A 225,296-nucleotide genomic window follows, 5' to 3' on the forward strand; every position below is an offset into this window, starting at 1 on the left:
ACCAAGAAGCTTCACTTCAAAAGCATCGCCAACGAGCTGATCTGGATGTTGAGCGGCAACACCAACATCAAGTGGCTGAATGAAAACGGCGTAAAGATCTGGGACGAATGGGCCACCGAAGACGGTGACCTGGGCCCGGTGTACGGCGAACAATGGACCGCCTGGCCGACCAAGGATGGTGGCACGATCAACCAGATCGACTACATGGTCCACACGCTGAAGACCAACCCGAACAGCCGGCGCATCCTGTTCCACGGCTGGAACGTCGAGTACCTGCCCGACGAGACCCAGAGCCCCCAGGAAAACGCGCGCAACGGCAAGCAAGCACTGCCGCCGTGCCACCTGCTGTACCAGGCGTTTGTGCACGACGGTCACCTGTCGATGCAGTTGTACATTCGCAGCTCCGACGTGTTCCTCGGCCTGCCGTACAACACCGCCGCACTGGCCTTGCTCACCCATATGCTGGCCCAGCAGTGCGACCTGATCCCTCACGAGATCATCGTCACCACCGGCGACACCCATGCCTACAGCAACCACATGGAGCAGATCCAGACCCAGCTGGCGCGCACGCCGAAGAAGCTGCCGGAGCTGGTGATCAAGCGCAAACCGGCGTCGATCTACGACTATAAGTTTGAAGACTTCGAAATCGTCGGTTACGACGCCGACCCAAGCATCAAGGCCGACGTGGCCATCTAAAAGGCTGTCTCGGTCACTGTAGGAGCGAGCTTGCTCGCGAAAAAACTCAACGATAACGCGTGAAAGCTGGATGAGCGCGGCGCCTATGAGTTCTTCGCGAGCAAGCTCGCCCCTACAGTGACAGCCCATTTCGCAGGATTAATGGCCGTGGCTTCTGCCTACATGTGAGGGCTCAGCCTCGCTGGCTGCCACACTCCCGCTGACTTCCAGCCGCTGCAGAATCCCGCACTCGGGCCCGCCGCCACAGCGTTGGCGCAAGTCCAGCAATTGCTCCTGCAACGCCAGCAGCCCATCGATCCGCGCTTTCACATGGTGGATGTGCTCATCAATCAACGCATTCACGTTTTCACACTGGTCCTGGGGGCTGTCGCGCAAGCCCAGCAGGCTGCGGATTTCTTCCAGAGTCATGTCCAGGCTGCGACAGTTGCGGATAAACACCAGTCGCTCGGTGTGCGCCTGGGTGTAGACGCGGTAGTTGGCGTCAGTGCGCGCCGGGGGTGGCAGCAGGCCTTCCTTCTCGTAGTAACGGATGGTTTCCACCGGGCAGTCGGTAAGTTTGGCCAGTTCGCCGATCTTCATCGCAGCAATCTCCAAATGGGTGCTTGACCCTATAGTGGCTACAGGGTCTTTACTTGGCAACAGGCACCTTTACGGACGCGACAGAATGAGCGACTCCATCCACACCCCGCACAAACACGAGCATGATCACGACCACGATCATGCCCCGAAAAAACTCACGCCTGTACATGGCCACGGCCACGGCGGCTCCTGCTGTTCCGGTACTCCAGCTCCGGCGTTGGTGCAACTGAGCGAGGCGCCCACCGCCGGCTCGCGGTTGAGCACCTTTCGCATCGAAGCCATGGACTGCCCCACCGAGCAGACGCTGATCCAGAACAAACTGGGCAAGCTGGCCGGTGTGCAGCAACTTGAGTTCAACCTGATCAACCGCATCCTCGGCGTCACCCATGACTTGCCGAGTACTGCACCGATCATCGAAGCGATCAAATCCCTGGGGATGCAGGCTGATCCGATCGAAGAGGGCACCCCAGCCGCTGAGCCGCCTGCCAAGAAACATTGGTGGCCACTGGCGTTGTCCGGCGTGGGTGCGTTGGGTGCCGAAGTGCTGCACTTCAGCGGCGTCGCGCCCACCTGGGTGATCGCGCTGGTGGCGTTGGTATCGATCCTCAGCGGCGGCCTCACCACGTACAAAAAGGGCTGGATTGCCCTGAAAAACCTCAACCTGAACATCAATGCCTTGATGAGCATCGCCGTGACCGGTGCGATCCTGATCGGGCAATGGCCGGAAGCTGCCATGGTGATGTTCCTGTTCACCGTGGCCGAGTTGATCGAAGCCAAGTCCCTGGATCGTGCGCGTAATGCCATCAGCGGCTTGATGCAGATGACGCCGGAGCAAGCCACGGTGCAGCAGGTCGATGGCTCCTGGGTTGAAAAGGAAGTCAAAAGCATTGAATTGGGTGCCATCGTGCGGGTAAAACCCGGCGAGCGCATCGGCCTGGACGGTGAAGTCACCGCCGGCCAATCCACCATAGACCAGGCGCCGATCACCGGTGAAAGCCTGCCGATCGAAAAGACCGTGGGCGACAAAGTCTTCGCCGGCACCATCAACCAGGCCGGTTCCCTGGAATACATAGTCACCGCAGCGGCCAACAACTCTACCCTGGCGCGCATCATTCACGCGGTGGAACAGGCCCAAGGCGCCCGCGCGCCGACCCAGCGCTTTGTCGACAGCTTCTCGAAAATCTACACCCCGGCGGTGTTCCTGTTCGCCCTCGGCGTGGCCATTATTCCGCCGCTGTTCATGGCCGGCGCCTGGTTTGACTGGATCTACCGCGCCCTGGTGCTGCTGGTGGTGGCGTGCCCGTGTGCGCTGGTGATTTCCACCCCGGTCACCATCGTCAGCGGCCTAGCGGCGGCGGCGCGCAAAGGCATCTTGATCAAGGGCGGCGTGTACTTGGAGGGTGGTTACAAGCTCGACTATCTGGCCCTCGACAAGACCGGCACCATCACTCACGGCAAGCCGGTGCAAACCGATTTCCTGGCGTTGTTCCCCAATGTCGCAGACAGTGCGCCGGCTTTGGCCGCCAGTCTGGCCGGGCGTTCCGATCACCCGGTGTCGCTGGCGATTGCCAACGCGGCTGTGGATAAAAGCCTGCCCACCCATGTTGTGGATAACTTCGAGGCCCTGGCCGGTCGAGGCGTGCGTGGCGACATCAACGGCGAAACCTATCACCTGGGCAACCACCGCCTGGTGGAAGACCTGGGCCTGTGCTCGCCGGAACTGGAAGAAAAACTCTTCGCCCTGGAAAAACAGGGCAAATCGGTGGTGCTGTTACTCGATAAGTCCGGCCCATTGGCGCTGTTCGCCGTGGCCGATACGGTCAAGGACAGCAGCCGCGAAGCCATCCAGCAACTGCACGAATTGGGCATCAAGACCCTGATGCTCACCGGCGACAACACCCACACCGCCCAGGCGATTGCCGCTCAGGTGGGCATCGACCAGGCCCAGGGTGACCTGTTGCCGACGGACAAGCTGCAAGCCATCGAAACGCTCTACGGCCAAGGCCACCGCGTGGGTATGGTCGGTGACGGCATCAACGATGCTCCGGCGTTGGCCCGTGCCGAGATCGGTTTTGCCATGGCCGCAGCGGGTACCGATACCGCCATCGAAACCGCCGACGTGGCCTTGATGGACGATGATTTGCGCAAGATTCCGGCATTCATTCGTCTGTCGCGGCAAACGTCGAGTATCCTCAAGCAGAACATCGCCCTGGCGTTGGTGATCAAGGCGATCTTCCTGGCGGTCACCTTCCTGGGCATGGCCACCATGTGGATGGCGGTGTTCGCCGACATGGGCGTGAGCCTGCTGGTGGTGTTCAATGGCCTGCGCCTGTTGCGCAAATAGAGATGAGAGGGTGGTGTGCTGAGTGCCGAGCTGAAGGCTTTTTTCATGGTCGCCCGCCTGGGTAGCATCACCCAGGCGGCGAAAAAACTCGGCTTGAGCCAACCCACGGTCACCACCCAGATCCGTAACCTGGAAAGCCAGTACGGCGTCGAGCTGTTCTACCGCGGCGGCCGCCGCCTCACCGTCAGCGACGAGGGTGCGCGCCTGCTGCCGATGGTGAAGGCGCTGTTGCAGCAAGAAGCGGACATCGAATTTTTCCTACGCAACAATGGCCAGGTCCAGGGCGCATTGAGGATTGCCGCCACGGCGCCTTACTACATCCTCGACCTGGTCAAAGCCTTCCGTGAGCGTCTGCCGCAAGTGGAAGTGTCGGTGGAAATCGGCAACTCCCAACAAGTGCTTGAAGCCTTGGACGACTACCGGGTCGACGTCGCCGCCTCCTCACAATTGCTGGAAGACCCGCGCCTGATCCGTCGTGTGCTGGGCACCGACCCGCTGGTGCTGGCGGTGCATCGCAACCATCCGCTGGCCAAGCTGGATCATGTGCCGCTCTCGGCGTTGGCCGGGCACACATTGTTGATGCGCGAGGCGGGCTCAACCACGCGGCGCCTGACTGAAGAACTCTTGCAAAGCGCCAACGTGAGCTACGGCCCGTTGCTGGAGATTGGCAGCCGTGAGTCGATCCGTGAGGCGGTGTTGCGCAACATTGGCATCAGCATCATTGCGCGGCAGGAAGTGCCGCATGATCCGCAATTGCGGGTGCTGACCTTCGAGAATGCGCCGCAGATTCCGGAGTATCTCTACTGCCTCAAGGAGCGCAAAGGCGCGCGGTTGCCAGCGGCGTTTCTGGGGTTGGCGCAGGAAATGTCGCCGCTCTGAAATCGTTATCGCCGGCAAGCCGGCTCCTACAGTTGGAATGCGTCCTTCTGTAGGAGCCGGCTTGCCGGCGATGGCGCCCGTCCAGGCAATGCATGCCTACCCAAATCCACCAATACTACTATCACTCCCTTTTGCCTTTCTGCCACATGCGGGACGCATTGCCTGCCTAGCATGGGCTTCATCAGTTCGATGAGGTGCCTTGCATGAACACAGCCCTGACCCAACCCGGCGCGCCGATGAAAGTGCGCGGTATCCAGAAACGCTTCGGCGCCTTCACCGCGCTGGACAACGTCTCCCTGGACGTCGCCGCCGGCGAGCTGGTGTGCCTGCTGGGCCCGTCCGGTTGCGGCAAGACCACTTTGCTGCGTTGCATCGCTGGCCTGGAGCGCCAGGACAGCGGCGAACTGTACCTGGGCAGTCGTGATGTTTCCCTGCTGCCGCCCCAGGCACGGGACTACGGCATTCTGTTCCAGTCCTACGCGCTTTTTCCCAACCTTACCGTCGAAGCGAACATCGGCTACGGCCTCACCGGCAGCGGTCGCGAGGAAGCGCGCAAGCGCGTCGGGCAGATGCTGGAATTGGTCGGCCTGGTCGGCAGCGAAAAGAAATACCCCGGCCAACTCTCCGGCGGCCAACAGCAACGCGTCGCCCTGGCCCGTGCTTTGGCGCCTGCACCTTCGTTGTTGTTGCTGGATGAACCGATGTCGGCCCTCGACGCCCGCGTCCGTGAGCATCTGTGCACCGAGCTGCGCCAACTGCAACGCCGCCTGGGCATCACCACGCTGATGGTCACCCACAACCAGGACGAAGCCATGCTGATGGCCGACCGTATCGCCGTGATGAACAACGGTAAGGTCGAGCAATACGCCACGCCTCAAGAGATCTACGACCGTCCGGCCACGCCGTTCGTGGCGGAGTTTGTCGGCCAGGGCAACTGGCTGCCGTTCAGCCGCAACAGTGCCAGTCACGCCCAGGTCGGTGGGATGAACATGCGCCTGGCCGACGATGCCGGTGTAGCCAAGTCCGGCCGCTTGTTCTGCCGCCCTGAGGCGATCAGCGTCAACCCGCCGGTGCATGAAGAAAACCTGTTTCCGGCCAAGGTCCGCGAGATCACTTTCCTCGGCAACCGTTGCCGCATGAGTTTCGAGCTGGAGCAACTGCCCGGTCATCCGCTGCTCGCTGAATTGGCCCCGGAAGCCATGCCGCGCCTGGGCGCCCAGGACATCTGGGTGGCGTTGCCGCCGCGCAGCCTGCAGGTGTTTGCCTGAGATGGCCGCTGTCATGACGCTGCCACGACCGGTGTCCCGCGCCGAAACAGGCGACCAAATTTTCGTCGTCGGCGGCAAACTGCTATGGCTGTTGCTGCTGGGCCTGGCTGTATTGATGCCGCTGCTGGCGATCTTCTGGCGCGGTTTCAGTAGTGAAGCCGGGCAGGGCGGTGGTCTGGTGGCTGCACAGGAACTGATCACCAGCGCCAACTTCCACTGGCTGCTGGGCAATAGCCTGAAAGTTTCCCTCAGCGTGGCGGCCATTGTCGTACCGCTGGCCTACCTGTTTGCCTACGCCCTGCAACGTACGTTAATCCCTGGCAAGGCGATCTGGCGCGGCATGTCGTTGCTGCCGTTGATGGCGCCGTCGATGTTGCCGGGCATTGCGCTGGTCTACCTGTTCGGCAACCAGGGCATGCTGCGCGGGTTGCTCTCGGACAATATCTACGGCTTCTGGGGCATTGTGCTGGGGGAAGTGATCTACACCTTCCCACACGCCTTGATGATTCTGCTGTCGGCGCTGTCCCTGGCGGATGCGCGCCTGTTCGATGCGGCCTCCAGCATGGGCGCCAGCCCGGCGCGGGCGTTTCGCAGCATTACCTGGCCGGCCACGCGCCAGGCCGTGTTCGCCGCGTTTTGTCTGGTGTTCACCCTGACCATCACCGACTTCGGCGTGCCCGTGGTGGTGGGTGGCGATTATCAGGTGTTGGCGCTGGAAGCCTACAAGGCGGTGGTCGGCCAGCAACAGTTCGGTCGCGGCGCGTTGATCGGCATGGTGTTACTGCTGCCGGCGCTGTTCAGCTTTGCTGTGGATGCCTGGCTGCGCCGCCGTCATGGCGACTCCATGAGCGGTCGTGCCCAAGTGTTTCAGCCAGCACCATCACGCATGAGGGACGGCTGCTACCTGGCCATCGTGCTGCTGATCTGCGCCGTGTTGCTGCTGGTGTTCGGCATGGCGGTGTATTCGTCGCTGGTGAAGTTCTGGCCGTACAACCTGTCGCTGTCGCTCAACCACTACCAGTTCGAAGACACGGCCGGCGGCGGCTGGCTGGCCTATCGCAACAGCCTGACCATGGCGCTGTGCAGCGCATTGATCGGCAGCGTGTTGATCTTCACCGGCGCGTACCTGATGGAGAAGACCAAGGGCCAGAAGGGGCTGAACCTGGCCCTGCGCATGCTCAGCTTTGTGCCGATGGCCGTACCGGGCTTGGTGCTGGGCCTGGGTTACGTGTTCTTTTTCAACCTCAACGGCAACCCGCTGCATGTGTTCTACGGCACCATGACGTTGCTGGTGGTGTGCACCATTGCTCACTATCTGACCACCGCGCAGATGACCGCCACCACGGCACTGCGTCAACTCGACGCCGAGTTCGAAGCCGCCGCCTTGTCCCTCAAGGCGCCGCTGTACCGGCATTACCTGAAAGTGACGGTGCCGATCTGCCTGCCGGCGTTGCTGGATATCGTGCGCTACCTGTTTGTGTCGGCGATGACCACCGTGTCCGCCGCGATCTTCCTCTACAGCCCCGACACCATCCTCGCCGCCGTCGCCGTGCTGAACATGGACGACGCCGGCAACGTGGGCGGCGCGGCGGCCATGTCGACCCTGATCCTGTTCACCTCAGCCGGCGTCTCGCTGCTGCTGGCGTGGGCCTCACGTGGCGCGTTGCGCCGCTCTCAAGCCTGGCGCCAAAGCGCACCCGGCCAATAAATATCCCTGAAGGAGGTGCTCCATGTTCAAGCCCCTGGCGCTGGTCGCTGCCGTACTGACTGCATTCAGCCTGAATGCCTTCGCCAAGACCGAGTTGACCGTGTACACGGCCCTCGAAGCCGAGCAGTTGAAGACCTACAAAAAGGCTTTCGAACAGGCCAATCCAGACATCGAAATCAAATGGGTGCGCGACTCCACCGGCATCATCACCGCCAAGCTGCTGGCCGAGAAAGACCGCCCGCAAGCCGACGCCGTCTGGGGCCTGGCCGCTTCCAGCCTGGCGATCCTCGATCAGCAGGGCATGCTGGACAACTACGCGCCGAAGGACCTGGACAAGATCGGCAAGAACTACCGCGACGCCGCCAACCCGCCGGCCTGGGTCGGCATGGATGTGTGGGCCGCGACGATTTGCTTCAACACCGTCGAAGCCGAAAAGCAGGGCCTGACCAAGCCGGTAAGTTGGCAGGACCTGACCAAGCCTGAGTACAAGGGCAAGATCGTCATGCCCAACCCGGCCTCGTCCGGCACCGGTTTCCTGGACGTCAGCGCCTGGCTGCAGACCTACGGCGAGAAGCAGGGCTGGCAGTACATGGACGACCTGCACCAGAACATCGGCCAGTACGTTCACTCCGGCTCCAAGCCGTGCAAGCTCGCGGCTTCTGGTGAGTTCCCGATCGGCATTTCCTTCGAATACCCGGCCGTGCAGTTGAAACGCCAGGGCGCTCCGCTGGACATCATCCTGCCGAAAGAGGGCCTGGGCTGGGACATCGAAGCCACTGCCGTCATGAGGGGCACCCACAACGCCGACGCCGCGAAAAAGCTCGCGGATTTCTCCGCCAGCCCGGCTGCCATGGACCTGTACAAGGACAACTTCGCCGTCCTCGCCCAGCCTGGCATTGCCAAGCCGCAGACCGAATTGCCGGCCGACTATGAACAGCGCCTGATCAAGAACGACTTCGCCTGGGCTTCGAAGAACCGTGACAGCATCCTGACCGAATGGCGCAAGCGCTATGACGGCAAGTCGGAAAAACAATAATTTTCACCTCTACCTGTAGGAGCGAGCTTGCTCGCGAAGAACGAATAGGCGACGCGAGCAACCAGAAGCGCTGCGTCATCGTTGACGCTCTTCGCGAGCAAGCTCGCTCCTACAGAGGGCTGCGAAATCCATGACGAAGCACAGTGATCTACTGATTATCGGCGCCGGCATCCTCGGCCTGTCCCACGCCTTTGCCGCCGCCAAGCGCGGCCTCAAGGTCAAGGTGTTCGAACGCAGCGCCACGCCACTGGGCGCCTCGGTGCGCAACTTCGGCCAGGCCCTGGTCACCGGCCAACCGCCGGGGCCGATGCTGGACCTGGCACGGCAAAGCCGTGACATCTGGGGGCATTGGGCGAAGGTCGCCGGGCTGCAACTCAAGCGCAACGGCGCGTACCTGTTTGCCCGCACCGAAGCGGAAGAGCACTTGCTGGAAGCCTTCTGTGAGGGGCGTGCACAAGAGCACGGCTACAACGTCGAACTGCTGCAAGGCGCGGCGATGAAGGACCTGTATGGCGGCCAGTTTCGCCATCACCGCGCTGCGCTGCACGGCAAAGACGACCAGCAACTGTATTCCCGTGAAGCGATCCCGGCGCTGATCAACTACCTGGCGCAAGAACTGAACGTGGAGTTCTACTTCTCCACACTGGTACGCGACGTGGAGCCGGGCCAGTTGCACAGCACGGCGGGTAGTTTCCGGGGCGAACAGATCATCGTGTGCTCCGGCCACGACTATCAAACCCTGCTGGCCGAAGCGATGGCCGAACTCAATCCGAGCATCTGCCGCCTGCAAATGTTGCGCGCCCGGCCCACCGTGAACCTGAACCTGCAACACGCGTTGCTCACCGGCTTGAGCTGCGTGCACTACGGTGCTTTCGCCGACCTGCCGGAAGCGGCGCCGGTGCAGGCGCAAATCCTGCGCGATGCTCCGCACCTGCACGAACACGGCATTCACCTGCTGATCAGCCCGACGCCCCATGGCGAATTGATCATCGGTGATTCCCATGACTACGGCAGCGACGCGTCGCCCTTCAACACCGAGCAGGTGGATGACTGGATGATCGAACTGGCTGAGCAGACTTTGGGCTGCAAAATCCAAGTGGTGGAGCGTTGGCAGGGTGTGTACGGCTCGCGGGGGCCGGGGCCGTTTTCATTCCTGCGCGTGGCGCCGGGAGTGAGCGCCGCGTTGATGCACACGGGCGTGGGCATGAGCGTGGGGCCGGCGATGGCCGAGCGCAATATCAGTACCTTGTGGGGAGCTGCGTGATGAACCCGGAACAGACCATCGCCGACGTCTTCGGCTTGTATGAGCAGCACGGCACGGCGGATTACATCGGCGAACCGGTGTCGCAGATCGAGCACATGTCCCAGGCCGCGCAACTCGCCATGGCCGAAGGCTTTGATGATGAAGTGGTGCTGGCGGCGTTTTTCCACGACATCGGACATCTCTGCGGCCAGGGCGAGGAAAACATGGGCGGCTATGGCGTGGTCAGCCATGAACGGCTGGGCGCGGATTATCTGCGTCGCGCAGGGTTTAGTGAGCGTATGGCCACGCTGGTGGAATATCACGTGCAAGCCAAGCGCTACCTGACCTTCAGTCAACCGGACTACTACGCGCGCCTGAGCGAGGCCAGCCGCCGCACGTTGGAATTCCAGGGCGGGGTGATGAGTGCTGAGCAGGCCCAGGCATTTGAGCAGGACCCCCTTTGGGCGGTGAGCCTGCGCATGCGCCACTGGGACGAACAGGCCAAGCAAATGCATGTGCCTGTGCTGGATTTACAGCTGCTCAAGGCGAAGGCCGAACGGCTACTGGTCGTGTCGACACACCGCACGCCAAACGCAGATTCGCCGCCTGTAGTTGGCTGAGTCACGTTCTTAAAGTGAGTGCTTCTTCCCAGAGGAGCATTCTCATGCGTTATTTGAAGGCGATCGCTCAAGACCGCAGCGGCAACGGCGTGGCCGATACGATCCTGCTGCATTTTTATGAGCGTAGTTCCAACAAGCCAGATGAACTGATACATGAAACCGTGGCAGTCGATATGAATGCCGATGGCGTGACAGACTTTCAATTCGTGGCAGATACCAACGCGGCTGGTATGGGCAATGTCGCCGACAAATTGTTGCTCAAGGCATTCGCGGAGACGTTTCTCAAGCTGCGCTGGTTCAACACAGGTGAAAACTCAAAGCGTGTAGTCGTGTTGGTAGCTACTCAGTACTCCCCTGAAGGTGTACCCAATGCTGTCGAGATGGGCTTTTTCGACCGGCTCAGTCCTGTTCGAAAACCCACGCTTACATTTCGGGCCGCAGGCTATGACGGTGATGGTAACGGCGTGCTGGAGTCATTTACTCCCACCGATGTAAATAACGACGGCATTGCCAATACTGCCGACAAGGAGCTGATTCGGTCGATGTGCAACAGCTTCCTGGCCTTCAAGTGGTATGACGAAGCCAGCACGGATGTGATTGAGCCCCAACAGCGAAGTGGGCCCGCGCGTTACTTGAAAGTGACTGCCCAGGACATGAGCGGAAATGGCCGTGCTGATACGGTCATCCTGCACTTCTATCAGCAGGTGGCTGGATGCCCTGATGAATTGGTCCATGAAATCTTCGCGGTGGACATGAGCGCAGATCGCAAGGTGGATCTGCAATGGGCGGAAGACCTGAACCCCGCCAGTCGGCCTCGAATGTTGGAAAAACATAGGGTGGATACCTTTGCTGACAGCTTTTTGAAGTTGAACTGGTTCAACAAGCGTAGCCACTGGCAACGTACGCTCACGATGTACGTTGATCGCTTTGGGAAAACCGGGGGGCCGGATGCGATCAAGCTGGACTTCCATGAACGCACGGCGGCTCAGGGCAAAGGGTCACTGGTCTATGCGATCGCCGCCTATGACGACAACTCCGATGGCGTGCTGGAATTGCTTTCCAAGTGTGGCGTTGATTGCAAGGGTATCGCCGACAGCGCCGATCCCGAGCTGATTCGAACCCTGTGTGCGACCTTCCTGGCCTTCGAATGGCATGCATCGGAGGTGCAATGCGCTATTTAAAAGCTATCGCCCAGGACCGCAACGGAGTCGCTGATAAGGCGGATAAAGAGCTTATCCGCTCGCTATGCAAGGCCTTCTTGGCTTTGGCGTGGTACGAGCAGTAACGGCCTCACGCTTCGTCCAGTCGTGTGGCCAACGCCTCGACCTGCTCTTGGCGCTCGGCCTGGCTCAGTTTGGCGCTAAGGTTAAGGGACGACCATTGCGGATGCGCGCGGGCTTTGTGCAGCGCGTCCGGCAACTTCCCTTCGCGCCAGGTCTTGTCCTGGGGGGTGTCAACCTTGATGCTGTGCATCGCCGCATGGCCGCGCAGGTTCAGGGCCTTGAGCAGCTGGCGCTGACGCAGGGCGAGCAGGCGCAGCACGCTGTCATCTACGGTCAGCTCGCGCTGGCCTTTGATTTTGCCCAGCAACCGGCTGCCATAGCTGCGCGCAGTCTGCAGGGCGCCACCGGCAATCGCGCCGGCCAGGGCGGCGGCGCCCAGGGTCAGGCCGCCGACTAGCAGGTCCACGCCCGCACCCGCTGCCGCGCCTGCGGCGATCCCGCCACCGACGCGCACGCCGAGTTGCTTGAGGGTTTCCGGATTGAACAGGTCATCGCCCCAGCGCCCGTTGAGCAAAGGCAAGTCGCTGGCGGCGGCGTCTTGTGGGCGGAAGCCAAATAATTTGAGCAGGGCTTCCACACATTTTTGTTCACGCTGGCGCACGGCTTTGCGCAGGTCGCTGATGGCTTGTTGCTCATCTTCAGTAACCACGCTGCGGCGACAGGCAGCGCAGTCGATCAGCAGCTCGGCGATCAGTCGCGCAGCACTTTGCTGGCGGGCCTGGCGCTGGGCTTCATGATCAAGAATCAAGCGTTCCAACTGTGGCCGTGCGCTTTCCAGCAGCAGGGCGAGGCTTTCATACAGCCGACGTTCACCGTCTTCCGGTGGCGCCACACTGTCGAATCGCACCAGCGCATGCAGGCCAAGGCGGGCCAGGGCTTCGCGCCAGTCCGGCTCGCGGTGGTCGCTGCTGCTGACGAAATTGAGCACCGGCAGCAGCGGCTTGCCGCAACTGGCCAGCACCTGCAACTCGTCGCGGTACTTGGCCAGCACCGGCTCGCGGGCGTCGATCACATACAGGCCGGCATCGGAGGCCAGCAGTTGGCGCAGCACCTTGGCTTCCTGTTCGAAACGCTGGCGTGCTTCGCTGCCATCGAGGAAGCGCGCCAGGCGGGCCGGGCCGTCGAGGCGTTCGCCGGGGCGATCCAGGCGCTCCAGATAGTCGAGCAGGGCGATGGCGTCTTCCAGGCCTGGCGTGTCGTACAGCTCCAGCAAAGCCTCGCCGTCCACCGACAAGCGCGCTCCCTCGACATGCCGCGTGGTGCTGGGGCGATGGGAGACTTCGCCGAAGCCCACGTCCCGGGTCAGCGTTCGCAGTAACGAGGTCTTACCGACATTGGTGTGGCCGACCACGGCGAGTTTCAAAGGCTTAGTCATGACCCGTCTCCAGCCAGTTCAACGGTGCGCAGTCGGCGAACGGCAGCTCAAGTTGCTGCAACGCGGCGTGCCAGTCGCCCAGGCGTTCGGCGTCCAGCGCCTGGCCGGGCGGCGCTTGCAGCAACCAGACGCGGGTGGCGGTGGCGCTGCGAGCGAGTTCGGCGATCAGTGCCAGGCTGCCGCGATCCGGCGAGCGGCGTGGGTCGCAGGCGATGGCCAGGCGGGCGGGCGGAAAGCGCGAGAGTTGCTCCAGTAGTTTGTGGCGTGATTCGCGGCTGTCGAGGATGCCGGCGTTCTTCACACTGGCGGGTAGCTTGGGCGGCCAGGGATGTTGATCTTCCAGTTCGATGGCGACCAGCAGGGCACCGTCGCTTTCCAGTTCACTGACGCCGCCGCTGATGGGGTGCAACTGCTCGGGCGCAACATCGTTGACCCCAAGGCGCTCGCTGCTCGGCATCAGGCGTTCGCGTAATTGGCTGTAGCCGGGCAGGTTGAGGTCCAGGCGCAGGGCGGCGCTCCCGCGTTTCCAGCGCCACAGGCACAGCAACGCGAGGATCAGACGGGGCAGCAGGCCATAGACCAGCAGCACGCCGACCAGCCAGGCGGCCCAGGCTTGGCGGGCGCTTTCGATATTCAGGGCGGAGTCGCCGCTGGCGCGGATCATCTCGACGGTCGGCACATTGAAGCCCAACAGAGCAGGCAAGGTGCCGAGGGCCTGGGTGACGGCGACGAAGGTGTCGGCACCGAGAATGGTGGTTTCCCACACGAAGCCGTAGCGGCGGGTAGCGAGTAGCGTAAGCAGAATCACCATGGCGCTGAGCAACGCCAACAACCATAGACTGTTGACCAGCGCCCCTACGGCCCAGCGATTGAGTTTCTGCCGTTGCAGTAGCAGTAACAGTGCTGGCGCCAGTTGGGCGGCTTTGGCATCACGGGCGAATTTTTCGCTGAGCCACAACCATAGTCGCCCGAGGCTGGCACTGTGTTCACCGGCAAACAGTAGGCCCAACGCCCAACTGATCAGCAGGATCAGGTTCAAGCCAAGCAGGCTGCCCAAGGCCCAGAACACATTTACCGGTGTTAGACCGTTGCCCAGTGCAGCAAACGCCAGCCCTGCGCCGCTGGTCACCGCGACAATTGCCAGCAGCACCAGCGCCAGACGCGCACCTTGCAGCCAACGGGTGAGGGCGTTCGTGAGCCCATCGCGTTCGGCCAAGTGCAAGGCGCGCTGCTGGATACGTGTCGGCAGGTCGCCCCCAGCTGTGCGGGCCAGGCGGTTGGCTTCCAGGTCTTCCAGCGGGCCCGCGTGTTCTTCGCGCAGGCGCACGGTTTCTGTCAGCCAGAGTGTGTGCAGTGGAGTCACGCGTAGTCCTGTTGTGTTTGTGAGCCTGGAGCATAACCCCTGGCTCGGGGCTCTGGTATTCTCGTCGGCATGAAAAAAACTCTCCCTTTAAGCCTGATCGCAGCCCTCGGTGAAAACCGCGTGATCGGCGTCGACAACAGCATGCCCTGGCATTTGCCGGGGGATTTCAAATATTTCAAGGCCACCACGCTTGGCAAGCCGATCATCATGGGGCGCAAGACCTGGGATTCCCTGGGCCGACCGTTGCCGGGGCGCTTGAACATCGTGGTTAGCCGTCAGACCGATCTGGCGCTGGAAGGTGCGGAAGTTTTTCCGTCACTGGAGGCGGCGGTAGAGCGCGCAGAAGAATGGGCCAAGGCGCAAGGCGCGGACGAGCTGATGCTGATCGGCGGTGCGCAGTTGTATGCGCAGGGGCTGGAGCAGGCGGATCGCCTGTACCTCACGCGGGTGGCGTTGAGTCCGGAAGGGGATGCATGGTTTCCGGAGTTTGATGCTGGCCAGTGGAGGCTGGTGTCGAACCTGGAGAATCCAGCGGAAGGCGAAAAGCCGGCGTACAACTTTGAGGTGTGGGAGCGAAACTGACTGTAGGAGCGAGCTTGCTCGCGAAGAACTTGAAGGCGCCGCGGTCATTCAGAATGCCCGCGTCATCGTTGACGTTCTTCGCGAGCAAGCTCGCTCCTACAGGTTACATGCCTTTATGCCTGCGCTAGTTCCGCATGCTCATCCGCATTCAACAACGCCTTATCCGTCTGCCCCATGACCTGGCTGGTAATCGCCCCCGCCGTCATCGAACCATTCACGTTCAACGCCGTACGGCCCATGTCGATCAGCGGCTCTACGGAAATCAGCAGCGCCACCAGTGACACCGGCAAGCCCATCGCCGGCAGCACGATCAGCGCGGCGAACGTCGCACCGCCGCCCACGCCGGCAACGCCAGCCGAGCTCAAGGTCACAATCGCCACTAGGGTCGCGATCCACAGCGGGTCCAGCGGGTTGATGCCCACAGTCGGCGCCACCATCACGGCCAACATCGCCGGGTAAAGCCCCGCGCAACCGTTCTGGCCAATAGTCGCGCCAAACGAGGCAGCGAAACCGGCGATGGACTGCGGGATGCCCAGGCGACGGGTCTGCGCTTCAATGCTCAGCGGGATCGCCGCTGCGCTGGAGCGGCTGGTGAACGCAAAGGTCAGCACCGGCCACACTTTGCGGAAGAAACGCAGCGGGTTGATCCCGGCCAGGGACAGCAGCAGGCCGTGCACCACAAACATCAGGCCCAGGGCCAGGTACGACACCACGACAAAACTGCCAAGCTTGATGATGTCTTGCAGGTTGGAACCGGCGACCACTTTGGTCATCAGCGCCAATACGCCATAGGGCGTGAGCTTCATCACCAGGCGCACCAGGCGCATCACCCAGGCTTGCAGGGTGTCGATGGCGTTGAGGACTTTCTGGCCTTTTTCCACGTCATCCTTGAGCAGTTGCAACGCGGCAACTCCCAGGAAGGCGGCGAAAATCACCACGCTGATGATCGAGGTCGGCTTGGCCCGGGCCAGGTCGGCAAACGGGTTGGCCGGCACGAACGACAGCAGCAGTTGCGGGATATTCAGGTCGGCGACCTTGCCCGCGTAATCACTCTGGATCACTTGCAGGCGCGCCATTTCCTGGGTGCCGGCCACCAGGCCCTCGGCGGTGAGGCCGAAGAGGTTGGTCAGGCCGATACCGATCAGCGCCGCAATCGCCGTGGTGAACAGCAGCGTGCCGATGGTCAGGAAGCTGATCTTGCCCAACGACGAGGCGTTGTGCAGGCGCGCCACGGCGCTGAGGATCGAGGCGAACACCAGCGGGATCACGATCATTTGCAGCAGTTGCACATAGCCGTTGCCGACCAGGTCGAACCAGCCGATGGAGGCTTTGAGCACCGGGTTGCCGTCGCCATAGATCGTGTGCAGAACGGTGCCGAACACCACGCCAAGCACGAGGGCGAACAACACCTTCTTGGCGAGGCTCCAGTTAGTGCGACGGGTTTGTGCCAGGCCCAGCAACAGGGCCACGAACACCAGTAAGTTGAGAATCAGAGGCAGATTCATTGAAGCTCCGTTGAGAAGGCAGCCAATCGCGTGAGCCTGCGATTGCGAACCGGAAAGCCTAACAGCTTGAAATATATTGATTTAATACCGATATGGAATGGTGACTGTCGTTTTTGGAATAAGCGTTTGACGCTCAGGCACATGCCGTTGGCGCGATCACGACGCAAGCGGTCGCGCTCGGGCGGTAACTGTCACAGGGATTTGTTAGCGTCGGTGTCTTTGACTCAGGGAGAAAACGCATATGAAGCTCGCTTCGAGATTGTTTGCCGCCGCGCTGTGCCTTGGCCTTGCCGGCCAAACCATGGCCGCCACCGAGTTGAAACACTGGCCAGCCCCGGCCGCCAAGCAACTGAACGAAATGATCGCCGCCAACGCCAACAAGGGTAACTTCGCGGTGTTCGACATGGACAACACCAGTTACCGCTACGACCTCGAAGAATCCCTGCTGCCCTACATGGAAAACAAAGGCCTGATCACCCGCGACAGCCTTGATCCTTCGCTCAAGCTGATGCCGTTCAAAGACACCGCCGACCATAAGGAAAGTCTGTTCAGTTACTACTATCGCCTCTGCGAAGTGGACGACATGGTCTGCTACCCGTGGGTCGCCCAGGTGTTTTCGGGGTTCACCCTCAAGGAACTCAAAGTGCAGGTCGATGAGCTGATGGCTTCCGGCAAGCCCGTGCCCGTCAGCTATTTTGAAGGCGATGTGGTGAAGAAGTCCGAGGTGCAACCGCCGAAAGTCTTCACCGGCCAGACCGAGCTGTACAACAAACTGATGGAAAACGGCATCGAGGTGTATGTGATGACCGCCGCCTCGGAAGAACTGGTGCGCATGGTCGCCGCCGATCCGAAGTACGGCTACAACGTCAAACCCGAGAACGTCATCGGCGTGACCACCCTGCTCAAGGACCGCAAGACCGGCGAACTGACCACTGCGCGCAAACAGATCACCGCTGGCAAATATGACGAGAAGGCCAACCTCGGCCTGGAACTCACCCCTTACCTGTGGACCCCGGCGACCTGGATGGCGGGCAAGCACGCGGCAATCCTCACCTACATCGACGAGTGGAAAAAACCGGTATTGGTAGGTGGCGACACGCCGACCAGTGATGGCTACATGCTGTTCCACGATGTGGACGTGGCCAAGGGCGGCATCCACCTGTGGATCAACCGCAAGGACAAGTACATGACCCAGCTGAACGGCATGATCGCCAAGCACGCGGCGGCGCAGGCCAAGGAAGGGCTGCCGGTGACGGCGGACAAGAACTGGGTGATCGTCAAGCCTGACGAAATCCAGTAGCCCGACGCAACCTTGTAGGAGCCCGGCTTGCCGGCGATGGCGTCAGTGAGATCAATGCAAGACTCAAGGCCGTCATCGCCGGCAAGCCGGCTCCTACAGAGGTCGACAAAATAGATATCAATTGCGAACCAATCTCATCCTCTGCTAGCGTGCGCACTTCCTGAACCCTCCGTTCTTCTCAAGGTAGTGCTGTGTCCTCCTGGAATTCGCAGATCGCGCGCCTGTTCGCGGAGCAGAAGAAAGCCCTCGAAGCCTTCGTCACCCGCCGCACCGGCAGCGCTCAGGTGGCCGCCGACCTGACTCAGGAATCGTTCCTGCGCCTGGCCCGCCTGGATTCCGGCGAGAAGATCGACAACCTCCCCGCGTTCCTCTTCACCATCGCCAGCAACCTGATACGCGATCACCAGCGCCAGGCCATCCGCCGCGAGCGCCTGGACGCCGGCGAGCCCAGCGAAGAACTGCCGTGCACCAACCCAGGTGCCGATGAGCAATTGGCCGCCTATCAGCAGGAGCAACTGATGCAGGACGCTATCCTGGCGTTGCCCGAGGCGACTCGGCAGATCTTCCTGCTCTATCATGTCGACGAACTTTCCTACCGCGAGATTGGCGAACGTCTGTCGATCACCCCGCGCAGTGTGGAATACCAACTGCGTCGCGCCTTGATTGAATGCCGCGCCTACATCAAGACGCGGCTCGCCAGCGACACACAAGGACGTCGGTCATGACCGTCACACCCACTGCCGACGAATTGTTCGAAGAAGCGTCTGGCTGGTATTTCCGCCTACAGGCCGAAGATGTCACGGCCGCCGAAATGGACGCCTTTGCCGCCTGGCTTGGGCAGGGCCAGCCACAGGATGACGCTTGGCAGGAAGTGCAGGCCATGCTCGGCGGTTTGCGTGAACCGGCGCGGGTGATCCGCCGAGCCGAACAGGCTGCCTGGCGCCAACCTGCGCGCCGTTGGGCATATGCCGCTGCCATATTGCTGACAGTGGGCCTGACCGTACAGAACACGCCTTGGCTCGACCGCCTGCGCGCGGACTACGCCACCCGCACCGGCGAATCGCGCACTGTCGAACTGGCCGACGGCTCCCAGTTGCAACTCAACACTGACAGCGCGATTCAAGTGCGCATGAGCGGCGGTGAACGTCAGATTCGTCTGCTGCGTGGTGAGGGGTTTTTCAGCGTGACCAAGGACCCGGCGCGGCCTTTCGTGGTGCAGTCCGGCGATGGTTGGGTGAAGGTGGTCGGCACCCAATTCAGCGTGGCGCGCCGTGATGCGCAGACGCGGGTGCAGGTGGCGCAGGGCAAGGTGCAGGTCAGTGCGGGCAGTGGTGATCCGGTCTTCCTGGAGCCAGGCCGGGCGGTGGAGTATCAGGACCAGCACCTCGCAGAGGTACACGGCTTCGACCCGGCCAGCGGTTTCGCCTGGCGCCACCGGCAACTGGTGTTCCGCCAGCAGCCCCTGTCGGAAGTGGTCACCGAGCTGAATCGCTACTGGCCCGGCAAAACCCTGGTGCTGGGTGAGGCGCTGCGCAATCGCGTGGTGTCCGGGGTGTTCGAGATCGACAAACCCGACGCCGTGATCAAAGCGTTGGAATACACCCTCAACCTGCATGCCGAGCATTACACCCCGTATTTACTGGTGTTGCGTGAAGGCAAAGCATCCTGACAACAACTTTTTGAAAATAGTTTCAGGGTTTCTCCGCAAGCCATCGTCCTTGATCACTGAGGCGCAAATAGTAAGCACTCTCAAGTAGTGCGGCGCCGATCACCGACTTTTTTGCACCGGGGAGCACCATCCATGGCACACCTATACGCCGCACGGCCCTTGCTGGCACTGGCCATTTCCTTGGCCTGCGGCACTGCGCCGCTGTACTTGCAGGCCGCTGAGACCACTCAGGCACAGACCTACCGTTTTGATATTCCAGGGCAGAGCCTGGACGGAGCGCTAGCTGCATTTTCGGCGGTGACACGGGTGCAGGTGTTGGTGTCGGGGGAGTTGACTCAAGGTGTTGTGTCACCGGGCGTGAAGGGCAACTTGGGGCAACGTGAAGCCTTGGGCCAACTGCTGGGCGGCACGGGGTTGGGCGCAGCGTTTATCAACGCGGATACTGTCACCCTGGAAAAGCGCGTGGACACAGGCGGCGCCCTTGAAGTCGGCGCCACCACCATCAGCGCCGAACGCCTGGGCACCACCACCGAAGGTACAGGCTCCTACACCACGGGCGCTGTGACCCTGGGCAAGGGCGAGCAGAAACTCAAGGACATCCCGCAATCGGTCAGCGTTATGACCCGCAAGCAGATGGACGACCAGAACACCACCAAGCTGTCCGACGTGGTCAAGCGCACGCCTGGCCTGACTGCCACCAAATCTCCCGGCCCCGGTATGTTCATCTTCTCCCGTGGCTTCGAAGTCGGCACGCTGCAATATGACGGCGTGGGCATTCCGCGTAACACCTACACGCTGGGCAGCTACCTCACGGAAAACATGGCGATCTATGACCGCGTTGAAACCCTGCGCGGCCCGGCCGCTTTGCTGCAAGGCGCCAACAGCCCCGGCGGCACCATGAACCTGGTGCGCAAGCGCGGCCAGCAGGCGCCGACAGTGACCATCACCGCCAAGGCCGGCTCCTGGGACCATTACGGCACTCAAGTGGACGCCGGTGGCCCGCTCAATCCCGAAGGCACGCTGCGCGGCCGGTTTGTGGCGGATTACGACACCACCAACTCCTTCGTCGACTACGCGGGGGGCTGGAACCAGACCGTCTATGGCGCCGTCGACTACGACTTCACGCCAGACACTACCGTGGGCGTGGGCATCAGCAACCAGAAAGGCCACTCACGCCCCAACTTCATGTCGTTGCCCCGCTACGCCAATGGCAGCGATATCGGCCTGCCACGTTCGACCTTTGTCGGCGCCAGCTGGAACCGTGCCGTCAACAACCAGACTCAGGTGTTCGCCGACCTGGAGCATCGTTTCAACGATGACTGGAAAGTGAAGGCTGCGCTGGTGGCAATGGACGAACACAACGACGCGACCTACCAGGCGACGTGGGATACCGTCCCCAACCCCGGCGACACGGGCAATGTGCGCTACATCGACTGGGTGACCGACTTCAATACCAAAAGCCGCGGCGCGGATGTGTATGTCAACGGCAAGTTCGACGGCCTCGGGCTCCAACAGGAAATGGTCCTTGGCGCCAACTATTCCAAACTCACCACCGACGACCAGTGGGCGCGGGCGGCAACGAATGGCGCGGATATTTTCAACATCGACCACAACCGTGTGCAGCGCGACAAATACCAGTTGTTTCAGGCCGGGAACGCCTCGAAGAGCTGGTATGACATTCGTCAGAAAGGCATCTACGGCACCTGGCGCGTCAAGGTGCTGGACCCGCTGACGCTGATCCTCGGCGCGCGCACCAGTTGGTACGAGTACTCCTACATCGGTCAGGCTGGTCGCCAGGGCGTATACGGCGCCGCCGAGGATAGCACCACGCAAACATCCGGCAAGGTCACCCCGTATGCTGGCCTGGTCTATGCCCTGAACGATCAATGGTCGGCCTACGCCAGCTACGCCGATGCGTTCGAGCCGCAAACCAACCTGACCACCTCCGGCTCGCTGCTCAAGCCTATCGAGGGCAAGAACTACGAGCTGGGCATCAAGGGTGAACTGGCCGATGGTCGCCTCAACACCTCGTTTGCGATCTTCCGCTATGACCAGGAAAACCGTGCAGTCCAGGACCTGCAAGGGCCGATGAACTGCAATGGTTGGTACTGCTCGGTGGCGTCGGGCAAGGTCCGCAGCCAGGGCTTTGAAGCCACATTGGGCGGTGAAGTGCTGCCGGGTCTGCAACTGGTCTCCAGCTATACCTACAACACCACCAAGTTCCTCAAGGACGACACCTACGAAGGCAAGGTCTTCAGCACCTGGACGCCCAAGCACCTGCTCAAGATGTGGGGCGATTACCAATTGCCAGGGGACTGGCAGAAGGTCAGCGTCGGCGCTGGCGTGACGGCGCAAAGCAGCACCGTCGCCTACGATCGCACCTTCAGCGTGCCGGGCAATGCGCTCTGGGATTCGCGGGTGGCCTACAAGATCAACCAGGAATTCACCGTCGCGGCGAACCTGAACAATATGTTCGACAAGAAGTACTACATCCCGGCTTACAACGCGAACTGGGGCAGCAACTACTATGGCGACCCGCGCAATGTGATGTTCACCATGACCTACACGCCGCAGTTCTGAGTGCAACCGGAATAAAAATGCCCCGCACGTGGCGGGGCATTTTTATGGGCGCAGCTTACAGACCGTCAAGCATCGCCTTGTTACGCACAGCACCCTTGTCGGCACTGGTGGCCAGCAGGGCGTAAGCCTTCAGCGCGGTAGTCACTTTGCGCGGACGCTTTTCCACCGGCTTCCAGCCTTTCTTGTCCTGCTCAACCCGGCGCGCGGCCAGCTCTTCATCGCTGATCAACAGGTTGATCGAGCGGTTCGGAATGTCGATCAGTACCTTGTCGCCATCCTGCACCAGGCCAATCGCGCCGCCGGCAGCGGCTTCTGGCGAAGCGTGGCCGATGGACAGGCCCGACGTACCGCCAGAGAAACGGCCGTCGGTCAGCAAGGCACAGGCTTTGCCCAGGCCCTTGGATTTCAGGTAGGACGTCGGGTACAGCATTTCCTGCATACCCGGGCCGCCTTTCGGGCCTTCGTAGCGGATGATCACGATGTCGCCTTCCTTCACTTCGTCGGCGAGGATGCCGCGAACCGAGCTGTCCTGGCTCTCGTAGATCTTGGCGCGGCCTTCGAAGACGTGGATGGATTCATCCACACCGGCGGTTTTCACCACGCAGCCGTCGAGGGCGATGTTGCCGTACAGCACGGCAAGGCCGCCTTCTTGCGAGTAGGCGTGCTCGACACTGCGGATGCAGCCGTTTTCACGGTCGTCGTCCAGGGTGTCCCAACGGGTCGACTGGCTGAACGCGGTTTGCGTCGGGATACCGGCCGGGCCAGCCTTGAAGAAGGTATGCACGGCTTCGTCGTCCGTCTGGGTGATGTCCCACTTGGCGATGCCTTCGGCGATGGATTTGCTGTGCACGGTCGGCAGGTCGGTGTGCAACAGGCCGCCACGGGCCAGCGAGCCGAGGATCGAGAAGATCCCGCCGGCGCGGTGTACGTCTTCCATGTGGTACTTCTGGATGTTCGGTGCGACTTTGCACAGCTGCGGCACGTGACGGGACAGGCGGTCGATGTCGCGCAGGTCGAAATCGATCTCGGCTTCCTGGGCCGCGGCCAGCAAGTGCAGGATGGTGTTGGTGGAACCGCCCATGGCGATATCCAGGGTCATGGCGTTTTCGAACGCCTTGAAGTTGGCGATGTTGCGCGGCAACACCGACTCATCGTTGTCGTGGTAGTAGCGCTTGCACAGCTCGACGATGGTGCGGCCGGCCTGCAGGAACAGTTGTTCACGGTCGCTGTGGGTGGCGAGGGTGGAACCGTTGCCCGGCAAGGCCAGGCCCAGGGCTTCCACCAGGCAGTTCATCGAGTTGGCGGTAAACATGCCGGAGCACGAACCGCAGGTTGGGCAAGCGCTGCGCTCGTATTCCGCGACCTTCTCGTCAGAAGCGCTGGAATCGGCGGCGATGACCATGGCGTCCACCAGGTCGAGGCCGTGGGAGGCGAGCTTGGTCTTGCCGGCTTCCATCGGGCCGCCGGAAACGAAGATCACCGGGATGTTCAGGCGCAGGGACGCCATCAGCATACCGGGGGTGATCTTGTCGCAGTTGGAGATGCAGACGATGGCGTCGGCGCAGTGGGCGTTGACCATGTATTCCACGGAGTCGGCGATGATCTCGCGGCTCGGCAGGGAATACAGCATGCCGTCATGGCCCATGGCGATGCCGTCATCCACGGCAATGGTGTTGAATTCCTTGGCGACACCGCCAGCGCGTTCGATCTCGCGGGCGACCAGTTGGCCCAGGTCCTTGAGGTGGACGTGGCCCGGTACGAATTGGGTGAACGAGTTGGCAATCGCGATGATCGGCTTCTTGAAGTCGTCATCTTTCATCCCCGTGGCACGCCACAGTGCGCGCGCGCCGGCCATGTTGCGGCCGTGGGTGGATGTTTTCGAGCGGTAATCTGGCATGGAGCACTCCGGGCGGCTAATCGGTATCAAAAGGGAGTGAGCTTCTAATTGACGTCAGGAACACCCGAAAAATGGCCGTGTGTCCGGAAGTTGCCACTCGCGTCGCGGGATCGCCGCTTGCTTTGGCCTCGAGCTCATAAACCCGCCGGGGGATGACTGGCGATGAATAGGGCCGATTCTACACCGCTGGCGGCTGGAGGGAATGGCCGAAACCGTGAAGATAACCGCTACGGGACGTGCGGGTGGCGCCGCGCCCATGTGTTCAAGACCAAGGCGATGATGCTCAGGATCAGAAAGCACAGACCCAGCGCCGTGCTCAGGTGGTGGGCAAAGGTGCTGATGAAGGCACTGATAAGACCACCGGCAATGAATAACTCCGCAGCAACGGCTGAAGCCGCCGTACCAGCGTTGTCTGGAAACAAGCTCATGGCCTTGGAGTTGGAAATAGGTCGGGTGATGGTGGTGCCTGCGGTGCAGAGCAGCATGGGCATCAGCACGGTCAGTGTTGATAGGCCGAACTGATAGGCCAGGAACAGCATGACCACGCCCGAGATTGCGATCAGCACCAGCCCGATGGCCATCTGGGTCGCAGCTGGGAGCCGTTTGTGCAGGAAGCCTGCACTGACGCCACCCAATACGTAAGCGGCGCCGTAGAGAAGCAGGGTCAAGGAATATTCATGGGGCGACAGCTGCAGCTGGTCCATGAAAATCAGCGGTGACACCACGATGAACGAGAAGTGGCAGGAGAAGGTAATCGCGGAGATCGTGGCATAGCTGGCGAAGTGGCGGTTGGCGAAGACCTTGGCGTAGGCCTTGAACAAGCTCTGGTGGCTTGGTGCCGCTTGAGGCACACGGCCGTGGAGCAGTCGATGGGCCATGATCAAGGTGACTGCACAAAGCGCTATAAACACATAGAAGCTGGCTTGCCATCCTCCGTGCAGTTGCAACCAGGCGCCCATCAGCGGGGAAATCGAAATGAAGATGCCCCCGGCCGTGACCATTGCGATCCGCAGCCGCTCCTGTTCTCTGCCGAAGAAAAGGTCTTGCACCAGCGCTTGGGACAGTATGAAACCACCACAGCCTATGGCTTGAATGACGCGAAAGAACAGGAATTGAGGCGTGTTTGTAGCCGTCAGACACCCGGCCGCGCCCATGATTGCAACGGCCATGCTTGCCAGCAGCAGCTTCTTGCGGCCGATCCTGTCGGACAGTGGGCCGATCAATAGCATGGAGCAGGAAAAGCCAATGGCGAACAGACTGACTGAGCGGGCGATCTGGGTGGTTGAGGTGGAGAAGTGTTCCGCCAGGGCGGGAAAGGAAGGCAGCACGACGTCAAGCGGGAAGACGCTCAACAGCGTCATGGTCATCAGCCAGAAAACAATGAAGGGTTTTTCAGCGTGTGTGATTTCCGTTGACATGGGCGAGCCTCGATTCCGTGAGGCGGTCGAGGATCAAGTTTATGTAAGGGAAAGTCAAAGACTGGAGAGGTACGAAGCTTCTTAAAAGCCTGTAGGAGCCCTAAAGCGCCTACAGGCCAACGGCATCAGCTGTTTGGCAGCAACCGGCAAGTAATGCTTTTGATGTAACGGGTCTCGGCAATCGCCGGGTGCACCGGATGATCCGGACCCTGACCGCCACGCTCCAGCATCTGGATATTGCGATCCAAATGACGTGCGCTGGTCAGCAGGATGTTCTGCAGGTCATCTTCCGGCAAGTGCATGGAGCACGACGCGCTGACCAGGATGCCGTCCTTGCTGAGCAGACGCATGGCCTGTTCGTTCAGGCGGCGATAGGCGCCTTCGCCGTTTTTAATGTCTTTCTTGCGCTTGATGAAGGCCGGTGGGTCGGCGACGATCACGTCGAAGCGCTCTTCGCTGGCTTTCAGTTCTTTCAAGGCTTCAAACACGTCGCCTTCGATGCAGGTCATTTTCTCGGCAAAGCCGTTCAGTGCGGCATTGCGCTCCACGCCGTCGAGGGCGAAGGCGGAGGCGTCGACGCAGAACACTTCACTGGCGCCGAAGGCCGCAGCTTGCACGCCCCAGCCGCCGATGTAGCTGTACAGGTCGAGCACGCGCTTGCCTTTGGCATACGGGGCCAGGCGTGCGCGGTTCATGCGGTGGTCGTAGAACCAGCCGGTTTTCTGGCCCTGGATCACCGGGGCTTCGAATTTCACGCCGTTTTCTTCCAGCGAAACCCACTCCGGCACCAGGCCGAACACGGTTTCGACGTAGCGGTTGAGGCCTTCGGCGTCGCGCGCGGCGGAGTCGTTCTTGAACAGGATGCCGCTTGGCTTGAGCACTTGGGTCAGTGCAGCAATCACGTCTTCTTTATGCGCTTCCATGGTCGCCGAGGCGATCTGCACCACCAGGATGTCGCCGAAACGGTCGACCACCAGGCCTGGCAACAGGTCGGAATCACCGTAGACCAGGCGGTAGAACGGCTTGTCGAACAGGCGATCACGCAGGGACAGGGCGACGTTCAGGCGGTGCACCAGCAGCGACTTGTCCAGCGGCAACTTGATGTCGCGCGACAGCAGGCGGGCGCAAATCAGGTTGTTCGGGCTCATGGCCACGATGCCCAGGGTCTTGCCGCCGGCCGCTTCCAGGATAGCCTGGTCGCCTGCCTGGAAGCCGTGGAGTGGGGTGGCGGCCACGTCGATTTCGTTGCTGTAGACCCACAGGTGGCCGTTGCGCAAACGACGATCGGCGTTGGCTTTGAGACGCAGGCTTGGCAGGGACATGACGTCGCTCCGGAAAAAAGAGCGGGAGTATACCGTGTTGTGTAGGAATTGGCGGCGCCGCCAGATGTGCGGAGGCTGGCTTTTGTAGGAGCCGGCTTGCCGGCGATGCAGGTGGCGCGGTGTTTCAGTGATACCGAGGTGATGCTATCGCTGGCAAGCCAGCTCCTACAGGTAATCGGGTTTCAATCCAGTATTTGAGGTGTCGATCAGGTTCTCATCAGGGTTAGAATCCCCGCCTAGCCCAGAGTGTGTACTTATGTCCCAAGAGCTTTCCTCCGAACAGATCCAGCAGGCCCTGCAAGGCATCAGCGTGCCGCCCCAACCGCAAATCATGGTGGATTTGCAGATGGAGCAGTACATGCCCGACCCGGACCTGGAAGTGATCGCCCGGCTGATCGCCCAGGACCCAGGCCTGTCCGGCGCATTGCTGAAGATCGTCAACTCGTCGTACTTCGGCCTGAGCAACAAGATCGCCTCGATCCAGCGTGCGGTGAACCTGCTGGGCAGCCGTTCGATCATCAACCTGATCAACGCGCTGTCGATCAAGGGCGAAATGAGCGACGACACCATCGTCACCCTCAACCGCTTCTGGGATACCGCCCAGGATGTGGCGATGACCTGCCTGACCCTGGCCAAGCGTACCGGCGCCCAAGCGGTGGACGAAGCCTACGCCCTGGGCCTGTTCCACGATTGCGGCGTGCCGCTGATGCTAAAGCGTTTCCCCAACTACATGTCGGTGCTGGAGCAGGCTTATGCCAATGCCGGCCCCGACTGCCGCGTGGTCGACACCGAGAACAACGCGTTCAACACCAACCATGCCGTGGTCGGTTACTACACCGCCAAATCCTGGCGCCTGCCGGAACATGTGACCGACGCCATCGCCAACCACCACAACGCCCTGGCGGTGTTCAGCGATGAGTCGTCGCGCAATTCGCAGCTGAAAAACCTGCTGGCGATCCTGAAGATGGCCGAGCACATCTGCTCGTCCTATCGTGTGCTGGGCAACCAGGCGGTGGACCATGAGTGGAATGCCATCGGCCATCTGGTGCTGGACTACGTGGGCCTGTCGGACTACGACTTCGAAAGCATGAAGTTGTCGATCCGCGAGCTGGGCGCCCACTGACCCTTTCTTCAAGAGGTACACATGCCCGAGTTACCCGAAGTCGAAACCACCCGGCGCGGCATCGCGCCACATCTGGAAGGCCAGCGGGTCAGCCGCGTGGTGGTGCGTGAGCGGCGCCTGCGCTGGCCGATCCCGGAAGATCTCGATGTGCGCCTGTCCGGGCAGCGCATCGTACTGGTGGAACGACGGGCCAAGTACCTGTTGATCAATGCCGAAGTGGGCACCTTGATCAGCCACTTGGGCATGTCGGGCAACCTGCGGCTGGTGGAAGTCGGCATGCCGGCGGCCAAGCATGAGCATGTGGATATCGAGTTGGAGTCGGGCCTGGCCCTGCGTTATACCGACCCTCGGCGTTTCGGCGCGATGCTGTGGAGCCAGGACCCGCACAACCATGAACTGCTGATCCGCCTGGGGCCCGAGCCGCTGACGGATCTGTTTGATGGCGAGCGCTTGTTCCAGTTGTCCCGTGGCCGTTCGATGGCGGTGAAGCCGTTCATAATGGACAACGCGGTGGTGGTGGGCGTGGGCAATATCTACGCGACGGAAGCGCTGTTTGCGGCGGGGATCGACCCGCGTCGCGAGGCGGGCGGCATTTCGCGGGCGCGTTACTTGAAGCTGGCGATCGAGATCAAACGCGTGCTGGCGGCTGCCATCGAGCGCGGCGGCACCACGCTACGCGACTTTATCGGCGGCGACGGGCAACCGGGGTATTTCCAGCAGGAACTGTTCGTCTATGGCCGGGGCGGCGAGGCGTGCAAGGTCTGCGGGAGCGAATTGCGCAATGTGGTGCTGGGGCAGCGCGCGAGCGTGTTTTGCCCCAAGTGCCAGTCTTAGGCTTTACCGGTAATCAACCGGTACTTGGCCATCAACTGCTCTTGCGTCTCCGGATGGGCTTCATCCAGCGGGATGCAATCCACCGGGCATACTTGCTGGCACTGAGGCTCGTCGTAGTGGCCGACGCACTGGGTGCACAGGTTGGGGTCGATCACGTAGATCTCTTCGCCCTGGGAAATCGCGGCGTTCGGGCACTCGGGTTCGCAGACGTCGCAGTTGATGCAATCGTCGGTGATGATCAGGGACATGGAAACTCCTGCCAGGGCTGTCAGCCAAGGCATCTGAAAACTAATGCGCGCAATTGTGCCGCATTGGCGCCCGCAGTGCGAGCGCACATGACCTATGGCCAGCCGCCATTTATCCGTCGCAGGTGACTTGTGGCGAGCGGGCTTGCCCCGCGTTGGGCTGCGAAGCGGCCCCAGTAAAGGCACCACGTAGTTTCAGGCAGAAACCTCATCGCCGGGTTTTGGGGCTGCTCGCAGCCCAACGCGGGGCAAGCCCGCTCGCCACAGAAAGCCCTTCAGCAAAATTACTTCTTGAAGCGCAGCGTCAGCGCATCTGCTACAGCCGGATGCACGAACTTGGTGATATCCCCGCCCAAAGCGGCGATTTCACGGACCAACGTCGAGGAAATGAACGAATAACGTTCCGACGGCGTGAGGAACAGGCTTTCCACGTCCGGCGCCAGTTGGCGGTTCATGTTGGCCAACTGGAATTCGTATTCGAAGTCCGACACCGCACGCAGGCCGCGCAGGAACACATTGGCGTTCTGTTCTTTGGCGAAATGCGCCAGCAGCGTGGAAAAGCCCACCACTTCCACATTGGGCAGGTGCTTGGTGACCTCACGCGCCAGCTCCACGCGCTGTTCCAGGGGAAACAGCGGGTTTTTCTTGGGGCTGGCTGCGACCGCGATGATCACATGGTCGAACAAGCGTGAGGCACGTTCGACCAGATCGCCATGGCCTTTGGTAATCGGGTCGAAGGTTCCTGGGTACAACACTCGGTTCATCGCGTCGTCCTGGCGGAGTCCGTTGGGGAACCGGATGGTATCGCAGCCATCCCGGTCGGCCAAGTCGACTTATGTAGATACATATCGCTAATCGCGCGTTTTTTCATGCCGTTTTCAGACGTTCGGCCAAAGCTGTCGCCAGTTGGGCGGTTAAACCGTACACCGATAATTGTGGGTTGGCCCCAATGCTGGTGGGGAATAAAGACCCGTCGTGGATCGACAGGTTGCGCAATTGGTGGTGGCGACCGAGGCTGTCGGCCACTGCATTTTTCGGATCCTCACCCATGGCACAACCGCCCATCACATGGGCACTGCCCAGGCAGGTGCGGTGCAATTCCAGGTTGAGCTCCTCGATCATCGTTCGGGCTTCGCCCAGTGTTTTCACGTAGCGCGCATCGTGATGCAGCGGCTTGACCGACTTGGCGCCCGCGGCGAACTGGATCTCGGCCATGCTGTGGAACGCGCGGCGCAAGCCATCCCAGGCGTAGTCCGACACTTGATAGTCGAGCACCGGCGTACCATCACCGCGCAACTCCACGCCGCCGCCGGGGCTGTCGGGGTGGAAACCATCGCGCAGCAGCGCCAGCATCGCGTGGGTATTGGGCAATTGGCTCATGTCCAGGGCGTTCTGGGTGCCATAACCACCGAGCAACGTACTGGCTAGCGCAGGATGTAAGGGCGGTGCCTCCAGCTTGTAAGACATTTTGCCAGTGGTGCCATCCTGCCACTGGAAATGGTCGGAATAGATTGACTGCGGCGCGCCGTAGAACGGGTTGATCACCTCGTCGAACAACCCGGCGGAAAAATTCACCAGGTGCAGGAAGGTGCGTTTGCCGAGGCGCTTGTGCGGGTCGGGCGCATCCGAGCGCATCAGCAGCGCCGGGCTGTTGATGCCGCCGCCGGAGAGCACATAGTGCTTGGCCTTCACGGTGATTTTGCGGCCAGTCGGCGTCACGCACAGGTTATCCATGGCCACGCATTCCAGGCTGCTTATTGTGTCGCCGCTGTAGATGAGGCGTTCGGCGCGGGCCAGGTAGAGCAGTTCGCCGCCCTTTTCCAGGGTGGACGGAATCGTGGTCACCAACATCGACTGCTTGGCATTGACCGGGCAACCCATGCCGCAATACCCCAGGTTGAAGCAGCCGCGCACATTGCGCGGGATCACGTGCCAGCTGTAGCCGAGCTTCTCGCAGCCTTTGCGGATCACGTCGTTGTTGGGGTTGGGCGGCAGGGCCCAGGGCGCGATACCCAGGCGTTGCTCCATTTTTTCAAACCACGGTGCCATTTCGGCGCTGCTGTGGCCCTTCACCGCGTATTCGCTGGCCCAGTGGCTGAGGGTGGCGTCCGGCGTGCGGAAGCTCGACGTCCAGTTGATCAGCGTCGTGCCGCCCACTGCACGGCCCTGCAGGATGGTGATCGCGCCATCCTTGCTCATGCGGCCGATGCCCTCCTGATACAGGCTGGTGTAGGCCTCGTCTTCCAACAGCTTGAAGTCGCTGCTGGTCTTGAGCGGGCCTTCTTCGATCAGCAGCACCTTGTAGCCGGCGGCGCTGAGGATTTCGGCGGTGGTGCCGCCACCGGCACCGCTGCCGATGATCGCCACATCGGCTTCCAGCGTCAGGTCGTTGTCGAGGGCGGAGCCATTGTGGGTTTTCCAGCCACGGGCCATGCCGTCGCGGAAGGGATCGGGTACGGGCATCAGGGTCGTCTCTAGTTTTTATTGTGGGGGGAGGCGATTCAAATTTTCGGCGGGCCGGGGTAACCGCAATGGGCCCAGGACGCCGGCTGGAAGTACCAGGCCATGATCACCAGCTTGAGCAGCGAGCCCTGGCCCATGCGTAGCAGGTTGAGGTAGCTGTTTTCCCAGCGGTGCAGAAAGTTGCGGATTTGCTCGCCGCTGGCGTTTTCCCAACTGCCCCAGATCCCGGTCAGCGGGCCACGGGTGATGGCCATGCCCAGCACGTCGAACAGTTGCTGGGTGAGTTTGAACATCTCCGGCGACAGGCGTTGCAGGCTGAAGTCGAGTTTCTTGAGGGTGTCTTCAACACCGCTGGCAACTGCCTGAGCACTGGCCACACCTTCCAGTAACACCGGGATCACGGCGCGCAGGAACGGCAGATCACTGCTACGCAACATCACGAAACCGCTGGCCGGCGTGCTACTGGAGCAACCGCTGAGACTGGCACCCAGCCCGGCGGTAGCCAGGAAGGCGCTGGCACACAGGCCGATTTTCAGGACGCCGCGCCGCGACAGCGCGGGTGTTTCAGTCAGGCTAGGGTTCATTGTTATTGTTATCCCGTGGGTGGCGGTTTCAGCGGACGAACAGCTTCTGGATCAACTTCTGGATCGATTTGCCGTAAGGCGGATAGATCAACTTCGCCGCGTTCAGGCGCTGTTTCACCAGCACGCCTTTGGCTTTGCTGAAGGTGAGGAAGCCTTCGTGGCCGTGGTAATGGCCCATGCCCGACGGGCCGATGCCGCCGAACGGCATGTCGTCCTGGGCCACATGCAGCAGGGTGTCGTTCAGGCACACCCCGCCGGAATGGGTTTCGTGGAGCACACGATCCTGCTCGCCCTTGTTGTAGCCGAAGTAATACAGGGCCAGTGGGCGAGGGCGTTGGTTGATGTAGGCAAAGGCTTGTTCGATGCCGCGATAGGGCACGATCGGCAACACCGGGCCGAAAATTTCGTCCTGCATCACCGTCATGTCGTCGCTGACATTCAGCAACAGGCTATGGGCCATGCGCCGCGCCTGGCCTTGGTCGTACAGCGGAATCAACGTGGCGCCTTTGTCGGTGGCGTCCTTGACGTAGGCATTGAGCCGGGCCAGTTGTCGTTCGTTGATGATCGCCGTGTAGTCCGGGTTGTCGACCAGGGTCGGATAGAACCCGCGAACGGCCTGGGTGTAAGCCTCCACGAAACCCTCGACGCGATCTTCCGGCACCAACACGTAGTCTGGGGCCACGCAGGTTTGCCCCGCGTTCAGCGCTTTGCCGAAGGCGATGCGTTCGGCGGCGTCCTTGAGCGGTACATCGGCGGACACGATGGCGGGCGACTTGCCACCCAATTCCAGGGTGACCGGCGTGAGGTGTTCGGCGGCTGCACGCATCACATGCTTGCCAATGCTGGTGGCGCCGGTAAACAGCAGGTGATCGAACGGCAGCTTGGAGAACGCCATGCCCACTTCGGCCTCACCCAGCACCACGCACACCAGGTCCTCGGGGAAGATCTTCGCCAGCAGTGCCTTGAGCAACTCGCCGGTGGCGGGGGTGGACTCGCTGAGCTTGAGCATCACCCGATTGCCCGCCGCCAACGCGCCGACCAGTGGGCCGATGGCCAGGTACAGCGGGTAATTCCAGGGCACGATCACGCCGACCACGCCCAAGGGTTGATAAATGACTTTGGCTGACGCGGGCTGGAAGGCAATGCCTACGGCACGGCGGGAAGGTTTCATCCAGCCTTTGAGGTGTTTGCTGGCGTAATGAATGCCATGCAGGCTGGGCATCAGTTCGGCGAACAGGGTTTCATCGGCGCTGCGATGACTGAAGTCCTGGCTGATCGCGTTGATCAGCGCCTGGCGCTCATCGCTGAGCAGGTCACGCAGGGCCTTGAGCCATTGCTGGCGCTGTGCGGCCGGTGGCAGCGGGTTGGCGGCGTAGGCACGGCGCTGGGCGTCGAACAGGCTCTGGAGCTGATCCAGCACCTGGGAATCTTGCAGATAGGCAACGTTGGCAGACATGGCGGCGTTCCCGATTGTTATAGGTCTGCCTGGATTTTTAGAGTCATTGCTCTAAATTGTCAAATATCATTACGCAGATGCGGATTTATCCCTGCAAGATTAGGCCGTAAGATGCCCCATCACGTGTACAGAAGCTGATCCCCTATGGCACCAAGAGTAAAGACCAGCGAGCGCATTGTGCAAACCAGCCTGGAGCTTTTTAACCAGCAGGGCGAGCGCAGTGTGAGCACCAACCACATCGCCGCCCATATGGAAATTTCGCCGGGCAACCTGTACTACCACTTCCCCAACAAGCAGGCGATCATCGCCGTGCTGTTTCGCGAATATGAAGCGCTGGTGGACAGTTTCCTGCGCCCGCCCCAAGGCCGCGCCGTTACTGTCGAAGACAAGCGTTTCTACCTGCAGGCCGTGCTGGCCGGCATGTGGCGCTACCGTTTCCTGCACCGCGACCTCGAACACCTGCTGGAAAGCGATCCGGAACTGGCCACCGGCTATCGGCGCTTTTCCCAGCGTTGCCTGACCCAGGGCGGGGCTATTTACCAAGGGTTTGTCGACGCCGGCATCCTCAATATGGACCCGGTGCAAACCGAAGCCCTGACCCTCAACGCCTGGATCATCCTCACCTCGTGGGTGCGTTTCCTGTGCACCACCAATGAAAACTCTGCCCATTTGAGCGCCGAGGCCATCAAGCGCGGGGTGTATCAGGTGCTGGTGCTGGAGGCGGGGTTTGTCACGCCCCAGGCCAAAGAGGCGGTAGATGCCTTGTTCAAGGAATTTTACGTGCCGTTGAATCAGGCATTGGAAGAAGTGAAGTAGGACCTTTCCCGAATCTGTTCACTAGGAGTCCGTCATGCCGCTTGCCCAACTGATCAGCCCCCAGCAACTGGCCGAGCGCCAGAAGGCCGGCGGGGTGGTGATCCTGGATTGCCGTTTTGCCTTGGAAGACCCGGACTACGGGCGTTGCAGCTATACCGAAGGGCATATCGAAGGCGCGCAATACGCCGACCTGGAGCGACACCTCAGTGGCCCGGTGACCAAAGGCGTCACCGGCCGTCACCCATTGCCGGCGGCGGACACTTTGGTTCAGCAATTGCGGGCCTGGGGCATCAGCGCAGATACCGATATCGTGCTGTATGACGACGGCCCCGGTGCCTATGCCGCCCGCGCCTGGTGGCTGCTGGCCTGGCTGGGCAAGCGCGACGGCGTGTTTATCCTGGATGGCGGCCTCAAGGCCTGGCATGCCGCAGGTTTCCCGCTGAGCCTGGACGCGCCGCTGGTGGAGCCTGGGACGTTCGCCGGTACGCCGGACAACCGCTTGTTGCTGGACGCCGAACACCTGCAAAAACGCCTGGGCCAGCCGGGACTGACGCTGATCGACGCCCGTGCTCAACCACGTTTTCGCGGCGAAGTGGAGCCGATTGACCCGATCGCCGGGCACATCCCAGGCGCGCAATGTGCGGCCTTCAACGAAAACCTGGGCGCGGACGGCCGCTTCTTGCCGGTTGAACAGCTCAAGCAGCGCTTCGCCGCCCAGTTGCAAGGCCGCTCGCCGGATGAGTTGGTGGCGTATTGCGGTTCCGGCGTGACGGCCTGCCACAATCTTTTCGCCCTGAGCCTGGCGGGTTATCCGTTGGGCAAGTTGTATGCGGGGTCGTGGAGCGAGTGGATTACCGATCCAGCGCGGGCAATCGCTACCGGCGACTGAGCAGCCAGTCAGGAATACGGCGCTCCAGGTAATACCCGGGGCGCTTGAGTGTGCCGTCGACAAACCCCACATGCCCACCCTTGGCCAGCAGCTCAAACTCCGTGCATGCCGACAATTCGCTCGCCTCAGGCAGGCTGTGGGCGAACACAAACGGGTCATCGGCAGCCTGGATGATCAGGGTGGGCGTGCGGATATCGCCCAGGTAATAACGGCTCGACGCGCGGCGGTAATAGTCCTCGGCACTCAGAAACCCGTGGAGCGGCGCAGTCACCCGGCCATCGAAATCCCAGAACGTACGCATCTTCTCCAGTGAGCCCAAGGCTTCCAGGGTTTTGAGCCCGTCTGCCCGGCCATCCTGTAGAAAACGGCTCTGTTTGACGCGGATATACGCCAGCATTTCACGCATGAAGTGCTTCTGATAAACCCGCGAGAAGCCCAGGCCGATGCGGTCCGCACATTGGTCCAGGCGAAACGGCACCGACACCGCCGCAGCGCCTTGCAGTCCCGATGCCGCGCCGGTTTCACCCAAATGCTTGAGCAGCACATTGCCGCCCAGCGAATAACCCACTGCATACAGCGGCGCCAACGGGCGCTTGGCGCGCAGATGGGTAATCGCCGCCGCCAGGTCTTCGCTGGCACCCGAGTGATAGCTGCGCGCCAACAAGTTCGGTTCCCCCGAGCAACCACGCCAATTCAGCGCGACGCTGGCCCAGCCTTGCGCAGCCAGGGCTTTTTGCAGGCCGGCCACGTAGGGCGAGTTGGATGAACCGGTCAGCCCGTGCAGCACCAGCACCAACGGCGCTTGCGCGTCATGGGGGCCGTGCCAGTCGAGGTCGAGGAAGTCGCCGTCGTCCAGCCACAGGCGTTCGCGTTGGCGGTCGATGTGGGTGGTGGAACGCCACAACGGCCCCCACAGTGTTTGCAGGTGGGGGTTGCCGAGGCCGAAGGCGGGGGTGAACAGATCGGAAGAAGGCGTCATGAAATGCTCTATGCCGGACGGGGCTGCCCAAACCCCCTGTAGGAGCGAGCTTGCTCGCGAAAAACGTAAGGGCGCCGCGTTCATTCAGGATGCCAGCGTGATCGTTGTCGATCTTCGCGGGCAAGCCTGCTCCTACAGTGAGTCAGTGTGTGCAGTACGATGCCACAACGCGTAATACACCCGCCCGGACTTCTGTTCCCGGTGCAGGCGCCAGCCTGCCGGCAGGCCCAGGGTCGAAGGCGCGGTCTCGCTCTCAGTGTAGATCCACGCATCCGGCGCCAGCCATTGGCGCTCTTCCAGCAGCGTGCACACGGTCGGCAGCAGGTTCTGGTTGAACGGTGGGTCGAGGAACACCACGTCGAACTGGCTGGCCGGCTGGGTTTCCAGGTAGCGCAGGGCGTCGGCGGTCTGGACCTGGCCGGTGGTGCAGCGCAGGGTGCCCAGGTGTTCCTTGAGGCTGGAGACCGCCACGTTGCTGGCGTCCAGCGCCTGGCCCAGAGCAGCGCCACGGGACAGCGACTCCAGGAACAGCGCGCCACTGCCGGCGAACGGGTCCAGCACCGTGGCGCCCGCGATGTACGGCGCGAGCCAGTTGAACAGGGTTTCACGCACGCGGTCCGGCGTCGGGCGCAGGCCTACGACGTCGGGGAAGCTCAGCTTGCGGCTGCGCCATTCGCCGCCAATGATGCGCAGCTGGCCCACACCGTTATGCACGTTGTGGACGGGTTTTTTCGGGCGAGATGAACTGGCCATTAATGCTCCGGAACCCCGAGCGGCTGCTCGGCGGGTTTATCAGTGGGGGGCGGTAGTGGCTTTTGCGCAATCGTCGGGCCGGCGGTCACGATGACCATCTTGTCGGCGCTCAAGTGTTTGTTCATGGCAGCCTTGACCTGCTCTACGGTCAGGGCCTGGGATTGTTTCATGAAATCTTCCAGATAGGTCAGCGGCAGGTTGTAGAAACCCATCGCGCCCAACTGCCCGACGATATCGGCGTTGCTCGCGGTCGACAGCGGGAAACTGCCAGCCAGCTCGCGCTTGGCGTCATCCAGTTCCTTTTGCGTCGGGCCGTTCTTGAGGTAGTCGGCGACCACGTCTTCCACCAGGCGCAGGGTGCCGCCGCTCATTTCGGCGCGGGTCTGCAGCTGGATCATGAACGGGCCGCGCACCTGCATGGGCGAGAAACCGGAGTACACGCCGTAGGTCAGGCCGCGTTTTTCACGCACTTCGCTCATCAGGCGGGTGCCAAAACCACCGCCGCCGAGGATCTGATTGCCCAGGGACAGGGCTGCATAGTCCGGGTCGGCACGGTCGATGCCCAGTTGCGCGAACAACAGATGCGTCTGCTTGGACGGGAACTCGATGCGGTTCAAACCCGGCTTGGGTTCGGTCGGCTGAGCGATCTTCGGCAAGGCCGGGCCTTTAGGCAGCGAGGCGGAAATCTTGCCTGTCATGGCTTCGGCCTTGGCGCGGGTCAGGTCGCCCACCACCGCGATCACCGCGTTGCCGGCCGCATAGCCCTTGGCGTGGAACGCCTGCAACTGCGCCAGGGTAATCTTCGGGACGCTTTCTGGCGTGCCTTCGCTCGGGTGTGCGTAAGGGTGATCGCCGTACAAGCGCTTGAACAGCTCCAGACTCGCCAGCTTGCCGGGGTTCTGCTTCTGGTACTCGAAGCCGGCGAGGATCTGGTTCTTGATCCGCGCCAGGGAGTCGGCGGGGAAGGTTGGCTTGCCGATCACCTGGTCAAACAGGCTCAGGGCGGCGTCACGTTTATCGCTGTCGCTGAGGCTGCGCAGGGACACCAGCGCCATGTCGCGATAGGCGCCATTGCCAAAGTCCGCGCCGAGGCCCTCGAAGTCACGGGCGATCTGGCTTACATCCTTGCCTGGTACACCTTCGTTGAGCATGGCGTTGGTCATCAGCGCCAGGCCCGGCACGTTGCCGTCCTGGCTGCTGCCGGCGGCGAACAGGATGCGCACGTCGAACATCGGCAGTTCATGGGCTTCGACGAACAGCACCTTGGCGCCTTCGGCGGTGGTCCAGGTTTGTACGTCGAGCTTGCGGTTGGTCGGTGCCTTGTCGTCCAGCTCCGCCAGGGATTGCAGCTTGTTGCTCGACTGGGCTTTTTCCAGCGCCGGGCTGGCGACGGAGTCGTTTGGGCGCAGGAAATACACGGCACTGGCGGCGATCAGGGTGACAACGATCAGGCCGGGGAAAATCAGGCGGCTGCTTTTGCGATCACTCATGAGCGGTCTCCAGAGGCAAGACATGGGCGACGCTGAGACGTTCGCGGGTGAAATAGGTGCGCGCGGCTTTCTGGATATCGTCCGGGGTCACGCTTTGCAGGTCGGCGAGCTCCGTGTCCATCAGTTTCCAGGACAGGCCCACGGTCTCCAGGGAACCAATGGCTGTGGCCTGGCTGGTAATGGAGTCACGCTGGTAGACCAGGCCGGCAATGACCTGGGCGCGGATGCGTTCCAGCTCTTCGGCGGTCGGTGGCTTGGCCTTCAGTTCTTCCAGCAGGCGCCACAGGCCGGCTTCGGCTTGGGCGACGGTCTTTTTCTTCTGCTGGTTGGGGGTGGCGGTCAGCATGAACAGGGTGTCGCCACGGGTGTAGGCGTCGTAATTGGTGGAGGCGGCAGAGACCAGCTCTTCACCTCGCTCCAACTGTTCCGAGATCCGTGCACTGTAGCCGCCGTCCAGCAACGCCGAGATCAGGCGCAGGGCCTGTACCGAGCGTTTGTCTTCGGCAGTGGCCAGGCCGGGCACGTTGAAGCCCAGGATCACGCTCGGCAGTTGGGTCTGCACTTTCATGGTCAACAGGCGCTCGCCGGGTTCGGCCAATTCCATCGGGATCTTGGCTGGTGGCACGTCACGCTTGGGAATCGGGCCAAAGTAGCGTTGGGCCAGGTTTTTTACCTCGTCCGGAGTGACGTCACCGACCACCACCAACGTGGCATTGTTCGGCACGTACCAGGATTGGTACCAGTGGCGCAGCTCTTCGACCTTCATGCGGTCCAGGTCGGCCATCCAGCCGATGGTCGGCGTGTGGTAGCCGCTGGCCGGGAAAGCCATGGCCTTGAAGCGCTCGTAGGCCTTGGACATCGGGTTATCGTCGGTGCGCAGGCGGCGCTCTTCCTTGATGACCTCGATTTCGCGGCTGAACTCGTCGGTCGGCAGGCGCAGGCTGGCCATGCGGTCGGCTTCCAGTTCGAAGGCGACGCCCAGGCGATCGCGGGCCAGTACTTGGTAGTAGGCGGTGTAATCGTCGCTGGTGAAGGCGTTCTCTTCGGCGCCCAGGTCGCGCAGGATCAGCGAGGCTTCGCCGGGGCCGACTTTGGCGCTGCCCTTGAACATCATATGTTCCAGGGCGTGGGACAAACCGGTCTGGCCCGGGGTTTCGTAGCTCGAACCGACCTTGTACCAAACCTGGGAAACCACCACAGGCGCGCGATGATCTTCGCGTACGACCACCTTCAGGCCGTTATCCAGGGTGAATTCATGGGTGGGTTGTGGGTCGGCAGCCAAGGCTGAAAGAGGCAGACAAACTGTGCTGAACAGCAGGCCTGCGGCGCGGCGGGCTAGAGCATTCATTCGTTTTTAAACCTGTTGGGCTGCCCGCTTGGTCTTAGCGTCGGCGGGCGAGGAGGTGCTAGGATACTGGTCGGATTTACGGACGGCCACTGCGGCAGTCTTGTTTAGGCCCTATTTAGGCCTTACAAAATGTTGCGCATGAACGAGCTGGCTAAAAAACAGTCTGTTACGCATCGAATTTTATTTACCGGCGCGCCTACTGGCGCGTCGCTACCTTGAGATAGCCGTCTCCATGTTTGGTTCCAACGACGACAAGAAGACCCCAGCTGCGGCTGGCGAGAAAAAAGGCCTGTTCGGATGGCTGCGCAAAAAGCCGCAGGAAACCGTCGACGAACAGCCGCCGGTTCAGCCTGAACCTACCCCTGCGCCAATAGTAGAAGCCGAGCCGGTTGCCGAAACCCCGGAGCCGGTGGTGTTGCCGATGGCCGAGCCGGTGTTGCAGCCGGTGGTCGAGGCTGAGCCAGAACCAGAACACAAGGCGTGGCCCGAACTGCCGGTGGCCGAAGAGCCCGTGGCACTGGTTGAAGATGTGCAGGCTGAGCACGTGACTCCGCCCATTCCGGCTGTGGTCGAGGTCGCTGCACCTGCGGTTATCGAGCCAGAACCCGTAGTGGCTGCCGTCGAAACCAACAAGACCGGCTTCTTTGCCCGCCTCAAGCAAGGCCTGAGCAAGACCAGCGCCAGCATTGGCGAAGGCATGGCCAGCCTGTTTCTCGGCAAAAAAGTCATCGATGACGAACTGCTGGAAGACATCGAAACCCGTCTGCTCACCGCCGACGTGGGCGTCGAAGCCACCGCCGTGATCATCCAGAGCCTCACCCAGAAGGTCGCGCGCAAGCAATTGACCGACGCTGACGCGTTGTACAAATCCCTGCAGGCCGAGCTGGCCGCGATGCTCAAGCCGGTGGAAGCACCGCTGGTGATCACCCCGAACAAGCCGTTCGTGATCCTGGTAGTGGGCGTCAACGGCGCCGGCAAGACCACCACCATCGGCAAGCTGGCCAAGAAGCTGCAGTCCGAAGGCAAGAAAGTCATGCTGGCCGCCGGCGACACCTTCCGCGCCGCTGCGGTTGAGCAGTTGCAGGTCTGGGGCGAGCGCAACAAGATCCCGGTGATTGCCCAACACACGGGTGCTGACTCCGCGTCGGTGATCTTCGACGCCGTGCAAGCCGCCAAGGCGCGCAACATCGATGTGTTGATCGCCGATACCGCCGGTCGCTTGCACACCAAAGACAACTTGATGGAAGAGCTGAAGAAAGTCCGTCGCGTGATCGGCAAGCTCGATGCAGACGCGCCGCACGAGGTTCTGTTGGTGCTTGACGCGGGCACGGGCCAGAACGCCATCAGCCAGGCCAAACAATTCAACCAGACGGTGCAACTGACTGGCCTGGCATTGACTAAGCTCGACGGCACGGCCAAGGGCGGTGTGATCTTCGCCCTGGCCAAACAGTTCGGGTTGCCGATTCGTTATATCGGCGTCGGTGAAGGCATCGACGACCTGCGCACCTTTGAAGCCGAACCCTTTGTACAGGCACTGTTTGCCGAGCGGGAGCGTTCATGATTCGATTCGAACAGGTCGGTAAACGCTATGCCAACGGGCATGTGGGCTTGCATGAGCTGAGCTTTCGAGTACGTCGCGGCGAGTTTCTGTTTGTAACCGGGCACTCCGGTGCCGGCAAAAGTACCTTGTTGCGCCTGCTGCTGGCCATGGAGCGCCCGACCACCGGCAAACTGCTGCTGGCGGGCCAGGACCTGGCCACCATCAGCAATGCGCAGATTCCGTTCCTGCGCCGCCAGATCGGCGTAGTGTTCCAGAACCACCAGTTGCTGTTCGACCGCACCGTGTTCAATAACGTGGCGTTGCCGTTGCAGATCCTCGGGCTGTCCAAGGCCGAGATCGTCAAGCGCGTGGATTCGGCCCTGGAGCGCGTGGCGTTGTCGGACAAGACCGACCTCTACCCTGGCGACCTGTCCACCGGCCAGCAACAGCGCGTGGGCATCGCCCGCGCCATCGTCCACCGCCCGGCCTTGCTGCTGGCGGACGAACCTACCGGTAACCTCGACCCGCGCCTGGCGGCCGAGATCATGGGCGTGTTCGAAGACATCAACCGCCTGGGCACCAGCGTGCTGATCGCCAGTCACGACCTGGCGCTGATCGCACGCATGCGCCATCGCATGCTGACCCTGCAGCGCGGCCGCCTGATCGGTGACGGGGAGGCCGGCGTATGAGTGCGACACGCAGCCCTAAAGTCTCCGAGCGCGTGGCGCCGAAACCGGCCGATCCGCAACCGCCGAAGAAAAAACACGATCACGACGATGACGGTCCGGACTTCAGCACCCTGCTGCGCGCCTGGATCGAAAGCCATCGCGCCAGCCTGGTCGATAGCCTGCGCCGCCTGGGCAAGCAGCCGATTGGCAGCTTTTTCACCTGCCTGGTGATGGCAGTGGCCTTGAGCCTGCCGATGGGCCTGTCGCTGCTGCTTAATAATGTGGAGCGCCTGGGCGGTTCCTGGCAGCGTGCAGCGCAGATCTCGCTGTACCTGAACATCGACGCCAGCGCCAAAGACGGCGAAGCGTTGCGCGACGACATCAAGAACATCCCAGGTGTGGCGGATGCCGAGTACATCAGCCGCGACCAGGCCCTTGAAGAGTTCCAGCAACAATCCGGCCTGGGCGAGGCGCTTAAAGAGCTGCCACAGAACCCGCTGCCGGGCGTGGTACTGGTGACGCCGAATGAAGTCGACAAGCCGGCGCTGGAAGCCCTGCGACAAAAACTCGCAGAGATGCCCAAGGTGCAGCAGGCGCAACTTGATCTAGTCTGGGTAGAGCGCCTGGCGGCGATCCTCAAGCTGGGCGACCGGTTTGTGTTCGGTTTGACGGTGCTGTTGGTGTCTGCATTACTTTTGGTGATAGGTAATACCATTCGTCTTCATATTGAAAACCGTCGCACCGAGATAGAAGTGATTAAACTGGTCGGCGGCACGGACAGCTATGTGCGTCGTCCTTTTCTGTACATGGGCGCGCTTTATGGCTTTGGTGCCGGGATTTTGTCCTGGGGCGTGCTGGCTTTCGGCCTGGACTGGCTGAACGACGCGGTGGTCGGGCTGGCCGGACTCTACGGCAGTGATTTCGCGCTGGCCGGTGTGCCTGTAGCCGATGGTCTGAGTCTCTTGCTTGGCGCGGTATTGTTGGGGTATATCGGTGCTTGGATTGCGGTCGCTCGTCATTTACGCGAGTTGGCACCGAAGTAGTTAATGTCAGATTAATGTGGTTTCGTTTGTATTGACCGTATTGGTGGTTTAGGGAACTTGTCCTACGGTTCCCGGTCAATTTTCGCAGTGCTTCACTGCACGAGTTATGTGAGTCGGAGGTTTTTTCGTATGACCACTTCTTTGCAACCTGCTTATGCCTTGGTCCCGGGTGCGAACCTGGAAGCCTATGTGCACACGGTCAACAGCATTCCATTGCTGACACCCGAGCAGGAGCGTGAACTGGCCGAGAGTCTCTATTATGAGCAGGATTTGGGGGCGGCTCGGCAGATGGTGCTCGCCCACCTGCGTTTTGTCGTACATATCGCCCGTAGCTACAGCGGCTACGGCCTGGCCCAGGCTGACCTGATCCAGGAAGGCAACGTCGGCCTGATGAAGGCTGTGAAACGCTTCAACCCGGAAATGGGTGTGCGTCTGGTGTCGTTTGCCGTGCACTGGATCAAGGCGGAAATCCACGAGTTCATCCTGCGCAACTGGCGCATCGTGAAAGTGGCGACCACCAAGGCCCAGCGCAAGTTGTTCTTCAACCTGCGCAGCCAGAAGAAACGCCTGGCGTGGCTGAACAACGAGGAAGTCCACCGCGTGGCCGAAAGCCTCGGTGTGGAGCCCCGTGAAGTGCGCGAGATGGAAAGTCGTCTGACCGGCCATGACATGGCCTTCGATCCGGCCGCTGAAGCGGACGACGACAGCGCCTTCCAATCGCCAGCCAACTACCTGGAAGACCACCGGTACGACCCGGCGCGTCAACTGGAGGATGCGGACTGGAGCGACAACTCCAACCACAACCTGCACGAAGCGCTGGAAGTGCTGGACGACCGCAGCCGCGACATCCTCTACCAGCGCTGGCTGGCGGAAGACAAAGCCACGCTGCACGACCTGGCACAGAAGTACAACGTGTCGGCCGAGCGGATTCGTCAGCTTGAGAAAAGCGCGATGAACAAGCTGAAGTTGTCGATCGCCGCCTAAAACGCTGCGAAAAGATAAAAAAATGCCCCGATCGAAAGATCGGGGCATTTTTGTTTCTGACCTCACGCGAGCCCCTGTAGGAGCTGGCTTGCCAGCGATAGCGGTCTATCAGCTGAAAATGAACGACCTGACAGACCGCGATCGCCGGCAAGCCGGCTCCTACAGAGGGTGGGTATCAGCCAGATTTGTGGTGTGTCAGTCGGACCAAGGTGCTTTGCGTGAATTGTTCAACTCCACCAAATAGCCATCCCCACCCAACTGACTCATCTGCTGCCGAATCCACGCCGCGCGCCGCGCCACATACGCCGTCGGATGACTGGCACTCCACACCCGAGGGTTAGGCAACACTGCCGCCAGGTAGCTGGCCTGCTGGCGCGAAAGCCCCTTGGCACTCACGCCGAAGTGATGCTGCGCCGCAGCTTGCGCGCCAAACACGCCTTCATCCCACTCAACACTGTTGAGATACACCTCAAGAATCCGCTGTTTGGGCCACAAAACCTCGATCAGCCCGGTAAACCAGGCTTCCAGGCCTTTACGCAGATAACTGCGGCCGGCCCACAGGAACAGGTTCTTCGACACCTGCTGGCTCAACGTACTGGCGCCGCGAATCGAGCCGCCGCGCTCGTTGTGCAGGATCGCCGCCTGGATCGCGCCGAAGTCAAAGCCCCAATGCTGCGGGAAGCGCTGGTCTTCACCCGCCATCACCGCCACTTTGAGGTCGTCGGAGATCTCATCCCACGGCACCCAGCTGCGCTGCAGGTCAATGGGTTCGCCGTCGAACCAGGATTCAACCTTGCGTTCCACCATCAGTGCAGTGAAGGGCGGCGGGACGACACGAAACAGCAGCACCAGCAGCACACTGCCGATGGCAAACCATTTCACGACGTTGAGAAAGCGTTTGAAGAGGAGACGCAGCATAGAGATGGCTTGGCCGAACCCGTTGAGCGGGCCATTATACAGACCCGGCCCTTTGAGTCTGACTGGAGTTCCTCATGTTGCGTGGCTTTCTGATGTTGGCTGCCTTTTTCGGCTTCACCGGCGTGGCCCTCGGTGCGTTCGCCGCCCATGGCCTGAAAAACCGCTTGAGCGCCGAGTACCTGGCGATCTTCCATACCGGTGTGACCTACCAACTGGTCCATACCCTGGCGCTATTCGGCGTGGCGTTGCTGGCGGCGCATATTCCTGGCCGGTTGGTCAGCTGGGCGGGCATCTCGTTTACCGTCGGCATCCTGCTGTTCTCCGGCAGCCTGTATGTGCTGACCCTGACCGGGATCAGCAAGCTAGGCATCATTACGCCGTTTGGCGGGCTAGCGTTCCTTTTAGGTTGGTTTTTCCTCGGTCTGGCGGCGTGGCGCTTGCAGGCCGCCTGACCAAGGGGCTTGGGCCGGCAACGTCAATCGAGCTAGAATGCGGGCCCCTAAAAACGATGGCGGCCCGTGGCATGCGCATTCAGTTGAACGGCGAATCCTTTGAACTGCCCGACGGTGAAACCGTTGCGGCCCTGCTGACCCGTCTGGACCTGACCGGACGTCGTGTCGCAGTGGAACTCAACCTGGATATCGTCCCGCGTAGCCAGCACGCCGAGACCGCGCTCACCGAAGGTGACCAGGTCGAAGTGGTCCACGCCATCGGCGGCGGCTAGTCGCGCAACTTCCTGAATTCTGCAGAACCTCACCCCATTTCGAGGATTTCCCATGAGCATCGTTCGTAGCGACAAGCCCTTCGTCTTGGCCGGTCGTACCTTCCAGTCCCGTCTGTTGGTCGGCACCGGCAAATACCGCGACATGGAAGAAACCCGCCTGGCCATCGAAGCCTCGGGCGCCGAGATCGTCACCTTCGCCGTGCGCCGCACCAACCTCGGCCAGATCGAAGGCGAGCCGAACCTGCTCGAAGTGCTGTCGCCGGATCGCTACACCTTCCTGCCGAACACCGCCGGTTGCTACGACGCCATCGAGGCCGTGCGCACCTGTCGCCTGGCCCGTGAGCTGCTCGACGGCCATAACCTGGTGAAGCTGGAAGTGCTGGCCGACCAGAAAACCCTGTTCCCCAACGTGATCGAAACCCTCAAGGCCGCCGAAACCCTGGTCAAGGAAGGCTTCGACGTGATGGTCTACACCAGCGATGACCCGATCATCGCACGCCAACTGGCGGAAATCGGCTGTATCGCCGTAATGCCGTTGGCCGGCCTGATCGGTTCCGGCCTGGGTATCTGCAATCCGTACAACCTGCAGATCATCTTGGAAGAAGCCAAGATCCCGGTTCTGGTGGATGCGGGTGTAGGCACAGCCTCAGACGCAACCATCGCCATGGAGCTGGGCTGCGACGCGGTGCTGATGAACTCCGCCATCGCCCACGCCCAGCAGCCGATCATGATGGCCGAAGCCATGAACCATGCCATCGTCGCGGGCCGCCTGGCCTACCTCGCCGGTCGCATGCCGAAAAAACTCTACGCCAGCGCCTCTTCGCCGCTGGATGGTCTGATCAAGTAAGAGCCATTGATGACTGAATCAAACGAAACGCCGAACACTGTAGAAGAAGGCGACGAGTCCAAGCACCGCCGCATCAAGAGTTTTGTGATGCGCGCCGGCCGCATGACCGAAGGCCAGCAAAAGGGCCTGGAGCAAGGTGCGCCGCTGTTCGTGTTGCCCCTGGCCGATGCGCCGGTGGATTACGACCAGGTGTTCGGCCGTTCGGCCCCGCGTTCCCTGGAAATCGGCTTCGGCATGGGCCACTCCCTGCTGGAAATGGCCGCCGCCGCGCCGGACCAGGACTTTATCGGTGTGGAAGTGCACCGCCCAGGTGTGGGCGCGCTGCTCAACGGCGTGCTCACTCAAGGGCTGACCAACCTGCGTGTGTATGACTGCGACGCGATTGAAGTGCTCAACCGCTGCATTGCCGACAACAGCCTCGACCGCCTGATGCTGTTCTTCCCGGACCCATGGCACAAAGCCCGTCACCACAAGCGCCGTATCGTCCAGGCCTCCTTTGCGGAACTGGTACGCAGCAAGCTTAAGGTTGGCGGCATCCTGCATATGGCCACCGACTGGGAGCCGTATGCGGAATACATGCTGGAAGTGATGAACGTCGCCCCCGGCTACCGCAACATCGCCGAAGACGGCAAATGCGTGCCGCGTCCGGCTGAGCGACCGATCACCAAGTTCGAACGCCGTGGCGAGCGGTTGGGGCATGGGGTTTGGGATTTGAAGTTCGAAAAGTTGGCCTGACCTAAACGCAACCCTTGTAGGAGCGAGCTTGCTCGCGAAAAAACCATCGGCGACGCGGGCTACCTGATAGCGCTGCGTGATCGTTGACGTTCTTCGCGAGCAAGCTCGCTCCTACAGTGTGGTGTTGGGTCTGGATCAGCGGCGGTCTGCTACTACGCCGATCAGTACCAATACGACCACCAACACCGGCGCCAGGCTGTAGTTATTGAACTGGCTCAACCCCCGCACAATCCACGGCGTGGCGTAGATCAACGCGGCGCCGCTGCCGATCATGCACACCAACGCCATCAACGGTACGCGCAACGCGCCGGCGATGCTGCCCAAACGCGCTTCCACCCAGCCTTTGATATCGGCGCCAAACAGCACCAGCAGGCAGCCGACGAGGGCCAGGGAGATTTCCGACAGGTTGCTACGGCTCCAGCGGGATACGGTGGCGAGCAGGTCGAGTACCAAATCCATTCGATTTCCTTAAGAGCGATCAGCTCAAAAACTTCTGCAACAGGTCATTGAGAAAGAGTTGCCCGCGGTCGGTCGCCGCCAGGCGTGACGGTTCGACCTGCATTAAGCCACTTTGTTCGGCCTCGCGACGGCCTTCGTCCAGGCTCGCCAGATCAAGGCCGGTACGCTCGGCGTAGAGCCTGGCCTCGACGCCCTCGGTGAGGCGCAACGCGTTCATCAGGAACTCGAATGGCAGTTCTTCGTTGGTCAGTTCCTTCGCACCGGCCTGAAAGCTTTTGGCCGGGTTGAGATAGTCCTTCGGTGCTCGGGTCTTCCAGGTGCGCACGATGCGCCCGTCGGGGTGGCTGAGCTTGCCGTGGGCTCCGGCGCCAATGCCGATAAAGTCGCCGAAGCTCCAGTAATTCAGGTTATGCCGCGCCGGGCGACCCGGTTGGGCGTAGGCCGACACTTCATATTGCGCGTAACCGTGTTCGGCAAGCAGCGCCTGGCCGGCCTCCTGAATGTCCCACAACGTGTCGTCTTCCGGCAGCGCGGGTGGCTGGTTCCAGAATACGGTGTTGGGTTCCAGGGTCAGCTGGTACCAGGACAAGTGCGTCGGCTTCAGCGCGATGGCCTGGCGCAAGTCGCTCAGGGCGTCGTCCAGGGACTGATCGGGCAAACCGTGCATCAGGTCCAGGTTGAAGTTATCAAACCCGGCCAGGCGCGCCATGCCCGCCGCGCGCACGGCTTCATCGCCATTATGGATACGCCCCAGCGCCTCAAGTTTTTCCTGCTGGAAACTCTGGATGCCGATGGACAGCCGGTTGATCCCCAGCTGGCGATAGGCCACGAACTTCTCTTGTTCGAAGGTGCCAGGGTTGGCTTCCAGGGTGATCTCGATATCACTGGCAAACGGGATGCGCGCTTCCACACCTTTGAGCAGCCGACCCAATGCGGCGGCGCTGAACAGGCTCGGCGTACCCCCGCCAAAGAAGATCGAACTCAGCTCGCGACCGTACACAGCGTGCAGGTCCTGATCGAGGTCGGCCAGCAGTGCGTCCACATACTCCTCTTCCGGCAGCACCTTGCTGGCGGTGTGGGAGTTGAAGTCGCAATAGGGGCATTTGCGCACGCACCACGGGATGTGGATATACAGCGCCAGGGGCGGCAGTACCGGCAAGGCCGCCCGAGGTGTTTGCGCGCCGCCGTGGATCAGCGGCTGCGCAGAGGTGTTCTGGGTCATTTCAGGCTCAGGCGTTGGCGCAGCAAATCCATTGCGCGAGCACGGTGGCTGATCTGGTTCTTGTCGGCTGGGCTCAATTCGGCGCTGGAGACATTGCGTTCGGGCACCCAGAACAGCGGGTCATAGCCAAAACCATGTTCGCCACTGGCGGCATGCAGGATGCGCCCGTGCCACAGGCCTTCGCACAGGATCGGCAGCGGGTCATCGGCGTGGCGTACCAGGGCCAGCACGCAGACGAACTGTGCGCCACGCTTGGCGTCTGGCACGTCCTTGAGCGCGTCCAGCAGCTTGGCGTTGTTGGCCGCGTCGCCCTTGCCGTCGGCATACCGCGCCGAATAGATGCCAGGGGCGCCGCCGAGGTAATCCACCGCCAGCCCAGAGTCATCCGCCAGCGCTGGCAGGCCAGAGATACGTGCGGCATTACGCGCCTTGAGGATGGCGTTCTCGACGAACGACAAGCCGGTCTCTTCCGGCTCCACCTGGCTGAACTCGCCAATGGAGCGCAGGTGCACGGAGTCGCCGAGCATCGCCTGCAATTCTTTGAGTTTGCCGGCGTTATGGCTGGCCAGTACGAGTTGGGTGAGTTTCATCATTCGGCCGGGAACAGTTCTTGGTTGAATTGGAAGCTATGGGCTTTGCCGCCGGTTTCAACGTTGATGGTAAACGTCTTGTATTCCCGCTGGGTCACGGAGTAGGGCGCGAGATAATTGACGCCGCCTTTCTCGTTGATTTGCTTGAAGGTCAGGACCTCACTCTTGCCGCCCAGGTCCTTGATGGTGCCGGTGACTTGCGCGGCCACCGGGGTTACGCCCTTGATCACGGTCACGTTGATCAGGCCCTTCTCCTTGCTGCGTACCACGCCGACAGCCTGGGCCGTTTCCGGTTGCAGGAAGCTGGAGGTGAAGGTGTTGTAGTGCACGGTGATGTCACCGAAGTCTTTCTTGCGGTTAGCGTCTATTGCGTCTGCGGCCACGGCGCTGGCGCCCAGGCAGGCGGTCAATAGAAAAATAGCCAAACGACTCATGAGCGTCCCTCTTGAAGATGATTAGACGGCAATTTTGTGGTCGGTCAGGCCAGGGCTGCTGACCCGGTAAATACCAATTTCGCCCAACAGGTTGGGCCATAGTTTACTCGCCCAGCCGTGGCGGTGCTGTTGATCGACGGCAAGGCGGTTGATCACCTTGGCTTCACGCTCGCCACACAAGGCTTCGAAGTCTTCGAAGGTGCAGAAGTGGATGTTCGGCGTGTTGTACCAGGTGTAGGGCAGGAAGTCCGACACCGGCATGCGGCCCTTGGTGGCCAGGTACCAGCGGCAGCGCCAGTGGCCGAAATTCGGGAAGGTGATGATGCACTGGCGGCCGACGCGCAGCATTTCGTCGAGGATGCGGTCCGGGTAGTGCACCGCCTGCAGCGCCTGGGTCATCACCACGATGTCGAAGCTGTTGCTGGCAAAGTTGCCCAGGCCCTTGTCCAGGTCCTGTTCGATCACGTTGATGCCCTTGGCCACGCACTGGGCGATATTGTCCGGGTCGTTTTCCAGGCCGTAGCCGGTGACTTGCTTGTTGTCGCGCAGCCAGCTCAGCAGTTCGCCATCGCCGCAGCCCAGGTCGAGCACGCGGCTGCCGGCGGGGATCCAGTCTTGGATGATTTCCAGGTCGGCTCTCATGGCGTTCTCACACAGTAATCCGGTTCATGTAATTGCCGAACGCCTGCAAGTAACGCGGGATCGGAATCAGGAAGGCGTCGTGGCCTTGCGGCGCATCGATTTCCAGGTAGCAAACGTCTTTGCGCGCGGCCATCAGCGCGTCCACCAGCTCACGGGAGCGCGCCGGAGAGAAGCGCCAGTCGGTGGTGAACGACATCACGCAGAACTTGGCCGTGGCGCCTTCGAAGGTTTTCGCCAGGTCGTCGTCGTGGTTGGCGGCCGGGTCAAAATAGTCCAGCGCCTTGGTCATCAGCAGGTAGGTGTTGGCGTCGAAACGCCCGGAGAACTCCTCACCCTGATAACGCAGGTAGCTTTCCACCTGGAACTCCACGCTGTGGAAGTCGTAGTTGAGCTTCTCACTCTTGAGGCCACGGCCGAATTTCTCGCCCATGGAGTCATCGGACAGGTAGGTGATATGCCCCACCATCCGCGCCAGCATCAGGCCGCGCTTGGGGATCACCCCGGCTTCCTGGAACGAACCACCGTGGAACTCCGGGTCAGTCAGGATGGCCTGGCGCGCCACTTCGTTGAAGGCGATGTTCTGCGCCGACAACTTGGGGGCCGAGGCGATTGCCAGGCAATGGCGCACACGGTCCGGGTAAGTGATGGTCCATTGCAGCGCCTGCATGCCGCCCAGGCTGCCACCGATCACGGCGGCCCATTGGTGGATGCCGAGCACGTCGGCGAGGCGGGCCTGGCTGTGCACCCAGTCTTCCACGGTCAGTACCGGGAAATCGGCGCCGAACGGCTTGCCGGTTTCCGGGTTGATACTGCTCGGGCCGGTGGAACCGTTGCAGCCGCCGAGGTTGTTCAGGCTGACCACAAAGAACTTGTTGGTGTCGATGGGCTTGCCGGGGCCGATGCAACTGTCCCACCAGCCTGGCTTGCGCTCGTCGACCGAGTGAAAACCGGCGGCATGATGATGGCCGGACAAGGCGTGGCAGATCAGCACGGCGTTGCTCGCCGTGGCGTTCAGTTGGCCGTAGGTTTCATGGATCAGGTCATAGGCAGGCAGCGAACGCCCGCAGGCCAGGGCCAACGGTTCGCTGAAGTGCGCCACTTGGGGCACGACCAGTCCAACAGAATCGGGGGGAAAGGCAGCTGGCATCGACCCTGCTCTCGTTTAAATGAGGCGTAAGTCTAAAGACCGCTGCACCTAGCGGCAAGCGAACCCTGACCCTGTAGGAGCCGGCTTGCCGGCGATAGCGTTCTTGAGGGTGCTATCGCCGGCAAGCCGGCTCCTACAAGGGACGTCAGATCAGCAGGCGCAGAATCTCGGGCATGCCGGTCATGGCTGCCAGGTTGTTGATTACCAGCATGTCGAGCAACTTGAGCACCATGAACGCCAGGATCGGCGAAATATCCAGGCCGCCCAGGTTCGGCAGCAGACGGCGGAACGGCGCCAGGGCCGGTTCGCAGATCTGGTTCACCAGTTCGGCGCCAGGGTTATGGCTGCCGGGGGCGACCCAGGACAGGATCACGCTGATGATCAGGGCGAAGAAGAAGATCTTCAGGAACAGCGCGGTCACGCCGATAATGGCCCAGACCAGCAGTTGCACGAAGTTGCCGGTGGTGCCGTAGGTCAGCAGCAGGGTCAGCGCCATCAAGGCCAGCTGTACCAGGATCGCCAGGACCAGCGACGACATGTCCAGGCCGAACAGGCTCGGAATGATCCGGCGCAGCGGCTTGAGCAGCGGCTGCGTGGCCTTGACGATGAACTGGCAGAGCGGGTTGTAGAAGTTCGCACGCACCAGTTGCAGCACGAAGCGCATCAGTACGATCAGCAGGTACAGACTGCCAAGGGTTTGCAGCACATAGACGGCTGCGGTGTTCAAACCAATCATGTTGGCTCCTTATTTGCCCAGTTGTTCGGCGAGTTCCGCCGAGCGGTGCGCAGCGGCACCCAATGCTTTTTCCACCAGGGCTTCAAAGCCCCCGGCCTGGAACGACTCGATGGCCGCCTGTGTGGTACCGCCTGGCGAGGTCACGCGACGGCGCAACTCGGCGGCGTCCACATCGCTGGCCACCGCCATATGCGCGGCGCCCAGGGCAGTCTGCTCGGCCAGTTGCTCGGCCACGTCCTTGGACAGGCCCAGTTTCACGCCAGCGGCAGTCATGGCCTCGATCAGCAGGAAGAAATACGCCGGGCCGCTGCCGGACACGGCGGTGACCGCGTCCAGTTGCTGCTCCTGCTCCAGCCACAGGGCGAGGCCCACGGCGGATAGCAGCTCTTGCGCCTGGTCACGTTGTTCGGCGCTCACTTCAGCGGTGGCATACAGCCCGCTCACGCCTTGGCTGACCAGTGCCGGGGTGTTGGGCATGCAGCGCACGATTGGCTGGGCACCGAGCCAGGCGTTCATGCTGGCGCAGGTGATGCCAGCGGCGATGGACACCACCAGCTGGTGCGGCTGCAGGCTCGGACGCAGGCTTTCGCACACGGCCTTCATGGCCTGCGGTTTTACCGCCAGCACGATCACATCGACGCCCTGGATGGCCTCGGCGTTGTCGGCAAAAGTTTCAATACCGTGCTCGGCGCTGACGCGGGCACGGGTGTCGGCGCCTGGGTCGCTGGCGCGGATCTGCGTGGCGTCCAGGCCCTTGGCCCGCAGGCCACCGATCAGGCTGGCCGCCATGTTACCGGCGCCGATAAAGGCAATACGCGTGTTGCTCATGACAGGTCCTTACTCAGAGGGAAGTCAGCCATTTCATGGCTGGCCGTAGTCGCGGGCACCAAACAGGGCGGTACCGATCCGCACCCAGGTGGCGCCTTGGGCAATGGCCGACTCTAGGTCGTGGCTCATGCCCATGGAAAGTGTGTCCAGCGGCAGGTTCAGGCTGTTTTGCAAGTCGCGTACCGCGGCGAACGCTGCGTCTTGCGCGGTCCGATCTTCAGTCGGCTCAGGAATCGCCATCAGGCCGCGCAGCTTCAAGCGCGGCAGGGCGCTGATGGCGTCGGCCAGGGCTGGCAGGTCGGCGGGCGTACAGCCGGACTTGCTGGCCTCGCCACTGACGTTGACCTGGATGCAGATATTCAGCGGCGGCAGGTCGGCCGGGCGTTGTTCGGACAAGCGTTGAGCGATTTTGAGGCGGTCCACGGAATGCACCCAAGCGAAGTTCTCGGCGATAGCGCGCGTCTTGTTCGATTGAATGGGGCCGATGAAGTGCCAACTCAAGGGCAGGTCGGTTAATTCGGCCTGTTTGCCCAGGGCTTCTTGCAGATAGTTCTCGCCAAAGTCGCGCATGCCGGCGGCATAGGCTTCGCGCACGGCTTGCGCGGGTTTGGTCTTGCTCACGGCCAGCAGGTGGATGCTGCTTGCGTCACGTTGCACGGCGTCGGCTGCGGCGCGGATGCGCTGGCTAACCTGGCCGATGTTGTCTGCTATCGTCGACATTCAAGATGCGCCCGTGGATATGGAGTCCGCGGCATTCTACTGGAAATGGAAAGCCCTATGGATATCACTGAATTACTCACGGCCAGCGTGCGCCGTGGCGCCTCCGACTTGCATGTGTCCGCCGGCCTGACGCCGATGCTGCGCCTGGATGGCGAGGTCTGGCCGCTGGAGGGGCCGGTGCTTTCACCTACGCAAGTAGCGGACTTATTGAGCCCTTTGCTCACTCAGCACCAGCAAAAGGATTTCGAAACATCTCTAGAAACAGATTTTGCCTTTGAATTGCCCGGCGTGGCGCGCTTCCGGGCCAATGTGTTCCGGCAGGATCGTGGCATGAGTGCGGTGTTTCGCACCATCCCGTCTGAGGTCCAGAGCCTGGAAAACCTTGGCCTTGGTGAAGTGTTCCAGCGTATCGCCCAACTGCCACGGGGCCTGGTGCTGGTCACCGGCCCGACCGGTTCAGGCAAGTCCACCACCCTGGCGGCGATGATCGATTTTCTCAATCAGCATCGGCGTCATCACATTCTCACCCTTGAAGACCCGATTGAGTTTATCCACAAGCCGAAAATGGCGTTGATCAACCAGCGCCAGGTGCATCGCGACACCCGTGGTTTTTCCATCGCCCTGCGCTCGGCGCTGCGCGAAGACCCGGACGTGATCCTGGTGGGCGAACTGCGTGACCTGGAAACTATCCGTCTGGCGCTGACGGCGGCTGAGACCGGGCACCTGGTGTTTGGCACCCTGCACACCAGTTCGGCGGCAAAGACTGTCGACCGGCTGGTGGACGTGTTCCCGGCTGGGGAAAAGGCCATGGTCCGCTCCATGTTGTCGGAGTCGTTGCAGGCGGTGGTGTCCCAGGTGCTGGTGAAGAAAGTCGGCGGCGGGCGCGTAGCGGCCCATGAAATCATGCTGGGCACGCCGGCCATTCGCAATTTGATTCGGGAGGACAAGGTGGCGCAGATGGTTTCAGCGATCCAGACCGGTGGGGCGTTGGGGATGAAGACGCTGGATATGAGTTTGAAGGCGCTGGTCGTGGGCGGGGTGATCAGCCGCGAGGACGCACGGGAGAAGGCGAGGGTGCCGACAGACCTGTAGGAGCGAGCTTGCTCGCGAAAAACTGATAGGCGCCGCGTTCATTCTGAATGCCCGTGTCATCGTTATCGTTCTTCGCGAGCAAGCTCGCTCCTACAGTAGATCGATCAGCGCTGGACGACCCGCAGGTTGTTGTTCTGCTCTTTCGGCAACACCCGCTTGGCAATCACGTAATTCTTGTCCCAGAACGGCTTCTTCAGCGTGTCGATGCTCACCGACTTGCCACGACGCGGTGCGTGGATGAAGCGATCGTTGCCCAGGTAGATGGCAACGTGGTTGACCTGGCGGCTCTTCAGTTTGAAGAACAGCAGGTCACCGGGTTTCAGGTCCTTGCGATCAACCTTCTGCCCGTGGCCGGCGGCCATGGCGTTGGAAGTACGCGGCAGGTCCACGGCAGCGACGTCGTTAAACGCATATTTCACCAAACCGCTGCAGTCGAACCCTTTACTTGGGCTGCTGCCGCCCCAACGATAAGGAGTACCGAGCACGTTGACGGCGCGGCTGAGGACGGTGCTGCTCTGCTTGGTGTTGACGCCGACCAGGCCCGGGACTGCTTTACCGTTGTGGGCCTTGCTCAGTTGAGTCGGGCGGTTGACGGTCAGCTTTACCGACTTGGCGGTGCTTGGCGTGCTGTGGACTTTAGGGGTGAAACCGTTAACGTTAGGAAGTCGTTGCTCACGATTGGTGGCGTGGGCGGCCAGTGGCATTAATAGGCAAATGGTTAGCCATGTCTTGAAAAATGGTCGCATTAGGCGTGGCTCTTATGGGTTTGCGCGCAACTTTATAACAGCTTTTTGTGTCGTTCTCAGGCCGTTTGTCGACTGAACCTTGACGTCAAAATCAGGAAAAACGCGACGATTCGCCGCAATTGTCCTACACAAGTCAGGTGGCATAAGGCTTTCAGGGCAGGGAAGATACCATTTGCCGTACGTCGGGCGCCTGTAAAAAAGTCACAAAGAAAATGAAAAAATTTATCTATCGAGGCAAAAGAGGTACGCGATGAACACCTATCAACAGATTGGTCCACAGCAAGACACCCACAGTAAGGTGATCGGTTACCTGCTGTGGATTTTCGGTTTTACCGGAGCGCATCGCTTCTATTACGGCAAACCCGTCACCGGCACGATCTGGTTTTTCACCTTCGGCTTGCTGGGAATCGGCTGGTTGATCGACCTGTTCCTGATCCCGGCCATGGACCGTGAAGCGGACCTGCGTTTTACCGCCGGGCCCATCGAATACAACGTGGCCTGGATCCTGTTGGCGTTTCTGGGGGTATTTGGCGTGCACCGCATGTACCAGGGCAAATGGATCACCGGCCTGATCTACCTGCTGACCGGCGGCTTGTTCCTGGTGGGGGTGCTGTATGACTTCTGGACGTTGAATACGCAGATTTCGATCCGCAATGCCGAACGCAATTCCGGGCGGTAAATAAGCTGTAGGAGCGAGCTTGCTCGCGAAGAACGTTAACGAAAACGCAGCGCTCTCAGGTAGCCCGCGTTGCCTGTCCGTTCTTCGCGAGCAAGCTCGCTCCTACAGTGTTGGGTAGCGTCAAGCCTGGTAGCTGATGCGTCCGTCAACCAAGGTGTAACGCACCGTCGCCGGCAGGCTATGCCCAATGAACGGGCAGTTTTCGCCTTTCGACAGCCACTGCTCCCCGGCAACCGTGGAGCTGGCCGGATCAAACAGCACCAGATCCGCCGCCGAACCCACCGCCAACTTACCCGCCGGTAGGCGCAATGCCTCAGCCGGGCCGGCGCTCAGGCGTGCCAGCAAGGTCGGCAAGTCCAGCAAGCCATCCTCCACCAACGTCATCGCCAACGGCAGCAACAGTTCGACACTGCTGATGCCCGGCTCTGTCGCGCCAAACGGTGCCAGCTTGGCATCCCGCTCATGGGGCTGGTGATGGCTGGAAATCGCCGAAACCACACCGGACTTGACCGCTGCGCGCAAACCGTCGCGGTCGGCCAGGGTGCGCAGCGGCGGCTGCACGTGGTACAGGCTGGAGAAATCGATCAGCGCTTCATCCGTCAGAATCAGCTGATACAGCGCCACATCCGCCGTCACCGGCAAGCCACGGGCCTGGGCCTGGGCGATCAAGGCCACGCCGCGAGCGCTGGTCAACTGGCTGAAGTGCGCGCGCACGCCGCTTTGTTCCACCAGCAACAGGTCACGGGCCAGGGCCACGGTCTCGGCGGTTTCCGGAATGCCCGGCAGGCCGAGGAAGCTGGCCACGGCGCCTTCATGGGCCAGGCCGCCTTCGGCCAGGTCGCGGTCCTGGGAATGGAAGATCACCGTCAGGTCGAAGGTGGCTGCGTATTCCAGGGCGCGCAACAGCGTGCGGGTGCTGCGGAAGCTTTCCAGGCCATTGCCGAACGCCACGCAACCGGCGTCGCGCAGGGCGATCAGTTCGGCGAGTTGTTCGCCTTCCAGGCCTTTGCTCAGGGCGCCGATAGGGAACACCTTGCAATTGCCGGCTTCGCGGGCGCGGTCGAGGATCAGCTCGGTCACGGCCGAGGTGTCGAGGATCGGCTTGGTGTGGGGCGGGCAGCACAGGCTGGTCACGCCACCGGCAGCCGCGGCACGGGTTTCGCTGATGATGTTGCCTTTGCGGCTGTAACCCGGCTCGCGCAGGGCGACGTTCAGGTCGACCAGGCCCGGTGCGGCCACCAAGCCTTTGGCGTCGAGGGTTTCAGTCGCGCTGAAACCAGCCGGAGCAGCGCCGATGGCGATAAGTTTGCCGGCTTCCAGATGCAAATCGGTAACTTGATCCAGGCCACTGGCCGGATCGATAACGCGAGCGCCAAGAATGCTGAGCTTCACTGGGCGTTCTCCTGCTCGAATTGACGTTGCGCGGTTTGCCCGCTCATGGCCATGGACAATACGGCCATGCGCACGGCGATGCCGTAGGTGACCTGGTTCAGGATCACCGACTGAGGGCCGTCGGCCACCGCCGACTCAATCTCTACCCCACGGTTGATCGGGCCCGGGTGCATGACGATGGCATCCGGCTTGGCGCCGGCCAGGCGCGCAGTGGTCAGGCCGAACAGGCGGTAGAACTCGCCTTCGCTCGGCAGCAGGCCACCGGCCATGCGCTCACGTTGCAGGCGCAGCATGATCACTACATCCACGTCCTTGAGGCCGGCGGCCATGTCGGTGTAGACCTTCACGCCGTACTGCTCGATGCCGATCGGCAGCAGGGTTTTTGGTGCGATCACACGGATATCCGGGCAACCGAGGGCTTTCAGGGCCAGCATGTTCGAGCGTGCAACCCGTGAGTGCAGGATGTCGCCGACAATGGCCACCGAGAGGTTTTCAAAGCTGCCCTTGTGCCGACGGATGGTGAGCATGTCGAGCATGCCCTGGGTCGGGTGGGCGTGACGGCCGTCGCCGCCGTTGATGATCGCTACCTGCGGGCACACGTGTTCGGCGATGAAGTGCGCGGCGCCGGAATCGCCGTGGCGCACCACGAACATGTCGGCGGCCATGGCCTCCAGGTTGCGCAGGGTGTCGAGCAGGGTCTCGCCCTTGCTCGCCGACGAGGTAGACACGTTCAGCGTGATCACGTCGGCCGACAGCCGCTGGGCTGCCAGTTCAAAGGTAGTGCGGGTGCGTGTGGAGTTCTCGAAGAACACATTGCAGATGGTCTTGCCGCGCAGCAGCGGGACCTTCTTCACCGCGCGGCCACCGACTTCAAGGAACGAGTCGGCGGTGTCGAGGATTTCGGTGAGCAGTTCGCGGGGCAAACCGTCGAGGGACAAGAAGTGTTGCAACTGGCCCTGAGCATTGAGCTGCAGCGGGCGCTTGGCATCTAGAGGCGTCATCGCGGGGACTCTTTACAAGGCGGTTTAAAGGGCAAGGTCTTGCAGTTCGAGTTCGAGCGGCGTGGGACCGGACAATTTTACCCGTTGGTGGGCTTGCAGCGACAGCGTGGCGCCGACCACATCCGGGCTGATCGGCAGTTCGCCGGCATCCAGGTCGAGCAGGCACACCAGGGTCACGCTGGCCGGGCGGCCGTAGTCGAACAGTTCGTTCATGGCGGCGCGGATGGTGCGGCCGCTCATCAGCACATCGTCGATCAGCACCAGGTGCTGGCCTTCGATCTCGAACGGCAGGGCCGACGGGCGCACTTGTGGATGCAGGCCGTTCTGGCTGAAGTCGTCACGGTAAAAGGACACGTCGAGGGTGCCGAGGGGCGAGTCGCTGCCCAGTGCTTCCAGCAAGGCCTGGGCTACCCACACACCACCGGTGCGAATGCCGATGAAGCGCGGCTCGCTGATGTTGCGGTGTTGCAGATGGGCCGTGAGGCTTGTGGCCATCTGGCTGATCAGTTCGGCGGGGTTCGGCAGGCTCATGCAGGCTCCTTCAGGACCTTGGCGCAGGCAAGGTCCGGGCTCAAACGTAAAAGACACTGTAGGAGCGAGCTTGCTCGCGAAGAACTCACAGGCGCCGCGTGCATTACTGGATGCGCGCGTAATCGTTGACGTTTTTCGCGAGCAAGCTCGCTCCTACAAAAAGCAATGCGGCAATTCAGGATTCAAATAATGCAGTGTTTTCATCCAACCATCCCTGCAACAACAGGGCGGCGGCGATGGCGTCCACGGGGTTGTCGCGGTAGCTGCCCTTTTGCCCGCCACGGTCACGGCGCTCACCCTTGGCTTCAAAGGTGGTGAGGCGTTCATCGTGGGTATAGAAGGGCAGGTTGTAGCGGCCATTGAGGCGGCGGGCGAATTTTTCGGCGCGCAGGCACATGTCGCTGGGGGTGCCGTCCATGTTCAACGGCAGGCCGACCACGACCGCGTCGGGCTTCCACTCTTTAATGAGGGCTTCGACCTGGTTCCAGTCCGGCACGCCGTTCTGGGCTTTCAAGGTGCACAACTCGCGGGCTTGGCCGGTGATGACCTGGCCGACGGCGACGCCGATCTGTTTGGTGCCGTAGTCAAAACCCAGGATCAGTCGCAAAGCCATCAGGCGTGCCCCGCCTGGCTGGTCAACAGGCTGAGGTTGACCCGCAGTTTGGCGGCAGCCGCTTCCAGGCGTAGTTCGCTGGGCGTGTTGAACAGGATGTCGGCGTCGAAGGGGCATGTCAGCCAGGCGTTGCTGGCCAGTTCGGCTTCCAATTGGCCCGCTTCCCAGCCCGCATAACCGAGGGTGATCACACTTTGATCGGGGCCCACACCGTCGGCGATGGCGAACAACACGTCCTGGGAGGTGGACAGTGACACACCGTCCAGGTCGACCGTGGCCTGGAACTTCGGCCCGGTCGGGTGCAGCACAAAACCGCGATCGGTCTGTACCGGCCCGCCGATGTAGATCGGCACACCCTGGCAACGGGCGGGCGGATCGACTTCCGGGCGCAGTTGCTCAAGGATATCCGCCAGGTTCAGCTCTTGCGGGCGGTTGACCACCAGCCCCATCGCACCATTGGCCGTGTGCTCGACGATGTAGGTCAAGGTCTGCGCAAAGTTCGGGTCGGCCATATGGGGCATGGCGATCAGGAATTGATGCTTGAGGTAGGTCGGGCTGACGTTTTTCATGTTCGATAGTGTGGCGGTGGAGGGGCGAACTGACAAGCTGGTGATGTGCCACAGAGGGCAATTGTCATCAATTGCTCGACAACCGATCGCCCTTGGCGAATTTCCAGGTGCGGATGATTTCCAGGCGGTCGACGTCGTTCAAGTCGCCGCTGAAAGGGGCAAAAGGCGCGGCCAGGCGCACGATGCGCTGGGCGGCCTGGTCCAGCAGCGGCTGGCCGGAGGACTCCAATACCTGCACTTCATATAACGTGCCGTCGCGGTTGATTGAAACCAATAGACGCAAATTGCCGTAAATCTGCTGGCGCCTGGCTTCTTCCGGGTAATTGAGGTTGCCGATGCGCTCGACCTTCTTGCGCCACTCGTCTTTGTACCAGGCGCCTTTGTCGCGCATGGTCGAGGCGGCGTTCAGCCGGTAGATGCGCGGGCGCTTGGCGTACAGCTGCTGTTCGTTGGCCAGTTCGGCTTCGAGGCTGGAGATTTCGTCGGACAGGGTCGAGCTGTCGAAGGTCGGCGCCGGCTTTACGGGCTCGGGCGTGGGTTCGGTCTTGGTCTTTTCGCGCTGGGTTGGGGCTTTTTGCGGCTTGGGCGCAACGGTAGTCACCGCAGCCTTGGGCGCGGCCTGCTTGACCTCGGGCTTGGGCACCGGCGGCGGGGTGACTTTATTCACCTTGTTGTCCTGGAACGGCGCCACTTCGGTGGTCCTGGGTATGGCTTTTTTGTCGAGGGTGCCGCTGCCTTGCTGGTTGTCCTGGGCGAGAAAATCAGCCTTCTCGGGCTTCTTTTCACTTTTGAACGTGGCGAGGGTGATTTCCAGGGTTTTGCTGATTTGCTTGGGCTCGACCATGGTGAAACCCACGCCGAGGATCAGGGCCAGGTGAATCAACGCGGCCAGGAACAGGGTAAATCCGAGCCGATCAGCCGGGCGCACGCCGCTGTGGGAGAGTTCGGGGGGCAGGTCGGACGGGAGTGTCATGACAAAAAAACCAACATCGCGCGTTTCACAGGTGGGGCATGATAGCGCAATGTTGGTGCATGTCCGGCTGTTCTATGTCACTTGGCTTGTAGCTTGCGCTCAATGGCGGCCATCAACATTTCGCCGATGTTCGTGCCAAATGCGTTGTCAATCTCGCGAATGCAGGTCGGGCTGGTGACGTTGATTTCAGTCAGGTTCTCGCCGATCACGTCCAGGCCGACAAACAGCAAGCCCTTTTCACGCAGGGTCGGGCCGACCTGGGCTGCAATCCAGCGGTCCTTGTCCGACAGCGGGCGCGCTTCGCCACGACCACCGGCCGCCAGGTTGCCACGGGTCTCGCCCGCCGCCGGGATGCGTGCCAGGCAGTAATCCACCGGTTCGCCGTCGATCATCAGGATGCGCTTGTCGCCGTCCTTGATCGCCGGCAGGTAGGCCTGGCCCATGATCTGCTGGGTGCCTAGGGCAGTCAGGGTTTCCAGGATCACCGACAGGTTTGGGTCGCCTGCGCGGTGACGGAAGATCGAGGTGCCGCCCATGCCGTCCAGCGGCTTAAGGATCACATCGCCATGTTTGGCGGCGAATTCACGCAGCACGTCGGCGCGGCGGCTGACCACGGTCGGCGGCGTGCACTGAGGGAACAGGGTGGCAAACAGCTTTTCGTTGCAGTCGCGCAGGCTCTGCGGCTTGTTGACGATCAGCACGCCAGCGCGTTCGGCCTGTTCCAGCAGGTAGGTGGAGTAGACGAATTCCATGTCGAACGGCGGGTCCTTGCGCATCAGGATCACGTCCAGATCGCTCAGCGGGCTGTCGATTTCGTCTTGCAGTTCGAACCACTTTTCCGGGTTGGCAAACACCTGCAGTGGGCGCATGCGCGCGCGGGCCTCGCCGTCGCCCTGGTAAAGATCGCGCTGCTCCATATAGAACAGGGTCCAGCCGCGGGCCTGGGCGGCCAGGAGCATGGCCAGCGAGCTGTCCTTTTTATAGGAAATGCTGGCGATAGGGTCCATGACAATGCCGACGCGAACGCTCATGGGGGATTTCCTCTAGCAAATAAGGGCGCATAAAAGTGGCGTCAGAGTGGCGCTGCGGCTGTTGTGGGTCAAGGAAAAACCACCTGGCCGGTTGCTCGATAGATTGCGCCCGGAGACTGTGCTAAAAAGACTGCCACGGCGCAGCAGCCCTTGAATTCCAAGGCCCGCGGCGCTCATCCTGTGCAACATCAGGCAGTACACACCGAAAACCGATTCGCTGTGGCGATGGCAGAGCAGATATGGAACAGCATTCCAACGCCTTGAGAGTGATGGTGATCGATGATTCGAAGACGATCCGCCGCACCGCTGAGACCTTGTTGAAGAACGTAGGGTGCGATGTCATCACGGCCATCGACGGTTTCGATGCCCTGGCCCGGATTGTTGATCATCACCCGCACATTATTTTTGTCGACATCATGATGCCGCGCCTGGATGGCTATCAGACCTGCGCGCTGGTGAAGAACAACCCGGCGTTCAAGTCGATCCCGGTGATCATGCTGTCGTCCAAGGACGGCCTGTTCGACAAGGCCAAGGGGCGCATCGTCGGTGTCGATCAGTTTTTGACCAAGCCTTTCAGCAAGGAAGAACTGCTGGGTGCGATCAAGGCCTACGTGCCGGGGTTCGCCACAGTAGAACAAGCACACTGACGCCGCCTCACAAGGGCTGGCGTCCACCTATGTAGTGGGGAAAACCATGGCACGTGTTCTGATCGTCGACGATTCGCCGACCGAAATGTACAAATTGACCGGCATGCTGGAAAAGCATGGCCACCAGGTCCTCAAGGCCGAAAACGGCGCGGACGGCGTGGCCCTGGCCCGCCAGGAAAAACCCGATGCCGTGCTGATGGACATCGTGATGCCGGGCCTCAACGGCTTCCAGGCCACCCGCCAGCTGTCCAAGGAGCCGGAAACCAACGGCATCCCGATCATCATCATCACCACCAAGGACCAGGAAACCGACAAGATCTGGGGCGCGCGCCAGGGCGCCAAGGACTACCTGACCAAGCCGGTGGATGAAGAAACCCTGATCGCCACCCTGAACAAGGTGCTGGCCGGCTGACGGTTCGCCATCATGACCGAGTCGCAAACCGCCTTCGAGCTGCTGTTGGACATCGACCGCCGCTGCCGCCTGCTGGCCGCTGACCTGCCATCCCAGGAAACCCGCCTGCAACGCTGGAGCGGGATCGGCTTTCGCCTGGGCCAGCACTGGTATGTGGCGCCCATGGGCGAAGTCGCCGAAGTCCTGCACGAACCACGCTGCACCTTGATGCCCGGGGTCAAGGCCTGGGTCAAGGGCGTGGCCAACCTGCGTGGGCGCCTGTTGCCGGTGATGGATTTGGGTGGGTTCCTCGGCCTTGAGTTGTCCAAGGCGCGCAAGCAACGGCGGGTGCTGGTGGTGGAGTTCAACGACGTGTTTGTCGGGCTGCTGGTCGACGAGGTGGTGGGGATGCAGCATTTCGCACAAGACGCGTGGCGGGCAAACACCGCGCCCGACGCAGCGTTTATTCAAGGCCGGTTCGACGGCGATCCGTCGTGGCAGGTGTTCAGCCCCTTTGCTCTGGCCCAGGCCCCTGGCTTCATGGATGTTGCCGCATGACCACCGCTACCGCACTCAAACCCCAGGCCGGCTCACGCAGCCGCTCGCAGATCATCGTGCTGTTCATCGCACTGATCGTGTTCATCATGTTGCTGTTCGCCAACTTCGCGTACCTCAACACCCAGTCCACCTACGACAAACAGTACATCGGCCACGCCGGTGAGCTGCGCGTGCTGTCCCAGCGTATCGCCAAGAACGCCACCGAAGCCGCTGCCGGCAAGGCTGCGGCGTTCAAGTTGCTGGGCGATGCGCGCAACGACTTCGCCCAGCGCTGGGGCTTCCTGAAAAAAGGTGACCCGCAAACCGGCCTGCCCGCCGCGCCCAGCGCGGTGCGTGCCGAAATGCGCGCGGTGCAGACCGACTGGGAAGCACTGCTGAAAAACACCGACGCAATTCTCGCCAGCGAGCAGACCGTGCTGTCGTTGCATCAAGTGGCCGCAACGCTGGCCGAAACCGTGCCGCAACTGCAGATGGAATCGGAAAAGGTCGTCGATATCCTCCTGCAACGCGGCGCGCCGGCCAGCCAGGTGGCGTTGGCCCAGCGCCAATCACTGCTGGCCGAACGTATCCTCGGCGCGGTGAACACCGTGCTGGCCGGCGACGAAACCGCCGTGCAGGCCGCCGACGCCTTTGGCCGCGACGCCAACCGCTTCGGCCAGGTGCTCAATGGCATGCTCCAGGGCAACCCCGGTTTGCGCATCACCCAGGTCGAAGACCGCGACGCCCGCGCGCGTTTGGCGGAAATCGCCGAACTGTTCGAATTCGTTTCCGGCTCCGTGGATGAAATCCTCGAAACCTCGCCACAGTTGTTCCAGGTGCGGGCCTCAGCGAGCAACATCTTCAATCTGTCGCAAACCCTGCTCGATGAAGCCTCGCACCTGGCCACCGGGTTCGAAAACCTCGCCAGCGGGCGCAGTTTTGACACCATCGGCGGCTATGTCCTGGGCCTGCTCGCACTGACCTCGATCATTTTGATCGGCCTGGTGATGGTGCGCGAGACCAACCGCCAGCTGCACGAAACCGCCGAGAAGAACGAACGCAACCAGAACGCGATCATGCGCCTGCTGGATGAAATCGAAGACCTGGCCGACGGCGACCTCACGGTGACTGCCTCGGTGACCGAAGACTTCACCGGCACCATTGCCGATTCCATCAACTATTCCGTCGACCAACTGCGCGACCTGGTCGCCACCATCAACCTCACCGCCGGGCAAGTCGCCGGCGCCGTGCAGGATACCCAGGCCACCGCCATGCACCTGGCCCAGGCCTCGGAGCATCAAGCCCAGCAGATCGCCGAGGCGTCCACCGCGATCAACCAGATGGCCCAGTCCATCGACCAGGTCTCGGCCAACGCTGCCGAGTCCTCGGCGGTGGCAGAGCGCTCGGTGGAAATCGCCAACAAGGGCAACGAGGTGGTGCACAACACCATCCATGGCATGGACAACATCCGCGAGCAGATCCAGGACACCGCCAAGCGCATCAAGCGCCTGGGCGAGTCGTCCCAGGAAATTGGCGACATCGTCAGCCTGATCGACGACATTGCCGACCAGACCAACATCCTCGCCCTCAACGCTGCTATCCAGGCAAGCATGGCCGGCGATGCCGGGCGTGGGTTTGCCGTGGTTGCCGATGAAGTGCAGCGCCTGGCCGAGCGCTCATCGGCGGCGACCCGGCAGATTGAAACGTTGGTGCGGGCGATCCAGGCCGACACCAACGAAGCGGTCATTTCCATGGAACAGACCACCACCGAAGTGGTACGCGGCGCGCGGCTGGCCCAGGACGCCGGGGTGGCGCTGGAAGAGATCGAAGGCGTATCCAAGACCCTGGCGGCGCTGATCCAGAGTATTTCCAACGCAGCGCAGCAACAGACCTCATCGGCCGGGCAGATCTCCCTGACCATGAACGTGATCCAGCAGATCACCACCCAGACCTCGTCGGGCTCCACGGCCACCGCCGAAAGCATCGGCAACCTGGCGAAAATGGCCAGCCAGTTGCGGCGGTCGGTGTCGGGCTTCACCTTGCCGCCGGCGCGTCCGGTGGATGAACAGCCCCACAGCCATTCATGATTTCAACGCGGAGCAGTTATGGTTGATCGGCACGACTACGTGGCCCTCGAATGGGTCAAGGGCGACATTGCCGAAACCCTGAAACAGGCTCGCTCGGCGCTCGACGCTTATGTCGAGACTACAGACGCCGAAGCGATCAGCGAGTGCCTGGCGTGCGTCCACCAAGTGCATGGCGCGTTGCAGATGGTCGAGTTCTACGGCGCGGCGCTGCTGGCCGAGGAAATCGAAGAACTGGCGCTGGCCCTGCAAGCCGGGAGCGTCAGTCAGCGCGACGAAAGCATTCGCCTGTTGCAACAAGCCCTGACTCAATTGCCGTTGTACCTGGACCGCGTGCACAGCGCCCGCCGCGACCTGCCGCTGGTGGTGTTGCCACTGCTCAATGACCTGCGCAGCGCGCACGGCGAAAGCCTGTTGTCGGAAACCAGCCTGTTCAGCCCGCAACTGCTGACCATCGCGCCACTGCCGGATGAGGCCCTGGCCCAACGCGCGGTACCCGACCTGAAAGAGCAACTGCGCCAGTGGCACCAGCTTCTACAGCAGGCGCTGGCCGGGCTGCTGCGTGAAGACCATGGCCCCAGCAACCTGGAAGACATGGCGCGGGTGTTCGCACGCCTCGAAGCACTGTGCCAAGGCGCGCCGCTGTTGCCGTTGTGGCAAGTCACCTCGGCACTGGTCGAAGGCATGCTCACTGGCGTGATCGCCAACAGTCCGGCGCTGCGCAGCCTGCTCAAGGCCAGCGACAAACAACTCAAGCGCCTGCTGGCCCAAGGCATTGGCGGCATCAACCAGCCGGCGCCGGATGAGCTGCTCAAGAGCCTATTGTTCTATGTCGCCAAGGTCACCCGGCCAACGCCGCGCATGCAAAGCCTCAAGGAACGCTACGGCCTGGATGAAGCCTTGCCTGACAGCGCGGTGGTCGATGCCGAGCGCGCACGCCTGGCCGGGCCGGACCGCAACGCCATGGGCTCGGTGCTGGGCGCCTTGTGTGAAGAGTTGGTGCGGGTCAAAGAACGCCTCGACTTGTTCGTACGCAGCGACCGCCAGCACACCAGCGACCTTGATGCATTGCTGGCGCCGCTGCGGCAGATCGCCGATACGCTGGCGGTGCTGGGCTTCGGTCAGCCGCGCAAAGTCATCATCGACCAACTCGCCGTGGTGCTGAGCCTGGTCCAAGGCCAACGCGAACCCAATGACGCTGTGTTGATGGACGTCGCCGGCGCCTTGCTTTACGTCGAAGCCACGTTGGCGGGCATGGTCGGCACTGTCGAGCCGGAAAGCCGCGAAGAAAGCCGCTTGCCCACCACCGACCTGACCCAGATCCACCAGTTGGTGATCCGTGAATCCTGCCAGTGCCTCAAGCAAGCCAAGGAACTGGTGATCGACTGCATTGAAGCCGATTGGGACCGCCAGCGCCTGGAGTCCCTGCCGGAGCTGCTGAGCCAGGTGCGCGGCGCCCTGGCGATGATCCCGTTGCCCCGCGCGGCCAGCCTGATGCGCGGCTGCACGGATTACGTCGACGAACAGTTGATGGGCAACGATGCACCGCCTTCCGAGAGGCAACTGGCGCATTTCGCCGACGTGATCAGCAGCCTGGAGTACTACCTGGAGCGCATGCTCCAAGACTCGGATGCTGCGGGCGAGCGCGTGCTGGAACTGGCCACCCAAGGCTTGGCCGCACTGGGTTACCTGCCCGCCGAAAAGCCCTGGCGCCAGGCCCTGGTTGCACCGGATGGCGCGCTCGCGGCCGAGGTTGCGCCGAGCCAATCCCAGTTCGACGCACTGGCCAGCCCCACGTCGCGGCTGAACCCGCCGGCCCTGCAGCGCCCCGGCAGCCTGTTGCCGCCGCCGGCCGATGAAGAACCCATCGACGATGAACTGCGCGAAGTCTTCCTTGAGGAGACCGACGAAGTCCTCGAGGTGTTGCACCGTTACCTGCCCAACAGCGCGGACAAAACCGCCCAGGCCGAAATGCGCCGCGCCTTCCACACCCTCAAAGGCAGCGGCCGCATGGTGCGCGCGCTGGTCTTGGCGGAGCTGGCCTGGGCGGTGGAAAACCTGCTGAACCGTGTGCTGGAGCGCAGCGTGAACCTTGGCCCCGACGTGCAGCAGGTGCTGGACGAAGCGGTGGCCTTGCTGCCGGAGTTGATCGCTGACTTTGCCATCGACGACCAGCGCCAACGCGATGAAGTCGACGCCCTGGCCGCCCGTGCCCACGCCTTGGCCAGCGGTACACCCGCGCTGGCCGCCGAGCCTCATGATCCGATGCTGCTGGAGATTTTCCGCAACGAAGCCCAAAGCCATCTGGACAGCCTCAACCACTTCCTGCAACAGGCCGCCGAGCATGTGCCGCTGCAAGTCAGCGATGAACTGCAACGCGCCCTGCACACCCTCAAGGGCAGCGCCTATATGGCGGGCGTGTTGCCGATTGCCGAGCTGGCGCGCCCGCTCGACCACCTGACCCGCGAATACAAGGCCCACCGCCTGCCGTTGGACCTGGACGAAGTGGAGTTGCTGCTGGAAGCCGAAGGCCTGTTCCAAAAGGGGCTGCGCGATCTGGACAACGATCCCCTGGCGCCGATCAACGGTGCAGAGGACCTGATCAGCCGCACCCAAGGCCTGCTGGATCAGCAGCTTGAAGCGCTGCTCGACGTGCACATCAAGCGCGACCCACAACTGATCGCCAACTTCCTGGCCCAGGGCATGGATATCCTGCTCGACGCCGAGAGCCTGCTACGTCGCTGGCAGCAACACCCCGGCGAACGCCAGGAACTCACCGCGCTGCTGGATGAATTGACCACGCTGGGGGAGGGCGCGCACGTCGCAGACCTGCATGCCATCGACGCACTCTGCGAAGCCTTGCTCGACCTGTACGGCGCCGTTGAGGAAAGCAGCCTGGCGGTCAGCGAGCGGTTTTTCCATGAGGCCGAACAGGCCCATGAAGCGCTGATCAGCATGCTCGACCAACTGGCCGCCGGCCAGGAAATCAGCCCGGCACCGGCCCGTGTCCACGCCCTGCGCGAGCTGCTGGATGAAGCCCTCGACCCGTCCGCCACCGGCCTGATCAAAAGCGATGGCAGCCGCGCGCTGAGCATTGCCGAACTGGGCGCCGCCACACAGCAGTTGGATCAGCAAACGACGATGGACGACGAGATCGTCGAGATCTTCCTCGAAGAAGCCGTGGACATCCTCGACAGCGCCGGGCAGTCGCTCAAGCGCTGGTTGCTGGAGCCCGACAACGCCGCGCCGCTGTCGTCGTTGCAACGCGATCTGCACACCCTCAAGGGCGGCGCGCGCATGGCTGAAATCGAACCGATTGGCGACTTGGCCCATGAGTTGGAATGCCTGTACGAAGGGCTGGTGGACCGCCGCTACAGCTACTCTGCCGAATTGTCCCAAGTGCTGATGGCCAGCCATGAGCGCCTCGCCTTGCAGCTTGAAGAACTGCAACATCACCAGCCCCTGAGCGATAGCGCCGAGCTGATCGCCAGGGTGCGCGCCTTGCGCCAAGGCAGCGCGCCTGCGGCACCGGCCGCCGCGCCGCCTGCGTCTGGCGCCGACCCTGAGCTGCTGGATATCTTCCTCGAAGAAGCGGCCGACATCCTCGACAGCTCCAGTGCTGCGCTGTCGCGCTGGCAGGCCGAGCCCGGTAATCGCCAGGAAGTGGAGACCCTGCTGCGCGACCTGCACACCCTCAAGGGTGGCGCGCGTATGGTCGAGATCGCGCCCATCGGCGACCTGGCCCATGAACTGGAATTTCTCTACGAAGGCCTGTCCGCCGGTTTGCTCGCGCCATCCCCGGCGTTGTTCGCATTGCTGCAAGGCTGCCACGACCGCCTGGCGCAGATGATCGACGCGGTGGCGGACGGCTTGCCGGTCGGCTCGGTGGACAAGCTCATCGAGCGCATCAAAAGCCTGGTGCACCCGAGCGACGAGCCTGTGACGCCATTGGCGTTGCCGGCGGGCAAGGCGGAGGCCGTCGTCGATCCGATGGCCGACATGGTGAAGATCTCTGCCGAGTTGCTCGACGACCTGGTCAACCTGGCTGGTGAAACCTCGATCTTTCGTGGCCGTATCGAACAACAAGTCAACGACGCACGCATCGCCCTGACCGAAGTGGAAACTACGATTGAGCGCATGCGCGACCAACTGCGTCGCCTCGACACTGAAACCCAGGGCCGCATCCTCAGCCGCCAGCAAGCCGAGGCCGAGCGCCTGGGCTATGAAGACTTCGACCCGCTGGAAATGGACCGCCATTCGCAGTTGCAGCAACTGTCGCGCGCGTTGTCCGAATCTGCCTCTGACTTGCTCGACCTCAAGGACACCCTTGAGCGCCGCAACGAAGACGCCCACGACCTGTTGCAGCAACAGGCGCGTATCAACACCGAGTTGCAGGAAGGCCTGATGCGCACGCGCATGGTGCCGTTCGAACGCATGCTGCCGCGCCTCAAACGCATCGTGCGCCAAGTGGCGGGTGAGTTGGGCAAGGACGTGGAGTTCATCGTCGGCAACGCTGAAGGCGAGATGGACCGCAACGTGCTGGAACGCATGGCGGCGCCGCTGGAACACATGCTGCGCAACGCCGTCGACCATGGGCTGGAGTCCCGCGATGCACGGCTGCTGGCCGGTAAGCCGGAGAAAGGTCGCATCACCCTGGACTTGACCCACGAAGGTGGCGACATCGTCTTCGACATGCGCGACGACGGCGCGGGTGTGCCGCTGGAGGCCGTGCGGCGCAAGGCGATCAAGCGCGGTTTGCTCGACCCGAATCAGGAGATCAGCGACCGCGACGTGTTGCAGTTCATCCTGCAACCGGGCTTCTCCACGGCGGAAAAGATCACGCAGATTTCCGGGCGCGGCGTGGGCATGGATGTGGTGCATGAGGAAGTGCGTCAGTTGGGCGGTTCGATGTTCATCGACTCGACGCCGGGTATGGGCGTGCACTTTCGTATTCGCTTGCCGTTCACCGTGTCCGTCAACCGTGCGCTGATGGTGCAATGTGCGGACGATCAATATGCGATCCCGCTCAACACCATCGAAGGCCTGGTGCGTGTGTTGCCCCATGAGTTGGCCGGGCATTACCAGCAAGACCCGCCACGTTATGAATACGCCGGCCAGCGTTACGAGCTGTTTTACCTGGGCGACCTGTTGCACACCGTCAGCCGCCCGAAACTGTTGGGCCAATATCAACCAGTGCCGGTGCTGCTGGTGCAATGCAACGAGCGGCGCGTGGCGATCCATGTGGACGCCATGGCCGGCACGCGGGAAATCGTGGTCAAGGGCCTGGGGCCGCAGTTTGCCGGCGTGCAGGGTTTGTCTGGCGCGACGATTCTGGGCGATGGTCGCGTGGTATTGATCATCAACCTGCTGGCGCATATCCGCGCCCGCCCAGCGGCCTTGCCGGCGCAGTCAGTGGATGCGCCGCTGATCCTCAACGACCCGCTGAAAAAGCGTCCGTTGCTGGTGCTGGTGGTGGACGACTCGGTCACCGTGCGCAAAGTCACCAGCCGCCTGCTGGAACGCAACGGCATGAACGTGCTCACCGCCAAAGACGGCATCGACGCCCTCGCCGTGCTGGAAGAGCACAGCCCGGACCTGATGCTGCTCGACATCGAAATGCCGCGCATGGACGGCTTCGAAGTCGCCACCCAAGTGCGCAACGACCCCCGGCTGATGCGCCTGCCGATCATCATGATCACCTCGCGCACCGGCCAGAAACACCGCGACCGCGCCATGGCCATCGGCGTGAATGACTACCTCGGCAAGCCGTACCAGGAATCGGTGCTGCTCGAAAGCATCGCCTACTGGAGCAAGTCCCATGCTTGACCACCGCACCAGCCAACTCACCGGCCTGCTCCTGCCCTTGGCCGACCGCCACCTGGTGCTGCCCAACGTCGCCATTGCCGAGCTGATCGACTTCCAGCGCGGCGAACCGGCCAGCGATGCGCCGCCGTGGTATTTGCGGCAAGTGACCTGGCGCGACCGGCAAATCCCGCTGATCAGCTTTGAAGCGGTGTGCGGCGAAGCCAGCGTGACCGGCGAACGCTCGCGGATCGTGGTGCTGAACGCGTTGGGTGGGCGGCCGACGTTGAAGTTTATTGCGTTGGTGATCCAGGGGATTCCCCGGTCGTACAAGCTTGATAGTGAATTGAGCTATGTGGACGTGCCGCTGTGCCCGCTGGAGCTGGCGGCGGTGCAGGTGGGGGAGCATGTGGCGAAGGTGCCGGACTTGATGGGGTTGGAAGCCCTGCTGGTCGAATCCGGCCTGGCCTGAGCACTATTCTCCAATTCAGCGAGACCTACTGTGGGAGCTGGCTTGCCTGCGATAGCGGAGTGTCACTCACACATAAGCTAGCTGACCCACCGCCATCGCAGGCAAGCCAGCTCCCACATTTGATCTTCTGTGCCCGCTAGATCGTGCTCGTTATTCAATCCGCGCAAACCGCTCAATCACCGGCTGCTCCCGATGCTCGGCCTGCCACAAGTCATAGGCGCTTTGCATCGACAGCCATAACTGCCCAGTGCTCACACCTGCCCGCTCAAGCCGCACCGCCAAGTCAGGACTGACAGGCGCACGCCCATGCAAAATCCTCGAAAATGTCTCACGGGCGAATCCCAGGCGCCGGGCCATTTCGGTGATGGTGATGTCCAGGGCAGGGATTACATCTTCAAGCAGGATTTCACCTGGGTGAGGGGGGTTGTGCTGGGTCATATCAGGCTTAGTGTTTGGATTCATGACGTTCGACCGTGGCGGGGTTCGGAAAAAAAATGCTAGAGAAACGGGTTCCGAGCAACAACCTGAAAGCTTTGTCAGCATTGGATGTAATTGCTGTAGGCGACTTCTGCATTTGGATTTGGTGGGTTTTCAGGTCTAAGCGGGGTGGCTAGGTTCTGCGCTTCTCACTACCAAAAAGGGGCCGAAAATGACCATACCGTTAAAGTCTCAACTGCGTAATGGCCTACTCGTGGTTTGCCTGATTTATATCGGTGCCAGTTGGTTCCTATCCCCAGGAATGCCGGATCTGGATGAAGTCGTGTTGGAGCATTCCTTGGGCAACGGCAGCTCGATTTATGGAGCACGCGACGGCCAGGGCGGTGCGACAGTGGGGTTCTCCTACAGGTACTACGTTCATAAGGAATTAGGCAGTGATCGGGAGATACTGACAGCGCTGGTCTCGGCACCTCCCTTTATGACAACCAAAGAGCCTGCAGTCCAAGTGAGCCGGGTGGCTGGGCTCATCCACGTCACTGTTCGTGGGGAGGTTTATGAATACCGCAGCTACCCGCTGGAAGGGTTGGGCGCTGTGACCATAGATATGAAGTTGTAGGCCGAATGGGCTCTCGGATTTTTCCTGCAAGATTTTGGGCTGTGCATGAACTTGTCGCGAGCAGCCAGCGCGCCTAGTCTTCGTCTCGTCATCGCAAAAAACGGTGACACGGACGTGCAAGTCCGACGAAACTGTTTAGGCGTACAAACGCCCAGCCAACCAACGGGCGTTTTTTGTGCTCGCTGCTTTATGGCGGCTGCGCGCAGGAGGTCTTCGGACCTGCTGGGTGTCCTAAACAGGCCCGGTCTTGCACACCTGCGCACGGTCGCCACCCTCATTCGCGTGCAAGCGAAAGGTGGCGCTCCTTACTCACTGTTTAGGAGCTTCATCATGGTCAAACCTACCCCCAATCCGCCCCTCTTCACCGTAAACCCGCACGAAAACACCGAAACCCTGCTGGTCAACGCCAGCGAAACCCTGTCTTCCCTTAACGCACTCACCTGCAATCTCGCCTTCGACCTGGACACCTCCCAGCGCGCGATCATGCTCGGCATCCAGCAAATGGCGGAGCTGGGGCAGCTATTAGTGGATCGGGCCCTGGAACAGATTTCCCCTTCTGCAGTCGCTTAAAACTTGATCGTTCCCAAAAAGGGACCTATCGTTCCCTTTTTGGGACTCTTTGGCCGCTGCCATGCACACCTTGCCGATCAGCACTGCACTCTTCACCGTCACCCAACAAAAAGTACTGGGCCTGCTGTTCGGCAAACCCGACCAAAGCTTCTTCACCAATGAAATTGCGCGATGGGCCCAGGTGGGCAAGGGCAGCCTCACTCGTGAGCTTGAACGTCTGCAATTGGCGGGCATCTTGAGCATGACGCGCCAAGGCAACCAGACCCATTACCAAGCCAACCCCCAATGCCCGATTTACTCGGAGTTGTTGGCCATCGTGCGCAAGACCCTGAGCCTGGATGAACCATTGCGCACTGCACTGGCGCCGTTCGCCAAGCAGATAACCTGGGCGTTTATCTACGGCTCCATCGCCAAAGGCGAGGCGCACTCATCCAGTGACATAGATCTCATGTTGATCGGCGAAAGCCTCAACTACAGTGAAGTCATGGAGCAGCTCATGCCGCTGGAAGAGCAACTGGGCCGCACCCTCAACCCGACGCTTTACACCCCTGAAGACTGGATCGGCAAATGGAATGCCGGGAACAGTTTTGTGCAGCGGGTCGTGCAGCAGGACAAGATCAACCTGATGGGGAGCAACCCCCTGGAATCCACGGATGGACAACAAGGTAAACCTGGAGAATCTGCAACGTAGCGGCGGCTTGAAGGCTGAGCCGCCGGATCGCAAAGAGTGTGATGGGCTGATGCGTTCAGCCAGGGATCGGCTGAGGGACGCCGGTAATCCGCAGTTATCATTCGCCAGTCGTTTCGACCTGGCTTACAACGCCGCTCATGCTATCGCCCTTACGGCCTTGCGCTTGCAAGGTTATCGCTCGGATAAACGCTATCTGGTCTTCCAATGCCTGGTTCATACCGCAGACGCCGGCAAAGTGCAGGTGAGGTTGTTGGCGTTGTGTCATGAGCGTCGGAACCTCGCGGAATATGAAGGGTACATGGATGAAGATGAGGCGCTGCTGGGCCAATTAATGGAAGGTGCGAAGATATTAATGAGCAATGTGCAAGCATTGCTTGCTGGTCATAGGTGGGAATGAATCACCGGTCAACTGTAGGAGCCGGCTTGCCGGCGATGGCGTGCTGTCAGTTGGCACATTGTTCAATTAGCGACCGCTATCGCTGGCAAGCCAGCTCCTACACAGGCTTTGTTACTCCAGCCGTAACGATCCACCGCCCAGCTTGATTGATGGCCCCCTCAATCACTCCTAAGGTACAGCCCACGACAGCAAACCCGTGGAGCGACCATGACAACAACAATCACCCCCGACTCGCGCTGGACGCGGCGGCGCGACGAGAAGCAGCGGCGGCTCGGGCTGGTCAAAAAATACGCAGACGGTGCGGTGTTGCCCAGTGACAGGATCGTCGAGGCGCTTGAGGCCCTGATCCTGCCCGGCGACCGTGTGGTGTTGGAGGGCAATAACCAGAAGCAGGCGGATTTCCTCTCGCGCTCCCTCGCCAAAGCCGACCCGTCCAAGCTCCACGATTTGCACATGATCATGCCCAGTGTCGGCCGTTCCGAGCACCTGGATCTGTTTGAAAAAGGCATCGCCCGCAAGCTGGATTTCTCCTTCGCCGGCACCCAATCCCTGCGCATCAGCCAGTTGCTGGAAGACGGCCTGCTGGAAATCGGCGCGATCCACACCTACATCGAACTCTATGCGCGGCTGGTGGTGGACCTGATCCCCAACGTGGTGCTTTCCGCCGGCTTCATGGCCGACCGCGCCGGCAATATCTACACCGGCGCCAGCACTGAAGACACCCCGGCCCTGATCGAGCCCGCCGCGTTCAGCGATGGCATCGTGATCGTGCAGGTCAACCAGTTGGTGGACGACGTCACCGACTTGCCGCGCGTGGATATCCCGGCGAGCTGGGTGGATTTTGTGGTGGTGGCCGACAAGCCGTTCTACATAGAGCCGCTGTTCACCCGCGACCCGCGCCACATCAAGCCGGTGCACGTGCTGATGGCAATGATGGCAATCCGTGGCATCTACGAAAAACACAATGTGCAGTCGCTTAACCACGGCATTGGTTTCAACACCGCCGCCATTGAGTTGATTCTGCCGACCTACGGCGAATCCCTTGGCCTCAAGGGCAAGATCTGCCGCAACTGGACCCTCAACCCGCACCCCACCCTGATCCCTGCGATTGAAAGCGGCTGGGTGGAAAGCGTGCATTGCTTCGGCACTGAATTGGGCATGGAAAACTACATCGCCGCACGGCCGGATGTGTTCTTCACCGGCCGCGACGGCTCGATGCGTTCCAACCGTATGTTCTGCCAACTCGCCGGCCAATACGCGGTGGACCTGTTTATCGGTGCGACGCTGCAAGTCGACGGCGACGGCCACTCCTCCACCGTAACCCGTGGCCGACTCGCCGGGTTTGGCGGCGCGCCGAACATGGGCCATGACCCACGCGGTCGTCGCCATGGCACGCCCGCCTGGCTGGATATGCGCCACGACGATGCGCCCGAAGCCTTGTTGGAGCGCGGCAAAAAGCTTGTGGTTCAAATGGTCGAGACCTTCCAGGAAGGCGGCAAACCCACCTTCGTCGACACCCTCGATGCTGTGGAAGTCGCCCGCAAAAGCGGCATGCCCCTGGCGCCGATCATGATCTACGGCGACGACGTCACCCACTTGCTCACCGAAGAAGGCATCGCCTACCTGTACAAGGCGCGTTCCCTCGAAGAGCGCCAGGCGATGATTGCCGCTGTGGCAGGCGTCACCGCCATCGGTATGCGCCACGACCCCAAGGACACCGCGCGCATGCGTCGCGAAGGCCTGATCGCCTTGCCCGAAGACTTGGGCATCCGCCGCACCGACGCCACCCGCGAACTGTTGGCCGCCAAGAGCGTGGCCGACCTGGTGGACTGGTCCGGTGGCCTGTACAACCCGCCCGCCAAATTCAGGAGCTGGTAAATGCGCGCACTCAAATTGCATGAACTGACACTTGCTGAACGCCTGGCGGATATGGCCGTCGATGCGCTGATCGATGAAGCCGACCTGTCGCCCAAACCGGCCTTGGTAGACCGTCGCGGCAACGGCGCCCATAGCGATTTGCACCTGGGCCTGATGCACGCCTCGGCGTTGTCGCTGTGGCCGATGTTCAAGGAAATGGCCGAAGCCGCGATTGAGTTCGGTGAAGTCGGCTTGCCGCTGCGCGAAGCCCTTGGGCGTATTGGCCGCGACGGTGAGCAAGCGATGCTCGTCACCACCCACGGCGTGAACACCCATCGCGGCGCAATCTGGGCCCTCGGTTTGCTCACCGCAGCGGCAGCGCTGGAACCGTGCTCTATCACCCTGAACGCCGCCAGATTAGCCCTGCTCAACGACCGCTACGCCCCACAACCCATGAGTCATGGCGCCCAGGTCGCCCAGCGCTACGGCGCGCGCGGTGCCCGTGAAGAAGCCCAGCTCGGCTTTCCCTCGGTGGTGCAACGTGGCTTGCCGCAACTGCATAAAAGCCGCCAGCAAAATGCAGGCGAACAGAACGCCCGCCTGGACGCCTTACTGGCGATCATGACCGAACTGGCCGACACCTGCGTGCTTTACCGCGCCGGTCCCGAAGGCCTGTTAGCGATGCAGCAGGGCGCTCAAGCGGTGCTCGATGAAGGTGGCAGCGCAACGCTGGCAGGGCGTCGCCAATTGCATGAGTTAGACCTTCAACTGCTGGCCCTGAATGCCTCTCCGGGCGGCGCCGCCGACCTGTTGGCCGCCTGCCTGCTTATCGACCGCCTCGACGGAGCGTTGTGATGGAAACCTTGTCCTTTGAATTCCCCGCCGGGCAGCCGCCAAAAGGCCGTGCGCTGGTGGGTTGCGTTGGCTCGGGCGACCTGGAAGTGCTGTTGGAACCGGGTACGCCGGGCACGCTGACCATCCAGGTGCAGACCTCGGTGAATGGCGCCGAACAACGCTGGCAGCATCTGTTCGAGCGCATCTTCCAGGAGCAGACGCCGCCGGCGTTGAACATTGATATCCACGACTTCGGTGCCACCCCCGGCGTGGTGCGTTTGCGCCTGGAGCAGGGTTTCGAGGAGATCGGCCATGACTGATTTACTCGCCAAACACAGCTTCGTTGAACTGGGCGCGCGGCAGCGGGCCAAGGCGTTGCTGGACGCCGGTTCCTACCGCGAATTGATCGACCCGTTCCAGCGCGTCATGTCGCCGTGGCTCAGTCGCCAAGGTGTGGTGCCCCAGGCCGATGATGGGGTGGTGATTGCCAAGGGCAGCATTGATGGAAAACCTGTCGTCATTGCCGCCATCGAAGGCAACTTCCAGGGCGGCAGCCTCGGTGAAGTCGGCGGTGCAAAAATTGCTGGCGCCTTGGAGCTGGCAGCCGAGGACAATCGCAAGGGCATTCCCACCCGCGCCGTGCTGCTGCTGGAAACCGGTGGCGTGCGTTTGCAGGAAGCCAACCTGGGCCTGGCGGCCATCGCGGATATTCACGCGGCGATTGTCGATCTGCGCCAGTACCAGCCAGTGATCGGCGTGGTGGCGGGCAGTGTCGGTTGCTTTGGCGGCATGTCCATCGCCGCTGGGTTGTGCAGTTACCTTGTTGTCACCCGCGAAGCGCGCCTGGGTTTGAATGGCCCGCAAGTCATCGAACAGGAAGCGGGGCTTGAGGAGTACGACTCCCGCGATCGGCCTTTCATCTGGAGCCTGACCGGCGGTGAGCAACGCTTCAACAGCGCTTTGGCCGATCGCTATGTCGCTGACGATGTGGCCGAGATTCAACAGACCGTCAGCGCATTACTACAAAAAGGCCTGCCCACCCAACAACGCAGCCGCCAGGCCGACTATTACCTGGCGCGCTTGGCCGAACTGGACGCCACGCCGCAAATCGACCCGGCGACGGTACGCGCGCTGTATCAAGGAGAACGCTCATGAGAGGTTTGCACTGGTTCAACGCATTGAGCGCCGGAGCGACAGCCGTTGAGGGTTTGCCCAACTCGCTGAAAGTCGCCGATGGTGTGCTGGGTGAGCAGCCTGTGCGCTATATCGCTGTGGTCACCGACGCGCAAAACCGCTTCCCCCGCGCACGCAATGGCGAAGTCGGCCTGCTGGAAGGTTGGGGTCTGGCGAAAGCCGTCGATGAAGCCATCGCCCGTGGTGACAAGCGCCCGATCATCGCCATTGTCGATGTACCGAGCCAAGCCTATGGCCGTCGCGAAGAAGCCCTCGGCATCCACCAGGCCCTGGCCGCCGCCGCTGACAGCTACGCCCGTGCTCGACTGGCCGGGCACCCGGTGATTGCGCTGCTGGTGGGCAAGGCGATGTCCGGTGCGTTTCTCGCCCATGGGTATCAAGCCAATCGCCTGATTGCCCTGCGCGATCCCGGTGTGATGGTGCACGCGATGGGCAAGGCCTCGGCCGCGCGCGTGACGCTGCGCAGCGTTGAAGAATTGGAAGCCTTGGCCGCCAGCGTGCCGCCCATGGCTTATGACATCGAAAGCTACGCTAGCCTGGGCTTGTTGTGGGAAACCTTGTCGGTCAGCCAGATTGAACAACCCACGCCGGAGGATGTGGCGCGGGTCAGCGATTGCCTGGTCAGTGCGATCAAGGATATTGGCAGCACCGACTTGAGCGGCCGCCTTGGTGCTACCAACCGCGCCGCTTCCAGCCACGTGCGCCAACTGCTGCGAGAGCAATGGTGAACGCCCACGATTTGCTCTGGGGCATGACCCCGGCGCACCTGCCTGCTGATGCTCCGCCGTGGGCGGTGGAGGCATTAGGCACGGTGGTGGTGCGTCGCGCCACCGTCACGCCGGGCTGGGTCGCGGTAGGCTTGCGCGGGCGTTCGCGCGAGCAGCGGTTTGCTGCCGAGATGCCGATTGCCGCGGTGCAGCGGCGAGTCACGCCGCAAGCGCTGCGTGAGGTTACCTCGATGCGAGACTTACCGGCTTTGCACGCACTCGAACAACTGCGGCCACTGCTGGCGCCCTTGAATTGGGGGGTTACGGGCAGCGCGGGTTTTGAGCTGGCCACGGGCATTGAAGCGCTGCATGCCCAGAGCGATCTGGACCTGATGCTGCGCACGCCCGAGCCGCTGAATCGCAACGACGCACGTGACTTGCTGGCAACCTTGGACAAGGCCGCGTGCGCCGTGGATATGCAACTGCAAACACCTTTCGGCGCTATCGCCCTGCGCGAATGGGCCGGTCTATCGCGGCGGGTGCTGTTGAAAACGGTCAACGGTGCGCACCTCGTCCTCGACCCTTGGCAGGCCGTAGCATGAGCAGCCTTCTGGTCTTCCCCGGCCAGGGCGCCCAACGTCCGGGCATGCTCCAGGCGTTGCCGGCCGATGTGTTGGAACACGCCAGCGAAGCCTTGGATGAAGACGTTCGCGCATTGGATTCGGCGGAGGCCCTGGCGAGTACCCGCGCCGTGCAGCTTTGCCTGCTGATCGCCGGCGTGGCCCACGCGCGCTTGCTGCAATACACGCCGGATTACGTCGCAGGGCTGTCCATCGGTGCTTACCCGGCAGCGGTGATTGCCGGTGCGCTGGATTTCGCCGACGCTCTCAAGCTGGTCAGCCTGCGCGGCGAGCTGATGCAAAACGCTTATCCACAGGGCTACGGCATGACCGCGATCATCGGGCCGGAGTTATCCACCGTCGAAAGCTTGCTGGCCGAAATCCACAGCTCCGAAACCCCGGTGTACCTGGCCAATATCAACGCCGATAACCAGACGGTGATCGCCGGCAGCGACAAAGCCATGAAGCTTGTCGCCAGTCGCATCAAAGGCAATGGCATTGCCAAGAGACTGGCCGTCAGCGTGCCGTCCCATTGCGCGTTGCTGGAGCAGCCAGCCCAGGCTTTGGCGCAAGCCTTCGTGCCGCTCAAGGCACCGCGCATCACCTACTTGAGCAGCACCCGTGCGCGGCCGATCCACAACCCCGAACAATTGCGCGATGACCTGGCCTTCAACATGTGTCGCATCGTCGATTGGCGCGGCACTGTGCAAAGCGCCTACGAGCGCGGCGTGCGCCTGCAAATCGAACTGCCACCGGGCGCCGTGCTCACCGGCCTGTCACGCCGCGTATTCGAACAAGGCACGGTGATCGCCTGCGAAGGCGCACGCCTGGACACCTTGCAGGCCCTGCTGCAAGAGGAGGAGCGCCGCCACCGATAAAGCATCACCCAAGGCTTTCGAAGCACAACAACAACAATTTCGATCGAGCACTTTGAGGACAACAACAATGATTATCTACGGTGTGGCATTGCTGGCGATCTGCACGCTCGCGGGCGTGATCATGGGCGACATGCTTGGCGTGTTGCTGGGCGTCAAATCCAATGTGGGCGGGGTGGGGATCGCGATGATCCTGCTGATCTGCGCCCGCCTGTGGATGCAAAAACGCGGCGGCATGACCAAGGATTGCGAAATGGGCGTGGGCTTCTGGGGCGCGATGTACATCCCCGTGGTGGTGGCGATGGCTGCGCAACAAAACGTGGTCACCGCCCTGCACGGTGGGCCGGTGGCGGTACTCGCGGCGATTGGTTCTGTGGTGGTGTGTGGTTGCACCATCGCGCTGATCAGCCGTACCCACAAGGGCGAACCCTTGCCCGCTGAGGAACCACTGATTGTTCCTGCGGGAGGCCGCTGATATGTGGGATCTCATCGAAAAAGGTTTGGAGCATAACGGCCTGATCACCGCGTTTGCCTTTGTTGGCGTGGTGATGTGGATTTCCGTGGTGCTGTCCAAGCGGCTGACCTTTGGGCGCATCCATGGCTCGGCGATTGCCATTGTCATCGGACTGGTCCTGGCCTGGGTCGGCGGCACGATCACCGGCGGCCAGAAAGGTCTGGCGGACCTGGCGCTGTTCTCCGGCATCGGCCTGATGGGCGGCGCGATGCTGCGCGACTTCGCCATCGTCGCCACCGCGTTTGAAGTGCAAGCCACCGAGGCGCGCAAGGCCGGGATGATCGGTGTGATCGCGTTGCTGCTGGGCACGATCCTGCCGTTTATCGTCGGTGCGAGCATGGCCTGGGCCTTTGGTTATCGCGATGCGATCAGCATGACCACCATTGGCGCGGGTGCCGTGACCTATATCGTCGGCCCGGTGACCGGTGCGGCGATTGGCGCGACGTCGGATGTGATGGCGCTGTCGATTGCCACCGGGTTGATCAAGGCGATTCTGGTGATGGTGGGTACGCCTGTGGCGGCGCGCTGGATGGGCTTGGATAACCCACGTTCGGCGATGGTGTTTGGTGGGTTGGCCGGCACGGTGAGCGGCGTGACCGCTGGCTTGGCTGCGACAGATCGGCGGTTGGTGCCGTATGGCGCGCTGACGGCGACGTTCCATACCGGGTTGGGTTGCTTGCTCGGGCCTTCGTTGCTCTATTTCATCGTGCGCGGCCTGGTCGGTTAGTTCCTTGTAGGAGCCCGGTTTGCCGGCGATGGCGTCCTTGAAATCGCCATCGCCGGCAAGCCGGGCTCCTACAAGGTTGGGTCAAACCTGCCGATTGGCATACATCCGACACTCCGCCAACAACGCCAACAAGTTAGGATCACGCTCCTTGGCCTTCAGGAACACCACGCCAATATGCTGCTGCAACCGGTACCGGGGTTGCAGCGGTATCAACTTCACACGGTTCTCATACACCGCCGCAATCCTGCCCGGCAGCAGCGCATAACCCACGCCCGAACTGACCATGCTCAACAGCGTGAAGATGTCATTGACCTGCATCGCCACCTTCGGCTCGAACCCCGCCTGTTTGAACACGCGATTGCCATCCTGGTGCGTGGCGAAGCCTTGGGTGAGGGTGATGAAGGTTGCATCGCGCACATCCGCCAGGTCGATCTGTTGATCGCGGTCGAACGGTGAATCCGCCGGGGTGGCGAGGAATATGTCGTCGGAGAACAAGGCAATCTGTTCGCAGTCCGGGTCGTTGGCATGCTCGTCGAGGGAGATGAGGATCGCGTCCACTTCCATGTTCTTGAGCTTGTAGAGCAGGTCGAAGTTGGAGCCCAGGATCAGGTCGATATTGAGTTCGCTGCGGCGGATCTTCAGGCCCATGATCAATTGCGGCACGGTCTTCACCGTCAGCGAATACAGCGAGCCGAGCTTGAAGCGCTCGGCAGAGAAGCCAGCGGCTTCTCGGGTGAGGCGCACGCTGTCGACCACATCGGCCACCAGCTTCTGCGCGCGTTCTTCCAATACGTAGGCGCTTTCCAGCGGCGTGAGGTTGCGGCCTTCATGTTTGAACAGCGGGCAGCGCAGGGCATTTTCCAGGGAATGGATGGCGCGGTGTACGCTGACGTTGCTGGTTTGCAGCTCGGCGGCGGCGCGGGCCAGGTTGCCGGTGCGCATGAACGCCAGGAAGATCTCGAGCTTTTTGAGGGTGAATTCTTCGTCGATCAGCATGGCCGTGGCTCTTGTTCGAATACCCTCGATTGTGCCCGCAAAACCGCGCGCCGTCCCCGGAACGTCACACGCCGCTTGCACTCTTATGCGCAAGGCTGGACGCTTGCCGCTCAGCCCTTAATGGTTACAGGAGGTCAGCGGCACATGTACCACGGGGAACGATTCAACGCCTGGAGCCATTTGCTCGGTGCAGTCGCGGCGTGTATTGGCGCCGTATGGATGTTGGTAGTGGCAAGCCTGGACGGCAGCCCCTGGAAGATCGTCAGCGTGGCGATTTACGGCTTTACGCTGATGGTGCTGTACAGCGCGTCCACGGTGTACCACAGCGTGCGTGGGCGTCGAAAAGAGATCATGCAAAAGGTCGATCACTTTTCGATCTACCTGTTGATCGCCGGCAGTTACACACCGTTTTGCCTGGTGACCTTGAGAGGGCCGTGGGGCTGGACGCTGTTTGGCATCGTGTGGGGGCTGGCGGTGATTGGCATCCTGCAGGAGATCAAGCCGCGCTCCGAGGCGCGCATCCTGTCGATCGTGATTTACGCGGTGATGGGCTGGATCGTGCTGGTGGCGGTCAAGCCGCTGCTCGCCGCATTGGGCACGGCGGGGTTTATCTGGCTGGCGTCGGGCGGCGTTTTATATACCGTCGGCATCATCTTTTTTGCCTTGGAGGACCGCCTGCGTCATTCCCATGGGATCTGGCATTTGTTTGTGATCGGCGGGAGTTTGTTGCACTTCGTGGCGATCATGCATTACGTGCTGTAACCAGCACTGTAGGAGCCGGCTTGCCGGCGATGGCGGCTGCTAGGTCGCAGCAGGGCTCAGGGGTCTCATCGCCGGCAAGCCGGCTCCTACAGTTATAAGCGTTCCAGCAGTTCACGGGCTCGGTGGCCAAAAATCTGCAGCAGATTGGCCAGCATGTGCGGCGGTGGTTCATCGGCGCGGGTGAGGGCGTACAGGGTAATCGGCAGCGGCGGGGTGAGTGTGCGGATACACGTGGTGGCTGTCGAGGCACCGAGGGCAGTGAAGGGGTCGATCACCGTCAGGCCGGCGCCGGACTCCACCATGGCACGGGCCAGGGAGTAGGTTTGTACGGAGATCGTCACCCTCGGCGGTGGCTCGACGTTTTCCAGGTAGCTGTCGAGTTTCGCTGCCAGCGGGTCGGCGCTGGAAAGACCAATCAATGCGGTGCCTGCCAGGTCCGCCAGGGGTAGCGGCTGGCTCAGCTCGGCATCGGACCAATAGCCTTTGGATGCCAGCGCCACCAGCACACCGTTGGCCAGCACCTGCGTGGTCAAACCCGGATGCCCGGAGAAGTTGAGCGTCAGCGCCAGGTCGATTTCACGCATCAGCAGCTTTTGCACCAACTCGCGGCTGTGGTCGCTGGACAGCTCGCAGGCCATGTCCGGATAGTCGCGCTTCCATTCCAGAATCGCCGGTGGCAGCAACGAGAGAGCCAGCGCCGGGATCGCACCGATGCGCACACTCTGGCCTGGTGCACGGCGCAGACTCTTGGCCAGGCGTCGCACGCCTTGCAGGCTTTCCGTGACTTTCTCCACTTCGCTTTCCAGCGCCAGGGCTTCCGGGGTGGGCTGCAATTTGCCGCGCACGCGCAGGAACAGCGGGAAGCCCAGCTGCAATTCAGCGTGTTGCAGCACCTTGGTGACCGCCGGTTGCGACACATGCAACAACTGCGCGGCGGCGCTGACGGAGCCGGTCTGGCGGATGGCCTGGAAGATTTCGATATGACGCAAGCGCATGGCGAGTCCATAACCTTTGTTTATAGGTGAGCCATCTTTATTCATTGTCGGCGACCTGTCACCTGCCCCTAGGCTTGAGGTCTCTTGATTCAACGGCGGGTGGCGGCAATGGTGTGCATCATCGGGGGTGGAGTGATTGGTCTGGCCAGCGCCTATGCGTTGGTGCGTGCAGGTCATGAGGTGACGGTGATCGATGCGCGCCAGACCCTGGGCAGCGAGACCAGCTTTGCCAACGGTGGACAGCTGTCTTATCGCTACGTCGCGCCACTGGCCGATGCCGGTGTGCCGCTGCAAGCCATTGGTTGGTTGTTGCGCGGTGACTCTCCCTTGAAGCTGCGCCCGCGTCTCGACCCGCAACAGTGGCGCTGGATGGCGGCGTTTCTCGGTGCCTGCCGTGGCTCGGTGAACAAACGCAATGCCGCGCACCTGCTGCGCCTGGCGTCCCTGAGCCAGGACACCTTGCAGCGGTGGCGTGACGAAGATCACCTGGATGGCTTCGATTGGCGGCGCAACGGCAAGCTGGTGACCTTTCGCAATGCCGGCTCTTTTGAACAGGCGCGCAGCAAGGTCGCCGATATTCTGCAACAGCAAGTGCTTTCGGCCGCCGATTGCGCACGCCTGGAACCCGCGCTGGCGGGCGGTGGTTTTGTCGGGGGGATCTACACGCCCAATGAAGAAGTGGGTGATTGTCACGCCTTCTGCCAGCAGTTGGCGGCGCGGTTGGAAGCGTCGGGACGATGCCGCTTTTTGCTGGGTCGCAAGGTCACCGGTATTCGTCAGGCTGGCGCAGTGGTGCAGGCCATCGAGTTGGGCGATGAGGTGATGCCGGTTGAGCATCTGGTGCTGGCGGCCGGGTATCGCAGCGCCGAGTTGGGGGTGCCGTTGCCGCTGTACCCGCTCAAGGGCTACAGCCTCAGCGTGCCGATTGGCACGCAACATCAGGCGCCGAATGTGAGCATCACCGACTACGACCGCAAGATCGTGTACGCGCGTATTGGTGAGCAACTGCGGGTAGCCGCGATGGTGGATATTGTTGGCTTCGACGCCAGCCTTGAGCCCAAACGCCTGGCGTTGATGAAGCGCCAGGCACTGGAGACGTTTCCTGACGCCGGCGACTACGCCCGCGCGGTGGAATGGGCCGGCATGCGTCCGGCGACGCCGACAGGCGTACCGCTGATTGGCGCCAGCACCTGCCGCAACCTGTGGCTGAACCTTGGCCACGGCGCTCTCGGTTTTACCCTGGCCTGCGGTAGCGGCCAATTGCTGGCCGAGCTGATCAGCCAGCACGCCCCTTCCATTGATATGCAGGGCCTTGCGCCCCGCGCTGCATGAGGATGCACCGATGACCATCACCCGAATCAGCAGCAATGAACGCCTGAGTGGCGCGGCCATTTTCAAGGACCTGGTGTTTCTCTCGGGCCAAGTGCCCGGTGAAGGCCAGGATGTGGCCACGCAGACCCGCGAAGTGCTGGCCAAGATCGATGCGTTGTTGGCCCAGGCCGGCAGCGACAAAGACCACCTGCTCAACGCGACGATTTACCTGAAAGACATCGGGGCAGGTTTTGCGCCGATGAACGACGAGTGGTCAGCCTGGCTGTCGCCCGGCATGGCGCCGACGCGCACCACCCTGCAAGCAGAACTGGCGCGCCCGAGTGTGCTGGTGGAAATCAGTGTGATCGCTGTACGTAAGTAACTTCAAAGACCAACGGAGAATAACAATGAAAAAGATCCTGTTGACCGGCTGCACCTTGGGGCTTTTGTTCAGCGCACAGGCCTATGCGAATCAAGCGCCGCTGGACGGTGCGCTGGCCAAGATCGCCAGCGCCAAGTCCATAACCTTGGGCTATCGCGATGCGTCGGTGCCGTTTTCCTACGTGGGGGATCACAGTGGCAAGCCCATGGGCTATTCGGTGGAGCTGGCGAACAAGATCGTCGAGCGCATCCAGCAGAAAACCGGGGTGGCCACGCTCAATGTGAAGTACAACCTGGTGACTTCCCAGACCCGCATCCCGCTGGTGCAGAACGGCACCGTCGACTTGGAATGCGGCTCCACCGGCGTGACCGCCGAGCGGCAGAAGCAGGTGGCGTTTTCCTACGGGTTTATCTACGTGAAGGGGCAATTGCTCACGGCCAAGGACAGCGGCATCAAAGGCTTTCCCGACCTGGCAGGCAAGAACGTGGTGACCACCGCGGGCACCACCAACGAGCGCTTCCTCAAGAGTTACAACGCCGAGCACAAGACCAACATGTTCGTGATCAGCGCCAAGGACCACGGCGAAGCGTTCAAGATGCTCGAAACAGGCCGCGCTGTGGCGTTCTACATGGACGACGCGTTGCTCTACGGCGAGCGCGCCAAGGCCAAGGACCCACACAACTGGGTCGTGGTGGGCGAGGAGCAATCGCGGGAAATCTACAGTTGCATGGTGCGCAAGGACGACCCGCAGTTTCTGGCGGTGGTCAACGAAACTCTCGCCGACCTGTACCGCAGTGGCGAGATCAACGGGATTTACCAACGCTGGTTTGAACAGCCGATCCCGCCCAAGGGGCTGAACCTGGAATTTCCGATGACCAGCGAGCTTAAGGCGATCATTGCCAAGCCGGTCAGCGATCCCGTGGAGTAATCCCTAGAAGTCGCCCCACAATTGTTGGGCGACTGCCAACGCTACCACCGGCGCCGTCTCGGTACGCAGCACGCGCGGGCCGAGGCGGGCGGCGTGGTAGCCGACACCCTGGGCGGTGTCGACTTCGTTGTCGGTCAGCCCGCCCTCGGGTCCGATCAGAAACGCCAGGCTCGACGGCTTGGCGTGACTGACCATCGGCTCGGCCACCGGGTGCAGCACCAGCTTCAAGTCCGCTTCGGTCTGTTTCAACCAATCCGTCAGCAGCTGCGGTGGGTGAATCACCGGCACCGTGGAGCGCCCGCATTGCTCGCAGGCGCTGATCGCCACCTGGCGCCAGTGCAGCAGGCGTTTGTCGGCGCGTTCGTCCTTGAGGCGCACTTCGCAGCGCTCGCTGAAAATCGGCGTGATCGCATTGACGCCCAGTTCGGTCGCCTTCTGTATCGCCCAATCCATACGCTCGCCACGGGACAGGCCCTGGCCGAGGTGGATATGCAGCGGCGATTCGGCCTGGCCCGCAAAGCTTTCGGTGAGTTGCACGGTAACGCGTTTCTTGCCGACCTCCAGCAGGCTGCCCCGGAACTCCTGGCCGGAGCCGTCGAACAATTGCACGGCGTCACCTTCGCCCATGCGCAGCACACGGCTGATGTAGTGCGCCTGGGCTTCCGGCAATTCGTGATCGCCTATGCTCAGCGGGGTGTCGGTGAAAAAGCGGGACAGTCTCATTTCTGTTCTCTGGAAATAGGAGCGATGACAAACCTCTGTAGGAGCCGGCTTGCCGGCGATGGCGTCCTTAAGATCAACGCTGTTCTCAAGGGCCTCATCGCCGGCAAGCCGGCTCCTACAGGGTTAGCCTGGGTCGCGGAAATCGGGGTGGAAGTTTTCTGGCACGGCGACGCTGACCTTGCTGTTGGTGGCGATGTCGATGCCTTCGCTTGCTACCTCAGCCAAAAAGTCGATCTGCTCCGGCGTAATCACATAGGGCGGCAAGAAGTACACCACGCTGCCCAGAGGCCGCAACAGCGCGCCGCGCTCCAGGGCGTGCTCGAACACCTTCAGGCCACGGCGTTCCTGCCAGGGGTAGGCGGCCTTGGTGGCTTTGTCCTGGACCATCTCGATGGCCAGCACCATGCCGGTCTGGCGTACTTCCGACACATGCGGGTGGTCCACCAGGTGCGCGGTGGCGGTGGCCATGCGCTGGGCCAGGGCCTTGTTGTTCTCGATGACGTTGTCTTCTTCGAAGATATCCAGGGTCGCCAAGGCCGCCGCACACGCCAGCGGGTTGCCGGTGTAGCTGTGGGAATGCAGAAACGCTCGCAGGGTCGGGTAGTCGTCGTAGAACGCGTCGTACACGTCATCGGTGGTGACCACGGCGGCCAACGGCAGGTAACCGCCGGTGAGGGCCTTGGACAGGCACAGGAAGTCCGGTCGGATGCCGGCCTGCTCACAGGCGAACATGCTGCCGGTGCGACCGAAGCCTACGGCGATTTCGTCGTGTATCAAGTGCACGCCGTAGCGATCGCAGGCTTCGCGCAGCAATTTGAGATACACCGGGTGGTACATGCGCATGCCGCCGGCACCCTGGATCAGCGGTTCGATGATCACGGCGGCGACGCTGTCGTGGTGCTCGGCGAGGGTCTGTTCCATCACTTGGGCCATCGTGCGCGAGTGGTCTTCCCAGCTCACGCCTTCGGGGCGCAGGTAGCAATCGGGGCTCGGCACTTTGATGGTGTCGAGCAGCAGCGCCTTGTAGGTTTCGGTAAACAGCGGCACGTCGCCCACCGACATCGCGGCGATGGTTTCTCCGTGGTAGCTGTTGGTCAGGGTGACGAAGCGCTTTTTGTTCGGCAGGCCGCGGTTGAGCCAATAGTGGAAGCTCATCTTCAGCGCGACTTCGATGCAGGACGAGCCGTTGTCGGCATAGAAGCAGCGGGTCAGGCCTTCAGGCGTCATTTGCACCAGGCGCTCGGACAGCTCGATCACCGGCTGGTGGCTGAAACCGGCCAGGATCACATGTTCCAATTGGTCGACCTGGTCCTTGATGCGCTGGTTGATACGCGGGTTGGCGTGGCCAAACACGTTGACCCACCAGGAACTGACGGCATCGAGGTAGCGCTTGCCTTCGAAGTCTTCCAGCCACACGCCTTCACCGCGCTTGATCGGGATCAGCGGCAGTTGCTGGTGGTCTTTCATCTGGGTGCAGGGATGCCACAGCACCGCCAGGTCGCGTTGCATCCACTGGTTGTTCAAGCCCATCGGTGATCTCCTCGAAGCGGTCCTGCGGCGGGCGCAGGTAAAACAATCGCGCAAGCCTATGCAATGCATGGCTGTGTCACAAGCCATTACCTATGAATTGACGGTAAAGGCAGGACGGTCTGTCACGTTTCTTCTGGATAGTCCTTAATCCGATGTTAATTTACGCTTCATACCCTCAAGATCGTATTTCTCGATATTTCAAAGCGAAATTTTCCGCTTTAATTCGATAGGTAAATCGCTAGTCTTGGGCGCACTACTACGGGATTAAGTACATGCAGTTACGCAATTCACCGGCCCGCTATGGTTGGGTCAGCATGGTTTTGCACTGGGGCGTGGCCCTGGTGGTGTTTGGCTTGTTCGCCCTGGGTTTGTGGATGGTCGGTCTCGACTATTACAGCGCCTGGCGCAAAGACGCGCCGGATTTGCACAAGAGCATTGGCATCACGCTGTTCGCCATCATGCTGGTGCGTATTGTCTGGCGCCTGGTGAGCCCTCCGCCGCCACCGCTGGCCAGCTACAGCCGCATGACCCGTATCGGCGCTGCCTTCGGCCACGGGTTCCTGTATCTCGGGTTGTTTGCCGTGATGATCGCCGGTTACCTGATTTCCACCGCAGACGGTGTCGGTATCCCGGTGTTTGGCCTGTTTGAGATTCCTGCCGTGGTTTCCGGACTACCGGACCAGGCAGATAACGCCGGCCTGGTGCATCTGTACCTCGCTTGGGTGTTGGTGGTCTTCGCCGGCTTGCACGGCGTGGCTGCGTTGAAACACCACTTCATTGACCGTGATGCGACCCTGCTTCGTATGCTGGGCCGCAAAGCCTGATGTTCAACCTCGACTCACAAGGAATAGAACGCATGTTGAAAAAGACCCTCGCCGCTCTGGCAATCGGTACTGCCCTGCTGTCCGCAGGCCAAGTGATGGCTGCTGACTACAAGATCGACAAAGAAGGCCAGCACGCCTTCATCGACTGGAAAATCAGCCACCTGGGCTACAGCTTCATCCACGGTACCTTCAAGGACTGGGACGGCACCTTCAGCTGGGATGCCGCCAAGCCTGAGGCCAGCAAAATCGCGGTCGACGTGAAAACCGCCAGCCTGTGGTCCAACCACGCAGAACGTGACAAGCACATCGCCAGCAAAGATTTCCTGGACGTGGCCAAGTTCGCTGACGCCAAGTTTGTCTCCACCGCAGTCAAGTCCACCGGCGACAAAACCGCTGACGTGACCGGCGACCTGACCTTCCACGGCGTGACCAAGCCGGTGACCTTCAAGGCTACCTTCAACGGTGAGGGCAAAGACCCGTGGGGCGGCGAGCGTGCCGGCTTCAACGCCAAGACCACTGTCAACCTGAACGACTTCGGCATCAAAGGCCCAGGCCCGTCCTCGCAGACTGTGGACCTCGACATCTCGCTGGAAGGTGTTAAGACGAAGTAATGCTTCGTACGTAGGAGCCGGCTTGCCGGCGATGAGGCCCTTGAGGTTTGCAGTGACCCAATGACCGCTATCGCCGGCAAGCCGGCTCCTACAGTTTCAAAGCGCTAAAAAAATGCCCCGCATCTTTCGATGCGAGGCATTTTTTTTGGCGCTTTGAAACTAGCGGTTGCGGGTCAGCAGCGCTGGCTTTTCACCACGAGGACGGCCTGGCAGTTGATCCAACTGCTCGGGTGTCGGGAAGCGATCCGCTTTCGACTCCTTGTGGATGATCTTCGGCGCAGGGCCACCACGTGGATTCTGCACGGCCGGTTCGGACGAGCGAGGCTGGTCGTCACGGGCCGGACGGCGGTTGTTGCTGCGCGAGTCTTCGCGGCGCGCCTGGCCATCACGTGGAGCACCGTTACGCGGGCCGTTGCGCTTGGCGGGCGGCGTACCGGTGGTGCCGCCGCTGCTGTTGCGCGGGCCGTTCTGGCGACCACCTTGTGGCTGGCCGCCACGTGGAGCGCCTGCGCCTGCGCCCTGTGCCGGGGCACCTGGACGACGGCCACGGCCTTGGGCCGGTTTGGCCTGTGGCACGTAGTCGACGCGGTTACCGAAGTTATCCACGTCGTCGTCGAGGAATTCGTCCGGTGCACGGTCGGCAGCAGCGCGTGGCGGTTGGCTTGGCTGGCGCTGTTCGCGGGCTGGGGTGCCTTCACGTGGCTTTTGCTCGCGGGCTGGACGCTCGCCACGGCCATTTGTGGGCGCCTTTTCCTTGCCGCCTTTGTCTTTGCCCTTGTCGCGACGACCACCGCCACCACCGCCGCCGTTCGGGCCATCACCCTTCGGACCGCGTGGGTTGCGCGGGTTACGCACGTCCGGACGCTCGCGCGCTTCAGGCTTCTCGGCCTCAACGGCGCTGGCATCGAAGCCCATCAGGTCGCCGTCGGCGATTTTCTGTTTGGTCATGCGCTCGATGCTTTTCAGCAGTTTTTCTTCGTCCGGCGCAACCAGGGAGATGGCTTCACCCGAACGACCGGCACGGCCGGTGCGGCCGATACGGTGCACGTAATCTTCATCGACGTTCGGCAGCTCGAAGTTGACCACGTGTGGCAACTGATCGATATCCAGGCCGCGGGCGGCGATATCGGTGGCGACCAGGATGCGTACGGTGCCGGCCTTGAAGTCAGCCAGGGCCTTGGTGCGCGCGTTCTGGCTCTTGTTGCCGTGGATGGCGACGGCGGTGAGGCCGTGCTTGTCCAGGTACTCGGCCAGGCGGTTGGCGCCGTGCTTGGTACGGGTGAAGACCAGCACCTGTTCCCACGCGCCGGCGGTGATCAGGTGGGCCAGCAGCGCACGCTTGTGGCTGGCGGCCAGGCGGAACACACGTTGCTCGATACGCTCGACCGTGGTGTTCGGCGGCGTGACTTCGATGCGCTCCGGGTTGTGCAGCAGCTTGCCGGCCAGGGCAGTGATGTCCTGGGAGAACGTTGCAGAGAACAGCAGGTTCTGACGTTTGGCCGGCAGGCGGGCGAGGACCTTTTTCACGTCATGGACAAAGCCCATGTCGAGCATGCGGTCGGCTTCGTCCAGCACGAGGATTTCCACGTGGGACAAGTCGACGCTGCCTTGGCCACACAGGTCGAGCAAGCGACCAGGGCATGCCACCAGTACGTCGACGCCACGGGACATGGCCTGAACCTGTGGGTTCATGCCGACACCGCCGAAGATGCAGGCGCTGACGAACTTCAAGTCGCGGGCATACAGCTTGAAGCTGTCGTGCACCTGGGCGGCGAGTTCGCGGGTTGGGGTCAGGACCAGTACGCGTGGTTGGCGCGGGCCATGACGCTGGGATTTGTCCGGGTGACCGTTGGGGAACAACCGCTCCAGAATCGGGAGGGCGAAGCCGCCGGTTTTACCAGTACCTGTCTGAGCCGCAACCATCAGGTCGCGACCTTGCAACACGGCGGGAATGGCCCGCTGTTGCACCGGAGTAGGCTCGGTATAGCCCGCTGCCTCGATGGCGCGGACTAAAGCCTCGGAGAGACCGAGGGAAGCAAAGGACATGAGTAATCCTGTTTTAGTTAGGGCTTGGCCCAAAGGGATAATCTTGCCGGGCGTGAATGGCGCTTAGGGGAGCGCAACCCCGTCCGGTCCTGCTGCGTCTGGCGGGCACTCCACCGGCTCGCGCGGGCTGAAAGCTGCGCTGTAGCGGGGTTGGGTGCCTTTTTCAAGACCTCAGCGGCCGGGCGTGAGCCTGGCGGAAAGGCCGGAGTATAACAGAGCAATCACGGCGCGCTGCTTTCCTGCTGCTCAACGGTGCGTCCAGGTGCCGTAATTGTCTGGATTCCACCATATTTGGCACTCAAGGCGCTATAGGCCGGCTCTTGTTTGAAGCGCCTGAGCTCGGCCGCAAAGCGTTGCACCAGCAGGTCCATGCCCGCGCCACGGCGCACAGCGAGGAACTGCTGCTGGCGACTGATCACGACCGGCGCCTGGCTGACCTTACCCTCCAGCCCCAGCGCCTTGATCACATGCTGGCCCACGCGACGGTCGGTGATCAGCAGGTCGATACGGCCGAGCATCAACTTACCGAAGTTGGCCTCATGGCTGGGGGCCGGTTCGCGGTTGAAGAGGGTGGATTCAGTGAACCCGGCACCGTACAGGTAGCCCGGCGATGTGCCGACGGTAAGGCCGCGCAGGTCTTCGAGGCTTTGGGCGGGGTGGGGGCGCTCGTTGGCGTAGAACAGTACGAATTCCACCTCCGACAGCGGTTCGCTGGGGTACAGCAGCAAGGCGTCGCGCTCGTGGCTATGGAAAATATCCAGCGCTCCGTCGGCATGGCCTTGGTCGAGCATCGCCAGGCAGCGCTTCCAGGGCAGGAACTGCCATTGCACTTCCACGCCCAAGCGTTGGAACACGATCACCGTGGCTTCGTAGTCCAGCCCCTGCATGGTGCCCTGTTGTTCATACACGTAGGGCGCCCAGGGCTCGGTGACAATGCGCAGTTTCTCGCCGTAAGCGGCCAGGCTCAGGCAAGTAAAAAGGGCAGCGGTCACAAGCTTCAGAATGATGGGCATGCCCTGAGGTTACGATGCTCCTGCCTTAAAGAGAAGCTCTGGCACACGCATCTGCGGGCGATGTTATTTCGCCTCTGAGGTCATCAGGTGCTCATAGATAGCGGTGCGCCGCTCGCCGAGAATAAGACGCACCAGGGGGTTGGCGAACCAATGCTCCAGTTGGTGCGCGTCCACCGGGCATTTTTGGCGCTCTTCCTGGTTCTGCCGCGCCTTGTCCCACCAAACCGGGCCACAGGCCTGGTCGAATTCATTTTCGTGTTCGTAGCAGCCGTAGAGAATCTCGCGGATGAATTGCTGCTTGCGCTTGGGCAGTGCCAGGGTGATCAGCTTGTACATCAGGCGCTGCAGGCGCGGTGGGCGGGGCAGGTGGGCGGAAACCTTGCGTGTATCGGCCAGCGCCTCGGCGCTGATGGGCGCGGCGGCGTGCTTGGTGATCCACGCTTTGACCTTGGCGCGAAACAGCTGTTTGCGGCTCCAATAGTGGTGGATCAGGTCCGGGCACTGGCGCAGGTTGACTTGGCGGTACGCGGCCACCGACAGGCAGAATTCTTCCAGGGTGTAGGCACCTTGGGCCATTGGAAACAGCTCGTCCATCAGCTCGATCGACTGATCCAGCAGGTGCGCGTCCTGCCGGGCCATGCCCATGACGCCGGAGTTGAGCAGCCACATATCGTCGTCGGCGACACCCTTGTCCGCCAGGTATTCGGCCAGGGCTTCATACAGCACACTTTCGCAGTTGTCGCCGTATTTGGAGTGGAACGCGTTGCACAGCAAGGTGCCGGGGGCGACGCGTTCAAACAGCGCCATGGGCGAGTCGTGGAAAAACGTGTCCGTGTCGATCAGCAGCGCGCGTTCTGCGGTTTCGAGTACCTGGCGCAATAACACATGTTTGGTACGGAAATGGTAACCATGGGGCTCGCTCCAGCGTTTGCGCGTGGCATCGTCCAGTGTATGGACCTGCACCGGCAAGCCCGCGTAGGGCGTTGGGTTATCGCTGAACACCTGGATATCCAACGGCATGTTCTGTGTAGTGCCCAGATGCGCAAGTGCGCTGGCGATGCTGAATACCGCTTCCTGATGATAGGTCTCGGCGCCGAATACCAGGTAAACCAGCTGCGGGCGAGGAGTCGGGGATGCTGTATTCATTTACTGCTGGCTTCCATTCCGGGAGTGTTTGAACAAAAAAAGCCCCCGTATAAACGAGGGCCGGATGTAGCTGGAACGACCTCAGCGCGGCAGCTTGAGGTTGTTCCAGATAGCAAGGCTCGGCTCAGCCTGGTTCAGGGTATAGAAATGCAAGCCGGGTGCGCCACCTTGCAACAATTCTTCACACATTGTGGTGATGACCTGCTCGCCAAACGCCTGGATGCTCTTGACGTCGTCGCCATAGGCTTCCAGTTGCTTACGTACCCAGCGTGGGATCTCGGCACCGCAGGCGTCGGAGAAGCGCGCCAGCTTGCTGTAATTGGTGATCGGCATGATGCCTGGCACGATCGGGATATTCACGCCCATCGCCCGTACGCGCTCGACGAAATAGAAGTAGCTGTCGGCGTTGAAGAAGTACTGGGTGATCGCGCTGTCGGCGCCGGCGTTGGCCTTGCGCACGAAATTCTGCAGATCGTCTTCGAAACTATGTGCCTGGGGGTGCATCTCCGGATAAGCCGCCACTTCGATATGGAAGTGATCGCCGGTTTCTTCACGGATGAAGCTCACCAGGTCATTGGCGTGGCGCAACTCACCACTGGCCATGCCCATGCCGGACGGCAGGTCGCCGCGCAAGGCGACGATGCGCTTGATGCCAGCGGCCTTGTATTGGGTCAGCAGGCCGCGCAGGTCGGCCTTGCTGTCGCCCACGCACGACAAGTGCGGAGCGGCGGGAACTTTGACTTGGCTTTCCAGCTGCAACACGGTGTTGATCGTGCGGTCACGGGTCGAGCCGCCGGCGCCGTAAGTGCAGGAAAAGAAGTCGGGGTTGTAGCTGGCCAACTGGGTGGCCGTGGCCATCAGTTTTTCATGCCCAGCATCGGTCTTGGTCGGGAAGAACTCGAAGCTGTAGCGACGATCTTGGGACATGGTAATACCCTTGGAAACTCATAGGCCTGAAGGACATGCGCAATTCATGTAGGAGCTGGCTTGCCGGCGATGACGTCACCTTGGTTTGACTGAGCCACCGAGGCGCCTGCATCGCCGGCAAGCCAGCTCCTACAAGGGCCCGCCCCCAGAAGGAGGCGGGCAGCAGGCAAATCAGTAACGGTAAGCGTGCGGCTTGAACGGGCCTTCGACGGTCACGCCGATGTAGTCGGCCTGGGTCTTGGTCAGTTGAGTCACTACGCCGCCGAAGCCGCGGACCATTTCTAGGGCCACCTCTTCGTCGAGTTTCTTCGGCAATACTTCCACGGTCAGGCGCTCGGCCTTCTGGGCAGGCGACAGGTCGGCGTATTTCTGGCCGAACAGGAAGATCTGCGCCAGTACCTGGTTGGCGAACGAGCCGTCCATGATGCGGCTTGGGTGGCCAGTGGCGTTGCCCAGGTTAACCAGACGGCCTTCAGCCAGCAGGATCAGGTAGTCGTCGTTCTGTGGGTCGAAATCGCCAGCGCCGGTACGGTGAACCTTGTGAACCTGAGGCTTCACTTCTTCCCATGCCCAGTTCTTGCGCATGAAAGCGGTGTCGATTTCGTTGTCAAAGTGGCCGATGTTGCAGACAACAGCACGCTTCTTCAGGGCCTTGAGCATGTTCGCGTCGCAAACATTCACGTTACCGGTGGTGGTCACGATCAGGTCGATCTTGCCCAGCAGGGCCTTGTCGATGCTGGCTTCGGTGCCGTCGTTCTGGCCGTTGATGAACGGCGAAACCACTTCGAAACCGTCCATGCAGGCTTGCATGGCGCAGATCGGGTCAACTTCGGAGACTTTTACGATCATGCCTTCCTGACGCAGGGACTGGGACGAACCCTTGCCCACGTCACCGTAGCCGATCACCAGGGCTTGCTTGCCCGACAGCAGGTGGTCGGTACCGCGCTTGATGGCATCGTTCAGGCTGTGACGGCAGCCGTACTTGTTGTCGTTCTTGCTCTTGGTCACCGAGTCGTTGACGTTGATGGCCGGGATTTTCAGCTCGCCCTTGGCCAGCATGTCCAGCAGGCGGTGAACGCCAGTGGTGGTCTCTTCGGTCACACCGTGAACGCGGTCGAGGATCTGCGGGTACTTCTTGTGCAGCAGCTCGGTCAGGTCGCCGCCGTCGTCGAGGATCATGTTGGCATCCCATGGCGCGCCATCCTTGAGGATGGTTTGCTCCAGGCACCACTCGTACTCTTCTTCGGTCTCGCCTTTCCAGGCGAATACGGCGATACCGGCAGCGGCGATAGCGGCAGCGGCCTGGTCTTGAGTCGAGAAGATGTTGCAAGAGGACCAACGCACTTCGGCACCCAGGGCAACCAGGGTTTCGATCAGCACGGCAGTCTGGATGGTCATGTGGATGCAGCCGAGGATCTTCGCGCCTTTGAGCGGCTGCTCAGCGGCGTACTTGCGGCGCAGACCCATCAGGGCAGGCATTTCGGATTCGGCGATAAAGGTTTCGCGACGGCCCCAGGCAGCGAGGGACATGTCGGCGACTTTGTAGTCGTTGAAATCTGCAGGCGTGTTTACTGCGCTCATGAAGAGCCTCCATTCGTAGTGTGCGAATGGGCGCCGTTGTGCGTTTAGTATCCAACTGGCTAACCAGGCCGGACAACGCCCCATCCGAGCCTGACAGGTTGAACCTGCTGCAGCGCCCCTCGGACAGGTGGCGGGAGAACGGTATCAACTAGAGATGACCGTTTTGAAACGGCGCCGATTATAGCTGTGTGCGCCAGACTTCCCAAGCCTTTCCGTCGGCCATATGAAGATCGCTGATGGGGTTGATAGGCAATGGCGCATAGAGCTTGGGCCCAGGCTCTGCCATGATGTTGCCCATCATTCGGCAAGACGCTTTGGAGTGACCATGAACTTCCACACCCGCAAATGGGTAAAACCCGAAGACCTCAACCCCAACGGCACCCTGTTCGGTGGCAGCCTGCTGCGCTGGATCGACGAAGAAGCGGCGATCTACGCCATCGTCCAACTCGGCAACCAGCGCGTGGTGACCAAGTACATCTCCGAAATAAACTTTGTCAGCGCTTCGCGCCAGGGCGACATCATCGAATTGGGCATCACCGCCACCGAGTTTGGCCGTACTTCCATCACCCTGACGTGCGAAGTGCGCAACAAGATCACCCGCAAAAGCATCCTGACCGTGGAGAAAATGGTCTTCGTCAATCTTGGTGAAGACGGCTTGCCAGCGCCTCACGGGCGTACCGAGATCAAATACGTGAAGGATCAGTTTCAGGACGAGTAACCCCCGCGCGGGTTTGATTTGCTTTACCAAATCATTCAGCGCGGATCTTTCCCAGGAGCTCTCATCACTCAGGGCTACATCCTGAAGAGAGAGCCTGTGTATGAAAGTGTCCAGTTCGCCTGTCCAGATCCAACCCCTGTCACCTCGAAAAATCGACCAAGTCGTGAAGACGCCTCTGGTCGAAGGCGTAGGCCCACGCAAGTTGAGCCTTTATCGTCATAGCGATGGGCGAGTCGAGGTGGCAGTGTCACCGCCCGCGCCCAGTCATCTGGTGCTCAGCGGCGGCGGCGCCAAGGGCATCGCTTTTCCGGGGATGGTGCAGGCGCTGGACGAGGGCAAGAAGCTGCAAGGGGTGAAGGTGATTTCCGGCTCGTCCGCCGGGGCGATTTCCGCAACGCTGCTGGCCAGTGGTATGGACGCCAAGGCGTTCGGCGAGCTGTCGAACAGTATCGACCTGCCCAGCCTGCTCAACAGCAAAGACCCGGTGACGGCCTGGCTGCAAACGATCAGCACCAAACTTGGCCAACTTGCCGGGCGTCTGCCTGGCGCGGCCGGCAACATTTCCCAATTGTTGCTGACCATGCTGCCGCGCCTGCAAACCGAAGCGTCGCCCCTTGAAGAGATGATGCGCAATGAGTCGCGCAAATCTATCCTTGCCCATATCGCTGACATGCCCAGGGAAACCCGGCCCGCCGAAGTCATGAAGATTGCCGACAGGCTGAGCGCCGGTGGTGCGCCGACCTTTCGTGACCTTGACGTGTTGAGCCGCCATATTCCGGCGATCAAGCAACTCAACATCACCGGCACCGGCATGTTCGACGGCCGCCCGCAATTGGTGGTGTTCAACGCCAGCCTGACACCGGACATGGATATCGCCCGCGCCGCCCGTATTTCAGGCGCGCTGCCGGGGTTGTTCAAGAGCCCGCAAGAGCAAGGCCATGGGTTCCAGCAAGTGGCTGAGGTCACGGCTTTCCAGGACGGTGGGCTGCTCGCCAATACGCCCGCGCCTGGCGTGGTCGGGCAGCCACCGCCGCAAGGTCCGTTGAACCAGCCTGAGTCCTTGGTCGTCAAGTTTGAGTCCGAGGAAGCCACGCCGAAAAAAAGCGGCGGATTTATCAGCAGCATCGTCGACAAAATCACCGACACGCCACACTCGGCCGCCGAGGCGTATCAGGACGAACGGCTCAAAGCCTATGCCGACCAAACGGTGACCTTGCCGCTGAACACGGACAAAGGCGACTTTCGCGGCATGCTCAACGGCACCGTCAACTTCACCATGACGCCCGAGCAGAAAGAACACCTGCAGGCAAAGGCCCGTCAGGCGGTGGCGGTGCATCTGGAAAAACGCGGGGAGGTGCGTGAGCAATATCCGTTTGCTTCATTGGAGGACGCGATGCTGGCGATGGACGACGAGATGCTGGCCAGTGTGCAGGGTCAGTTGGCGAAAGATCCGGCGGCTGCCGATGTGCTGCTGTTTCGCAAGACTGCGTTGCAAGCGTTGCAGGCCTTGGACAGTGCGATTGCTGAAGCGAATCAAGCCAGCGCCTCGCTGAAGATCACGCCGAAGTTGGCGGCGGCATTGCGCAATCTCGATGTACTCGCCCGTCGGCCGGAGCACATCGAGTGGTTGGGGCGGCGGCTCAACGCGGCAGGGCAACACAATTTCCAGCAACTGTTGCAGGTGGCCGCCAAGCAAGACACGGCGTCCCCCCTGTCCAAAGTCGTGGCCAGTGGTGTGGCTGAAATGAAGCGGCGCGACATCGCGGTGAAAGCCGAGAACTTTACGCGTGAGGTCATCTACCCGTCGCTTTACCGCCCGGGCCAGCCACCGGCCAACGTCGAGCTGTTAAGACGGGCGGCACGTGACTTGGCGGATGCCAAGACACCACAGGCGTTCAACAACGTGCTCGACGGCATCGTCAAATACTACAAGGCGCGCAATAAACCCTGGAGTGTCCCGTTCAGCTCTTCCACTGTGGAAGCGGCCAAGGCCTGGCGCATCCCGGTTTAGTTGCCTGGCCACTGAACAGCCACCGTCGCGGCGTGTCGTAGCTACAGGCACCCCTCGGACTCTGGAACATCATGGCCACTCAAGCAGACGGCAAGACCCCCAACCTGTCGCAGGAAGAGCAGCAGGACGTCGACAAGAACCAGCCGCCTCGCGCGGCGGTTCTGCATGAAATCATCCGCACCCAGGGCGATCAGGAACTGGAGCGCAGCGTCGCCGCCTTGTGGTGGTCGGCGCTCGCCGCCGGGCTGACCATGGGGTTGTCGCTGATGGCCATGGGGTTGCTCAACTCGCGCCTGCCGGATGGCGAAGCCTTCAAGGTGATCGCCAGCTTTGGTTACTGCGCAGGCTTCCTGGCGGTGATCCTCGCGCGTCAGCAATTGTTCACCGAGAACACCTTGACGGCCGTACTGCCAGTGATGAGCAAGCCTACGCTGGGCAACGCCGGGCGACTATTGCGGCTATGGACGGTGGTGCTGGTGGGCAACCTGTGCGGCACTTTGCTGGTGGCTTATGTGATGCTGCACCTGCCGATATTCGACACCAAGACCGACCTGGCCTTCCTCGAAATCGGCCGTAAGATCATGGAGAACGACGCTGGCCAGATGTTCGCCAAGGGCATCGTCTCCGGCTGGATGATCGCCACCATGGTGTGGATGATTCCGTCCATGGAAAGCGCCAAGATGTGGATCATTATCCTCATCACTTACCTGATGGCTTTGGGCGACTTCACCCACATCGTTGTCGGCTCGGCCGAGGTTTCATACCTGGTGTTTGCCGGCGAGTTGCCGTGGAAGGACTTCTGGCTGGTATTCGCCGGGCCGACGCTGGCGGGCAATATCATTGGTGGCAGCTTTATCTTTGCGCTGATCAGCCATGCGCAAATCCGCAGCGAGGGCAGTTTGCCGGGTAAAAAGGCTGCGGACCCGAGGCATCCGCAGCCGATCGACAAGGATCAGTGAACGTCAGGCGCGGCCTGGGGCTCGTCCCGGGTCACGCGCTTGACCAGCTTGCCGATGCTCAACCCCTGCAACAGGATCGACGACAGTACCACGATGTAGGTGATGCTCAGCAGCAGGTCGCGCTCCGGGCCCAGTGGCAGGGCCAACGCCAGTGCCACCGAGACGCCGCCACGCAAACCGCCCCAAGTCAGGATGCGGATGGTGCCGCGTGGCACGGTGCGCCAACGCCGTAGCAGCAGAATTGCCGGAGCCACCGTCAGCAAGCGCGACAGCAGGATTGCCACGGCCAGCAGGCTGGCGGCGAATACATGCAGCCAATTGAACGGCAGCAGCAGCAGTTCCATGCCGATCAGCGCGAACAGCAGCGCATTGAGCATGTCGTCGAGCAACTCCCAAAAGCCATCGAGGTAGCGACGGGTCATGTCATTCATCGCCAGCTTGCGGCCCAGGTTGCCGATGATCAGACCGGCGACCACCATCGCAATCGGCGCAGAGACATGCAGTTCGGTGGCCATCGCCGAGCCGCCGATCACCAGGGCGAGGGTCAGCATTACTTCGATCTGGTGCTGCTCGATGCTCTTGATCATCAGGTAGACCAGGTAGCCGATCAGTCCGCCGAATACCACGCCGCCGATGGCTTCATGGGCGAATAGCATGGCCGTGGCGCCGACGGTCGGTGTTTCACCCAATTGAGCGATGCCCAGCAACACGGTGAAGACCACCACGGCGGTGCCATCGTTGAACAGCGACTCACCAACGATGGTGGTTTTCAGCGGTTTCGAGGCGTTGGCTGTACGCAGCACACCCAACACCGCGATCGGGTCGGTAGGCGAGATCAGTGCGCCGAAGAGCAGGCAGTAAAGGAAGCTCACATGCCAGCCGAACAGGGCGAAGATGTAGTACGCCAGGCTGCCGATCACTACGGTTGCGATCAGTACGCCGAAGGTTGCCAGCAGGCCTATGGGCCAGCGGTAGCTGCGCAGGTCGTTCAGGTTCACGTGCAGGGCGCCGGCGAACAGCAGGAACGACAGCATCCAGTTCATCAGCAAGTCGCCGAAGTCGATCTGGCCGATCAATTGCTGGATGCGCTCTTCCAGGCCTGGGTAACCGAGAACGCTCAACCCTTGCAGGATCAGCGAAAACACCAGGGCCGTGACCATCACACCGATGGTGGGTGGCAGGCCGATAAAGCGGAAGTTCACATAAGTGAGCAGGGTGGTGAGGCAAATAAAGGCGGCGACAAGTTCAAGCATCCGGGGTCCTTGGAAGTTGGGTGGCAGTGCATTGTTGGGGGGATGGACCGCGCCAGCGGTGCGATGTTGCAGGGCATTGGATAAAACGCCATAGAACCTTTGGGCGAGCCAGGGCTCATAGCGGGTGAGTGCGGTTTGGTATTTTTAGTGCTAAAACTCTAATCGCTGTTTAAAACTACAAAAGGAATGTGTGATGACGGTCGCTTTCTGGTGTGTGTTGATCGCAATTTTTCTACCTTACCTGTGCACAGGTGTGGCCAAGTTCAGCGGTGGCAAGTTCGGTCCACGGCAGAACCACGACCCTCGCGCTTTCCTGGACACCCTTGAAGGGTTTGCCAAGCGTGCCCACAGTGCCCAGCTCAACAGTTTTGAAGTCACGCCGGCCTTCGCGGCGGCAGTGATCATCGCGCACCTGGCGGGTACGGCCGAATTGGTGACCATCAATGTACTGGCTGTGCTGTTTATCACCAGCCGCCTGCTGTACATCATCTGCTACCTGGCAGACTGGGCGATGCTGCGTTCGCTGGTGTGGTTCGTGGGGATGGCGTTGATTGCGAGTTTCTTCTTTGTCTCGATGTAGGAGCGAGCTTGCTCGCGAAAAACGTCAACGATAACGCAGCGCTCTCTGGCAGCCCGTGTTGTCTATTCGGTCTTCGCGAGCAAGCTCGCTCCTACAGTGGGGTTTCAGCGAAGGTCAGTTCCCCGCAGGTGCATCCGGCACCTGGGGCAACGCTGCACCCTTTGGCCACAACATCCAGATCTGCCCCTGCTGCTTCATATTCCCGGCCAGTTCACCCGCCGCATCGCCGGTGCCCCAGAACAAATCTGCACGCACTTCACCGGTGATTGCGCCACCGGTGTCCTGTGCAGCGACGGGGCGTGCGATTGGCGATCCGTCGGGCTTGGTGGTCGACAGCCATAACAGGCTGCCCAGCGGAATCACCTTGCGATCCACCGCTACGCTGTAGCCGGCGGTCAATGGCACGTTCAAGGAGCCACGCGGGCCTTCGTTGCTGTCGGGGCGCGCGCTGAAGAACACATAGCTCGGGTTGCTCGCCAGCAGTTCCGGAATGCGTTGCGGGTGCGCCTTGGCCCAGGCGCTGATGGCGCCCATGGTCACGTCTTCTTTCTTCAACTCGCCTTGTTCAACCAGCCAGCGGCCGATCGGGCGGTAGGGGTAGCCGTTCTGGTCGCCATAACCGACACGCAGTTGGCGCCCGCCGGCCAGTTGGATGCGGCCCGAGCCCTGGATTTGCAAGAATTGCAGGTCCATCGGGTCCGTCAGCCAGGCAATCGGTTTGGCCGTGGAACCCTGACCGTTGATGGCGCTGGCATCGTCGTAAGGCTTGAGTACACGACCTTCCAGGCGACCGCGCAGGCGCTTGCCCTTGAGTTCGGGGTAGATACTTTCCAGGTTAACGATGATCAGGTCGTCCGGCACGCCGTATACCGGCACGTTGGCTTTGGCGGTTTTAGTCAGGCTGCCGGGGTAGACCGGTTCGTAGTAGCCGGTGATCAAGCCGTTGGGCGTGTTGTCGGCAGAGCGCAGGCCGAACACATCCAGCCGCTCCTTGAGGAAGCCCCGCACCGCCGCAGCATTAGCGGGCACGGTCGCAGCGGCTGCGCACGTCGCACCCCAGATCGGGTCCGCCTTGAGGCGTTGGCAGGCGCTGCGCCAGGATTCAAATCCCGCCAGCAAGTCGCTGTCGGACACCGCCGGCAAGGCTTCCCACGGCGCGTTGACATAAGTGGCGACGGCGTGAGGCTTGGGTGTTTCATCTTTGGCTGTTTCTTTTCCCGCGTCGCAGCCGGCCAGCAGTGCGATCATCGGCAGAGCCCACGCCAGGCGCCGGCTCCAGGGTTTCAAGGTGACATTCATACAAATACTTCCTGAAGCGGTTGCCCGCGTCGCAACGCTGCTGGGCAACCCTTATTATTAATAGGGCTATTGGTCTTTGCGGGCGGGGCGAGGATACTGGCCGCCGTTTCCCGTGACCTCGAAGCAACCATGACTTTTAAAAGACTGACTGTTGTATTGCTGGCCTGCCTGACACTGTCCGCCTGTGGCGGCGTAGACCCGAATTCGCCGCTGGGCCAGCGCAAGGCGATCTTCAAACAGATGCTCAAGACAGGCGAAGACCTGGGCGGCATGCTGCGCGGGCGCATCCCGTTCGACGGCGCTAAATTTGCCGAAGGCGCGGTCAAGTTGGACGCGTTGTCCCATGAGCCGTGGAAACATTTTCCGAGCGTACGCGAAGAAGATCACACCAGTGCCAAGGATGATGTCTGGCAGAAGCAGGCGCAATTCCAGCACCTGGCCCGCGACCTTGAAGCGGCCACCGGTGAATTGGTGACCATCAGCCAAGTGCAGCCTTACAAGGCCAGCAACCTGGGGCCGGCGGTGCAGAAAGTCGAAGATGCCTGCAGCGCCTGCCATAAGCTGTTCCGGGACCACTGACCGGTTTTACTGATCGAGTTCTTCCACCGCGTCCTGCAGTTCTTTGCGGGACTCGGCGAGTTTGTCCTTACGTTTGTTGATCTTGTCTGCGTCGCCTTTTTTCATGGCCTTGTCGAGGTCGGCCTGACGGCGGCTGACTTCATGCTTGGCATCCAGCACCTTGTTTTCGCGCTCCTTCTTCAAGGACGCGTCGGTGCAGTTGGCGGTGACTTCGCTCAGGGCTTTTTCCAGGCCGGCTTGCTGGGCGCTGTTGCCGTGGGCCTTGGCCTGTTCGATCTGGGCGCTGATGGCTTGGCGCTTGGCGGCGCAGCCGGTGAGCTGAGGCGCCTCTTCGGCGGCCAGCACGGGGGTCGCCATGAAGCTTGCCAAGGTCAACAGGGCAAAGGGTGCTAGAAATTTCATGTGGGGCTCCAAGGTCGTAATCTGATGGTCGGCTCGGGTTCAAAAACCGTCGATGCCGGCCACGTGTAATGTGTCTGCCAAGGCCTGTACTTGCGGGTCGCGGAAAAAAGCGCTCAGTTGCGCCGCACGGCCCGGGCCGATGCCATCAATGGCCAGCCAGGCCTGGGTGTCGCGCGCGACCAGCGTCTGCCAGTCGCCTTCCAGGTTGTTGCGTGCCGCAGGCGGTACGCCCAGGGCTTTGAGCCATTGAGCAAAGGACTGTTGCCGCGCGTTGTGGAGGCTTTCGAGCACGCGCGCGCGGCTGCGATCACCCAAGCCATCAATGTTAGCAAGCTCTGCCGCATCCAGGGTTAACCAATCGAGAAAGCCTGCGATTAGACCGGCCTGGATCAATATGTTCCAGGTCTCACGCCCTATATGGGGTAATGCAAGGCCTTGATTGCTGCTCAGCCAGGTCAGGCGTGCGAGTAACTGCTCTTCGCAGCCGGGGTCCAGTTGCCAGCAGCTCAAGGCATGATAGTCCCGTGGGTCAGGCACTTTCAGGTCTGCCCTATGAGGGTTTCGCAGGATGACTTCATCCAGTCGCGGGATCACCTGGCCCGCCAGGCTGATGGAGACCTGGTCGCCAGGGCGGATATCCAGCGCTTGCCAACGCTTCAATGAGCCGGTACTCACCCGGCTGATCTGCCGGTCATCCAACCGCACGGGTTCCAGCTCAAGCATGGGCGTGATGCGTCCGGTGCGTCCGATCTTGAATTGCACGTTGCGCACCAGTGCCAGGGCCTTGGCCGCCGGGTACTTCCAGGCCACCGCCCAATAAGGTTCACTGGCCTGCCAGCGTTGGGCGGGTGCGCGCTGCGCCTGGTGCAGCACCACCCCATCGCTGGCGAATGGCAATGGATGGTTGTACCAATAGGCGCGCCAGTGCGTGGCGTCGGCGATATCTCGGATGGGCTGACTGTAGCGTCGGCTATCGGTAAAACCCCAGCGTGCCAGTGTGGCCAGGCGCTCGGTAAACGAGTCAGGCCCCTCCGGCCACGCCCACACGAACAGGCCTATGCCGGCCGCGTCGGCGTCGCTCAGTTGCAGGCGGTTCATCAGCCCGGCCACCTTGCTGCGGGCATTGAGCCCGCCGTTTGCCGATTGCACATGGTCGTCGAGTCGCCAATAGAGTTCGCCTTGCAACACCAGGTCGATAGGCTCCGGCAGTTGCTGGACAATGCCGGGGATCTTGCGCGCGGACACTGACCAGTCGCGGCCCATCAAGCCGTCGCCCCGGCTGATGACGTGCCGCAGGCGGCCTCGTTGATAGACCAGGGTCACCGCCACGCCATCCACCTTGGGTTGAATCCATACCTCTTCGCGTGTTTGCAGCCAGGTACCGACCGCCTGTTCATCTGGCAGCTTCTCAAGACCCGTATGGGCAATGGGGTGAGCTCGGGTGCCGCGTGAACTCGCCAGTGGCTTGTCGGGTTTCGTGAGGGAATCGGGGAAACATTGGCGCCAGCGGGCCAGGCGTTGACGCGCCTGGTCATAGAGTTCGTCGCTGACGGGGGATTGGTTGAGGCGGTGGTAGCTGTCGTCCCACAAGCGTATCTGTTCGGCCAAGGTCTTGACCTGTGCCCGGTCTGCGTCGGGACACTCCTCGGCCCACGCCACGCTGGGTAAAATGCTGAGTAAAAGCGCTAGCAGTAAATGCATCATGAGCATCCTTGCTCGAAAAGGGTGCCCAGCCTAAATGATCCACTCAGGCACAAAAAAGCCCCGACGTTGCGGGGCTTTTTACTGGGTGTTTCTATTTACTTGAACAGACCACCCAGGGCCTTCACGGCGTCTGGCTTATCGGCCTTGGCCTCCTGTGTTTGCTGCTTGGCGTCGGCTTTGGCCTGGGCTTCAGAAAGTTTGTCACAACCTTTGTTGATCTGGTCCTGCGCGGCTTTGAAGGCCTTCACTTTCAGGGTGTCTTTCTGGGCTTCGGCGACATCGATCTTGGCTTGCAGGTCGTTGGCTTGTTTCTGGCAATCGCCGGAGTTGCCGCCACCCAGTTGGGCGCTCAGGGCGCCACTCAGTGCGCTCAGGTCGGCGGCATTGACCGGCAGGGCGAACAGGCTGAGCAGCAGGGCGGCAGGGGCGAGCGTGGAAATGCGCATGAAAAACCTCAATGTTCGATTGCCTGCACGCTGATGAATCCCGGGCTGGCGCAGGGCAATATCCAAATAAGGTGAAGGGCCCGAGAGGGCGCGGATTCTAAGGGGCCATCATTGGGCCTGCAAGCTTTGGATCCAAAAAGCGTGAAGGTCGTCGCGCAATAAAAAAGCCCCGCCGGAATAACCCGGCGGGGCTCTTGTGCATCGAGAGCGATTACAGGCCGGCGGCAGTGCGCAGGTCGTTGGCGCGGTCGGTTTTTTCCCAGGTGAAGGTGGTGAACGTGTCGTCGCCGACAGTCTTCTGCGCAGGGGTACGACCGAAGTGGCCGTAGGCTGCGGTTTCCTGGTACATCGGGTGCAGCAGGTCGAGCATGGTGGTGATCGCGTAAGGGCGCAGGTCGAAGATCTCACGCACCAGCTTCACAATCTTGTCATCGCTGATCTTGCCGGTGCCGAAGGTATTCAGCGAGATCGACGTAGGCTGGGCCACACCGATAGCGTAGGACACCTGAATCTCGCAACGCTCGGCCAAGCCGGCGGCCACGATGTTCTTGGCCACGTAACGACCGGCATAGGCTGCCGAACGGTCAACCTTGGATGGATCTTTACCCGAGAACGCGCCGCCGCCGTGACGGGCCATGCCGCCATAGCTGTCGACGATGATCTTGCGACCGGTCAGGCCACAGTCGCCCACTGGGCCGCCGATGATGAACTGGCCAGTCGGGTTGATGTGAAACTGAGTGTCTTTGCTCAGCAGCTCGGCCGGCAGCACGTGCTTGACGATCAGCTCCATCACGCCTTCGCGCAGGTCGGCGTAGGACACGTCCGGGTTGTGCTGGGTCGACAGTACGACAGCGTCGATACCGACGACTTTGCCGCCTTCGTAACGGCAGGTCACCTGGGACTTGGCGTCCGGGCGCAGCCACGGCAGCAAGCCGGATTTGCGCGCTTCGGCCTGACGCTGTACCAACTGGTGCGAGAAGGTGATCGGCGCAGGCATCAGCACGTCGGTTTCGTTGCTGGCATAGCCGAACATCAGGCCCTGGTCGCCGGCGCCTTGATCTTCAGGCTTGGCACGGTCGACACCCTGGTTGATGTCCGGGGATTGCTTACCGATGATGTTCATCACGCCGCAGGTCGCGCCGTCGAAACCGACGTCGGAGCTGGTGTAGCCGATGTCGGTGATCACGTCACGAACGATCTGCTCCAGGTCAACCCAGGCTGTGGTGGTCACTTCGCCAGCGATGATCGCTACACCGGTTTTCACCAGAGTCTCGCACGCCACACGGGCGAACTTGTCTTCAGCAATGATGGCGTCCAGCACCGCGTCAGAAATCTGGTCGGCGATTTTGTCCGGATGCCCTTCAGACACGGACTCGGAGGTGAAAAGGGAGTATTCGCTCATCTCGATGTTTTCCTGATATTTACCGATGGTGAGTGTCGCCAGCCGGCCGCTGAAAATGGCGGACCTGAATCTGGAAACCATTACGTAAACCTACATAGAGGCTTTCCCCGGGAACAAGTCCCGCAGCGGTGGCCCAACGGGCCAGATCATCCTGTTCAAAACCCAACCAGAGATCACCGCAGGCCTCCCTGGCCCAATTCTGGTTGTGGCTGCATAAATCCGTAACCAGCAGGCTACCGCCGGGGTGCAGCAGCCCGGCCATTTGCTTGAGGGCGTCAGCGGGGGCGGCGAAATGGTGCAAGACCATGTTCAACACCACGCAGTCGGCCTTGATCGTTGTGTTGTTCAGTGCGTCGGCCAACTGCAAGCTGACATTGCCCAGCGACTCGCGCTCACAGAGCTGGCGTGCCAGTTCGAGCATCGCCGGGCTGTTGTCCAGTGCGGTGACTTGCTGGAAGCGCCGTGCCAGCTCTGGCAGGAAGCCGCCGTCGCCAGGGCCGACTTCCAGTGCCGTGGCGTCATCACTGAAGCTCAATTTGTCGAGCAGCGCCAATACGCTGTCGCGGTATTGGGCAAGGCCAGCAATCAGGTCTTGCTGGGCACGAAATTTCTCGGCAACCCGTGCGAAAAAATCCTGACTGGCGGCGGCGCGTTGCCCATGCACCTGGCCGATGCGCGACTGTACGTCGCCTGGCAGGCTCAGGTTATCCACTTCTTCAAGCAGGGCTGCGTGCAGCTTGCCACCCAGCAGCTCGGTATGGGGCAGGGCGCGGCGGTAGAAAATCGCATTGCCTTCGCGGCGGGTGGCCACCAGGTCGGCCTGGGCCAGCACCTTCAAGTGATGGCTCATGCCGGATTGGCCAATGGCAAAGATCTGCGCCAGTTCCAGTACGCCGAAGGAATCGTTGGCCAGTGCGCGCAACACGTTTAGACGCAACGGATCGCCAGCGGCCTTGCACAAGGCTGCCAGTTCATCGCCGTCGTCGGGGCGCAGTGAGGGCATGGGTAGATTCATAAGGCCAGCAGTCTAGTGACGGGTCGAGTGCATCGCAAGGCCAATATCAAAAAGTTTTGATATTGATCGATAAGTGGCGGTTATAAGCCGCCGCTATAACCTTTAGACGAACCGGCTAAAGCTTTCTGCAAGGGATTGATGCCCAAAGCACAGGAAAAACACCCCCAAGTGACTATCTGTCATTGCCCACAGGCGGTGGCTGAGGGAAAATGCCGGTCCTTTTTTCCGTTTCTTTTAAGCAACCCCCAGGAGATCAGCGATGCCCAGCCGTCGTGAGCGTGCCAACGCCATTCGTGCCCTCAGCATGGATGCCGTGCAAAAAGCCAACAGCGGCCATCCCGGTGCCCCGATGGGCATGGCGGATATCGCCGAGGTGCTTTGGCGTGACTACCTGAAACACAACCCGAGCAACCCGTCGTTCGCCGACCGTGACCGCTTCGTGCTGTCCAACGGCCACGGTTCGATGCTGATCTACTCGCTGCTGCACCTGACCGGCTACGACGTCACCATCGACGACCTGAAAAGCTTCCGTCAACTGCACAGCCGCACCCCGGGCCACCCGGAATTCGGCTACACCCCAGGCGTCGAGACCACCACCGGTCCCCTGGGCCAAGGCCTGGCCAACGCCGTTGGCTTCGCGCTGGCTGAGAAAGTCCTGGGCGCGCAGTTCAACCGCCCTGGCCACGACATCGTCGATCACCACACCTATGTGTTCCTGGGTGATGGCTGCATGATGGAAGGTATTTCCCACGAAGTCGCTTCCCTGGCCGGCACCCTGGGCCTGGGCAAGCTGATCGCCTTCTACGATGACAACGGCATCTCCATCGACGGCGAAGTCGAAGGCTGGTTCACCGATGACACCCCTAAGCGTTTCGAAGCCTACAACTGGCAGGTGATCCGCAACGTCGACGGCCACGATCCGGAAGAGATCAAGACCGCCATCGACACCGCCCGCAAGAGCGCGCAGCCGACCCTGATCTGCTGCAAGACCACCATCGGTTTCGGCTCGCCGAACAAGCAGGGCAAAGAAGACTGCCACGGCGCCCCACTGGGTGACGCGGAAATCGCCTTGACCCGTGAAGCCCTGAAGTGGAACCACGGCCCGTTCGAAATCCCGGCCGACATCTACGCCGAATGGGATGCCAAGGAAAAAGGCCTGGCCACCGAAGCCGAGTGGGACCAGCGTTTCGCTGCCTACTCCGCCGAATTCCCTGAGCTGGCCAATGAGCTGGTCCGTCGCCTCGCCGGTGACCTGCCTGCCGACTTCTCGGAAAAAGCCTCGGCCTACATCGCCGAAGTCGCGGCCAAGGGCGAGACCATCGCCAGCCGTAAAGCCAGTCAGAACACCCTGAACGCCTTTGGCCCATTGCTGCCGGAGATCCTCGGCGGTTCGGCTGACCTGGCCGGTTCCAACCTGACCCTGTGGAAAGGCTGCAAAGGCGTGTCGGCGGAAGACGCCAGCGGCAACTACATGTACTACGGCGTACGTGAGTTCGGCATGAGCGCGATCATGAACGGCGTATCCCTGCACGGCGGCCTGGTGCCTTACGGCGCGACCTTCCTGATGTTCATGGAATACGCCCGCAACGCCGTACGCATGGCTGCGCTGATGAAGAAGCGCGTGATCCACGTCTACACCCACGACTCCATCGGCCTGGGTGAAGACGGCCCGACGCACCAGCCGGTCGAGCAACTGACCAGCCTGCGTACCACGCCGAACCTGGATTGCTGGCGCCCAGCCGATGCGGTGGAATCTGCCGTGGCCTGGAAGCACGCCATCGAGCGCAAGGACGGCCCTTCGGCGCTGATCTTCTCGCGTCAGAACCTGCAGCACCAAGTGCGTACCGACGCGCAGATCGCCGACATCAGCCGTGGCGGCTACGTGCTCAAGGACTGCATCGGCGAGCCGGAGCTGATCCTGATCTCCACCGGTTCCGAAGTGGGCCTGACCGTTCAAGCCTATGACAAGCTGACTGCCCAAGGCCGCAACGTACGTGTTGTGTCCATGCCGTGCACCAGCGTGTTCGAAGCCCAGGACGCCGGCTACAAGCAATCGGTGCTGCCGTTGCAGGTCAGCGCGCGTATCGCCATCGAAGCGGCTCACGCCGACTACTGGTACAAGTACGTGGGCCTGGAAGGCCGCGTGATTGGCATGACCACCTACGGTGAGTCGGCGCCGGCGCCAGCGTTGTTCGAAGAGTTCGGTTTCACCCTGGAAAACATCCTGGGTCAGGCTGAAGAGCTGCTGGAAGACTAAAGCGCGAACGCGGTGGTCAACTGGCCGCCGCACCCCTTGTAGGAGCTGGCTTGCCAGCGATGGCGTCCGTCCAGTCAACATCCATGTTGAAGCTGATGGCCTCATCGCTGGCAAGCCAGCTCCTACAATGGTTTGTGTCGCCCATAATGCGAGAACCCCATGCCTCAACCGCGTCCCTACAAAGTTGCACTCAACGGCTACGGCCGCATTGGTCGTTGCGTCTTGCGTGCTCTGTTCGAGCGAGGGGCGGCGGCCGGGTTTGAAATTGTTGCTATCAATGATCTGGCCGACATGGCCAGCATCGAATACCTGACACGCTTTGACTCCACCCACGGCCGCTTCCCTGGCGAAGTGCGGGTCGAAGGCGATTGTCTGCACATTAATGGCAACTGCGTGCAGGTCCTGCGCAGTGCCACCCCCGAAGGCATCGACTGGAAGACACTGGGCGTCGACCTGGTGCTGGAGTGTTCCGGTGTCTATCACACCCGTGCCGATGGCCAGCGTTTCCTCGACGCCGGCGCGCCGCGTGTGCTGTTTTCCCAGCCGATGGCCAGCGAGGCGGATGTCGACGCCACCATCGTCTACGGCATCAACCAGGATTGCCTGACCGGCGATGAGCTGCTGGTGTCCAACGCTTCTTGCACCACCAACTGCAGCGTGCCGCTCTTGCGCCTGCTGGATCAGGCGATTGGCCTGGACTACGTGTCGATCACCACGATCCACTCGGCGATGAATGACCAGCCGGTGATCGACGCCTACCACCACGAAGACCTGCGCCGTACCCGCTCGGCGTTCCAGTCAGTGATTCCGGTGTCCACCGGCCTGGCGCGCGGCATCGAGCGACTGCTGCCGGAACTTGCCGGGCGAATCCAGGCCAAAGCCGTACGGGTGCCGACGGTGAACGTGTCTTGCCTGGACATCACCATGCAGACCGTCAGCGACACCGATGCGATGGAGGTCAACCGGATCCTGCGCGACGCCGCCACCAGCGGCCCGCTCAAAGGCTTGCTGGCCTACACCGAGTTGCCCCACGCCAGTTGTGATTTCAACCATGACCCGCATTCGGCGATTGTCGATGCCAGCCAGACCCGCGTTTCCGGCCCACGGCTGGTGAATATCCTGGCCTGGTTCGACAACGAATGGGGCTTTGCCAACCGAATGCTGGATGTTGCGGAACATTATCTGCACATCGCCTCTAAACAACCTCAACAGTAATTCAGGAACTGCGACCCATGACCGTGTTGAAGATGACCGACCTCGATCTGCAAGGTAAGCGCGTACTGATCCGCGAAGACCTCAACGTCCCAGTCAAGGACGGTGTTGTCACTAGCGATGCGCGAATCCTGGCCTCGCTGCCGACCATCAAGCTGGCCCTGGAAAAAGGCGCGGCCGTGATGGTCTGCTCCCACCTGGGTCGTCCGACCGAGGGTGAGTTCTCCGCCGAAAACAGCCTCAAGCCTGTCGCCGATTACCTCAGCAAGGCTCTGGGCCGCGACGTGCCGCTGGTGGCTGACTACCTGGGCGGCGTTGACGTTAAAGCCGGCGACATCGTGCTGTTCGAAAACGTACGCTTCAACAAGGGCGAGAAAAAGAACAGCGACGAACTGGCCCAGCAATATGCAGCGCTGTGCGACGTGTTCGTGATGGATGCGTTCGGCACCGCTCACCGTGCTGAGGGTTCGACCCACGGCGTGGCCAAGTTCGCCAAGGTTGCCGCCGCTGGCCCGCTGCTGGCTGCTGAGCTGGACGCACTGGGCAAGGCGCTGGGTGCTCCGGCTCAGCCAATGGCTGCCATCGTGGCCGGCTCCAAGGTGTCCACCAAACTGGACGTGCTCAACAGCCTGAGCCAGATCTGCAACCAGTTGATCGTCGGTGGCGGCATCGCCAACACCTTCCTGGCCGCAGCCGGTCACCCGGTGGGCAAGTCCCTGTACGAGCCGGACCTGCTCGACACGGCCCGTGCCATCGCCGCCAAAGTCAGCGTGCCATTGCCGGTCGACGTCGTGGTCGCCAAGGAATTTGCCGAAAGCGCCGAAGCCACCGTCAAGCTGATCGCTGATGTGGCCGCCGACGACATGATCCTGGACATCGGCCCACAAACCGCAGCCAACTTCGCCGAACTGCTGAAAGCCTCGCAGACCATCCTGTGGAACGGTCCAGTGGGTGTGTTCGAATTCGACCAGTTCGGTAACGGCACCAAAGTGCTGGCCAAGGCCATCGCAGAAAGCTCGGCCTTCTCCATCGCCGGCGGCGGCGACACCCTGGCGGCCATCGATAAATATGGCGTTGCTGACCAAATCTCCTACATTTCTACCGGTGGCGGCGCATTCCTCGAATTCGTCGAAGGCAAAGTGCTGCCGGCCGTGGAAGTGTTGGAAACCCGAGCCAAAGGCTGAGGCTCGTGATCCGGAAAAGGAGTGTTCCCATGATCAAGTCGTTGGCAATGGTGATCGCAGCGGGCCTGTTGGCCGGCTGCGGCAGCACGCCAAGCGCAGAGCCGGACGCTGGCAAGCCTGCGGCACAGCAGAAAAAGAGCTGCTACCAGGCGGACTGGCAAGCCGAGACCATGCCGGTGATCAACAAGCGCATTGGCAACGAACGGCTGGAGAAATACGACGCCGCGCCCAACGGTCAGGAACAGGGTTGCCCTTGACGGGTCTGATCAACTGGCGGCCATCGGTCGCCTCACGAGGATTGGCAATGAAAGGCGTTTTCGCCCTGGCAGCCCTGGCCCTGTTGGCCGGCTGCAGCAGCATGAACATGTTCAGCAACAAGGCAGAAACTGCCGACAAGTGGACCACCTGGACCTGCGACAGCAAGGCTGAGGTGAACTGGCGCTTTGCTAATCAGGCCAAATCCGAGGTGGATGTCCGTTTGGGCGGTTCCGACCAGGTTTACCGCCTCAAGCAGGACGTTGCCGCCTCGGGCGTGCTGTACAGCGACGGCCAATTGGCGTTTCACACAAAAGGTGAGGAAGGCCTGGTTTACTGGGTCGCCACCGATGATTTGATCGGGCGTGGCTGCAAAGCGCAGTAAGCCTGACAGCAATAACGATTCAGCAGGCCAGGTATTGAAAACCTGGCCGGCAATAACTTGAATAGCAGCCGCCGCTACGGCAGGCTTGCACGATTAACGACCCTCGACCGGGAGAGACAACACAATGGCACTTATCAGCATGCGTCAAATGCTGGACCACGCAGCCGAGTTCGGCTACGGCGTCCCAGCCTTTAACGTCAACAACCTTGAGCAGATGCGCGCCATCATGGAAGCCGCTGACAAGACCGACTCCCCCGTGATCGTCCAGGCTTCAGCCGGTGCGCGCAAATACGCCGGTGCCCCGTTCCTGCGTCACCTGATCCTCGCCGCAATCGAAGAGTTCCCGCACATCCCGGTGTGCATGCACCAGGACCACGGCACCAGCCCGGACGTGTGCCAGCGCTCCATCCAACTGGGCTTCAGCTCGGTGATGATGGACGGCTCCCTCGGCGAAGACGGCAAGACCCCGACCGACTACGAGTACAACGTACGCGTCACCCAACAAACCGTGGCCATGGCTCACGCCTGCGGCGTATCGGTTGAAGGCGAGCTGGGTTGCCTGGGTTCCCTGGAAACCGGCATGGCCGGCGAAGAAGACGGCATCGGCGCTGAAGGCGTGCTGGATCACAGCCAGATGCTGACCGACCCGGAAGAAGCAGCAGACTTCGTGAAAAAGACCCAGGTCGACGCCCTGGCCATCGCCATCGGCACCAGCCACGGCGCCTACAAGTTCACCAAGCCGCCTACCGGCGACGTGCTGGCCATCGACCGCATCAAGGAAATCCACAAACGCATCCCCAACACCCACCTGGTAATGCACGGTTCTTCCTCGGTGCCGCAAGAGTGGCTGGCGATCATCAACCAGTACGGCGGCGACATCAAAGAAACCTACGGCGTGCCGGTTGAAGAAATCGTTGAAGGCATCAAGTACGGCGTGCGCAAGGTCAACATCGACACCGACCTGCGCCTGGCGTCCACCGGTGCGATGCGTCGCCTGATGGCCACCAACCCAAGCGAGTTCGACCCGCGTAAGTTCTTCGGCGCGACCGTGACCGCGATGCGTGATGTGTGTATCGCACGTTATGAAGCGTTTGGTACTGCGGGGAATGCTTCGAAGATCAAGCCGATCTCGCTGGAAGCGATGTACCAGCGTTATTTGAAAGGCGAGTTGAACGCTAAGGTGAACTAAACCTCAGCGTTTATAAAAGAAGCCCGCAGCGATGCGGGCTTTTTTTGTGGCTGCAATTCAATCGTGATCAATATCCAGCTTCGCAAACGTCACCCGTGCGCCTTCCTTGCTGTCCCCACTGTTGTCCTGCACATAGGCGCCTGCCTTGAAGTACAACGGCTTCGCCCCCCACGCGGCACCAATGCGCTCATTCCATTCACCATCCGCGGCATACACGCTGAGCAGCCCGGCTTTGTTGAGGTTGATCACGTAGGTAAAGCTCTTCTCCAGCGGCACATTCGACGCCACGATGATCACCCGTCCTTCATCCTCATCCGGGCGCATGCGCACTTTGGCGACGATATTGCCGGTTTGGGTTTTTTCCTTGAATTGATATTCCAGCTTGATCAGGGGCTTCTGGCTGTCATAGGCGTGAATCTGCCCGATGACGATCTTGCCGGTGGAAGGCACCTGATTGACCTCCAGCGTGGCGCGCAGGAAGTTGTCCGCGTCGGGGTAGGTCCAATTGCGTAGCCGCCCATCGGCGTAGGTTTCACGCAATTCGCTGCGCGGGTACACGGCGTTCTCGGTGCGAGTGCCGGTGACCGGTGTCCAGAATTGCACGTTGCTGCCTTCGGCCTGGAAATACTGGTCGTTGAAGCCATTCATCAGCTTCGGGGTATCGATGGTGGCGGGCGGGGAGCCGACCGGGATGCTGAGGTTCCAGGTGGAAAGGTCGATCATGGCATTTGCCTTTTTACAGAAGGTGAAGGCTTTGGCCCGTGGGCCAGTCAGGTTCTTTATAGGTGGTGTTAACCGTCTTGTTAAATGATTGATGGCAACTTATTGGCGTCAAATGAATGCCAAAAAGCCATGTTTCCCGTGAATCGTGGGCTGTAGCGGTTGACCGTTAGTCGGCTTCCTGAAAATTGGCGCAATGATGGCACCGTCGTTACTTCTGCTTTTTTGGAAGCGGGGCTAGAGTGAGGCCTCAGAGTTTGTCCGGGTTTTCTGTCAGAATTGACCGGAGTGGCTCCCAAGGAAGAGACGTAGCATGGAATGCGCTCCACACCACGCCGATGGCAGTTCAGTTCTTTTGGTCGTCGATGACTACCCGGAAAACCTGGTCAGTATGCGTGCGCTTTTGCAGCGTGAAGACTGGCGGGTGATCACCGCAGGTTCTGGCCTGGAAGCCTTGGAGTTGCTGCTCGCCCACGACGTCGATCTGGTCTTGCTGGACGTGCGCATGCCCGGCATGGACGGCTTCGAAGTGGCCCGCCTGATGCGCGGCAGCCAACGCACGCGCATGACACCGATCATCTTCCTTACGGCCAACGCCCAGTCGCCTGCCGCGGTGCTGGAGGGTTATGCCAGTGGCGCCGTCGATTACCTGTTCAAGCCGTTTGACCCGAATATTCTCAAGCCCAAGGTCCAGGCCCTGTTGGAGCACCAGCGCAATCGCCGGGCCTTGCAGCGACTGAGCCATGACCTGGAGTCCGCCCGTGCCTTTAATGCATCGGTGCTGGATAACGCCGCCGAGGGCATTCTGGTGGTGGGTGAGGGCAGTGTGATCGAGTACGCCAACCCGGCTATTTCGCGGCTGCTGAATGCCACCATGACGGAACTGCAGGGTGAGAGCTTCCTGAGTTTCCTGCAAAAACCCCATGTGCCGGCCTGGCTGGGGTTCCCGATGTTCGAGGCGTATCGCAAAGGCGAAACGTGGCGCCAGCACGACGCTATCTTACGCACCGGTCGCGGTCAGCAGGTACCGGTGGCGCTGTCTTGCGCGCCGTTGCCTGCCGAGCAGAAGGCCATGGTAGTGACCGTGCTGGACATGTCCGAAGTGCGTCATCTGCACCAGCAACTGGAGTTCCAGGCCGTCACCGACCCGTTGACCGGGTTGTTGAACCGGCGTGGTTTCCACCAGGCAGCAGAGAACACATTGCTGCGCAGCGAGCGTAATGAGCTATCCCTAGTGTTGCTGTATCTGGACTTGGATGGCTTCAAGCGGGTTAATGACTCGTTGGGACATGACGCAGGCGACCGGGTGTTGCGCTGGGTCTCGGAACAGATGCAGGCCTGTTTGCGATCTGGCGATATGCTCGGGCGCATGGGCGGGGATGAATTCACGGCGTTGCTGGAACTGGAATTCCCGGAGCAAGCCGCGAAGATTGCGGAAAAACTGATCGAACGAGTGTCGGTGTGCCAGCAGATCGATGGCCTGGATGTGATGCTGGGTGTCAGCATCGGTATTGCCACGTTCCCGGATTGTGGCTCGGACTTGAATGGCCTGCTGCGCGCCGCCGACATTGCCATGTACGAAGCCAAGCGTGCGGGCCGTCAGCAATATCGCTATTACGACCAGGAAATGAACGGCCGCGCCCGCTCGCGCCTGATGCTCGAAGACAGTGTGCGCACGGCGATTCAGAACAAGGATTTCACCCTGGTCTATCAGCCTCAAGTTTCTCTGGAGGACGGCCGCCTGCGTGGCGTTGAAGCGCTGTTGCGCTGGCAGCATCCGAGTGTTGGCGATGTGCCGCCGGGGTTGTTTCTGCCGTTGCTGGAAGAGGCGCGGTTGATCAGCCAACTCAGCACCTGGATTTATCAACAGGTCGCCGCGCAGCGCCAGGTGTGGCAAGCAACGTTTGGTGATGAGTTGGTGCTGAGCGTGAGCCTCTCCAGCAACCAGTTCAATATGCCCAACCTGGCCAGCCAACTGCAGCAGGTGATGGAGCGACATGGGTTGCAGGGTCGACAACTGGAGGTGGAAATCAGTGAAGACTGCCTGATGAGTAACCTTGAGGAGTCGATCAAGCAGCTCAAATTGTTGCGCCAGATCGGCGTGCGCACCGCTCTGGATGATTTTGGCCTGGGCAATTGCTCCCTGGCGCATCTGCGCGATTTGGCGTTCGATACGCTCAAACTCGACCCGCAATTGGTTGCGCGCCTGCCGGGTTCCGCACGGGACGCGGTGATGGCACGCAGCATCATCGAGCTGTGCGGGCATTTTGAGGTTGTGGTAGTCGCTGAAGGTGTCGAAACCCAGGAGCAAGCCCAATGGCTCAAGGCCAACGGCTGCCCGTTTATCCAGGGCCCGTTGGCGGCGCAGCCGTTGATGGCCGAGGAAGTGACGGAGTGGAGTCGCGCCCGCCTGGGCTGAATTCGTTACACTGACGGCCGTCCGAACCTGTTGCAGACCCCATGACCGCGCTGAAATACCTCCAGGCCTATCCCGCCGCCCTTCAGGAGCAAGTGCGCCAACTGATCGCCAAGGACCAGTTGGGTGCCTACCTGGAACAACGTTACCCCGAACGCCACGCCGTGCAGAGCGACAAGGCCCTGTACGCCTACGCCCTGGCCTTGAAGCAGGAACACCTGCGCAATGCACCGGCCATCGACAAAGTGCTGTTCGATAACCGCCTGGACCTGACCCATCGTGCGCTTGGCCTGCACACCACGATTTCACGGGTGCAGGGCGGCAACCTTAAATCCAAGAAAGAGATTCGCATTGCCGCGTTGTTCAAGGAGGCCGCACCAGAGTTTCTGCGCATGATCGTCGTGCACGAACTGGCGCACTTCAAGGAATCGGACCACAACAAAGCGTTCTATAAACTCTGTGAGTACATGATGCCGGGCTACCACCAGGTGGAATTCGACCTGCGCGTCTACCTCACGTACCGCGACCTGCAGGGCAAACCCTGACCGCACAAGGCGACCGACCATGGATGTGAGTAAGACCAAGAGCAGCTTCTATCGCCGCCTCTACGTGGCTTATCTAATCGACAGCGGGCAGGCCAGCAATGTCCCGGCGCTGACCGACGCCACCGGCATGCCCCGGCGCACGGCGCAGGACACGATTGCGGCGCTGGCCGACCTGGACATTGTGTGTGAATTCGAGCAGGAGGACGGTGCCCGCAACCATGCCGGGCACTATCGGATTCGCAGCTGGGGAGCGATCGATCGGCGCTGGATCGAGGCCAATCTCGCGCAGATCAAGCAGGTGCTGGGTTACCCCTAGTCCTTTCTCATGCCGATGTGCGGAATATCATCTTCAAGGTATTCCTCACCGGCGACGACAAACCCGTAGCGCCCGTAGTAGCCCTGCAAATGCGCCTGGGCTGACAGGAAAATCGGTGTTTGTGGCCAGATATCGTCAATCCGCTTGAGTGTTTCTTCCATCATCCGATGCCCCAGCCCGGTGCCACGCGCTACCGGCGCCACAATCACGCGGCCGATTACCACGTCACCACCTTGGGTTTCTGGGTCCAGCAGGCGCAGGTAGGCTACCAACTGGTCATCCTGCCAGGCCATCAAATGGTGGGTGTCGCCGGAAAGATCCTGCCCATCGAGATCCTGGTAGACGCATTTCTGCTCGACAACGAAGACCTCGTTGCGCAGGCGCAGGATGGCGTAAAGCTGCTCCTTGCCCAGGTCATCGTGGTGCTTGCAAACCCATTCAACGGTCATGGCATGTTCTCTTATAGATGTCTGTTGCGGATAGTAAGCGCGGCAGGCGTTTGTGTCTAAATCGGTTATTTTTGTGAGTGAAATCAAATTGCCATCATTGAGTGCGTCCTGCGCCGGTTTCTTTGTGTAATCTGAGCTACTGTTAGAACCTCAGGCCCCGCCTGAGCTAAGGCCACCGCCTGCCTGCCAAGGACTTTGAGCATGCCGCGATTCCCTCGTGCCGTTGCTTTGATTGGAGTGTTGTTGCTGGCCCAGCCAGCCTTCGCACAGCGTCTGCGCCTGGTAGCGGACGCCTGGCCACCCTTTACCGACGCCACCTTGATCAATGGCGGGCTGGCCACCGATATCGTCAGCACCGCCCTGGCCCGCGCGGGTTATGCCAGTGATTTCGAACAGGTGCCTTGGGCCCGGGCGTTGATGGGCGTGGGCGACGGCCGTTATGACGTCTTGGTGAATGCCTGGTACGACGATGCGCGCACACAACTGGGGCAATTCTCCAGCGAATACCTGCTCAATCGCGTGCGTTTCATCAAGCGGCGTGACGATCCCATTGAATTCCAGAACCTTGAGCAACTGCACGACTACCCCATCGCCGTGGTGCGTGGATATGCCTATTCGGCGGCGTTCGATGGCGATGCGCAGTTGCAGAAAGTGCCGGTGCATAACTTCGCAATGGCGGTGCGCATGCTGGCGGCACAGCGGGTACGGCTGACGGTGGAGGATGAATATGTGGCGCGTTATTACCTCTCCCGCGAGTCGGCGCGGGTGCGCAATTCGGTGGAGTTTTTACCCAAGCCTTTGAGTGAAAACAGTCTGCATATCTTAGTGAGCTTGAAGAACCCCGAGCATGAACAGATCGTCGCCAGCTTTGACCGGGAGATTGCCAAGATGAAGGCGGACGGCAGTTATGCGCGGTTGATGAAGCAGCACGGGATGTAGGAGCGAGCTTGCTCGCAAAAAATCCGAGAGCACCGCGTAAAACCAGATGCGCTGCGTCATCGTTGACGATCTTCGCGAGCAAGCTCGCTCCTACACTTCTTTGATCAGGTGCGCAGCCAACGTGCGCAACGGTCCTAACTGCCGACAAATCAACGCCAATTGCGTCTGCACCAATCGCTGCCCTTCATCAATCTCATCCGGCATCTGTTCCAGGTCGGCTGCCAACGCTTCCTCGGCATCGCTCTGAATCGCAATCGGCTGCTTGTTGGCCAACCCCGTGGCGATTTCATCAATACTCGCCGCCAAGGTATTCCCGGCGCCATCGATCAGATGCTCGCGCACCTCCGCTGGCAGTTGGGTTTCGCGGTGCGCGCCCAGCCCTGACAAATAGCTGAGCAACGTGTGCGACAGCACCAGGAAGCGGAAGCCCACATCCGCCTCCTTACGGAAGTGCCCCGGCTCCATCAGCATGTTCGCCAGAGTCGTCGACAGCGCCGCATCGGCGTTGTGTGCATTGCGTCGCGCCAGGCGGTAGGCCAGGTCGTCGCTTTTGCCGGCGGCGTATTGCTGCATGATCTGGCGCAAATAGATGCTGTTGCAGGTCAGGGTGTTGGCCAGCACTTTGTTCAGGCGCCGGCCCTGCCAATCCGGCAGGAACAGGAACACCGCCAGGCCCGCAATCAAGCTGCCGAGCAAGGTGTCGAACAGACGCGGCAGGAACAGCCCGTAGCCGTCACCCACCTGGTTGAAGCAGAACAGCACCATCAAGGTGATGGCGGCGGTGGCCAGGGTGTAGCGGGTGGTGCGGTTGATAAAGAACACCAGGCCGGCGGCGATGGCGAACATCGACTGCACCAAGGGGCTCGGGAACAGATCGAACAAGGCCCACGCCACGGTCAGGCCGATGGCGGTGCCGATGATCCGCTGGCCGAGCTTGCGCCGTGTGGCGCCGTAATTCGGCTGGCACACGAACAGCGTGGTCAGGATGATCCAGTAGCCTTGGGAGGCGTGAATCGCATGCAACATGCCGTAGCCCACGGTCAGCGCCAGGGACAGGCGCAGGGCATGGCGGAACAGCAACGAGGTGGGCGTCATCTGCGTACGCAGTCGCGTCCACATTTCCTTGAGGTTGCGCGGGGCGCGGTCCAGCAGGTTGCTGTCGGTGGCGTCGGCCAGGCTGTCGGGGTTGCTGGCGTCGCCCAGCAGGCGATCCAGCGTCGACAGGTTGGCCGCCAGCGCGCGCAACGAGCGCAGCAGGCCGCGCCAGGCGGGGTTGCTCTGGATGCGCAGGTGTTCCAGGGAGGCGTTCAGGTCGCCCAGGGCCTCGGCGAAGCTGTCGTCATAGATGAACGGCTGGCGCAGCTGGATCGACTCGGCCAGGGCCTGGCAGGCCTTGCCCTGCTGGCGCAGCAGGCGCTGGCAACGGAACAGCACATCGCTGTGGAAGAAGGCTTCGGCCAGGGCGTTGTAAGGGTAGTGGGACGAGCTGGCGCGTTCGTGGATGTCCTGGGCCAGGAAGTACAGCTTCAGGTAGCGGCTGACTTTCGAGCCAGGGCGGCCATTGCCCACGCGGTGCAGGATGATTTCCTTCGCCGCATTCAGCGCGGCAACGACTCGCCCATTTTGCTGGGCCAGTTCCAGGCGACGCGCTTCCACATCCAGTTGGCGAATCGGTTCAAACAACGAAGACTTGAGCTTGAGGTAACGACCCAGTTCGCGAAACAACCGCGCCAGGCTTTGCTGCACCGGCTGGTTGGAAAACAACGCTTGCCACAGCACCGACAGCGCGCCGTACCAGGCGGCACCGGCCACCAGCAGCAGCGGCTCATGCCAGAAGTCCGAGACCGCGCCACCGCGCTGGTCCACGCCGATCATGGTGTACACCGACAGGATCAGCGTCGCGGAGGCAATCGCGCCATAACGTTCGCCCAAGGCGCCGAGCATGGTCAGGCAGAAGGTGGCCAGGGCCAGGGAGATCGCGAAGATCCAGGGATAAGGGAACAGCAGCTCCACCGACAGCGCGGCGATGCTGAAACACACCAGCGTCACCGCCAGGGCATTGAGACGGCCTTGCCAACTGTCATCGGTCTCGGCCAGGGCGCTGGCGATAATCCCCAGGAACAACGGGATCAGCAGCGTCATCTCATCCTGATACCAGCACAGCGCCATGCTGCCGGTGAGGGCGATGAACACTCGGATGCTGTAACTGAATTTATCCAGCGCCCACAGGCGCCGCATGGACTGCTTGAACGAGGTCGATGACATGAAGTCTGGAGTCTTCCGGGACGATGCCGCTAAATTGAGCTATCAAGGACGCCACGGCAAGCGTGGCGATCACATCCAACGGCAAAATTTATTCCACTGCGCCGATCAAGCGTACTGCGCCGCCGCGTAACCCGAAGCCCAGGCCCACTGGAAGTTGAAGCCGCCCAGGTGACCGGTCACATCCAGCACTTCACCGATAAAGTACAAGCCGGGGCTTTTCAGCGATTCCATGGTCTTGGACGACACTTCCCGTGTGTCCACGCCACCCAACGTGACTTCCGCCGTGCGATAGCCTTCGGTACCTGCCGGCACCAATTGCCAGTTGCCGAGTTTTTGCGCGATGTCGGCAATTTCGGCGTGGGTGTACTGCTTCATCGGCTTGGACGCAAACCAGGTGTCCGCCAGCAGGTTGGCCATCTTCTTGGTGAAGATCTCGCCCAGCAGGGTTTTCAGCTCGCTGTTGGGACGCTCGACCTGTTGCTGTTGCAGCCAGGTGTGGGCGTCGTGGTCGGGCAGCAGGTTGATCTCCACCGTGTCGCCGGATTCCCAATACGAAGAAATCTGCAGGATCGCCGGCCCACTCAGGCCACGGTGGGTAAACAGGATGTTCTCGCGAAAGCTCTGGCCGTTGCAGCTCACCAGGCAATCTACCGACGTGCCCGACAACTCGCCGCACAAGTCCTTGAGCTGATCGGTGATGGTGAACGGTACCAGCCCGGCGCGCGTCGGCAGCAGTTCGTGGCCGAATTGCTTGGCCACCTGATAACCAAAACCAGTGGCGCCCAGGGTGGGAATCGACAGGCCGCCGGTGGCGATCACCAGGGATTCACAGCGCAGTTCACCCAGGGTGGTCTGCAGCTGATAACCGCTGTCGAGCTTGGCGATTTCCTGGATCGATGTGTCCAGGTGCAGGCTCACGCCGACCTGGATGCACTCGTCCAAGAGCATGCCGAGGATGTCGCTGGACTTGTTATCGCAGAACAGCTGGCCGAGCTTCTTCTCGTGGTACGGCACGCCGTGCTTGGCCACCAACCCGATAAAGTCCCACTGGGTGTAGCGGGCCAGGGCGGACTTGCAGAAATGCGCGTTCTGGGACAGGAAGTTGGCAGGCTCGGTATACATATTGGTGAAGTTGCAGCGGCCACCACCCGACATCAGGATCTTCTTGCCGGCCTTGTTCGCGTGGTCGATCAACATCACCTTGCGCCCACGTCCGGCGGCGGTCAGTGCGCACATCAAGCCTGCGGCGCCGGCGCCAATGATCACAACTTCGGTCGAGCGCAAAACGGTGTCCTCATACATGAATCGATACGATCACTGTAGGAGCGAGCTTGCTCGCGAAAAACGTCAACGAAAACGCGTGTTGTCTGGTTAAACGCGGCGCGCTTAGGTTTTTCGCGAGCAAGCTCGCTCCTACAGGGGGGCGGTGGTGTTCTTACAGGATCCGCACGCGCAACGAACGGCCTTTGATCTTGCCGTCGTTCAAACGCTGCAACGCCTGCTTGGCGATCCCGCGCTCCACGGCCACGAAAGCTTGGAAGTCAAAGATCGCGATCTTGCCGACCTGGGCTCCCGGGATGCCGGCTTCACCGGTCAGTGCACCGAGGATGTCGCCTGGGCGAACCTTGTCTTTGCGGCCGGCAGCGATGCACAGGGTGCTCATCTGTGGCAGCAACGGGCCACCGCTTTGCGGCTTGAGGTTGTCCAGTTGGTCCCAGTTCAGCGGCGACTTCTGCAGTTGCTCGATGGCCTGGGCGCGGTGCGCCTCGGACGGCGCCACCAGGCTGATCGCAATGCCGGTCTCACCGGCACGGCCGGTACGGCCGACGCGGTGGATGTGGATTTCCGAGTCGCGGGCCAGTTCGACGTTGATCACCATGTCCAGCGAATCAATGTCCAAACCACGGGCAGCCACGTCGGTGGCAACCAGCACTGAGGTGCTGCGGTTGGCGAACATTGCCAGCACCTGGTCACGGTCGCGCTGTTCCAGGTCGCCATGCAGGCCGACGGCGGAAATGCCCTTGGCCGTCAGGTGATCCACGGTTTCCTGCACTTGCTGCTTGGTGAAGCAGAACGCTACGCAAGACGCTGGGCGGAAGTGCGCCAACACCTTGGTCACCGCGTCCATGCGCTCTTCCGGCGAGATCTCGTAGAAACGCTGCTCAATCTGGTCATCCGAGTGGAACGCTTCGGCCTTCACTTGCTGCGGCGCACGCATGAATTTGGAAGCAAGCTGCTTGATGCTCACCGGGTAAGTGGCCGAGAACAGCAGGGTCTGTCGGCGTGGCGGGGTCTTGCTGATGATGTCTTCGATGGCGTCGTAGAAGCCCATGTCGAGCATGCGGTCGGCTTCGTCGAGGATCAGCGTGTTCAGGCCGTCGAGGACCAGCGAGCCCTTGCGCAAGTGCTGCTGGATACGGCCCGGCGTGCCGACGATGACGTGGGCGCCGTGTTCCAGGGAAGCGATCTGCGGGCCAAGGGACACGCCGCCGCACAGGGTCAGTACCTTGATGTTGTCTTCGGCACGGGCCAGGCGGCGGATTTCCTTGGCGACCTGGTCGGCCAGCTCACGGGTCGGGCACATCACCAGGGCCTGGCAGCCGAAGTAGCGCGGGTTGATCGGGTTCAACAGGCCGATACCGAAGGCGGCGGTCTTGCCGCTGCCGGTCTTGGCCTGGGCAATCAGGTCCAGCCCCTTGAGGATCACCGGCAAGCTTTGCGCCTGGATCTGCGTCATCTCGACATAACCCAGCGAGTCGAGGTTAGCCAGCATGGCGGCGGACAGGGGCAAAGTATTAAAAGCGGTGGCGATGGTAGTCACGGGACTGGCTCTGCAAAACAAAATGTCGCGCAGTGTACCAGTCTCGTGGGAATTTCCCTGCAAGTTCTAGACGAGAAGCCTGTTAATGCTCGATATGCTGCTCGGGGCTGACTGCACGCTTGCCATCTTTTGGCGACAGTTGCAGGAAGATCGCCGCCGCCAGCATCGCCATGATACCCACCGTGAGGAAGGTCAGTTGGAACGCGCCGAGTACTGTGCTGACGCCATCGTTGCCGGTTTCGGCGGTAAATCCGCCGAGCAGCGCGCCGGCACACGCGACCCCGAGGCTCAACGACAACTGCGCCACCACCGACAGCAAACTGTTGCCGCTGCTGGCTTGAGCGTCGTCGAGGTCGATCAGGGTGACGGTGTTCATCGCGGTGAATTGCAGCGAGTTGATCGCCCCCAGCACCGCCAGCATCCCCAGTAGCAGCGGGTAGGGCGTGTGTTCCGTGACCAATCCCATGCTTGCCAGCATGATGCCCAGGGCCAGGGTGTTGCCGGTCAGCACGATGCGGTAGCCCAAGCGTTCGATCAGCGGGCGTGCCACGGACTTGGCAAACATCGCCGCCGCCGCCAGGGGCAACATGCTCATGCCGGCTTCCGACGGTGAATACCCCAGCGCCACCTGTAACAGCAACGGCACCAGGAACGGCAGGGCGCCGCTGCCCAGCCGCGCGAACAGGTTGCCGAGGATGCCCACGGCAAAGGTGCGGGTCTTGAACAGCACCGGCGAGAACAGCGGATTATCGATATGCCCGGCGCGCAGCCAATAGGCTGCCAGGCACGCGAGGCCGCCGAACAGCAGCAACATCACGCGCAAGTGCGGCAGGTGCAGTTCGCCCAGGCCTTCCATGGCGATGGTGATCAACACCATCGCGGCGCCAAACAGCAGGAAGCCGATCCCGTCGAAGCGCGTGCGTTCACTGCCACGCAAGTCGGGGATGAATTTCCACACGGCGTAGCAGCCGATCATGCCCACCGGCAGGTTGATCAGGAAGATCCAGTGCCAGGTCAGGTATTGCACCATCCAGCCACCCATGGTCGGGCCGAGCAACGGGCCGAGTAAACCGGGAATGGTGATGAAGCCCATGATGCGCACCAGTTCGGAGCGCGGGTAAGCGCGCAGCACCACCAGCCGGCCCACGGGCAGCATCAGCGCACCGCCCAGGCCTTGGATCACCCGAGCGCCCACCAGCATGGTCAAGCTGCTGGACAGCGCGCACAGCAGCGAGCCAATGCTGAACAGCATGATTGCGCCGAAGAAGATTTTCTTGGTGCCGAAGCGGTCGGCGATCCAGCCCGACGCCGGGATCAGCAAGGCGACGGTGAGCATGTAGGCGATCACCACCCCTTGCATGCGCAGCGGGTTTTCCGCGAGGTCCCGGGCCATGGCCGGCAATGCCGTGTTGAGGATCGTCCCGTCGAGCGACTGCATGAAGAAGGCAATCGCGACCACCCAGGGGAGCCAGCGGGCGGTCTTGGCATCGAGCGGGACGCGGTTTGGCATGGAAACCCTTTTTGGTTAGCAGGCTATGTGTTGGCGATTATGCGCCATTCGTCGCGCGTTTTCCCACCAGGAAATCCAGCAGTTCACGGTGCACCGCCACGGCGGCTTCGTTGGATTCAAGGTCGAGCAAGTGGCCAGTATGTTCGGCCACAGCAAAGCTGCTGCGTCCCACGTACTGTTTGAACAACTGGGCCTCGGCGGCGGGGGTGTATTCGTCCAGGGCGCCGTTGAGGAAGTGCACCGGCGTTTCGATCTGACGCAGTGCCGGCAGGTAGTTGCCATCGCCCAAGGCCAACACTTGGTGGATATGAAAACGCGCCTGGCGGTACTCGGTGGTGGCCATGGTCGACAGGTGCCGGTGGTTGTTGCGCTTGAGCCGGGGTGACAGGTATTTGCCCACGGTTTCATTGAGCAAGTGGCCGACGGCGGACTTGTCGTCGGCCTCGATCAATACACGTACGCGTTCCACATAATCGAGCATGGCTTGGTTGAGGTTGGGCGCGAGGGCCATCACCACTGAGCTTTCGATGGAGGGTGGGTTGTGCGCCAGGGTCAGCAACGTGGAGATGCCGCCCCAGGAGGCCGACACCAGATGGTTGACCTGGAAGCGCTCGACCAGGGCGCGCAGCATCTGCACCTCGTCGTCCTTGGTCACCAGGTCCAGCTCAGTGTTGTGTTCGCGTGAATAGCCGGAGAACGGCAGATCGAACAGCACCACATTGAAATGCTCGGCCAGGCATTTGCTGGTGCGGGCGAAGGAGCGCGTGGTGGACAGCGCGCCATTGACCATCAAGACGGTCTTTTTTCCAGAATCGTTTCCTAGCTGCTCAACATGAACGTTGTAGTGCTTGAACAGCTTTTCAATGACAAAACTTCCATGGTTCATGTCAACGCTCCAGCTTGCCCTTCCCGGGCAAGGTCGTGCTCTCGTGGGTGGGGGGTGGCGGGATGCCATTAACCCTTATAACGAGGATTCTGGAGGAAAGGAAGGTGTCCTACGGTGGAGGAGAAACGCCTGTAGGAATGCCTCTGCCTACAGGCGTAAGACGCTTACAAAGTTAGGGTCAGGCGTTTCACCAACGCTCCCGGCAACAGGTTGGAGGCGGTGTTGCGCTGGCTGTAGGTGCTGGCCGACAGCAGCAGTTCCCGATCGGCGGTCAGCGCTTCCAACTGCGCGCCGAGCAGGTTGTAGACGCTGTCATCAAAACGCATGGTGCTGACCGGCGCCTTGATCTCGCCGTCTTCCACCCAGAAGGTGGCGAAGCGCGTCATGCCGGTCAGGCGGGCCGCCGGCAGGTCTGAATAGTTCAGGTACCACAGGTTGCTGATGTACAACCCGGTGCCCAACTGCTTGAGGATATCGGCCTGGGCCAGGCTGCCGGCGGCCATCTGCAAGGCACTGGGCGATTCGTCGCTGCTTGCGCCGTTGGTGCTCAAGCCGTATTCGGCTGCGCTGCGCGAGTTGATCAATTGGCCGTCGGCTTTCCCCGCCTTGATCAGCGTGACGTCGCTGCGTGGGTAACCTTCGGTGGAAAACGCCTGGCTCAGGGAACCGCTGATCTGTTCGGTCAACGTCACCAGCGGGCTCAGGGACTGTTCACCGGCGTACAGCTTTTGCAGCGAACTGCCCTTGCTGGCGATGGCCTGGGCGGAAAACCCGCCCCAAGTGATGATGCTGATGATCTCTTCAATCGCCGCCGGGGCGAGGTAGGCGCGGTATTGCCCAGGGGCTAGCTTGTGCAGTGGCCGGCCGAGGAACTCAAGCTGCTCGCGGGCCTGCTGGAAGCGCCCGGCAAACTCGGCGCTGTCCCAGGTGTGCCCGGCGTAGCTGGCTTTCACCGCTTCGCCATTGGCGTGAAACAGGCTGAAATCGAAGTTGAAACTATTGGCCTGGTGCCAGCCGAAGGCACCCGACGAACTGGCAAAGCCTCGGCTGATGGGGCCGGCCGCATAAATGCCGACCAGGTCGACGCCGTGGGCGGCCTGGCTGATGTCTTCCAGTACCTGGGCCAGTTCCGGCAGCGGGCGGGTTTGTTCGTTGCTGCTTTGCCAGGCGTTGTGGTTCAGCAGCAGGTACGGGTCTTGTGGCAGCAGCGGCAGGGTTTCGCGCAACTGTTGCAGGCCATCGGCCAAACGCTGGCGGTCCAGTTCGGGCTCGCCGGCCAGGGTGATGCCGAGGTCGGCGTGGCGGCCGTCGTTGATCAGTTTCAGGTTGAGGCTGGCCTGTTGCACCTGGCCGGCCTGGCGCACCTTGGCGTGATTGAAACGCACGAATTCGGACGCTTCATCCGCATAGCCCAGGTGGAATTGTTCGTTGTCGGTGATGGCGTGCTTGAGCCAGTCCACCAATGCCTTGAAGTTGTTCATCAGGCGTCTCCCCCAAATACGTCGACATCACTGAATACGCAGGCCGGCGACGCATGGCCGACGCGGATCACCTGATTGGGTTCGCCTTTGCCGCAGTTCGGCGTGCCAAGGACCTTGAAGGTGCTGGCGTCACCGACCGCGCTGAGGTTGCGCCAGAAGTTGGCAGAAATGGCGCGGTAGTTAGGGTTCTTCACCACACCTTTCAGCTCGCCGTTCTCGATCAATTGACCCCATTCGCAGCCGAACTGGAATTTGTTGCGCGCATCGTCGATGGACCATGAACGGTTGGTCGACATCAGGATGCCGCTTTCAATACCGCCGATCAGTTGCGCCAGGCTCTTGTCGCCCGCCTCAATGTTCAGGTTGGCCATGCGGTCGATGGGCGCACGGTTCCAACTGCTGGCCCGGCTATTGGCCACGCCACTCATACCCGAACGGAATTGCGACAGCGCACCGCCCAGCGGTTTGAGCAGCAACCCTTCGCGGATCAGGAACTGCTTGCTGGCGGGCGTGCCGTCGTCGTCATGGCTGTAGCTGGCGAGTTGTTCCGGGATGTCCGGGTCGAAGGTCACGTTGAGCAACTTGGAGCCATAGTGCAGATGGCCGAAGTCGCTGGCCTTCACAAAACTGGTACCGGCGTAATTGCGCTCGTCACCCAGGATGCGATCCAGCTCCAACGGGTGGCCGATGGATTCGTGGATCTGCAGGATCATCTGGTCAGGCATCAGCAACAGGTCGCGCGGGCCGTTGGGCGTGTTAGGCGCGAGCAGCAGTTGCAGGGCTTCGTCGGCAATGCGTGGTGCGGCGCCGACCAGGCCGAAGCGACTGATCACATCAAAGCCGCCTTGCTGGCCGAAGTTGCTGCCGCCCAGGGTGCGGTTCTGGCTGTCGTTGCCGTCGTAAGCGGTCACGTTGACGCCGGGGAACACGAAGCGCTGGGCCTGGCGCAGCTCAGCGCCGGCGTTGTTGAGGTAGATCTGCTCGACGTGGGTGAGGCCGAGGCTGACTTCCCAACTCACCAGGCGCTCGTCCTTGGGCACAGCGGCGGATTCGTCGCCCAGCAGTTGGTAGCAGTCGCTCAAGGACGGGAAGGGCTGGTTGAGCTCGGGGGACAGGTAGTCCGCCACATCGCTGGAGACATGCTGGTCGCGCAGGTCGAGCAGGGCGTGGGGTTTGATCAACCGGGCTTGCTGTTCGGCACGCTCAAGGGCGGCTTGCAGGCCGGGCAGGGAAATATCGTTGGTCGCCGCGTAGGCTTCCACACCGTTGAGACGCACGGTGAGCATGGCGCCTTCGTCGTGGTTCAGGTGGGGTGGTTCGGCGACGTTTTTGCGTACGGCCAGGTATTGGCCGGATTCGCGTACGTAGCGCAGCGAGAAGAATTCGGCGGTGGTGCGCAGGGCACTGAAGTGTTTTTTGAGTGTGGCGTGGTGGTCGAACATGGGGCCTTCCTTGTGGGCGGCTCGGCGCGGGCAGGCAAACAGAGTAGGCCTGGGCTGGGAGCTGATCAAGGCAAGGCAACCATTTGTGGCAGGTGAACTATTGTGGCGAGCGGGCTGCTGTGGCGAGCGGGCTTGTCCCGCGTTGGGCTGCGTAGCGGCCCCAAAAATCTTGGGAGCGCTTCGCACTCCAACGCGGGGCAAGCCCGCTCGCCACAACAAGCCCGCTCGCCACAGGGTGTTTCAGTTACTGCGCGATTTCACGCATCGGCTTGCCACGCACTGGCGCATCGCCTGCTACGTAGTAGTCGGCGGTGCTGCGTGGCAGCGGCTGGCGGCCACGGATCTTGTCGGCGATTTTCTCGGCGATCATGATCGTCGGCGCGTTCAGGTTGCCGGTGGTGATGATCGGCATGATCGACGCATCCACAACGCGCAGCCCCTGCATGCCATGCACGCGGCCTTCGCCGTCCACTACGGCCATCTCATCGGTGCCCATCTTGCACGAGCAGGACGGGTGGAACGCAGTCTCGGCGTGTTCGCGGATGAACGTGTCGAGTTGCTCATCGGTTTGCACGTCGATGCCCGGGCTGATCTCGCGGCCACGGTACTGGTCCAGTGCCGGCTGCTGCATGATTTCACGGGTCAGGCGGATGCCGTCGCGGAATTCCTGCCAGTCCTGCTCGGTGGCCATGTAGTTGAAGAGGATGCTCGGGTAGTCCCGTGGGTTCTTCGACTTCAGCTGGATGCGGCCACGGCTCGGCGAACGCATGGAACCCATGTGCGCCTGGAAACCGTGCTCTTTCACACCGTTGCTGCCGTTGTAGTTAATCGCGACCGGCAGGAAGTGGTACTGGATGTTCGGCCATTCGAATTCTTCACGGGTACGGATGAAACCGCCCGCTTCGAATTGGTTGCTGGCGCCGATGCCGGTGCCGTTGAAAAGCCATTCGGCGCCGATGGCCGGTTGGTTGTACCAGAGCAGCGACGGGTACAGCGAAACGGGCTGAGTGCACGCGTATTGCAGGTACAGCTCAAGGTGGTCCTGCAGGTTTTCGCCGACGCCTGGCAGGTCGTGGACCACCGGGATGTCGAGGCTTTCCAGCAGTTTGGCCGGGCCAACACCGGAGCGTTGCAGCAATTGCGGCGACGCGATTGCGCCGCTGCACACCAGCACTTCTTTACGGGCGCGAGCTTCAACGCGCTCTTCGGCGGCGCCGATCAGGTAACGCACGCCCACGGCACGCTTGCCTTCGAACAACACTTTGTCGGTCAGGGCGTGGGTGACAATGGTCAGCGTCGAACGCTTCTTGGCGGTGTCCAGGTAACCGCGCGCGGTGCTGGCACGGCGGCCTTTAGGCGTGACGGTACGGTCCATCGGGCCGAAGCCTTCTTGCTGGTAGCCGTTCAAGTCAACGGTACGCGGGTAACCGGCCTGCACGCCGGCTTCAACCATGGCGTGGAACAGTGGGTTGTTGCCGGCTTTCGGCGTGGTCACGCTGACCGGGCCATCGCCGCCGTGCCAATCGTTCGGGCCGATGTCGCGGGTTTCGGCCTTGCGGAAATAGGGTAGGCAGTCGAGGTAGGTCCAGTTTTCCAGGCCTGGCAATTTCGCCCAGTTGTCGTAATCCATGGCGTTGCCACGGATGTAGCACATGCCGTTGATCAGCGAAGAGCCGCCGAGGCCCTTGCCGCGACCGCACTCCATACGACGGCCGTCCATGTGTGGCTCTGGATCGGTCTCGTAGGCCCAGTTGTAGCGGCGGCCTTGCAGTGGGAAGGCCAGTGCCGCAGGCATTTGTGTGCGGAAGTCGAAGCGGTAGTCGGGGCCGCCGGCTTCCAGCAGCAGGACGGTGACGCCTTCGTCTTCGGTCAGACGGGTCGCCAGTGTGTTACCGGCGGAGCCGGCACCCACAATGATGTAATCGTATTCTTGGGACATTGGATGCACCCTCTTTGAAGTGTGGTCAGGTCAGGCGAGGGCGTTGCCCTCGATCGCCGGCAAGCCAACTCCTACAGGTCATGCGCAATCCTTGTAGGAGCCCGCTTGCGGGCGATTGGCGGCGCCGCGGTTAGAACACCGAGGCGTAGTCGCCCAGCTCAACCTGTACCGATTTGATGCGGGTGAAGTTGTTCAGCGAGCTGATGCCGTTCTCACGGCCCACACCGGATTGCTTGTAGCCGCCGACCGGCATCTTCGCGTCGGATTCGCCCCAGGCGTTGATCCAGCAGATACCCGCTTCCAGCTGATGAATCACGCGGTGGGCGCGGTTCAGGTCCTTGGTCACAAGACCTGCGGCCAGGCCGAAGTCGGTGTCGTTGGCGCGGCGGATCACTTCTTCTTCGGTTTCGTAGGTGAGGATGCTCATCACTGGGCCGAAGATTTCTTCACGCACGATGACCATGTCGTCGGTGCAGTCAGTGAACACGGTCGGGGCCACGAAGGCGCCTTTGGCGAAGTCGCCGTCGGTCAGGCGGTCGCCGCCGCACAGCAGGCGGGCGCCTTGCTCTTTGCCCTTGGCGATGTAGCCCAACACGCTTTCCATGTGGGCAAAGCTGACCAGCGGACCGAAGTTGGTGTTTTCGTCTTCCGGGTTGCCAACGCGAATGCGCGCGACACGCTCAACGATCTTGGCTTCGAACGCCGCTTGCAGGTGCTTCGGTACGAACACGCGAGTGCCGTTGGTGCAGACCTGGCCGGAGCTGTAGAAGTTGGCCATCATCGCGGTGTCGGCGGCGCGGTCGAGGTCGGCGTCGTCGAAGATGATCAGCGGGGACTTGCCGCCCAGTTCCATGGTCACGTCTTTGAGCGACGAGCTGGAAGCACTGGCCATGACTTTCTTGCCGGTGTCGGTGCCGCCGGTGAACGAGACTTTCTCGATGCGCGGGTGCTCGGTCAGCCAGGTGCCGACTTCACGGCCGCTGCCGGTCAATACGTTGAACACGCCCGCCGGAACGCCGGCTTCGGTGTAGATCTCGGCCAGTTTCAGGGTGGTCAGCGAGGTGACTTCGCTTGGCTTGAAGATCATCGCGTTACCGGCGGCCAGGGCCGGCGCGGATTTCCACAGGGCGATCTGGATCGGGTAGTTCCACGCGCCGATACCGGCGACCACGCCCAGCGGCTCGCGACGGGTGTAGACGAAGGACGTGTCACGCAGCGGGATCTGCTCGCCTTCGATGGCCGGCACCAGGCCTGCGTAGTATTCCAGCACGTCAGCGCCGGTAACGATGTCGACGTACTTGGTTTCGGAGAAGGCTTTACCGGTGTCCAGGGTTTCCAGGGCGGCCAGCTCGTCGTTGCGCTCGCGCAGGATGTCGACGGCGCGACGCAGGATGCGCGAACGCTCCATGGCGGTCATCGCGGCCCAGATTTTCTGGCCTTTCTCGGCGCTGACCACGGCACGTTCAACGTCTTCTTTAGTAGCGCGTTGCACTTGGGCGAGAACTTCACCGTTAGCCGGGTTGATGGCTTCGAAGGTGGCATCGCTGCCAGCGTCGCTGTAGCCGCCGTCAATGTAGAGTTTTTGCAGGTCGAAACGGGCCATAAAGTCCTCGCAAGTGCATAAGTGGTTGGCGTTAACCGCCGAACAGTGGGCCATAAGGGTGTGGCAACACTGAGCGACAGCAGTTCAGGGGTTGAGCGGTTATGTGTGCTCTAACTCACCTGCTTGGCCAATTGGAAATCCATGTATTCGTAAGCGATCCGTTGCGCCTGCTCCGTGTCGAAAGCGTCTCCCGACAGGGCGCCGCGCAACCACAAACCGTCGATCAGGGCCGCCAGGCCTCGGGCTGCTTTGCGTGCGCGCGGCAGCGGCAGCACTCGGCGGAACTGGCAGCACAGGTTGGAATACAGACGTTGATCGTTGATCCGCTGCAACCTGTGCAATGACGGGTGATGCATGCTGGTGGCCCAGAAGGCCAGCCAGGTTTTCATTGCCGGGCCGTTGACCTGGCTGGCGTCGAAGTTGCCTTCGATGATCACCTGGAGGTGCGCCCGTGGGCTGTCATCCTTCAGGGCACGCCTGCGTTCGTGGACGTTCTCGATCAACGCATTCATCAAGTACCGCATCGTCGCGGCGATCAGGCCGTTCTTGTCCTGAAAGTAGTGACTGATGATGCCGTTCGAGACGCCGGCCAAACGGGCGATCAGCGCAATGCTGGCATCTCCCATTCCGACCTGATCGATGGCCGTCAGCGTGGCTTCGATCAACTGCTGGCGGCGTATGGGTTGCATACCGACCTTGGGCATGTAGCACCTCTCCTTAGGCCTGCCGATGGGCGATCAACGTCCGTCGGCTTGAGGGCCAGTCTATTTTGTTTTGATTGAACGTTCAATCAACAAAGAATAAGATCTGCGACAAATGGTCGCGTCCTACAGGTATTTCCTACGTGTAGGCACGACATCTGGCACCTGGTTAAACCCCTGAAACGTCCCTGGGCACTGCGCTCACGGGGTGCAGGGATTTAAGGGGTGTCTTTATAACACCCGTCCGTCGACTGCCGAAAAATCGATGTCCCGGGATAACCGTTGCCTTGTGTTTCTCTCTCGCACTGCCCGGAGCATCTGCGCCATGAGTTCTGCCTCTCTTATAAAGACCCCGCCGGAAAAGGTGCGGGTCAACGGTTGGGTGTTCTACACCTCCACCGCGTTGATTCTGTTGTTGACTGCCATCCTGATCATCGCCCCGCAGGAGGCCGGGCGCATGCTCGGTGTCGCCCAGGCGTGGCTGTCGAAAAGCTTCGGCTGGTACTACATGGTGGTCATCGCCGCCTACCTGGTGTTTGTGGTCGGCTTGGCATTTTCCTCCTACGGCAAATTGAAACTGGGCAGCAAGGACGACACCCCGGACTTCAGCTACGGCGCCTGGGCCGGCATGTTGTTCTCGTCGGGCATCGGCATTTCGCTGCTGTACTTCGGCGCGTCCGAGCCTTTGGACCACTATTTCAACCCGCCCGAAGGCGCAGCCGCCAGCAATGGCGCCGCACGCCAGGCGCTGCAACTGACCTTCCTGCACTGGGGCCTGCACGGCTGGGCGATCTACGCCCTGGTCGGCCTGGCGGTGGCGTACTTCGCGTATCGCCATAACCAGCCGCTGGCCTTGCGTTCGGCGCTGTACCCGCTGGTGGGCGAGCGTTGGGTGAAAGGCGCGGCCGGCCACGCGGTGGACGGTTTCGGCATGTTCGTGACCCTGTTGGGCCTGGTGACGAACCTGGGGATTGGTTCGATGCAGGTGTCGTCCGGGTTGGAAAACCTGTTCGGCATGGAACATAGCAACACCAACCTGCTGATCGTGATCATCGTGATGAGCACCGTGGCGACCATCGCCGCCGTGTCGGGTGTGGAGAATGGCATTCGTCGCCTGTCCAACCTCAACATCGTGTTGTTCAGCGGCCTGCTGATCTTCGTGCTGCTGTTCGGCCCGACCTTGCACTTGCTCAATGGCTTGGTGCAGAACACCGGTGACTACCTCAACGGCATCATCCTGAAAACCTTCGACCTCTACGTGTACGAAGGCGACGCCGACAAGACCGAGCGCTGGATGGGCCTGTGGACCCTGTTCTACTGGGCCTGGTGGATTTCCTGGGCGCCATTCGTGGGCATGTTCATCGCGCGTATTTCCCGTGGTCGTACCGTGCGTGAACTGGTGGCCGGCGTGCTGCTGATCCCGCTGGGTTTCACCCTGGCGTGGTTGTCGATCTTCGGTAACTCGGCCTTGGACCTGGTGCTGAACCACGGTGCGGTGGAGTTGGGCAAGACCGCACTGGAACAGCCGTCCATGGCGATCTACCAGTTGCTTGAGCATTACCCGGCGTCGAAAGTGGTCATCGGCGTGTCGATCTTCGTGGGCTTCGTGCTTTTCCTGACCCCGGCGGATTCCGGCGCGGTGATGATGGCCAACCTGTCCTGCAAAGGCGGCAACGTGGATGAAGACGCGCCGCATTGGCTGCGTATCTTCTGGTCGGCGGTGATCACCCTGGTGACCATCGGCCTGCTGTTTGCCGGCAACTTCGAAGCCATGCAAACCATGGTGGTGCTGGCGGGGCTGCCGTTCTCGGTGGTGTTGATCTTCTTTATGTTCGGCTTGCACAAGGCCATGCGCCAGGATGTGGCGATCGAACAGGAGCAAGCGCAACTGGCCGAGCGTGGCCGCCGTGGTTTCAGCGAGCGTTTGACCGCGCTGGACCTGCAGCCGAGCCAAGGCACCGTGCAACGCTTTATGGACAAGCACGTCACGCCAGCGCTGGAAGAAGCGGCGACGGCGTTGCGTGAACAGGGGCTGGAGGTGCAGACACTGCTGGGTAAATCCAAGCGCTGCATCGGTGTGCGCATCGAGATGGAAGAGGGCAACCCGTTTGTCTACGAAGTGAGCCTGGATGCTTACTCGTCGGCACCGAGCGACCTGCCCGAGGAAGAGCGCACGCGTTACTACCGCGCCGAGGTCTACCTGCACAACGGACCTCAGGAATACGACCTGATGGGCTTCGCCCAGGAACAGATCACCCGGGACGTGCTCGATCAGTTTGAAAGCCATCGGCAGCTCCTTGGCCGTGTCTATAGCTGATACGTGAGGTTCTAACCGTTCCCTTGTAGGAGCCGGCTTGCCGGCGATGAGGCCCTCGAGCCTTGCGGCGATCCAACGAACGCCTCGCCGGCAAGAACTAGGCGTCCCCCCGGCTCCTACAGTGGGGTGTGTTATCCGTCATACCGGTAAAACAAAACGCCGCGATCCTCGCGGCGTTTTTATGTCCGGGGGCTTAGCCCAGGTTCTTGCCTAGCAGGGCATGGTAAAGCTCACTGTCACCCAAGATCCCCACCACCTGGTTGTTGTCATGCAGCACCAGCTTGTTCCCGGTGTGATAACGGATCTGCAACGCATCACGCATGCCGATATTCGAATCCACCAGCGTCGGCACTCGGCCCAAACCTTCTACCGCTTGCCCCGGTGCCCAGTTCTGCAAATTCATCACCGCGCCATTCTGGCGGGCACCCTTGATGGTGTTGCCTTCGGCCAGGTCCAGCCACGAGTCGCCGCCCGGGTCCAGGCACACCGAACCGTTGACGCGCTTGCAGTTGTCCAGAGTGCGCATCAGGCTGCGCCCGCACAGTACGTTCAGCGGGTTGGTATGCGCGACGAAGGTGCGCACATAGTCGTCCGCCGGGTTCAGCACGATCTCTTCCGGCACGCTGTACTGGATGATCTTGCCGTCTTTCATGATCGCGATGCGGCTGCCCAGTTTGAGCGCCTCATCTAGGTCGTGGCTCACGAACACGATGGTCTTGCTCAGCTTGCGTTGCAGTTCCAGCAACTCGTCCTGTAGCCCTTGGCGGATCAGCGGGTCGAGGGCGGAGAAGGGTTCGTCCATCAGCAGGATGTCGGCGTCCATTGCCAACGCACGGGCTAGGCCGACGCGTTGTTGCATGCCGCCGGAGAGTTCATCCGGCTTCTTGTTGCGCCATTGGGTCAGGCCCACCAGTTCGAGCTTTTCGTCCACCAGCTTGCGCCGGTCTTTCTCCGGACGGCCCTGCATTTCCAGGCCGAAGCTGATGTTTTCGCGCACCGTCAACCAAGGCATCAGGGCGAACTTCTGGAACACCATGGCGATGCGTTTGGTGCGCATCATTTTCAGCTCGGCAGGTGTGCAGGAGGCGATGTCGATCTGGCGACCTTCATGCTCCACGAACAGTTGCCCACGGCTGACGGTGTTGAGGCCATTGATGCAGCGCAACAAGCTGGATTTGCCGGAGCCAGACAGGCCCATCAGCACGCAGATCTCGCCTTTCTCGACATCCAGGCTGGCTTTTTCAACGCCGACAATCTGCCCGGTCTTTTTCAGGATTTCGTTACGGCTCATGCCCTGGTCCAGCAGCTTGAGCGCCTCGCGTGGGTCTTTGGAAAAGATCACGTCGACATTGTCGAATCGGATAATGCTCATGCATCACCCCCTACTTTAGCGTCGGGTTGTTTGCAGATACGGTCGAGCATGATGGCCAGCAGCACGATCGCCAGGCCGGCTTCAAAGCCCAGGGCGATATCGGCGGTGTTCAGCGCGTTGACCACGGGTTTGCCGAGGCCGTCGGCGCCCACCAGGGCCGCGATCACCACCATCGACAACGACAGCATGATGCATTGGGTAATGCCGGCGGCAATGCTCGGCATGGCGTGGGGCAGTTCAATGCGCGAGAGCAACTGACGGCGCGAGCAGCCAAAGGCCTTGCCGGCGTCCATCAACTCTTGCGGTACATCACGGATACCCAGGTAGGTCAGGCGGATCGGCGCGGCAATCGCGAACACCACCGTGGAAATCAGCCCAGGCACCACACCCAGCCCGAAGAGGGTCAGGGTAGGGATGAGGTAGACGAAGGTCGGTACGGTCTGCATCAGATCGAGCACCGGCCGCATCATGGTGTAGAACAACGGTTTGTGCGCGGCAACAATGCCCAGCGGCACACCGATGACCACGCAGACCAGGGTGGCGAACAGCACTTGCGCCAGGGTCTCCATGGTTTCCTGCCAGTACCCCAGGTTGAGGATCAGCAGGAAGGAGGCGATGACAAAAACAGTCAGTCCCCATTTACGTTGGATAAAGTGAGCCAGCAGCGCAATCAGACCGATCAATGCCAGCGGATTGAACCAGGTCAGCGCGAACGTCACGCCGTGGATCATCGTTTCCAGTGTCGATGCGATTGCGTCGAAGTAGTTGGCGCCGTGTTGGGTCAACCATTCGACGAAGGCAGCGATGTACTGGCCTAGTGGGATTTTCTGTTCAGTCAGCATGGTAGTGAATGTCCACATGCGAAGAGGGAAAACATCCCGAGGCAGCGCACCGCCCCGGGGACAACATTACTTGGCGAGGTAGGCTTTAACGGCGTCGAGTCCTGGTTTGCCATCTACGGTGGTGACACCGGCGAGCCAGGTGTCGAGGACTTGCGGGTTGGCTTTCAGCCAGGCCTTGGCGGCGGCGTCAGGCTTTTGTTTGTCGTCCAGGACTTTACCCATCAGGGTGCTTTCCATGTCCAAGGTGAACACCAGGTTTTTCAGCAACTGGCCGACGTTGCTGCATTCCTGGGTATAACCCTTGCGGGTGTTGGTGTAGATGGTGGCCTGGCCGTAGTTGGGGCCGAACGAGTCGTCACCGCCAGTCAGGTACTTCATCTTGAAGCGGGTGTTCATCGGGTGCGGTTCCCAGCCAAGGAACACGATGGCCTGGTCGCGCTTGGTGGCGCGTTCGACCTGGGAGAGCATGCCGGCTTCGCTGGACTCAACCACTTTGAAGCCCGCGGCTTTCAGGCCGAAGGCGTCTTTGTCGATCAGGGTCTGGATGGTGCGGTTGCCGTCATTGCCCGGCTCGATGCCGTAGATCTTGCCACCCAGCTCATCCTTGAATTTGGCGATGTCGGCGAAGTCCTTGAGGCCCTTGTTGTACAGCGCTTCCGGGACGGCCAGGGTGTACTTGGCGTTCTCCAGGTTGGCGCGCACGGTTTCCACGGTGCCGGCATCACGGTACTGCTTGATGTCGTTTTCCATGGTCGGCATCCAGTTGCCGAGGAAGATGTCCATGTTCTTGCCGTCGGCCAGGGACTTGTAGGTCACTGGTACGGAAATCATCGTGGTGCGCGGCTTGTAGCCCAGGCCCTTGAGGATTTCGCTGGTGGTCGCGGTGGTGACGGTGATGTCGGTCCAGCCGACATCGGAGAAGTTGACGGTCTTGCACTGTTCCGGTTCTGCAGCGTGTGCCAGGACTGGCAGACTCAGCATGGCGGCCAACAACAACTGGGGTGAACCTTTCATCTGGGTAGACTCCTGTGTTTTTTCTGGCGGCATTCGCCGCGCTTTATAGGTGTTGCGGTTGGTGCGTGCGACAACAGCTCTGGCACGGTGCCTTGCAAACGAGTCGAGACTGATCATGTACCAGTGAAAATCTGACGCCTACAGGGGGCGTCGTATCCAGTACAGGGATGGTCGTATCCAGTGTCGGTGACGTCGCTTACAGATTTTTCTTAAGGCGAAACTGCAGTTTTCGTCTATCTGCACCGCTAAAAACGGCCAAAACAGGTGATCGTACGCAAGCGACGCTGGTGAGCATGGTTACGTCGGTGTGAGACGCCGTGATGACGAACAAAAGGCTGATGATGCCGCCATCTGGGCGATTTGAGCGTAGCAGCTGGCCCGTGCTTATCGAGGAGTTCCACGGCAATGGCTATCAGTGTTTTCGACCTGTTCAAGATCGGCATCGGGCCTTCGAGTTCTCACACCGTCGGCCCCATGCGCGCCGCGGCGTTATTCGTTCAAGGCTTGCGTGAACGTGAACTGTTGGAACAAGTGCGGCGCGTCGAAGTTCAGCTCTACGGCTCCTTGTCCGCCACCGGCATCGGCCACGGCAGCGATACCGCGACCATCATGGGCCTGATGGGCGAATGGCCGGACGCGATCGATCCATCGCAAATCGGCCTGCGCATTCACACCCTGCGCGAGACCGACACCTTGTTGCTGGACGGGCGTTTGGCGGTGCCTTTCGTCTGGGCGCGGGACATGCGCCTGCTCGACGAAAACCTGCCGTTCCACCCCAACGCCATGACACTGGTGGTGCACGGCGATAACGGCGAACTGCACCGCGACACCTACTATTCAGTGGGTGGCGGTTTCGTGGTGGATGAAGCCCAGGCGCAGAGCGGTGTGGCCGATATGGACCGCACCGAGTTGCCTTACGATTTTTCCAGCGCGGTCGAACTGTTGCAGTTGTGCAAGACCCACAACCTGCGCGTCGCCGAATTGATGCTGGCTAACGAAAAAACCTGGCGCTCCGAAGAAGAAATCCGCAGCGGCCTGATGAAACTCTGGCGCGCCATGCAGGATTGCGTGGAGCAGGGCCTCAAGCACGAAGGCATCCTGCCTGGCGGCCTGAACGTGCGCCGCCGCGCCGCCAAGTTGCATCGCAGCCTGCAAGAGTTGGGTAAGCCGAACGTGATCGGCTCGACCTTGAGTGCCATGGAGTGGGTCAACCTGTTCGCCCTGGCAGTCAACGAGGAAAACGCCGCCGGTGGGCGCATGGTGACCGCGCCCACCAACGGCGCGGCGGGGATCATCCCGGCGGTACTGCACTACTTCATGAAATTCAGCGAGGAAGTCACCGAAGCCAACGTGGTCGACTACCTGCTCGGTGCGGCGGCGGTGGGGATCCTGTGCAAGAAGAACGCCTCGATCTCCGGTGCCGAAGTCGGTTGCCAGGGTGAAGTGGGTTCGGCCTGCGCGATGGCGGCTGCTGGTTTGGCTGAGATCCTTGGCGCCACGCCGGAGCAGCTGTGCAACGCCGCTGAAATCGGCCTGGAACATAACCTCGGCCTCACCTGCGACCCCGTAGGCGGGCTGGTGCAAGTGCCGTGTATCGAGCGCAATGCAATCGCGGCGGTGAAGGCGATCAACGCGGCGCAAATGGCGCTGCGGGGGGACGGCCAGCACTTCATCTCCCTGGACCGGGTGATCCGCACCATGCGCGATACCGGGGCGGATATGCATGACAAGTACAAAGAGACATCGCGGGGTGGGTTGGCGGTCAGCGCCGTCGAATGTTGAGCTGACCCCATCCTTCTGTAGGAGCGAGCTTGCTCGCGAAGAACCGGAGAGCGCCGCGTCCCTCCAAAATGCCCGCGTTATCGTTAACCACCTTCGCGAGCAAGCTCGCTCCTACATTGAACATCACCCGACGAGCACGCCACCTTTTGGCGCGTCGCAAACAGATAAGTAGCTACCGAACGATTTCCCTCCTGACCACCGGTTACCCGTGCTTGGGGTGACAGACTTCTCCCACACCCGCAAAGCGCCTTCCCACAAGTGCTACCGATCTGCTCACGGCCCGTGGGCAGACTCCTTCCTACGGCTGATTTCGGCTATATCCGTACTCGCGGCGCGGGCTTATCTAGACGCGTCATCAGGTCGTTTTTAGGAGTTATTGGACGGCCATTCAATTTTAGGCATGGCATTTGCTCTATCAATTCAAAGCCTCTCTCCTCGCTGGATGAAGAGCGCAATAACAAGAGCCTCGCCTGAGGCCATCACCCGCTTTGTGTGAGGAGATACCGCGATGACGTCGTTCAACTCCGGGGCCCAACCCCAGAACCGTGCGCCTCAATCCATCGGCTTTTTGCTGCTGGACAATTTCACGCTGATTTCCCTGGCCTCCGCAGTCGAACCCCTGCGCATGGCCAACCAGCTCTCCGGCCGCGAGCTGTATCGCTGGACGACCTTGAGCGTCGACGGAAACCAGGTGTGGGCCAGCGACGGTCTGCAAATCACCCCCGATGCTTCCATGCACAAAGCCCCAGCCCTGGACACCGTGATCGTGTGCGGCGGCGTGGGTATCCAGCGCACCGTTACCCGTGAACATGTGTCGTGGCTGCAAAGCCAGGCGCGTCAGTCCCGTCGCCTTGGCGCGGTGTGCACCGGCAGTTGGGCCTTGGCCTGCGCCGGTTTGCTCGATGGGTTTGATTGCAGCGTGCACTGGGAATGCCTGGCCTCGATGCAGGAAGCCTTCCCCCGCGTGGCCATGAGCACACGCCTGTTCACTCTCGACCGCAACCGTTTCACCAGCTCCGGCGGCACCGCGCCACTGGACATGATGCTGCACCTGATCAGCCGCGACCACGGCCGTGAACTGTCGGCCGCCATCTCCGAGATGTTTGTGTACGAACGCATCCGCAACGAACAGGATCACCAGCGTGTGCCGCTCAAGCACATGCTCGGCACCAACCAGCCGAAGCTGCAGGAAATCGTCGCGCTGATGGAAGCCAACCTGGAAGAGCCGATCGACCTGGACGAATTGGCGGTGTACGTCGCCGTGTCGCGTCGCCAGTTGGAGCGCCTGTTCCAGAAATACCTGCATTGTTCGCCGTCACGTTACTACCTCAAGCTGCGCCTGATCCGTGCACGGCAGTTGCTCAAGCAAACGCCGATGTCGATCATCGAAGTGGCGTCGGTGTGCGGGTTTGTCTCCACGCCGCACTTCTCCAAGTGCTACCGCGAATACTTCGGCATTCCGCCACGGGATGAGCGTGTGGGTTCCAACACCACCCAGCAAGTGGCGATGATGCCGATTCCGCAGGCGCTGGTGTTGTCACCGTTGTCGGGGCCGATGTCGGCGTTGAGTCAGGCGCGTAATGAGTCGACTTTCGCGAGCGTACGGCTCTAACACTGGGCTTTTGTGGCGAGGGAGCTTGCTCCCGCTGGGCTGCGAAGCGGCCCCAAAATCTTGGGAGCGCTTCGCACTCCAACGCGGGGCAAGCCCGCTCGCCACAGTGATCTATTCAGGCGCCGGAGTTCTGTTTGAACTGCACCAACGCCGGCAACAACTGCTTATCGATCGCCTGCCGCACCGCCGGCAGAATCGTCGCACTGCCGGTGTACATCTGCTCAACCATGCCCTTGAGCGCCTTGGCTCGCGCCGGGCTCAAACCACGCACCGCGCACTCGCAGGCCTGTTCGGCGGTGGCGCCGCTGGACACTTCAAAACCCAGTGAGCGAAGCTGGCCCAGCAGGTCATCCTGGTCAATCAAATCCGCGTGCATCATGACGTTTATCCTGGTGAAGGGAACGGGGTTTGACCTTGATTCTGGTAGCCGCCCGAGGGGTCGGCAAGGGCAGATTGCACGAATGCCTCAGATGGCTATGAGCAGGTCGTTTTCGGGCCATTTACCGAACGCATTAATGGGCACACTGAACTCAAGCACTCAGCTTGAAGGTTTGGTCACCCTCAGGATGTAACGCTCACACAAGGCACTCTGCCCCGATCCAGTCACGGCTGGATCGGGGCTTTTTTTACCTGGGATTTGTGCTGATTACACGGACGCCATCGCCGGCAAGCCGGCTCCTACAGGGCAACGCATTCCAAATGTAGGAGCCGGCTTGCCGGCGATAGCCGCGCCACGGTCTAGCGCTGCAACACCAGGATGCGCGAGAGCAATTCATCCCGGTCGATATAGCACCCCTGAAAATGCCGCGCCCCCGAAGTGGGATCAAAAGCATTACGTGCATGCAAGGTGCGGCGGTTGTCGAAGCACCACAGCTCCCCCGGATTCAAGCGCTTGACCACACGAAAGCGATCTTCCCGCGTCATGGCGATAAAACGTCGATACGCGCGATACAGCAGCGGCATCTGTGCAACGCTGGTCTCGAAAGGCCCACGCAAAAAATTGGCCATGCGAATCTCCGCCACATCCCCCAGCGCATCCAGTGCAATGATCGGTGCCAGGCGGCGATAGTCGCTGTGACGGTCCTTGTTGCGGAACTCCACGGGTATTTCACACAGTGCGCGAAACGCTTCGGGGTCTTCTGTGCGCAACGCATGGGCGATAGCAAACCCATCGACAAAAATGCTCTCGCCGCCGCTGGCATCGTTCACCAGGCAATGCAGGAATTGCAGGCCCGGTTGCAGCTCCCGCGTGGGCAGATCGGTGTGCAAGGGCAGGTTGAAAGCGGTGTAGGCATTGCTGTCGGCATCGGCCTTGGATTGCACATTGAACAGCACACCGAAGTTGCTCTCGCGGATGAAGGATATGCGCTTGGCGATCAGCGCCAGCGAGCCGGGCTCGATTGGGACGCCTCGGATTTGCGTCAGGCCGCCATCGCGCAGCGCCAGCAGCCATTGCAACAGCGTGTTCGGGTCCTCCATGACCGCCGAGTAGTCAAACACCGGCAGTTGGAAGTGACGGTCCCACAGCTGCGAATGGGGCTTTGCCGCACGGCGTTCGGCACGGGATTCGTCGTCATAGGCATGAGCCCGCAGCCAGCCGGGATCGTACTGGCTGCGGTGATCGCCGCTCCATTCCACCCACAGATTGCCTTGATCAAGACGGGCCGACGCAGCCTTGAGATTGGCGTCCACGTCGACAATCTCCAGTACTTGTTCGCGGGTCACGCTGTACACGCATTCTGCACAGGGGCAGTTGTCCCGCAGCCATTGATGATGAAACGGGCTGACCCGCCCATCGGCCCAATGCACAAGGAGTTGATCTTCCAGCACCCGCACGTCCGCGATGTCGCAGATCTTCGGGTAGGTACGGAAATCGGCGACAGCGGCGGCGGTTTGCATGGTGGCTCCTTATGGTTTTTTAGGGGGCAGTCCAATCACTCGGCCAAGCAGGGCGGGGCGCGGCAAGTCAGCCTGTTCCGCACTGATAGCCGTAAGTTTTTCCAGCGTGGCCTCGGTGAACGGCGCCGAATTCGGGCCGGCCAGATCAACGTGCAGCAGCATCTGCTCGTTGCCCGCCAGCTCCTTTTCATCGCCCACTAAATGCAGGCTGTGATAGAGGTGCAGGCGCTTGGCATCAAAGGCGATCAGTTGGGTATGCACCTCCACGTCGGCACCGAGTTTCACTTCGTGCAGGTAATTGAGATGCAGCTCCAGGGTGAACAGCGAATGGCCGCTGGCTTCGCGGTTCTCACTGTCCAGGCCCAGGGTGTCCATCAGCGCGTCGGTGGCGTAGCTGAAGATCAGCAAGTAGAACGCGTCGCGCAGGTGGCCGTTGTAGTCCACCCAGTCGGGGTGGACCTGGGTGGTGTAGGTGGTGAGTGCGGGCATGTCAGGAGTTCCGTTATTCGGCGAAAGTCATGCCGTGCTTGGCTTTGGTGGTTTTCACCGCCTCCAGCACCGCCAGCAGGCAATCATCACGATAGCGCTCCAGCGCCGAAATGCTGTGTTTGCCCAGTTGATCGCTGGTGCCGTCGACTACATCGTCGATCAGCTTGTCGGTCAGCTCCGGCGCCGGCAGGTAGGTCCACGGCAATTGCAGCGCCGGGCCGAACTGCGCCATGAAGTGGCGCATGCCGGCGTCGCCGCCTGCCAGGGTGTAGGTCAGGAACGTGCCCATGAACGACCAGCGCAAGCCCGCGCCAAAGCGGATCGCGTCGTCGATTTCGCCGGTGGTGGCCACGCCGTCATTGACCAGATGCAGGGCTTCACGCCACAGCGCTTCGAGGAGACGGTCAGCGATAAAGCCTGGGACCTCCTTGCGCACATGCAGGGGGCGCATGCCGAGGGATTCGTACACCTTGATCGCGGCCTGGATTGCCTCTGGCGCGGTGTTCTTGCCGCCGACCACTTCCACCAGCGGCAGCAGGTAAACCGGGTTGAACGGGTGGCCGACCACGCACCGCTCAGGGTGGGTCGAGCCCTCGTAGAACTCGCTCGGCAACAGGCCGGACGTGCTCGACCCAATCAACGCATTCGGTTTGGCCGCAGCGCTGATCTTGCTGTGCAGGTCGAGTTTCAGCTCCAGGCGTTCCGGGGCGCTTTCCTGGATGAAGTCGGCGTCTTTCACACACTCTTCAATGGTGGCGACAAAGCGCAGGCGATCCTGGGACGCGCCCGGCGCCAGGCCTTGTTTTTCCAGAGCGCCCCAGGCGTTGGCGACGCGTTTGCGCAGTGCGGCTTCGGCACCGGGCGCCGGGTCCCAAGCGATTACATCCAGGCCATGGGCCAGGGCGCGGGACACCCAGCCGCTGCCGATGACACCGCTGCCCAAGGCGGCGAAGGTTTTGATTTCGGTGATAAAGCTCATGGCAAATTCCTAAAATAGTGGTGGCTGCAATCAACCGCGCTTGGTCAAACCCATCTTGATTCGGCCCTCGGCCGGGGTCATGACCCGTGCACCCAGACGGCTGAGGATTTCACTGGCGCGCTCCACCAACTGGCCGTTGGTGGCGAGCACGCCTTTGTCCAGCCACAGGTTGTCTTCCAGGCCGACCCGCACGTTGCCGCCCAGCAGCACCGCTTGCGCCGCCATCGGCATTTGCATACGGCCGATACCAAAGCCCGCCCACACCGCGTCGGCCGGCAGGTTGTCGACCATGGCTTTCATGGTGGTGGTGTCTGCCGGTGCGCCCCATGGGATGCCCAGGCACAGTTGGAACAACGGGTTGTCGAGCAGGCCTTCCTTGATCATCTGCTTGGCGAACCATAGGTGGCCGGTGTCGAAGATTTCCAGCTCGGCCTTCACGCCCAGTTCCTGGATGCGCTTGGCGCCAGCCCGCAGTTGCGCCGGGGTAGACACGTAAATGGTGTCGCCATCGCCAAAGTTGAGGGTGCCGCAGTCCAGGGTGCAGATTTCCGGCAGCAACGCTTCGACGTGAGCCAGGCGGGTCAACGGGCCGACCAGGTCGGTGTTGGGGCCGAACTCCATCGGGTTCTCGCCGCCGCCGATCTCCAGGTCGCCGCCCATGCCGGCAGTGAGGTTGACGATGATGTCGATGTCAGCCTCGCGGATGCGCTCCATCACTTCGCGGTACAGGGCGACGTCGCGGCTGAACTTGCCGGTTTCAGGGTCGCGCACATGGCAGTGCACAACGGTGGCGCCGGCCTTGGCAGCTTCCACGGCGGCGGCGGCGATTTGTTTGGGGGTGACCGGCACGTGTGGGCTGCGGCTGGTCGTGTCGCCAGCACCGGTGAGTGCGCAGGTGATGATGACGTCGTGGTTCATTAGGCGGTTCCTTACAGGCGTGGTGGTGCCGTTCGCAGCCCGGTTGAGCTGCGAAACGGTGGTTCAGAAAAGGTTATTTGCTGGTCAGTTGCAGGTTGGCCGCGGCCGGCTTGCCGTCGAAGGTAGTCACCCCTTCCAGCCAGCGCGCCTGGTCTTGCGGGTGATCCTTGAGCCACTGCTTGGCGGACTCGATGGCGTCCTTGTGATCCAGCAACGGCTGCATCATCCGGCTCTCGTCGGCGGCGGTGAAGGTGAGGTTGGTCAGCAGTTTGTGCACGTTCGGGCACTGCTCGGCGTAGTTCGGCGCGGTGACGCTCCACACGGTGGCCATGCCTTCGTTCGGGCCCAGGGCGTCGTCGCTGCCGGTGAGGTAGGTCATGGCGACGTTGACGTTCATCGGGTGCGGTGCCCAGCCGAAGAACACCACGGCTTCCTTGCGGCGCACCGCGCGGTCGACGGCGGCGAGCATGCCGGCTTCACTGGACTCGACCAGCTGGAACTTGCCCAGGCCGAACTGGTTCTTGGCGATCATTGCCTTGATCTGGGTGTTGGCGCCCGAGCCTGGCTCGATGCCGTAGATCTTGCCGCCCAGCTCTTTTTCGAACTTGGCGATGTCGGCGAAGGTTTTCAGGCCCTTGTCCGCCAGGTAAGTCGGCACGGCGAGGGTGGCGCGCGCGTCTTCCAGGCTGGGCTTATCGAGGACCTTGACTTGCTTGGCGTCGACGAAGGGCGTGATGGTCTGGGTCATCAGCGGGTTCCAGTAGCCCAGGAACAAGTCCAGACGCTGGTCGCGGATGCCGGCGAAGATGATTTGCTGGGAGGCGCTGGTCTGTTTGGTCTTGTAGCCGAGGCCGTCGAGCAACACTTGAGTCATGGCGCTGGTGGCGATTACGTCGGTCCAGTTCACCACGCCCATGCGCACGTTCTGGCAAGATGCCGCGTCGGCAGCCAGTACGTTCGTGCTCAAGATGGCGCTGGCGCTGAGTGCAAGCACACAGCGGCTGATCAGTCGGTTCATGGTGGATCCCTCGGCAGGTCGTTATTGTGGGGTCCGGTGTCTTTGTGCACCGTGGAGCCAAGTTACGTAGCTTTGGGGGCGACAAAACGCACGGCGGCGACCAGCTCTTGCACTGCAGCGACCTGCCCCCTTGAATCCACCCGAGAACGGGAGTATCACAGTGCCACGCTGCCCGTCCGACGAGAGCGCCACCATGTCCCAGGATTTCTACTTTCTGCTGATGCCGGGCTTCTCGGCCATCGGCTTTATCTCCGCGCTGGAACCGCTGCGGGTGGCCAATCGCTTTCGTGGCGAGCTGTACCGCTGGCATGTGTTGAGTGCCGATGGCGGCGCGGTGCTGGCGAGCAATGGCATGTCGGTCAACGCCGACGCCGCGTTGGAACCGCTGAAGAAAGGCGCGACCTTGCTGGTGGTCGCAGGCTTCGAACCGCTGCAATTTGCTACCCCCGCGCTGGAACACTGGCTGCGCCGCCTCGACCACGACGGCGTGACCCTCGGCGCCATCGACACCGGCGCCTGCGTCCTCGCCGAAGCGGGCCTGCTCGACGGCCACCGCCTGACCTTGCACTGGGAAGCCATCGACGCCTTCAAGGAGTCTTATCCACAGCTCACCGTGACCCAGGAACTGTTCGAGATCGACCGTCGTCGCATCACCTGCGCTGGCGGCACAGCCTCCATCGACCTGATGCTCGACCTGATCGCCCAGGCCCACGGCCCCGAACTGGCGATCCAGGTCTCCGAACAATTCGTGCTCGGCCGCATCCGCCCACGCAAAGACCACCAGCGCATGCAGATCGCCACACGCTACGGCATCAACAACAAGAAGCTGGTGCAAGTGATCGGCGAGATGGAGCAGCACACTGAGCCGCCCCTGAGCACATTGGCCCTGGCTGAGGCGATCAAAGTGACACGTCGCCAACTGGAGCGCCTGTTCCGTCTACACCTGAACGACACCCCCAGTAACTTCTACCTCGGCCTGCGCCTGGAAAAAGCCCGGCAGCTCTTACGTCAAAGCGACATGAGTGTGTTGGAAGTGAGTATTGCCTGCGGGTTTGAGTCGCCGTCGTATTTCACCCGCAGTTATCGGGCACGGTTTGCCAAGTGTCCACGGGAGGATAGGCGACGAGAGGTTGTTTGACGGCCAATTATAGTCAATTATACTCGCGACTATAATTTATAGTCATTTCTATAATTGAGTATAAAACCATGTCCAAGCACAGCGGCTTTGTATTCCGCCGTCCCACGCTGGCAACCAGTATTGCCGATGGTCTGGTGGGGGCCGGTATCCAGGATTTCACCTCTGGCCTGTTTCTCGCGGCGCCGCGTCGCACGGGCAAAAGTACTTTTTTGCGCGAAGACCTGATCCCGGAGTGTCAGCTTCGCGGGTGGCTGGCGGTGTACGTCGATCTGTGGGCTGACAAAGAAAAAGACCCCGCGGAGTTGATTGCCAGCGCCATCGCCGCAGCGCTGGTTCCCTATGAAAAGGGCATTCGCAAGCTCGCCAAGAACCTTGGGATCGAGAAACTGAGCTTTCTGCGCACGCTGTCCTGGGATTTCAGCAAGCCTCAATTGCCCGTCGGCGCGACGTTGACCCAGGCCTTGGAGTTGCTCCACCACGCGGCGGAAAAACCCGTGGTCTTGGTGATTGACGAAGCGCAGCACGCCTTGACCAGCGATTCAGGCATCAATGCGATGTTTGCGCTGAAGGCCGCCCGGGATCAGCTCAACCAGGGGCGTGACGAGGACGGCAGCGGTTTGCATCTGGTGTTCACCGGCTCCAATCGCGACAAGCTGGCCCATTTGGTTCTGGGCAAAAGCCAGCCATTCTTCGGCTCCAGCATCACGCCGTTTCCGCTGCTGGGTAAGGCGTTCACACAAGCCTATACCGCGCACCTCAACGCGCATCTGGCCAAGACCAACCAATTCAATGCGGCCGATATTGATGAGGCTTTTGAATTGGTGGGGCGTCGCCCCGAGATGTTGCGCACGATCATTGGTGAAGTGGCGCTGGAGCTGGGCGAGGCGAGCAATTTGGGCCAACTGCTGCACAGCCGAGCCGAATTGTTGCGCGCAGGTGTGTGGACCGAATTCGAAAGCGCTTGGAACACGCTCACCATTCCCCAGCGTGCCGTGCTGGAAGTGATGGTGGAGCGCTCGCGAACGAACGAACCCTTCGCGCCGTTCACCGACAACACCCTCACGGCGGTCAGCAAAGCGTTGGAAGAGATGGGCAGCGATGTGGTGCCAGGTACCCAGACGATTCAGGCCTGCATCGATGCCCTGCGTGACAAGGAAATGGTGTGGAAGTCGAGCCGGGGAGGGTATGCCCTGGAGGACAAGACCTTTGGTGACTGGTTGCGGCAAAAACGCAAAAACGCCACAACACTGTAGGAGCCAGCTTGCCGGCGATGGCGTCCAGTCAGCCCTGTATCTGTTGGCTGACACACCGCTATCGCTGGCAAGCCGGCTCCTACAAGGGTTGTGTGTGGCTTATTTCTTTAACAGGGCCGAGCACGCCGCTTTGTAGGCTTCGTGCTGGTACTTGTTCAGTGTCGCGGGCAGATCAAAATTGTGCTTCTTGTTCTGCGCATTAATGGTCTGCGGCGACAGCAGCGTCACTTCAACACCGTCCAGCAACTGAAACACCCCTTCAATCTTGAACGTGGTCGGGCCGCCGGCGAATTCACCCTTCTTGCTGCGCTTCTTGATGGCGATTCGGGTGATGCCGTTTTCCTGTACGAACGTTTTCACTTGAGCGGCGAAGGCTTTGACGTTGGCCGCTTCATCGTCGTCGTCCAGGGCGATTTTCTTGGTCGGCAGGGCAACGTGGCTCAGCGCCTGGTTGTCCAGGGAGGCGACGGCGATGATGGCTTCGCTGCCTTTGATTTCGATGCCGCAGGTTTTCATGGTTTGGCCTTGAAGGAGGTGAGATGGCGCAGATGGTCGCTTACCTTTCGATGGGGGTCAAAGATGCTGCAAATCAGGTTAAGGACTTTTTGATATAAAGGGCTATATATTATCCGTTATAGGATTTTTCATCGTTTATTGGATAACCTGGTATCCATTGTTTAATCTGATTATTTCGTGCCTGCTACACTTGGCAACACTCATTCGAGGTCGAACCATGGCCCTTACTCATATTCTCTACGCCCCTGGCGAGATTGCCTTGCAGATCGCCGGTAATGCCAAGGCTTTGCGGCTGAGCAAAAACCTTTCTCGCCGAGCCTTGGCAGCCCAGTCCGGAGTGGCTGAATCCACACTCAAGCGGTTTGAAACGACCGGCAAGGTGTCACTGGATGCTTTGTTACTGATCGCGATGAGTCTGGGAGTAGGGGAGCAAATGGCGAATCTGTTCAGTGCACCGCCACCACTCAGTCTTCAGGAACTGAAAAGCCAAACCAGGCTGCGAGGACGTCGATGAAAAAAGTTTCTGCACTGCACGTGATGTTGCAGGGTTCACGAGTGGGAGAGCTGGTAGATGCGCCTGGCCGGGGCATTTATTTTTCGTATGATCCGAGTTGGCTGGCTAACGGCTTCAACCTGGCGCCGTTGTACATGGACTTTTCTTCCGCGCCTCAGTTGGCGGCAGACACCCTGATGTTTGGTGGCCTGCAAGGGGTGTTCAGCGATTCGCTGCCCGATGGTTGGGGGCTCTTGTTGATGGACCGTTTCTTTCGCACGCAATTGGGCATTGAGCGCCGCGCGATTGGCCCATTGGACCGGCTCGCCTATATGGGTAATCGGGGTATGGGGGCGCTGGAGTACAAACCGGTGTTCGAAAAGGGGCCAGAGCAGCACGAACTTGACCTGGCCTCCCTTTACCAGGCTTCACAGGCGGTGCTGTCCGGTGAAGCGAAAGAGGTGATTGAATCACTGCGCCTCGCGGGTGGCTCCCCCGGGGGGGCACGTCCTAAGGCAGTCATTGGGCTTTCATCCGACAAGACGCAAGCTGTCTCTTCATTTGGTGAGATGCCGGAAGGTTATGAACACTGGTTGATCAAATTCCGTAGCCAGGAAGAGCATCGTGACAGTGGCGCTATCGAACAGGCCTACGCTATGACGGCCCGTATGGCGGGGGTCGAAATCTCTGACTCAGCGTTACTTGAGATAGAGACAGCTACCGCAATAGAGCGGTTTTTCGTCACACGGCGTTTTGATCGCGTGGGTCTTACAAAGCGACATATGCTCACCGCCGCGGCGATTCTGTATGCCGACTTCCGTATGCCGAGCCTGGATTATGGTGACCTGTTGCGCCTGACCTTCACCATCACCAAAAACGCCAGGGATGTAGAAAAAATGGCGCGGCTGATGGTGTTCAACGCGCTGGCCCACAACCGTGACGATCATGCAAAAAACTTCTCGTTCTTTGGCTCATCGGCAGGCTGGCAGATGGCGCCGGCCTACGACCTGACGTTTGCCAATACCAGCGGTCGGGGGAATGAGCACACCAGCGCTTTTGCAGGCGCAGGTCAGCCATCACGTACGGTAATCAAGAAGGTCTGTGCGCCCTTCAGCTTTCTTGAGCCTGACCTCTACATCGAGCAGACGTTGGAGGCCCTATCGCAGTGGAACCAGCATTGCGCTGACCTCAATATCGACAAAGCCCAGCGGGATCGCGTGCAAATGGCCTTCAACTCAATCGGGAAAGCCTTCTAGCCGTCACTCCTGCCCGATCGACTCCAAAAACTCCGACCGCTCATCACTCATCCGTGCCAAACAATCATTCTGCGCAATCGCATACGCCTTGGTGCCGTTCACCGCCGGGAAGGTGTCCACGGCGCAGTCGGCATCGCGTAACTTTTCCCACTTCTGCTGGGCATCCTTCAGACGAGCGGTAATGTCCGCCAGCTTGGTCTTGTCGCTGCCATAGGTGGAAGCCATGCGTTCCAGCAGGCCCTGATAGTTATCCTTGAGCAGTTGCTCGGCAGTCGTTTTGTTATAGGAGGCGCATTCCAGGGTTTGCTTGTCGTTTTCAATGCCGTCGCACGGCGTGCTGTCGGTGTCTTCGGCCGCGTGGACGCCGGTTGCGATGAGTGCCAAAGCCAGGAAAATCGATTTCATTGCGCCGTCTCATATCAGGTGATGCGGGAATTCTGGCTCAAGCGTAAGACAAAGAACAGTCGCCAGTCAGACGCGTCATAGCAGCCTTTGTCGCGGATTGACGCTTTCGGCAATTCCCCTGTCGTTTTTGCACCCGGCTCTGTCGGCCCCTGGGCATATGCTGGCCCCAAAGCGCCGGCAGACGATTCGGCGCATGAATCGCCAATAAGGGGACGCCTGATGAGCCCAGCCGAATTGCACGCCGACAGCATCGTTATCGACGGGCTGATTATTGCCAAGTGGAACCGCGACCTGTTCGAGGACATGCGCAAAGGCGGTCTCACTGCCGCCAACTGCACCGTGTCGGTGTGGGAAGGGTTCCAGGCCACCATCAACAATATCGTGGCCAGCCAGACCCTGATCCGTGAAAACAGCGACCTGGTGATCCCGGTGAAAACCACCGCCGACATCCGCCGCGCCAAGGAGCAGGGCAAGACCGGCATCATCTTCGGCTTCCAGAACGCCCATGCCTTTGAAGACCAGCTTGGCTATGTGGAGATCTTCAAGCAGCTCGGCGTCGGTGTGGTGCAGATGTGCTACAACACCCAGAACCTGGTCGGCACCGGTTGCTACGAACGTGATGGCGGCCTGTCGGGTTTCGGCCGTGAAATCGTTGCTGAGATGAACCGCGTCGGCATCATGTGCGACTTGTCCCACGTCGGCTCCAAAACCAGCGAAGAAGTCATCCTCGAATCGAAGAAACCGGTGTGCTACTCCCACTGCCTGCCGTCCGGCCTTAAAGAGCACCCGCGCAACAAGTCCGATGAAGAGCTCAAGTTCATCGCCGACCACGGTGGTTTTGTCGGCGTGACCATGTTCGCGCCGTTCCTGGCCAAAGGCATCGATTCGACCATCGACGACTACGCCGAAGCCATCGAATACACCATGAACATCGTCGGCGAAGACGCCATCGGCATCGGCACCGACTTCACCCAGGGCCATGGCCAGGATTTCTTCGAAATGCTGACCCATGACAAGGGCTACGCCCGCCGCCTGACCAGTTTCGGCAAGATCATCAACCCGCTGGGCATCCGCACCGTGGGCGAATTCCCCAATCTCACCGAGACCCTGCTCAAGCGCGGCCACCCCGAGCGCGTGGTACGCAAGATCATGGGCGAAAACTGGGTCAACGTCTTGAAAGACGTCTGGGGCGAATAAGCCACCGCCAACGCATCTTTTCCCCCGGCCGTTCGCGCCGGGGGCATTAACAAGAATTTTTCTGGAGTTAAGTTTCCATGGCCAAGATCGCCCCGCAATTGCCTATCGAAGTCGACAGCGAAACCGGTGTCTGGACCTCCGACGCCCTGCCGATGCTGTACGTGCCGCGCCATTTCTTCGTCAACAACCACATCGGTATCGAAGAAGTACTGGGCGCCGATGCCTACGCTGAAATCCTCTACAAGGCCGGCTACAAGTCCGCCTGGCACTGGTGTGAAAAAGAAGCTGAATGCCACGGCCTGGAAGGCGTCGCGGTGTTTGAGCACTACATGAAGCGCCTGTCGCAACGGGGCTGGGGCCTGTTCAAGATCCAGGACATCGACCTCGACAAGGGCACCTGCAGCGTCAAGCTGGAACACTCCGCCTTTGTGTACGTGTACGGCAAGGTCGGGCGCAAAGTCGACTACATGTTCACTGGCTGGTTTGCCGGTGCCATGGATCAGATTCTGCAAGCGCGCGGCAGCCAGATCCGCACTGTCGCCGAACAAGTCTACGGAGGCTCCGAAGAGGGCCACGATGACGGCCTGTTCACCGTCAAGCCGTTGTAAGCCGAGGACCGTGCCATGGCTTTCGAAGCAATGTTCCAGCCGATCCAGATCGGCAAACTGACCATCCGCAACCGCGTGCTCAGCACCGCCCACGCCGAGGTCTACGCGACCGACGGCGGCATGACCACTGACCGCTATGTGAAGTACTACGAAGAGAAGGCCAAGGGCGGTATCGGCCTGGCGATCTGCGGCGGGTCCTCTGTTGTGGCTATCGACAGCCCGCAGGAATGGTGGAGTTCGGTCAACCTGTCCACCGACCGCATCATCCCGCACTTCCAGAACCTGGCCGACGCCATGCACAAGCATGGCGCCAAGATCATGATCCAGATTACCCACATGGGCCGTCGCTCGCGTTGGGACGGCTTCAACTGGCCGACGCTGATGTCGCCGTCCGGCGTGCGTGAGCCGGTGCACCGTGCGACCTGCAAGACCATCGAGCCGGAAGAAATCTGGCGCGTGATCGGTAACTACGCCAGCGCCGCCAAACGTGCCAAGGCCGGTGGCCTGGACGGTGTGGAACTGTCCGCCGTGCACCAGCACATGATCGACCAGTTCTGGAGCCCACGGGTCAACAAGCGTACCGACGAGTGGGGCGGCACCTTCGAAGGCCGCATGAAGTTCGGCCTGGAAGTATTGAAAGCCGTACGCGCCGAGGTCGGTGACGACTTCTGCGTAGGCATGCGCCTGTGCGGTGACGAGTTCCACCCGGACGGCCTGTCCCATGAAGACATGAAGCAGATCGCCAAGTATTACGACGACACCGGCATGCTGGATTTCATCGGCGTGGTGGGCTCGGGTTGCGACACGCACAACACCCTGGCCAACGTGATCCCCAACATGAGTTATCCACCGGAGCCGTTCCTGCATTTGGCGGCCGGCATCAAGGAAGTGGTCAAGGTTCCGGTGCTGCACGCGCAGAACATCAAGGACCCGAACCAGGCCACGCGCATCCTCGAGGGCGGCTATGTGGACATGGTCGGCATGACCCGTGCGCACATCGCCGACCCGCACCTGATCGCCAAGATCAAGATGGGCCAGATCGACCAAATCAAGCAGTGCGTCGGCGCCAACTACTGCATCGACCGCCAGTACCAAGGGTTGGACGTGCTGTGCATCCAGAACGCCGCGACCTCTCGTGAATACATGGGCGTGCCGCACATCATCGAAAAAACCACCGGCGTCAAACGCAAGGTGGTGGTGGTCGGTGCCGGCCCGGCCGGGATGGAGGCTGCACGCGTAGCGGCCGAGCGCGGCCATGACGTGACCCTGTTCGAAAAGAAAGAGTTTATCGGTGGGCAGATCACCACGGCGTCCAAGGCGCCGCAGCGTGACCAGATCGCCGGTATCACCCGCTGGTACCAACTGGAACTGGCGCGGTTGAAGGTCGACCTGCGCCTGGGCGTGGCCGCCGATGCCGACACTATCCTGGACGTACGTCCGGATGTGGTGGTGCTGGCGGTAGGCGGACATCCGAACGTGGAACAGAACGAACACTGGGGCGCAGCCGAAGGCTTGGTGGTGAGCAGTTGGGACGTGCTCGACGGCAAAGTCGCGCCGGGCAAGAACGTGCTGGTGTACGACACCATCTGCGAATTCACCGGCATGTCGGTGGCGGATTTCCTCGCGGACAAAGGCAGCCAGGTTGAGATCGTCACCGACGACATCAAGCCGGGCGTGGCCATCGGCGGTACGTCGTTCCCGACCTACTACCGCAGCATGTACCCGAAGGAAGTGATCATGACCGGCGACATGATGCTGGAAAAGGTCTACCGCGAAGGCGACAAGCTGGTGGCGGTGCTGGAGAACGAATACACCGGCGCCAAAGAGGAGCGGGTGGTGGACCAGGTGGTCGTCGAGAACGGCGTGCGCCCGGATGAAGCCATCTACTACGCACTCAAGGAAGGCTCGCGCAACAAGGGCCAGATCGACGTCGAAGCCTTGTTCGCCATCAAGCCGCAGCCGTGCCTGAGCGAGGCGGGTGATGGGTACTTGCTGTTCCGCATCGGTGACTGTGTGGCGCAGCGTAATACCCACGCTGCGATCTATGACGCCCTGCGCTTGTGCAAGGATTTCTAGGCAACCTTCCTGTAGGAGCGAGCTTGCTCGCGAAAAACGCCAGGACAACGTGTTCATCCAGGATGGACGCGTAATCGTTGACGACCTTCGCGAGCAAGCTCGCTCCTACAGGAGCCTTGCGGGAGCTTCACCATGTTGAACACCTTGCTGCCTATTCTCTTGTTCGCCGCCCTGGGCCTTGCCGTCCTCGGCACCCTGCGCCGGGTGAACATGTGGCGCCGTGGCCGCGCATCCAAGGTCGACCTTTTGGGCGGCTTGCTCGCCATGCCCAAACGCTACATGGTCGACCTGCACCACGTGGTCGCCCGCGACAAATACATCGCCAACACCCACGTCGCCACCGCGCTGGGTTTTGTGCTGTCGGCGTTGCTCGCCATTCTGGTCCACGGCTTCGGCCTGCAGAATCGCATCCTTGGTTACGCCTTGCTGCTGGCCTCGGTGCTGATGTTTGTCGGCGCCACCTTCGTTTACCTGCGTCGTCGCAATCCGCCTGCACGTCTTTCGAAAGGCCCATGGATGCGCCTGCCGAAAAGCCTGATGGCGTTCTCGGTGAGTTTCTTCCTGGTGACCCTGCCGGTGGCCGGAATCCTCCCGGCGGACTTCGGCGGCTGGTTGCTCGCCGCGTTGCTCAGCGTGGGCGTGCTGTGGGGCGTGTCCGAGATGTTCTTCGGCATGACCTGGGGCGGCCCGATGAAACACGCTTTCGCCGGTGCCTTGCACCTGGCCTGGCACCGTCGCGCCGAGCGCTTTGGCGGCGGCCGTTCCACCGGCTTGAAACCGCTGGACCTCAGCGATAAATCCGCGCCGCTGGGCGTGGAGAAACCCAAGGATTTCACCTGGAACCAACTGCTGGGTTTCGACGCCTGTGTGCAGTGCGGCAAGTGCGAAGCCGCGTGCCCGGCGTTCGCCGCTGGCCAGCCGCTGAACCCGAAAAAGCTGATCCAGGACATGGTGGTCGGCCTGGCCGGTGGCACCGATGCCAAGTTCGCCGGTAGCCCCTATCCCGGCAAACCGGTGGGCGAACACAGCGGCAACCCGCATCAACCGATCGTCAACGGCCTGGTGGACGCCGAGACCCTGTGGTCCTGCACCACCTGCCGCGCTTGCGTGGAAGAGTGCCCGATGATGATCGAGCACGTGGACGCAATCGTCGACATGCGCCGCCACCTCACCCTGGAAAAAGGCGCCACGCCGAACAAAGGCGCGGAAGTCCTGGAAAACCTGATCGCCACCGACAACCCGGGCGGTTTCGCACCGGGTGGTCGCCTGAACTGGGCGGCAGACCTGAACCTGCCGCTGCTCAGCGAAAAAGGCAGCGCCGACGTGCTGTTCTGGGTCGGTGACGGTGCCTTTGACATGCGTAACCAACGTACCCTGCGCGCCTTCGTCAAAGTGCTCAAAGCCGCCAAAGTCGACTTCGCGGTGCTGGGCCTGGAAGAGCGTGACAGCGGCGACGTGGCCCGTCGTCTTGGCGATGAAGCGACCTTCCAGTTGCTGGCTTCGCGCAATATTCAGACTCTGGCCAAATACAGCTTCAAGCGCATCGTCACCTGCGATCCGCACAGCTTCCATGTGCTGAAAAACGAATACGGCGCCTTCAACGGCAACTACCTGGTGCAGCACCACAGTACGTTCATGGCCGAGTTGATCGGCGAAGGCGCGCTGAACCTAGGCCAGCACAAGGGCAACAGCGTGACCTATCACGACCCTTGCTACCTGGGCCGATACAACGGCGAGTACGAGGCGCCGCGCCAAGTGCTGCGGGCGTTGGGCATCGAGGTCAAGGAGATGCAACGCTCGGGCTTCCGTTCACGCTGCTGCGGTGGCGGGGGCGGTGCGCCGATCACCGACATTCCCGGAAAGCAACGTATCCCGGATATGCGCATGGACGACATCCGCGAAACCGGCGCCGAGCTGGTGGCGGTGGGTTGCCCGCAATGCACGGCGATGCTCGAAGGCGTGGTTGAGCCGCGTCCACTGATCAAGGACATCGCCGAACTGGTGGCCGACGCCTTGCTGGAAGACGCCGCACCGGCCAAAACCCCTATCAAGCGTGAACCTGCGGAGGTGCACTAATGAGCGACATTATCCGGCGCGACCCACGCGCTGAGTGGATCGCCCGCAACCGTCTGCACCCATTGCACGCAGCGCTGCAACCGGTACTACACAGTTGGATGGGCCCCAACGGCGTGATCCGCAAGAACGTCCATGGTATCGGTTTCATCGGCCCCAATGGCATCAAGCGTATCGACCGCAGCGGCGCCCAACAGGGCGGCGCTGCCAAGCGTACGGCGGCAGTGGAAGTGCAGTTGCCACTGCATCAGGTGGCGGCGCCTGCGTTCTACATCAACGTGGTGCCGGACATGGTCGGTGGCCGCTTGAGCAGCCACGACCGCGACTTGCTCGGGCTGGCCCGGCAATTGGCAGGCAGCGACGGTGCGGTGCTGGCGGTGGTGTTTGGCGAACACAAGGAAGGCACGTTCGCCACCGCAGGCGTCGATCGCCTGCTGGTGCTGGAAGGTCACGAGTTCGACGGTTATTCACCGGAGCAACGCGTGCAGGGTTTGCGTGCTGTGGATAACCAGTTCAACCCGCGCCACTGGTTGCTGCCCGACAGCCGCAGCGGTGGTGGCGAACTGGGTCGACGGTTTGCCGCCAGCCTCAAGGAACGCCCGGCTACGCGGGTTTGGCAGATCAAGGGCGACGAGTGCATCGGCCGCGCCGGTGCGGGCCAGGAAGACTTGGCCCGCCCGCTGCCACGCCTGATTCTGGCCGCCGCTGAATGCGCCGATCCTGTCAGTGAGACACGGCATGAAGTGCTGCCCGTGGAGTTATCCACAGCCCTGGCACGCAGCCTGCCGCGCATCGAAGACCTCGGTGCAGTGGCGGTGGACCCGGCGGCGATTCCCATGGCCGAAGCGGAATTCATTTTCTCCGGCGGCAACGGCGTGAAGGACTGGGCCTTGTTCCACCAGACCGCGGCGGCCTTGGGCGCCACCGAAGGCGCCTCGCGGGTGGCGGTGGACGACGGCTTCATGGCGCGTGATCGCCAGGTCGGCGCCAGCGGCACCTGGGTCACGGCGCGGGTCTACGTGGCTGTGGGTATTTCCGGTGCGATCCAGCACCTGCAAGGCATCGGTGCCTGCGACAAGGTGGTGGCGATCAACCTCGACCCTGGTTGCGACATGATCAAGCGGGCCGATCTCTCGGTCATCGGCGAAAGCGCCGCGATTCTGCAAGCCTTGATCGTTGCGGTCGAGGCCTACCGCAACGGCGCCAAGCGCGATGCAGCTTAAGGAGATGGCCATGACGACGAATGTAATCAGCCTGGTGTCCATCGGCGCCCACCCGACCTCTGGGCGTCCGCGCCGCGCCGAACAAGACGCGCGCGCAGTGGAACTCGGCCTGCAAATGGCTGGGGATAAGTTGCAGGTGCTGCACGCCGGCAACATCGCCGAACCCACTTTGCGCAGCTACCTGGGCATGGGGTTGCCGCAGTTGCACGTGCTGGAGCAACCGGCGGGCAGCGATGCCTTGCCCGTGCTCAGCGAATACCTGCGCGACGCCGGTGCCCAGGTGGTGCTTGCCGGCAGCCAGGCCGAAACCGGTGAAGGCTCGGGCATGCTGCCGTACCTGCTGGCCGAGAAATTGGGTTGGCCGCTGATTGTCGGGCTGGCGCAGGTCGAGTCCATCGACGGCGGCGTGGCCCATGTGCTGCAAGCCTTGCCACGCGGCCAGCGGCGACGCCTGAAGGTGCGCCTGCCGTTTCTGGCGACAGTGGATAACGCCGCGCCCAAGCCTCGGCAGAGTGCGTACGGCCCAGCGCAGCGCGGTGAGCTGGCGGCCCATGAAGTCGAAATCGAACAAGACGAGTTATTCACAGGCGCCGTGCTGCAACCGGCCAAGCCGCGCCCCAAGCGCCTCAAGGTGATTAAGGCCAAGAGCGGTGCTGATCGCATGAAAGCCGCCACGGCCAAGGCCAGTGGCGGCGGTGGGCAAGTGCTCAAGGGCCTGAGCCCGGAAGCGGGCGCCGAAGCCATCCTCAAGTTGTTGGTTGAGGAAGGTGTGGTTCGCTGAACCTTGTAGGAGCGAGCTTGCTCGCGAAGAACGTTAACGATAACGCAACGTGCCCGATTTGACGCGGCGCCCTCAGGTTCTTCGCGAGCAAGCTCGCTCCTACAAGGAAATGTGGCTTACCCACAATCCCTGTTGACCCGTCTGTGGATAACCTGTTCGCGGTTGTCCACACCCCCTGTGAATCAAGCCCTCCAGCCCTCTGTACGAAAAATAACCAAGCTAACTGACGGTTTTTACTTGGGTTTTTCGCTGCTCCTGTGCATTTCTCCGGTCCGACTTGCCCCCATAGTCTGTTGGCGCTTCTGTGGATAACATGTTCGCTCTCGGCTGAAGCCCTTATTAATCAAGGCTTTCACCGAATTGATCAAAATGTGATCTATTTGGTTTTTTTACCGGCTAAAAACCCTGGAAACCCCGATTTGTGAAGGTTTGAGGTGGTTTTCCACAGCACTGTCCAAGTTGCCCCCAAAGTCTGTTGGTGCTTCTGTGGATAAGGTGTTCGCGTACCGCTACAGGCCACGTAAGTTGTAGTTTGTGCTGGATTGGTCAATAAATGAACAAAGCTGGTTCAAACCGACTGGCTTGAATAAGTCACGGATTTTCTTCACTTAATTTCAGGAGGCAAGCGTAGTTGCCCACAATTGCTGTGGGTGGCTTTGTGGATAAGTTGTTGGGTAAAGGCTGGAGGGCAGGGGAATCAAGGGTTATCAGGGGGTTGGGTGTTTTTTGTACAACCCAGCCCCCTGACGATCCAGAGGTTACTCGTGAACTGCAACACCTTTGAGGTACGGCGCTGGAGCGGCCCCCAAGTTGTTCAGCAGGCGCTCGCTGTACCAGTCCACAAAGTTCACCACGCCGAACTCATAAGTCTTGGAGTACGGACCTGGCTGGTAGGCGGTGGAGTTGATGCCGCGCTGGTTTTCTTCGGCCAGGCGACGGTCCTGGTCGTTGGTAGCGTCCCACACCTGGCGCATGCGTTCCACGTCGTAGTCCACGCCTTCCACGGCGTCCTTGTGCACCAGCCACTTGGTGGTGACCATGGTTTCCTGGGCGCTGATTGGCCACACGGTGAACACAATGATGTGATCGCCCATGCAGTGGTTCCAGGAGTGCGGCAGGTGCAGGATGCGCATCGAGCCCAGGTCCGGGTTCTTGATGCGACCCATGAGTTTGGCGCAGCCCTGCTTGCCGTCCAGGGTCATCGACACGGTGCCCTTGAGCAGCGGCATGCGCACGATACGGTTACGCAGGCCGAAGCTGGCGTGGGCGTAAGGGATCTTCTCCGCATCCCAGGCAGCAGCAGAGGCGGCAACATGGTCCTTGAACGCCTGGTCGGCGCGCGGGTCGGTGACGTCGTCCCATTCCAGCAGGGTTTTCAGCAGTTCCGGGTGCGAAGCATTGCAGTGGTAGCACTCGCGGTTGTTTTCCAGCACCAGCTTCCAGTTGGCTTTCTCCATCAAGGTGGTGGTAATCGCCACCTTGGTGTTCTCCATGTCGTAGGGTTCCATGTAATGGTTCAGCGTCGACAGGAAGTCATCGATGGCCGGCGGGTTCTCCGCCAGGCTGATGAAGATGTAGCCACCGGCCGTCTTCACGTTGACCGGCTTGAGGCCGTACTGCTTCATGTCGAAGTCGGCACCCATCTCGGTGCCGGCAAACAGCAGGCGGCCGTCCAGTTCGTAGGTCCACTGGTGGTAGTGGCAGACCAGTTTGGCGACCTTGCCCTTTTCACTGGTGCACAAGCGCGAGCCCCGGTGACGGCACACGTTGTGGAACGCGTGCACCACGCCTTCGGCACCCCGGATCACGATGATCGGGTTCTTGCCGATTTGCAGGGTCAGGTAGTTGCCCTTGGCGGGGATTTCGCAGGTCATGCCGGCGATCAACCACTCTTTCTGGAAGATCTCCTGCATGTCGATATCAAACAACCGCTCATCAGAGTAGAACGGCTGCGGCAGCGAGAAAGTGCGCTCGCGCTCTTGCAGCATTTGCGCGGTGGCCTTGCGTGCGGGTTCCAGCGGATCGCCCAAGCTTAAGGTTGCGGTGACGTCCATCGTGTGTGTCCTCATGGCCATTCTGTGTGGCCGAGATAAGTGGCTAATCAGGTTTGCAGCAAGGCGTAAAAAAAGCGTCTGTGTTGGGAGCGAGTGTGGGGCCGCCGATGGGCCGAACCTTATCCATGGGCGACATGGCCCAATCTGTTCCCGACGCGCAACCCTAGGTCGTTGGGGCCTGGTCGCGATAAGTATGTGAATGTCGCAGATAGGTAAATGGATGGTTCTGGCGTTACGCAGAATCGCCACCATAAGGCCGATGTCGGCGGTGGAGAACAACATGTCCAATAATTTCCTGAATCCGGTAACCACCCAGACCTGGGCCAATGGTCGGCACATTGTCCGTTGCGTCAAAGTCATCCAGGAAACCTGGGACGTGCGCACCTTCTGTTTCATGGCCGACCAGCCGATCCTGTTCTTTTTCAAGCCGGGGCAATTCGTCACCCTGGAGCTGGAAATCGAAGGCCAGCCGATCATGCGCTCCTACACCATCTCCAGCTCACCGTCGGTGCCGTACAGTTTCTCGGTGACCATCAAGCGCGTGCCGGGCGGCAAGGTTTCCAACTGGTTGCACGACACCCTGCATGAAGGGCAAGAGCTGGCGGTGCACGGGCCGGTAGGCTTGTTCAATGCCATCGACTTCCCAAGCCCGAAAGTGTTGTACCTCAGCGGCGGTGTGGGGATAACGCCAGTCATGTCCATGGCGCGCTGGTTCTACGACACCAACGCCAACGTCGACATGACGTTTATCCACAGCGCCCGTTCGCCCAAGGACATCATCTACCACCGTGAGCTGGAACACATGGCGTCGCGGATCGATAACTTCAGCCTGCACCTGATCTGCGAGAAACACGGCTTGGGTGAGCCATGGGCGGGTTATCGCGGTTACCTGAATCACAAGATGCTCGAACTGATGGTGCCGGACTTCCTGGAGCGCGAAGTGTTCTGCTGCGGGCCTACGCCGTACATGAACGCGGTGAAGCGCCTGCTGGAAGTGGCGGGTTTCGACATGACGCGTTACCACGAGGAATCGTTCGGCGCCACGCCGCCGGAAGCCCGTGCGGATGCGGTCGAACAAGCCGAACAAGCCGCCGACGCGCCGGAAATCGATCTGGCGGATCTGCATCAGGTGGAGTTCATTGCGTCGGGCAAAAGCATTCGTGTGGCACCTGGCGAAACCGTACATGCCGCGGCTGCCAAGCTCGGCCTGTTGATCCCGAAAGCCTGCGGCATGGGCATCTGCGGCACGTGCAAGGTGATGAAACTGGGGGGCGAGGTCGAGATGGACCACAACGGCGGGATTACGGAAGAAGACGAAGCCGAAGGCTACATCCTGTCGTGCTGCAGCGTGCCGAAGGGCGATGTGCGCATCGAATTCTGAGGCAATCCCCGTTGTAGGAGCCGGCTTGCCGGCGATAGCGATCCTAAGGCCGCCATCGCCGGCAAGCCGGCTCCTACAGTTATGGGTTAGCGGACGAAAACGTTGATGAGGTACGCGCCGGATGCTGTCATTTCGAACTCTTTCCCAGTGATGGTAAAGGTTCTTGAAGGCTCGATGATGGTGTCGCCGACGTTCGCCAGCTTCCTAAGATCGTCCAAGCTGACGAGCGTGGCGTTGACGTCGGCGCGCAGTTGCGAATCAGTGGTGTAGCATTGAATTTCCATGATGTTGGCCTCGATAGGATTTCCATTTCCAGCCGACTATTCGGCAGGCAGTCAGCCCCGAAGTAACGCGTCCGTTTGTTCGGGGTGACAAGATCCTATCCAATACAGGGGGTAGATAGATACTGTCAGAAATACGTACAAACAGTCTCTGAAAAAGCGCTGAAAGCCCCGTCGTTTCAGGCTCCCATCACTTTCCGTATGTCCCCAGCCAATTCTCTTACACGTTCTTCCTCGGTATCCCACGCACACATGAAGCGTGCACCGCCTTTGCCGATAAAGGTGTAGAAACGCCAGCCCTTGGCGGTCAACGCGGCAATCGCCGGTTCCGAGAGTTGCAGGAACACGCCGTTTGCCTGCACCGGGAACATCAACTCCACGCCGGGAATATCCGCCACCAGGCTGCTCAGCAGTTGAGCGCAGTGGTTGGCGTGACGCGCATGTTTGAGCCAGGCGTCGTTTTCCAGCAGGCCTACCCACGGCGCGGACAGGAAGCGCATTTTCGAGGCCAGTTGGCCGGCCTGCTTGCAGCGGTAGTCGAAGTCTTCGGCCAGCTTGTGGTTGAAGAACAGGATCGCTTCACCCACGGCCATACCGTTCTTGGTGCCGCCAAAGCACAGCACGTCCACGCCGGCTTTCCAGGTCAGGTCGGCGGGCGAGCAGCCGAGGAACGCGCAGGCGTTGGAGAAGCGCGCGCCGTCCATGTGCAGGTTCAGCCCCAACTCTTTGCAGGTCACGCTGATGGCGCGTATTTCATCCGGGGTATACACGCTGCCGACTTCCGTGGCTTGGGTCAGGGTAACCACGCGTGGTTTGGGGTAGTGAATGTCTTGGCGCTTGAGGGCGATCTCGCGGATCGACTCCGGGGTCAGCTTGCCGTTTTCGGTGCGGGCGGTAAGCAGCTTGGAGCCGTTGGAGAAAAACTCCGGCGCGCCGCATTCGTCGGTTTCGACGTGGGCGGTTTCCGAGCAAATCACGCTATGGTAGCTCTGGCACAACGAGGACAGCGCCAGGGAGTTGGCGGCGGTGCCGTTGAAGGCGAAGAACACTTCGCAGTCGGTTTCGAACAGGTTGCGGAAACCGTCGGCGGCGCGGTGGGTCCATTCATCATCGCCGTAGGCGCGTTGATGGCCCTGGTTGGCTTGTTCCATGGCGGCCCAGGCTTCCGGGCAGATACCGGAATAGTTGTCACTGGCGAATTGTTGGCTCTTGTCGGTCATGGCCCATTCCTGTGGTCGATGTTGGTGCGCACTGTAACCAAGATTGTCGCGGGTGCGCACGTACTGTAAATGCAAAGTCACTGGGGAATTATGCACGGTACTCAAACAATTCCTGTCGGACGCGTCCGTGATGGCGCTTTGGATCTGCTCAAGTGGCTGGCGCTGTTGAGTATGGTGCTGGACCACTTGCGCTATGTTGGTTTGAGCCTGGACGGCCTGTATGTGCCGGGGCGCCTGGCGTTCCCGTGGTTTTGCCTGGCGATTGCGGCGAATCTGCACCGGGTCAGGAGCGCGCCCGTGACAGGCCAATGGCGCTATTTGGGCTGGCTGTTGCTGTTTAGTGTGATCAGTGAAGTGCCGTATCGGATGTTTATCGAGGATGCTGATACGTTGAACGTGTTGCCGACCTTGGCGTTGGGCCTTCTAGTTGCCCGAGGATGGCAGCAAAAGGTTCTAGTCGATCGAGGATTGGCACTGATTGCCGTTATGTTGGCAGCGGTATTTTCCACTCACCTGATGTTCGGTTTTTTCGGTGTATTGCTCCCGTTGGCGATGCTGCTGGTATTCCGGCAACCATGGTATTTCAGCATAGTGCCAGGATTGGTGTGCGTGGCTGCCAACCAATGGCAGACTTTACTCAATAGCGGTACGGCTATAGCGTTAATGGGGTTGGCCGCCTGCCTGATTGCGCCACTAGCCGGGCTTGTCTTGTTACGAAAAGCTGGGCATCTCTCGCTGCCTGCAATGAGACGATGGGCATACGCCCTGTATCCGTTGCATTTTTTGCTCTTGTTGATGGTTCGGCAGGCCATCGGCTGACAGCGAGCATCCACTATCGCCAGTGTTTATCGAGCCATTGTGGGGGAAACGGATGAGCCGCGTAGAGTTCGAGCATTTTTCGAACGTCGCTTTCGAACCCTTCCCTTAGCCATTGGTGATAGTGCCGCGAAATATCACGACTATGTGCCGCAATGGCCGTTTCATCGACAATGCACTGCGCCGCCATGATTCCCGACATCAGAGCCTTGAGGACCCCATGAGACGCGCCAGGGTCCAGCACACTGGCAGCATCCCCGATGATGAGGTAGCCGTTGCCAGCGGTCTGATCACAAATCCTCCAGGTGACATCAGCCCCTTGTATCCTTCCGATACATGGCAGTTGCTCAAGCGAGGCTGGAATCGCTGATGCCTTGGGCGCGTGATTCTGCCCGAAGTACAGGCGTGTCCAATGATACAGCTCATGCTCTATATGTGCGGTCCAGTACCAGCCCTGGCGATCCGCAAAGATCCCCAGGGCATCCTCTTCAACGCTCCCGCGTTTGTAACCGTACAAGGCTGTAAGTGCCGGTGAGCGTCGATGCGAGACCAGCCCAAGTTGACGTGCCAGCCAACCATGAGCGCCACTTGCATCAATCAGATGTCTGCACAACAGTTGCTCTGTTTGGGTTCGTACGCCTACGACGCGATTTTTTTCCACGAGCAGCTGTTTGGCATTGCAGGGCTGTAGCGCGTGCACGCCCGATGCAATTGCTTTATCCAATAAAAAACCATCAAGCATTACTCTTGGTATCTGGAATCCTTGCCAGGGCCCATTGTGGTCTTCTCCAAAGGGAACAAAGCAGCGTTTCGTTTCCCACTTAACCCATGTCCCCGTGTGGCGGATGAAGGGCCCGTCGAGAACTTTCCCCGCCACACCCAGTTGTCGTAAAAGTGGTTCGATACCGGGGTGCAGTGTTTCCCCGGGGCGTTGGCGCGGAAACGCGAGGCGCTCAACAAGTGCGACCTTCAGGCCATGTTGAGCGCAGGAAATAGCTGCCGAACAACCCGCTGGTCCGGCACCTATTATGACGACATCATAGTGTTTCATTGGCGGTGATCTTGTATTTGCTAGAGGCGTTGCCAGGGTTGTGTACCCTGTTGGCGGAAAATCGCATGAGGCCACACCAAGTAAAAGGAAGTGTCTATTAGTTTGATATGAACTTGATCGAACTTGGGTGATACGACGGATTCAAAACGAAACAGCTCTAGCCTATATCCGTTGTTATCTGAAGGGGCCGACGAGTTTTCGTGTAGGTTTAACGCTCTGAGGTCATCGGCCGTCGCGACGTTGAAAGAATCGATAAACCAACTGGCAGCAGCGTTGCCCAAAGAGAGTTTGACTCGCCGTAGAGCGTCGACACGACGTATATATTCCGGTGAGTCTATTTTACCTGTCAGCGCCAGGGAGAACTTACCGTCGAGTGCATTTTGCGTGTAATCGCCGTAGAGGTAAGCCTGATAAGTCCTGTGCGGCATGTTATCTGCCGTATAGCTTTTCGGCGCAGTTACGCCATCCCAAGGGACCCCGGAATCTTTACCGATTTCCTGATCGAGCATGGGTTTGATGCTCGGACCTGCATCGCTGCCAGGTTCGTAAGCCTGCGCGGAATCCGGAGCGACGGCCGGCCAGAATGAACTCAAGGCAGCGCAGAGCTTGGCATCCTCAGGGAAAGGACTTCCCAGCCGGTACGCCGCCAAATGTTTTACGGCGCCCGATTCAATGGTGTGTTCCACGGCGCCGATGTCCCAGCCGGGCGCGAATACACCTGCAGCCGCATCGGTAAGGCACGAAGCGCGCCTCGCAGACGCGACCTGCGGCTTTGTCCCTGTAGTGGGGCCGGACAGGGAGTCAAGCTGCGCTACAACTGCGGTAATACTGATATCGGTACTGCTAAAGGCATCTGGAAAAGATTGGAGATTGGCGGGGTGACGAGAGTCGGACAGGCATTCCGGTAATATCGGAAACACCGTTTTGCGCACATTCGCATCCATGCTTTCGAGCCATTCATTGAGGTGGCGTTGATTGCACAAAGGATAGAAATCAGGGGCGCAGAGCAGTGAATACGCGGCTATACGCTGGGGGATGGTGGTGTCCAGCACTGCGCATCGAGCTTGAATCCATCCGTCGGCAGTGAAATCCAGGTAATGCTGGGCTTTGTAATCGCCCTTCATTAATTCATCAAGCATGCCTGGATGTTGATTGAGATCGGCGACCTTCCCCGCGTCATCGATCTTATGCCGAATATGCACGTATTCAGGGGCGTTGCCAGGCAAACTCAAGCTGGACACTAGAAGATCGGGTTTTTTGGGAACATTGAAGGTCAGCGGTTTGCCTTTGTAATGCGCAGCTTTTATCAACTGTTCATGCGGCGTAGCAGCCATCAGTCCGGAGCCGAACACAGGTTCCGCAAGCCAGTCCGCGAGCCCTTCGGTGATGACAAAAGGCGGTTGGCTGATATCGGGTTCTGCCCAACCCGAATCCGCTCCCAGTTGCAGGTGTATACGGCGTAGCTTTTCGTTTTTGTGCTGTGCGTGCAGTTGAACGTCAAGCGTCAAGCCTGCAATGCACTCGTTGCCGTTGAACAGCTTGTGCAGCGGTACCCAAAAATCGCAGGTGGTGTCAGTGTCGCCGAAACGCATCGGGCCGAATTGGGTTCTGTCCCCTTTGCGTTGGACTGCGATGTAGGCGCTGTACCGTGCAGGCAACACTCGAATAGCGTGATTGTCTCCTTCAACAAAGGGCAAGAAACCCCTGCTTTGAGCATCGTACAAGGGCGGCGCCGTGCCGACCCGAGATACACCCGTGCGCGAAAAACACAGATCGGCTTGTACCTTATGCACGGTATCAGGCGCCGGGCGGTATTCAAGCGCGAATACCACGACGGCCAAGGGAGCCCCGCCCGCGCGCTTCTTGAGTTGCTCAAGGCTGGGGAGTTGGCTGCCGTATACATAGTTGATGACCACTTCCAGTTCTGCGGCCGTCGGATAGGCCTTGAGCGGATTGCCTTTGGCGTCGGTTGTGACGTTGGCGTGAGCCAGAGCATGGTAGAGCAGGCTTTGTGCCGGCTTGCCGGGTTCGATACCTTTCGTTCCGTTCAAAGCAAAGTCTTCAAAACCTGGAAGTGTCCGATCCGCACTCACTGGTTTATGCAGTTCTTTCTCAAGGTTGGGCGCAAGAATATCAAGTCCATGGTGAAGCAATAAATTGTGCCAGCCGTTGGGGGCTAAACGTTTGCAGATACTATTAACTTGGTTGATTAAAGCCATGTCTGCACTCCTGGGTGTGGTGACAGTCTCAAGCTGTTTTGCAAGTTTTAGATGGGTGTTGAGTCGAGAGGTAGTTGGCTCGGATGTTGTTATAAAAGCAAAAGTTACATTGTAAAAAGTTATTTGGTTTTGCAGTTTTAATGTTTGTTTTATATGCGTATTTTAAGTGTTTTGTAGGATGAGGCCTTCAGTCATTCGTACTAATTAAACTTCTGGCTGATGGGTTTCAGGTGTCGGCTGTTGCTTTTCCTCACCCGGAGAGACGGGCATTCACCCCTCCCGCCGCGGTGCAATGTCGTAAACGCACCTTTGCGTGGCGTGCGTAGGCATTTGACCTGCTGACGCCAGCCCTACCATCGCATCAAAGGGCCCTGCACGGGCCTCAACAATACGAAAGGCTGGGAGAGACGCGATGTTCAGCAAACAAGACCAGATTCAGGGATATGACGACGCACTGCTGGCGGCGATGAATGCCGAGGAGCAGCGTCAGGAAGATCATATCGAGCTGATCGCGTCAGAGAACTACACCAGCAAACGCGTGATGGAAGCACAAGGCAGCGGCCTCACCAACAAATACGCCGAAGGCTACCCGGGCAAGCGCTACTACGGTGGCTGCGAGCATGTGGACAAGGTCGAAGCCCTGGCCATCGAACGCGCCAAGCAATTGTTCGGCGCCGATTACGCCAACGTCCAGCCGCACTCCGGTTCGTCCGCCAACAGCGCCGTGTACCTGGCCCTGCTGCAAGCCGGTGACACTATCCTGGGCATGAGCCTGGCCCACGGTGGTCACCTGACTCACGGCGCCAAGGTGTCGTCCTCGGGCAAGCTGTACAACGCAGTGCAATATGGCATCAACACCGACACCGGCCTGATCGACTACGACGAAGTCGAGCGCCTGGCCGTCGAGCACAAGCCGAAAATGGTTGTGGCCGGTTTCTCTGCTTATTCCAAAACTCTGGATTTCCCACGGTTCCGTCAGATCGCCGACAAGGTGGGCGCACTGCTGTTCGTCGACATGGCCCACGTTGCTGGCCTGGTTGCCGCTGGCCTGTACCCGAACCCGCTGCCGTACGCCGACGTGGTCACCACCACCACCCACAAGACCCTGCGCGGTCCACGGGGCGGTCTGATCCTGGCCAAGTCCAACGAAGAGATTGAAAAGAAACTCAACGCCGCCGTATTCCCTGGCGCCCAGGGCGGCCCGCTGATGCACGTCATCGCCGGCAAGGCCGTCTGCTTCAAGGAAGCGCTGGAGCCAGGCTTCAAGGCCTATCAGCAACAAGTGATCGACAACGCCCAGGCCATGGCCGAGGTGTTCATCAAACGCGGATATGACGTGGTGTCCGGCGGTACCGACAACCACCTGTTCCTGGTCAGCCTGATCCGTCAGGGCCTCACCGGCAAAGAGGCGGACGCCGCCCTGGGTCGCGCCCACATCACCGTCAACAAGAACGCCGTGCCGAATGACCCGCAGTCGCCGTTCGTGACCTCGGGCCTGCGCATCGGCACCCCGGCGGTGACCACGCGTGGTTTCAAAGTGGCGCAATGCATCGAGCTGGCTGGCTGGATCTGCGACATCCTCGACAACCTCGGCGATGCCGATGTCGAGGCCAACGTGGCCAAGCACGTGTCTGCCCTGTGCGCTGATTTCCCGGTTTATCGCTGAGCGCGGTTTTGGAGTTAATGACTATGCAACGCTACTCGGGCTTCGGCCTCTTCAAGCACTCACTCAGCCACCACGAAAACTGGCAGAAAATGTGGCGCACGCCGACCCCTAAAAAGGTCTACGACGTGGTCATCGTCGGCGGCGGCGGGCATGGTCTGGCGACCGCCTACTACCTGGCCAAGGAGCACGGCATCACCAACGTGGCCGTGGTCGAGAAAGGCTGGCTGGGCGGCGGTAACACCGCGCGCAACACCACCATCGTGCGTTCCAACTACCTGTGGGATGAGTCGGCGCACCTGTACGAACACGCGATGAAGCTGTGGGAAGGTCTGTCCCAGGACCTGAACTACAACGTGATGTTCTCCCAGCGTGGCGTCTACAACCTGTGTCACACCCTGCAAGACATCCGTGATTCCGAGCGTCGCGTCAGCGCCAACCGCCTCAATGGCGTGGACGGCGAACTGCTTAACGCCAAGCAGGTTGCCGACGAGATTCCGTACCTCGACTGCTCCAAGAACACCCGCTATCCGGTGCTCGGCGCCACCGTGCAACGTCGCGGCGGCGTGGCCCGTCACGATGCCGTGGCCTGGGGCTTTGCCCGCGCCGCCGACGCATTGGGCGTGGATTTGATCCAGCAGACCGAAGTGATCGGTTTCCGCAAGGAAAACGGCGTGTGCATCGGCGTGGAAACCAACAAGGGCTTCATCGGCGCCAAGCGCGTCGGTGTGGTCACCGCCGGTAACTCCGGGCACATGGCCTCGCTGGCTGGTTTCCGCCTGCCGATCGAATCCCACCCACTGCAAGCGTTGGTGTCGGAGCCGATCAAGCCGATTATCGACAGCGTGATCATGTCCAACGCCGTGCACGGCTACATCAGCCAGTCCGACAAGGGCGACCTGGTGATCGGCGCCGGTATCGACGGCTACAACGGCTACGGCCAGCGCGGCTCGTACCCGGTGATCGAACACACCATCCAGGCCATCGTCGAGATGTTCCCGGTGCTGTCGCGCGTGCGCATGAACCGCCAGTGGGGCGGCATCGTCGACACCACGCCGGACGCTTGCCCGATCATCTCCAAGACCCCCGTGCCGAACATGTTCTTCAACTGCGGTTGGGGCACCGGTGGCTTCAAGGCCACGCCGGGCTCAGGCAACGTGTTTGCCGCCAGCCTCGCCAAGGGTGAAATGCACCCGTTGGCCGCACCTTTTTCCATCGACCGTTTCCACAACGGTGCGTTGATCGACGAACACGGCGCTGCGGCCGTCGCCCACTAACAGGAGAAATTCCCTATGTTGCATATCTTCTGTCCTCACTGTGGCGAACTGCGCTCCGAAGAGGAATTCCACGCTTCCGGCCAAGCGCACATCCCGCGCCCGCTGGACCCGAATGCCTGCACCGATGAAGAGTGGGGCGACTACATGTTCTTCCGCGACAACCCCCGTGGCCTGCACCACGAACTGTGGATCCACGCCGCCGGTTGCCGCCAGTACTTCAACGCGACCCGCGACACCCTGACCTACGAAATTCTTGAAACCTACAAGATCGGTGAGAAGCCACAATTCACCGCCAAGGCCTCTGGAGAGAAGGTATGAGCCAGACCAATCGCCTGTCCAACGGTGGCCGGATCGACCGTAATAAAGTCCTGACGTTTACCTTCAACGGCCAGAGCTACAAGGGCTTTGAAGGCGACACGCTCGCCGCAGCCCTGCTGGCCAACGGCGTCGACATCATCGGCCGCAGCTTCAAGTACTCGCGCCCACGCGGCATCTTTGCTGCGGGCGCCGAAGAGCCGAACGCGGTGCTGCAGATCGGTGCCACCGAAGCCACCCAGATTCCTAACGTGCGCGCCACGCAACAGGCGCTGTACCAAGGCCTGGTCGCCACCAGCACCAACGGCTGGCCGAACGTCAACACTGACGTGATGGGCATTCTTGGTAAGGTCGGTGGCAAGCTGATGCCGCCGGGTTTCTACTACAAAACCTTCATGTACCCGCAATCGTTCTGGATGACCTACGAGAAGTACATCCGTAAGGCTGCGGGCCTTGGCCGCTCGCCGACCGAGAACGATCCGGACACCTACGACAACTTCAACCGTCACTGCGATGTGCTGATCGTCGGCGCAGGCCCTGCCGGTCTGGCGGCTGCACTGGCTGCAGCGCGCAGCGGTGCCCGCGTGATCATTGCCGATGAGCAGGAAGAGTTCGGCGGTTCGCTGCTGGACTCGCGCGAAAGCCTCGACGGCAAGTCGGCGGCTGAATGGGTCGCCAGTGTCATCGCAGAACTCAAAGCCCTGCCGGACGTGGTGCTGCTGCCCCGCGCCACCGTCAATGGTTACCACGACCATAACTTCCTGACCATCCACGAACGCCTCACCGATCACCTCGGTGACCGTGCGCCGATTGGTGTGGTGCGCCAGCGTATCCACCGTGTGCGCGCCAAGCGTGTGGTGCTGGCGACCGGTGCGTGCGAGCGTCCGCTGGTCTACGGCAACAACGACGTGCCGGGCAACATGCTGGCCGGTGCGGTTTCTACTTACGTGCGCCGTTACGGCGTGGCGCCGGGCAAGAAACTGGTGCTGTCGACCAACAACGATCACGCCTACCGCGTTGCGCTGGACTGGCTCGACGCGGGTCTGCAAGTGGTGGCGGTGGCCGATGTGCGCCACAACCCACGCGGCGCACTGGTTGAAGAGGCCCGCGCCAAAGGTATTCGTATCCTCACCGGCAGCGCCGTGATCGAGGCTCGTGGCAGCAAGCACGTCACTGCTGCCCGCGTGGCTGCAATTGATGTGAAAGCGCATAAAGTCACCAGCCCTGGCGAGTGGCTGGACTGCGACCTGGTGGCCAGCTCCGGTGGCTACAGCCCAGTCGTACACTTGGCTTCGCACCTGGGCGGCAAGCCGACCTGGCGTGAAGATATCCTCGGTTTTGTACCGGGTGAAGCCCCGCAGAAACGCGTGTGCGTGGGTGGCATCAACGGCGTCTATGGCCTTGGCGATTCCCTGGCGGATGGTTTTGAAGGCGGCGTGCGCGCGGCCAGCGAAGCCGGTTTTGCGCCAGTGGAAGGCACCTTGCCGAAAGCCCTGAGCCGTCTGGAAGAGCCGACGCTGGCGATCTACCAAGTACCGCACGACAAGCCAACCGCACGGGCGCCGAAGCAATTCGTCGACCTGCAAAACGACGTGACCGCCGCCGCCATCGAACTGGCGACCCGCGAAGGGTTCGAGTCGGTCGAGCACGTCAAGCGCTACACCGCGCTGGGCTTCGGCACCGACCAAGGCAAGCTGGGCAACGTCAACGGCCTGGCCATTGCCGCGCGCTCGCTGAACGTGACCATCCCGCAGATGGGCACCACCATGTTCCGTCCGAACTACACGCCGGTAACTTTCGGCGCGGTGGCGGGCCGTCACTGTGGGCACATCTTCGAGCCGGTTCGCTACACCGCGCTGCAAGCCTGGCACGTGAAGAACGGCGCCGAGTTTGAAGACGTCGGCCAGTGGAAGCGCCCCTGGTATTTCCCGCGCAACGGTGAAGACCTGCACGCCGCGGTGAAACGCGAATGCCTGGCCGTGCGCGACAGCGTCGGCCTGCTGGATGCGTCGACCCTCGGCAAGATCGACATCCAGGGCCCGGACGCGCGCGAATTCCTCAACCGCATCTACTCCAACGCCTGGACCAAGCTCGACGTGGGCAAGGCGCGCTACGGCCTGATGTGCAAGGAAGACGGCATGGTCTTCGATGACGGCGTGACCGCCTGCATCGCCGACAACCACTTCCTGATGACCACCACCACCGGCGGCGCCGCTCGCGTACTGCAGTGGTTGGAAATCTACCAGCAGACCGAATGGCCAGACCTCAAGGTGTACTTCACCTCGGTCACCGACCACTGGGCGACCATGACCCTGTCCGGCCCCAACAGCCGCAAGCTGCTGGCGGAAGTCACCGACATCGACCTGGACAAGGACGGCTTCCCGTTCATGACCTGGAAGGAAGGTTTGGTCGGCGGCGTACCGGCCCGTGTGTTCCGGATCTCGTTTACCGGTGAGCTGTCGTACGAAGTCAACGTGCAAGCCGACTACGCCATGGGCGTACTGGAAAAAATCGTCGACGCCGGCAAGAAGTACAACCTGACGCCGTACGGCACCGAAACCATGCACGTGCTGCGGGCCGAGAAGGGCTTCATCATCGTCGGCCAGGACACCGACGGCTCGATGACCCCGGACGACCTGAACATGGGCTGGTGCGTCGGCCGTACCAAACCGTTCTCGTGGATCGGCTGGCGTGGCATGAACCGGGAAGACTGCGTGCGCGAAGAGCGTAAGCAACTGGTGGGCTTGAAGCCGATCGATCCAAACGTGTGGCTGCCGGAAGGCGCGCAGTTGGTGTTCGATCCGAAGCAGTCGATCCCGATGAAGATGGTCGGTCACGTGACCTCCAGTTATGCCCACAACTCCCTCGGCTATTCGTTTGCCATGGGCGTGGTGAAGGGCGGCTTGAAGCGCATCGGCGAGCGGGTGTTCTCACCGCAGGCGGACGGCAGCGTGATCGAGGCGGAGATTGTGTCTTCGGTGTTCTTTGACCCGAAAGGCGATCGCCAGAACATCTGACACCTCACCTTGTAGGAGCCGGCTTGCCGGCGATGGCGGCCGAGAAATCACCGCAAGGCTTGCTGGCCTCATCGCCGGCAAGCCGGCTCCTACAGAGGGAGGGTTGTTAATCAGAATTCAGAACAGGTGCTTTATGACAGCAGCCAATGTGTACCAACAACGCCCAACCACTGGGGCCAAGGCCGAGTCGTCGCTGCACCATGCCGACCTCGCCAGCCTGGTCGGCAAAGGCCGCAAGAACGCAGGCGTGACCGTGCGTGAAAAGAAACTCCTCGGCCACCTGACCATTCGTGGCGATGGCCACGATGCAGCGTTCGCCGCCGGCGTGCACAAGGCCCTAGGCATCGAGTTGCCCGGCGCCCTGCAAGTGATCGTCAAGGGTGAAACCAGCCTGCAGTGGCTCGGCCCGGATGAGTGGTTGCTGATCGTGCCGAGCGGTGAAGAGTTCGCCGCCGAGCAAAACCTGCGTGCCGCCCTGGGTGAGTTGCATATCCAGGTCGTCAACGTCAGCGGCGGCCAGCAGATCCTCGAGCTCAGCGGCCCGAATGTGCGCGACGTGCTGATGAAGTCCACCAGCTACGATGTGCACCCCAACAACTTCCCGGTGGGCAAGGCGGTGGGCACGGTGTTCGCCAAGTCGCAACTGGTGATCCGCCACACGGCTGAAGACACTTGGGAACTGCTGATCCGTCGCAGCTTCTCGGATTACTGGTGGTTGTGGTTGCAGGATGCATCCGCCGAATTCGGCCTGAGCGTCCAATGACCCCTGTAGGAGCGAGCTTGCTCGCGAAGAACGTCAACGATTACGCGAGCATCCTGGATGAGCGCGGTGTCTCTGGGTTTTTCGCGAGCAAGCTCGCTCCTACAGTCGATAGCGTTGTTTGAGGAGTTCTTCGCAATGAGCCGCGCACCTGATACATGGATTTTGACCGCCGACTGCCCCAGCGTGCTCGGCACGGTGGACGCGGTCACCCGCTATCTGTTCGAACAAGGCTGCTACGTGACCGAGCACCACTCGTTCGATGACCGGCTTTCGGGCCGGTTCTTTATCCGCGTGGAGTTCCGCCAGCCCGACGGTTTTGACGAACAAGGTTTCCGCGATGGCCTGGCCACGCGCGGGGAAGCGTTCGGCATGATCTTCGAGCTGACGGCGCCGAACTACCGACCAAAAGTGGTGATCATGGTCTCCAAGGCCGATCACTGCCTGAACGATCTGCTGTATCGCCAGCGCATCGGCCAACTGTCGATGGACGTGGTCGCGGTGGTGTCCAACCACCCCGATTTGAAACCTTTGGCCGACTGGCACCAGATTCCCTACTACCATTTCCCCCTCGACCCCAACGACAAACCGTCCCAGGAGCGGCAGGTGTGGCAGGTGGTGGAAGACACCGGCGCGGAGTTGGTGATCCTTGCGCGCTACATGCAAGTGCTGTCGCCGGAGCTGTGTCGCAAGCTGGATGGCAAGGCCATCAACATTCACCACTCGTTGTTGCCGGGGTTCAAGGGCGCCAAGCCCTATCACCAGGCGTACAACAAGGGCGTGAAGTTAGTGGGGGCCACGGCGCATTACATCAACAACGATCTGGACGAAGGCCCGATCATTGCCCAGGGCGTGGAGGTGGTGGATCACAGCCACTACCCCGAGGATTTGATTGCCAAGGGGCGGGATATTGAAGGACTGACATTGGCCCGGGCCGTTGGGTATCACATTGAGCGGCGGGTGTTTCTTAACGCCAATCGCACGGTGGTGCTCTGACGGGCGCCATCGCCGGCAAGCCGGCTCCTACAGTTTGGAATGCATTCTCCTGTAGGAGCCGGCTTGCCGGCGATGAGGCCATCAGCAACAACGCAAAAACAGCATCTGTACCCGAGCACTTAAACGCGCTGCCCACCCAACGGGCAACGCAGTTCCATAAAAACAACAGCGAGGTGAAAGCATGTCTGGTAATCGTGGTGTCGTGTATCTCGGCAACGGCAAGGTCGAAGTACAGAAAATCGACTATCCCAAAATGCAGGACCCCCGTGGCAGGAAGATTGAGCACGGCGTCATCCTGCGCGTGGTCTCCACCAACATCTGCGGCTCCGACCAACACATGGTGCGCGGCCGCACCACTGCCCAGACCGGCCTGGTGCTCGGTCATGAAATTACCGGTGAAGTGATCGAGAAGGGCAGCGACGTCGAGAACCTGAAGATCGGCGACCTGGTTTCCGTGCCCTTCAACGTGGCCTGCGGTCGCTGCCGTTCCTGCAAAGAACAACACACCGGCGTGTGCCTCACCGTCAACCCGGCCCGTGCCGGTGGCGCCTATGGCTATGTCGACATGGGCGACTGGACCGGCGGCCAGGCCGAGTACGTGCTGGTGCCATACGCGGACTTCAACCTGCTGAAACTGCCAGACCGCGACAAGGCCATGGAAAAAATCCGCGACCTGACGTGCCTCTCCGACATTCTCCCGACGGGCTACCATGGCGCTGTCACGGCTGGCGTTGGCCCAGGCAGCACCGTGTACATCGCGGGCGCTGGCCCGGTTGGTCTGGCCGCTGCGGCTTCTGCACGCCTGTTGGGCGCGGCGGTGGTGATCATCGGCGACGTCAACCCGATCCGCCTGGCTCACGCCAAGGCCCAGGGTTTTGAAGTGGCCGACCTGTCCACCGACACCCCGCTGCACGAACAGATCGCTGCGCTGCTGGGCGAGCCGGAAGTGGATTGTGCCGTCGACGCCGTTGGTTTCGAAGCCCGTGGCCACGGCCATGAAGGCGTGAAAGCCGAAGCCCCGGCCACTGTGCTCAACTCGCTGATGGGCGTGGTGCGCGTGGCCGGCAAGATCGGTATTCCGGGCCTGTACGTCACCGAAGATCCAGGTGCCGTGGATGCCGCCGCCAAAATGGGCAGCCTGAGCATCCGCTTCGGCCTCGGCTGGGCCAAGTCCCACAGCTTCCACACCGGCCAGACCCCGGTGATGAAGTACAACCGTGCGCTGATGCAGGCGATCATGTGGGACCGTATCAACATTGCCGAAATCGTCGGCGTGCAGGTCATCAGCCTGGATGATGCGCCACGTGGGTATGGCGAGTTCGATGCGGGTGTGCCGAAGAAATTTGTGATTGATCCGCACAAGCTGTTCAGCGCGGCGTAACGCGCAGGGCTGAAAAAAATGGCGACCCTGGAGGTCGCCATTTTTTATGGGTTATTTGATGGGTGTGAGTCGTAGATAGGGATCGCTCACCTCACCGTTCTTGACCTGGCGCTTGCCGCCGTAATCGCAATGAATCTTGCCGTTGCGTTCATTGATTTCCTCGGCCTTGAGTTCGTACTCCGGGGCCAGATAGTCATCCTTGGTGGCTGCCGTTTGCCCTGTCCATGCCTTGCCGTTGGCCGTAGCCGTGTATTGATAGCCCTCGCCATAGGGCGTGGGAACATCAGGGTCTGTGTAGGGCGTGGATTGGATGTCGCGGGGGGCGGGGCATTGGTCGATGCCTGTGGCCTGGGGCCGTGAAGCCTGGGCCTGGCTGCGAGATGGCAAATGGTTGAATGCGCTGAAGGCAACATAAAAATTGGGAATCAATCCGATCATGATCATTACAGCTCCTTGTAGTGTGGTGAGCCTCCCCGTTGAATGTGAATGGGAAGGCTAGCTTGGGTGGGCTGTATCGATGGATGAGTTCCATCAGAACCTGGACCGCGGGTCGTGGACGTGTGGACAGTCACTGTAGGAATTATTCGGTGGCGTTTTTCACTGATGCGTGAATGAGCACTTGGCAATTTCCAGCGCTTCGCAATACGTGCCTCTCCAATCGCCTTTAGGGATAAGGTTCCAATTCAAGACAGGTTTGAGCGTGACCGAAAAGCTCGCGTCGTTATTCATCGGTCCTTTGTAGGTGCAGGTGACGGAGTGGTCCTCTGCTGTGTAACGGGCATCGTGGAATGTTGAGTCAGTCAGGTAGGACGCGCTAGCCTGCGGGTTTTCACCTAACCAAGTGCGCCCATCAGGCTGGCGCATTTCGTAGCGATAGCCCCCGTTGTCCAAGGCTTGTTGTTTGATCTCCTCGGGCGTCGGACAGGTAGAGGTCGCTGCATACGATGGGTTCAGCAGTGCCATGGCGGCAAATACACCTGCAAGCATTGCACTTTTCATGACGACCTCCGGTGGGGCTGGGAGGAATCATGCTGCAAGTGAATATTCAGTGACGGCAACTGTTAAAAGTGACAGTTGTTTAGAGCGATTCGTGATCAGCCACCCGGTTTTCATTCCGAGATGCAGCGCATCGATTCAGCGAGCGGCCAACGCCCCCTGGTAAACCGTCGGCCCCGTGGGCTGCTTGCTCAACGACCCGCCCTTGGTTTCCGAACTCACCATCAACTCCACCGGCTCGCGAATGCTTTTCTGCTGGCGCGAATTGAGGCCGATAATGCCTTTGCCATCCTCCGGTAAAAGTCCCAGCGAAACCGGCGCGCCACCTTCGGGCATGGCCCAGAGTTCCAGGCTGCGGTCGGGCTCAGGCGCCGCCGTCGCGATCGGTTCGACTTCGAGGTAGTCCTTGTGCGCCATGATCTGCGCGGCCGGCTGCTGGGCGGTGGTCACCAGCGTGGCGGCGGACTTGACGTTGTCCTGGGTGTAGAGCGCGGCACCGAGGCCGGTGACGATGGCCACGCAGACGCCGATAAATAGGCGTGGGCGGCTCCAGAATGGGGGCTTTGGCTCAATCACTTTGGGGCGGGTTGCGCTCATGGGGCTATTCCTGGCAAGGCTTTCAGTCCTGCCATGGACCCTGGTATGGGCGATGGGTTCCTGGCCCCGGTTCAGCTCAAAGTGATGCCAATTGGCCCTGATACAACACCGGTCCGGTGGGTTGGCCGCTAGGCGAACCACCCTGTGGCTCCAAGCTCACGGCCAGGGTTACAGGTGCGGTGAGCAAGGCTCGCTGTGCCTCGCTCAGTTGAATCCGGCCTTTGCCCGCAGCGGGCAGCAGGCCCAGTGAGATTGGTTTGCCACCCGGCGCAATCGCCCACAATTCCAGGCTCAGCGTCGGTGCTATCGCGGCCAGTGTCAGCGGTTCCACTTGCAGGTGGTCGGCGAATGCCTTGATCTGCAGGGCTGGCTGTTGGCTGGCGTTGACCAGGGTGGCGTTGTATTGCGCCCCCGTGTCACGTTGGTACAGCACACCTACGGTAATGGCGACGAGCACCGCGCAGGCGGCGGCCAGGACACGGATGTTTTTCCAGAACGCTTGCTTCGCCGGCACATGCAATACCTGCGGCTCAATGCGTGCCTTGATGCCTGCCCACACGTGCTCCGGCACCGGGCGTTCGGGCAAGGTGCCGGTCAGGCTGGCGAGCGCGTCCTGCCAATGGCCGAGCTCGACGCGCAGCGCGGCATCCTCCAGCAACAGCGCATCAAAACGTCGGCGCGCCGTGGCGGGCATCAGCCCGATGGCGTAGTCGGCGGCGAGGGCGCGGCGCAGGGCGGTGGTCTGGTAGTTCATGATTCAAGGCACCTGCGCAGGCGTTCCATGCCGCGACGAATCCAGGATTTGACCGAGCCCAGGGGCGCTGCCAACTGTGTCGCCAGCTCCGAGCACGACAGGCCCTGGAAGTACGCCACGCTGATCGACCGGCGTTGCATGCCGTCCAGGGTGTCCAGGCAGCGGTTCAGGGCGTGGGCTTGGCGTTCGTGGTCGAGTTGGTCGTGGGCGCTGGGGGCGTCGTCGACCAAGGCGTCTTGCTGACCGTCGGCCAGCGGCTGTTCGCGGTGCTTGCGCAACTGGTCGATGGCCAGGTTGCGGGTGATGTTGACCATCCAGGTCATCGGCGCAGACAGGTGCGCCTCGTAGCGCGAAGCGTTGTACCAGATACGCACGAAGGCTTCCTGCAGCACTTCTTCGGCCAGGTCCGTGCGGCCCATGAAGCGCAGGGCCACGCCGTGCAGGTGCGGCGAAACGCTGCGGTAGAGGGTTTCGAACGCTTGGCGGTTACCCAGGGCACATTGCGCCAGCAAGGGGCGCAATGGGTCAGCATCATTGGCGCTAATAGGGCTTCTCCAGACCCTCGTTCGAGGGTGACGGGACTGCACGCGGTATGCGGAGGGTAGTTCAGCCTGGGCATTCATTCCATCCAACTCCGAGTGGCGTATGCAGGCTATACGCGGGCCGAGGCCATTCGGATGCAGAAAAATCTGAACTAACCTGGGTGTGGGAACAATCGTTCCAGACTGTCAGTCAAACGCCTGCTTTCAGCTCCTACACCCAGAGGTTGTTTCGATGAAGATTTCACGCGGTTTCGCCCTTTCCTGCCTGATGACCCTGGCAGCCGCTCCGGTGTTCGCTGCGGGCTTCAGCCTTGGCGATGCAGCCAATGCGATTTCCGGCATGCAGGGCGGCAACAACAAGGCAGCCGCTGCGGCACCGTCGTCCGAGACGGCCGGCCTGTTGAGCGCACTCACCTCGCAACTGAATATCACCCCCGAACAAGCCGTCGGCGGTACGGGCGCCATGCTGGGCCTGGCCAAGAACAAACTGAGCGGCAACGACTATTCGCAACTGGGCAATAGTGTGCCGGGTCTCGATCAGCTGTCGGGTAACAATGCCCTGGGCAGCCTCGGTGCCTTGAGCGGCATGCTCGGCCAGACCGGCGGCAGCAAGACCAGCGGCCTGGACGGCCTGTTGGGTAACGTGAAAAACACCAATGACCTGAACACCGCCTTCAGCGCACTGGGCATGGACAACAGCATGGTCGGCAAATTTGCCCCCGTGATCCTGCAATACCTGGGCGGCCAGGGCGCCGACCAGTCGGTGCTGGGCAAGCTGGCCTCGGCCTGGGGCACTGGCGGCTAACTAACGTTCCGCGCGCAGTTGCTCGATGCGCGCGTCCTTCTCCATCCAGAGCTGGTTCACCCAGTTCTGGACGGTTTGGCGAAACGCCGGATCATTCTCGTAATCCCCTTGCCACAACGCCGGATCCAGTTCGCGGGTGCGGATATCAATGATCACCTTGGGCACCGCGCCACTGATCAAATCCCAGAACCCCGGAATCTTTTGCTGTGGATAGACCACGGTCACGTCGAGCACGGCATCCAGTTGTTCACCCATCGCCGCCAATACGAAAGCCACGCCGCCCGCCTTGGGCTTGAGCAAGCGAGTGAAGGGCGAATCCTGCTGCTTGCGCTTGGTTTCGTTGAAGCGCGTGCCTTCCAGGTAATTGACCACCGTCACCGGCTGGCGCTTGAACAGCTCGCAGGCCTCTTTGGTGATTTTTAAATCCTGCCCCGCCAGTTCCGGGTGCTTGGCCAGGAAGGCCTTGGTATAGCGCTTCATGAATGGGTAATCCAGCGCCCACCAGGCCAGGCCGAGGAAGGGCACCCAGATCAGCTCTTTTTTCAGGAAGAATTTGAAGAACGGCGTGCGGCGGTTGAGGGCCTGAATCAGTGCCGGTATATCCACCCAGGATTGGTGGTTGCTGATCACCAGGTAGGACGTATCGCCCCGCAGGTCTTCACCGCCGCGAATATCCCATTGTGTCGGGATGCACAGCGCGAAGATCAACTTGTCGATCTCGGCCCAGGTCTCGGCGATCCACATTACCGCCCACGACATGTAGTCACGATAGCGGCCGGGAGCCACCAGCTTGAGCAGGGCAAACACCATCAACGGCCCGATCAGGATCAGGGTGTTGAGCAGCAGTAGCAATGAGACAAAACAGCCGGTGAGCAGGCGGCGCATAAGTAACTCTTGGAATCCTGTGGGCGGGCCATGATAAGCAGCTTGAGTCTAGAGGCCAAATCCCAATTCGCCGGACGAATGTTTCACAATGTGCCGGCTATGCTGGGGCGAGCTAACTAAGTGCTGCCTTTGCGGTCTAGAATCCGCCTACTTCTTTTCGAGGAAATCACTTCGTGAAACTGCTATTTGCCTCGCTCGCCCTGGTTGCCCTGCCGGTCATGGCCGCCGAACCGACCCTCTACGGTCGCTACGAATACATCCAGTTGCCGGAAATCGGCGAAACCTTCAAGGCCAAGATGGACACTGGCGCGCTGACCGCCTCGCTGTCGGCCCGCGACATCCAGACCTTCACCCGTGACGGCGACGATTGGGTGCGCTTCCGCCTCGGCGGCAAGGATGCCTCCAACAAAGTCTACGAACACAAAGTCTCGCGCATCAGCAAGATCAAGAGCCGCGCCGATGAAGACGACGACAAGGACGAAGCCTCCGTGGCCAAGCGCCCGGTGATCGACCTGGAAATGTGCCTGGGCGACGTCAAGCGCACCGTCGAGGTCAACCTCACCGACCGCAGCAGCTTCAACTACCCGTTGTTGATCGGCGCCAAGGCCCTGCGTGAATTCGGCGCTGCGGTAAACCCGGCCCGTCGTTACACTGCCGACAAACCGGACTGCTGACGGACCACATGGCGCATATCCTGATTGTCGAAGACGAAGCGGCGATTGCCGACACGCTGATCTTCGCCCTGCAAGGCGAGGGCTTCACCACCACCTGGCTGACCCTCGGCCAGGCGGCGCTGGAGCATCAGCGCCAGACGCCTGCCGATCTGATCATCCTCGACATCGGCCTGCCGGATATCACCGGCTTTGAAACCTGCAAGCAACTGCGCCGGTTCAGTGAAGTGCCGGTGATGTTCCTCAGCGCGCGGGATGGCGAGATCGACCGTGTGGTCGGCCTGGAGATCGGCGCCGACGATTATGTGGTCAAGCCCTTCAGCCCACGCGAAGTGACAGCACGGGTCCGGGCGATCCTGAAACGGATTGGTCCAAGTGCTGCGCCGGCCGTGTTCCAGGTGGATCTGGAGCGTATGCAGATCAGCTATCGCGGCCAATCGTTGAGCCTGACGCGCCACGAGTTCCGCCTGCTGCAAAGCCTGCTGGAACAACCCGAGCGCGTGTTCAGTCGCGAGCAATTGTTGGACGCGGTGGGCGTGGCGGCGGATGCCGGCTACGAGCGCAATATCGACAGCCATATCAAAAGCCTGCGCAGCAAGTTGCGCAGCGTGGCCGCCGATGCCGAGCCGATCCAGACCCATCGCGGCCTCGGCTACAGCTACAGCCCGAGCAATAGCTGATGCGCCTGGGGCTGCGGATCTTTCTGGTGTACGCACTGTTTATCGGCCTGACCGGCTACTTCGTGCTCAGCACCGTGATGAAGGAAATCCGCCCCGGCGTGCGCCAGTCCACCGAAGAAACCCTGGTGGACACCGCCAACCTGCTGGCCGAGATCGTGCGTAATGACGTGAAGAACGGCACCCTCGGCCAAAGTCACTGGCCGGAGTTGCTCAAGGCGTACGGCAACCGCCAGCCGGGGGCGACCATTTGGGGCTTGCCGAAGAACCAGGTCAATCATCGCATCTACGTGACCGATGCCAAGGGCACCGTGTTGCTCGACTCCACGGGTGAAGCGGTGGGGCAAGACTATTCCAAGTGGAACGACGTGTACCTGACCCTGCGTGGCGAGTACGGCGCGCGCTCCACCCGCAGCGAACTGGATGACCCTGCCTCGTCGGTGATGCACGTGGGCGCGCCGATTCGTGACAACGGCCAGATCATTGGCGTGGTTACCGTGGCTAAGCCAAACAGTTCATTGCAGCCTTATGTCGACCGCACCGAGCGCCGTCTGCTGTGGTACGGCGCGGGCTTGGTTGTCCTGGGCCTGCTGCTGGGCGCGCTGCTGTCGTGGTGGCTGAGCGTCGCGTTGCGCCGTCTGACTGCCTACGCCGAAGCCGTCAGCGAGGGGCGGCGTGCCGAGCTGCCCCATTACCGTGGCGGTGAGCTCAAGCAACTATCCACCGCCGTCGAGCACATGCGCACGCAGTTGGAAGGTAAGGCTTACGTCGAGCATTACGTACACACCCTGACCCACGAATTGAAAAGCCCCTTGGCCGCGATTCGCGGCGCGGCGGAGTTGTTGCAGGGTGATATGACCCGCGAACAACAGCAGCGCTTCGTTGGCAATATCGACAGCGAAAGCGCGCGTCTGCAGCAGTTGATCGAGCGCCTGCTGAACCTGGCACAGGTCGAGCAGCGCCAGGGCCTGGAAGAGCAGGCGCGTATACCGTTGGCGGCGATGGTCGATGAGGTGCTCAAGGCCCAGTGCGCGCGGATTGAAGGCGCCGGGTTGCAGGTCGAGCAGACAATTGCGGCGGATGTGAGGGTGTACGGCGAACCTTTCCTGTTGCGTCAGGCCCTGGGCAATTTGCTGGACAACGCCCTGGACTTCACGCCGCCCGGCGGCTTGTTGAAGTTCAGCGCACAGACGCGACACAACGATGTGCAAGTCAGCCTGTTCAACCAGGCTTCGCCGATTCCCGACTATGCCTTGCCGCGCCTGAGTGAGCGTTTCTACTCGCTGCCACGCCCGGCCAGTGGGCGCAAAAGCACGGGCCTGGGTCTCAACTTTGTCGAGGAAGTAGTGAAACTGCACGGCGGCGCGTTGCAGATCGGCAATGTCGACGGCGGCGTGCAGGTGGTGCTGCATCTCCACACAGTCTCCACATTGCCCACATAAATCCCCCACACAGTCTGCCCAGACTCTCCCCATCAAAACAGGGAGAGACCCATGAACCGCAGCCTGCTTTTCAAACTTGGCGCGATTGCGCTGCTGATGCTGTTATTGCTGATTCCGTTGTTGATGATCAACGGCATCATCGCTGATCGCCAGTTCACGCGTGATCAGGTGTTGGATGACATTGCCCGCAGCTCCAGCTACAGCCAGCGCCTCACCGGCCCGGTGATGGTAGTGCCCTATCGCAAGACCGTGCGTGAGTGGAAGCTCAATGAAAAGCTCAACAAACGTTATGAAGTCACCCGTGAAGAGCGTGGTCGTCTGTATTTCCTGCCGGATCGATTTGAACTCGACGGCAAGGTGCAGACCGAACTGCGCGCACGGGGTATCTACCAGGCGCGGTTGTTCCATGCCGACAACCGCATCAGCGGGCGTTTCGAATTGCCTGCGCAGTTGGGTATCACCGAAGACTTCGCCGATTACCGCTTTGAGCCGGCGTTTCTGGCGGTGGGCATCAGCGATATTCGCGGTATCGAAAACGCGCTGAAGCTGGAGCTGGGCAGCCAGCAATTGGAGTTCGAACCGGGCTCCCAGGTGGACTGGCTGGGCGAAGGCGTGCACGTGACACTGCCGGAGCACGACAGCAAAAAGCCCAACGTCGTAGACTTTGCTTTTGACCTGCGCCTGCAAGGCACCGAGCAACTGCAAGTGGTGCCGGTGGGCAAGACCAGCCAGGTATCACTCGCTTCCAACTGGCCACATCCCAGCTTCATCGGCAATTTCCTGCCGGCACAACGCGAGATTACCGACAAGGGCTTTAGCGCCAACTGGCAGACCTCGTTCTTCTCCACCAACCTTGAGCAAGCGCTGCAAACCTGCCTGGACAAGCAGGGCTGTGAAGACTTCAACAACCGCAGCTTCGGCGTGAACTTCATCGATCCGGTGGACCAGTACCTCAAGAGCGACCGTGCGATCAAATACGCGCTGCTGTTCATCGCTCTGACCTTCGCCGGCTTCTTCCTGTTCGAAGTACTCAAGAACCTGGCGGTGCATCCGATCCAATACGCGTTGGTGGGGTTTGCGCTGGCGTTTTTCTACCTGCTGTTGCTGTCGTTGTCTGAGCACATTGGGTTCGCGCTGGCTTATCTCATCTCTGCCAGCGCCTGCGTGTTGTTGATTGGCTTCTATGTGTGTCATGTGCTGCGCAGCGTCGCTCACGGGTTGGGGTTTTCAGCGGGGTTGGCGGCGTTGTATGGCTTGTTGTACGGGTTGTTGAGTGCCGAGGATTACGCCTTGCTGATGGGCTCGTTGCTGCTGTTCGGCCTGCTGGGCACGGTGATGGTGCTGACGCGTAAGTTGGATTGGTATGGCGTGGGCAAGCGTAAGGCGGCACAGCCTTTGGAATTTGATTTGGAGGCTGTGCAATGATGGGGTTACGGGAGGATCAGTATATGAAGGCGCGGATGGTCGATTTTCTTAATCACGCCGCTGCTCATTGTAGGAGCGAGCTTGCTCGCGAAGAACGCAAAGACACCGCGTTTAGCCAGGTTGACTGCGTTATCGTTGACGACTTTCGCGAGCAAGCTCGCTCCTACAGGGGGCTGGTTAAACCGGCGGTTGTGTTTCCAGCATCGAAGGCCGCTGGCTGACCTCGGCATACCAGGCGGCAAGCTGCGGGTTATCCAGGCGCCATTGCATGTCCGGATGACGGAAGTCGAGGTAACCCAAGGCGCAGGCCACGCTGATGGCGGCGATGTCGAAGTGGCTGGTCAGTTCGGCAATCGCATCAGCCTCCAACTCCGCGAGGCTGCGGCGGATTTTGTTGCGCTGCTCATCGAGCCACTGGTCCCAATGCTTTTCCGCCGGACGCAGGGCGGTTTCGTAGCGCACCAGCACGGCGGCATCCATGATGCCGTCGGCCATCGAGGCCAGGGTCAGGCGGCGCCAGCGGGCCGAGCCGTCGCGAGGAATCAGTGGGTTGCCGACGTGCTGGTGGTCGAAGTAATCAAGGATCACCCGGCTGTCGTGCAATACCGTGCCGTCAGCCAGGCGCAGGGCCGGGATCTTGCCCACGGGGTTGCCTTGCAGCACCTGCGCATCCGGGTTGACCGGGGTCGGCATACAGCCGCGCAGCGCAACGCGGTCCTGTTGGCCGGTTTCAGCCAGCAACACGCGAACCTTACGCACGAAGGGTGATGCGGGGTTGTGGAACAAGGTCATGCTGGGTGTGGACATGGGCATTCCTCGGTAAGGGCAGTGGGGCCTGTGTTCAATTGCTTTCTTGCGCAATGGCTTTCAAATAGTTGTAAACCGTCGCTCGGGAGATCTCGAAGTACTCGCCGAAATAATCGACAAAGTTGCGTATGTCCAGCAGCCCATTGGCTTGCGCTTGTGCGAGGACGAGCATGATTTCGGTACGCCCGAAGTCACTTCGCCGCACGCAGTGTTCGACGGATATCTTTTCGACGATGTCGTTGAGTGTTTCCCGCCAGTCAGCGCTGAACAAAGGGGCGGGGCGTGCTTGGGGTTGCAGGCCCACGGCAAAACCACTCAACAGCTTCTGCACCTGCGATAACGCCGTGACATCGAAGTTCAGACACAGGAGCGCGACGATATCGCCGCTCTCCGAGCGGGCAACGATAGAAATCGAGCGTAGCGTGCGATTGTTGGGGCCTGCCTTCTCATACGGTCCTAGCACATCCAGCCCAGGGGCCAGGTCCGGAAGATCACAAATCAGCGATGCATCACCGACTTTGCGCTTGGAGAACCCGTTGGCAATGTGCACGATCAAACCGCTGCGGACATCGTGAACCACCGCTTCCAGGTCGGGAAAAAGCAAAGCTGCGATGCCGTCTGCCGCTGCATTCATGAAGGCGATACTGGCCATGGCGATCCAAGCACAGGTAGGTGGAGGGAGTGATTGTACGGAGTCGTCCATACCTTTGACAGGTGCGTTGGCGCGGCTCTCAGTGGTGGATCTGCGCCAGGAATGCTTGAGCCCTGTCGCTCCTGGGGGCGTTAAAAAACTCCTCCGGGGGCAGGTCTTCGACAATGCGTCCTGCGTCGAGGAATAGCACCCGCTCGGCCACTTGGCGGGCAAAGCCCATTTCGTGGGTGACGCACAGCATCGTCATGCCGGTGCCGGCCAATGTGACGATGACCTCCAGCACTTCGTTGACCATTTCCGGGTCGAGTGCCGAGGTGGGTTCGTCGAACAGCATGATTTTCGGCTCCATGCACAACGCACGGGCTATCGCTACCCGCTGTTGCTGGCCACCTGACAGTTGGCTGGGATACTTGTCCGCCTGGTTGGCAATACCGACCTTGCCAAGGTAATGCCGGGCGAGTTCTTCGGCGGCCCTGCGTGCCAGGCCGCGCACCGACATGGGGGCCAATGTGCAGTTCTGCAGGACGGTCATGTGGGGAAACAGGTTGAAGTTCTGGAAGACCATCCCTATCTCTTGCAGCGTTTTATGCCTGGCTGGCGTAGGTTTGCCGAGGTCGGTTCCCAAGGCTCGAATATCACCACTTTGGGCAACTTCAAGGCGGCTGATGCAGCGAATCAAGGTCGACTTTCCCGAGCCGGAAGGCCCGCACAGGACAATGCGCTCACCCTGGCGGACGGTCAGATCAATGGCGTGCAAGACCTGGAAGTTGCCATACCACTTGTTCAACCCGCTGATATGCACCGCGGGTTCTGGCGGTGCCTTGGTTGAAGGGTGAAGATCGTCTGGCGCGATGGTGTACGAATTCATGGCTTGCCCTCTGGACCGTAAGGGTGGGGGTGTTGAAATCGGATTACCCGATATGCTTGCTCAGTGACCGCTCAAGGTGCTTGAGCGCTCGTCTGACCAGTTCGACGATTGCCAGGTACAACGCTGCTGCCCACAGGTAGACCTGGAAATCAAAGCTGCGTGAGAACACCAATTTGGTCACGCCCATCAGGTCATAAAGCGTGACCAGTGAGGCAATGGCGCTGGCCTTGATCATCAGGATCAATTCGTTACCCAGCGGCCCTATGGCCACCAGCAGCGACTGCGGCAGGATGACTTTTCTCAAGGTGGTCCAGCGCGACAGGCCCAGGGTTTGCGCGGCTTCGCGCTGGCCCGGTGCGACAGCGGTCAGGGCCCCGCGCATGATCTCGGCTTGATAGGCCGCGGTGTTCAGGGTGAAGGCCAGCAGGGTGCACAGCCAGGCATCCCGGAAGAACCACCAGAGGCCGACGTCTTGCCAGAAGTGTTTGAATGACCCCAGGCCGTAATACAGCAGGAATAATTGGGCGAGCAGCGGAGAGCCGCGAAAGCAATACACATAGACGCCAGTGAAGCCGCGCAGCCAGCGATGGCTCGACAAACGGCCCAGCGCAATCAGCAGGCCCAGCAGTGCACCGAGACTGAAAGAAATCGCCACGAGTTTAGCGGTGACCAGCAGGCCGTCGATAAAACGGGGGGCGTAACGCTCAAGCAGTTCCAGGTTGAGAAGCCTGCTCAGCCAATGCTCGATGGTCATGACAGAGTACTCCGCTGATGGCGGCTGAAATGTCGCTCCAGAACATGGAACACGCGGCCGGACAGCGCCGAAAAAAGCAGATATGCCAAGCAGGCCACTGTGTAGAACAGCATGGGCTCTTTGGTCACGCTGACCGCCAGGCTGGTCTGGCGCATCAGGTCGACCAGGGAGATGGTCGACACCAGCGAGGTGTCCTTGAGCAGGGACAGCCAGTTATTCGATAGACCGGGCAAGGCAGTGCGCGTCAGTTGTGGCAGGACCACGGTGCGAAAGGTTGTGGCTGTGGACAGGCCCAACACCGCTGCGGCCTCGAATTGACCTTTGTCCACGGTCTTGAAAGCGCTCAACCAGATCTCGCTGGAAAACGCGGCAAACACCAGGCTGAAGGCAATCATGGCCGCGACAAAGGTGTTTATCATCACCTCGCCTTGATAGCCCACGGCGGCGAGCACGTGTTGTGCAGCTATTTGGCAGCCGTAATAAATGAGCAGCAGTGTCAATAGCTCGGGCAGCCCACGGAATACCGTGGAAAATACCGTGGCTCCCGTCCGCAACCAGCGTTGTTTGGAGCGCGCCGCCAAGGCCACTCCGAGGCCCAAGGGTAAGCCGAGCGGCACGCAGGCGAGGGCCAGCGCGAGGGTGACCAAGGCACCGACGAGCAGCGCCCAGCCCCAGCCGCCGCTGGCGAACGATAACAGTGACAATTGTTCGAGCATGCGAGCCCCCGCAGATCAATAGATATCGAAGGCGAAGTAACGGCTGGAAATCTCTTTATAGGTGCCATCGGTGACGATTTCGTCCAGCGCATCGTTCAGTCGCTCACGCAGTGCCACATCGCCCTGGCGTACCACAATTGCAGCGTCGGTATTGGTACCGTCGACGTCCCCGAGGAATTTGCAGCACGCTTTGCCCGCGCCTTCTATCCAGGCCAGCAGCGGGTATTTGTCGGCGATGACGGCGTCCAAGCGCCCGGCTGCCAGGTCGCTGGCGGCTTCGTCCTGGGAGGGGTAGAGCTTCACGGTCGCACCGGCCGCGGCATAGTGTTCTTCGGCGTAGATACCTTGTGTCGAATACGACTGGGTTCCCACCGTCAGGCCTTTGAAATTGGACTGGGCGTTGCTGATGTCCGAGTCTTTGGGCACGGCGATCGACAGCGGTGTGCGGTAATAACGGTCGGTGAAGGCGACCGTCTTTTTGCGCTCCTCGGTGACATTCATCGAGGCAACGATCACATCGTATTTTTTCGCCAGCAGGCCGGGAATCATGCCCTCCCAGTCCTGGGTGACAAAGGTGCACTGCACCTTCATTCGCTCACACAACGCGTTGGCAATGTCGATATCGAAGCCATGCAGTGTATTGGTTGAGTCCACGTAGTTGAACGGTGGGTAAGCCCCTTCACTGGCAATGCGCAGTGTTTCTGCCTGTGCAACACCCGCGGCGGTGCAGAGCAGCCAGGCGGTGGCTGTGGTCATCGTGCTCATCAGCTTTTTCATGTGAATACCTACCTTATTGTTATTGTTGGTTCAGGTGTCATATGGGGGAGGATCAGGGAGACGGCGTGGCCTGGATCAGGCCAAGCGCGAGGCTGGCGATGGCAATGTCCTGGGCGGCAAGGCCGGTCAAGTCAGCGATGGTCACGTCGTCAGCGCTTGTGCGCCCAGGGAGGTTGCCGGCCAGCACGTGCCCCAGCGAGATGTCGGTGGTGTGGGTGATCAACCCGGCGCGAAGGGCGTGGGCGAGTTCTCCGCGTTCGGCACATTGCTGGTGGTCGTCGGTCATGATGACCTGGGCCAACGCGAGTATTTGAGGGTCAAGCTCCTGTTTTCCCTGGCTGTCTGCGCCCATGGCGACGATATGGGTTCCGGGTTTTACAGCGGACACCGGAACGATTGCCTGAGTCGACGGTGTGCAGGTAATCACGACATTGCAGTGTTCGAATACGTCCTCCACCGTTGCGGCCGTTTGGGCGGTCAAGCCCTGATGCGCCAGCTTCTCAACCAGGCGGGTGGCTTTGTTCGGGTCCCGCCCCCAGATGAATACACGCGGGGTCCCGAGGAGCTGTGCAGCCCAGTGAGCCTGTTGTTCGGCCTGATGGCCGGTGCCGAGAATACCCAGCGCGGTGACCTGTGAGGGTGCGCCAGCCTTGGCCGCCAAGGCCCCGGCTGCGGCTGTCCGCCAACTGGTCAACCAGCCCTCGTCATTGAGGATGGCGACGAGCTTGCCGGTGTGTGAGCTGAAGACCAGCATCAGCCCGTTATTGGTTTCCAGCCCCCCTGGATGGGTTTTCATAAAAGCCCATGGCCAGTTTGACCACGAAAGTCTCCCCGCCTCGCATATAGCCGAGCCTGACATGGCAATCCCCGGGAGGCGCCTGAAACAGCAATTCGCCGGGCATGGTACTGACGATGTTGTTTTGGGAATGTTGAATACAGGCGTCGCGTGTCACACGCAGCATGTCACTGCGCTTTAGCACTGCGCGCAGATCGGGAAGGCTATAGATGGGAAACGTCATTGGGTGTTGCCCCGCAGGCTGACGACACTGGATGTGTGGACTGGGGCAGAGATTAATCGAGTTTAAACAAAGTGTATAAATTGTTATTAATATCTAATTATTGCAATGGGGGTTATCTCGATATTGCGCCGGCCTCAGCGGCGCATCAGTCCCCATAGCGCAATGACTGCCGGAACCCCCAACCCGACCCAACTGAGCGAATCCCACAGCCCGTCCCCGAGCAGCGCCGCAAACAAACCGGCGGCGCTGAGCAGGCCAATCCCCAGCGGAATACCAAACACTTTCCAGAAACTCGACTGACGCGGCTTCATGCCTTGCCCGCCTTACGCCGCACGACCCACAAGTAAATCCCACTGACCAGCACGATGATGGTCAGTACATCCAGCGCCGCCCAGAGGATTTTCATCGGCATGCCGCCGTAGTCACCGAAATGCAGCGGCTGGGACATGCCCATGGCGTCCATGTACCACGGCCGCTCGGCGATGGCGGTGACGGCCAGGGTGCTGGCGTCGATCAGCACGGGCGTGAGCAGGTGCGAGGTGAGGTGTGTGCTGCCCTTCATGAACACGGCGTAATGGTGCTCACTGGAAAAGCGTGTGCCGGGGAAGGCGATGAAGTCCGGCTCCATGCCCGGCGCGGCCTTGGCGGCGATGGTCAGCAGCTCGGTAGCGGGTGCACGTTGGGTCAGTGGCGGGGCATTCTTGTAGGGTTCGATCATGGCGCTGAGGCTGTCCTGGCGCCAGGCGGCGATGATCAGGTCGGCGCAGGCGCTGATCACGCCGGTTACGCCCACCACCAACGCCCAGGTCAAGGTGACCACCCCAATCAAGTTATGCAGGTCGAGCCAACGCAGGCGCGTGGATTTGTCCTGGCGCACGGTGGCGAACTTCAAGCGGCGCATGAACGGCAGGTACAACACCGTGCCCGAGATGATCGCCAGCACAAACAGAATGCCCATGAACGCCAGCAACAACTTGCCCGGCAGGCCGGCGAACATGTCCACATGCAGGCGCAGCAGGAACAGGGTCAACCCGCCATTGGCCGCCGGAGTTTCCACCGCTTCACCGGTGCGCGCATCGAGCATGAAGGTGTGGGACGCGTTGGGCTCGGTGCCGGCGGTGGCGGCCATGATCGCGATCACGCCGTTCTTGTCATCTTCGTCCCAGGCCAGGTACTGCATGGCTTCGCCAGGGCGATGGGCCTGCGCCTTGGCCACCAGCTGCTCCAGGTTGAGCTGCGGTGTGTCGGCAGGCATTTGCGCCAATTCCGGCTCGTTGCCCAGCAGGTGGTCGATCTCATGGTGAAACACCAGCGGCAGGCCGGTGAGGGCGAGCAGCAGCAGGAATACCGTGCAGATCAGGCTGGTCCAGGTGTGGATGAAGGACCAGCGGCGGATGGTTTTGCTTTTCATTTTTTCAACCTTCAGACACACCAAGGCCGCCCACAGAGGCGGCCCGGTTGTTAACTCAGCCGATTACCATTGGTAGGTGGCGCTGGCGACAACGCTGCGTTGATCGCCGAAGTAGCAGTAGTTGCCATCACAGGTCGACAGGTAGTCCTTGTTGAACAGGTTGGTGGCATTCAACTTGACCGAAGCACCTTTGAGGCTGTTATCCAGGCGGCCCAGGTCGTAATGCACCGAACCGTCGAACACGGTATAGGCGTTGGCCTTGCCGAGCCAGGTGTTGGCCTGGTCGCCATAGGTGTTGCCGGTGTAGCGCGCGCCGAAGCCGATGCCGAAGCCATCGAGCGGGCCGGTGTGCCACGTGTAGTCAGTCCACAGCGACGCTTGCTGGTTGGGCATCAATGTCAGGCGGTTGCCTTTGTAGATGCCTTTTTGCACCTCGGACTTGGCCAAGGTGTAGGCCGCGATGACCTTGAGATTTTCGGTCACGTCAGACACGGCTTCCAGCTCCAGACCCTTGACCTTCACTTCGCCGGTCTGGCTGTTGATTTGCTGGCCCCCTGCGCCGAGCGTCGTGACTTGCACGTTTTTCTGGGTCAGGTCGTACACCGCTGCGCTCAGCAAGGTATTGGAGCCGGGCGGCTGATACTTGACGCCCATTTCCCACTGCTTGCCTTCCGTCGGTTTGAAGGTCTTGGTGGCGTTGGTATCGGCGTTGCTCGCCGGCTGGAAGGACTCGGCGTAGGACAAGTACGGTACGAAGCCCGAATCGAACACATAGCTCAGCGCCGCGTTGCCGCTGAAATGCTTGATGCGGTCAGTATTGGTCGCGTCGTTATCGTTGAAGTACGTGGTGCCCTGATGCACCCAGTCTTCACGCCCACCCAGGGTCAGGCGCCATTTGTCCAAGGCCATTTGGTCCTGCACGTAGAGGCCGGTCTGTACGGTTTTCTGGTTGTAGTCGTAGAAAGGCCGCACGCCGGTTGGGCGCAGCGTCGGCGTGGTATTGATCGGGTTGAAGATGTTGATGTTTGACGCGGTGCCGTAAATCGCACGGTAGGACGTGTCGGTGCGTTGGTGATCCAGGCCGAGCAACAGGGTGTGGATAACGTCGCCCGTGGCGAAATCCGCCTGGAAATTGTTATCCACCGCGAACTGGCCAATGCTTTCGTTGACGTTGGTGGTCGAGCGGCTGATATCGCCCGCGGCATTTGCCGGGGAAAATGCATAGGAGCCCACGGTCAACTGCCGGAAGTCCAGTTCCGACTTGGTGTAGCGCAGGTTCTGCTTGAACTGCCAGGTGTCATTGAAACGGTGTTCGAACGCATAGCCCAGTGCGTAGTAGGTGCGGTCGTAGAACTCGTAGTCCGGGTCGCCCAGGTTCTTGTGGTGGGAAACGTCACCCAGCGGCGACTTGATCTTGGTGCCCTGGATCGGCATGAACTGGCTGGTCGTGCCCGTATCGTCCCGCGTGAACTGCGACAAGAAGGTCAGCTTGGTATCCGGATCGATGTTCCACGTCAGGCTTGGCGCAAGGTTGTAGCGCTTGTTGTCGATGTGGTCGACCTGGGTGCCGGCGTCGCGCACCACGCCGCTGAGGCCGTAGAGGAACTGGCCGTCATCGTCGATCTTGCCGGTGCTGGCGAAGTTGATCTGGCGGTAGTTGTCGCTGCCGTATTGCACCTGGACGGCGTTGCTCGACTCCTCGCTGGGGCGACGGCTGACCATGTCCAACAGGCCGCCCGGCGGGGTCTGGCCGTACACCGAGGAGGCCGGGCCGCGCAGCAGGGCGAGGCGGTCGAGGTTCCAGGTCTCGGCCTTCGGGTTGGCGTACACGCCACGTGGCAGTGGCAGACCGTCGAGGAACTGGGTGGGTTCGAAGCCACGTACACGCATCCAGTCGTAGCGGGTGTCGCTGCCGTAGCTGGCGGACACGATGCCCGGCATGTATTTCACCGCGTCATCCAGGTTCTGCACGTTGCGGTCTTGCATCTGCTCGCGAGTGGCGACCGAGATCGAACGCGGGGCCTCGACCAGCGCGGTGTCGGTCTTGGTGCCGGCGGCGGTGCGTTTGGCCAGGTAGCCGTCGACCGGGCCCCAGGCGCTTTCATAGCTGTCCTGGCCGGTGATATTGGTGGTCGGCAACGCCACGACGCCTTCTGGAATAGCCACCAGGGTGTAGGTCCCCGCACTGCTCTGTTCCAACTGCAACCCGGTGCCACGCAGTGCTTCACGCAGCGCACCCGGCGCATCGAACTGGCCCTGGACCGGCGCCGAGGTCTTGCCCGACGCCAAGGCCGGGCTGAGGGTCAGCGCCAGGCCGCCCTGGCTGGCGATCTGGTTCAGGGTGGTGGCCAGGGGGGCCGCCGGCAGATTGTAGGTACGCACGCTAGACGCCTGCTCCGCGGCGATCAGCGTAGTGCTGGCCAGCGGGGCACTGAGGGCAATGGCCACGGCTAACAGGCTGGGGCGCAACAAGGTGTCTAGCGTGCGGGACATGGGGCGGCTCCTGAATGGAAATATTTCTCAATTGCCTAGGTGCCGGACGAGAATCGAAAAGTGATAGGGCCAAATGAAAATAAATCTGTGAGTGTTCACAACTCTTCGCACTGCATGGCCCTGAAGGTTCAGGTGTGTTGTGAGGTTTAGCCCTGCGCCCATCGCAGTTTAGCGGCCAAGGCGTCCGGGTAAGTTTCTGCACTGGCGATTGCCGCACGCGTCGCATCACCCTGGCCGAAGGCCTCGATCAACAGCGTGACGTGGGTGGCCAGGAAGTCGCTGCGTTGATTGAGGTGTTCCTCCAGTGCCCGGTAGCGCTTGCCGTCCATGAACCCTTCGCTGAGAAACCAGGCCGCGTGTTTGTTCAGGTAGTCGAGTACGTACAGGTCGTACAACGCGCTCACCAGATCTTTTGCAAGCCCAGGCGGCAGTGAGTTGCCGGCCTTTACCGCACTCTCGATGGCAAGGCGCTGGGCATGCGCCTCGCCAGCGCGTGCAACCACCATCAGTTTTGAGTTCCAGACCGGCATGTCGTCCTCTCCCTGAGCCCGGTGTGCGGCGACATGGTGGGCCACCTCCGTGAGCAAACGGTATTCCAGGGTGCGGACCATGCTCAGCCCGTAGTCAACGTCGTCCAGGTTCGCGTGCGGGTCCGGATGGGCGGGCTCGGTCAAGGGTTGGCCAATCAGGACCTTAGCGGCATCCAGCAGGATCATGCGGTTGTTGCCACCGGCGTCCTGGTAGATCTTGGCCATGCCTTCATAGTCGGCGAAGCGATTGAGGTTGAGCGCCCCGGCCACGCCGCAGCGCAAGCGGCATTCGGTGGCCACGGCCTCAGCGGCGGGCGCACACAGGGCTTTGGTCAGCGCCAGGGTCTGGCTGATGGCGGCCCAGGGTGTCCATGTCGCATCACCCGTGCCGGTTGTTTGCAGGGAGGCCTGGGTGGCGGTGCCTTCGATCCATAGGCGGGCGGAGTCATTGGCAAAGCATTTCATGACGTACGCTGTCGCCAGGCAGCCGAATAACGCCCGGCGCTGTGTGCGAAAGTCCAGCAAGCCTGTGCCGTTGCCGATTCTCGCCTGGGTGGTGCGCCGGTTGGCGTGAGTCAGGGCCAGGGTTGCACAGGCCAGCATGACGGAGCTCAAGCCGGTGCCGACCATCGCCCACACGTTCTTGGGGGCGAACAGTGAGCGGATCAGACGGCGGTCAGTGCTGCCCAGTGGGTCTTGAAAGCGGTTGGACTGATCAATGTTCGCTCCGTCACACAGCCACGCGTCAAAAGAGACGCGGACCTGATTAAAACGCAACAAGCCGTAATCCAACGGTACGGCGCGAATTTCTGCTGGTGAAGACATTTCAATGCCAGGGCATGGACCCTGTGTGTCGCTTAATGGCAAGACAAAGGCGAAGACACCACAGCGTTGGTCCTGAACCTTCAACTCGGCAAACACCACGCCCAACTTGTTGAAGTCATTGATACCGACATTGGCAAATTTCAGCGCAGCGTTGTTGGGTGTGTTCAACACAAACGTGCGCGTGTCGGTGTCGAACACCGCCTCCAGGCAGGGGCCCATGTGTGAGTTGCTACGGCCGATTTCAGTTAGCGCGTAGACCCCCAGACTTTCGCCCTTCTCCAGCTCGCGCCGCCACCTGGCGGCATGCGGGTGGTCCTGTTCGAACGCCAGGAGTGTGCCGATGCACAAACCCTGCTGAATCACGCACCCCATGAACAGTGACGGATCATTGATCGCCGCGTGGGTAGCCAGGGCCATCAACCACTCCGGTTGTTTGAACCCGTGGATACCGTCGGGCAGTTGCTTGAGCAGATGCTGTAAGCGCTGATAGGTTTGGCGGTGGCCGTCGTGGAAGGTCAGGTTGGTTTGCGGATGCAACTCAGGGTCGCTGAAGGTTTGAGCCATGTGCGCATGGGCCTGGGCGGTGACGGGCCCGTTGGCCAGTTGGCGCAGAGTGTCCAGGGTATGTGAGTCGGCCAGTAGTTGGCGAAGTTCACTAGGTGGGGCGGCGAGGGGCGTGTAGGTCTTGGCATCGCGCAGGCTTTTGAGGATGCACATCGACATGCCTTTGTTCACGCCCATGTCGATAAACACGCGGCATTTGTCGGGTGGCAACGCGGCCAGTGTCTTGGGCAGGTCGGTGCGGTCGGTCACGCCCAAGGTGAACAGCTTGTGCAGGTCATCCCCTTGCTGGTAACAGCCCTCCAAAACGGTCGAATAGATGGGGGTCCTGAACGGCTGTTGCTCCAGGGGTTGGAGCAGTGCGTTCATGAGTTCTGCGACATGCCGATGCGCCGAGTAATGGGAAGCGTAGGCGATCGACACCCAGCGCAACGGCGGGGTGCTGTCGCCGTAACGTTCAAGCAGAGCGTGCAATGCGTCCATTTTTCCGCTGATGATGCATTGCTCAGGGGCATTGACCGATCCCAACTCCAGCTTCAGTTCAGGCCACCTGTCGAGCAGCGCTTGCGTCATCTCCGGCGACAAGTTGACCAGCAACATGCCGCCGCGGCCTTCTTCACTACGGTAGGCCGCATTGAGGGCGCAGACCGCACGCACGCCCTGCTCAATGCTCAGTACACCGGCGCACACTCGCGCAGCAATCTCACCAAAACTCTGTGCGACAATCAGTGCCGGTCGCACGCCTGCGTCGTGGAGCAGTTGGTTGAGCACCATGGCCGCACCATACAGGGCCAGTTGCGTGACTCCGGAAGGCAGCGGCAAGGCATGCTGATGGGTCAGTAACACTTGGGTGACCAAGCCGGGCTGCAGGCCGGGTTCGTGCTGCGCGGCTTCGTGTTCGATGAGCGCCAGTATGGCATCTATCGAGGTACGCAATTCCTCGGCGTGTTGGTGCAGGTCAGCCAAGGCACCGCAGGGGTCGTTGCCTTGGCCGGGGAAGCAGAAGGCAAAAGTGTGCCGGGTGATGTGTGGGAGCGTCGACATGGTTTCATCCTCATAGAACAACTAGGGATGTCTATTGAAGGACGTTACGGTACGGATGAAACCTGTGAGGGATTACAGTTTTTTAGACGCGTTCGAAATGACGGTCTATTCATTTCGCACTAAGTGATTCGGTGTTTTTCGCCTTGGCGTTCACCGTGACCCACCACGGCGTATGCTGCTCGATCTGCACCGGCAATGTCGGCAGCAGTGCATTGAGCGCCAGCGTGGTGTCGTGCAACGGGAAGCTGCCGGTGATGCGCAGGTCAGCCACGTTTTTATCCACACCCAGGTAACCGGTGCGGTAACGGCTGAGTTCCGCAACCACATCACCCAGGCGCGCGTTGTCGACCACCAGCATGCCGCGGGTCCAGGCGTCGGTGGCGGGGGTAACGGCAAGCGCAGGGCCAAGGCCATCGCTGCGCATCAGCACTTGCTGGCCTTCCTTGAAGATCTGTTCCTGCTGCAGCGCCTCGGGCTGGGCGGCCACGGCCGATTGCAGCACGCTCAAGCGCGTGGCGTCGTCTTCGCGCTTGACGATAAACCGCGTGCCCAGCGCCCGCAGGCTGCCGTCGCGGGTTTGCACATAGAATGGGCGCGCGTCGTTGTGGCCGGTCTCGACCAGGATTTCGCCCTCCTGCAACACGATCAGCCGGCGTTTTTCATCAAAACGCACGTCGATGGCGCTGTGGGTGTTGAGGTTGATCAGCGTGCCGTCCGCCAGCTTCAACGTGCGCTGCTCGCCAGTGGCGGTGCGTTGGTCGGCCAGCCAATAGTGGATCGGTACATAGCGTTCACCGGCAAACAGCGCCAGGCCAATCACCAGCGCGATACTTGCAAGGCCACTGCCCAGCTTGCGCACACGTTGGCGAATGCCTTCACGCGATTGCAGCAACGCCGCCCGCGCCGGGCCCGAGGCCACACTGAAACGCTGGTCGAGCATGCCCAACTGGCGCCAGGCGCGGGCGTGTTCTTCGTCGCCGGCCAGCCATTTATTGAATTCTTCACGCTCAATTGCGCTGCCATCGCCCGAATCGAGGGACAGCTGCCAGGCAATCGCCGCATCCAGCACGCGGGCCGAGACCGGTTTGGAACTGATCACCGTCACAGCGGCTCGCCATACAGCGCGACGTAGCACTGGCGAATGCCCTGGGCCAGGTACTGGCGCACGCGGGGTACCGACACGCCGAGGCGCTGGGCGATTTCGGCGTGGCCCATGCCGTCGAGGCGGTTATAGAGGAAGGCGGCGCGGGCCTTGCTCGACAACTTGCCGAGCAGGCGGTCGATGGCCTTGAGGTCTTCGAGGATCAGTTGCTGTTCTTCCGGCGACGGGTGTTCGCTTTCCGGGATCAGCATCAGTTCAGTGAGGTACGCCTGTTCCAGGGCCGCGCGACGGAAGTAGTCGAACAGCAAGCCCTTGGCGATTGCCACCAGGAAAGCCCTTGGTTCGCGGGGTTCGCGCAGCTCATCACGGCCGAGCAGGCGCATGAAGGTGTCCTGGCTCAGGTCTTCGGCGCGGCTCGGGCAGGCCACGTTGCGTCGAAGCCAGGCCAGCAGCCAGCCACGATGGTCGCGATACAACGCGCCAACAAGCTCACTGTGTGGGTTCTGGATCGACGACAAGGCATCACCTGGTAAACGCGATGTTTAAACTAACGAGAATTATTCGCGATTGTGTCAGAGCCGTGGAGTGGGCGCAATTGGCGTCTGTCGGGAGATGACATTAAAACGATGGCGCGTGTTGACGCCGTTTCCATTGGCTCAAGCGCTCTTGTAATGCCTGTGGCGCGTCGATGTGTTGCTGGCGTGCGCGGCTGAACAGGATCAGCATCAGCTCCGCCGTGGCCAGGGCATCGGCGCTGGCGTGATGGCGCTCGCCTACGTGCAGATGGAAGTGGTTGATCCAATCGTCCAACCCGGCTTCACGGATATGCGCCTCGGGGCACAGCAGCGGGGCAATGTCTGCAACATCGAGAAACGGATGAGCCAGGCGATAACCCAGGCTGTCCTTTAGGGCCCGGCACAACATGTGTTGATCGAACGGCGCATGGAAGGCCAGCAATGGGCTGTCACCGACAAACGCCATGAAGTCCAGTAGCGCTTCCACTGGGTCGCTGCCAGCGGCAATCGCGCTGGGCCCGAGCCCGTGGATCAATACGCTGGGGTTAAGCTTGGTTTCGGCACGGTGCAAGGTGCGTTCGAACAGTTGCGAGAAATCCACCGCACCGTCCTCGATCACCACCGCGCCGATGGACAGCACCTGGTCACGATTGAGGTTAAGGCCGCTGGTTTCCAGGTCTACCACCACCCAACGCTGGTTGCGCAGGGTGTCGTTGCCCAGTGGCCTAGGTGCGCGCAGTTGCGCCAGGCGCTGTTGCTGCGTGTTGTCGAGCCCCGGCCTTTTCTTACGCAGCCAATTGAACAAACTCACAGCTGATACCGCAGCGTCAGGCTGCTTTGCAGGCGTTGGGCCTGGCGCAGGGATTCACGCAGGATGCGCCGGTCCAGATGGTTGAGGCTCTCGGGGTCGACACGGTTGGAGTACGGCTGGTTCTCGCGGGATTGCAGCTGGTGCTGCTGCATGCGGGTCTGCTGGATAAAGTGGTAGGCCTCTTCATACGCAGCGCCGTCCAGGGGCTCGATCACTTCCTTGACCACGAGTTGGCGCAGGCGCTCCAGGGTGTTGTTGGCGTGGATGCCATTGGCCAGGGCCAGCAGGCGCGCGCCGTCGACAAAAGGGGTCAGGCCCTGCACCTTGAGGTCAAGCGTGGCTTTTTCGCCGCCTTTACGCGTGAGTACAAAATCGCGGAAGCGCCCTACAGGCGGCCGCTGGCGCAACGCGTTTTCGGCCAGCATGCGTTGGAACAAGCGGTTGTCCGCCACTTGGTCGAGAATGCCTTGGCGCAATTGCTCGCAGCCACGTTCATCGCCCCACACCACCCGCAGATCGAAATAGATGCTGGAGCCCAGCAGATTCTCTGGCGTCGCCTCGCGGATGAACGCCGCAAACCGCCGCGCCCATTCCGCTCGCGACAAACACAGCTCCGGGTTGCCGGCCATGATGTTGCCTTTGCACAGGCTGAACCCACACAAGGCCAGGCTCTGGTTGATCTGCTGGGCCAACGGCAACAGCACGCTTCGGATAGCCGCCGCTTCGGCGGCATCCTTGGCGTCGAAAAGAATGCCATTGTCCTGATCGGTGTACAGCGTCTGCTCGCGGCGGCCTTCGCTGCCAAAGCACAACCAACTGAACGGCACGCCGGGGTCGCCTTTTTCGGCCAGGGTCAGTTCGATCACCCGGCACACGGTGTGATCGTTGAGCAGCGTAATAATGTGAGTGATCTGAGTGGACGAGGCACCATGGGCCAGCATGCGTTCGACCAACTGGCCGATCTCGCCGCGAATCGCCACCAGGTTGTCCACCCTCGGCGCATTGCGGATGGTGCGCGCCAGATGCACCAGGTCCACCCGTTGCAGGGAAAACAGATCGCGCTCGGACACCACGCCGCACAGGCGCTGGTCCTTGACCAGGCAGACGTGGGCGATATGCCGCTCGGTCATGGCGATTGCCGCGTCGAAAGCGCTGTGGTCCGGTGTCAGGAAGAAGGGCGCCTGGGTCATATACCCTTCGATGCCCTGGTTGAAATCGCTGGTGCCATCGGCCACCACTTGGCGCAGGTCGCGCAGGGTGAAAATCCCCAGGGGCGCTTTGTGTTCATCCACGATCACGATGCTGCCGACCTGTTGCTCATGCATTAGCGTGACGGCTTCGCGCAGCGGCGTGACGGGGCTGCACGTGACAGGATGGCGCATGGCCAACTCGCCGAGCCGCGTGTTCAGGGAGTATTGAGTGCCGAGGGTTTCCACCGCTTTTTGCTGCACCTGCTGATTCACCTGGTCCAACAGGCTGCTGACGCCCCGCAGGGCAAAATCGCGAAAAGGGCTGGAGAGCGCGAACAGCTTGATGAACGCCGGTTTGTTCAATTGCAGGCAGAAGGTGTCTTCGGCGGCCTTGTGCTCGGTGCGGGTTGCCCGTTCGCCCAACAGCGCAGCGAGGGGAAAGCACTCGCCGGTGGTGATTTCGAAGGTGGTTTCGGCGCTGTCCGGCCGTTCGCCGACCACACGGCCCTGCTTGACGATATAAAAGTGCTCGACCGGCCCGCCCGAGGGTTTGAGGATGCTGTCGCCGGGGCCATAGAAGCGTAACTGGCACTGCTCCACCAAAAACGCCAAGTGGGCGTTTTCCATCTGGTTGAACGGCGGGAAGCGTTGCAGGAACTGCAGGGTGCCGTGGATATTTTGCAACACAGCAGTTTTCCCCGCCTGGGCGAAGGCATCAGCTTTACTCATAACAATGACCGCAGATTTTTTGTCGTTATCGTCCCTCATGGTCGACTCCTGCGCGGCGGGTGCCCATTGGACGTAAGTCTAGGTCGATACAAAGGGTACAAACCTAGGGAAAAACCTTACATGAATATCGTCCAAAACCCGTAGAACGCCCACTAGGCAAACTTTCCGACGAAGTGCACATTGATCGCCCTTCTGCAGATGTCTGACGAGTGTGCTGGGAGATTGATGAGAACTGCTGAGAACCGTATGTCCGACCACGATATTTTGAGTGATGCCGAGCGCGAGGCGCTGAGCGCCGTGATGCTGGAGCCTGATTTACCGCCACAACGCGTGTTGATTGTTGACGACGACAAGGACGCACGCGAACTGCTGGCGGAAATCCTGGGGCTGGACGGTATTCGCTGCATGACCGCCGACAGTGGTGAGGCGGCGTGGGATTTGTTGAAGTCGAGCAGTTCCATCGGTTTGCTGATCACCGACCTGCGCATGGCGCCCAGCAATGGCCTGGAACTGATCCGACAAGTGCGTGAATCTACGCGTGCGGCACTGCCGATCATCATCATGTCGGGGGACGCGGAAGCGCCGGACGTGATTGATGCGATGCATTTGAGCGTGGTGGATTTTTTGCTGAAGCCAATTGATAGCGTGAAGTTGGCGAAGATGGTGAAGCGGGAGTTGGGGATGGCGCAGTAAGGGCAGTTGGTCGGTACCGTGGAAGAACTGTCAACTCTGACAGTAGTCAGCTTGGAATCACGAGTGTTTACTGGCCTCGGGAGCGCTGAGTCAGGGCTCCAAGCTTGAACAGGAGTTCACGATGAATGATTCAAACGCGCCATTCACGCGCAAGGACTTCCAGGACGCTCACGCCAACGTTAAAAACCAAAAAGCTGACGCCGAAATTAATTACACGGTTAATGGTCAGGTTGATTCTTTTAAAACGGCGAAGGTTTCTGGAGGGTTCAGTCAAACATTGATATCAGGGGGGGCAGATGTCGCTGTGGGCTGGCGATACCCCGGGGGGTTGGAGGAAGGCGATAACCATTACGATGCTAAAGACCTTACGAATCTTGTCTTTTATTTAGGCATCAAAGGCTATTCTGGGCAGCAATCGGGGGAAATGGATGTCAATCTTGAGTACTTCAACGATGCGTACGGCATTATCAAAGGGACTATCAAGCACATAAAGATAGTTGCTGGTGATGATGTCATCACGTTTTCCGGAACGTTCTCATATAAGTTTCCCGATAATCGCTGAGTTGTGAAAAAGCCCTGATCATTGAATCAGGGCTTTTTATTTATCGCTACTTACAGGCCGTTTTTAGCCTTGAACTCCCGACGCCGACGGTGCAACACCGGCTCGGTGTAGCCGTTAGGCTGCTTAGTCCCTTCAATCACCAACTCCACCGCTGCCTGGAACGCGATGTTGCTGTCGAAGTCGGGAGCCAATGGACGGTACAACTTATCACCAGCGTTTTGACGGTCCACCACCGGCGCCATGCGCTTGAGGCTTTCCATCACCTGGGCTTCGTTGACGATGCCGTGGCGTAGCCAGTTGGCGATGTGCTGGCTGGAGATGCGCAGGGTGGCGCGGTCTTCCATCAGGCCCACATCGTTGATATCTGGCACTTTCGAGCAGCCGACGCCTTGATCAATCCAGCGGACGACATAACCCAGGATGCCCTGAGCGTTGTTGTCCAGTTCGTTGCGGATCTCTTCGTCGGACCAATCGGTGTTGCTGGCCAGAGGAATGGTCAGGATGTCGTCCACCGATGCACGCTCGCGCTTGGCCAACTCGGCCTGACGGGCGAATACATCAACCTTGTGGTAGTGCAACGTGTGCAGCGCAGCCGCGGTCGGCGATGGCACCCAAGCGGTGTTGGCACCGGCCAGTGGGTGGGCGATTTTCTGTTCGAGCATCGCCGCCATCAGGTCGGGCATGGCCCACATGCCTTTACCGATCTGCGCGCGACCTTGCAGGCCAGTGCTCAAACCGATATCGACGTTCCAGTTTTCGTAGGCGCCGATCCATTTTTCCGCCTTCATCGCCGCCTTGCGCACCATCGCGCCGGCTTCCATGGAGGTGTGGATTTCATCGCCGGTGCGGTCGAGGAAGCCAGTGTTGATAAACACCACGCGCTCGCTGGCCGCCTTGATACACGCCTTGAGGTTCACCGTGGTGCGGCGCTCCTCGTCCATGATCCCGACTTTCAGCGTGTTACGCGGCAGGTTCAGCACGTCTTCGATGCGGCCAAACAACTCGTTGGTGAACGCGGCTTCTTCCGGGCCGTGCATCTTCGGCTTAACGATGTACACCGAACCGGTGCGGCTGTTCTTGCGGCTGTTGTTGCCGTTGAGGCTGTGGGTCGCGGCGAGGCTGGTGACCAGGCCGTCGAGGATGCCTTCCGGCACTTCGTTGCCGTCTTTGTCGAGGATCGCATCGATGGTCATCAGGTGACCCACGTTGCGCACGAACAACAGCGAACGACCGTGCAGCGTCACGTCTTGACCGTCCACGCAGGTATAAACGCGGTCGGCGTTCATGGTGCGAGTAAAGGTCTTGCCGCCCTTGGCCACTTCTTCGGCCAGGTCGCCCTTCATCAGGCCGAGCCAGTTGCGGTAGATCACCACTTTGTCGTCGGCATCGACGGCGGCGACGGAGTCTTCGCAGTCCATGATGGTGGTTAGCGCGGCTTCCATCAGCACGTCTTTCACGCCGGCGGCGTCGGTCTGGCCGACCGGGGTGCTGGCGTCGATCTGGATTTCGAAGTGCAGGCCATTATGTTTCAGCAGGATCGCAATCGGCTCAGCCGCAGGGCCTTGGAAACCGATCAACTGTGCGTCGTCGCGCAGGCCGCTGTTGCTGCCGCCCTTGAGGCTGACGATCAGCGTGCCGTCGACGATCTTGTAGCCGGTGGAATCGACGTGGCTGCCAGCGCTGAGCGGTGCGGCCTCATCGAGGAAGGCGCGGGCGAAGGCGATGACCTTGTCGCCACGCACTTTGTTGTAGCCCTGGCCCTTTTCGGCACCGTCGGCTTCGCTGATGGCGTCGGTGCCATACAGCGCGTCGTACAGCGAGCCCCAGCGCGCATTCGAGGCGTTGAGGGCGAAGCGGGCGTTCATCACCGGCACCACCAGCTGTGGGCCGGCCATGCGGGCGATCTCGTCATCGACGTTTTGGGTCGTGGCCTGGAAATCCGCGGCTTCTGGCAGCAGGTATCCAATGTCTTGCAGGAAGGCTTTGTAGGCCACCGGGTCGTGCGCCTGGCCGGCATGAGTCTGGTGCCAGGTATCGATCCGCGCTTGGAAATCGTCGCGTTTGGCGAGTAGGGCTTTGTTCTTCGGTGCCAGGTCGTGGATGACCTTGTCGGCACCGGCCCAGAACTGGTCGGCAGTGATGCCGGTGCCGGGAATGGCTTCGTTGTTCACGAAGTCGAACAGGACTTTGGCGACCTGCAGGCCACCGACTTGAACGTGTTCAGTCATTGCTTGCCTCACTCTGCACAGCTTAAGCGCTTTTTAGATTTTCATTATGTAGTGCCAGGTTGCGCATACTACATGATGACTTGCGGTTGTGAAAATTAGACTAAATACGTCGTTTAGCGACCCACTTTGGTCGTACGGTCACAGCGGAGAACCGGATGTTCTCAAAAAACTATTAGATTGTTCCAGATAAATATAAAAATGGTACACGATTTGTTTTTAAACGCAGCTGCGTCCACCTTGTAGGAGCGAGCTTGCTCGCGAAAAACGCATAGGCGACGCGAGCTGTCTGAAAGAGCTGCATCATCGTTGACGTATTTCGCGAGCAAGCTCGCTCCTACAGGTCATGCACCAGAGGGCGTTGCCATGGACCATCTTGTACTCACAATTATCGCCGCCGACAAACCCGGCCTGGTCGAGCGCATCGCGCAGAACATCGCCGCCCACGGTGGCAACTGGCTGGAAAGCCGCATGGCGCACATGGCCGGGCAGTTTGCCGGGATCCTGCGGGTTGGCGTGCCTACAGAGAACCGTCAGGCATTGGTTGGGGCGCTGGAGGATTTATCCACCCACGGCATTCGCGTGCTGGTGGGCGAGGGCAGCAGCGGGCAGGCCTCGGCGTCCAAGTCGATCATGATGACGCTGGTGGGCAATGACCGTGCGGGCATTGTGCGCGAGATCACCGCGCTGCTGAGCAAGCAGGGCGTCAACCTGGAGAGCCTGAGCACCGATGTGCGCCCAGCCCCCATGAGCGGCGATCCGTTGTTCACTGCCGAGGCGCTGTTGCAGGTGCCGACCGCGTTATCCCTGGACACCTTGCAGCTGTCCCTGGAAACCCTGGCCGATGACTTGATGGTGGAACTGCACCACGAGGAATAATCTGCCCACAGGGTTATGCATGGAAATCTTGCATGGGCCTGTGGATAACCTGTAGAGACCCCTCGCCAGCCCACGCCGGCCGGGGTTCTTCGCTGATTGAGCAAAAAACGAGCAAATTCAAAAGCTTGTGCACAAATGGCGGGGATCAGGTTGTGGATAACCTTGGGGTGGATGTCTGCAAGCCACACCCGCTGTGGCTTGCAGAGGTTTGTACGTTATTTGATCAGCGTTTGCGCGCGCTGAGCCAGATATCCACGCTGTACACCACCAGGCCCGCCCAGATGAAGGCGAAGGCGGTCAGGGTGCTGGGTGCCAGGTGTTCGCCGAACAGCAGCACGGCTTCCAGCAACACCAGGGTCGGTGCGACGTACTGCAAAAAGCCCAGCGCGGTGTAGGGCAAATGCCGTGCGGCGGCGTTGAAACACACCAGCGGGATCAGCGTCACCGGGCCGGCCGCCACCAGCCACCAGGCTTCGGACGTACTCCAGAATGCCATCTGCGCGCTATGGGCGGTCGGGTTGAACAGCAGCCAGGCAATCGCAATCGGCACCAGCATCCAGGTTTCCACCACCAGCCCCGGCAGCGCCTTGACCGGCGCCTGCTTGCGAATCAGCCCGTAGAAACCGAAGGTCAACGCCAGCACCAGCGACACCCACGGCAAGCTGCCGACCTGCCACACCTGTTGCGCCACACCCACCGCTGCCAGGCCGACGGCGACCCACTGCAAGCGCCGCAGGCGTTCACCCAGGATCAGCATACCCAGCACCACGTTCACCAACGGGTTGATGTAGTAACCCAGGCTCGCCTCCAGCATGCGCCCAGTGTTCACCGACCACACATAGGTCAGCCAGTTAGCCGCGATCAACGAACCGCTGAGGGCCAGGATCGCCAGGCGCTTGGGGTTGTCGCGCAATTCGCGGAACCAACCGGGGTGCTTCCACACCATCAACAGCAAACCGCCGAACAGCGCCGACCACAACACGCGGTGCACAATGATTTCGGCGGCAGGAACGCTGGCGATGGCTTTGAAGTAGAGCGGGAACAGACCCCAGATGACATAGGCACTCAGGCCTAGGATGTACCCCTTGCGGGGGTTGGCGGCTTGCATTGCAGAATCCTTGCTTAGGCAGCTAACAAAGCGCGATTGTAAGGATATTTGTCCGTCAAAACAGCTTCAATGGCTCTTCATTCAAGGCGGCCAATTGCTCACGCAACGCCAACACCTGATCGCCCCAATAACGCTCGCTGCCAAACCATGGAAAGCTGTGGGGGAACGCCGGATCGTCCCAGCGCCGTGCCAGCCAAGCGCTGTAGTGCATCAGGCGCAAGGCGCGCAGGGGTTCGATCAGCGCCAGTTCACGCGGGTCGAAGTCATGGAATTCCTGGTAGCCGTCCATCAATTCCGACAACTGCCCCAGACATTCTTGACGATCACCGGCGAGCATCATCCACAGGTCCTGCACCGCCGGGCCCATGCGGCAGTCATCGAGGTCGACGATGTGGAACATCTCGTCACGGCACATCATGTTGCCGGGGTGGCAATCGCCGTGCATGCGGATGTTTTTGTGCGGCGTGGCCTTGTACACCTCTTCCACACGCTTGAGCAGGTCGCGCGCCACGGACTCGTAGGCCGGCAGCAGACTCTTGGGGATGAAATTGCCTTCCAGCAATGTGGTGAGGGAGTCGTGGCCGAAGTTCTTCACGCCCAAGGCTTCGCGGTGTTCGAACGGGCGGGTGGAGCCCACCGCATGCAAACGGCCGAGCAATTGCCCAAGGCGATACAGTTGATCGAGATTGCCCGGCTCCGGCGCACGGCCGCCACGGCGGGGGAACAAGGTGAAGCGGAAACCGGCGTGCTCGAACAGGCTTTCGCCGTTGTGGATCAGTGGCGCGACCACCGGCACTTCGCATTCGGCCAGCTCGAAGGTGAAGCGGTGTTCTTCGAGGATCGCCTCGTTGGTCCAGCGCTGCGGCCGATAGAACTTGGCGATCAGCGGTTCCGAGTCTTCGATGCCCACTTGATAGACGCGGTTTTCGTAGCTGTTGAGCGCCAGGACGCGAGCATCGCTGAGGAAACCGATGCTTTCGACAGCGTCGAGCACCAGGTCGGGTGTGAGTGTTTCAAACGGGTGGGCCATGCGAACTCCTGCGCGCAGCAGGGCGCCGCGTCCGGCCGGGTATGGTAACCCTGTAGGAGCGAGCTTGCTCGCGAAAAACCTGAGCGCGCCTCGGGGCGTCAGGCTTTGCGCGTTTTCGTTGACGTTTTTCGCGGGCAAGCCCGCTCCTACAGGGACTGTGGTCTATCAGGCGCCGACGATGCCGCCATCATCCCGCCGAATCGCCATCACCGACGACCGCGGCTTGCCATTCGGCAGATGCTCCGGCCAGGTCGAGCCGCCGGTTTCGCCTGGGTGCTGGATCCCCACAAACAGCGTCTTCTGATCCGGCGAGAAACTGATGCCCGTCACTTCACAGGCCACCGGTCCTACCATGAAGCGGCGGATTTCTCCGGTGGAAGGGTCGGCGCAGAGCATTTGATTGTTGCCCATGCCGGCGAAGTCACCCGCGTTGCTGTAGTCCCCATCCGTAAGAATCCACAGGCGCCCGGCCTTGTCGAAGCCCAACCCGTCTGGACTGTTGAACATGTTCTGCGGGTTGATGTTTGACGAGCCACCTTTGGGCGTGCCGGCGTGCACGCCCGGGTTGCCGGCCACCACAAACAGGTCCCAGCTGAATTCCGTGGCGCCGTGGTTATCGGCGTCGGCCTTCCAGCGCAGGATCTGGCCGTAGACGTTTTTCTCACGCGGGTTGGGGCCGCCGACCGGTTGGCCGTCTTCACCGCGCTTGACGTTGTTGGTCAGGGTGCAATAGACCTGGCCGTCGGTGGGGCTGACCACGATCCATTCCGGGCGGTCCATGCGGGTGGCTTTCACCACGCTGGCGGCGAGGCGCGCGTGGATCAGCACTTCGGCCTGGTTGGCGAAGCCGGTGCTGGCATCGATGCCGTTTTTGCCGTGGGTCAACTCGACCCATTGGCCTTTGCCCTTGGGGTGGTCGGCGTTGCCATCGCCCGCGTCGAAGATCGCGACATACAAGGTGCCGTGGTCAAGCAGGTCTTTGTTGGCCTTTGGATTTTTGTGGTTGATCTTGTCGCGGCTGACGAACTTGTAGATGAACTCGCCGCGCTCATCGTCGCCCATGTACACCACGGCGCGGCCGTCGCGGGTTTCCGCCAGGGCGGCGTTTTCATGCTTGAAGCGGCCCAGCGCGGTGCGCTTGGCCGGGGTGGATTGCGGGTCGAACGGGTCGATTTCCACGACCCAGCCGTGACGGTTGAGTTCGTTGGGGTTCTTCGCCATATCGAAACGAGGGTCGTGCTGGTGCCAGTTGATGTCCTTGCTGGCGGCGACCACGCCATAGCGTTTCTGCCCGGCATCGAAGGTCTGTTGTGGGTTGCTGCTGCCGAAGCAGTCGGTGAAGTTCTCTTCACACGTCAGATAAGTGCCCCATGGCGTCTTGCCGTTGGCGCAGTTCTGGAAGGTGCCCAGGGCTTTTTTGCCGGATTTGTCGGCGCTGGTTTTGAGCCAGTCGTGGCCGGCGGCGGGGCCGCTGAGTCGGATCGGCGAATTGCCGTGGATGCGGCGGTTGTAGCGCGAGTCCTGCACGAACTGCCAGGTGTCGCCCTTGCGCCGCACTTCGATCACCGACACGCCTTCGCTGGCCTGGGCCTTGTGCACGTCTTCGGCCGATTGCGGCGCGCCACCGTGGGCGAAGAGGTAGCGGTAGTTGGTGTATTCGTTGTTGATCGCCATCAGCGCGCGGTTGTCGTCGCCGGGAAAGGCAAACAGGCTCATGCCGTCGTTATTGTCGCCGAACTGCTGTTCCTGGGCCTTGGCCGTGCCGTTGCCGGACGGGTCGAAGGCCGGCGCGTTCTTGCTCAGCGGCTGGCCCCAGCTGATCAGCACCGAAGCGCTATAGCCCGGCGGCAGAGTGATTGCGTCGCTGGTGGCGGCGGCGATGCTGGTGAACCCCAGCAACGGGCTGGCGCTGGCGGCGTTGACGGCGAGGGCGCTGCGGGTCAGCAGGTTGCCACCCAGGAACATCGCGGCGCCACACAGGGCACCAGCGCCGATAAAGCGGCGACGGGTGAGGCGGACCATTTGTTCAAGGTCGGTGGCTTGGTTTTCTTCTAATAGGCTCATCTCAGGCTCCCTGCGGTTTTTGCAGACACCATAAGGAGCGGGCGTGACGAAATTGTTGCAGTTTAAATAGCGGGCCGCTTACACCGGCGTGCCGAGCAGCACATTGCTCGGCGCAAATTGCACCTGGATCGCTTTGCCTTCGGTCACGCGCAGCGCCTTGAGCGTGGCGGGCTGCGCCAGGGCGCATAAAACCTGGCCGTTGGGCAGGGTGACGCGCACTTCGCTGGGCCCGTCCTCGGCGTCGAGAACGGCGTCGACGATGCCGCTCATGCAATTGTGTCCAGTTGTTGCGGGAGCCTCGGGTGCCAGCAATTCCAGCCAGCCGGCCTTGATCAGTGCGACCACTTCCACGCTGGTTTCCAGCTCCAGCCGCTGCGTGCTGTCATGGGTAATCTGTGCAGCCAGGGTCAGCCCGCCGGCCAGTTGCAGGCGGATCAGATCATTGCGGCCATGCTGTTCGATGGCGACGACCTGACCATGCAGTTGATTACGCGCGCTGGTGCGCAGCATCAGGCGGCCGAGCAGGTTGAAATCGCTGGCGGCTTCGTCCGAGCCCAGCACTTCGGCCTGCAGTACTTGCAGGCGTTGGTAAAGGCGCAGCACGCGCTCGCCTTCTGCCGTCAGCTTGGCACCGCCGCCGCCCTTGCCGCCGACGCTGCGTTCCACCAGCGGTTTTTGCGCCAGGTTGTTCAACTCGTCGATGGCATCCCACGCCGCCTTGTAACTCAAGCCGGCACTTTTTGCCGCGCGGGTGATGGAACCCTGCTCGGCGATGTGCGCCAGCAAGGCAATGCGCTGGGGACGGCGGATGATGTGTTGGCTGAGGGACGTTGGCAGAGACATGGGGATACGCTTCGATGTGATGGACTGAACGTTGCGGCCAAGGTGGGACGGAGTCAAGTCAACTGCCCGGTTTGGGCGTGCGGGCCAGGCAGTACACATCGACCTGCAGCGCCCCGGCATGCATCAACAACCGCGCCAGGCTGTGGGCGGTAGCGCCGGTGGTGAGTACGTCGTCCACCAGTGCAAAGTGACGGCCTTGCACCTGTGCGTCGGGCGCCAGGGCGAAAGCGCCGAGCAGGTTGCGTTTGCGCGTCTTGGCGTCAAGGGCTTGCTGGGCCACGGTTTCATGGGGGCGTAACAGCAGATGTTCATCGTAGGGGATGTTTAAGTCGCCGCTGAGCCAGCGCGCCAGCATCAAGGCCTGGTTATAGCCGCGTTCGCGCAGTCGCTTGCGCGCCATCGGCACCGGCAGCAGGCAGTCGGGGCGCGTGAGTCCGGTGTTGTCGAAGCGGTGTTGCAGGTGTTGCGCCAAAAGCTTCGCGAGCATTTGCCCAAGGGGCCAGCGTGCCTGGTGCTTGAAGCGGCTGATCAGGCTGTCGATCGGAAAGCTGTAGGTCCAGGGCGCAATCACCTGTTTAAAGGCCGGCGGATGTTTCTGGCATTGGCCGCAGATCAAGCCCTCCATCGGCAGGGGCAGGGCGCACAGGGTGCAGTGTTCTATCAGCCACGGCAGCTCGGTTTCGCAGACGTTGCACACAGAGTCGGCTGATTCCGTTGCCTCATCGCAGATTAAACAGATTTGAGTGTTTTTTAGCCAGATGTAAACCTTGTGTTTGTGGTCAGGTTGACAGTGCATGAATCTTCCTTAAATATGCCGAGCATCCGTGTCGTGCCTGTGGGTATTGCCCTTCCCGCAGCGCTTGCCAAAGCATAATCAAGGAATCGCCCATGAGCGCCAGCACCACCGCCACCTTGCGTCACGATTGGTCCCTCGCCGAAGTCAAAGCGCTGTTCGTGCAGCCGTTCAATGACCTGCTGTTCCAGGCGCAGACCGTGCACCGCGCGCATTTCGACGCCAACCGTGTACAAGTGTCGACGCTGCTCTCGATCAAAACCGGCGCCTGCCCAGAAGATTGCAAATATTGTCCGCAGTCGGGCCACTACAACACTGGCCTGGAAAAAGAGAAGCTGATGGAAGTGCAGAAGGTCCTCGAAGAGGCTGCCCGCGCCAAAGCCATCGGCTCGACCCGCTTCTGCATGGGCGCCGCCTGGAAGCACCCGTCGGCCAAAGACATGCCCTACGTGCTGCAGATGGTCAAAGGCGTGAAGGCCATGGGCCTGGAAACCTGCATGACCCTCGGTCGCCTCGATCAGGACCAGACCGAAGCCCTGGCCCAGGCCGGCCTCGACTATTACAACCACAACCTGGATACGTCGCCGGAGTTCTACGGCAGCATCATCACCACCCGTACCTACAGCGAACGCCTGCAAACCCTGGCCTACGTGCGGGATTCGGGGATGAAGATCTGCTCCGGTGGCATCCTCGGCATGGGCGAGTCCCTCGATGACCGCGCCAACTTGCTGATCCAACTGGCCAACCTGCCGGAACATCCGGAGTCGGTGCCGATCAACATGCTGGTGAAGGTGGCCGGTACGCCGCTGGAAAACGCCGAAGACATCGACCCGTTCGACTTCATCCGCATGCTCGCCGTGGCGCGCATCCTGATGCCGCAGTCCCATGTGCGGCTGTCGGCCGGTCGTGAAGCGATGAACGAGCAGATGCAGGCCCTGGCGTTCTTCGCCGGCGCCAATTCGATCTTCTACGGTGACAAACTGCTGACCACCGCCAACCCGCAGGCGGACAAGGACATGCAACTGTTCTCGCGCCTGGGCATCCTGCCGGAAGCCCGTGAAGAACACGCGGATGAAGTGCACCAGGCGGCGATCGAGCAGGCGTTGGTGGAGCAGAAGAGCAGCGAGCAGTTCTATAACGCTGTGGTGTGAGGGATGTCCTTCGATCTCGCCGCGCGCCTCGCTGCCCGCCGTGCCGAACACCTTTATCGCCAACGCCCACTGCTCGACAGCCCCCAAGGCCCGGAAGTAGTGGTGGACGGCCGGCCGCTGCTGGCGTTCTGCAATAACGATTACCTGGGCCTGGCCAATCACCCGCAAGTGATCGAGGCTTGGCGCGCCGGTGCGTCCCGCTGGGGCGTGGGTGGCGGTGCTTCGCATCTGGTGGTCGGGCATGCGACGCCGCACCATGAGCTGGAAGAAGCCTTGGCCGACCTCACCGGTCGTCCGCGTGCGCTGCTGTTTACCACCGGCTACATGGCCAACCTCGGTGCGGTCACGGCGTTGGTGGGGCAGGGCGATACGGTGCTGGAAGACCGACTCAACCATGCCTCGTTGCTGGATGCGGGGCTGCTGTCGGGGGCGCGTTTCAATCGCTACCTGCATAACGACGCCGCGAGCCTGGCCAAGCGCCTGGAGAAAGCCACCGGCAATACCCTGGTGGTCACCGATGGCGTGTTCAGCATGGACGGTGACCTGGCCGACCTGCCCGCGCTGGCCCGTGAAACCAAGGCCAAAGGCGCCTGGTTGATGGTGGATGATGCCCATGGTTTTGGCCCATTGGGCGCCAACGGCGGCGGTATCGTCGAGCACTTCGGTCTGAGCCAGGAGGACGTGCCGGTACTGGTTGGCACCCTTGGCAAGGCGTTCGGCACGGCCGGCGCTTTTGTGGCGGGCAGTGAAGCGCTGATCGAAAGCCTGATCCAGTTCGCGCGCCCGTACATCTACACCACCAGCCAACCGCCGGCCCTGGCCTGCGCCACCTTGAAAAGCCTGGAGCTGTTGCGCACCGAGCATTGGCGGCGTGAGCACCTCAACGGCCTGATCCGTCAGTTCCGCCAGGGCGCCGAGCAGCTCGGTCTGGACCTGATGGACAGCTTCACGCCGATCCAGCCGATCCTGATCGGCGACAGCGCCAAGGCCTTGCGCCTGTCGCAAATGCTGCGCGAGCGCGGCCTGATGGTGACGGCGATCCGCCCACCGACCGTGCCGACCGGCAGTGCGCGTTTGCGAGTGACGTTGACGGCGGCCCACACCGAGGCGCAGGTGCAGCTATTGTTAAACGCATTGGAAGCGTGTTTCCGCGTTTTAAGCCGTTCGGAGCCCGACCATGCGTAATCGACTGATATTGCTGCCCGGCTGGGGCCTCGGTGTATCACCGCTGGAGCCGTTGGCCGCTGCATTGCAAGGTCTGGATGAACACCTGCAGGTGCAGATCGAGCCCTTGCCCGCGTTGGATTCCAGCCACCTGCAGGAATGGCTCGACGAACTCGACGCCACGCTGCCGGACAATACCTGGCTAGGCGGTTGGTCCTTGGGTGGCATGCTGGCTTCGGAGCTGGCGGCGCGGCGTGGCGAACGTTGTTGCGGCCTGCTGACGCTGGCGAGCAATCCGTGTTTCGTCGCCCATGAAGGTTGGCCCAGCGCGATGCCCGCCGAGACCTTCGATGCGTTTCTCGCCGGTTGCCATGCCGACTCCCAAGTGACCCTCAAGCGCTTCGGTTTGCTGTGCGCCAAAGGCGCCGAAGACCCGCGTGGATTGTCGCGCTTGCTGGTCAGCGGCGCACCCAATACCCCATCCACTGTGCTGATGCCCGGCCTCGAACTGCTCGCCCAACTCGACACCCGTGAAGCCTTGCTGGCATATCGTGGCCCGCAGTTGCACCTGTTCGCCGGGCTGGATGGATTGGTGCCTGCCGAAGCTGCGAGCGACCTGCTGGCACTGCTGCCTGATGTTGAAATCGGCTTGATTGAACAGGCCGGCCACGCTTTTCTTCTGGAAGACCCCCACGGTGTCGCGGGGGCCATCCAGGCTTTTTTGCATGAGTGCGTCGATGACTGATTTATCCCACGCCCCGCTGCCAGGCGCGTTGCCCGACAAACGCCAGGTAGCGGCATCCTTTTCTCGTGCAGCCGCCAGTTACGACAGCGTTGCCGAGTTGCAGCGGTCGGTGGGCAGCCAATTGCTGGCACGCTTGCCGGCTGACATCGCGCCGCAGCGCTGGCTGGATATGGGCTGCGGCACTGGTTATTTCAGCCGCGTGCTGGCCGAACGTTTGCCTGCCAGCCAAGGCATTGCACTGGACATCGCCGAAGGCATGCTCAATCACGCACGCCCATTGGGTGGCGCGCAGCACTTCGTCGCTAGCGATGCCGAGCGCTTGCCGCTTAAAACTGACAGCGTGGAGCTAATCTTCTCCTCCCTCGCCGTACAGTGGTGTGCAAACTTTGAGGCGGTGCTCAGCGAGGCCTATCGCGTGTTGCAACCGGGAGGCACGCTCGCTTTTGCCAGCCTGTGTGTGGGCACCCTGGAAGAGCTGCGCGAAAGCTGGCGCGCGGCGGATGGCCTGGTTCACGTCAACCGCTTCCGTACGTTCGAGGCTTATCAACAACTGTGCGCGGCCAGCGGCCTGCGGGTGGTGAGCCTGGAGCGCCGCGCCCATGTGCTGCATTACCCGGACGTGCGCAGCCTCACCCATGAATTGAAGGCCCTGGGTGCGCATAACCTCAACCCCGGCCGGCCGGGAGGGTTGACGGGGCGCGCGCGGATTGTTGCACTGGTGCAGGCGTATGAGCGGTTCCGCCAGGCCCAGGGCCTGCCGGCGACTTACCAAGTGGTGTATGCCGTACTGGAGAAACCTCTATGAACGCCGCCTACTTCATCACCGGCACCGACACCGATGTCGGCAAGACCACCGTCGCCGCCGGCCTGTTGCACGCAGCCCGGCAAGCGGGCAGAAGCACCGCCGCCGGCAAACCCGTGGCTTCCGGCTGCCAAGTCACGCCCAAAGGCTTGCGCAACGCCGATGCACTGGCGTTGTTGGCCGAATGCTCGTTGCCCCTGACGTACGCCGAGGTCAATCCGGTGGCGTTCGAGCCGGCCATCGCGCCGCATCTGGCGGCGCGGGAGGCGGGCGTCTCTCTGACGGTGCAATCCTTGCTCAAACCCATGCAGCAGATTCTGGCGCGAGAAGCGGATTTCACCTTGATCGAGGGTGCAGGCGGGTGGCGGGTGCCACTGGCTGATCAGGCGAACCTGTCGGATTTGGCCATGGCGCTCAAGCTGCCGGTGATCCTGGTGGTGGGCGTGCGCCTGGGATGCATCAGCCATGCCTTACTCACCGCCGAAGCCATCGCCCGTGACGGTTTGCAACTGGCCGGGTGGGTGGCGAATATCATCGACCCCAAGACCTCTCGTCTGGAAGAGAACCTCGCCACCCTGGCCGAGCGGCTGCCTGCACCGTGCCTGGGACGCGTGCCGAAACTCAAGCATGCAGGGGCTGAAGCCGTGGCGGAGTACTTGCAGTTGGACCTGCTTGACTGATTTTGGCTATCGCCAAGGCATTATGCCATTAGTGTTTTTGACGGGCGTTTTGCGGGCGACTCTGCTTCAATCACGGTTCACGATTCTCTAAAGGCAGGCTTACGCCATGGAAATCTCTGGAAGCAGCGCGTTTTACTCGGGCCTGAGCAGCATTCAGACTGGGCAGAACCGTGTCGACCAGGCTGCCGGTAAAATTGCCAGCGCCGCGACGACCCAGCCCTCGGATGCGCAAAGCGACCGCCTGCAAGCCAACGACCGCGCCCAGCCGTCCAACTCGGCCAGCAACATGGTCGAAATGGCCCAAGGCAAGTTCCAAGTGGAGCTCGGCGCCAAAGTCGCCAAGGCTTCGGATGAAATGCTCGGCACCCTTATCGACACCTACGCTTAATCCCCCCTGTAGGAGCCGGCTTGCCGGCGATCCTTGCAACGCGGTGCGCCAGACTCACCGCGATCGCCGGCAAGCCGGCTCCTACAAAGTTCTCTATTTCTCCTAATCTCACTGTGGCACCCCGCCGCAGGCGTCGCCGTGCGCGCCTTTGATTCACGTCATGACAAACGGCATCCGGACGACGCTTGACATCCCCAGGTGGTAAACGTATGTTTCAAACACCTGTTTGACCGCCACAACAATTCCACGCGGTTGTTCATTCCAGATACATCAGCAGAGGTTTATCGCTATGCCTGACTACAAGGCCCCCTTGCGTGATATTCGCTTCGTTCGTGACGAACTGCTTGGCTATGAAGCGCACTATCAGAGCCTGCCGGCTTGCCAGGACGCTACCCCAGACATGGTTGACGCCATCCTTGAAGAGGGCGCCAAGTTTTGTGAGCAAGTGCTGGCACCGCTGAACCGCGTGGGCGACATCGAAGGCTGCACCTGGAGTGAGTCGGGCGTTAAAACCCCAACCGGTTTCAAAGAAGCCTATAAACAATTCGTCGAAGGCGGCTGGCCAAGCCTGGCCCACGACGTGGAGCACGGCGGCCAAGGCCTGCCGGAATCCCTGGGCCTTGCCGTGAGCGAAATGGTCGGCGCCGCCAACTGGTCGTGGGGCATGTACCCGGGCCTGTCCCACGGTGCGATGAACACCATCTCCGAGCACGGTACTCCCGAGCAGCAAGAGGCTTACCTGACCAAACTGGTGTCGGGCGAATGGACCGGCACCATGTGCCTGACCGAGCCACACTGCGGCACCGACCTGGGCATGCTGCGCACCAAGGCCGAGCCTCAGGCTGACGGTTCCTACAAAGTCTCCGGCACCAAGATCTTCATCTCGGCCGGTGAACACGACATGGCCGATAACATCGTACACATCGTACTGGCCCGCCTGCCGGACGCACCGGCTGGCACCAAAGGTATCTCGCTGTTCATCGTGCCGAAGTTCCTGCCGAACGCCGACGGTTCGATTGGCGCGCGCAACGCCGTGACCTGTGGATCCCTTGAACACAAGATGGGCATCCACGGCAACGCCACCTGCGTGATGAACTTTGACGCGGCGACCGGTTTCCTGATCGGCCCGGCGAACAAAGGCCTGAACTGCATGTTCACCTTTATGAACACCGCTCGCCTGGGTACCGCGCTGCAAGGTCTGTCCCACGCCGAAATCGGCTTCCAAGGCGGCCTGAAGTACGCTCGCGATCGCCTGCAAATGCGCTCCCTGACTGGCCCGAAAGCGCCGGACAAAGCCGCCGACCCGATCATCGTGCACCCTGACGTGCGCCGCATGCTGCTGACCATGAAAGCCTTCGCCGAAGGCAACCGTGCGATGGTGTACTTCACCGCCAAGCAAGTGGACATCGTCAAATACGGCACCGACGACGAAGCCAAGAAACAGGCCGACGGCCTGCTGGCCTTCATGACTCCGATCGCCAAGGCGTTCATGACCGAAGTCGGCTTCGAGTCTGCCAACCACGGCGTACAGATCTACGGCGGCCACGGCTTCATCGCCGAGTGGGGCATGGAGCAGAACGTTCGCGACAGCCGTATTTCGATGCTGTACGAAGGCACCACCGGTATCCAGGCCCTCGACCTGCTGGGCCGTAAAGTGCTGATGACCCAAGGCGAAGCGCTCAAGGGCTTCACCAAGATCGTGCACAAGTTCTGCCAGGCCAACGAAGGTAACGAAGC

General features: G+C 61.0%; 211 protein-coding genes, 2 pseudogenes and 1 riboswitch (2 of these 214 only partly in view). Of the genes and pseudogenes, 105 read left to right on the forward strand and 108 right to left on the reverse strand.

The genetic code is table 11. The annotated features are described in order from the left end of the window. Positions 1-696 carry the 3' portion of a thymidylate synthase gene (locus HX868_RS08820; RefSeq protein ID WP_028618344.1) on the forward strand. 138 nt of this gene lie to the left of the window's left edge, so the window shows 696 of its 834 coding nt (coding positions 139-834); its start codon lies beyond the left edge, outside the window; the stop codon is at positions 694-696. Between the two features lie 138 nt (positions 697-834). On the opposite strand, the gene cadR is transcribed toward HX868_RS08820, so the two are convergent. Continuing rightward, positions 835-1,275: a Cd(II)/Pb(II)-responsive transcriptional regulator gene (gene cadR / locus HX868_RS08825; RefSeq protein WP_016979028.1), complete on the reverse strand. Its 441-nt coding sequence runs from the start codon at positions 1,273-1,275 to the stop codon at positions 835-837. An 85-nt stretch (positions 1,276-1,360) separates the two neighbouring features. On the opposite strand from cadR, the gene HX868_RS08830 reads away from it, so the two are divergent. The 8 genes from HX868_RS08830 (at position 1,361) to HX868_RS30690 (ending at position 11,554) form a co-directional block, all read left to right on the forward strand. Further along, a complete protein-coding gene (locus HX868_RS08830; RefSeq protein ID WP_177002593.1) occupies positions 1,361-3,619 on the forward strand; it encodes a heavy metal translocating P-type ATPase in 2,259 nt (752 codons plus the stop codon). A gap of 15 nt (positions 3,620-3,634) precedes the next feature. Then, positions 3,635-4,498 carry a LysR family transcriptional regulator gene (locus HX868_RS08835; protein WP_016979030.1) on the forward strand — a complete coding sequence of 288 codons (864 nt, stop codon included), beginning with the start codon at positions 3,635-3,637 and terminating at the stop codon, positions 4,496-4,498. 203 nt (positions 4,499-4,701) lie between these two features. Then, positions 4,702-5,766, forward strand: a complete 1,065-nt coding sequence (locus tag HX868_RS08840) for a putative 2-aminoethylphosphonate ABC transporter ATP-binding protein (protein WP_177002594.1) — start codon at positions 4,702-4,704, stop codon at positions 5,764-5,766. Between the two features lies 1 nt (position 5,767). Next, positions 5,768-7,474, forward strand: a complete 1,707-nt coding sequence (locus HX868_RS08845; protein WP_177002595.1) for a putative 2-aminoethylphosphonate ABC transporter permease subunit — start codon at positions 5,768-5,770, stop codon at positions 7,472-7,474. Positions 7,475-7,496: 22 nt separating this feature from the next. Next, positions 7,497-8,510 carry a putative 2-aminoethylphosphonate ABC transporter substrate-binding protein gene (locus tag HX868_RS08850; RefSeq protein ID WP_177002596.1) on the forward strand — a complete coding sequence of 338 codons (1,014 nt, stop codon included), beginning with the start codon at positions 7,497-7,499 and terminating at the stop codon, positions 8,508-8,510. A 130-nt stretch (positions 8,511-8,640) separates the two neighbouring features. Then, entirely contained in the window at positions 8,641-9,774 is a 1,134-nt protein-coding gene (locus HX868_RS08855; RefSeq protein WP_177002597.1) for a TIGR03364 family FAD-dependent oxidoreductase, read from the forward strand. Beyond that, complete coding sequence (locus HX868_RS08860; protein ID WP_177002598.1) at positions 9,774-10,373, forward strand: phosphonate degradation HD-domain oxygenase; 600 nt, start codon at positions 9,774-9,776, stop codon at positions 10,371-10,373. The genes HX868_RS08855 and HX868_RS08860 overlap by 1 nt, the downstream gene beginning before the upstream one ends. A 44-nt stretch (positions 10,374-10,417) precedes the next feature. After that, positions 10,418-11,554 (forward strand): hypothetical protein, encoded by a 1,137-nt coding sequence (locus tag HX868_RS30690; protein ID WP_246355507.1) that lies wholly within the window; start codon positions 10,418-10,420, stop codon positions 11,552-11,554. Between the two features lie 109 nt (positions 11,555-11,663). Here HX868_RS30690 and HX868_RS08870 read toward each other — a convergent pair whose 3' ends face one another. Both HX868_RS08870 and HX868_RS08875 read right to left on the reverse strand, forming a co-directional pair. After that, positions 11,664-13,031 carry a DUF3482 domain-containing protein gene (locus HX868_RS08870; RefSeq protein WP_177002599.1) on the reverse strand — a complete coding sequence of 456 codons (1,368 nt, stop codon included), beginning with the start codon at positions 13,029-13,031 and terminating at the stop codon, positions 11,664-11,666. Then, the gene (locus HX868_RS08875; protein ID WP_177002600.1) at positions 13,024-14,394 is read right to left on the reverse strand and encodes a DUF2868 domain-containing protein; all 1,371 of its coding nucleotides are present in this window, start codon (positions 14,392-14,394) and stop codon (positions 13,024-13,026) included. The genes HX868_RS08870 and HX868_RS08875 overlap by 8 nt, the downstream gene beginning before the upstream one ends. A 69-nt stretch (positions 14,395-14,463) precedes the next feature. Here HX868_RS08875 and HX868_RS08880 point away from each other — a divergent pair, with 69 nt between their 5' ends. Further along, on the forward strand, positions 14,464-14,976 hold the full coding sequence (locus tag HX868_RS08880; protein ID WP_177002601.1) for a dihydrofolate reductase: 513 nt from the start codon (positions 14,464-14,466) through the stop codon (positions 14,974-14,976). Here the strand turns inward: HX868_RS08880 and HX868_RS30695 are convergent. Both HX868_RS30695 and HX868_RS08885 read right to left on the reverse strand, forming a co-directional pair. Beyond that, positions 14,975-15,064, reverse strand: a pseudogene (locus HX868_RS30695) (outer membrane lipoprotein carrier protein LolA); the annotation flags it as partial. The gene HX868_RS08880 and the pseudogene HX868_RS30695 overlap by 2 nt on opposite strands. A 25-nt stretch (positions 15,065-15,089) precedes the next feature. Further along, positions 15,090-16,481, reverse strand: a complete 1,392-nt coding sequence (locus HX868_RS08885) for an L-cystine transporter (RefSeq protein ID WP_028618333.1) — start codon at positions 16,479-16,481, stop codon at positions 15,090-15,092. 241 nt (positions 16,482-16,722) lie between these two features. Here HX868_RS08885 and HX868_RS08890 point away from each other — a divergent pair, with 241 nt between their 5' ends. The 4 genes from HX868_RS08890 to HX868_RS08905 all read left to right on the forward strand — a co-directional run bounded on the left by HX868_RS08890 (position 16,723) and on the right by HX868_RS08905 (position 22,030). After that, a complete protein-coding gene (locus HX868_RS08890; RefSeq protein WP_425504220.1) occupies positions 16,723-17,781 on the forward strand; it encodes an HAD family hydrolase in 1,059 nt (352 codons plus the stop codon). A 191-nt stretch (positions 17,782-17,972) separates the two neighbouring features. Beyond that, entirely contained in the window at positions 17,973-18,506 is a 534-nt protein-coding gene (locus HX868_RS08895; protein ID WP_177002602.1) for a sigma-70 family RNA polymerase sigma factor, read from the forward strand. Further along, a complete protein-coding gene (locus tag HX868_RS08900) occupies positions 18,503-19,450 on the forward strand; it encodes a FecR family protein (protein ID WP_177002603.1) in 948 nt (315 codons plus the stop codon). The genes HX868_RS08895 and HX868_RS08900 overlap by 4 nt, the downstream gene beginning before the upstream one ends. Positions 19,451-19,582: 132 nt before the next feature. Further along, positions 19,583-22,030 carry a TonB-dependent siderophore receptor gene (locus HX868_RS08905; RefSeq protein WP_177002604.1) on the forward strand — a complete coding sequence of 816 codons (2,448 nt, stop codon included), beginning with the start codon at positions 19,583-19,585 and terminating at the stop codon, positions 22,028-22,030. Between the two features lie 55 nt (positions 22,031-22,085). Here HX868_RS08905 and ilvD read toward each other — a convergent pair whose 3' ends face one another. The 3 genes from ilvD to HX868_RS08920 form a co-directional block, all read right to left on the reverse strand. Next, on the reverse strand, positions 22,086-23,927 hold the full coding sequence (gene ilvD, locus HX868_RS08910; RefSeq protein WP_016976011.1) for a dihydroxy-acid dehydratase: 1,842 nt from the start codon (positions 23,925-23,927) through the stop codon (positions 22,086-22,088). 227 nt (positions 23,928-24,154) lie between these two features. Beyond that, positions 24,155-25,345 (reverse strand): MFS transporter, encoded by a 1,191-nt coding sequence (locus HX868_RS08915; protein ID WP_177002605.1) that lies wholly within the window; start codon positions 25,343-25,345, stop codon positions 24,155-24,157. Between the two features lie 125 nt (positions 25,346-25,470). After that, on the reverse strand, positions 25,471-26,667 hold the full coding sequence (locus HX868_RS08920) for a class I SAM-dependent rRNA methyltransferase (protein ID WP_177002606.1): 1,197 nt from the start codon (positions 26,665-26,667) through the stop codon (positions 25,471-25,473). 310 nt (positions 26,668-26,977) lie between these two features. On the opposite strand from HX868_RS08920, the gene HX868_RS08925 reads away from it, so the two are divergent. Together HX868_RS08925 and mutM are read left to right on the forward strand one after the other, a co-directional pair. Further along, positions 26,978-27,790 carry an HDOD domain-containing protein gene (locus HX868_RS08925; protein WP_177002757.1) on the forward strand — a complete coding sequence of 271 codons (813 nt, stop codon included), beginning with the start codon at positions 26,978-26,980 and terminating at the stop codon, positions 27,788-27,790. A gap of 21 nt (positions 27,791-27,811) precedes the next feature. Next, the gene (gene mutM / locus HX868_RS08930; RefSeq protein WP_016976014.1) at positions 27,812-28,624 is read left to right on the forward strand and encodes a bifunctional DNA-formamidopyrimidine glycosylase/DNA-(apurinic or apyrimidinic site) lyase; all 813 of its coding nucleotides are present in this window, start codon (positions 27,812-27,814) and stop codon (positions 28,622-28,624) included. On the opposite strand, the gene HX868_RS08935 is transcribed toward mutM, so the two are convergent. The 5 genes from HX868_RS08935 to HX868_RS08955 all read right to left on the reverse strand — a co-directional run bounded on the left by HX868_RS08935 (position 28,621) and on the right by HX868_RS08955 (position 33,372). After that, a complete protein-coding gene (locus HX868_RS08935; RefSeq protein ID WP_016976015.1) occupies positions 28,621-28,872 on the reverse strand; it encodes a YfhL family 4Fe-4S dicluster ferredoxin in 252 nt (83 codons plus the stop codon). The genes mutM and HX868_RS08935 overlap by 4 nt on opposite strands. A 281-nt stretch (positions 28,873-29,153) precedes the next feature. After that, positions 29,154-29,633, reverse strand: a complete 480-nt coding sequence (gene coaD / locus HX868_RS08940) for a pantetheine-phosphate adenylyltransferase (RefSeq protein WP_003176711.1) — start codon at positions 29,631-29,633, stop codon at positions 29,154-29,156. A gap of 103 nt (positions 29,634-29,736) precedes the next feature. Next, positions 29,737-31,332, reverse strand: a complete 1,596-nt coding sequence (locus tag HX868_RS08945) for a GMC family oxidoreductase (RefSeq protein WP_177002607.1) — start codon at positions 31,330-31,332, stop codon at positions 29,737-29,739. Positions 31,333-31,370: 38 nt separating this feature from the next. Then, the gene (locus tag HX868_RS08950) at positions 31,371-31,916 is read right to left on the reverse strand and encodes a twin-arginine translocation pathway signal protein (RefSeq protein ID WP_123474919.1); all 546 of its coding nucleotides are present in this window, start codon (positions 31,914-31,916) and stop codon (positions 31,371-31,373) included. A gap of 28 nt (positions 31,917-31,944) precedes the next feature. Continuing rightward, the gene (locus tag HX868_RS08955; RefSeq protein WP_177002608.1) at positions 31,945-33,372 is read right to left on the reverse strand and encodes a coniferyl aldehyde dehydrogenase; all 1,428 of its coding nucleotides are present in this window, start codon (positions 33,370-33,372) and stop codon (positions 31,945-31,947) included. A 144-nt stretch (positions 33,373-33,516) separates the two neighbouring features. On the opposite strand from HX868_RS08955, the gene HX868_RS08960 reads away from it, so the two are divergent. Both HX868_RS08960 and HX868_RS08965 read left to right on the forward strand, forming a co-directional pair. Further along, a complete protein-coding gene (locus tag HX868_RS08960) occupies positions 33,517-34,188 on the forward strand; it encodes a TetR/AcrR family transcriptional regulator (protein WP_016976019.1) in 672 nt (223 codons plus the stop codon). Positions 34,189-34,222: 34 nt separating this feature from the next. Further along, the gene (locus HX868_RS08965; protein ID WP_177002609.1) at positions 34,223-35,077 is read left to right on the forward strand and encodes a sulfurtransferase; all 855 of its coding nucleotides are present in this window, start codon (positions 34,223-34,225) and stop codon (positions 35,075-35,077) included. On the opposite strand, the gene HX868_RS08970 is transcribed toward HX868_RS08965, so the two are convergent. From HX868_RS08970 to HX868_RS08985, 4 genes are all read right to left on the reverse strand, one after another. After that, positions 35,064-36,056 (reverse strand): hydrolase, encoded by a 993-nt coding sequence (locus HX868_RS08970; protein WP_177002610.1) that lies wholly within the window; start codon positions 36,054-36,056, stop codon positions 35,064-35,066. The genes HX868_RS08965 and HX868_RS08970 overlap by 14 nt on opposite strands. A gap of 132 nt (positions 36,057-36,188) precedes the next feature. Next, positions 36,189-36,809, reverse strand: a complete 621-nt coding sequence (gene rsmD / locus HX868_RS08975; protein WP_177002611.1) for a 16S rRNA (guanine(966)-N(2))-methyltransferase RsmD — start codon at positions 36,807-36,809, stop codon at positions 36,189-36,191. Then, entirely contained in the window at positions 36,809-38,299 is a 1,491-nt protein-coding gene (locus HX868_RS08980; RefSeq protein WP_177002612.1) for a M16 family metallopeptidase, read from the reverse strand. Before HX868_RS08980 ends, rsmD begins: the two co-directional genes overlap by 1 nt. Further along, the gene (locus tag HX868_RS08985; RefSeq protein WP_177002613.1) at positions 38,292-39,647 is read right to left on the reverse strand and encodes a M16 family metallopeptidase; all 1,356 of its coding nucleotides are present in this window, start codon (positions 39,645-39,647) and stop codon (positions 38,292-38,294) included. Before HX868_RS08985 ends, HX868_RS08980 begins: the two co-directional genes overlap by 8 nt. Positions 39,648-39,879: 232 nt before the next feature. Between HX868_RS08985 and ftsY the strand changes: the two genes are divergently transcribed. The 4 genes from ftsY to rpoH all read left to right on the forward strand — a co-directional run bounded on the left by ftsY (position 39,880) and on the right by rpoH (position 43,882). Beyond that, positions 39,880-41,208, forward strand: coding sequence for a signal recognition particle-docking protein FtsY (gene ftsY / locus HX868_RS08990; RefSeq protein WP_177002614.1), 1,329 nt, complete (start codon positions 39,880-39,882; stop codon positions 41,206-41,208). Further along, a complete protein-coding gene (gene ftsE / locus HX868_RS08995; protein WP_003234627.1) occupies positions 41,205-41,876 on the forward strand; it encodes a cell division ATP-binding protein FtsE in 672 nt (223 codons plus the stop codon). The genes ftsY and ftsE overlap by 4 nt, the downstream gene beginning before the upstream one ends. Further along, complete coding sequence (ftsX, locus tag HX868_RS09000; RefSeq protein ID WP_016976026.1) at positions 41,873-42,898, forward strand: permease-like cell division protein FtsX; 1,026 nt, start codon at positions 41,873-41,875, stop codon at positions 42,896-42,898. The genes ftsE and ftsX overlap by 4 nt, the downstream gene beginning before the upstream one ends. Before the next feature lie 129 nt (positions 42,899-43,027). Next, a complete protein-coding gene (gene rpoH, locus HX868_RS09005) occupies positions 43,028-43,882 on the forward strand; it encodes an RNA polymerase sigma factor RpoH (protein ID WP_016972967.1) in 855 nt (284 codons plus the stop codon). A gap of 195 nt (positions 43,883-44,077) precedes the next feature. Here the strand turns inward: rpoH and mtgA are convergent, their stop codons facing one another. After that, complete coding sequence (gene mtgA, locus HX868_RS09010; RefSeq protein WP_177002615.1) at positions 44,078-44,800, reverse strand: monofunctional biosynthetic peptidoglycan transglycosylase; 723 nt, start codon at positions 44,798-44,800, stop codon at positions 44,078-44,080. A gap of 74 nt (positions 44,801-44,874) precedes the next feature. On the opposite strand from mtgA, the gene HX868_RS09015 reads away from it, so the two are divergent. The 4 genes from HX868_RS09015 to trmB all read left to right on the forward strand — a co-directional run bounded on the left by HX868_RS09015 (position 44,875) and on the right by trmB (position 47,106). Then, the gene (locus tag HX868_RS09015; RefSeq protein ID WP_016976028.1) at positions 44,875-45,252 is read left to right on the forward strand and encodes a DUF423 domain-containing protein; all 378 of its coding nucleotides are present in this window, start codon (positions 44,875-44,877) and stop codon (positions 45,250-45,252) included. Between the two features lie 71 nt (positions 45,253-45,323). Then, the gene (gene thiS, locus HX868_RS09020; protein ID WP_032865944.1) at positions 45,324-45,524 is read left to right on the forward strand and encodes a sulfur carrier protein ThiS; all 201 of its coding nucleotides are present in this window, start codon (positions 45,324-45,326) and stop codon (positions 45,522-45,524) included. Positions 45,525-45,576: 52 nt separating this feature from the next. Continuing rightward, the gene (locus HX868_RS09025) at positions 45,577-46,371 is read left to right on the forward strand and encodes a thiazole synthase (protein WP_177002616.1); all 795 of its coding nucleotides are present in this window, start codon (positions 45,577-45,579) and stop codon (positions 46,369-46,371) included. A 9-nt stretch (positions 46,372-46,380) separates the two neighbouring features. Further along, positions 46,381-47,106 (forward strand): tRNA (guanosine(46)-N7)-methyltransferase TrmB, encoded by a 726-nt coding sequence (gene trmB / locus HX868_RS09030; RefSeq protein WP_177002617.1) that lies wholly within the window; start codon positions 46,381-46,383, stop codon positions 47,104-47,106. Between the two features lie 135 nt (positions 47,107-47,241). Here trmB and HX868_RS09035 read toward each other — a convergent pair whose 3' ends face one another. The 9 genes from HX868_RS09035 to HX868_RS09075 all read right to left on the reverse strand — a co-directional run bounded on the left by HX868_RS09035 (position 47,242) and on the right by HX868_RS09075 (position 53,884). Next, positions 47,242-47,565, reverse strand: a complete 324-nt coding sequence (locus HX868_RS09035) for a DUF3392 domain-containing protein (RefSeq protein ID WP_016972961.1) — start codon at positions 47,563-47,565, stop codon at positions 47,242-47,244. 19 nt (positions 47,566-47,584) lie between these two features. Beyond that, entirely contained in the window at positions 47,585-48,787 is a 1,203-nt protein-coding gene (gene hemW / locus HX868_RS09040) for a radical SAM family heme chaperone HemW (protein WP_246355508.1), read from the reverse strand. Further along, positions 48,784-49,380, reverse strand: a complete 597-nt coding sequence (rdgB, locus tag HX868_RS09045) for an RdgB/HAM1 family non-canonical purine NTP pyrophosphatase (RefSeq protein WP_177002618.1) — start codon at positions 49,378-49,380, stop codon at positions 48,784-48,786. Before rdgB ends, hemW begins: the two co-directional genes overlap by 4 nt. Then, positions 49,377-49,811 (reverse strand): DUF4426 domain-containing protein, encoded by a 435-nt coding sequence (locus tag HX868_RS09050; protein ID WP_028618309.1) that lies wholly within the window; start codon positions 49,809-49,811, stop codon positions 49,377-49,379. Before HX868_RS09050 ends, rdgB begins: the two co-directional genes overlap by 4 nt. A gap of 21 nt (positions 49,812-49,832) precedes the next feature. After that, positions 49,833-50,453, reverse strand: a complete 621-nt coding sequence (gene metW / locus HX868_RS09055) for a methionine biosynthesis protein MetW (protein ID WP_016972957.1) — start codon at positions 50,451-50,453, stop codon at positions 49,833-49,835. A gap of 7 nt (positions 50,454-50,460) precedes the next feature. Next, on the reverse strand, positions 50,461-51,600 hold the full coding sequence (metX, locus tag HX868_RS09060) for a homoserine O-succinyltransferase MetX (RefSeq protein WP_177002619.1): 1,140 nt from the start codon (positions 51,598-51,600) through the stop codon (positions 50,461-50,463). A gap of 145 nt (positions 51,601-51,745) precedes the next feature. Continuing rightward, on the reverse strand, positions 51,746-52,336 hold the full coding sequence (locus HX868_RS09065) for a YggT family protein (RefSeq protein ID WP_033897055.1): 591 nt from the start codon (positions 52,334-52,336) through the stop codon (positions 51,746-51,748). A 9-nt stretch (positions 52,337-52,345) separates the two neighbouring features. Continuing rightward, entirely contained in the window at positions 52,346-53,164 is an 819-nt protein-coding gene (gene proC / locus HX868_RS09070; RefSeq protein ID WP_177002620.1) for a pyrroline-5-carboxylate reductase, read from the reverse strand. A gap of 33 nt (positions 53,165-53,197) precedes the next feature. Then, on the reverse strand, positions 53,198-53,884 hold the full coding sequence (locus tag HX868_RS09075; protein ID WP_028618305.1) for a YggS family pyridoxal phosphate-dependent enzyme: 687 nt from the start codon (positions 53,882-53,884) through the stop codon (positions 53,198-53,200). A 57-nt stretch (positions 53,885-53,941) separates the two neighbouring features. On the opposite strand from HX868_RS09075, the gene HX868_RS09080 reads away from it, so the two are divergent. After that, positions 53,942-54,976, forward strand: coding sequence for a type IV pilus twitching motility protein PilT (locus tag HX868_RS09080; protein WP_177002621.1), 1,035 nt, complete (start codon positions 53,942-53,944; stop codon positions 54,974-54,976). Between the two features lie 104 nt (positions 54,977-55,080). Here HX868_RS09080 and HX868_RS09085 read toward each other — a convergent pair whose 3' ends face one another. Further along, the gene (locus HX868_RS09085; RefSeq protein ID WP_028618303.1) at positions 55,081-55,722 is read right to left on the reverse strand and encodes a C40 family peptidase; all 642 of its coding nucleotides are present in this window, start codon (positions 55,720-55,722) and stop codon (positions 55,081-55,083) included. A gap of 250 nt (positions 55,723-55,972) precedes the next feature. On the opposite strand from HX868_RS09085, the gene HX868_RS09090 reads away from it, so the two are divergent. Next, positions 55,973-56,401, forward strand: a complete 429-nt coding sequence (locus HX868_RS09090; protein ID WP_016976040.1) for an NINE protein — start codon at positions 55,973-55,975, stop codon at positions 56,399-56,401. Positions 56,402-56,521: 120 nt separating this feature from the next. On the opposite strand, the gene HX868_RS09095 is transcribed toward HX868_RS09090, so the two are convergent. The 7 genes from HX868_RS09095 to gshB form a co-directional block, all read right to left on the reverse strand. Next, entirely contained in the window at positions 56,522-57,793 is a 1,272-nt protein-coding gene (locus tag HX868_RS09095; RefSeq protein ID WP_016976041.1) for a dihydroorotase, read from the reverse strand. Next, positions 57,790-58,794 carry an aspartate carbamoyltransferase catalytic subunit gene (locus tag HX868_RS09100; protein WP_016976042.1) on the reverse strand — a complete coding sequence of 335 codons (1,005 nt, stop codon included), beginning with the start codon at positions 58,792-58,794 and terminating at the stop codon, positions 57,790-57,792. Before HX868_RS09100 ends, HX868_RS09095 begins: the two co-directional genes overlap by 4 nt. Before the next feature lie 24 nt (positions 58,795-58,818). Then, positions 58,819-59,325: a bifunctional pyr operon transcriptional regulator/uracil phosphoribosyltransferase PyrR gene (gene pyrR, locus HX868_RS09105; protein ID WP_016976043.1), complete on the reverse strand. Its 507-nt coding sequence runs from the start codon at positions 59,323-59,325 to the stop codon at positions 58,819-58,821. A 175-nt stretch (positions 59,326-59,500) separates the two neighbouring features. Beyond that, on the reverse strand, positions 59,501-59,938 hold the full coding sequence (ruvX, locus tag HX868_RS09110) for a Holliday junction resolvase RuvX (protein ID WP_003195067.1): 438 nt from the start codon (positions 59,936-59,938) through the stop codon (positions 59,501-59,503). Continuing rightward, a complete protein-coding gene (locus HX868_RS09115; protein WP_177002622.1) occupies positions 59,938-60,507 on the reverse strand; it encodes a YqgE/AlgH family protein in 570 nt (189 codons plus the stop codon). The genes ruvX and HX868_RS09115 overlap by 1 nt, the downstream gene beginning before the upstream one ends. A 67-nt stretch (positions 60,508-60,574) precedes the next feature. Continuing rightward, on the reverse strand, positions 60,575-61,480 hold the full coding sequence (locus tag HX868_RS09120; RefSeq protein ID WP_177002623.1) for an energy transducer TonB: 906 nt from the start codon (positions 61,478-61,480) through the stop codon (positions 60,575-60,577). Between the two features lie 77 nt (positions 61,481-61,557). Then, on the reverse strand, positions 61,558-62,511 hold the full coding sequence (gene gshB / locus HX868_RS09125) for a glutathione synthase (protein WP_028618297.1): 954 nt from the start codon (positions 62,509-62,511) through the stop codon (positions 61,558-61,560). Between the two features lie 239 nt (positions 62,512-62,750). Here gshB and pilG point away from each other — a divergent pair, with 239 nt between their 5' ends. From pilG to HX868_RS09155, 6 genes are read left to right on the forward strand one after another with little or no spacing between them, the layout of a single operon-like run. Further along, positions 62,751-63,158 (forward strand): twitching motility response regulator PilG, encoded by a 408-nt coding sequence (gene pilG, locus HX868_RS09130; protein ID WP_177002624.1) that lies wholly within the window; start codon positions 62,751-62,753, stop codon positions 63,156-63,158. A gap of 46 nt (positions 63,159-63,204) precedes the next feature. Next, entirely contained in the window at positions 63,205-63,570 is a 366-nt protein-coding gene (gene pilH / locus HX868_RS09135) for a twitching motility response regulator PilH (RefSeq protein ID WP_014720320.1), read from the forward strand. A gap of 12 nt (positions 63,571-63,582) precedes the next feature. Continuing rightward, positions 63,583-64,107, forward strand: coding sequence for a chemotaxis protein CheW (locus HX868_RS09140; RefSeq protein WP_033897068.1), 525 nt, complete (start codon positions 63,583-63,585; stop codon positions 64,105-64,107). After that, entirely contained in the window at positions 64,104-66,173 is a 2,070-nt protein-coding gene (locus HX868_RS09145) for a methyl-accepting chemotaxis protein (protein WP_038850853.1), read from the forward strand. The genes HX868_RS09140 and HX868_RS09145 overlap by 4 nt, the downstream gene beginning before the upstream one ends. 18 nt (positions 66,174-66,191) lie before the next feature. Then, positions 66,192-71,996: an Hpt domain-containing protein gene (locus HX868_RS09150; RefSeq protein WP_177002625.1), complete on the forward strand. Its 5,805-nt coding sequence runs from the start codon at positions 66,192-66,194 to the stop codon at positions 71,994-71,996. Then, on the forward strand, positions 71,989-72,444 hold the full coding sequence (locus HX868_RS09155) for a chemotaxis protein CheW (RefSeq protein WP_010207210.1): 456 nt from the start codon (positions 71,989-71,991) through the stop codon (positions 72,442-72,444). The genes HX868_RS09150 and HX868_RS09155 overlap by 8 nt, the downstream gene beginning before the upstream one ends. Before the next feature lie 150 nt (positions 72,445-72,594). Here HX868_RS09155 and HX868_RS09160 read toward each other — a convergent pair whose 3' ends face one another. Continuing rightward, the gene (locus HX868_RS09160; protein WP_177002760.1) at positions 72,595-72,882 is read right to left on the reverse strand and encodes a HigA family addiction module antitoxin; all 288 of its coding nucleotides are present in this window, start codon (positions 72,880-72,882) and stop codon (positions 72,595-72,597) included. A 211-nt stretch (positions 72,883-73,093) separates the two neighbouring features. On the opposite strand from HX868_RS09160, the gene HX868_RS09165 reads away from it, so the two are divergent. From HX868_RS09165 to madM, 13 genes are all read left to right on the forward strand, one after another. Next, entirely contained in the window at positions 73,094-73,498 is a 405-nt protein-coding gene (locus tag HX868_RS09165) for a hypothetical protein (RefSeq protein ID WP_177002626.1), read from the forward strand. Positions 73,499-73,828: 330 nt separating this feature from the next. After that, positions 73,829-74,068, forward strand: coding sequence for a DUF6124 family protein (locus HX868_RS09170; protein ID WP_028618292.1), 240 nt, complete (start codon positions 73,829-73,831; stop codon positions 74,066-74,068). 61 nt (positions 74,069-74,129) lie between these two features. Beyond that, entirely contained in the window at positions 74,130-74,759 is a 630-nt protein-coding gene (locus HX868_RS09175) for a nucleotidyltransferase domain-containing protein (protein ID WP_068937827.1), read from the forward strand. Then, entirely contained in the window at positions 74,722-75,156 is a 435-nt protein-coding gene (locus tag HX868_RS09180; RefSeq protein ID WP_028618290.1) for a hypothetical protein, read from the forward strand. Before HX868_RS09175 ends, HX868_RS09180 begins: the two co-directional genes overlap by 38 nt. Before the next feature lie 207 nt (positions 75,157-75,363). Then, on the forward strand, positions 75,364-77,034 hold the full coding sequence (mdcA, locus tag HX868_RS09185; RefSeq protein ID WP_177002627.1) for a malonate decarboxylase subunit alpha: 1,671 nt from the start codon (positions 75,364-75,366) through the stop codon (positions 77,032-77,034). Next, the gene (locus HX868_RS09190; RefSeq protein ID WP_177002628.1) at positions 77,035-77,868 is read left to right on the forward strand and encodes a triphosphoribosyl-dephospho-CoA synthase; all 834 of its coding nucleotides are present in this window, start codon (positions 77,035-77,037) and stop codon (positions 77,866-77,868) included. It begins immediately after the preceding gene. Further along, positions 77,868-78,167 (forward strand): malonate decarboxylase subunit delta, encoded by a 300-nt coding sequence (locus HX868_RS09195; RefSeq protein ID WP_015886328.1) that lies wholly within the window; start codon positions 77,868-77,870, stop codon positions 78,165-78,167. The genes HX868_RS09190 and HX868_RS09195 overlap by 1 nt, the downstream gene beginning before the upstream one ends. Beyond that, positions 78,160-79,002: a biotin-independent malonate decarboxylase subunit beta gene (locus HX868_RS09200; protein WP_177002629.1), complete on the forward strand. Its 843-nt coding sequence runs from the start codon at positions 78,160-78,162 to the stop codon at positions 79,000-79,002. The genes HX868_RS09195 and HX868_RS09200 overlap by 8 nt, the downstream gene beginning before the upstream one ends. Beyond that, on the forward strand, positions 78,999-79,769 hold the full coding sequence (mdcE, locus tag HX868_RS09205) for a biotin-independent malonate decarboxylase subunit gamma (RefSeq protein WP_177002630.1): 771 nt from the start codon (positions 78,999-79,001) through the stop codon (positions 79,767-79,769). The genes HX868_RS09200 and mdcE overlap by 4 nt, the downstream gene beginning before the upstream one ends. Beyond that, positions 79,763-80,350, forward strand: coding sequence for a malonate decarboxylase holo-ACP synthase (locus tag HX868_RS09210; protein ID WP_177002631.1), 588 nt, complete (start codon positions 79,763-79,765; stop codon positions 80,348-80,350). Before mdcE ends, HX868_RS09210 begins: the two co-directional genes overlap by 7 nt. After that, positions 80,347-81,246 (forward strand): malonate decarboxylase subunit epsilon, encoded by a 900-nt coding sequence (mdcH, locus tag HX868_RS09215; protein ID WP_177002632.1) that lies wholly within the window; start codon positions 80,347-80,349, stop codon positions 81,244-81,246. Before HX868_RS09210 ends, mdcH begins: the two co-directional genes overlap by 4 nt. 67 nt (positions 81,247-81,313) lie before the next feature. Then, complete coding sequence (gene madL, locus HX868_RS09220; RefSeq protein WP_122310527.1) at positions 81,314-81,718, forward strand: malonate transporter subunit MadL; 405 nt, start codon at positions 81,314-81,316, stop codon at positions 81,716-81,718. Between the two features lies 1 nt (position 81,719). Continuing rightward, positions 81,720-82,484: a malonate transporter subunit MadM gene (gene madM, locus HX868_RS09225; RefSeq protein WP_010207194.1), complete on the forward strand. Its 765-nt coding sequence runs from the start codon at positions 81,720-81,722 to the stop codon at positions 82,482-82,484. Between the two features lie 81 nt (positions 82,485-82,565). On the opposite strand, the gene HX868_RS09230 is transcribed toward madM, so the two are convergent. Further along, the gene (locus tag HX868_RS09230; RefSeq protein ID WP_033897085.1) at positions 82,566-83,480 is read right to left on the reverse strand and encodes a LysR family transcriptional regulator; all 915 of its coding nucleotides are present in this window, start codon (positions 83,478-83,480) and stop codon (positions 82,566-82,568) included. A 144-nt stretch (positions 83,481-83,624) separates the two neighbouring features. Between HX868_RS09230 and trhA the strand changes: the two genes are divergently transcribed. Further along, positions 83,625-84,242: a PAQR family membrane homeostasis protein TrhA gene (gene trhA / locus HX868_RS09235; protein ID WP_010207192.1), complete on the forward strand. Its 618-nt coding sequence runs from the start codon at positions 83,625-83,627 to the stop codon at positions 84,240-84,242. Between the two features lie 92 nt (positions 84,243-84,334). Here trhA and HX868_RS09240 read toward each other — a convergent pair whose 3' ends face one another. After that, the gene (locus tag HX868_RS09240; protein ID WP_177002633.1) at positions 84,335-85,237 is read right to left on the reverse strand and encodes a LysR family transcriptional regulator; all 903 of its coding nucleotides are present in this window, start codon (positions 85,235-85,237) and stop codon (positions 84,335-84,337) included. Positions 85,238-85,336: 99 nt separating this feature from the next. Here HX868_RS09240 and HX868_RS09245 point away from each other — a divergent pair, with 99 nt between their 5' ends. Genes HX868_RS09245 through HX868_RS09255 form a run of 3 tightly spaced genes read left to right on the forward strand, consistent with a single transcriptional unit; the run spans position 85,337 to position 87,858 of the window. After that, positions 85,337-86,569 (forward strand): D-amino acid dehydrogenase, encoded by a 1,233-nt coding sequence (locus tag HX868_RS09245; protein ID WP_177002761.1) that lies wholly within the window; start codon positions 85,337-85,339, stop codon positions 86,567-86,569. Positions 86,570-86,579: 10 nt separating this feature from the next. Further along, positions 86,580-86,930: a RidA family protein gene (locus HX868_RS09250; protein ID WP_123474963.1), complete on the forward strand. Its 351-nt coding sequence runs from the start codon at positions 86,580-86,582 to the stop codon at positions 86,928-86,930. A 25-nt stretch (positions 86,931-86,955) separates the two neighbouring features. Then, the gene (locus HX868_RS09255; protein ID WP_177002634.1) at positions 86,956-87,858 is read left to right on the forward strand and encodes a transporter substrate-binding domain-containing protein; all 903 of its coding nucleotides are present in this window, start codon (positions 86,956-86,958) and stop codon (positions 87,856-87,858) included. 3 nt (positions 87,859-87,861) lie between these two features. On the opposite strand, the gene HX868_RS09260 is transcribed toward HX868_RS09255, so the two are convergent. Then, positions 87,862-88,581 carry a 16S rRNA (uracil(1498)-N(3))-methyltransferase gene (locus tag HX868_RS09260; RefSeq protein WP_177002635.1) on the reverse strand — a complete coding sequence of 240 codons (720 nt, stop codon included), beginning with the start codon at positions 88,579-88,581 and terminating at the stop codon, positions 87,862-87,864. A gap of 123 nt (positions 88,582-88,704) precedes the next feature. Further along, positions 88,705-90,111, reverse strand: coding sequence for an adenosylmethionine--8-amino-7-oxononanoate transaminase (locus HX868_RS09265; RefSeq protein ID WP_177002636.1), 1,407 nt, complete (start codon positions 90,109-90,111; stop codon positions 88,705-88,707). A 272-nt stretch (positions 90,112-90,383) separates the two neighbouring features. Between HX868_RS09265 and HX868_RS09270 the strand changes: the two genes are divergently transcribed. Then, the gene (locus HX868_RS09270) at positions 90,384-90,935 is read left to right on the forward strand and encodes a cytochrome b (protein ID WP_016976076.1); all 552 of its coding nucleotides are present in this window, start codon (positions 90,384-90,386) and stop codon (positions 90,933-90,935) included. Positions 90,936-90,967: 32 nt separating this feature from the next. Then, the gene (locus HX868_RS09275; RefSeq protein WP_028618275.1) at positions 90,968-91,546 is read left to right on the forward strand and encodes a YceI family protein; all 579 of its coding nucleotides are present in this window, start codon (positions 90,968-90,970) and stop codon (positions 91,544-91,546) included. Positions 91,547-91,705: 159 nt separating this feature from the next. Here HX868_RS09275 and rhlE2 read toward each other — a convergent pair whose 3' ends face one another. The 5 genes from rhlE2 to ahcY all read right to left on the reverse strand — a co-directional run bounded on the left by rhlE2 (position 91,706) and on the right by ahcY (position 98,259). Next, on the reverse strand, positions 91,706-93,592 hold the full coding sequence (gene rhlE2 / locus HX868_RS09280) for an RNA helicase RhlE2 (protein ID WP_016977731.1): 1,887 nt from the start codon (positions 93,590-93,592) through the stop codon (positions 91,706-91,708). 221 nt (positions 93,593-93,813) lie between these two features. Further along, positions 93,814-94,605, reverse strand: a complete 792-nt coding sequence (locus tag HX868_RS09285) for a substrate-binding periplasmic protein (RefSeq protein ID WP_177002637.1) — start codon at positions 94,603-94,605, stop codon at positions 93,814-93,816. Between the two features lie 63 nt (positions 94,606-94,668). Beyond that, a complete protein-coding gene (locus HX868_RS09290; RefSeq protein ID WP_177002638.1) occupies positions 94,669-95,751 on the reverse strand; it encodes a hypothetical protein in 1,083 nt (360 codons plus the stop codon). Positions 95,752-95,832: 81 nt separating this feature from the next. Beyond that, entirely contained in the window at positions 95,833-96,678 is an 846-nt protein-coding gene (gene metF, locus HX868_RS09295; RefSeq protein WP_177002639.1) for a methylenetetrahydrofolate reductase [NAD(P)H], read from the reverse strand. 171 nt (positions 96,679-96,849) lie between these two features. Next, the gene (gene ahcY, locus HX868_RS09300; RefSeq protein WP_016977735.1) at positions 96,850-98,259 is read right to left on the reverse strand and encodes an adenosylhomocysteinase; all 1,410 of its coding nucleotides are present in this window, start codon (positions 98,257-98,259) and stop codon (positions 96,850-96,852) included. 21 nt (positions 98,260-98,280) lie between these two features. Next, positions 98,281-98,386: riboswitch (S-adenosyl-L-homocysteine riboswitch) on the reverse strand. Positions 98,387-98,584: 198 nt separating this feature from the next. On the opposite strand from ahcY, the gene HX868_RS09305 reads away from it, so the two are divergent. The 3 genes from HX868_RS09305 (at position 98,585) to HX868_RS09315 (ending at position 101,947) form a co-directional block, all read left to right on the forward strand. Then, the gene (locus tag HX868_RS09305) at positions 98,585-98,977 is read left to right on the forward strand and encodes an acyl-CoA thioesterase (RefSeq protein ID WP_016977737.1); all 393 of its coding nucleotides are present in this window, start codon (positions 98,585-98,587) and stop codon (positions 98,975-98,977) included. Positions 98,978-99,077: 100 nt separating this feature from the next. Further along, a complete protein-coding gene (locus HX868_RS09310) occupies positions 99,078-100,988 on the forward strand; it encodes a patatin-like phospholipase family protein (protein WP_177002640.1) in 1,911 nt (636 codons plus the stop codon). Positions 100,989-101,059: 71 nt separating this feature from the next. Continuing rightward, positions 101,060-101,947, forward strand: a complete 888-nt coding sequence (locus tag HX868_RS09315; RefSeq protein ID WP_177002641.1) for a formate/nitrite transporter family protein — start codon at positions 101,060-101,062, stop codon at positions 101,945-101,947. On the opposite strand, the gene HX868_RS09320 is transcribed toward HX868_RS09315, so the two are convergent. Further along, positions 101,941-103,200, reverse strand: a complete 1,260-nt coding sequence (locus tag HX868_RS09320; protein WP_177002642.1) for a cation:proton antiporter — start codon at positions 103,198-103,200, stop codon at positions 101,941-101,943. The genes HX868_RS09315 and HX868_RS09320 overlap by 7 nt on opposite strands. Before the next feature lie 193 nt (positions 103,201-103,393). On the opposite strand from HX868_RS09320, the gene HX868_RS09325 reads away from it, so the two are divergent. Beyond that, the gene (locus HX868_RS09325; protein WP_095013837.1) at positions 103,394-103,780 is read left to right on the forward strand and encodes an MAPEG family protein; all 387 of its coding nucleotides are present in this window, start codon (positions 103,394-103,396) and stop codon (positions 103,778-103,780) included. A gap of 114 nt (positions 103,781-103,894) precedes the next feature. Here the strand turns inward: HX868_RS09325 and mltA are convergent, their stop codons facing one another. Next, positions 103,895-105,079: a murein transglycosylase A gene (gene mltA, locus HX868_RS09330; protein WP_177002643.1), complete on the reverse strand. Its 1,185-nt coding sequence runs from the start codon at positions 105,077-105,079 to the stop codon at positions 103,895-103,897. A 129-nt stretch (positions 105,080-105,208) separates the two neighbouring features. Here mltA and HX868_RS09335 point away from each other — a divergent pair, with 129 nt between their 5' ends. Further along, complete coding sequence (locus HX868_RS09335; protein ID WP_177002644.1) at positions 105,209-105,658, forward strand: c-type cytochrome; 450 nt, start codon at positions 105,209-105,211, stop codon at positions 105,656-105,658. A 6-nt stretch (positions 105,659-105,664) separates the two neighbouring features. Here the strand turns inward: HX868_RS09335 and HX868_RS09340 are convergent, their stop codons facing one another. The 5 genes from HX868_RS09340 to HX868_RS09360 all read right to left on the reverse strand — a co-directional run bounded on the left by HX868_RS09340 (position 105,665) and on the right by HX868_RS09360 (position 110,627). Continuing rightward, complete coding sequence (locus HX868_RS09340; protein WP_095013835.1) at positions 105,665-106,060, reverse strand: DUF1090 domain-containing protein; 396 nt, start codon at positions 106,058-106,060, stop codon at positions 105,665-105,667. Positions 106,061-106,099: 39 nt separating this feature from the next. After that, on the reverse strand, positions 106,100-107,764 hold the full coding sequence (gene ligB, locus HX868_RS09345; RefSeq protein WP_177002645.1) for an NAD-dependent DNA ligase LigB: 1,665 nt from the start codon (positions 107,762-107,764) through the stop codon (positions 106,100-106,102). A gap of 95 nt (positions 107,765-107,859) precedes the next feature. Continuing rightward, positions 107,860-108,210 (reverse strand): hypothetical protein, encoded by a 351-nt coding sequence (locus HX868_RS09350; RefSeq protein ID WP_177002646.1) that lies wholly within the window; start codon positions 108,208-108,210, stop codon positions 107,860-107,862. Between the two features lie 211 nt (positions 108,211-108,421). Continuing rightward, positions 108,422-109,612: a methionine adenosyltransferase gene (gene metK / locus HX868_RS09355; protein ID WP_028618258.1), complete on the reverse strand. Its 1,191-nt coding sequence runs from the start codon at positions 109,610-109,612 to the stop codon at positions 108,422-108,424. Between the two features lie 19 nt (positions 109,613-109,631). Further along, complete coding sequence (locus HX868_RS09360; protein ID WP_177002647.1) at positions 109,632-110,627, reverse strand: ArsR/SmtB family transcription factor; 996 nt, start codon at positions 110,625-110,627, stop codon at positions 109,632-109,634. Between the two features lie 259 nt (positions 110,628-110,886). Here HX868_RS09360 and tkt point away from each other — a divergent pair, with 259 nt between their 5' ends. The 6 genes from tkt to fba all read left to right on the forward strand — a co-directional run bounded on the left by tkt (position 110,887) and on the right by fba (position 117,109). Beyond that, positions 110,887-112,884, forward strand: a complete 1,998-nt coding sequence (gene tkt / locus HX868_RS09365; RefSeq protein ID WP_028618256.1) for a transketolase — start codon at positions 110,887-110,889, stop codon at positions 112,882-112,884. Between the two features lie 159 nt (positions 112,885-113,043). Next, positions 113,044-114,099 (forward strand): erythrose-4-phosphate dehydrogenase, encoded by a 1,056-nt coding sequence (epd, locus tag HX868_RS09370; RefSeq protein WP_177002648.1) that lies wholly within the window; start codon positions 113,044-113,046, stop codon positions 114,097-114,099. Positions 114,100-114,116: 17 nt separating this feature from the next. After that, positions 114,117-115,280: a phosphoglycerate kinase gene (locus HX868_RS09375; protein ID WP_025857657.1), complete on the forward strand. Its 1,164-nt coding sequence runs from the start codon at positions 114,117-114,119 to the stop codon at positions 115,278-115,280. A 29-nt stretch (positions 115,281-115,309) separates the two neighbouring features. After that, positions 115,310-115,537 carry a hypothetical protein gene (locus HX868_RS09380; RefSeq protein ID WP_095013828.1) on the forward strand — a complete coding sequence of 76 codons (228 nt, stop codon included), beginning with the start codon at positions 115,310-115,312 and terminating at the stop codon, positions 115,535-115,537. 47 nt (positions 115,538-115,584) lie between these two features. Then, positions 115,585-115,920: an MliC family protein gene (locus HX868_RS09385; RefSeq protein ID WP_016977756.1), complete on the forward strand. Its 336-nt coding sequence runs from the start codon at positions 115,585-115,587 to the stop codon at positions 115,918-115,920. A gap of 124 nt (positions 115,921-116,044) precedes the next feature. Next, positions 116,045-117,109 (forward strand): class II fructose-bisphosphate aldolase, encoded by a 1,065-nt coding sequence (gene fba / locus HX868_RS09390; RefSeq protein ID WP_003177554.1) that lies wholly within the window; start codon positions 116,045-116,047, stop codon positions 117,107-117,109. A gap of 57 nt (positions 117,110-117,166) precedes the next feature. Here fba and HX868_RS09395 read toward each other — a convergent pair whose 3' ends face one another. After that, on the reverse strand, positions 117,167-117,832 hold the full coding sequence (locus HX868_RS09395; RefSeq protein WP_177002649.1) for a polysaccharide lyase family 7 protein: 666 nt from the start codon (positions 117,830-117,832) through the stop codon (positions 117,167-117,169). A 310-nt stretch (positions 117,833-118,142) separates the two neighbouring features. Between HX868_RS09395 and HX868_RS09400 the strand changes: the two genes are divergently transcribed. Genes HX868_RS09400 through HX868_RS09410 form a run of 3 tightly spaced genes read left to right on the forward strand, consistent with a single transcriptional unit; the run spans position 118,143 to position 121,106 of the window. Further along, positions 118,143-120,248, forward strand: a complete 2,106-nt coding sequence (locus tag HX868_RS09400; RefSeq protein ID WP_177002650.1) for a putative bifunctional diguanylate cyclase/phosphodiesterase — start codon at positions 118,143-118,145, stop codon at positions 120,246-120,248. A gap of 41 nt (positions 120,249-120,289) precedes the next feature. After that, the gene (locus HX868_RS09405) at positions 120,290-120,790 is read left to right on the forward strand and encodes a M48 metallopeptidase family protein (protein ID WP_010207148.1); all 501 of its coding nucleotides are present in this window, start codon (positions 120,290-120,292) and stop codon (positions 120,788-120,790) included. 19 nt (positions 120,791-120,809) lie between these two features. Beyond that, on the forward strand, positions 120,810-121,106 hold the full coding sequence (locus tag HX868_RS09410; RefSeq protein ID WP_177002651.1) for a winged helix-turn-helix domain-containing protein: 297 nt from the start codon (positions 120,810-120,812) through the stop codon (positions 121,104-121,106). On the opposite strand, the gene HX868_RS09415 is transcribed toward HX868_RS09410, so the two are convergent. Further along, positions 121,103-121,555, reverse strand: coding sequence for a GNAT family N-acetyltransferase (locus HX868_RS09415; RefSeq protein ID WP_016977765.1), 453 nt, complete (start codon positions 121,553-121,555; stop codon positions 121,103-121,105). The two genes, HX868_RS09410 and HX868_RS09415, sit on opposite strands and share 4 nt — an antisense overlap. 201 nt (positions 121,556-121,756) lie before the next feature. Between HX868_RS09415 and HX868_RS09420 the strand changes: the two genes are divergently transcribed. After that, the gene (locus tag HX868_RS09420) at positions 121,757-122,494 is read left to right on the forward strand and encodes a substrate-binding periplasmic protein (protein WP_177002652.1); all 738 of its coding nucleotides are present in this window, start codon (positions 121,757-121,759) and stop codon (positions 122,492-122,494) included. A 90-nt stretch (positions 122,495-122,584) separates the two neighbouring features. Here HX868_RS09420 and yccS read toward each other — a convergent pair whose 3' ends face one another. The 10 genes from yccS to betI form a co-directional block, all read right to left on the reverse strand. Then, positions 122,585-124,759 carry a YccS family putative transporter gene (gene yccS / locus HX868_RS09425; protein ID WP_095013821.1) on the reverse strand — a complete coding sequence of 725 codons (2,175 nt, stop codon included), beginning with the start codon at positions 124,757-124,759 and terminating at the stop codon, positions 122,585-122,587. Between the two features lie 105 nt (positions 124,760-124,864). Continuing rightward, positions 124,865-126,043 (reverse strand): BaiN/RdsA family NAD(P)/FAD-dependent oxidoreductase, encoded by a 1,179-nt coding sequence (locus HX868_RS09430; protein ID WP_177002653.1) that lies wholly within the window; start codon positions 126,041-126,043, stop codon positions 124,865-124,867. A 151-nt stretch (positions 126,044-126,194) separates the two neighbouring features. After that, entirely contained in the window at positions 126,195-127,532 is a 1,338-nt protein-coding gene (gene dbpA / locus HX868_RS09435; RefSeq protein WP_232289440.1) for an ATP-dependent RNA helicase DbpA, read from the reverse strand. Positions 127,533-127,662: 130 nt separating this feature from the next. Beyond that, positions 127,663-129,090, reverse strand: a complete 1,428-nt coding sequence (gene mdtD / locus HX868_RS09440; protein ID WP_061434435.1) for a multidrug transporter subunit MdtD — start codon at positions 129,088-129,090, stop codon at positions 127,663-127,665. Between the two features lie 37 nt (positions 129,091-129,127). Then, positions 129,128-129,976 carry an alpha/beta fold hydrolase gene (locus tag HX868_RS09445; protein WP_095013820.1) on the reverse strand — a complete coding sequence of 283 codons (849 nt, stop codon included), beginning with the start codon at positions 129,974-129,976 and terminating at the stop codon, positions 129,128-129,130. A gap of 164 nt (positions 129,977-130,140) precedes the next feature. Continuing rightward, positions 130,141-131,457, reverse strand: a complete 1,317-nt coding sequence (locus HX868_RS09450) for a TldD/PmbA family protein (RefSeq protein WP_177002654.1) — start codon at positions 131,455-131,457, stop codon at positions 130,141-130,143. Beyond that, positions 131,457-132,899 carry a TldD/PmbA family protein gene (locus HX868_RS09455; RefSeq protein ID WP_177002655.1) on the reverse strand — a complete coding sequence of 481 codons (1,443 nt, stop codon included), beginning with the start codon at positions 132,897-132,899 and terminating at the stop codon, positions 131,457-131,459. Before HX868_RS09455 ends, HX868_RS09450 begins: the two co-directional genes overlap by 1 nt. Before the next feature lie 244 nt (positions 132,900-133,143). Next, positions 133,144-134,838 carry a choline dehydrogenase gene (gene betA / locus HX868_RS09460; protein ID WP_177002656.1) on the reverse strand — a complete coding sequence of 565 codons (1,695 nt, stop codon included), beginning with the start codon at positions 134,836-134,838 and terminating at the stop codon, positions 133,144-133,146. A gap of 130 nt (positions 134,839-134,968) precedes the next feature. Further along, positions 134,969-136,441, reverse strand: coding sequence for a betaine-aldehyde dehydrogenase (gene betB / locus HX868_RS09465; RefSeq protein WP_177002657.1), 1,473 nt, complete (start codon positions 136,439-136,441; stop codon positions 134,969-134,971). A gap of 110 nt (positions 136,442-136,551) precedes the next feature. Continuing rightward, positions 136,552-137,145, reverse strand: coding sequence for a transcriptional regulator BetI (gene betI / locus HX868_RS09470; protein WP_016977777.1), 594 nt, complete (start codon positions 137,143-137,145; stop codon positions 136,552-136,554). A gap of 379 nt (positions 137,146-137,524) precedes the next feature. Here betI and HX868_RS09475 point away from each other — a divergent pair, with 379 nt between their 5' ends. Continuing rightward, positions 137,525-139,459 carry a BCCT family transporter gene (locus HX868_RS09475; protein ID WP_256578780.1) on the forward strand — a complete coding sequence of 645 codons (1,935 nt, stop codon included), beginning with the start codon at positions 137,525-137,527 and terminating at the stop codon, positions 139,457-139,459. A gap of 193 nt (positions 139,460-139,652) precedes the next feature. Here HX868_RS09475 and choV read toward each other — a convergent pair whose 3' ends face one another. The 3 genes from choV to HX868_RS09490 all read right to left on the reverse strand — a co-directional run bounded on the left by choV (position 139,653) and on the right by HX868_RS09490 (position 142,687). Further along, positions 139,653-140,831 carry a choline ABC transporter ATP-binding protein gene (gene choV, locus HX868_RS09480; protein ID WP_038850237.1) on the reverse strand — a complete coding sequence of 393 codons (1,179 nt, stop codon included), beginning with the start codon at positions 140,829-140,831 and terminating at the stop codon, positions 139,653-139,655. After that, the gene (gene choW, locus HX868_RS09485; protein ID WP_016972877.1) at positions 140,828-141,673 is read right to left on the reverse strand and encodes a choline ABC transporter permease subunit; all 846 of its coding nucleotides are present in this window, start codon (positions 141,671-141,673) and stop codon (positions 140,828-140,830) included. Before choW ends, choV begins: the two co-directional genes overlap by 4 nt. Before the next feature lie 66 nt (positions 141,674-141,739). Next, positions 141,740-142,687, reverse strand: a complete 948-nt coding sequence (locus HX868_RS09490; protein ID WP_177002658.1) for a choline ABC transporter substrate-binding protein — start codon at positions 142,685-142,687, stop codon at positions 141,740-141,742. A gap of 405 nt (positions 142,688-143,092) precedes the next feature. Here HX868_RS09490 and HX868_RS09495 point away from each other — a divergent pair, with 405 nt between their 5' ends. Further along, positions 143,093-144,469, forward strand: coding sequence for an L-serine ammonia-lyase (locus HX868_RS09495; RefSeq protein WP_177002659.1), 1,377 nt, complete (start codon positions 143,093-143,095; stop codon positions 144,467-144,469). Between the two features lie 16 nt (positions 144,470-144,485). On the opposite strand, the pseudogene HX868_RS30710 reads toward HX868_RS09495, so the two are convergent. Continuing rightward, positions 144,486-144,593 (reverse strand): annotated as a pseudogene (locus tag HX868_RS30710) (outer membrane lipoprotein carrier protein LolA); the annotation flags it as partial. Positions 144,594-144,977: 384 nt separating this feature from the next. On the opposite strand from HX868_RS30710, the gene gbdR reads away from it, so the two are divergent. Further along, on the forward strand, positions 144,978-146,081 hold the full coding sequence (gene gbdR, locus HX868_RS09500; protein WP_005792167.1) for a choline metabolism transcriptional regulator GbdR: 1,104 nt from the start codon (positions 144,978-144,980) through the stop codon (positions 146,079-146,081). Positions 146,082-146,196: 115 nt separating this feature from the next. Here the strand turns inward: gbdR and HX868_RS09505 are convergent, their stop codons facing one another. From HX868_RS09505 to HX868_RS09530, 6 genes are all read right to left on the reverse strand, one after another. After that, positions 146,197-146,460 (reverse strand): hypothetical protein, encoded by a 264-nt coding sequence (locus tag HX868_RS09505; RefSeq protein ID WP_028618238.1) that lies wholly within the window; start codon positions 146,458-146,460, stop codon positions 146,197-146,199. A gap of 359 nt (positions 146,461-146,819) precedes the next feature. After that, positions 146,820-147,980, reverse strand: coding sequence for a gamma-butyrobetaine dioxygenase (locus tag HX868_RS09510; RefSeq protein ID WP_177002660.1), 1,161 nt, complete (start codon positions 147,978-147,980; stop codon positions 146,820-146,822). Positions 147,981-147,989: 9 nt separating this feature from the next. Then, positions 147,990-148,469, reverse strand: coding sequence for a thioesterase family protein (locus HX868_RS09515; RefSeq protein WP_177002661.1), 480 nt, complete (start codon positions 148,467-148,469; stop codon positions 147,990-147,992). 13 nt (positions 148,470-148,482) lie between these two features. Continuing rightward, entirely contained in the window at positions 148,483-149,448 is a 966-nt protein-coding gene (locus HX868_RS09520; RefSeq protein ID WP_177002662.1) for an L-carnitine dehydrogenase, read from the reverse strand. 30 nt (positions 149,449-149,478) lie between these two features. Further along, the gene (gene cdhC / locus HX868_RS09525) at positions 149,479-150,366 is read right to left on the reverse strand and encodes a 3-dehydrocarnitine:acetyl-CoA trimethylamine transferase CdhC (protein ID WP_177002663.1); all 888 of its coding nucleotides are present in this window, start codon (positions 150,364-150,366) and stop codon (positions 149,479-149,481) included. 73 nt (positions 150,367-150,439) lie between these two features. After that, entirely contained in the window at positions 150,440-151,384 is a 945-nt protein-coding gene (locus tag HX868_RS09530) for a choline ABC transporter substrate-binding protein (protein WP_028618234.1), read from the reverse strand. Between the two features lie 193 nt (positions 151,385-151,577). Here HX868_RS09530 and HX868_RS09535 point away from each other — a divergent pair, with 193 nt between their 5' ends. Both HX868_RS09535 and HX868_RS09540 read left to right on the forward strand, forming a co-directional pair. Continuing rightward, positions 151,578-152,522, forward strand: a complete 945-nt coding sequence (locus HX868_RS09535; protein WP_016977789.1) for a GlxA family transcriptional regulator — start codon at positions 151,578-151,580, stop codon at positions 152,520-152,522. A gap of 68 nt (positions 152,523-152,590) precedes the next feature. Further along, a complete protein-coding gene (locus tag HX868_RS09540; RefSeq protein ID WP_177002664.1) occupies positions 152,591-153,775 on the forward strand; it encodes an AAA family ATPase in 1,185 nt (394 codons plus the stop codon). Between the two features lie 99 nt (positions 153,776-153,874). On the opposite strand, the gene HX868_RS09545 is transcribed toward HX868_RS09540, so the two are convergent. Continuing rightward, complete coding sequence (locus HX868_RS09545) at positions 153,875-154,291, reverse strand: DUF3010 family protein (protein WP_177002665.1); 417 nt, start codon at positions 154,289-154,291, stop codon at positions 153,875-153,877. Between the two features lie 217 nt (positions 154,292-154,508). Between HX868_RS09545 and HX868_RS09550 the strand changes: the two genes are divergently transcribed. After that, positions 154,509-154,805 carry a helix-turn-helix domain-containing protein gene (locus HX868_RS09550; protein ID WP_033898040.1) on the forward strand — a complete coding sequence of 99 codons (297 nt, stop codon included), beginning with the start codon at positions 154,509-154,511 and terminating at the stop codon, positions 154,803-154,805. Next, the gene (locus HX868_RS09555; RefSeq protein ID WP_177002666.1) at positions 154,802-156,040 is read left to right on the forward strand and encodes a type II toxin-antitoxin system HipA family toxin; all 1,239 of its coding nucleotides are present in this window, start codon (positions 154,802-154,804) and stop codon (positions 156,038-156,040) included. Before HX868_RS09550 ends, HX868_RS09555 begins: the two co-directional genes overlap by 4 nt. Positions 156,041-156,043: 3 nt before the next feature. On the opposite strand, the gene HX868_RS09560 is transcribed toward HX868_RS09555, so the two are convergent. After that, on the reverse strand, positions 156,044-156,445 hold the full coding sequence (locus HX868_RS09560) for a lysozyme inhibitor LprI family protein (protein ID WP_016977792.1): 402 nt from the start codon (positions 156,443-156,445) through the stop codon (positions 156,044-156,046). Between the two features lie 219 nt (positions 156,446-156,664). Here HX868_RS09560 and HX868_RS09565 point away from each other — a divergent pair, with 219 nt between their 5' ends. The 6 genes from HX868_RS09565 to etfB all read left to right on the forward strand — a co-directional run bounded on the left by HX868_RS09565 (position 156,665) and on the right by etfB (position 164,403). Beyond that, positions 156,665-157,642 carry a dipeptidase gene (locus HX868_RS09565; RefSeq protein ID WP_005792153.1) on the forward strand — a complete coding sequence of 326 codons (978 nt, stop codon included), beginning with the start codon at positions 156,665-156,667 and terminating at the stop codon, positions 157,640-157,642. A gap of 77 nt (positions 157,643-157,719) precedes the next feature. Further along, positions 157,720-158,250, forward strand: coding sequence for a DUF5943 domain-containing protein (locus HX868_RS09570; RefSeq protein ID WP_033898043.1), 531 nt, complete (start codon positions 157,720-157,722; stop codon positions 158,248-158,250). Positions 158,251-158,265: 15 nt separating this feature from the next. Continuing rightward, positions 158,266-160,326 carry a dimethylglycine demethylation protein DgcA gene (gene dgcA, locus HX868_RS09575; RefSeq protein ID WP_016977794.1) on the forward strand — a complete coding sequence of 687 codons (2,061 nt, stop codon included), beginning with the start codon at positions 158,266-158,268 and terminating at the stop codon, positions 160,324-160,326. A gap of 132 nt (positions 160,327-160,458) precedes the next feature. Further along, positions 160,459-162,402 carry a dimethylglycine demethylation protein DgcB gene (gene dgcB, locus HX868_RS09580; RefSeq protein WP_177002667.1) on the forward strand — a complete coding sequence of 648 codons (1,944 nt, stop codon included), beginning with the start codon at positions 160,459-160,461 and terminating at the stop codon, positions 162,400-162,402. After that, positions 162,402-163,622, forward strand: a complete 1,221-nt coding sequence (etfA, locus tag HX868_RS09585) for an electron transfer flavoprotein subunit alpha (RefSeq protein ID WP_177002668.1) — start codon at positions 162,402-162,404, stop codon at positions 163,620-163,622. Before dgcB ends, etfA begins: the two co-directional genes overlap by 1 nt. 10 nt (positions 163,623-163,632) lie before the next feature. Then, positions 163,633-164,403 (forward strand): electron transfer flavoprotein subunit beta, encoded by a 771-nt coding sequence (gene etfB, locus HX868_RS09590; RefSeq protein WP_177002669.1) that lies wholly within the window; start codon positions 163,633-163,635, stop codon positions 164,401-164,403. 758 nt (positions 164,404-165,161) lie between these two features. On the opposite strand, the gene gbcA is transcribed toward etfB, so the two are convergent. Then, on the reverse strand, positions 165,162-166,457 hold the full coding sequence (gbcA, locus tag HX868_RS09595; RefSeq protein ID WP_177002670.1) for a glycine-betaine demethylase subunit GbcA: 1,296 nt from the start codon (positions 166,455-166,457) through the stop codon (positions 165,162-165,164). A gap of 280 nt (positions 166,458-166,737) precedes the next feature. Between gbcA and gbcB the strand changes: the two genes are divergently transcribed. After that, positions 166,738-167,838, forward strand: coding sequence for a glycine-betaine demethylase subunit GbcB (gbcB, locus tag HX868_RS09600; protein ID WP_028618224.1), 1,101 nt, complete (start codon positions 166,738-166,740; stop codon positions 167,836-167,838). Between the two features lie 86 nt (positions 167,839-167,924). Here gbcB and HX868_RS09605 read toward each other — a convergent pair whose 3' ends face one another. Then, positions 167,925-168,122 (reverse strand): hypothetical protein, encoded by a 198-nt coding sequence (locus tag HX868_RS09605; RefSeq protein WP_177002671.1) that lies wholly within the window; start codon positions 168,120-168,122, stop codon positions 167,925-167,927. A gap of 176 nt (positions 168,123-168,298) precedes the next feature. After that, positions 168,299-169,339 (reverse strand): threonine aldolase family protein, encoded by a 1,041-nt coding sequence (locus HX868_RS09610; RefSeq protein WP_177002672.1) that lies wholly within the window; start codon positions 169,337-169,339, stop codon positions 168,299-168,301. Positions 169,340-169,429: 90 nt separating this feature from the next. On the opposite strand from HX868_RS09610, the gene HX868_RS09615 reads away from it, so the two are divergent. Continuing rightward, entirely contained in the window at positions 169,430-170,158 is a 729-nt protein-coding gene (locus HX868_RS09615; RefSeq protein ID WP_177002762.1) for a TraX family protein, read from the forward strand. 13 nt (positions 170,159-170,171) lie between these two features. Here the strand turns inward: HX868_RS09615 and HX868_RS09620 are convergent, their stop codons facing one another. After that, positions 170,172-171,206, reverse strand: a complete 1,035-nt coding sequence (locus HX868_RS09620; RefSeq protein WP_177002673.1) for an NAD(P)/FAD-dependent oxidoreductase — start codon at positions 171,204-171,206, stop codon at positions 170,172-170,174. Between the two features lie 20 nt (positions 171,207-171,226). Continuing rightward, a complete protein-coding gene (locus HX868_RS09625; RefSeq protein ID WP_177002674.1) occupies positions 171,227-173,425 on the reverse strand; it encodes a hypothetical protein in 2,199 nt (732 codons plus the stop codon). Positions 173,426-173,837: 412 nt separating this feature from the next. Here HX868_RS09625 and glyA point away from each other — a divergent pair, with 412 nt between their 5' ends. The 7 genes from glyA to fdhA all read left to right on the forward strand — a co-directional run bounded on the left by glyA (position 173,838) and on the right by fdhA (position 182,834). Next, entirely contained in the window at positions 173,838-175,091 is a 1,254-nt protein-coding gene (gene glyA, locus HX868_RS09630; RefSeq protein WP_177002675.1) for a serine hydroxymethyltransferase, read from the forward strand. A 23-nt stretch (positions 175,092-175,114) separates the two neighbouring features. Next, a complete protein-coding gene (locus tag HX868_RS09635) occupies positions 175,115-176,365 on the forward strand; it encodes a sarcosine oxidase subunit beta (protein WP_010207084.1) in 1,251 nt (416 codons plus the stop codon). A 15-nt stretch (positions 176,366-176,380) separates the two neighbouring features. Then, entirely contained in the window at positions 176,381-176,683 is a 303-nt protein-coding gene (locus HX868_RS09640) for a sarcosine oxidase subunit delta (protein WP_010207083.1), read from the forward strand. Continuing rightward, entirely contained in the window at positions 176,680-179,697 is a 3,018-nt protein-coding gene (locus HX868_RS09645) for a sarcosine oxidase subunit alpha (RefSeq protein WP_177002676.1), read from the forward strand. The genes HX868_RS09640 and HX868_RS09645 overlap by 4 nt, the downstream gene beginning before the upstream one ends. A gap of 133 nt (positions 179,698-179,830) precedes the next feature. Then, positions 179,831-180,460: a sarcosine oxidase subunit gamma gene (locus HX868_RS09650; RefSeq protein ID WP_177002677.1), complete on the forward strand. Its 630-nt coding sequence runs from the start codon at positions 179,831-179,833 to the stop codon at positions 180,458-180,460. 135 nt (positions 180,461-180,595) lie between these two features. Beyond that, entirely contained in the window at positions 180,596-181,453 is an 858-nt protein-coding gene (gene purU / locus HX868_RS09655; RefSeq protein ID WP_016977808.1) for a formyltetrahydrofolate deformylase, read from the forward strand. Between the two features lie 181 nt (positions 181,454-181,634). Beyond that, positions 181,635-182,834 (forward strand): formaldehyde dehydrogenase, glutathione-independent, encoded by a 1,200-nt coding sequence (gene fdhA / locus HX868_RS09660; RefSeq protein WP_016977809.1) that lies wholly within the window; start codon positions 181,635-181,637, stop codon positions 182,832-182,834. 51 nt (positions 182,835-182,885) lie between these two features. Here fdhA and HX868_RS09665 read toward each other — a convergent pair whose 3' ends face one another. The 5 genes from HX868_RS09665 to HX868_RS09685 form a co-directional block, all read right to left on the reverse strand. Beyond that, entirely contained in the window at positions 182,886-183,278 is a 393-nt protein-coding gene (locus HX868_RS09665) for a hypothetical protein (protein ID WP_246355509.1), read from the reverse strand. A gap of 153 nt (positions 183,279-183,431) precedes the next feature. Next, positions 183,432-183,833 carry a DUF3757 domain-containing protein gene (locus HX868_RS09670; RefSeq protein WP_177002678.1) on the reverse strand — a complete coding sequence of 134 codons (402 nt, stop codon included), beginning with the start codon at positions 183,831-183,833 and terminating at the stop codon, positions 183,432-183,434. A 135-nt stretch (positions 183,834-183,968) separates the two neighbouring features. Next, positions 183,969-184,427, reverse strand: coding sequence for an anti-sigma factor domain-containing protein (locus tag HX868_RS09675; protein WP_177002679.1), 459 nt, complete (start codon positions 184,425-184,427; stop codon positions 183,969-183,971). 76 nt (positions 184,428-184,503) lie between these two features. Further along, a complete protein-coding gene (locus HX868_RS09680; protein ID WP_177002680.1) occupies positions 184,504-185,181 on the reverse strand; it encodes an anti-sigma factor in 678 nt (225 codons plus the stop codon). Next, on the reverse strand, positions 185,178-185,804 hold the full coding sequence (locus tag HX868_RS09685) for an RNA polymerase sigma factor (protein WP_246355510.1): 627 nt from the start codon (positions 185,802-185,804) through the stop codon (positions 185,178-185,180). Before HX868_RS09685 ends, HX868_RS09680 begins: the two co-directional genes overlap by 4 nt. A gap of 151 nt (positions 185,805-185,955) precedes the next feature. Here HX868_RS09685 and HX868_RS09690 point away from each other — a divergent pair, with 151 nt between their 5' ends. Beyond that, positions 185,956-186,528, forward strand: a complete 573-nt coding sequence (locus tag HX868_RS09690; protein WP_177002681.1) for a DUF2780 domain-containing protein — start codon at positions 185,956-185,958, stop codon at positions 186,526-186,528. On the opposite strand, the gene HX868_RS09695 is transcribed toward HX868_RS09690, so the two are convergent. Further along, positions 186,529-187,413, reverse strand: a complete 885-nt coding sequence (locus HX868_RS09695; RefSeq protein WP_177002682.1) for an acyltransferase — start codon at positions 187,411-187,413, stop codon at positions 186,529-186,531. A gap of 173 nt (positions 187,414-187,586) precedes the next feature. Here HX868_RS09695 and rloA2 point away from each other — a divergent pair, with 173 nt between their 5' ends. Genes rloA2 through creD form a run of 4 tightly spaced genes read left to right on the forward strand, consistent with a single transcriptional unit; the run spans position 187,587 to position 191,628 of the window. Further along, positions 187,587-188,087 (forward strand): retropepsin-like aspartic peptidase RloA2, encoded by a 501-nt coding sequence (rloA2, locus tag HX868_RS09700; RefSeq protein ID WP_177002683.1) that lies wholly within the window; start codon positions 187,587-187,589, stop codon positions 188,085-188,087. An 8-nt stretch (positions 188,088-188,095) separates the two neighbouring features. Further along, positions 188,096-188,764, forward strand: coding sequence for a two-component system response regulator CreB (gene creB / locus HX868_RS09705; protein WP_177002684.1), 669 nt, complete (start codon positions 188,096-188,098; stop codon positions 188,762-188,764). Continuing rightward, complete coding sequence (creC, locus tag HX868_RS09710; protein ID WP_177002685.1) at positions 188,764-190,203, forward strand: two-component system sensor histidine kinase CreC; 1,440 nt, start codon at positions 188,764-188,766, stop codon at positions 190,201-190,203. The genes creB and creC overlap by 1 nt, the downstream gene beginning before the upstream one ends. A 51-nt stretch (positions 190,204-190,254) precedes the next feature. Continuing rightward, a complete protein-coding gene (gene creD, locus HX868_RS09715; protein WP_177002686.1) occupies positions 190,255-191,628 on the forward strand; it encodes a cell envelope integrity protein CreD in 1,374 nt (457 codons plus the stop codon). Between the two features lie 177 nt (positions 191,629-191,805). On the opposite strand, the gene HX868_RS09720 is transcribed toward creD, so the two are convergent. From HX868_RS09720 to HX868_RS09790, 15 genes are all read right to left on the reverse strand, one after another. Next, positions 191,806-192,435, reverse strand: a complete 630-nt coding sequence (locus tag HX868_RS09720) for a glutathione S-transferase family protein (protein ID WP_177002687.1) — start codon at positions 192,433-192,435, stop codon at positions 191,806-191,808. 34 nt (positions 192,436-192,469) lie between these two features. After that, entirely contained in the window at positions 192,470-193,087 is a 618-nt protein-coding gene (locus HX868_RS09725) for a helix-turn-helix transcriptional regulator (protein WP_122729501.1), read from the reverse strand. Between the two features lie 79 nt (positions 193,088-193,166). Continuing rightward, positions 193,167-193,955 carry an amino acid ABC transporter ATP-binding protein gene (locus HX868_RS09730; protein WP_246355511.1) on the reverse strand — a complete coding sequence of 263 codons (789 nt, stop codon included), beginning with the start codon at positions 193,953-193,955 and terminating at the stop codon, positions 193,167-193,169. A gap of 43 nt (positions 193,956-193,998) precedes the next feature. Beyond that, on the reverse strand, positions 193,999-194,709 hold the full coding sequence (locus tag HX868_RS09735; protein WP_095013783.1) for an ABC transporter permease: 711 nt from the start codon (positions 194,707-194,709) through the stop codon (positions 193,999-194,001). Next, a complete protein-coding gene (locus tag HX868_RS09740; RefSeq protein ID WP_177002688.1) occupies positions 194,706-195,425 on the reverse strand; it encodes an ABC transporter permease in 720 nt (239 codons plus the stop codon). The genes HX868_RS09735 and HX868_RS09740 overlap by 4 nt, the downstream gene beginning before the upstream one ends. Before the next feature lie 15 nt (positions 195,426-195,440). After that, the gene (locus HX868_RS09745) at positions 195,441-196,202 is read right to left on the reverse strand and encodes a transporter substrate-binding domain-containing protein (RefSeq protein ID WP_177002689.1); all 762 of its coding nucleotides are present in this window, start codon (positions 196,200-196,202) and stop codon (positions 195,441-195,443) included. Between the two features lie 52 nt (positions 196,203-196,254). Further along, positions 196,255-196,998: a Rossmann-fold NAD(P)-binding domain-containing protein gene (locus HX868_RS09750; RefSeq protein ID WP_246355512.1), complete on the reverse strand. Its 744-nt coding sequence runs from the start codon at positions 196,996-196,998 to the stop codon at positions 196,255-196,257. A 357-nt stretch (positions 196,999-197,355) separates the two neighbouring features. Continuing rightward, positions 197,356-197,532 carry a hypothetical protein gene (locus HX868_RS09755; protein ID WP_177002690.1) on the reverse strand — a complete coding sequence of 59 codons (177 nt, stop codon included), beginning with the start codon at positions 197,530-197,532 and terminating at the stop codon, positions 197,356-197,358. Then, positions 197,529-198,632: a PepSY-associated TM helix domain-containing protein gene (locus HX868_RS09760; protein ID WP_177002691.1), complete on the reverse strand. Its 1,104-nt coding sequence runs from the start codon at positions 198,630-198,632 to the stop codon at positions 197,529-197,531. The genes HX868_RS09755 and HX868_RS09760 overlap by 4 nt, the downstream gene beginning before the upstream one ends. Positions 198,633-198,695: 63 nt before the next feature. Continuing rightward, positions 198,696-201,125 carry a TonB-dependent siderophore receptor gene (locus HX868_RS09765; protein ID WP_177002692.1) on the reverse strand — a complete coding sequence of 810 codons (2,430 nt, stop codon included), beginning with the start codon at positions 201,123-201,125 and terminating at the stop codon, positions 198,696-198,698. A 146-nt stretch (positions 201,126-201,271) separates the two neighbouring features. Continuing rightward, positions 201,272-204,085, reverse strand: a complete 2,814-nt coding sequence (locus HX868_RS09770) for an acyltransferase domain-containing protein (protein WP_177002693.1) — start codon at positions 204,083-204,085, stop codon at positions 201,272-201,274. Positions 204,086-204,194: 109 nt separating this feature from the next. Next, entirely contained in the window at positions 204,195-205,190 is a 996-nt protein-coding gene (locus tag HX868_RS09775; RefSeq protein WP_177002694.1) for a FecR domain-containing protein, read from the reverse strand. Beyond that, positions 205,187-205,705 (reverse strand): RNA polymerase sigma factor, encoded by a 519-nt coding sequence (locus HX868_RS09780; RefSeq protein WP_095013776.1) that lies wholly within the window; start codon positions 205,703-205,705, stop codon positions 205,187-205,189. The genes HX868_RS09775 and HX868_RS09780 overlap by 4 nt, the downstream gene beginning before the upstream one ends. 100 nt (positions 205,706-205,805) lie before the next feature. Further along, positions 205,806-206,513 (reverse strand): exonuclease domain-containing protein, encoded by a 708-nt coding sequence (locus HX868_RS09785; protein ID WP_177002695.1) that lies wholly within the window; start codon positions 206,511-206,513, stop codon positions 205,806-205,808. Further along, complete coding sequence (locus HX868_RS09790) at positions 206,510-208,432, reverse strand: putative nucleotidyltransferase substrate binding domain-containing protein (RefSeq protein ID WP_177002696.1); 1,923 nt, start codon at positions 208,430-208,432, stop codon at positions 206,510-206,512. Before HX868_RS09790 ends, HX868_RS09785 begins: the two co-directional genes overlap by 4 nt. Before the next feature lie 246 nt (positions 208,433-208,678). Here HX868_RS09790 and HX868_RS09795 point away from each other — a divergent pair, with 246 nt between their 5' ends. Together HX868_RS09795 and HX868_RS09800 are read left to right on the forward strand one after the other, a co-directional pair. Beyond that, entirely contained in the window at positions 208,679-209,125 is a 447-nt protein-coding gene (locus HX868_RS09795; protein ID WP_025857000.1) for a response regulator, read from the forward strand. A gap of 121 nt (positions 209,126-209,246) precedes the next feature. Beyond that, entirely contained in the window at positions 209,247-209,687 is a 441-nt protein-coding gene (locus HX868_RS09800; protein ID WP_177002697.1) for a hypothetical protein, read from the forward strand. Between the two features lie 50 nt (positions 209,688-209,737). On the opposite strand, the gene HX868_RS09805 is transcribed toward HX868_RS09800, so the two are convergent. Further along, the gene (locus HX868_RS09805; protein WP_177002698.1) at positions 209,738-211,915 is read right to left on the reverse strand and encodes a malate synthase G; all 2,178 of its coding nucleotides are present in this window, start codon (positions 211,913-211,915) and stop codon (positions 209,738-209,740) included. Positions 211,916-212,278: 363 nt separating this feature from the next. On the opposite strand from HX868_RS09805, the gene HX868_RS09810 reads away from it, so the two are divergent. Then, on the forward strand, positions 212,279-212,791 hold the full coding sequence (locus HX868_RS09810; protein WP_095013772.1) for a glycine cleavage system transcriptional repressor: 513 nt from the start codon (positions 212,279-212,281) through the stop codon (positions 212,789-212,791). Positions 212,792-213,014: 223 nt separating this feature from the next. Here HX868_RS09810 and rarD read toward each other — a convergent pair whose 3' ends face one another. The 5 genes from rarD to HX868_RS09835 all read right to left on the reverse strand — a co-directional run bounded on the left by rarD (position 213,015) and on the right by HX868_RS09835 (position 218,632). Beyond that, a complete protein-coding gene (gene rarD / locus HX868_RS09815) occupies positions 213,015-213,899 on the reverse strand; it encodes an EamA family transporter RarD (RefSeq protein ID WP_126569551.1) in 885 nt (294 codons plus the stop codon). Between the two features lie 55 nt (positions 213,900-213,954). Beyond that, positions 213,955-214,929: a serine/threonine protein kinase gene (locus HX868_RS09820; protein WP_016977838.1), complete on the reverse strand. Its 975-nt coding sequence runs from the start codon at positions 214,927-214,929 to the stop codon at positions 213,955-213,957. 165 nt (positions 214,930-215,094) lie between these two features. Next, positions 215,095-216,993: a PhoX family protein gene (locus HX868_RS09825; RefSeq protein WP_177002699.1), complete on the reverse strand. Its 1,899-nt coding sequence runs from the start codon at positions 216,991-216,993 to the stop codon at positions 215,095-215,097. Between the two features lie 78 nt (positions 216,994-217,071). After that, the gene (locus HX868_RS09830; protein WP_177002700.1) at positions 217,072-217,836 is read right to left on the reverse strand and encodes a TOBE domain-containing protein; all 765 of its coding nucleotides are present in this window, start codon (positions 217,834-217,836) and stop codon (positions 217,072-217,074) included. Positions 217,837-217,894: 58 nt separating this feature from the next. Continuing rightward, entirely contained in the window at positions 217,895-218,632 is a 738-nt protein-coding gene (locus HX868_RS09835; protein WP_177002701.1) for a ComFC family protein, read from the reverse strand. 92 nt (positions 218,633-218,724) lie between these two features. On the opposite strand from HX868_RS09835, the gene bioB reads away from it, so the two are divergent. From bioB to HX868_RS09870, 7 genes are all read left to right on the forward strand, one after another. Next, complete coding sequence (gene bioB, locus HX868_RS09840; RefSeq protein ID WP_016977842.1) at positions 218,725-219,780, forward strand: biotin synthase BioB; 1,056 nt, start codon at positions 218,725-218,727, stop codon at positions 219,778-219,780. A 3-nt stretch (positions 219,781-219,783) separates the two neighbouring features. Then, positions 219,784-220,965 (forward strand): 8-amino-7-oxononanoate synthase, encoded by a 1,182-nt coding sequence (gene bioF, locus HX868_RS09845; protein WP_177002702.1) that lies wholly within the window; start codon positions 219,784-219,786, stop codon positions 220,963-220,965. Beyond that, entirely contained in the window at positions 220,958-221,689 is a 732-nt protein-coding gene (locus tag HX868_RS09850; protein WP_177002703.1) for an alpha/beta fold hydrolase, read from the forward strand. Before bioF ends, HX868_RS09850 begins: the two co-directional genes overlap by 8 nt. Next, positions 221,682-222,494 (forward strand): malonyl-ACP O-methyltransferase BioC, encoded by an 813-nt coding sequence (gene bioC / locus HX868_RS09855; protein ID WP_177002704.1) that lies wholly within the window; start codon positions 221,682-221,684, stop codon positions 222,492-222,494. The genes HX868_RS09850 and bioC overlap by 8 nt, the downstream gene beginning before the upstream one ends. Continuing rightward, positions 222,491-223,171 (forward strand): dethiobiotin synthase, encoded by a 681-nt coding sequence (bioD, locus tag HX868_RS09860; RefSeq protein WP_177002705.1) that lies wholly within the window; start codon positions 222,491-222,493, stop codon positions 223,169-223,171. The genes bioC and bioD overlap by 4 nt, the downstream gene beginning before the upstream one ends. Before the next feature lie 106 nt (positions 223,172-223,277). Continuing rightward, positions 223,278-223,559 carry a hypothetical protein gene (locus HX868_RS09865; protein ID WP_016977847.1) on the forward strand — a complete coding sequence of 94 codons (282 nt, stop codon included), beginning with the start codon at positions 223,278-223,280 and terminating at the stop codon, positions 223,557-223,559. Between the two features lie 289 nt (positions 223,560-223,848). Continuing rightward, a protein-coding gene (locus HX868_RS09870; protein WP_016977848.1) for a phenylacyl-CoA dehydrogenase crosses the window boundary here: on the forward strand, positions 223,849-225,296 show its 5' portion. Its footprint extends 358 nt past the window's final position; only the first 1,448 of its 1,806 coding nucleotides appear in the window; its start codon is at positions 223,849-223,851; its stop codon lies beyond the right edge, outside the window.

It is taken from the genome of Pseudomonas reactans (assembly GCF_013385825.1).
Classification (GTDB): Bacteria; Pseudomonadota; Gammaproteobacteria; order Pseudomonadales; family Pseudomonadaceae; genus Aquipseudomonas; species Aquipseudomonas reactans.

Excerpts from the sequence above, each read along its gene's own strand:
- cadR (WP_016979028.1), bottom strand. The coding sequence starts at position 1,275 with ATGAAGATCGGCGAACTGGCCAAACTTACCGACTGCCCGGTGGAAACC.
- HX868_RS08830 (WP_177002593.1), top strand. The coding sequence starts at position 1,361 with ATGAGCGACTCCATCCACACCCCGCACAAACACGAGCATGATCACGAC.
- HX868_RS08840 (WP_177002594.1), top strand. The coding sequence starts at position 4,702 with ATGAACACAGCCCTGACCCAACCCGGCGCGCCGATGAAAGTGCGCGGT.
- HX868_RS08845 (WP_177002595.1), top strand. The coding sequence starts at position 5,768 with ATGGCCGCTGTCATGACGCTGCCACGACCGGTGTCCCGCGCCGAAACA.
- HX868_RS08850 (WP_177002596.1), top strand. The coding sequence starts at position 7,497 with ATGTTCAAGCCCCTGGCGCTGGTCGCTGCCGTACTGACTGCATTCAGC.
- HX868_RS08855 (WP_177002597.1), top strand. The coding sequence starts at position 8,641 with ATGACGAAGCACAGTGATCTACTGATTATCGGCGCCGGCATCCTCGGC.
- HX868_RS08860 (WP_177002598.1), top strand. The coding sequence starts at position 9,774 with ATGAACCCGGAACAGACCATCGCCGACGTCTTCGGCTTGTATGAGCAG.
- HX868_RS30690 (WP_246355507.1), top strand. The coding sequence starts at position 10,418 with ATGCGTTATTTGAAGGCGATCGCTCAAGACCGCAGCGGCAACGGCGTG.
- HX868_RS08870 (WP_177002599.1), bottom strand. The coding sequence starts at position 13,031 with ATGACTAAGCCTTTGAAACTCGCCGTGGTCGGCCACACCAATGTCGGT.
- HX868_RS08880 (WP_177002601.1), top strand. The coding sequence starts at position 14,464 with ATGAAAAAAACTCTCCCTTTAAGCCTGATCGCAGCCCTCGGTGAAAAC.
- HX868_RS08885 (WP_028618333.1), bottom strand. The coding sequence starts at position 16,481 with ATGAATCTGCCTCTGATTCTCAACTTACTGGTGTTCGTGGCCCTGTTG.
- HX868_RS08890 (WP_425504220.1), top strand. The coding sequence starts at position 16,723 with ATGAAGCTCGCTTCGAGATTGTTTGCCGCCGCGCTGTGCCTTGGCCTT.
- HX868_RS08900 (WP_177002603.1), top strand. The coding sequence starts at position 18,503 with ATGACCGTCACACCCACTGCCGACGAATTGTTCGAAGAAGCGTCTGGC.
- HX868_RS08905 (WP_177002604.1), top strand. The coding sequence starts at position 19,583 with ATGGCACACCTATACGCCGCACGGCCCTTGCTGGCACTGGCCATTTCC.
- ilvD (WP_016976011.1), bottom strand. The coding sequence starts at position 23,927 with ATGCCAGATTACCGCTCGAAAACATCCACCCACGGCCGCAACATGGCC.
- HX868_RS08915 (WP_177002605.1), bottom strand. The coding sequence starts at position 25,345 with ATGTCAACGGAAATCACACACGCTGAAAAACCCTTCATTGTTTTCTGG.
- HX868_RS08920 (WP_177002606.1), bottom strand. The coding sequence starts at position 26,667 with ATGTCCCTGCCAAGCCTGCGTCTCAAAGCCAACGCCGATCGTCGTTTG.
- mutM (WP_016976014.1), top strand. The coding sequence starts at position 27,812 with ATGCCCGAGTTACCCGAAGTCGAAACCACCCGGCGCGGCATCGCGCCA.
- HX868_RS08935 (WP_016976015.1), bottom strand. The coding sequence starts at position 28,872 with ATGTCCCTGATCATCACCGACGATTGCATCAACTGCGACGTCTGCGAA.
- coaD (WP_003176711.1), bottom strand. The coding sequence starts at position 29,633 with ATGAACCGAGTGTTGTACCCAGGAACCTTCGACCCGATTACCAAAGGC.
- HX868_RS08945 (WP_177002607.1), bottom strand. The coding sequence starts at position 31,332 with ATGCCCGTACCCGATCCCTTCCGCGACGGCATGGCCCGTGGCTGGAAA.
- HX868_RS08950 (WP_123474919.1), bottom strand. The coding sequence starts at position 31,916 with ATGAACCCTAGCCTGACTGAAACACCCGCGCTGTCGCGGCGCGGCGTC.
- HX868_RS08955 (WP_177002608.1), bottom strand. The coding sequence starts at position 33,372 with ATGTCTGCCAACGTTGCCTATCTGCAAGATTCCCAGGTGCTGGATCAG.
- HX868_RS08960 (WP_016976019.1), top strand. The coding sequence starts at position 33,517 with ATGGCACCAAGAGTAAAGACCAGCGAGCGCATTGTGCAAACCAGCCTG.
- HX868_RS08965 (WP_177002609.1), top strand. The coding sequence starts at position 34,223 with ATGCCGCTTGCCCAACTGATCAGCCCCCAGCAACTGGCCGAGCGCCAG.
- HX868_RS08970 (WP_177002610.1), bottom strand. The coding sequence starts at position 36,056 with ATGACGCCTTCTTCCGATCTGTTCACCCCCGCCTTCGGCCTCGGCAAC.
- rsmD (WP_177002611.1), bottom strand. The coding sequence starts at position 36,809 with ATGGCCAGTTCATCTCGCCCGAAAAAACCCGTCCACAACGTGCATAAC.
- HX868_RS08980 (WP_177002612.1), bottom strand. The coding sequence starts at position 38,299 with ATGAGTGATCGCAAAAGCAGCCGCCTGATTTTCCCCGGCCTGATCGTT.
- HX868_RS08985 (WP_177002613.1), bottom strand. The coding sequence starts at position 39,647 with ATGAATGCTCTAGCCCGCCGCGCCGCAGGCCTGCTGTTCAGCACAGTT.
- ftsY (WP_177002614.1), top strand. The coding sequence starts at position 39,880 with ATGTTTGGTTCCAACGACGACAAGAAGACCCCAGCTGCGGCTGGCGAG.
- ftsE (WP_003234627.1), top strand. The coding sequence starts at position 41,205 with ATGATTCGATTCGAACAGGTCGGTAAACGCTATGCCAACGGGCATGTG.
- ftsX (WP_016976026.1), top strand. The coding sequence starts at position 41,873 with ATGAGTGCGACACGCAGCCCTAAAGTCTCCGAGCGCGTGGCGCCGAAA.
- rpoH (WP_016972967.1), top strand. The coding sequence starts at position 43,028 with ATGACCACTTCTTTGCAACCTGCTTATGCCTTGGTCCCGGGTGCGAAC.
- mtgA (WP_177002615.1), bottom strand. The coding sequence starts at position 44,800 with ATGCTGCGTCTCCTCTTCAAACGCTTTCTCAACGTCGTGAAATGGTTT.
- HX868_RS09015 (WP_016976028.1), top strand. The coding sequence starts at position 44,875 with ATGTTGCGTGGCTTTCTGATGTTGGCTGCCTTTTTCGGCTTCACCGGC.
- thiS (WP_032865944.1), top strand. The coding sequence starts at position 45,324 with ATGCGCATTCAGTTGAACGGCGAATCCTTTGAACTGCCCGACGGTGAA.
- HX868_RS09025 (WP_177002616.1), top strand. The coding sequence starts at position 45,577 with ATGAGCATCGTTCGTAGCGACAAGCCCTTCGTCTTGGCCGGTCGTACC.
- trmB (WP_177002617.1), top strand. The coding sequence starts at position 46,381 with ATGACTGAATCAAACGAAACGCCGAACACTGTAGAAGAAGGCGACGAG.
- HX868_RS09035 (WP_016972961.1), bottom strand. The coding sequence starts at position 47,565 with ATGGATTTGGTACTCGACCTGCTCGCCACCGTATCCCGCTGGAGCCGT.
- hemW (WP_246355508.1), bottom strand. The coding sequence starts at position 48,787 with ATGACCCAGAACACCTCTGCGCAGCCGCTGATCCACGGCGGCGCGCAA.
- rdgB (WP_177002618.1), bottom strand. The coding sequence starts at position 49,380 with ATGATGAAACTCACCCAACTCGTACTGGCCAGCCATAACGCCGGCAAA.
- HX868_RS09050 (WP_028618309.1), bottom strand. The coding sequence starts at position 49,811 with ATGAGTCGTTTGGCTATTTTTCTATTGACCGCCTGCCTGGGCGCCAGC.
- metW (WP_016972957.1), bottom strand. The coding sequence starts at position 50,453 with ATGAGAGCCGACCTGGAAATCATCCAAGACTGGATCCCCGCCGGCAGC.
- metX (WP_177002619.1), bottom strand. The coding sequence starts at position 51,600 with ATGCCAGCTGCCTTTCCCCCCGATTCTGTTGGACTGGTCGTGCCCCAA.
- HX868_RS09065 (WP_033897055.1), bottom strand. The coding sequence starts at position 52,336 with ATGATTGGTTTGAACACCGCAGCCGTCTATGTGCTGCAAACCCTTGGC.
- proC (WP_177002620.1), bottom strand. The coding sequence starts at position 53,164 with ATGAGCAACACGCGTATTGCCTTTATCGGCGCCGGTAACATGGCGGCC.
- HX868_RS09075 (WP_028618305.1), bottom strand. The coding sequence starts at position 53,884 with ATGTCGACGATAGCAGACAACATCGGCCAGGTTAGCCAGCGCATCCGC.
- HX868_RS09080 (WP_177002621.1), top strand. The coding sequence starts at position 53,942 with ATGGATATCACTGAATTACTCACGGCCAGCGTGCGCCGTGGCGCCTCC.
- HX868_RS09085 (WP_028618303.1), bottom strand. The coding sequence starts at position 55,722 with ATGCGACCATTTTTCAAGACATGGCTAACCATTTGCCTATTAATGCCA.
- HX868_RS09090 (WP_016976040.1), top strand. The coding sequence starts at position 55,973 with ATGAACACCTATCAACAGATTGGTCCACAGCAAGACACCCACAGTAAG.
- HX868_RS09100 (WP_016976042.1), bottom strand. The coding sequence starts at position 58,794 with ATGACGCCTCTAGATGCCAAGCGCCCGCTGCAGCTCAATGCTCAGGGC.
- pyrR (WP_016976043.1), bottom strand. The coding sequence starts at position 59,325 with ATGAGCCTGCCGAACCCCGCCGAACTGATCAGCCAGATGGCCACAAGC.
- ruvX (WP_003195067.1), bottom strand. The coding sequence starts at position 59,938 with ATGGCTTTGCGACTGATCCTGGGTTTTGACTACGGCACCAAACAGATC.
- HX868_RS09115 (WP_177002622.1), bottom strand. The coding sequence starts at position 60,507 with ATGAAAAACGTCAGCCCGACCTACCTCAAGCATCAATTCCTGATCGCC.
- HX868_RS09120 (WP_177002623.1), bottom strand. The coding sequence starts at position 61,480 with ATGACACTCCCGTCCGACCTGCCCCCCGAACTCTCCCACAGCGGCGTG.
- gshB (WP_028618297.1), bottom strand. The coding sequence starts at position 62,511 with ATGAGCGTTCGCGTCGGCATTGTCATGGACCCTATCGCCAGCATTTCC.
- pilG (WP_177002624.1), top strand. The coding sequence starts at position 62,751 with ATGGAACAGCATTCCAACGCCTTGAGAGTGATGGTGATCGATGATTCG.
- pilH (WP_014720320.1), top strand. The coding sequence starts at position 63,205 with ATGGCACGTGTTCTGATCGTCGACGATTCGCCGACCGAAATGTACAAA.
- HX868_RS09140 (WP_033897068.1), top strand. The coding sequence starts at position 63,583 with ATGACCGAGTCGCAAACCGCCTTCGAGCTGCTGTTGGACATCGACCGC.
- HX868_RS09145 (WP_038850853.1), top strand. The coding sequence starts at position 64,104 with ATGACCACCGCTACCGCACTCAAACCCCAGGCCGGCTCACGCAGCCGC.
- HX868_RS09150 (WP_177002625.1), top strand. The coding sequence starts at position 66,192 with ATGGTTGATCGGCACGACTACGTGGCCCTCGAATGGGTCAAGGGCGAC.
- HX868_RS09155 (WP_010207210.1), top strand. The coding sequence starts at position 71,989 with ATGCTTGACCACCGCACCAGCCAACTCACCGGCCTGCTCCTGCCCTTG.
- HX868_RS09160 (WP_177002760.1), bottom strand. The coding sequence starts at position 72,882 with ATGACCCAGCACAACCCCCCTCACCCAGGTGAAATCCTGCTTGAAGAT.
- HX868_RS09165 (WP_177002626.1), top strand. The coding sequence starts at position 73,094 with ATGACCATACCGTTAAAGTCTCAACTGCGTAATGGCCTACTCGTGGTT.
- HX868_RS09170 (WP_028618292.1), top strand. The coding sequence starts at position 73,829 with ATGGTCAAACCTACCCCCAATCCGCCCCTCTTCACCGTAAACCCGCAC.
- HX868_RS09175 (WP_068937827.1), top strand. The coding sequence starts at position 74,130 with ATGCACACCTTGCCGATCAGCACTGCACTCTTCACCGTCACCCAACAA.
- HX868_RS09180 (WP_028618290.1), top strand. The coding sequence starts at position 74,722 with ATGGACAACAAGGTAAACCTGGAGAATCTGCAACGTAGCGGCGGCTTG.
- mdcA (WP_177002627.1), top strand. The coding sequence starts at position 75,364 with ATGACAACAACAATCACCCCCGACTCGCGCTGGACGCGGCGGCGCGAC.
- HX868_RS09190 (WP_177002628.1), top strand. The coding sequence starts at position 77,035 with ATGCGCGCACTCAAATTGCATGAACTGACACTTGCTGAACGCCTGGCG.
- HX868_RS09195 (WP_015886328.1), top strand. The coding sequence starts at position 77,868 with ATGGAAACCTTGTCCTTTGAATTCCCCGCCGGGCAGCCGCCAAAAGGC.
- HX868_RS09200 (WP_177002629.1), top strand. The coding sequence starts at position 78,160 with ATGACTGATTTACTCGCCAAACACAGCTTCGTTGAACTGGGCGCGCGG.
- mdcE (WP_177002630.1), top strand. The coding sequence starts at position 78,999 with ATGAGAGGTTTGCACTGGTTCAACGCATTGAGCGCCGGAGCGACAGCC.
- HX868_RS09210 (WP_177002631.1), top strand. The coding sequence starts at position 79,763 with ATGGTGAACGCCCACGATTTGCTCTGGGGCATGACCCCGGCGCACCTG.
- mdcH (WP_177002632.1), top strand. The coding sequence starts at position 80,347 with ATGAGCAGCCTTCTGGTCTTCCCCGGCCAGGGCGCCCAACGTCCGGGC.
- madL (WP_122310527.1), top strand. The coding sequence starts at position 81,314 with ATGATTATCTACGGTGTGGCATTGCTGGCGATCTGCACGCTCGCGGGC.
- madM (WP_010207194.1), top strand. The coding sequence starts at position 81,720 with ATGTGGGATCTCATCGAAAAAGGTTTGGAGCATAACGGCCTGATCACC.
- HX868_RS09230 (WP_033897085.1), bottom strand. The coding sequence starts at position 83,480 with ATGCTGATCGACGAAGAATTCACCCTCAAAAAGCTCGAGATCTTCCTG.
- trhA (WP_010207192.1), top strand. The coding sequence starts at position 83,625 with ATGTACCACGGGGAACGATTCAACGCCTGGAGCCATTTGCTCGGTGCA.
- HX868_RS09240 (WP_177002633.1), bottom strand. The coding sequence starts at position 85,237 with ATGCGCTTGCGTCATATCGAAATCTTCCAGGCCATCCGCCAGACCGGC.
- HX868_RS09250 (WP_123474963.1), top strand. The coding sequence starts at position 86,580 with ATGACCATCACCCGAATCAGCAGCAATGAACGCCTGAGTGGCGCGGCC.
- HX868_RS09255 (WP_177002634.1), top strand. The coding sequence starts at position 86,956 with ATGAAAAAGATCCTGTTGACCGGCTGCACCTTGGGGCTTTTGTTCAGC.
- HX868_RS09260 (WP_177002635.1), bottom strand. The coding sequence starts at position 88,581 with ATGAGACTGTCCCGCTTTTTCACCGACACCCCGCTGAGCATAGGCGAT.
- HX868_RS09265 (WP_177002636.1), bottom strand. The coding sequence starts at position 90,111 with ATGGGCTTGAACAACCAGTGGATGCAACGCGACCTGGCGGTGCTGTGG.
- HX868_RS09270 (WP_016976076.1), top strand. The coding sequence starts at position 90,384 with ATGCAGTTACGCAATTCACCGGCCCGCTATGGTTGGGTCAGCATGGTT.
- HX868_RS09275 (WP_028618275.1), top strand. The coding sequence starts at position 90,968 with ATGTTGAAAAAGACCCTCGCCGCTCTGGCAATCGGTACTGCCCTGCTG.
- rhlE2 (WP_016977731.1), bottom strand. The coding sequence starts at position 93,592 with ATGTCCTTTGCTTCCCTCGGTCTCTCCGAGGCTTTAGTCCGCGCCATC.
- HX868_RS09285 (WP_177002637.1), bottom strand. The coding sequence starts at position 94,605 with ATGCCCATCATTCTGAAGCTTGTGACCGCTGCCCTTTTTACTTGCCTG.
- HX868_RS09290 (WP_177002638.1), bottom strand. The coding sequence starts at position 95,751 with ATGAATACAGCATCCCCGACTCCTCGCCCGCAGCTGGTTTACCTGGTA.
- metF (WP_177002639.1), bottom strand. The coding sequence starts at position 96,678 with ATGTCCCAAGATCGTCGCTACAGCTTCGAGTTCTTCCCGACCAAGACC.
- ahcY (WP_016977735.1), bottom strand. The coding sequence starts at position 98,259 with ATGAGCGCAGTAAACACGCCTGCAGATTTCAACGACTACAAAGTCGCC.
- HX868_RS09305 (WP_016977737.1), top strand. The coding sequence starts at position 98,585 with ATGAACTTCCACACCCGCAAATGGGTAAAACCCGAAGACCTCAACCCC.
- HX868_RS09310 (WP_177002640.1), top strand. The coding sequence starts at position 99,078 with ATGAAAGTGTCCAGTTCGCCTGTCCAGATCCAACCCCTGTCACCTCGA.
- HX868_RS09315 (WP_177002641.1), top strand. The coding sequence starts at position 101,060 with ATGGCCACTCAAGCAGACGGCAAGACCCCCAACCTGTCGCAGGAAGAG.
- HX868_RS09320 (WP_177002642.1), bottom strand. The coding sequence starts at position 103,200 with ATGCTTGAACTTGTCGCCGCCTTTATTTGCCTCACCACCCTGCTCACT.
- HX868_RS09325 (WP_095013837.1), top strand. The coding sequence starts at position 103,394 with ATGACGGTCGCTTTCTGGTGTGTGTTGATCGCAATTTTTCTACCTTAC.
- mltA (WP_177002643.1), bottom strand. The coding sequence starts at position 105,079 with ATGAATGTCACCTTGAAACCCTGGAGCCGGCGCCTGGCGTGGGCTCTG.
- HX868_RS09335 (WP_177002644.1), top strand. The coding sequence starts at position 105,209 with ATGACTTTTAAAAGACTGACTGTTGTATTGCTGGCCTGCCTGACACTG.
- HX868_RS09340 (WP_095013835.1), bottom strand. The coding sequence starts at position 106,060 with ATGAAATTTCTAGCACCCTTTGCCCTGTTGACCTTGGCAAGCTTCATG.
- ligB (WP_177002645.1), bottom strand. The coding sequence starts at position 107,764 with ATGATGCATTTACTGCTAGCGCTTTTACTCAGCATTTTACCCAGCGTG.
- HX868_RS09350 (WP_177002646.1), bottom strand. The coding sequence starts at position 108,210 with ATGCGCATTTCCACGCTCGCCCCTGCCGCCCTGCTGCTCAGCCTGTTC.
- metK (WP_028618258.1), bottom strand. The coding sequence starts at position 109,612 with ATGAGCGAATACTCCCTTTTCACCTCCGAGTCCGTGTCTGAAGGGCAT.
- HX868_RS09360 (WP_177002647.1), bottom strand. The coding sequence starts at position 110,627 with ATGAATCTACCCATGCCCTCACTGCGCCCCGACGACGGCGATGAACTG.
- tkt (WP_028618256.1), top strand. The coding sequence starts at position 110,887 with ATGCCCAGCCGTCGTGAGCGTGCCAACGCCATTCGTGCCCTCAGCATG.
- epd (WP_177002648.1), top strand. The coding sequence starts at position 113,044 with ATGCCTCAACCGCGTCCCTACAAAGTTGCACTCAACGGCTACGGCCGC.
- HX868_RS09375 (WP_025857657.1), top strand. The coding sequence starts at position 114,117 with ATGACCGTGTTGAAGATGACCGACCTCGATCTGCAAGGTAAGCGCGTA.
- HX868_RS09380 (WP_095013828.1), top strand. The coding sequence starts at position 115,310 with ATGATCAAGTCGTTGGCAATGGTGATCGCAGCGGGCCTGTTGGCCGGC.
- HX868_RS09385 (WP_016977756.1), top strand. The coding sequence starts at position 115,585 with ATGAAAGGCGTTTTCGCCCTGGCAGCCCTGGCCCTGTTGGCCGGCTGC.
- fba (WP_003177554.1), top strand. The coding sequence starts at position 116,045 with ATGGCACTTATCAGCATGCGTCAAATGCTGGACCACGCAGCCGAGTTC.
- HX868_RS09395 (WP_177002649.1), bottom strand. The coding sequence starts at position 117,832 with ATGATCGACCTTTCCACCTGGAACCTCAGCATCCCGGTCGGCTCCCCG.
- HX868_RS09400 (WP_177002650.1), top strand. The coding sequence starts at position 118,143 with ATGGAATGCGCTCCACACCACGCCGATGGCAGTTCAGTTCTTTTGGTC.
- HX868_RS09405 (WP_010207148.1), top strand. The coding sequence starts at position 120,290 with ATGACCGCGCTGAAATACCTCCAGGCCTATCCCGCCGCCCTTCAGGAG.
- HX868_RS09410 (WP_177002651.1), top strand. The coding sequence starts at position 120,810 with ATGGATGTGAGTAAGACCAAGAGCAGCTTCTATCGCCGCCTCTACGTG.
- HX868_RS09415 (WP_016977765.1), bottom strand. The coding sequence starts at position 121,555 with ATGACCGTTGAATGGGTTTGCAAGCACCACGATGACCTGGGCAAGGAG.
- HX868_RS09420 (WP_177002652.1), top strand. The coding sequence starts at position 121,757 with ATGCCGCGATTCCCTCGTGCCGTTGCTTTGATTGGAGTGTTGTTGCTG.
- yccS (WP_095013821.1), bottom strand. The coding sequence starts at position 124,759 with ATGTCATCGACCTCGTTCAAGCAGTCCATGCGGCGCCTGTGGGCGCTG.
- dbpA (WP_232289440.1), bottom strand. The coding sequence starts at position 127,532 with ATGCTGGCTAACCTCGACTCGCTGGGTTATGTCGAGATGACGCAGATC.
- mdtD (WP_061434435.1), bottom strand. The coding sequence starts at position 129,090 with ATGCCAAACCGCGTCCCGCTCGATGCCAAGACCGCCCGCTGGCTCCCC.
- HX868_RS09445 (WP_095013820.1), bottom strand. The coding sequence starts at position 129,976 with ATGAACCATGGAAGTTTTGTCATTGAAAAGCTGTTCAAGCACTACAAC.
- HX868_RS09450 (WP_177002654.1), bottom strand. The coding sequence starts at position 131,457 with ATGAACAACTTCAAGGCATTGGTGGACTGGCTCAAGCACGCCATCACC.
- HX868_RS09455 (WP_177002655.1), bottom strand. The coding sequence starts at position 132,899 with ATGTTCGACCACCACGCCACACTCAAAAAACACTTCAGTGCCCTGCGC.
- betA (WP_177002656.1), bottom strand. The coding sequence starts at position 134,838 with ATGTCCCAAGAATACGATTACATCATTGTGGGTGCCGGCTCCGCCGGT.
- betB (WP_177002657.1), bottom strand. The coding sequence starts at position 136,441 with ATGGCCCGTTTCGACCTGCAAAAACTCTACATTGACGGCGGCTACAGC.
- betI (WP_016977777.1), bottom strand. The coding sequence starts at position 137,145 with ATGCCCAAGGTCGGTATGCAACCCATACGCCGCCAGCAGTTGATCGAA.
- choV (WP_038850237.1), bottom strand. The coding sequence starts at position 140,831 with ATGAGCATTATCCGATTCGACAATGTCGACGTGATCTTTTCCAAAGAC.
- choW (WP_016972877.1), bottom strand. The coding sequence starts at position 141,673 with ATGCTGACTGAACAGAAAATCCCACTAGGCCAGTACATCGCTGCCTTC.
- HX868_RS09490 (WP_177002658.1), bottom strand. The coding sequence starts at position 142,687 with ATGAAAGGTTCACCCCAGTTGTTGTTGGCCGCCATGCTGAGTCTGCCA.
- HX868_RS09495 (WP_177002659.1), top strand. The coding sequence starts at position 143,093 with ATGGCTATCAGTGTTTTCGACCTGTTCAAGATCGGCATCGGGCCTTCG.
- gbdR (WP_005792167.1), top strand. The coding sequence starts at position 144,978 with ATGACGTCGTTCAACTCCGGGGCCCAACCCCAGAACCGTGCGCCTCAA.
- HX868_RS09505 (WP_028618238.1), bottom strand. The coding sequence starts at position 146,460 with ATGATGCACGCGGATTTGATTGACCAGGATGACCTGCTGGGCCAGCTT.
- HX868_RS09510 (WP_177002660.1), bottom strand. The coding sequence starts at position 147,980 with ATGCAAACCGCCGCCGCTGTCGCCGATTTCCGTACCTACCCGAAGATC.
- HX868_RS09515 (WP_177002661.1), bottom strand. The coding sequence starts at position 148,469 with ATGCCCGCACTCACCACCTACACCACCCAGGTCCACCCCGACTGGGTG.
- HX868_RS09520 (WP_177002662.1), bottom strand. The coding sequence starts at position 149,448 with ATGAGCTTTATCACCGAAATCAAAACCTTCGCCGCCTTGGGCAGCGGT.
- cdhC (WP_177002663.1), bottom strand. The coding sequence starts at position 150,366 with ATGAACCACGACGTCATCATCACCTGCGCACTCACCGGTGCTGGCGAC.
- HX868_RS09530 (WP_028618234.1), bottom strand. The coding sequence starts at position 151,384 with ATGAACCGACTGATCAGCCGCTGTGTGCTTGCACTCAGCGCCAGCGCC.
- HX868_RS09535 (WP_016977789.1), top strand. The coding sequence starts at position 151,578 with ATGTCCCAGGATTTCTACTTTCTGCTGATGCCGGGCTTCTCGGCCATC.
- HX868_RS09540 (WP_177002664.1), top strand. The coding sequence starts at position 152,591 with ATGTCCAAGCACAGCGGCTTTGTATTCCGCCGTCCCACGCTGGCAACC.
- HX868_RS09545 (WP_177002665.1), bottom strand. The coding sequence starts at position 154,291 with ATGAAAACCTGCGGCATCGAAATCAAAGGCAGCGAAGCCATCATCGCC.
- HX868_RS09550 (WP_033898040.1), top strand. The coding sequence starts at position 154,509 with ATGGCCCTTACTCATATTCTCTACGCCCCTGGCGAGATTGCCTTGCAG.
- HX868_RS09555 (WP_177002666.1), top strand. The coding sequence starts at position 154,802 with ATGAAAAAAGTTTCTGCACTGCACGTGATGTTGCAGGGTTCACGAGTG.
- HX868_RS09560 (WP_016977792.1), bottom strand. The coding sequence starts at position 156,445 with ATGAAATCGATTTTCCTGGCTTTGGCACTCATCGCAACCGGCGTCCAC.
- HX868_RS09565 (WP_005792153.1), top strand. The coding sequence starts at position 156,665 with ATGAGCCCAGCCGAATTGCACGCCGACAGCATCGTTATCGACGGGCTG.
- HX868_RS09570 (WP_033898043.1), top strand. The coding sequence starts at position 157,720 with ATGGCCAAGATCGCCCCGCAATTGCCTATCGAAGTCGACAGCGAAACC.
- dgcA (WP_016977794.1), top strand. The coding sequence starts at position 158,266 with ATGGCTTTCGAAGCAATGTTCCAGCCGATCCAGATCGGCAAACTGACC.
- dgcB (WP_177002667.1), top strand. The coding sequence starts at position 160,459 with ATGTTGAACACCTTGCTGCCTATTCTCTTGTTCGCCGCCCTGGGCCTT.
- etfA (WP_177002668.1), top strand. The coding sequence starts at position 162,402 with ATGAGCGACATTATCCGGCGCGACCCACGCGCTGAGTGGATCGCCCGC.
- etfB (WP_177002669.1), top strand. The coding sequence starts at position 163,633 with ATGACGACGAATGTAATCAGCCTGGTGTCCATCGGCGCCCACCCGACC.
- gbcA (WP_177002670.1), bottom strand. The coding sequence starts at position 166,457 with ATGGACGTCACCGCAACCTTAAGCTTGGGCGATCCGCTGGAACCCGCA.
- gbcB (WP_028618224.1), top strand. The coding sequence starts at position 166,738 with ATGTCCAATAATTTCCTGAATCCGGTAACCACCCAGACCTGGGCCAAT.
- HX868_RS09605 (WP_177002671.1), bottom strand. The coding sequence starts at position 168,122 with ATGGAAATTCAATGCTACACCACTGATTCGCAACTGCGCGCCGACGTC.
- HX868_RS09610 (WP_177002672.1), bottom strand. The coding sequence starts at position 169,339 with ATGACCGACAAGAGCCAACAATTCGCCAGTGACAACTATTCCGGTATC.
- HX868_RS09615 (WP_177002762.1), top strand. The coding sequence starts at position 169,430 with ATGCACGGTACTCAAACAATTCCTGTCGGACGCGTCCGTGATGGCGCT.
- HX868_RS09620 (WP_177002673.1), bottom strand. The coding sequence starts at position 171,206 with ATGAAACACTATGATGTCGTCATAATAGGTGCCGGACCAGCGGGTTGT.
- HX868_RS09625 (WP_177002674.1), bottom strand. The coding sequence starts at position 173,425 with ATGGCTTTAATCAACCAAGTTAATAGTATCTGCAAACGTTTAGCCCCC.
- glyA (WP_177002675.1), top strand. The coding sequence starts at position 173,838 with ATGTTCAGCAAACAAGACCAGATTCAGGGATATGACGACGCACTGCTG.
- HX868_RS09635 (WP_010207084.1), top strand. The coding sequence starts at position 175,115 with ATGCAACGCTACTCGGGCTTCGGCCTCTTCAAGCACTCACTCAGCCAC.
- HX868_RS09640 (WP_010207083.1), top strand. The coding sequence starts at position 176,381 with ATGTTGCATATCTTCTGTCCTCACTGTGGCGAACTGCGCTCCGAAGAG.
- HX868_RS09645 (WP_177002676.1), top strand. The coding sequence starts at position 176,680 with ATGAGCCAGACCAATCGCCTGTCCAACGGTGGCCGGATCGACCGTAAT.
- HX868_RS09650 (WP_177002677.1), top strand. The coding sequence starts at position 179,831 with ATGACAGCAGCCAATGTGTACCAACAACGCCCAACCACTGGGGCCAAG.
- purU (WP_016977808.1), top strand. The coding sequence starts at position 180,596 with ATGAGCCGCGCACCTGATACATGGATTTTGACCGCCGACTGCCCCAGC.
- fdhA (WP_016977809.1), top strand. The coding sequence starts at position 181,635 with ATGTCTGGTAATCGTGGTGTCGTGTATCTCGGCAACGGCAAGGTCGAA.
- HX868_RS09665 (WP_246355509.1), bottom strand. The coding sequence starts at position 183,278 with ATGATCATGATCGGATTGATTCCCAATTTTTATGTTGCCTTCAGCGCA.
- HX868_RS09670 (WP_177002678.1), bottom strand. The coding sequence starts at position 183,833 with ATGAAAAGTGCAATGCTTGCAGGTGTATTTGCCGCCATGGCACTGCTG.
- HX868_RS09675 (WP_177002679.1), bottom strand. The coding sequence starts at position 184,427 with ATGAGCGCAACCCGCCCCAAAGTGATTGAGCCAAAGCCCCCATTCTGG.
- HX868_RS09680 (WP_177002680.1), bottom strand. The coding sequence starts at position 185,181 with ATGAACTACCAGACCACCGCCCTGCGCCGCGCCCTCGCCGCCGACTAC.
- HX868_RS09685 (WP_246355510.1), bottom strand. The coding sequence starts at position 185,804 with ATGAATGCCCAGGCTGAACTACCCTCCGCATACCGCGTGCAGTCCCGT.
- HX868_RS09690 (WP_177002681.1), top strand. The coding sequence starts at position 185,956 with ATGAAGATTTCACGCGGTTTCGCCCTTTCCTGCCTGATGACCCTGGCA.
- HX868_RS09695 (WP_177002682.1), bottom strand. The coding sequence starts at position 187,413 with ATGCGCCGCCTGCTCACCGGCTGTTTTGTCTCATTGCTACTGCTGCTC.
- creB (WP_177002684.1), top strand. The coding sequence starts at position 188,096 with ATGGCGCATATCCTGATTGTCGAAGACGAAGCGGCGATTGCCGACACG.
- creC (WP_177002685.1), top strand. The coding sequence starts at position 188,764 with ATGCGCCTGGGGCTGCGGATCTTTCTGGTGTACGCACTGTTTATCGGC.
- creD (WP_177002686.1), top strand. The coding sequence starts at position 190,255 with ATGAACCGCAGCCTGCTTTTCAAACTTGGCGCGATTGCGCTGCTGATG.
- HX868_RS09720 (WP_177002687.1), bottom strand. The coding sequence starts at position 192,435 with ATGTCCACACCCAGCATGACCTTGTTCCACAACCCCGCATCACCCTTC.
- HX868_RS09725 (WP_122729501.1), bottom strand. The coding sequence starts at position 193,087 with ATGGCCAGTATCGCCTTCATGAATGCAGCGGCAGACGGCATCGCAGCT.
- HX868_RS09730 (WP_246355511.1), bottom strand. The coding sequence starts at position 193,955 with ATGAATTCGTACACCATCGCGCCAGACGATCTTCACCCTTCAACCAAG.
- HX868_RS09735 (WP_095013783.1), bottom strand. The coding sequence starts at position 194,709 with ATGACCATCGAGCATTGGCTGAGCAGGCTTCTCAACCTGGAACTGCTT.
- HX868_RS09740 (WP_177002688.1), bottom strand. The coding sequence starts at position 195,425 with ATGCTCGAACAATTGTCACTGTTATCGTTCGCCAGCGGCGGCTGGGGC.
- HX868_RS09745 (WP_177002689.1), bottom strand. The coding sequence starts at position 196,202 with ATGAAAAAGCTGATGAGCACGATGACCACAGCCACCGCCTGGCTGCTC.
- HX868_RS09750 (WP_246355512.1), bottom strand. The coding sequence starts at position 196,998 with ATGAAAACCCATCCAGGGGGGCTGGAAACCAATAACGGGCTGATGCTG.
- HX868_RS09755 (WP_177002690.1), bottom strand. The coding sequence starts at position 197,532 with ATGAAGCCGCGTCAGTCGAGTTTCTGGAAAGTGTTTGGTATTCCGCTG.
- HX868_RS09760 (WP_177002691.1), bottom strand. The coding sequence starts at position 198,632 with ATGAAAAGCAAAACCATCCGCCGCTGGTCCTTCATCCACACCTGGACC.
- HX868_RS09765 (WP_177002692.1), bottom strand. The coding sequence starts at position 201,125 with ATGTCCCGCACGCTAGACACCTTGTTGCGCCCCAGCCTGTTAGCCGTG.
- HX868_RS09770 (WP_177002693.1), bottom strand. The coding sequence starts at position 204,085 with ATGTCGACGCTCCCACACATCACCCGGCACACTTTTGCCTTCTGCTTC.
- HX868_RS09790 (WP_177002696.1), bottom strand. The coding sequence starts at position 208,432 with ATGAGTAAAGCTGATGCCTTCGCCCAGGCGGGGAAAACTGCTGTGTTG.
- HX868_RS09795 (WP_025857000.1), top strand. The coding sequence starts at position 208,679 with ATGTCCGACCACGATATTTTGAGTGATGCCGAGCGCGAGGCGCTGAGC.
- HX868_RS09800 (WP_177002697.1), top strand. The coding sequence starts at position 209,247 with ATGAATGATTCAAACGCGCCATTCACGCGCAAGGACTTCCAGGACGCT.
- HX868_RS09805 (WP_177002698.1), bottom strand. The coding sequence starts at position 211,915 with ATGACTGAACACGTTCAAGTCGGTGGCCTGCAGGTCGCCAAAGTCCTG.
- HX868_RS09810 (WP_095013772.1), top strand. The coding sequence starts at position 212,279 with ATGGACCATCTTGTACTCACAATTATCGCCGCCGACAAACCCGGCCTG.
- rarD (WP_126569551.1), bottom strand. The coding sequence starts at position 213,899 with ATGCAAGCCGCCAACCCCCGCAAGGGGTACATCCTAGGCCTGAGTGCC.
- HX868_RS09820 (WP_016977838.1), bottom strand. The coding sequence starts at position 214,929 with ATGGCCCACCCGTTTGAAACACTCACACCCGACCTGGTGCTCGACGCT.
- HX868_RS09825 (WP_177002699.1), bottom strand. The coding sequence starts at position 216,993 with ATGAGCCTATTAGAAGAAAACCAAGCCACCGACCTTGAACAAATGGTC.
- HX868_RS09830 (WP_177002700.1), bottom strand. The coding sequence starts at position 217,836 with ATGTCTCTGCCAACGTCCCTCAGCCAACACATCATCCGCCGTCCCCAG.
- HX868_RS09835 (WP_177002701.1), bottom strand. The coding sequence starts at position 218,632 with ATGCACTGTCAACCTGACCACAAACACAAGGTTTACATCTGGCTAAAA.
- bioB (WP_016977842.1), top strand. The coding sequence starts at position 218,725 with ATGAGCGCCAGCACCACCGCCACCTTGCGTCACGATTGGTCCCTCGCC.
- bioF (WP_177002702.1), top strand. The coding sequence starts at position 219,784 with ATGTCCTTCGATCTCGCCGCGCGCCTCGCTGCCCGCCGTGCCGAACAC.
- HX868_RS09850 (WP_177002703.1), top strand. The coding sequence starts at position 220,958 with ATGCGTAATCGACTGATATTGCTGCCCGGCTGGGGCCTCGGTGTATCA.
- bioC (WP_177002704.1), top strand. The coding sequence starts at position 221,682 with ATGACTGATTTATCCCACGCCCCGCTGCCAGGCGCGTTGCCCGACAAA.
- bioD (WP_177002705.1), top strand. The coding sequence starts at position 222,491 with ATGAACGCCGCCTACTTCATCACCGGCACCGACACCGATGTCGGCAAG.
- HX868_RS09865 (WP_016977847.1), top strand. The coding sequence starts at position 223,278 with ATGGAAATCTCTGGAAGCAGCGCGTTTTACTCGGGCCTGAGCAGCATT.